General features: G+C 73.0%; 141 protein-coding genes, 3 pseudogenes and 1 riboswitch. Of the genes and pseudogenes, 57 read left to right on the top strand and 87 right to left on the bottom strand.

The genetic code is table 11. The features are described 5' to 3' along the window. Positions 1–210: 210 nt before the first annotated feature. On the bottom strand, positions 211–1,248 hold the full coding sequence (locus tag IG74_RS0108375; protein WP_030672108.1) for an alpha/beta hydrolase: 1,038 nt from the start codon (positions 1,246–1,248) through the stop codon (positions 211–213). 298 nt (positions 1,249–1,546) lie between these two features. Between IG74_RS0108375 and IG74_RS0108370 the strand changes: the two genes are divergently transcribed. The 3 genes from IG74_RS0108370 (at position 1,547) to IG74_RS0108360 (ending at position 3,554) form a co-directional block, all read left to right on the top strand. After that, positions 1,547–2,140 carry a hypothetical protein gene (locus IG74_RS0108370; RefSeq protein ID WP_030672106.1) on the top strand — a complete coding sequence of 198 codons (594 nt, stop codon included), beginning with the start codon at positions 1,547–1,549 and terminating at the stop codon, positions 2,138–2,140. A 29-nt stretch (positions 2,141–2,169) separates the two neighbouring features. Continuing rightward, positions 2,170–2,577, top strand: coding sequence for a hypothetical protein (locus tag IG74_RS0108365; protein WP_030672105.1), 408 nt, complete (start codon positions 2,170–2,172; stop codon positions 2,575–2,577). A gap of 437 nt (positions 2,578–3,014) precedes the next feature. Continuing rightward, positions 3,015–3,554: a hypothetical protein gene (locus IG74_RS0108360; protein ID WP_030672104.1), complete on the top strand. Its 540-nt coding sequence runs from the start codon at positions 3,015–3,017 to the stop codon at positions 3,552–3,554. A 2-nt stretch (positions 3,555–3,556) separates the two neighbouring features. Here the strand turns inward: IG74_RS0108360 and IG74_RS0108355 are convergent, their stop codons facing one another. Next, a complete protein-coding gene (locus tag IG74_RS0108355) occupies positions 3,557–3,958 on the bottom strand; it encodes a RidA family protein (RefSeq protein WP_030672103.1) in 402 nt (133 codons plus the stop codon). A gap of 104 nt (positions 3,959–4,062) precedes the next feature. Here IG74_RS0108355 and IG74_RS0108350 point away from each other — a divergent pair, with 104 nt between their 5' ends. Both IG74_RS0108350 and IG74_RS0108345 read left to right on the top strand, forming a co-directional pair. Then, positions 4,063–4,446: a winged helix-turn-helix transcriptional regulator gene (locus IG74_RS0108350; protein ID WP_030672102.1), complete on the top strand. Its 384-nt coding sequence runs from the start codon at positions 4,063–4,065 to the stop codon at positions 4,444–4,446. A 137-nt stretch (positions 4,447–4,583) separates the two neighbouring features. Continuing rightward, complete coding sequence (locus tag IG74_RS0108345; RefSeq protein ID WP_030672101.1) at positions 4,584–5,036, top strand: hypothetical protein; 453 nt, start codon at positions 4,584–4,586, stop codon at positions 5,034–5,036. Between the two features lie 4 nt (positions 5,037–5,040). On the opposite strand, the gene IG74_RS0108340 is transcribed toward IG74_RS0108345, so the two are convergent. The 7 genes from IG74_RS0108340 to IG74_RS0108310 form a co-directional block, all read right to left on the bottom strand. After that, complete coding sequence (locus IG74_RS0108340) at positions 5,041–7,914, bottom strand: type 2 lanthipeptide synthetase LanM family protein (RefSeq protein ID WP_078868662.1); 2,874 nt, start codon at positions 7,912–7,914, stop codon at positions 5,041–5,043. A 123-nt stretch (positions 7,915–8,037) separates the two neighbouring features. Continuing rightward, positions 8,038–8,235, bottom strand: coding sequence for a DUF6229 family protein (locus IG74_RS0108335; RefSeq protein ID WP_030672097.1), 198 nt, complete (start codon positions 8,233–8,235; stop codon positions 8,038–8,040). A gap of 174 nt (positions 8,236–8,409) precedes the next feature. Further along, positions 8,410–11,217: an AfsR/SARP family transcriptional regulator gene (locus IG74_RS0108330; RefSeq protein WP_030672095.1), complete on the bottom strand. Its 2,808-nt coding sequence runs from the start codon at positions 11,215–11,217 to the stop codon at positions 8,410–8,412. Between the two features lie 262 nt (positions 11,218–11,479). Then, a complete protein-coding gene (locus IG74_RS0108325) occupies positions 11,480–12,544 on the bottom strand; it encodes a methyltransferase (protein WP_030672093.1) in 1,065 nt (354 codons plus the stop codon). Between the two features lie 120 nt (positions 12,545–12,664). Continuing rightward, positions 12,665–13,486, bottom strand: coding sequence for a helix-turn-helix transcriptional regulator (locus IG74_RS0108320; RefSeq protein ID WP_030672090.1), 822 nt, complete (start codon positions 13,484–13,486; stop codon positions 12,665–12,667). A gap of 105 nt (positions 13,487–13,591) precedes the next feature. Next, positions 13,592–15,217, bottom strand: a complete 1,626-nt coding sequence (locus IG74_RS0108315) for an amidohydrolase (protein ID WP_030672087.1) — start codon at positions 15,215–15,217, stop codon at positions 13,592–13,594. A gap of 107 nt (positions 15,218–15,324) precedes the next feature. Next, complete coding sequence (locus IG74_RS0108310) at positions 15,325–15,975, bottom strand: TetR/AcrR family transcriptional regulator (protein WP_420709869.1); 651 nt, start codon at positions 15,973–15,975, stop codon at positions 15,325–15,327. A 59-nt stretch (positions 15,976–16,034) separates the two neighbouring features. Between IG74_RS0108310 and IG74_RS0108305 the strand changes: the two genes are divergently transcribed. Further along, the gene (locus tag IG74_RS0108305) at positions 16,035–17,492 is read left to right on the top strand and encodes a purine-cytosine permease family protein (protein WP_030672081.1); all 1,458 of its coding nucleotides are present in this window, start codon (positions 16,035–16,037) and stop codon (positions 17,490–17,492) included. Positions 17,493–17,548: 56 nt separating this feature from the next. Further along, on the top strand, positions 17,549–18,763 hold the full coding sequence (locus tag IG74_RS0108300; RefSeq protein ID WP_030672078.1) for an erythromycin esterase family protein: 1,215 nt from the start codon (positions 17,549–17,551) through the stop codon (positions 18,761–18,763). Between the two features lie 3 nt (positions 18,764–18,766). On the opposite strand, the gene IG74_RS0108295 is transcribed toward IG74_RS0108300, so the two are convergent. After that, entirely contained in the window at positions 18,767–19,468 is a 702-nt protein-coding gene (locus tag IG74_RS0108295) for a response regulator (RefSeq protein ID WP_030672075.1), read from the bottom strand. 5 nt (positions 19,469–19,473) lie between these two features. Then, positions 19,474–20,604 (bottom strand): sensor histidine kinase, encoded by a 1,131-nt coding sequence (locus IG74_RS0108290; protein WP_234334271.1) that lies wholly within the window; start codon positions 20,602–20,604, stop codon positions 19,474–19,476. Between the two features lie 153 nt (positions 20,605–20,757). Between IG74_RS0108290 and IG74_RS0108285 the strand changes: the two genes are divergently transcribed. Further along, positions 20,758–22,590 (top strand): alpha/beta fold hydrolase, encoded by a 1,833-nt coding sequence (locus IG74_RS0108285; protein ID WP_078868661.1) that lies wholly within the window; start codon positions 20,758–20,760, stop codon positions 22,588–22,590. A gap of 71 nt (positions 22,591–22,661) precedes the next feature. Here the strand turns inward: IG74_RS0108285 and IG74_RS0108280 are convergent, their stop codons facing one another. Together IG74_RS0108280 and IG74_RS0108275 are read right to left on the bottom strand one after the other, a co-directional pair. Continuing rightward, positions 22,662–23,000: a hypothetical protein gene (locus IG74_RS0108280; RefSeq protein WP_030672067.1), complete on the bottom strand. Its 339-nt coding sequence runs from the start codon at positions 22,998–23,000 to the stop codon at positions 22,662–22,664. A 153-nt stretch (positions 23,001–23,153) separates the two neighbouring features. Beyond that, positions 23,154–24,119, bottom strand: coding sequence for a helix-turn-helix domain-containing protein (locus tag IG74_RS0108275; RefSeq protein WP_037824784.1), 966 nt, complete (start codon positions 24,117–24,119; stop codon positions 23,154–23,156). 155 nt (positions 24,120–24,274) lie between these two features. Here IG74_RS0108275 and IG74_RS0108270 point away from each other — a divergent pair, with 155 nt between their 5' ends. Continuing rightward, positions 24,275–25,306: a saccharopine dehydrogenase family protein gene (locus IG74_RS0108270; RefSeq protein WP_030672061.1), complete on the top strand. Its 1,032-nt coding sequence runs from the start codon at positions 24,275–24,277 to the stop codon at positions 25,304–25,306. Positions 25,307–25,384: 78 nt separating this feature from the next. Here IG74_RS0108270 and IG74_RS0108265 read toward each other — a convergent pair whose 3' ends face one another. Then, positions 25,385–26,293 (bottom strand): calcium-binding protein, encoded by a 909-nt coding sequence (locus IG74_RS0108265; RefSeq protein ID WP_030672058.1) that lies wholly within the window; start codon positions 26,291–26,293, stop codon positions 25,385–25,387. 446 nt (positions 26,294–26,739) lie between these two features. Here IG74_RS0108265 and IG74_RS0108260 point away from each other — a divergent pair, with 446 nt between their 5' ends. Together IG74_RS0108260 and IG74_RS0108255 are read left to right on the top strand one after the other, a co-directional pair. Beyond that, the gene (locus tag IG74_RS0108260) at positions 26,740–27,729 is read left to right on the top strand and encodes a hypothetical protein (protein WP_030672055.1); all 990 of its coding nucleotides are present in this window, start codon (positions 26,740–26,742) and stop codon (positions 27,727–27,729) included. Positions 27,730–27,974: 245 nt separating this feature from the next. Beyond that, entirely contained in the window at positions 27,975–28,547 is a 573-nt protein-coding gene (locus IG74_RS0108255; RefSeq protein ID WP_030672051.1) for a dihydrofolate reductase family protein, read from the top strand. Positions 28,548–28,585: 38 nt separating this feature from the next. On the opposite strand, the gene IG74_RS0108250 is transcribed toward IG74_RS0108255, so the two are convergent. Next, complete coding sequence (locus IG74_RS0108250) at positions 28,586–29,461, bottom strand: dienelactone hydrolase family protein (protein WP_078868666.1); 876 nt, start codon at positions 29,459–29,461, stop codon at positions 28,586–28,588. A 97-nt stretch (positions 29,462–29,558) separates the two neighbouring features. Between IG74_RS0108250 and IG74_RS0108245 the strand changes: the two genes are divergently transcribed. Together IG74_RS0108245 and IG74_RS0108240 are read left to right on the top strand one after the other, a co-directional pair. Continuing rightward, positions 29,559–30,563, top strand: coding sequence for a GlxA family transcriptional regulator (locus tag IG74_RS0108245; protein ID WP_037824781.1), 1,005 nt, complete (start codon positions 29,559–29,561; stop codon positions 30,561–30,563). A 132-nt stretch (positions 30,564–30,695) separates the two neighbouring features. Then, positions 30,696–31,895 carry an alginate lyase family protein gene (locus IG74_RS0108240; protein WP_030672040.1) on the top strand — a complete coding sequence of 400 codons (1,200 nt, stop codon included), beginning with the start codon at positions 30,696–30,698 and terminating at the stop codon, positions 31,893–31,895. A gap of 65 nt (positions 31,896–31,960) precedes the next feature. Here IG74_RS0108240 and IG74_RS0108235 read toward each other — a convergent pair whose 3' ends face one another. The 5 genes and pseudogenes from IG74_RS0108235 to IG74_RS0108215 all read right to left on the bottom strand — a co-directional run bounded on the left by IG74_RS0108235 (position 31,961) and on the right by IG74_RS0108215 (position 37,522). After that, entirely contained in the window at positions 31,961–32,950 is a 990-nt protein-coding gene (locus IG74_RS0108235; protein ID WP_030672037.1) for a BtrH N-terminal domain-containing protein, read from the bottom strand. Beyond that, positions 32,947–33,750: a MerR family transcriptional regulator gene (locus tag IG74_RS0108230; protein WP_030672034.1), complete on the bottom strand. Its 804-nt coding sequence runs from the start codon at positions 33,748–33,750 to the stop codon at positions 32,947–32,949. Before IG74_RS0108230 ends, IG74_RS0108235 begins: the two co-directional genes overlap by 4 nt. Before the next feature lie 137 nt (positions 33,751–33,887). Next, positions 33,888–34,793: a geranyl diphosphate 2-C-methyltransferase gene (locus IG74_RS0108225; protein WP_030672031.1), complete on the bottom strand. Its 906-nt coding sequence runs from the start codon at positions 34,791–34,793 to the stop codon at positions 33,888–33,890. 14 nt (positions 34,794–34,807) lie between these two features. Beyond that, positions 34,808–36,099: pseudogene (locus tag IG74_RS0108220) on the bottom strand (family 2 encapsulin nanocompartment cargo protein terpene cyclase). A 10-nt stretch (positions 36,100–36,109) separates the two neighbouring features. After that, entirely contained in the window at positions 36,110–37,522 is a 1,413-nt protein-coding gene (locus tag IG74_RS0108215; protein ID WP_030672024.1) for a family 2B encapsulin nanocompartment shell protein, read from the bottom strand. A gap of 638 nt (positions 37,523–38,160) precedes the next feature. Here IG74_RS0108215 and IG74_RS0108210 point away from each other — a divergent pair. Beyond that, complete coding sequence (locus IG74_RS0108210; RefSeq protein ID WP_078868660.1) at positions 38,161–38,763, top strand: sigma-70 family RNA polymerase sigma factor; 603 nt, start codon at positions 38,161–38,163, stop codon at positions 38,761–38,763. Beyond that, positions 38,760–39,893, top strand: a complete 1,134-nt coding sequence (locus tag IG74_RS0108205; protein ID WP_030672019.1) for a maleylpyruvate isomerase family mycothiol-dependent enzyme — start codon at positions 38,760–38,762, stop codon at positions 39,891–39,893. The genes IG74_RS0108210 and IG74_RS0108205 overlap by 4 nt, the downstream gene beginning before the upstream one ends. Before the next feature lie 33 nt (positions 39,894–39,926). Here IG74_RS0108205 and IG74_RS0108200 read toward each other — a convergent pair whose 3' ends face one another. The 7 genes from IG74_RS0108200 to IG74_RS0108170 all read right to left on the bottom strand — a co-directional run bounded on the left by IG74_RS0108200 (position 39,927) and on the right by IG74_RS0108170 (position 54,687). Beyond that, a complete protein-coding gene (locus IG74_RS0108200) occupies positions 39,927–40,811 on the bottom strand; it encodes an SDR family oxidoreductase (RefSeq protein ID WP_030672017.1) in 885 nt (294 codons plus the stop codon). A gap of 109 nt (positions 40,812–40,920) precedes the next feature. Next, positions 40,921–43,479: an FAD-dependent monooxygenase gene (locus tag IG74_RS45675; protein WP_051854694.1), complete on the bottom strand. Its 2,559-nt coding sequence runs from the start codon at positions 43,477–43,479 to the stop codon at positions 40,921–40,923. Continuing rightward, on the bottom strand, positions 43,476–50,783 hold the full coding sequence (locus IG74_RS0108190; RefSeq protein WP_051854693.1) for a non-ribosomal peptide synthetase: 7,308 nt from the start codon (positions 50,781–50,783) through the stop codon (positions 43,476–43,478). Before IG74_RS0108190 ends, IG74_RS45675 begins: the two co-directional genes overlap by 4 nt. A gap of 460 nt (positions 50,784–51,243) precedes the next feature. After that, positions 51,244–51,864, bottom strand: a complete 621-nt coding sequence (locus tag IG74_RS0108185) for an AAA family ATPase (protein WP_030672011.1) — start codon at positions 51,862–51,864, stop codon at positions 51,244–51,246. Further along, the gene (locus tag IG74_RS0108180; RefSeq protein WP_051854692.1) at positions 51,848–53,233 is read right to left on the bottom strand and encodes a HAMP domain-containing sensor histidine kinase; all 1,386 of its coding nucleotides are present in this window, start codon (positions 53,231–53,233) and stop codon (positions 51,848–51,850) included. Before IG74_RS0108180 ends, IG74_RS0108185 begins: the two co-directional genes overlap by 17 nt. Next, positions 53,233–53,934, bottom strand: coding sequence for a response regulator transcription factor (locus IG74_RS0108175; protein ID WP_030672006.1), 702 nt, complete (start codon positions 53,932–53,934; stop codon positions 53,233–53,235). The genes IG74_RS0108180 and IG74_RS0108175 overlap by 1 nt, the downstream gene beginning before the upstream one ends. 63 nt (positions 53,935–53,997) lie before the next feature. Continuing rightward, the gene (locus IG74_RS0108170) at positions 53,998–54,687 is read right to left on the bottom strand and encodes a M15 family metallopeptidase (protein WP_030672005.1); all 690 of its coding nucleotides are present in this window, start codon (positions 54,685–54,687) and stop codon (positions 53,998–54,000) included. A gap of 378 nt (positions 54,688–55,065) precedes the next feature. On the opposite strand from IG74_RS0108170, the gene IG74_RS0108165 reads away from it, so the two are divergent. Together IG74_RS0108165 and IG74_RS0108160 are read left to right on the top strand one after the other, a co-directional pair. Continuing rightward, the gene (locus IG74_RS0108165; protein ID WP_030672004.1) at positions 55,066–55,683 is read left to right on the top strand and encodes a hypothetical protein; all 618 of its coding nucleotides are present in this window, start codon (positions 55,066–55,068) and stop codon (positions 55,681–55,683) included. Between the two features lie 154 nt (positions 55,684–55,837). Beyond that, complete coding sequence (locus tag IG74_RS0108160; protein WP_030672003.1) at positions 55,838–56,248, top strand: RidA family protein; 411 nt, start codon at positions 55,838–55,840, stop codon at positions 56,246–56,248. Positions 56,249–56,330: 82 nt separating this feature from the next. Here the strand turns inward: IG74_RS0108160 and IG74_RS0108155 are convergent, their stop codons facing one another. After that, on the bottom strand, positions 56,331–57,026 hold the full coding sequence (locus IG74_RS0108155) for a class I SAM-dependent methyltransferase (RefSeq protein ID WP_030672002.1): 696 nt from the start codon (positions 57,024–57,026) through the stop codon (positions 56,331–56,333). Between the two features lie 118 nt (positions 57,027–57,144). Between IG74_RS0108155 and IG74_RS0108145 the strand changes: the two genes are divergently transcribed. Next, on the top strand, positions 57,145–57,846 hold the full coding sequence (locus IG74_RS0108145; protein ID WP_158857523.1) for a hypothetical protein: 702 nt from the start codon (positions 57,145–57,147) through the stop codon (positions 57,844–57,846). Positions 57,847–57,877: 31 nt separating this feature from the next. Here the strand turns inward: IG74_RS0108145 and IG74_RS0108140 are convergent, their stop codons facing one another. Further along, complete coding sequence (locus IG74_RS0108140; RefSeq protein WP_030671998.1) at positions 57,878–58,984, bottom strand: EstA family serine hydrolase; 1,107 nt, start codon at positions 58,982–58,984, stop codon at positions 57,878–57,880. A gap of 247 nt (positions 58,985–59,231) precedes the next feature. Here IG74_RS0108140 and IG74_RS0108135 point away from each other — a divergent pair, with 247 nt between their 5' ends. Next, a complete protein-coding gene (locus IG74_RS0108135; RefSeq protein ID WP_234334270.1) occupies positions 59,232–60,218 on the top strand; it encodes a RimK family alpha-L-glutamate ligase in 987 nt (328 codons plus the stop codon). A gap of 7 nt (positions 60,219–60,225) precedes the next feature. Continuing rightward, on the top strand, positions 60,226–61,461 hold the full coding sequence (locus tag IG74_RS0108130; protein ID WP_199818799.1) for a GNAT family N-acetyltransferase: 1,236 nt from the start codon (positions 60,226–60,228) through the stop codon (positions 61,459–61,461). Between the two features lie 10 nt (positions 61,462–61,471). Here the strand turns inward: IG74_RS0108130 and IG74_RS0108125 are convergent, their stop codons facing one another. Continuing rightward, positions 61,472–62,560: a hypothetical protein gene (locus IG74_RS0108125; protein ID WP_051854690.1), complete on the bottom strand. Its 1,089-nt coding sequence runs from the start codon at positions 62,558–62,560 to the stop codon at positions 61,472–61,474. 136 nt (positions 62,561–62,696) lie between these two features. Further along, positions 62,697–63,455, bottom strand: coding sequence for a helix-turn-helix domain-containing protein (locus IG74_RS0108120; protein ID WP_030671988.1), 759 nt, complete (start codon positions 63,453–63,455; stop codon positions 62,697–62,699). Positions 63,456–63,678: 223 nt separating this feature from the next. On the opposite strand from IG74_RS0108120, the gene IG74_RS0108115 reads away from it, so the two are divergent. Next, positions 63,679–64,158, top strand: a complete 480-nt coding sequence (locus tag IG74_RS0108115) for a MarR family winged helix-turn-helix transcriptional regulator (RefSeq protein ID WP_234334269.1) — start codon at positions 63,679–63,681, stop codon at positions 64,156–64,158. A gap of 39 nt (positions 64,159–64,197) precedes the next feature. Here IG74_RS0108115 and IG74_RS45670 read toward each other — a convergent pair whose 3' ends face one another. The 5 genes and pseudogenes from IG74_RS45670 to IG74_RS49240 all read right to left on the bottom strand — a co-directional run. Beyond that, positions 64,198–65,109 (bottom strand): tellurite resistance/C4-dicarboxylate transporter family protein, encoded by a 912-nt coding sequence (locus IG74_RS45670; RefSeq protein ID WP_051854689.1) that lies wholly within the window; start codon positions 65,107–65,109, stop codon positions 64,198–64,200. 30 nt (positions 65,110–65,139) lie between these two features. Continuing rightward, on the bottom strand, positions 65,140–65,889 hold the full coding sequence (gene narI / locus IG74_RS0108105; protein WP_078868664.1) for a respiratory nitrate reductase subunit gamma: 750 nt from the start codon (positions 65,887–65,889) through the stop codon (positions 65,140–65,142). Continuing rightward, positions 65,886–66,515, bottom strand: coding sequence for a nitrate reductase molybdenum cofactor assembly chaperone (narJ, locus tag IG74_RS0108100; protein ID WP_037824777.1), 630 nt, complete (start codon positions 66,513–66,515; stop codon positions 65,886–65,888). The genes narI and narJ overlap by 4 nt, the downstream gene beginning before the upstream one ends. Then, positions 66,512–66,850 (bottom strand): hypothetical protein, encoded by a 339-nt coding sequence (locus IG74_RS0108095; RefSeq protein ID WP_030671972.1) that lies wholly within the window; start codon positions 66,848–66,850, stop codon positions 66,512–66,514. Before IG74_RS0108095 ends, narJ begins: the two co-directional genes overlap by 4 nt. Further along, positions 66,832–68,829 (bottom strand): annotated as a pseudogene (locus IG74_RS49240) (molybdopterin-dependent oxidoreductase); the annotation flags it as partial. The gene IG74_RS0108095 and the pseudogene IG74_RS49240, both read right to left, overlap by 19 nt. Before the next feature lie 329 nt (positions 68,830–69,158). Here IG74_RS49240 and IG74_RS0108070 point away from each other — a divergent pair. Beyond that, positions 69,159–70,076, top strand: coding sequence for a glutaminase (locus IG74_RS0108070; protein WP_030671963.1), 918 nt, complete (start codon positions 69,159–69,161; stop codon positions 70,074–70,076). Between the two features lie 38 nt (positions 70,077–70,114). Here the strand turns inward: IG74_RS0108070 and IG74_RS0108065 are convergent, their stop codons facing one another. Together IG74_RS0108065 and IG74_RS0108060 are read right to left on the bottom strand one after the other, a co-directional pair. Further along, entirely contained in the window at positions 70,115–70,525 is a 411-nt protein-coding gene (locus IG74_RS0108065) for a hypothetical protein (protein ID WP_030671961.1), read from the bottom strand. A gap of 38 nt (positions 70,526–70,563) precedes the next feature. After that, positions 70,564–71,529, bottom strand: a complete 966-nt coding sequence (locus IG74_RS0108060; protein ID WP_030671958.1) for an LLM class F420-dependent oxidoreductase — start codon at positions 71,527–71,529, stop codon at positions 70,564–70,566. A 144-nt stretch (positions 71,530–71,673) separates the two neighbouring features. Here IG74_RS0108060 and IG74_RS0108055 point away from each other — a divergent pair, with 144 nt between their 5' ends. The 4 genes and pseudogenes from IG74_RS0108055 (at position 71,674) to IG74_RS0108040 (ending at position 75,024) form a co-directional block, all read left to right on the top strand. Continuing rightward, positions 71,674–72,813, top strand: a complete 1,140-nt coding sequence (locus IG74_RS0108055; protein ID WP_030671955.1) for a glutamate--cysteine ligase — start codon at positions 71,674–71,676, stop codon at positions 72,811–72,813. Positions 72,814–72,995: 182 nt separating this feature from the next. After that, the gene (gene sph, locus IG74_RS0108050; RefSeq protein WP_030671952.1) at positions 72,996–73,973 is read left to right on the top strand and encodes a sphingomyelin phosphodiesterase; all 978 of its coding nucleotides are present in this window, start codon (positions 72,996–72,998) and stop codon (positions 73,971–73,973) included. 268 nt (positions 73,974–74,241) lie between these two features. Next, a pseudogene (locus IG74_RS50895) lies at positions 74,242–74,520 on the top strand (LysR family transcriptional regulator substrate-binding protein); the annotation flags it as partial. A gap of 66 nt (positions 74,521–74,586) precedes the next feature. Further along, a complete protein-coding gene (locus tag IG74_RS0108040; RefSeq protein WP_030671932.1) occupies positions 74,587–75,024 on the top strand; it encodes an SRPBCC family protein in 438 nt (145 codons plus the stop codon). A 50-nt stretch (positions 75,025–75,074) separates the two neighbouring features. On the opposite strand, the gene IG74_RS0108035 is transcribed toward IG74_RS0108040, so the two are convergent. After that, positions 75,075–75,821 carry a class I SAM-dependent DNA methyltransferase gene (locus IG74_RS0108035; protein WP_030671929.1) on the bottom strand — a complete coding sequence of 249 codons (747 nt, stop codon included), beginning with the start codon at positions 75,819–75,821 and terminating at the stop codon, positions 75,075–75,077. 118 nt (positions 75,822–75,939) lie between these two features. Here IG74_RS0108035 and IG74_RS0108030 point away from each other — a divergent pair, with 118 nt between their 5' ends. Then, the gene (locus IG74_RS0108030) at positions 75,940–76,146 is read left to right on the top strand and encodes an antitoxin (RefSeq protein ID WP_030671927.1); all 207 of its coding nucleotides are present in this window, start codon (positions 75,940–75,942) and stop codon (positions 76,144–76,146) included. 78 nt (positions 76,147–76,224) lie between these two features. On the opposite strand, the gene IG74_RS0108025 is transcribed toward IG74_RS0108030, so the two are convergent. The 3 genes from IG74_RS0108025 to IG74_RS0108015 form a co-directional block, all read right to left on the bottom strand. After that, positions 76,225–77,433, bottom strand: a complete 1,209-nt coding sequence (locus IG74_RS0108025) for an FAD-dependent monooxygenase (RefSeq protein ID WP_030671925.1) — start codon at positions 77,431–77,433, stop codon at positions 76,225–76,227. A 145-nt stretch (positions 77,434–77,578) separates the two neighbouring features. Next, complete coding sequence (locus IG74_RS0108020; RefSeq protein WP_030671922.1) at positions 77,579–81,718, bottom strand: hypothetical protein; 4,140 nt, start codon at positions 81,716–81,718, stop codon at positions 77,579–77,581. A gap of 2 nt (positions 81,719–81,720) precedes the next feature. Next, positions 81,721–85,422, bottom strand: a complete 3,702-nt coding sequence (locus IG74_RS0108015) for a hypothetical protein (RefSeq protein ID WP_030671919.1) — start codon at positions 85,420–85,422, stop codon at positions 81,721–81,723. 462 nt (positions 85,423–85,884) lie between these two features. Between IG74_RS0108015 and IG74_RS0108010 the strand changes: the two genes are divergently transcribed. Further along, on the top strand, positions 85,885–86,610 hold the full coding sequence (locus tag IG74_RS0108010) for an SIR2 family NAD-dependent protein deacylase (protein ID WP_030671916.1): 726 nt from the start codon (positions 85,885–85,887) through the stop codon (positions 86,608–86,610). A gap of 75 nt (positions 86,611–86,685) precedes the next feature. Here the strand turns inward: IG74_RS0108010 and IG74_RS0108005 are convergent, their stop codons facing one another. Continuing rightward, complete coding sequence (locus IG74_RS0108005; protein WP_030671912.1) at positions 86,686–87,024, bottom strand: hypothetical protein; 339 nt, start codon at positions 87,022–87,024, stop codon at positions 86,686–86,688. 247 nt (positions 87,025–87,271) lie between these two features. Here IG74_RS0108005 and IG74_RS0108000 point away from each other — a divergent pair, with 247 nt between their 5' ends. Beyond that, the gene (locus IG74_RS0108000) at positions 87,272–87,619 is read left to right on the top strand and encodes a hypothetical protein (protein WP_030671909.1); all 348 of its coding nucleotides are present in this window, start codon (positions 87,272–87,274) and stop codon (positions 87,617–87,619) included. A 7-nt stretch (positions 87,620–87,626) separates the two neighbouring features. Here IG74_RS0108000 and IG74_RS0107995 read toward each other — a convergent pair whose 3' ends face one another. Both IG74_RS0107995 and IG74_RS0107990 read right to left on the bottom strand, forming a co-directional pair. Next, positions 87,627–89,117 (bottom strand): cellulase family glycosylhydrolase, encoded by a 1,491-nt coding sequence (locus IG74_RS0107995; protein ID WP_030671906.1) that lies wholly within the window; start codon positions 89,115–89,117, stop codon positions 87,627–87,629. Positions 89,118–89,236: 119 nt separating this feature from the next. Then, complete coding sequence (locus IG74_RS0107990) at positions 89,237–90,622, bottom strand: S41 family peptidase (protein WP_030671903.1); 1,386 nt, start codon at positions 90,620–90,622, stop codon at positions 89,237–89,239. Between the two features lie 320 nt (positions 90,623–90,942). Here IG74_RS0107990 and IG74_RS0107985 point away from each other — a divergent pair, with 320 nt between their 5' ends. Together IG74_RS0107985 and IG74_RS0107980 are read left to right on the top strand one after the other, a co-directional pair. Then, on the top strand, positions 90,943–92,667 hold the full coding sequence (locus IG74_RS0107985; protein WP_051854688.1) for a sigma-70 family RNA polymerase sigma factor: 1,725 nt from the start codon (positions 90,943–90,945) through the stop codon (positions 92,665–92,667). Between the two features lie 237 nt (positions 92,668–92,904). Next, positions 92,905–94,983: a M6 family metalloprotease domain-containing protein gene (locus tag IG74_RS0107980; protein WP_030671897.1), complete on the top strand. Its 2,079-nt coding sequence runs from the start codon at positions 92,905–92,907 to the stop codon at positions 94,981–94,983. A 100-nt stretch (positions 94,984–95,083) separates the two neighbouring features. Here the strand turns inward: IG74_RS0107980 and IG74_RS0107975 are convergent, their stop codons facing one another. After that, positions 95,084–95,458: a hypothetical protein gene (locus IG74_RS0107975; protein WP_030671894.1), complete on the bottom strand. Its 375-nt coding sequence runs from the start codon at positions 95,456–95,458 to the stop codon at positions 95,084–95,086. A 298-nt stretch (positions 95,459–95,756) separates the two neighbouring features. On the opposite strand from IG74_RS0107975, the gene IG74_RS0107970 reads away from it, so the two are divergent. Continuing rightward, complete coding sequence (locus tag IG74_RS0107970) at positions 95,757–96,869, top strand: PQQ-dependent sugar dehydrogenase (RefSeq protein ID WP_234334268.1); 1,113 nt, start codon at positions 95,757–95,759, stop codon at positions 96,867–96,869. A 95-nt stretch (positions 96,870–96,964) separates the two neighbouring features. Here the strand turns inward: IG74_RS0107970 and IG74_RS0107965 are convergent, their stop codons facing one another. The 3 genes from IG74_RS0107965 to IG74_RS0107955 all read right to left on the bottom strand — a co-directional run bounded on the left by IG74_RS0107965 (position 96,965) and on the right by IG74_RS0107955 (position 99,754). Beyond that, the gene (locus IG74_RS0107965) at positions 96,965–97,381 is read right to left on the bottom strand and encodes an MmpS family transport accessory protein (RefSeq protein ID WP_030671889.1); all 417 of its coding nucleotides are present in this window, start codon (positions 97,379–97,381) and stop codon (positions 96,965–96,967) included. 96 nt (positions 97,382–97,477) lie between these two features. Beyond that, on the bottom strand, positions 97,478–98,878 hold the full coding sequence (locus tag IG74_RS0107960) for a M28 family metallopeptidase (RefSeq protein ID WP_030671887.1): 1,401 nt from the start codon (positions 98,876–98,878) through the stop codon (positions 97,478–97,480). A gap of 81 nt (positions 98,879–98,959) precedes the next feature. Next, positions 98,960–99,754, bottom strand: coding sequence for an SAM-dependent methyltransferase (locus IG74_RS0107955; RefSeq protein ID WP_030671885.1), 795 nt, complete (start codon positions 99,752–99,754; stop codon positions 98,960–98,962). A gap of 290 nt (positions 99,755–100,044) precedes the next feature. On the opposite strand from IG74_RS0107955, the gene IG74_RS0107950 reads away from it, so the two are divergent. The 4 genes from IG74_RS0107950 (at position 100,045) to IG74_RS0107935 (ending at position 104,860) form a co-directional block, all read left to right on the top strand. Beyond that, the gene (locus IG74_RS0107950; protein WP_030671883.1) at positions 100,045–100,581 is read left to right on the top strand and encodes a (2Fe-2S)-binding protein; all 537 of its coding nucleotides are present in this window, start codon (positions 100,045–100,047) and stop codon (positions 100,579–100,581) included. Between the two features lie 28 nt (positions 100,582–100,609). Next, positions 100,610–101,617 carry an FAD binding domain-containing protein gene (locus IG74_RS0107945; RefSeq protein WP_030671881.1) on the top strand — a complete coding sequence of 336 codons (1,008 nt, stop codon included), beginning with the start codon at positions 100,610–100,612 and terminating at the stop codon, positions 101,615–101,617. Further along, a complete protein-coding gene (locus IG74_RS0107940) occupies positions 101,614–103,875 on the top strand; it encodes a xanthine dehydrogenase family protein molybdopterin-binding subunit (protein ID WP_030671879.1) in 2,262 nt (753 codons plus the stop codon). The genes IG74_RS0107945 and IG74_RS0107940 overlap by 4 nt, the downstream gene beginning before the upstream one ends. Before the next feature lie 118 nt (positions 103,876–103,993). Next, a complete protein-coding gene (locus tag IG74_RS0107935; RefSeq protein WP_030671876.1) occupies positions 103,994–104,860 on the top strand; it encodes an SAM-dependent methyltransferase in 867 nt (288 codons plus the stop codon). Positions 104,861–104,873: 13 nt separating this feature from the next. Here IG74_RS0107935 and IG74_RS0107930 read toward each other — a convergent pair whose 3' ends face one another. From IG74_RS0107930 to IG74_RS0107910, 5 genes are all read right to left on the bottom strand, one after another. Next, complete coding sequence (locus IG74_RS0107930) at positions 104,874–105,563, bottom strand: alpha/beta hydrolase (protein ID WP_030671873.1); 690 nt, start codon at positions 105,561–105,563, stop codon at positions 104,874–104,876. 102 nt (positions 105,564–105,665) lie between these two features. Further along, positions 105,666–106,193 carry a hypothetical protein gene (locus IG74_RS0107925; protein ID WP_030671870.1) on the bottom strand — a complete coding sequence of 176 codons (528 nt, stop codon included), beginning with the start codon at positions 106,191–106,193 and terminating at the stop codon, positions 105,666–105,668. A 91-nt stretch (positions 106,194–106,284) separates the two neighbouring features. Further along, positions 106,285–109,002, bottom strand: coding sequence for an AAA family ATPase (locus IG74_RS0107920; protein WP_030671867.1), 2,718 nt, complete (start codon positions 109,000–109,002; stop codon positions 106,285–106,287). Between the two features lie 179 nt (positions 109,003–109,181). Further along, a complete protein-coding gene (locus tag IG74_RS0107915; RefSeq protein ID WP_030671864.1) occupies positions 109,182–110,630 on the bottom strand; it encodes an MFS transporter in 1,449 nt (482 codons plus the stop codon). Then, complete coding sequence (locus tag IG74_RS0107910) at positions 110,627–111,574, bottom strand: nucleoside hydrolase (RefSeq protein ID WP_030671861.1); 948 nt, start codon at positions 111,572–111,574, stop codon at positions 110,627–110,629. The genes IG74_RS0107915 and IG74_RS0107910 overlap by 4 nt, the downstream gene beginning before the upstream one ends. Positions 111,575–111,833: 259 nt before the next feature. On the opposite strand from IG74_RS0107910, the gene IG74_RS0107905 reads away from it, so the two are divergent. The 3 genes from IG74_RS0107905 (at position 111,834) to IG74_RS0107895 (ending at position 115,672) form a co-directional block, all read left to right on the top strand. After that, complete coding sequence (locus tag IG74_RS0107905; RefSeq protein ID WP_030671858.1) at positions 111,834–112,856, top strand: LacI family DNA-binding transcriptional regulator; 1,023 nt, start codon at positions 111,834–111,836, stop codon at positions 112,854–112,856. Between the two features lie 162 nt (positions 112,857–113,018). Then, positions 113,019–114,683, top strand: a complete 1,665-nt coding sequence (locus IG74_RS0107900; RefSeq protein WP_051854687.1) for an FAD-dependent monooxygenase — start codon at positions 113,019–113,021, stop codon at positions 114,681–114,683. Positions 114,684–114,862: 179 nt separating this feature from the next. After that, on the top strand, positions 114,863–115,672 hold the full coding sequence (locus IG74_RS0107895; RefSeq protein WP_030671854.1) for an ATP nucleotide 3'-pyrophosphokinase: 810 nt from the start codon (positions 114,863–114,865) through the stop codon (positions 115,670–115,672). 43 nt (positions 115,673–115,715) lie between these two features. On the opposite strand, the gene IG74_RS0107890 is transcribed toward IG74_RS0107895, so the two are convergent. The 6 genes from IG74_RS0107890 to IG74_RS0107865 all read right to left on the bottom strand — a co-directional run bounded on the left by IG74_RS0107890 (position 115,716) and on the right by IG74_RS0107865 (position 119,737). Continuing rightward, positions 115,716–116,339 carry a GrpB family protein gene (locus IG74_RS0107890; protein WP_030671852.1) on the bottom strand — a complete coding sequence of 208 codons (624 nt, stop codon included), beginning with the start codon at positions 116,337–116,339 and terminating at the stop codon, positions 115,716–115,718. Positions 116,340–116,440: 101 nt separating this feature from the next. Then, positions 116,441–117,028 carry a DoxX family protein gene (locus tag IG74_RS0107885; protein ID WP_030671848.1) on the bottom strand — a complete coding sequence of 196 codons (588 nt, stop codon included), beginning with the start codon at positions 117,026–117,028 and terminating at the stop codon, positions 116,441–116,443. Between the two features lie 156 nt (positions 117,029–117,184). Continuing rightward, on the bottom strand, positions 117,185–117,580 hold the full coding sequence (locus tag IG74_RS0107880; RefSeq protein ID WP_030671845.1) for a hypothetical protein: 396 nt from the start codon (positions 117,578–117,580) through the stop codon (positions 117,185–117,187). A 127-nt stretch (positions 117,581–117,707) separates the two neighbouring features. After that, positions 117,708–118,214 carry a GNAT family N-acetyltransferase gene (locus tag IG74_RS0107875; protein WP_030671843.1) on the bottom strand — a complete coding sequence of 169 codons (507 nt, stop codon included), beginning with the start codon at positions 118,212–118,214 and terminating at the stop codon, positions 117,708–117,710. A gap of 102 nt (positions 118,215–118,316) precedes the next feature. Further along, positions 118,317–118,511 (bottom strand): ferredoxin, encoded by a 195-nt coding sequence (locus tag IG74_RS0107870; protein ID WP_030671840.1) that lies wholly within the window; start codon positions 118,509–118,511, stop codon positions 118,317–118,319. After that, positions 118,511–119,737, bottom strand: coding sequence for a cytochrome P450 (locus tag IG74_RS0107865; protein ID WP_030671837.1), 1,227 nt, complete (start codon positions 119,735–119,737; stop codon positions 118,511–118,513). Before IG74_RS0107865 ends, IG74_RS0107870 begins: the two co-directional genes overlap by 1 nt. Before the next feature lie 345 nt (positions 119,738–120,082). On the opposite strand from IG74_RS0107865, the gene IG74_RS0107860 reads away from it, so the two are divergent. Further along, positions 120,083–120,322, top strand: coding sequence for a chaplin (locus IG74_RS0107860; RefSeq protein WP_030671834.1), 240 nt, complete (start codon positions 120,083–120,085; stop codon positions 120,320–120,322). A gap of 3 nt (positions 120,323–120,325) precedes the next feature. Here IG74_RS0107860 and IG74_RS0107855 read toward each other — a convergent pair whose 3' ends face one another. After that, the gene (locus IG74_RS0107855) at positions 120,326–120,859 is read right to left on the bottom strand and encodes a GNAT family N-acetyltransferase (protein WP_030671831.1); all 534 of its coding nucleotides are present in this window, start codon (positions 120,857–120,859) and stop codon (positions 120,326–120,328) included. A gap of 91 nt (positions 120,860–120,950) precedes the next feature. Next, positions 120,951–123,215, bottom strand: a complete 2,265-nt coding sequence (locus IG74_RS0107850) for an ATP-binding cassette domain-containing protein (RefSeq protein WP_030671828.1) — start codon at positions 123,213–123,215, stop codon at positions 120,951–120,953. A 257-nt stretch (positions 123,216–123,472) separates the two neighbouring features. On the opposite strand from IG74_RS0107850, the gene IG74_RS0107845 reads away from it, so the two are divergent. Together IG74_RS0107845 and IG74_RS0107840 are read left to right on the top strand one after the other, a co-directional pair. Beyond that, positions 123,473–123,847, top strand: coding sequence for a hypothetical protein (locus IG74_RS0107845; RefSeq protein ID WP_030671825.1), 375 nt, complete (start codon positions 123,473–123,475; stop codon positions 123,845–123,847). A 113-nt stretch (positions 123,848–123,960) separates the two neighbouring features. After that, positions 123,961–124,374: a peptidase inhibitor family I36 protein gene (locus tag IG74_RS0107840; protein WP_051854686.1), complete on the top strand. Its 414-nt coding sequence runs from the start codon at positions 123,961–123,963 to the stop codon at positions 124,372–124,374. A 60-nt stretch (positions 124,375–124,434) separates the two neighbouring features. Here the strand turns inward: IG74_RS0107840 and IG74_RS0107835 are convergent, their stop codons facing one another. Together IG74_RS0107835 and IG74_RS0107830 are read right to left on the bottom strand one after the other, a co-directional pair. Beyond that, positions 124,435–125,691, bottom strand: coding sequence for an MFS transporter (locus IG74_RS0107835; RefSeq protein WP_051854685.1), 1,257 nt, complete (start codon positions 125,689–125,691; stop codon positions 124,435–124,437). Between the two features lie 72 nt (positions 125,692–125,763). Further along, positions 125,764–125,973 carry a DUF2180 family protein gene (locus IG74_RS0107830; protein WP_030671817.1) on the bottom strand — a complete coding sequence of 70 codons (210 nt, stop codon included), beginning with the start codon at positions 125,971–125,973 and terminating at the stop codon, positions 125,764–125,766. A 266-nt stretch (positions 125,974–126,239) separates the two neighbouring features. On the opposite strand from IG74_RS0107830, the gene IG74_RS0107825 reads away from it, so the two are divergent. From IG74_RS0107825 to IG74_RS0107810, 4 genes are all read left to right on the top strand, one after another. Next, positions 126,240–126,680 carry a Fur family transcriptional regulator gene (locus IG74_RS0107825; protein ID WP_030671815.1) on the top strand — a complete coding sequence of 147 codons (441 nt, stop codon included), beginning with the start codon at positions 126,240–126,242 and terminating at the stop codon, positions 126,678–126,680. Positions 126,681–126,831: 151 nt separating this feature from the next. Continuing rightward, positions 126,832–127,164, top strand: a complete 333-nt coding sequence (locus IG74_RS0107820) for a hypothetical protein (RefSeq protein ID WP_030671812.1) — start codon at positions 126,832–126,834, stop codon at positions 127,162–127,164. A 312-nt stretch (positions 127,165–127,476) separates the two neighbouring features. Next, positions 127,477–127,860 (top strand): RNHCP domain-containing protein, encoded by a 384-nt coding sequence (locus IG74_RS0107815; RefSeq protein ID WP_030671809.1) that lies wholly within the window; start codon positions 127,477–127,479, stop codon positions 127,858–127,860. A 26-nt stretch (positions 127,861–127,886) separates the two neighbouring features. Then, on the top strand, positions 127,887–128,315 hold the full coding sequence (locus tag IG74_RS0107810) for an RNHCP domain-containing protein (RefSeq protein ID WP_030671807.1): 429 nt from the start codon (positions 127,887–127,889) through the stop codon (positions 128,313–128,315). A gap of 54 nt (positions 128,316–128,369) precedes the next feature. On the opposite strand, the gene IG74_RS0107805 is transcribed toward IG74_RS0107810, so the two are convergent. The 3 genes from IG74_RS0107805 to IG74_RS0107795 form a co-directional block, all read right to left on the bottom strand. Then, positions 128,370–130,094 (bottom strand): acyl-CoA dehydrogenase family protein, encoded by a 1,725-nt coding sequence (locus tag IG74_RS0107805; protein ID WP_030671804.1) that lies wholly within the window; start codon positions 130,092–130,094, stop codon positions 128,370–128,372. A 73-nt stretch (positions 130,095–130,167) separates the two neighbouring features. Beyond that, positions 130,168–130,725 (bottom strand): PadR family transcriptional regulator, encoded by a 558-nt coding sequence (locus IG74_RS0107800; protein ID WP_030671801.1) that lies wholly within the window; start codon positions 130,723–130,725, stop codon positions 130,168–130,170. Between the two features lie 114 nt (positions 130,726–130,839). Beyond that, positions 130,840–131,802, bottom strand: a complete 963-nt coding sequence (locus IG74_RS0107795) for an SMP-30/gluconolactonase/LRE family protein (RefSeq protein ID WP_051854684.1) — start codon at positions 131,800–131,802, stop codon at positions 130,840–130,842. Between the two features lie 125 nt (positions 131,803–131,927). Between IG74_RS0107795 and IG74_RS0107790 the strand changes: the two genes are divergently transcribed. Continuing rightward, positions 131,928–132,866 carry a cobalamin-binding protein gene (locus IG74_RS0107790; RefSeq protein ID WP_030671798.1) on the top strand — a complete coding sequence of 313 codons (939 nt, stop codon included), beginning with the start codon at positions 131,928–131,930 and terminating at the stop codon, positions 132,864–132,866. On the opposite strand, the gene IG74_RS0107785 is transcribed toward IG74_RS0107790, so the two are convergent. Further along, on the bottom strand, positions 132,835–133,242 hold the full coding sequence (locus IG74_RS0107785) for a (2Fe-2S) ferredoxin domain-containing protein (RefSeq protein WP_234334267.1): 408 nt from the start codon (positions 133,240–133,242) through the stop codon (positions 132,835–132,837). The two genes, IG74_RS0107790 and IG74_RS0107785, sit on opposite strands and share 32 nt — an antisense overlap. A 62-nt stretch (positions 133,243–133,304) precedes the next feature. Beyond that, positions 133,305–133,428, bottom strand: a riboswitch (cobalamin riboswitch). 79 nt (positions 133,429–133,507) lie between these two features. Then, entirely contained in the window at positions 133,508–134,728 is a 1,221-nt protein-coding gene (locus IG74_RS0107780) for a cytochrome P450 family protein (protein ID WP_030671792.1), read from the bottom strand. 210 nt (positions 134,729–134,938) lie between these two features. On the opposite strand from IG74_RS0107780, the gene IG74_RS0107775 reads away from it, so the two are divergent. Further along, positions 134,939–135,562: a TetR/AcrR family transcriptional regulator gene (locus IG74_RS0107775; protein ID WP_030671790.1), complete on the top strand. Its 624-nt coding sequence runs from the start codon at positions 134,939–134,941 to the stop codon at positions 135,560–135,562. Positions 135,563–135,652: 90 nt separating this feature from the next. Here IG74_RS0107775 and IG74_RS0107770 read toward each other — a convergent pair whose 3' ends face one another. Beyond that, on the bottom strand, positions 135,653–136,897 hold the full coding sequence (locus IG74_RS0107770) for an MFS transporter (RefSeq protein ID WP_078868656.1): 1,245 nt from the start codon (positions 136,895–136,897) through the stop codon (positions 135,653–135,655). A gap of 217 nt (positions 136,898–137,114) precedes the next feature. Then, positions 137,115–140,345 (bottom strand): bifunctional cytochrome P450/NADPH--P450 reductase, encoded by a 3,231-nt coding sequence (locus tag IG74_RS0107765; protein WP_030671784.1) that lies wholly within the window; start codon positions 140,343–140,345, stop codon positions 137,115–137,117. A 336-nt stretch (positions 140,346–140,681) separates the two neighbouring features. On the opposite strand from IG74_RS0107765, the gene IG74_RS50890 reads away from it, so the two are divergent. Continuing rightward, positions 140,682–140,933, top strand: a complete 252-nt coding sequence (locus IG74_RS50890) for a hypothetical protein (protein ID WP_030671780.1) — start codon at positions 140,682–140,684, stop codon at positions 140,931–140,933. Beyond that, a complete protein-coding gene (locus IG74_RS0107755) occupies positions 140,930–141,673 on the top strand; it encodes a hypothetical protein (protein WP_158857521.1) in 744 nt (247 codons plus the stop codon). Before IG74_RS50890 ends, IG74_RS0107755 begins: the two co-directional genes overlap by 4 nt. Here the strand turns inward: IG74_RS0107755 and IG74_RS45660 are convergent. Next, positions 141,670–143,154: a hypothetical protein gene (locus IG74_RS45660; protein WP_037824771.1), complete on the bottom strand. Its 1,485-nt coding sequence runs from the start codon at positions 143,152–143,154 to the stop codon at positions 141,670–141,672. The two genes, IG74_RS0107755 and IG74_RS45660, sit on opposite strands and share 4 nt — an antisense overlap. Positions 143,155–143,273: 119 nt before the next feature. Continuing rightward, complete coding sequence (locus IG74_RS0107745; RefSeq protein WP_030671769.1) at positions 143,274–143,963, bottom strand: GNAT family N-acetyltransferase; 690 nt, start codon at positions 143,961–143,963, stop codon at positions 143,274–143,276. A 176-nt stretch (positions 143,964–144,139) separates the two neighbouring features. Here IG74_RS0107745 and IG74_RS0107740 point away from each other — a divergent pair, with 176 nt between their 5' ends. Next, positions 144,140–144,826, top strand: a complete 687-nt coding sequence (locus IG74_RS0107740) for a hypothetical protein (protein WP_030671766.1) — start codon at positions 144,140–144,142, stop codon at positions 144,824–144,826. Positions 144,827–145,137: 311 nt separating this feature from the next. On the opposite strand, the gene IG74_RS0107735 is transcribed toward IG74_RS0107740, so the two are convergent. Continuing rightward, on the bottom strand, positions 145,138–145,803 hold the full coding sequence (locus IG74_RS0107735) for a TetR/AcrR family transcriptional regulator (protein ID WP_030671762.1): 666 nt from the start codon (positions 145,801–145,803) through the stop codon (positions 145,138–145,140). Between the two features lie 319 nt (positions 145,804–146,122). Here IG74_RS0107735 and IG74_RS0107725 point away from each other — a divergent pair, with 319 nt between their 5' ends. The 4 genes from IG74_RS0107725 to IG74_RS0107710 all read left to right on the top strand — a co-directional run bounded on the left by IG74_RS0107725 (position 146,123) and on the right by IG74_RS0107710 (position 149,079). Continuing rightward, positions 146,123–146,962: an SDR family oxidoreductase gene (locus IG74_RS0107725; RefSeq protein WP_030671759.1), complete on the top strand. Its 840-nt coding sequence runs from the start codon at positions 146,123–146,125 to the stop codon at positions 146,960–146,962. 269 nt (positions 146,963–147,231) lie between these two features. Continuing rightward, positions 147,232–148,002: a class I SAM-dependent methyltransferase gene (locus tag IG74_RS54175; RefSeq protein ID WP_267885549.1), complete on the top strand. Its 771-nt coding sequence runs from the start codon at positions 147,232–147,234 to the stop codon at positions 148,000–148,002. A 264-nt stretch (positions 148,003–148,266) separates the two neighbouring features. Then, on the top strand, positions 148,267–148,428 hold the full coding sequence (locus tag IG74_RS47780; protein WP_234334266.1) for a hypothetical protein: 162 nt from the start codon (positions 148,267–148,269) through the stop codon (positions 148,426–148,428). A 237-nt stretch (positions 148,429–148,665) separates the two neighbouring features. Further along, positions 148,666–149,079 (top strand): hypothetical protein, encoded by a 414-nt coding sequence (locus IG74_RS0107710; RefSeq protein WP_030671752.1) that lies wholly within the window; start codon positions 148,666–148,668, stop codon positions 149,077–149,079. A 64-nt stretch (positions 149,080–149,143) separates the two neighbouring features. Here IG74_RS0107710 and IG74_RS0107705 read toward each other — a convergent pair whose 3' ends face one another. From IG74_RS0107705 to IG74_RS0107660, 10 genes are all read right to left on the bottom strand, one after another. Continuing rightward, entirely contained in the window at positions 149,144–149,728 is a 585-nt protein-coding gene (locus IG74_RS0107705) for a GNAT family N-acetyltransferase (RefSeq protein ID WP_420709867.1), read from the bottom strand. Between the two features lie 210 nt (positions 149,729–149,938). Continuing rightward, positions 149,939–151,909 carry an elongation factor G gene (locus IG74_RS0107700; protein ID WP_030671742.1) on the bottom strand — a complete coding sequence of 657 codons (1,971 nt, stop codon included), beginning with the start codon at positions 151,907–151,909 and terminating at the stop codon, positions 149,939–149,941. A 165-nt stretch (positions 151,910–152,074) separates the two neighbouring features. Beyond that, the gene (locus tag IG74_RS0107695) at positions 152,075–152,728 is read right to left on the bottom strand and encodes a DUF5825 family protein (RefSeq protein ID WP_030671737.1); all 654 of its coding nucleotides are present in this window, start codon (positions 152,726–152,728) and stop codon (positions 152,075–152,077) included. Positions 152,729–152,810: 82 nt separating this feature from the next. Then, positions 152,811–154,733 (bottom strand): RiPP maturation radical SAM C-methyltransferase, encoded by a 1,923-nt coding sequence (locus tag IG74_RS0107690; RefSeq protein ID WP_030671734.1) that lies wholly within the window; start codon positions 154,731–154,733, stop codon positions 152,811–152,813. 68 nt (positions 154,734–154,801) lie between these two features. Next, positions 154,802–154,930 carry a hypothetical protein gene (locus IG74_RS54170; RefSeq protein ID WP_264081221.1) on the bottom strand — a complete coding sequence of 43 codons (129 nt, stop codon included), beginning with the start codon at positions 154,928–154,930 and terminating at the stop codon, positions 154,802–154,804. A gap of 13 nt (positions 154,931–154,943) precedes the next feature. Beyond that, entirely contained in the window at positions 154,944–156,674 is a 1,731-nt protein-coding gene (locus IG74_RS0107680) for an alpha/beta fold hydrolase (RefSeq protein WP_051854699.1), read from the bottom strand. A gap of 59 nt (positions 156,675–156,733) precedes the next feature. Next, complete coding sequence (locus IG74_RS0107675; protein WP_051854683.1) at positions 156,734–157,984, bottom strand: MFS transporter; 1,251 nt, start codon at positions 157,982–157,984, stop codon at positions 156,734–156,736. Positions 157,985–158,458: 474 nt separating this feature from the next. Next, positions 158,459–158,962: a hypothetical protein gene (locus tag IG74_RS0107670; protein ID WP_051854698.1), complete on the bottom strand. Its 504-nt coding sequence runs from the start codon at positions 158,960–158,962 to the stop codon at positions 158,459–158,461. A gap of 71 nt (positions 158,963–159,033) precedes the next feature. Beyond that, positions 159,034–160,542 (bottom strand): aspartate ammonia-lyase, encoded by a 1,509-nt coding sequence (aspA, locus tag IG74_RS0107665; RefSeq protein ID WP_078868663.1) that lies wholly within the window; start codon positions 160,540–160,542, stop codon positions 159,034–159,036. A 77-nt stretch (positions 160,543–160,619) separates the two neighbouring features. After that, a complete protein-coding gene (locus tag IG74_RS0107660) occupies positions 160,620–161,663 on the bottom strand; it encodes an asparaginase (RefSeq protein ID WP_030671718.1) in 1,044 nt (347 codons plus the stop codon). A 187-nt stretch (positions 161,664–161,850) separates the two neighbouring features. On the opposite strand from IG74_RS0107660, the gene IG74_RS0107655 reads away from it, so the two are divergent. After that, a complete protein-coding gene (locus IG74_RS0107655) occupies positions 161,851–162,321 on the top strand; it encodes an Lrp/AsnC family transcriptional regulator (protein WP_030671715.1) in 471 nt (156 codons plus the stop codon). 178 nt (positions 162,322–162,499) lie between these two features. Beyond that, positions 162,500–163,018 (top strand): RICIN domain-containing protein, encoded by a 519-nt coding sequence (locus IG74_RS0107650; RefSeq protein ID WP_030671712.1) that lies wholly within the window; start codon positions 162,500–162,502, stop codon positions 163,016–163,018. A 200-nt stretch (positions 163,019–163,218) separates the two neighbouring features. Here IG74_RS0107650 and IG74_RS0107645 read toward each other — a convergent pair whose 3' ends face one another. The 3 genes from IG74_RS0107645 to murJ form a co-directional block, all read right to left on the bottom strand. Then, positions 163,219–164,019: a maleylpyruvate isomerase family mycothiol-dependent enzyme gene (locus IG74_RS0107645; protein ID WP_030671711.1), complete on the bottom strand. Its 801-nt coding sequence runs from the start codon at positions 164,017–164,019 to the stop codon at positions 163,219–163,221. A gap of 77 nt (positions 164,020–164,096) precedes the next feature. Continuing rightward, entirely contained in the window at positions 164,097–165,836 is a 1,740-nt protein-coding gene (locus IG74_RS0107640; RefSeq protein ID WP_037824823.1) for an ABC transporter ATP-binding protein, read from the bottom strand. A 226-nt stretch (positions 165,837–166,062) separates the two neighbouring features. Next, positions 166,063–167,625 carry a murein biosynthesis integral membrane protein MurJ gene (gene murJ, locus IG74_RS0107635; protein ID WP_037824770.1) on the bottom strand — a complete coding sequence of 521 codons (1,563 nt, stop codon included), beginning with the start codon at positions 167,623–167,625 and terminating at the stop codon, positions 166,063–166,065. Positions 167,626–167,744 lie beyond the last annotated feature (119 nt).

Genomic DNA, 167,744 nt, shown 5'->3' with positions numbered 1-167,744 from the left:
CTGTACTTCGGCGGCGCCGTCATCACCGTCCTGCGAGCCCGCTCCTACAAGACCGTCGCCTTCCCCGTCCTCTACCTGGCACCGGTCGTCGCCACCCTCGCCCTCGGCTACGCCGCCTGACTCCCCCTCCCCCGCGACACCCCGGCCCGCGATCGGCCTGCCCCGCCGATCGCGGGCTTTCGCGTGGTCGGAGCCCGGATCAGGCGCCGTTCACTGGTCCTTCGGGCCCGCCTGCGCGAGGAGGCGCCGCAGCCAGCGGGTGCGGGCGTCGCGGGCGTCCAGGCTGACGGCCGCCTTCGGGGCGATGCCGTCGAAGCCGTGGTAGGCGCCGGACCACACGTGCAGTTCGGCCTGGCCTCCGGCCCGCCAGATCGCGTTGGCGTACGCGATGTCCTCGTCCCGGAACATCTCGGCCGAGCCGACCTCGATGTAGGCGGGCGGAAGGCCGGAGAGGTCCGTGGCGCGGGCGGGGGCCGCGAGGGGCGGCAGGTCCGCGGCGCCATAGCGGTCGCCGAGCACCGCCTTCCACACGGTCGTGTGCGAGGTGAGGTCCCACAGGCCGCGGCCCGACATCTGATGGCTGGAGTACGTGCTGTTGCGGTCGTCGAGCATCGGGCACAGCAGCAGTTGCCCCAGCGCCTCGGGACCCCCGCGGTCCCGGGCCAGCAGGGCGAGGGCCGCGGCGAGCCCGCCGCCCGCGCTCTTGCCGCCGATGACGACGCGGTCCGCGTCGATGTCCAGTTCGGCCGCGTGCTCGACCGCCCAGACGAGTCCGGCGTAGCAGTCCTCCAGCGGTCCCGGGTACTGCGTCTCCGGCGCGAGCCGGTACTCGGCCGAGATCACGGCGAGGCCCAGCGGCAGCGCCCATTCGCGGAGGATGCGCGGCAGCACGGACCAGGCGTTGCCCATGACCATGGCGCCGCCGTGCAGGTAGTACAGCAGGGGCAGCGGGCCCGTGAGCCCCGCGGGCCGCACGCTCACGAGCGTGACGTCGGGCGCGCCCGGCGGCCCCGGCACGCGCAGCTCCGTCACCTCGAAGAGGCCGCCGGCACGCAGGTCCTCGGCTGTCGGCCGGGGGCGTGACGCCGCGTCCCGGGCGCGCCGCTCCTGGAGGTTGTCCGGGGTGACCGGCTCCCTCGGCGCCGTGCCCAAGGCCGCGAGGGCGACGCTCAGTTCGGGGTCGAAGGGGGGCGCCGCGCCCGGCTCGGGGACGCCGCCGGACCGCGCCGAAGCGGAGCTGACACTCATGATCCGCCCTCCGGTCGGACGGCGGTACCCCGGGCTGCCGCTGTGCCGCGGCAACCCACCCCCGCGCACGCGCGCCCCGGGAACATTCGTCTGAGACCCATACGGCGTACCCAATCACACCCCCGCGCACGCGCCCCGGCGGCGCGGGCCCGCCAGCTTCCCGAACGCCCGCAAGGACAGGGATGTTCGCGCAGCTCAGGCGGGCTGTCGCCGGGCTCTAAACCCGTCGGGGGCGCCGCTGAGTACGTTCGGCGTCAGTCCGAAATTCATCTCGCTCGGGACGTCACGGGAGGCCCCAGTGACCTTCACCATCCACCGACAACTGCCGGACGAACGAGCCGTGTTCACGCTCTTCCGGGACGTCTACCTCGGTGGGGCACCCGTGTGGGCCGTCCAGGAGTGGGTGCGGAAGGAGGCGGCCGCGTACTACGCCTCCGAGGTCCGCCGGTTCAGGTCGAACTGGGTCGAGTTCCGCGGCAGGACCATCGCCAAGGCGCGCAAGCACCGGAGCGCGATCCTGTCCGACCGCCCGGGACCCGCCACCTTCTATCTGGAGGACCTGCCTCCGCTGCTGTCGAGACAGCTCGACGAGCACCTGAACGACGCCGATCTGCCGCCGGGATGGGATCCGGCCGAGAAGAAGCGGACGATCCTCGGCGGCCTGCACTACGTGAGCGACGGAAATCTCACGGATCGCCAGAAGGCGGTCTTCCACATGGCCGGAGTCATGCGGATGCCGAGGCCCGAGATCGCGGACGCCATGGGGATCACGACCGGCTGCGTCAAGGCCCACTTCAGCAACGCCTGGAAGGCCATGAGCGAGGACCACGTCGACGTCGACGGCCTCGAATGGCTCCTGTCCGGGCAGCGACGCGAGCCCGTGCATACGTGAAGCGGCACGTGAGTGACGAGAGGGAATCGATGACCAGGCCCTGCACCACCAGCACCGCCAAGGAGGAGGCTCCGATGGGTGAGTTCCGTACGTATTCGTTCGACCCGGAGAAGCATGTCCGGGCCTACGCCGACACCGTCCACAAGGCCTGCCGGGACGAACGCCGGTCCACCCGGGCGCGGACGCACAGCACGATCGCCAAGGTGCCGAACGCGGCGATGCCGCTCGGCGCCGCCATGGTCAGCATCTGCATGACGGTCACGATGCTGCTGTTCTGGGGGATCTCCACGGCGGTGGCCCTGCAGCTGGGGGCCGGGATGGCGACGCTGTACACCGCGACGAACGACGTGCGGATCTCGGTGGTCCGCAACAACCCCGGCTGGCGGCAGCGGCACCGCATCCTCGCGCGCCTGATCCCCCAACATCCCGTGGACTAGCGGGGGTTCCGCCCAGCGCCGCCAGGATTCCGAGCCCGTGGCGGACGCTGAGCGGCTACGGCCCGTCCACGACCCCGCGCCAACTCCACGACCTCATCACGGAAGAGCCGATGCCCTCATTTTCATCGTGGCCCCCCGCGCAGAGAACGAATGACCGGGAAACACCGGAGTTCGCACGTTTCCACGTGTCCGCAAGGCCGGAACGGTCCGCGTCGTGCCCAACCCCGTCCGGGCCGCGGCGGCCTTCCGCGATAGCGCCGTCCGACGGGGCGCGAAAGCCCTGAACGACCGCGGCCCCAGGCTTGGTGGGGCCCGAGGCCGCAGCTGTGACGTGCGCCGTGTCACCGGTGCACGGAGAACCTTCAGACGCTCGCCGGTTCGCTCTGTGCAGGACCTGGCCGGCGGGCCTCCTCCTAGTTCCCGGTTAGGACGACCTCATGGTGCCCCCTTGCTCTTCCCCTCCGTGGCAAAACACCGACGACACGTGCGAGAGCGGTCTGTTTCAGGCCAGCACGGCGGCCTCGGAGGGCTTCAACGACACGTTCACGTGGGTCGCCCTCCTCACCGCGATCGGCATCGTCGTCGCCGCCGTCCACCGCTGGCGCGACAAGAGGGCCAAGCTCCTGGAGAAGGACTACGTGGTCCTCGACAAGGTTGTCGTCGAGCTCGATACCCTCCAGTCCATGACCGCGACCCATGCCGACCTGGACGGTCTGAGGAGGGAACTCAGCCTCGTCAAGCAGGCGGCGAAGCGCTTTCCCAAGATCCCGTTCGGTACCGTCGTCGCCACGGTCGAGGCGTATCAGACGACCGTGCTGAGCACCGAGTGCGCCAAGCGGCTCACCAAGCGGATCTCCGACAAGAAGTCGGTGACCGAGGCGCTGGACCTCTCGCGCCAGCAGGGCGCGAAGATCGCGGACATCCGCGCCGCGGTCAACACCGCGCAGCGCATCATCGACCGCCGCCTCAGGCGATGACCTCAGTCGGCCAGGCGTACGTCGGCGACGAAGGCGATCTCCACGACCTGCCCGGGGAAGGTCAGTTCGGTGACGCCCACCGCGGTGCTGGCCGGGCGGTGGTCGACGAAGTAGGCGAGGTTGCCCGCCGCCATCGCCGCGGCGTTCTGCCGCAGGTCCACCACGTACAGGGTCTGCGAGACGATATGGGCGCGGGTGAGGCCGTAGTGGTCGAGGATCCTGTCGAAGTTGGCGTACGTCTGCTTCAGCTGGGCATCGAAGTCGTCGGCGTGGCGGAACGCGCCCGTCCCGTCGAGCGAGAGCTGTCCGGAGACGTGGACCAGGTCGCCGGACCTGATCGCCTGGGCGTAACCGAAGTCGCTCTCGGCGGACACGTCGTAGCGGAAGACGTCATGGGTGGTCATGGCACTCGTCCTTCTGTTCAGAGACTTTCTTGTGGTTACTCGGGAACCGTAGGAGAGTGAGCGTCGACCTGGAAGAACGCACTTTTCCGTAACGGGGGAACCCGATGGTGACCAAGCAGCTGCTCAAGGGCCTGCCCGAAGACGCCGACCTGAGGCGGGCGGACTCCCTCGCGCGCGAGATCTTCTCCGACATCGCCAACAAGTGGGCGCTCCTGATCATCGAGGCGCTCGGCGAACGCACCCTGCGCTTCAGCGAGTTGCGCAACGAGGTCGAGGGCGTCAGCCACAAGATGCTCACCCAGAACCTGCGCATGCTGGAGCGCAACGGCCTGGTCGAGCGGACCGTGTACCCCACGGTGCCGCCGCGGGTCGAGTACACCCTCACCCGGCCCGGCCGGGCCCTGCGCGGGGTGGTCGACGGCATCTGCGACTGGACGCACGCGCACCTCGGCGACATCGAGGCCTCCCGCAGCCGCTTCGACGGCTGACAGCGGACGGCTGGCGGCGTGGGGCCGCGCAGGGGCGACCGCCGTACAACCCTCGATCCCTGGGATGTGTCTTCCCCAGTGAGCGGAGCCCTCCGGCGTTCCGCTCACCCTTCCCACTCGTTCCAACGGGGGAACACATGAGCTTGGTCCGTACGCGTACCCGCCGCGGTGTGACCGCGGCCCTCGCCGTCCTCATGACGGCCGGTCTCGGCGCCGCCGGCGCCGGATCGTCGAACGCCAAGACCGCCGCCGCGCCGCAGACGCGGCAGATCGCGTCGTCCGTCCTCGGCTCCGACTACAAGATCACGCTGACCGCGCTGCGTTCGACGGAGGACCAGTACGCGGCCTCCGTACGCCTCCAGGTCTTCCAGCGGGCCGACGGCGCCTGGAAGGAGTCGGACCGCGTCACCGTGGGCGACGTGGACGGCTGGTTCTGGTACCCCCTCACGGGCAGGGGCGCCGTCTGCGCGTTCTCCACCGCGAGCACCGAGCCCGCGCCGCTGACGGTGAGCCTGCTCGTCACGCCGTCCATCGGCTGCTCCGACGCGGCGCACTACGTCGTGAAGGACGGCCGGGTGTACGCGGGCTGAGCCGTCAGTCGAGCAGCAGCGGGTCGGGCAGGTCGGGCGCGGGGTGCATCCGCAGGAGGGTGTGGAGCACTCCCGCGAGGCCGGACATGAGGCTCGGCGAGAACGCCTCGCGGGCCAGGCCGCCGACCGGACCGCGTTGTTCGAGGCCGGTCAGGATCTCGCCGTCCAGGTCCTGCGGGTCCCCGACGCCCAGGGACGTCAGGAACTCCCAGAGGCCGAGGTCGCCGTGGCACAGGGTGTGGCTCCAGCCGAAGCCCTCGGCGGTGCAGGCGCGTGCGGCGCGCCGGGCCATGTCCAGATGGGCCGGGTCGCCCGCGCGCCGGTACAGGTCCAGCATGCCGACGCCGACGCCCGTGCTGCCGTGGCACCAGCTGGTGAAGAAGTCCTCCTCGGCGCCGATGCGCACGTCGAGCCAGTTGCCGTGCTCGGGCCGGTAGAGGGACTCCTGGTAGGCGAAGGCCCGCTCGGCGAGGCGGGCCCAGGCGCGTCGTTCGCCGGGCGATCCCGCGTCGGTGAGGGCGAGCCGCAGCAGGGCCCAGCCGATGCCGGTGGCGCCGTGGGCGAAGCCGCCGATGCCCTCGGGGTTGAGCCGGGTCGGCCAGCGGGCACCGCTCTCGTCGACGACGGCAAGGCCCGACAGCCTGCGGCCGATGCGCGCGGCCGCGGCCAGCCAGCGGTCCTGCCCCGTGGCCTCGGCAAGGCCGAGCAGCGGGACGACCCCGCCCGCCGCCCCGTTGAGGAGGTCCACCTCGACGTCGTCGTCGACCAGCGGGCCCGCCTCGAGGAGCACGGCCCGTCCGGTAGCCCGCTCCAGGAACCGGTCCTCAGCGAGCACCCGGTGCAGCGCGAGCCACGTCCACACCTGGGACGCGGCGCCGCTGAACGCGCCCGCCGAGGGCGTCGGCGTCCGGTCCTCGGTGCTCACCAGGACCCGCAGGGCCCCCGCGCACGCCTCGGCGACGCCCGGCACCTCGTCCGCCCGCCCGGCCCGCACCTCCCGGTCGTACTCCGCGAGCGTCAGCGCCACGCCGCCCTGCCCTGTGTAGAGGTCGGCGGGCAGCACCCTGATGGACCATCCGGCGGGGGTGAACACCGGGCTGATCCAGGTGACCGTGCCGTCCTCGCCGCGCACCGCGCCGTCGCACAGCCGCCGCACCATCCGCGCCGCGAGGTCCCGGCGGCGGCGCTCCCGGTCGCGGGCGTGCGGATCGCGGGCGGCGGCCTGCACGCGCGCGGGCAGTGACCGCTCGTTGAGGTACGCGCCCACCAGCGCGTCCTGGATCACCGACTCCTCCAGGGCCAGGTCGGCGGTGTGCCAGTCCTCGACCGTGGTGCGTACGGCGGCAGCGTCCACGGGGAAGGTGACCATCGGCACGTCACCGACCAGGAGTTCCACGATCTCGCCGTCGATGGCCGCGCGGTCCTTCGGTGCGCCCGGCAGTACCTCGGCGTTGCGCCGCAGGATGTCGCGGGCCCGCTCGACCGCGCCCTGCTCGTCGTGCAGCGACGCCGGGTGCCACAGCATCCGGCCGATGTCGACGTACGCCTGCGTCGGACGCAGGATGCGCCGCGCCGTGGCGCCCTCGAAACGGCGCAGAAGTGCGTACGGGTCGGTGCCGGGCCGCCGCAGGTGCGCGGTCATCTCGCGGAACCCCGCCAGGATCCGGTCCCAGTACGCGCTCAGGACCGGGGTGGGGCTGGGGTGGTTGCCCGCCGTGGGCACGGCCACCAGGTCCACCTGGAAGCGGGCCGCCGCGGTGCCGCCGTCCGCGATCACGGGGTGCGGGATCAGCGGCTGCTGGCCCGGCAGCGCCCCGACCCCGGAGATGTCCACGCCGCCGAGCGCGAAGCCCGTGCCGCGCACGGGCAGCAGCCCGGTGCGCAGTACCGTGCGGCGGATGGCGGCCGCCGCCACGTCGACGGCGTCGCCGCGGCCGCTGGGCGGGAAGGGCGCGGGGGCGTCGAAGAGGGTCTCCGCGTCCACGATCACCGGCACAGGGCCTGCGGCGATCATGTTCTCGGCGTGCATGTCGGTGCCGCCGGTGCAGCGCAGCACGGCGAGCCAGTGGCCGACGCCCCGGTAGAACGCGGCGAGTTCGGTGTCGTCGGCGCAGTAGCGGTGGGGGACGAACTCGGCCCAGCCGTAGCCGTCCCGGGCCAGGGTCCGCGGCACGCGGATGCGTTCGTCCGGCGGCGGGGCGCCGGGGAGGTCTGCGAACAGCTCGTCGAGGAGCGCGCCGAGGGCGACGTCGGCGCCGGAGGGCCGGGGCTTGTACATGACGCTTCCGGCGGCGAAGTCCACCCGGCTGACCGTGAGGCCGCCCCGGTGGCTGTCGCCCGCCCCGAACGCGACGGCGCGCACCTCCCCCGTCTCCCCTCCGAGCAGGGGTGTCAGCAGATCGCGGTCCGTGGCGAGCCGCTCCGCGAAGCGGGCCGCGGCCGCAACCGAGAGCCGCGCCACCGACGCGACCCGCGCGCCGAGGGTCGGGTACCGGTGGGCGAGCCCGTCGAGGTAGCCGTCCGCACCGGCTTGCTCGATGAACGCGGTCCAGGTCGGGTCGTCGGATCCGGCCGCCGCGCCCGCGTCGGCCCGCCCGCCGTCCGCCGTCAGGCGCAGCGCGTGCAGTTCGATCAGGAAGAGGCGGGAGAGCTTCGCGTGCAGGGAGTCGAGCAGGGCGGTGTGTCCGGCCTCCAGGATCACGTCCCGTTCGCGCCCGCCGAGGGCGGCCACGGCGGCGAGGCGCCGGGCCAGCTCCGCCCGCCAGGGGCGGGCGACGTTCCGTACGGGCCGGGCGAACCACTGGGCCTCGTCGCGGGCTTGTCCGGGCCCGTCAGGACCAGGCCGCTGTGCGGTCTTCTCCGGTGCCGATCCGCTCACGGGCCACCGCCTCCGTCCCGCGCCGCGCGGCGGCGCCTGTCGAGCCGCTCGGAAGGGGTGCGGGGAGCCGCGGGACGACCCGGCGCGTTCCCGGTGCCGGGGCTCGCGGCTCCCCGCGAGGGGTCAGCAGCACCAGCTGCCGTGCGACCCGCTCGGGCTGGAACAGAAGCCGTACAGGGCGTCACTCGGGTCGGTCAGCGCGGCCTCGGCCGCACTACCACCGACGTAGAGCGGCCCCGCGGGGTTGGCCTGGCCGTACGCGCTCTCGGCGCCCGACAGCCACGCTTCGAGAACGGCGGACTGCGCACTGGTCTTGGGCATGAGCGGCCTCCGGAAAGTAGGAGTCGGGGACGGGTAAGAGTCGGGGACGGGTAGGAGTCGGGGACGGGTAGGAGTAGGAGGAGCTGGGGACGGATTGCCGAGACCTGAGTATCACCGGATTCAACGACTCCTCAGCCACCCGATCCGGCCACAGTCATACGGGGTTTCTGGGGCTCAGGAAGGCCTCTGGGACAGGAGTGAGCGCATCCGCTCGGCCTGACTGCCCCGGCTCTGGGCCTCGTACAGGGCCAGGGCCTGCTGCCATGCCGCCCGGGCCGGGGCCTCGTTGCCCAGGGTGTGGTGGGTCTCGGCCAGGTTGGCGAGGGTGTCGGCCTCGTTCGACGCGTCCGCGTGGACGCGGAAGAGGGCCAGGGCCTGCTCGTAGTACTCCACGGCCTGGTGGTGCCGGCCCGTGTGGTGGGCGATGTAGCCGAGGCTGTCGAGGGTGGAGGCGGCGTCGACGGGGCGGCCGTGCTCGCGGTAGAGGCGCAGGGCGTGCTCGCAGTGGGTCTGCGCCTCGGCGTAGCGGCCCAGCTGGGCGTGCATCCAGCCGACGGCGTTGAGCTGGTTGGCCTGCCAGATGGGGTTGTCCAGTCGCTGGTACAGGGCGAGGGCGCGCAGGGCGTGTTCGAGGGCGCGCTCGTCGTCGCCGCGCTGCTCCCAGACGCGGCCGAGGGTGCGGCAGATGTGGGCCTGCCCCGCGATGTCGTCGGTGCGCTCGGCCACGGTGAGGGCCAGGCCGATGTGGTCGAGGGCCTCGCCGTGGTCGCCGGTCAGGGCGCGGGCGTGCCCGTAGCGCCAGTGGGCGAGGGCCCTGGGCACGGGGGCGTCGCCGTGCCGTTCGGCCGCCGTGAGGGCGGCCTGCCAGACGGCGAGGCATTCGGCCAGGTGGTAGCCGCCCTGGTGGTACGAGATGAGCGTCCAGGCCAGCTGCCAGACGTGAGGGAGGCGGCCGGTGTCCAGGGCGAGGGACTGCACGGCGAGCAGGCAGGCGTGTTCGACGTCGAACCACCGCAGCGCGGCGGTGGTGTCGGCCGGGTGCAGCGGGCCGCAGCCGGGGGCCGGTGGCTCCGGCTGGACCATGAACGGCGTGTTCGGCCCGTCGAGGAGCCGGTTGGCGGCGAACGCGGTGTGCAGATGGAAGTCGACGAGCCGGTCGAGGGCGTCCTCGACGTCCTGGCCGGACTGCCGACGGGCGGCCTCGGCGGCGTACAGGCGGATCAGGTCGTGCGTCCGGTAGCGGCCGGGGAGGTCTTGGCGGACCAGGTGTGCGGCTTCCAGCTCGGCGAGGAGCAGGCGCGTGCGCGCTTCCGGGAGTGCCGCGAGGCTCGCCGCGGCGGCAAGGCTGATGTCCGGGCCCGGGGCGAGGCCGAGGAGTGCGAACAGGGTCGCGGCCGCCGGGGCGAGCGCCTGGTACGAGGCCTCGCAGGCGGCGCGCAGGCTGGCGGTGAGGTCACCGGCGTCCAGGGCGTCGAGGCGGTCGGCGGCCCGGCTCAGTTCCGCGGCCAGGTCGGCGAGCGGGACGTCCGGGTGGGTAGCGGCGCGGGCGGCCACGATTCCCAGGGCGAGCGGCAGGCCCGCGCAGTGGTCGAGGAGCGCGTCCACGGCGTCGGGTTCGCCCGCGACCCGGGGCACGCCGAGATGGCTGACCAGGAGCCGGTGTGCCGCGTCGCGGCCGAGGACGTCGAGCAGCAGCGGCTCGGCCCCGTGTGTGGCCACGAGGGCGGTCAGGCGGCTGCGGCTGGTGACCAGGACCGTGCAGGAGGGGCTGCCGGGCAGCAGCGGCCGGATCTGGTCGGCGTCGCGGGCGTTGTCGAGGACGACCAGCAGGCGCCGTTCGGCGACGAGGCTTCGGTAGAGCGCGGCCCGCGCGTCCGGGTCCGGCGGGATGCTGTCCGGGTCGGCGCCGAGGGTGTCGAGGAATCCGCGGATCGCGGTGGGCGGGGGCATCGGCGGCGCTGTCGGGTCGAAGCCGCGCAGGTTCACGTAGAGCTGGCCGTCCGGGAAGCGGTGGGCGTTCTCGTGGGCCCAGCGCACGGCGAGCCAGGTCTTGCCGATGCCGCCGATGCCTCCGATCGCCGAGATGACCACGGTCCCGCCGTGCCCGCCCGCCGCCGTGGCGCCCAGGGCCTTGGTGAGGCGGTCGAGTTCCTCGTCGCGGCCCGTGAACACCCCTGGTGACGCGGGCAGTTGGCGGGGCACGGGCGGCGCCGCGGCGGGCGGGGTGCGCGGCGGGGCGAGGGGGAGGTCGCCGGTGAGGATCTGCTGGTGCAGCTCCTGCAAGGTGCTTCCCGGGTCCACGCCGAGCTCGTCGGCGAGGCGTTCCCTGAGGTGGCGGTAGTGGGCGAGGGCGTCGGCCGTCCTGCCCGCCCCGTGCAGGGCGCGCATGAGCTGGCCCGCGAGGCGCTCGTCCAGCGGGTGGGCGTCGGCTCTGGTGGTGAGCGCGGCCAGGAGTTCGCCGTGGCGCCCTTGCCGCAGGGCGATCTCGTCGCGGTCCAGTTCGATCGCGTGCCGTTCGCGGGCGAGGGCTTCGCGCAGCGCGTTGAACCAGGGCGTGTCCAGACCGGCGAACGCCTCCGCCTGCCACTGGGCGAGGGCCTGGTCGTACAGGACCGCGGCGGGTCCGCCGTCCTGCGCGGCCCGGGCCTGGGCCACCAGGTCGCGGAAGCGGTGCAGGTCCACCACCGAGGCGTCGACGGCGAGCAGGTATCCGCCGGGCCGCCTGTCGATGTGCGCCCCGGTCGTCCCTGCCTGGTTCAGGGCCTGCCGCAGCCGGGACAGATAGCTGTAGAGGGAGGAGCGGAACCGCTGCGGAGGGCGGTCCGCCCAGACGCGGTCGGCGAGTTGGTCCACCGACACGGTGCGGTTGGCGTCCACCAGGAGCGCCGCGAGCACGCCGCGCTGTCGCAGGTGCCCGATGGCGAGCGGTCGGCCCTTCAGCAGGACTTCGACGTTCCCGAGCACCGTGAACCGCGCCGTCACCGCACCGGCCCTCCCGCCCCCGTCGCCCGCGCGCGGCCGCTCCGCCATCGGTACTCGGCCGTTCCCGGCACGTCTCCATGCGCGCCGCACGGCGTCCCGCAGGCCCTGCCCCACCACCCTCACCGGGACGTTCAAGGTTTGTCCAAGGCTTGCCCAACCTTGACTGAAACAGGTGGGACCGAATCAACCGGAACGGGCTGGCTCGTGCCCGTTTGCGAGTGCCTCGTCCGCTCCGCCGCGCGCGCCTGGCGACCGTACGCGATCAGTCGGCGGAGGCCTCGATGAGGGAGAAGGGCGCGGCCCCTGCCAGCGGGGTGATCGAGATCGGGGTCAGGCCCGCGCGGCGGCACAGGTCCTCGAAGTCCTTGCGGGTGCGTTCCCTGCCGCCCACGTTCACCATCATGTTGAGGTCCGTCAGATAGGTGGTTCCGCCGTCGGTGACGTCGGCTTCGGCATGGATGTCGACGACTTCCGGCAGTACGGGCTCCACGATCAGGACGCGTCCGCCGGGCGGGAGGACCGCGCGGCAGTGGCCGAGGATCGTGACCGCCTGGTCGTCCGTCCAGTCGTGCAGGACACTCTTGATCAGGTAGAGGTCGGAGCCCTTGGGGACCGCGTGGAAGAAGTCCCCCGCGGCCGTGGAGCAGCGCTCCGTCAGGCCGTGCCGCTCCAGCGTCCGCGGCGTGTCTGCCAGGCCGTCCGTCGTGTCGAACACCACGCCGGTGAGGGCCGGGTGCGCGTCGAGGACACCGGCCAGAAGGGTGCCGTCGCCGCCACCGACGTCCGTGACCGAGGTGAACCGGCCGAAGTCGAAGGCGTGCGGCAGCGCGGCGGCGGTCGCCCCGGTGGCCTGGCTCATCGCCGCGTTGAACTGTGCCGACAGTTCGGGGTGTTGGCCGAGGTGACGGAAGAAATCGGTGCCGAAGACGGCGTCGAAGGCGATCTCGCCGGTGCGGACGCTGGTGTCCAGGTGCTCCCAGGCGCGCAGCAGGGTGGGGTCGGTGAACATCCCCGCGAAGGACGTGAGCGACGCGGGGTGGCCGGGGTCGAGGAGTGCGCCCGCCGGGGTCAACGAGAAGGTGTCGGGGGCGTGTTCCGCCAGCAGCCCGAGCCCGGCCAGGGCGCGCAGCAGCCGGGTCATGGGCTGGTGCGCGGTTCCGGCGTCGGCGGCCACGTCGGCGGCCCGGCGCTGTGCGTCGCCGACGAGCTCCACCACCTTCAACCGGACTGCCGCGCGCAGGGTTTGCGCGGCCATGCTGCCGAACGCGAGCCGCACGACGAGCTCGGCGTCGGCTGCTTCCGGCGCGCGGACATCGGTTTTCGACATGGGTTTCTCCCCGTTCGTGAGATGCAGGTGCGTGGGATGCAGGTGCCTGGGATGTACGTGCTTTTGCGTGGGGTGTACGTGTTCTCGCGTGGGGTGTACGTGTTCTTGCGGCGCGCCCGGTCAGCCGGCCGACGTGGTCGTGCCGGCCAGCGCGCCCGGTGTGCACCCGGCGAGGGCCTGTACGTCGCGATGGAGATGGGGCTGGTCGACGTAGCCGCAGGCCAGGGCGACGTCGATGGCGTTCTCACCGGCGCTCAGGGCGCGGGCGGCGCGGTCGAAGCGGACCAGCATGGCGGCGCGCTTGGGGGTGAGGCCGATCTGGTCGCCGAACCGGGACCACAGCCTCTTGCGGCTCCAGCCGCAGGCGGCGGCGAGGTCGGCGACGCGTACGCGGCCGCCGCTGCCCACGATGGTCTCCCAGGCGGCGGCGACCTCGGGTGCCATGGCGGGCGCTCGGGCCGCGCGCCGGGCGAGGAACGCCTCGGTCAGCGTGAGCCGTTCCCGCCAGGTCGTGGCGTCGGCCAGCCGCTCGCGGAGGTGTCGCTCGTGCCGCCCCCACAGGCTTTCCAGGCTGGTGATGGACCCTTCCAGCTCGCGCGGGGAGACGCCGAGCACCGCGTAGGCGGCCCGGGGTGACAGGCTCACTTCGACGCACTCGACCCGCTCGCCACGGATGCGGGCCGGACCGGGTGTCAGCGCGGCGACAAAGCTCCGCAGGGGCCGGTGTCCCGTGCCGCTTTCCACCGTGACCGGCTCGTCCCCGAGCCCGATGACGACGATCACGGAGGGCTGCGGGAGCACGCGCATGTCGAGACCGGCGGCGGCACGGTCACGGAATCCCGCCATCCGGACGCCGTCGAGGGACGCCCCGCCGAGGGCGACCTCCCAGCCGCCCTCGACATCGCGTTCCAAGGGGACGGGCCCCGCTTCGTTGCTGTGCATGCCCCTACAGTCGCCGACTTCGACGGCCCTGTCTTGGACGAAAGTTCCCACGGGCCCCCGGGACCTCGGAGCCCGCCCAGGAATCCGAGCCGTCGCGCCCGCCGGTCACAACCGGGGGTCGCGGTGGGTCGGTTCGCCGTCGACGGCCGTGAGCAGGACCGGCAGGTCCGGCAGTTCGGTGGCGGCGGTGGTGAGCGGATCGGCGGCGAGGACGGTCAGGTCGGCGCGGTGGCCGATCGCGATGCGGCCCGCATCGTGCTCCTCACCGGCCGCGTAGGCGGCGTTGACGGTCATGCCCTGGAGCGCCTCAAGGGCCGTGAGGGCCTGCTCCGGGCCGTGCGGGGCCTGGGTGAGGTCGCGGCTCGGGCGGCGGTGGCGGGCCCCGGCCATGACGCCGAGCGGCGGGGCAGGCGCGATGGGCCAGTCGGAGCCGAGGACGACAACGGCCCCGGAGTCGTACAGGTCGCGGCAGCGCCAGGCACGCCCGGCGCGCTCCTCGCCGAGCCGGAGCGACCAGTTGTCGGTGTGGTCGGCCCGGGTGAAGTCGCAGCAGTGGGTCGGCTGCATGGAGGCGACCACGCCGAGGTCCGCGAACCGGCGCAGGGTGTCGTCGGGGACGGTCTCGATGTGCTCGACCCGGTGGCGTACTGCTCGCCAGTCGTCGGCCTGGGCCTTCTCGACGGCGTCGAGGACGTGGCGTACGGCCGCGTCGCCGATGGCGTGGGTGGCGGTGGGCACTCCGGCGCGGTGGAGCGTGCCGATGACGCGGGTGTACTCCTCGGGGTCCGGCCAGAAGGCGTGCCGGGACTCGCCGTGGCAGTCGGGCTGTTCCAGCCACGCGGTGCCGTTGTCAATGGTGCCGTCCATGAAGATCTTCACGCCGTCGGTGCGCCACCGGCGGCCGCCCGCGCCCTGCTGGTCGATGAGCGCGCGCAGGCCGTCGGCGTCGGTGCCGGGCTGGCACCACGGGGCGACCCGCAGCCGCAGCGGCAGCTGCCCGGCCGCGTCGAGCTCGGCGTAGAAGGCGAGGCTGTCGCCGTTGGCGTCCATGGCGTGGCCGCCAGTGAGGCCCGCGGCGGCCATGGTCTGCAGCGCGGCGGCGAGCCGGGCGCGGCGCTCCTCGTAGGTGAGCTGCGGGGCGAGCCGCTCCACGAGTTCGCAGGCGGCCTCCTCAAGGAGCAGCCCGGTGGGCCGCCCCTCGGCGTCGCACACCACCTCGGCGGTCGCCTGGTCGAAGGTCCGCGGTCCGTCGACGCCCGCGAGTTCGAGGGCGCGGCGGCTGGCCAGCGCGGAGTGGGCGTCGAAGAGCAGCAGTCGGGCGGGCACGCCGTCGAGCACGGCGTCGAAGGGGGCGGTCGTGACGGGGCCGCCCGCGAACACGTTGGGGTCGAGGCCCCAGCCGCGCAGCCACGCGCCGGGGGCGAGGTCGCGTACCTCGCGGGCGAGCGCTTCGCGTACCTGTGCCACGTCGGTACAGGCCGACAGGTCGAGGCCCTCGGTGAGTTCGGCGCCGGAGACGGGGTGGATGTGGCCGTCGACCAGGCCCGGTGTCACCACCGCGCCCTTGAGGTCGATCACCTCGGTGGCGGGGTCCGCGAGCGCGCGGACCTCGCGGGCGTCGCCGAGGGCGGTGATGCGTCCGCCCGCCGCGGCGAGCGCGGTCTGCGGCAGGAACTCGCCGGACACCGGGTCGAGCAGACGGGCCGAGAGCAGGATCAGGGAAGTGCGCACGGGGGTCTCCTTGCGGGGTCGTCGGTGGGAGCGGCGACGCTCAGCGTGCTGCGAGGGGAATCGGTCGGGATCGGCGGCACGTCACGGGAAGGCGTGCCGCGGGCGGGTCAGTCGGACGTCGGGGGGCTCAGGGAGCCCGGTTCGAGGCCGAGTTCACGCTCGGCCGTGGTGGCGGGCATGCGCAGCACCTCGGGCGGGCTGTCGGCGGTGTCACCGCTGTTGACGAGCACGCCGAGGCCGTCGAGGACGACCAGGATCTGCATGGCCGTCACCATCGGGTCATCGGTGCGGAACTCCCCCCGTGCGACGCCGTCGCGGATGTGCCCTTCGAACCGGTCGCGCCAGGCGGCCTCCTGCGTGGTGACGCGGGCACACAGCGCGGGTCGGTAGCGGCTGAGGTGCCGGGCGTTGAGCCAGAGACGACTGATGTCGTCGTATGTCTCCCCTGCGGCCAGGGCGAAGAACCGCGCCAGGTGCTGGGTGCAGGTGGCGTCGGCCCGGTCGGCCGGGAGGAGTTCGTCGAGTTCGGAGCCGGCGGCGGTGCCGTAGGCCTCGGCCACCAGGTCGTCCACGGCCGGGAAGTAGTGGCTGATGAGCCCCGGCCTGACGTCGAGTTCCCCGGCGATGCGCCGGAGCGTGATGCACTCCAAGCCCTCGGTCAGTGCCACCTGAGCCGCTGCCGCAACGATTTCCGCACGTCTTGCCGCTGGGGATTTACGAATTCGCTTGTTCTGGAGCCTTGACGTCACGGAATCCATGCTATTGAGTGTGCGACCAATAAACAAGCAGGTGGGTATCCAGCATCCGGAGGGGCCGCATGGCGTCCACGCTTCCCGACCCGCACGAAGTCCCCCTCAGCCCCCGGACGGCGCACCAGGAGGCGCCGCCCCCGACGGGCGGGGCAGGCCGCATCGAGGCCCACGGCATCGACCACATCCCCGAGCGGGAGCGCCACGGCCACCCCCGGCGGCTGTTCTCCGTCTGGGCCGCGGCGAACGTCAACTACCTGAGCCTCATCGTCGGCGGCACCCTGATCCTGATGGGCCTGACGCTGTGGCAGGCCCTCGCGGTGATCGTGACGGGCAATCTGTTCTGGTCCCTCACCGGGCTGCTCGCGATATCCGGCCCGGCCGCGGGCGCCCCGAGCGAAGTGATCACGCGGGCGATGTTCGGAATCCGCGGCAACCGGGTCAACAACGCGGTCGTCGGCTGGATGATCTCCGTCTCGTACTTCGCCCTGAACCTCGCCGCCGCCGCGACCGCCGCGTTCTCGCTCGTCGAGAAGACCGGTGTCACCGCGGGCACCGGCGTGAAGGTCGCCGTGGTTCTCGCCATCGCCGCGCTCACCCTGACCATCGGCGTGTACGGCCACGCCACCATCATGAAGCTGTACCTGCCGATCACCCTGACGCTCACCGCCGTCTTCGCCGTCGTCGCGGTCTGCGTGTTCCAGCACGCCGACTACGCCTACGCGCCCGCCGAACCGCTGACCGGTGCCGAGTTGTGGGCGGTCCTCTTCTCCGGCGTCACCCTGATCGGCGCCGCCCCGCTGTCGTACACCACGAGCGCCGACTTCTCCCGCTATCTGCCGAGGACGACGTCCGCGAAGGCCGTCCTCGGCTGGACCGCGCTCGGCGGCTTCCTGCCCGGCGTCGCCGTGTGCTCCCTCGGGGCGCTCGCCGCGACGGCGGTCGACATGACGGACCCGCAGGCCGGGCTGCAGCGGATCCTGCCGGGCTGGTTCGACCCGGTCTTCCTGCTCGCCCTCGTCCTCGGCACGATCGCCCTCAACGCCCTGACCTCCTACAGCGCCGGGCTCGCCCTCCAGGCCGTCGGCATCCGCATCCGCCGCTCCCTCAGCGTGCTCGCCGACGGCGCCGCCGCGGTCTCCCTCACCCTGTACGCGCTCCTCGTCTCCGACTTCCTCGACACCGTCAGCAACGTCCTCCAGCTCACCGTCGTCCTGCTCGGCCCGGCGACCGCCGTCTACGCCACGGACATCCTGCTGCGCCACAACCGCTACGACGGTCCGGCCCTGATGGACGAGACCCCCGGCAGCCCCTTCTGGTACACCGCAGGGGTCAACCCGGCCGGAGCCCTGGCCCTGGCGGGCGGCGTCACCGCGGCGGCCCTGTGCGTCGACACCCTGTACACCGGGCCGATCGCCGGGGCCCTGGGCGACATGGACCTCTCGCTGCCCGTCGGCATCGTCGTCGCCTCGTCCCTCTACGCGCTCCTCACCCGGGCCAGGGGCGGAGCGCGCGTCCGCCGATGAGGAGCAGTGAGCCGCTCCTTGACCTCAACCAAACTTCACCTATGAGCATGTGGGGCATGACGAACGACACCACCGCTCTGCAGGCCTCCCTCCCCTCGCTCGTGGACGCCCCCGGTCGGCAGCCCACCGACTCCGGCCCGCTGTCCGGTGCCGCCCTCGACGCCCTGGCCGAGGCCCTCGCCGCCGAGGCCGCCATCGTCGGCATCGGCGAGTCCACGCGGTTCTCCCGGGAGACCTTCGGCATCCGTGACCAGCTCTTCCGCCGGCTCGTCCGGCAGCACGGGTTCCGGGCGCTCGCCGTGCAGGACAGCGCCGACGTCGCCGCCGACCTCGACCGGTACGTGCGCCTCGGCGAGGGCTCGGCCGAGGCCGCGCTCGCCGGTGCCTGGCGCCCGTGGCGCACCGCCGAGATGGCCGAAGCCCTGGACTGGATGAGGGAGTTCAACCGGGACCGCCCGGACGACCCCGTACGGATCTTCAGCGTGAAGCCCGCGCAGGCGCGGTCCGAGGACTACGACGCGGTCCTGGACCACGTGCGCGCGACCGCGCCGGACCGGCTCGCGCGAGTGGCGTCCCACCTCGCCCCGATCCGGACCGCGCACGACACCGACGAGCACGTGCAGCGTGCCCGGGGCACCCATCCCGGGCGGCCGTTCGTGGAGCACGCCCGCGACGCGCTCGCGCTGGTCCTGGCGCTGCCCGGCATCGGCGATGACGACGACGCCGTGACCCGGATGCGGCTGATCGAGAGGTTCCACGCGGGCAGCGTCGCCGGGCGCGGCAGCTTCACGAACGACACCGCGACGGAGGCGGACGCCCTCGATGACGCCCACCGCGGGACCGGCCTGCGCATGGTCTATTGGGACGGGATCGCGCACACGGCGGCGGCCGGGACGACCATGGGCATGGCTCCCGAGTCCGGTCCGCAGCCCACCGCGGGCGCGCTCCTGCGGGAGCGCTACGGCGCGCGGTACGTCTCCGTGGCGATCGGCTTCCACCACGGGGACCTCGGAGTCGTCGCCGTCCCCGAGCCGGGCGCGGAGCTCGTCGACGCGCGGCTCGGGGAGCCGGACGTGCCCGCCCGCTGGCTGGACCTGCGCCACGCCGACGTACGCCGCCAGTGGGACGGCCCCGCGAGGCTCCGCGTGATCAGCGGCGTCTACGACCCGGCCCAGGACGCGTCCCAGTACGTCGCGGTCGCGTCGCTCGCCGACGCATTCGACGTCCTCGTCCACGTGCGCCGGGCGACGCCGGTGCGGTGGCTGGCCTGACCGTCAGGCGCGGCCCATCTGCCCCGACTCCCAGGCCCAGGCCGCGATCTCGACGCGGTTGCGGACGGCGAGCTTGGCCTGGATGTTGACCAGATGGCTCTTCACGGTGGCGACGGAGATGAACAGCTCGGCGGCGATCTCCTGGTTGGTGCGGCCGCGCGCCACGAGCCGGGCGACGTCCAGCTCCCGTTCGGACAGCTCGTGCGGCGAGGCCCCTTCGGCCGCCGCGCCGCACTGCGGGCCGTGCCGGTCCGCCATGCGCGACAGCAGCCGCAGCGTGACGGCGGGCGAGACCAGGGCGTCGCCGCGTGCGGCCGCGCGCACCGCCTCCACCAGGAGGCCGGGCCCCGCGTCCTTGAGCAGGAAGCCGACGGCGCCGGAGCGCAGGGCCTCGTCCAGGTAGTCGTCCTGGTCGAAGGTGGTCACCACGACGACGTGCAGGGGGTCGACCGCGTCCGGCCCCGCGAGGAGCCGGGTCACCTCCAGGCCGTTGAGCTTCGGCATGCGGACGTCGACCAGGCACACGTCGGGGCGAAGGCGCCGGGCGAGCTCCACGCACGCGGCGCCGTCCGCGGCCTCGCCGACCACCTCGATGCCGGGCTGCGCGGCGAGGATGAGGCGGAAGCCGGTGCGCACCATCTCCTGGTCGTCGGCGATCAGGACGCGCAGGGGCGCGGTGCCGGTCTCGGGGGTCGTAGCGCTCATCGTGGTCAGTGTGGCAGGTGTGCCGGGGGAAACTCGGCGCGGACCCGCCAGCCGCCGTCCGGGGCGGGCCCCGCGTCGAACCTGCCGCCGACCGCCTCCACCCGCTCGCGCAGGCCGACCAGGCCGAGCCCGCCGCTCCCGCCCGGCGGCGGCCGGTCACCGGCGGGCGCGGGCCCGTTGCCGACCTCGACGCGCAGCCGGCCGCCGTGCGCGGTCAGCCGCACGCGGACCCCGTCGGCCTCCGGCGCGTGGCGGCGCACGTTGGTGAGGGACTCCTGCACCACGCGGTGCGCGGACGTCTCGACCTCCGGCGCGAGGGCGAGGGCCCGGGCGTCGGCGGAGACGTCCAGGGTGGCGGCCGCTCCCCCGCTGTCGCCGTGCGCGGCCACCAGCGCCGCGAGCTCGGTGAGCAGGTCCGCGGGCCGGGTCGGGGCGTCGGGCGCGGCCCGCAGCACGTGCACGAGGCGGCGCATGGAGGCCAGCGTCTCCGTGCCCGCCCGCTCGATGCCCGCGAGGAGCGGGTCGAGCTGCTCGGGCGCGGTCTCCCGGATGGTGCGGGCCGCCTGGGCCTGGACGACGATGCCGGTGACGTGGTGGGCGACGAAGTCGTGCAGGTCGCGGGCGAGGGCGAGGCGCTCCGCCTCCTGCACGGCGGTCACGGCGTCGGCCCGGCGCCGGTCGAGGGAGCGCAGGTAGCAGCCGAGCGCGAGCGCGCCGCCCGCCGCGACCGTCAGCAGGAAGGCGTAGGTCTCGGCGTCCGAGGGGAAGCCCATGCGCACCGGCGCGGTGACGATCGCCACGGCGAGGAGCGGGCAGAGGACGTACGCCGCGGGGACCCGGGCCGTCCGGGCCGCCACCGCGAGCAGCGCGAGCAGGGCCGCCGATTCGAGCACGCCCCAGCTGCCGCCCGCGGTGGCGAACCCGAGCATCCCGAGCGTCAGCGCCCCGGAGGCGAGGGCCGCCCCGGCCGTCAGCGTCTCGACGGCGACGCGGCGGCACGCGAACAGCGCCGCCAGCGCCAGGGGGCCTGACACCAGCGGGAGCCAGGACCCGTCCGGTTCGTTCGACACGAGGTCGCCGAGCCAGAGCAGCAGGGCGGGCGGCAGGGCGAGGAGCAGCATGCGGCGGCGGTTCACACAGCGAATGTACGGACCAGGTCGTACGCGAGGGCTCAACCGAAAGCCGGACCGGCGCGGGTCCGATCCGTCGAATGGCTGAGGCGGCACCCGGCGCCGCCCGGCGACCGTGGAGCAACGCAGCATTCCCGGACTCTGAAGAGAGCGACGCCCATGCCCCGCATTCCCCGCACACCGGCCTGTGCCCTCGGCGTGGCCGCGCTCGCCGTCTCCCTGACGGCGTGCGGCGGCTCGTACAACCCCTTCGACGACCATCAGGAGAAGGCGACGTACAAGACCGGGGCGGAGGCGAAGAAGGACCGGAAGTCCGTGCCGCGGTGGCTGCCGGACGATGCCACGGACATCTCGTACGTGATGTCGACGACGGGCGAGGACCGCATCCTGCGGTTCACGGCGAAGGACGGCGCGTTCCCCGCCTCGTGCGTGCGGGGGAAGCCGCAGGGGAAGCCGCGTCTGAAGGCCGACTGGTTCCCGTCCGACGTGGCCGCGAAGGCCGACACGAACTGCGGCACCTGGTCGGGGGCGCGCGTCGGCGGCGCCCTGTACGCGTGGCAGGACCGGGACGCCGTGTCCGGGGCGCGGGGCGCGTCGGCCGCGCGGATCCCGGCGCAGCGCGTCGCCTGGAAGGCCTGCCCCGCCGAGGAGGGCGTGCCGAAGGGCGCCGACTGCGGCACCGTCCGGGTGCCCGTCGACTGGAAGAAGCCCGACGGCAAGAAGATCGACATCGCGGTCGCCCGGCGCACGGCCACGGACCCGGACCGGCGTGTCGGGACCCTCGTCTTCCTGCCCGGCGGCCCCGGGAACTCCGGCGTCGACACGGTCCGGGCCACCGACGCGTGGGGCGGCCTCGAGCGGCGCTTCGACATCGTCAGTCTCGATCCGCGCGGCGTCGGCGCGAGCAGCCCGGTGCGCTGTCCGGCCGGGCCGTACGTGGCCATGGCGCAGGACAAGAAGCCCGCCGCCTCCGCCGCGGAGTTCGCCCGCGAGCGGAAGCGGGCGAGCGCCTTCGCCGATGACTGTGCCCGCGCGTCCGGGCCCGTGGCCGCGCACACCGACGCGACCAGCGTCAGCCACGACGTCGAGACCGTCCGCGCCGCGCTCGGCGAGGACCGCGTCTCCCTGTACGGGCACTCGTACGGCACCGTCTACGGCCAGCGGTACGCGCAGCTGTACGGCGAGCGGGTGCGGGCCGCTGTGCTCGACGGCGTGATGGACACGGCGGTGAGCCGTCGCGACTTCAACGCCACGAGCGCCCGGGCCCTGGAGCGGGCCTATGGAGAGTTCGCCCGGTGGTGCGGCAAGGACGACGAGTGCGCGCTCGGCGACAAGGACCCGCGCGCGGTCTACCAGCGCGTGGCCGCGAAGGCCGCCGACGGCTCCTTGCGCAACGACGGCAAGAAGGTGACGCTCGCCGCCCTGAACGGCACGCTCGACCAGATGCTCCTGACCCCGTCCTGGCCGGTGATCGGCGAGTACCTCCAGGCCCTGGACAGCGGGAAGCCCTGGCAGGAGGACGCCGAGGAGCAGCCCGCCGAGAAGCTGCTGCCCGTCGCCGACCAGGCGGTGTGCGTCGATCTGAACCTGCGCGCCCCGGACGCGGCGGCCTACCTCGCCGACCAGCGGGCGGCCCGCGAGGCCGCGCCCGCCTTCGGCTTCTCGCCGAACGCGGTCGGGTACGCCAACCTCTGCCTGGGCCTGCCGGAGCGTCCCACGCCCCGGCCCGCGCAGCCGGAGGAGTTCCGCACCGAGCACCCGATGCTGCTGATCAACGCCCGGCACGACAACGCCACGCCCGTCGACTGGGCCCGCTCGGTCGCGCGGCACCTCGGCGACAAGGCGGCGCTCGTGGAGGTCGACGGCTGGGGGCACGGCGCGAAGGTCTTCAACGGCGGCGCCGAGCGGAAGGCCATCACCGACTACCTCACGCGTCTCGCCGTGCCCGCGCCCGGCACCGTGGTCAAGGGCAGCGTGCCGCCCGGCGTCTGACCGGATGCGCCGATCCGGCCGCCGACGGGCGGCCGGATCGGTCCGTCACGCGTGGCCGAAGGCCTCCCGGATCACTCGCGCACGGTGACGGTCAGCCGCTGCGAGGCCTCCCAGTCACCGGCGGGGTGGCCCACGAGATAGCTCACCCGCGCCGTGCCCGGGGAGGGCCGTACGACGGTGAAGACCTTGGGCTCGCCGACCTCACCGGCGTCGATGACCTGTGTGTCTATCCGGGACGTGCGCAACACCCCGGTGTCCCACCGCAGTTGGACCCGGTCTCCCGCGGCCATCCCCGCGTACGGCTCGATCCGCACCCTCAGCTCGGATGCGTGACCGTCGAGGGTGACGACGCCGTCGGCGGCTTCGTGGATCCTCGGCGCGGCCAGCGGATGTCCCGATGCGTCCTTCATCTCCCGGCCCCCTGCTGCTTGATCTCCTACCAGGGAACAGCGGCGTCCCGACCCCCCGGCCTCCCTCTTCGTCACTGTCCATTCTTGACGAACTCCCTTACACGTAACATCAGCTCGCCTGACGTTTGCCCATCGTTTGCCGAAGCGGCGTTTTCACGCCGTGTGCACGTCGCTTGACCGACCGCGTGACCGGAAAGTGCGGCGGTAGGTGTCCGGCGGCACGCCGACGGTGCGGTTGAAGTGGCGGCGCAGCGTCGTGGCGGTGCCCATGCCGGTGGCCGCGGCGATGGCGTCGATGCCGTCGTCGGTCTTCTCCAGCAACTCCTGGGCGCGGCGGATGCGTTGGGTGAGCAGCCATTGCAGCGGAGTGGTGCCGGTCGCGGCCTTGAAGTGCCGGCCCAGGTGGCGCGAGCTCATCCGCGCGCGGCGGGCCAGGTCCTCCACGGTCAGCGGCTCGTCGAGGCGCTCGATCACCCAGGGGAGCAGACCGGCGAGCGGATGGTCGTCCCGCGCGGGCACCGGGGCGGTGACGAACTGGGCCTGACCGCCGCCCCGGTGCGGCGGCACGACGAGGCGACGGGCGACCGCGTTGGCGACCGACGAGCCGCGGTCGAGGCGGACGAGGTGCAGACAGAGGTCCATCGCGGCGGCCTTGCCCGCGGAGGTGAGCACGCTGCCGTTGTCCACGTAGAGCACGTCCGGGTCGACCTCCACCCGCGGGTGACGTGCGGCCAGTTCCGCGGTGTGCGCCCAGTGCGTGGTCGCGCGCTTGCCGTCCAGCAGGCCCGCGGCGGCCAGGACGAACGCGCCCGTGCACAGGGAGGCCACGCGCGCCCCCGCCTCATGGGCCGCGCGCACCGCGTCGACGAGTTCGGCGGGCGGTTCCACGTCGACGTCGGCCCAGCCGGGGACGATCACCGTGCCGGCGTGGCGGAGCCGGTCGAAGCCGTGGTCGGGTTCGAGCCGGAACCGGCCGAACCGCACGGCGTCCGAGCCGCACACACTCAGGTCGTACCAGGGACCGGGGACGGCGTCCGGGGCGGAACCGAAGACCTCGTAGGCCACGGACAGTTCGAAGTGCAGCATCCCGTCGGTGACGGCCAGGGCGACAGAACTCATGTCCGGAATTGTACGCGGCATGTCGTTCCAGACACTCACGCACGACGCTCACGCAGGCCAAGATGGTCCTAGTTGATCGTTCAAACACACCTCAAAGACAGCTATCGCGCGGTTCGAGCGCGGTCGAGCATGGTTCGAGCACAGGGAGAGAAGTCATGGCAGCGGGGCAGACGGTGGCGGTGTACGGCGCGTACGGACACACGGGTCGGTTCGTGGTGGCGCACCTGCGGGAGCGCGGGTTCGTCCCGGTCCTCTCCGGCCGGGACGCCGACAAGCTGCGGGAGCTGACCGAGTCCCACCCCGGCCTTGAGGTCCGGCCCGCGTCGGTCGACGATCCGGCCTCGCTCGATCGCGCGCTGGCCGGTGCGGCGGCCGTGGTCAACGCCGCCGGGCCCTTCGCCACGACCGCCGCTCCCGTGATCGAGGCGGCGCTGCGCGCCGGGATCCCGTACCTGGACGTGGCGGCCGAGATCGAGGCCAACGCCGACACGTTCGCGCACTTCGCGGACCGCGCCCGGGCCGCGGGAGCGGTGATCGTGCCCGCGATGGCCTTCTACGGCGGCCTGGGCGACCTGGTGGCCACGGCCGCGATGGGCGACTGGACGGAGGCCGACGAGGTGCACATCGCCTACGGCCTGAACGGCTGGCACCCCACGCCGGGGACGCGGGCCGCGGGCGCGGTCTCCCGGGAGCGGCGCGGCGGCCGGCGCGTCCGCTTCGCGAACGGGCGGTTGGAGTACCGCGACGACGCCCCGCCCACCCTGAAGTGGACCTTCCCGGAGCCGGTGGGCGTCCGGTCGGTCATCGGGGAGTTCTCGATGGCCGACGTCGTCACGGTCCCCAGCCACCTGGCCGTTCCCGAGGTGCGCACCTACATGACCGTCGAGGCGGCCGGGGACGTCACGGCCCCGGACACACCGACCCCGGCCGCCGTCGACGACCGGGGCAGGTCGGCGCAGACCTTCCTCGTCGACGTCGTCGTGCGCTCCGGGGACAGCGAGCGGCGTGCCGTGGTCAGCGGCCAGGACATCTACGCGGTCACCGCGCCGCTCGTGGTGGAGGCGGTGCACCGCGTCCTGACCGGGCAGGTGCGGACGATGGGCGTCGCCTCCGCGGGCCAGATCTTCGACGCGCCGGACTTCCTGCGCTCCCTGGCACCGCACATCACTTTCACCCCGCACGCGTAGCCCGGGGCGGGCGGGCCATGGGCACCAACAGCCGTTCGTCCTAAAGCCGTTGGCACCCACAGCCGTCGGCGTGCGGCGTCAGTCCTGGTGGACTTCGTTCCTGCCGGGGCCGCCGGACAGGGTGTCCCTGCCGGGGCCTCCGAACAGCTTGTCGTCGCCGCTGTTGCCGTAGATCGTGTCGTCGCCGCCCTCGCCGTACAGGACGTCGTTGCCCTTGCCGCCGTAGAGGAAGTCGCTCCCGGCGCCCGCGCGGATCGTGTCGTCGCCGTCGCCGCCGGAGAGGTTCTGCCGGTTCGCGCCGCCGCGGATCACGTCGTTGCCCGCTTCGCCGTCGGCGTCACTGCCCTCGCCGCTGGCGTAGATGGTGTCGTTGCCGTTGCCGCCCTTCGAGATGGCGCCCTTGGCGGCCCGGATCGTGTCCTTGCCGTCGCCGCCGAGCGCGACGCTGACCTCGCCGATGGTGAGGGTGTCGTCGCCCGCGCCGCCCGCGATGCCGTTGCCCTGGACACCGGCGGCCTCGGTCAGGGTGTCGTTGCCCTTGCCGAGGTCGATGGAGGCGAAGTAGTAGGCGTTGTCGGTCTTGTTGGTGTACTTGACCGTGTCGTCGCGGTCACCGGCGAGCAGTTCGAAGGTGGGGTACGGGTCCTGGGACTCCAAGGTGTCGACCTTGCAGGACACCTTGGTGCGGTCGGAGCTGCTGGGGTAGGTGCAGCCGCTGCCCGCCTTGATGGTGACGACGTCGTCGATGACGTACGTGAGGTTGTCGATGCTCGAACCGGTCCTCGACGCGGTGACGTCCACCTTGTTCTTCTGTCCTGCGGCGGCCGTGTAGACGACCGACTTCCCGCCAACGGTGGCGGTGGCCGACGGCGCGGCGGCAGTGGCGGTGCCGGACAGCAGCACCGGCGCGGCGAGCCCCGCGCCGAGAGCCAGCGCCAGCGCGGACGCGGCGCTTAACGTGCGGGTTCCGATGAGCCGAGAGCGCATTTCCTAACCTCCATGAGGAGTAAGTGGTTTCAACAACAACGTGGGACTCGTGGGGTGGGCACTTGGTTGCGCTCCCACTGTCCGCGAAATAGACCAACAGCCCCTGCCGAACTCGACCAAGTCAGCTCTGACCTGCGGCTTTCATGCCAGTGCGGCGGAATTGACAGCACACCGAAAGAGCAGGTTCACCCTAAATTCACCCACACTTCCGAGGAATCAGACCTGAACTCCGGGCGCCGAAAAGGAATTTCACACAGTGGCCACGGAGGTCGGTGCGGGCTCCACCGCAGAGCCGCTCGCCCACGAGGCGTCGGGGCGCTCCGCGCGACGCGGCCCCCGCCCCCTGGCGTCACCACTCGGAGCCGCCGGACGGTCGCGCGTGCACTCTGGCGGGAAATCGACCCTCGAAATGATCATGAATGGGTCACCGCATGTATACCTTTGCCGTGACTTTCCGCTCTTTCCTCACCCGTTCCTGCGCCGTGGCCGTCCTCGCCACGGCCGCCGTCGCCGCCCCTGCCGCCGCGGCGGAGCCGTCGGCGCCGGCTCCCCGGGCCGCCGTCCCGGCCGACAACACGTTGTGCGTCTACAGCACCGAGATCACCGAAAGGACCACCGGCGGCTACGTCTGGGACGTGGGAACCCGCGCCTACACACTCTGGAAGTCCGAGGACTTCCAGAACAAGTACGGACAGCTCTCCTACGGCGAGCAGACGAACAAGCTCCTGTACGAACTCAACGTCAGCCAGCACGTCTTCGGCCACAGCTGGCTGGTGCACTTCAACTCGCACGGCGCCTTCGAGCGCAAGCTCGCCGGTGGCGGCACCGCGCGCTACGACACGTACTCGTTCCAGCCGCAGGACCCCGACGGCCGCAACGGCGACGGCAGCGCCGTGGACGGCATGTCCGTCAACTACACCGGCTACGACGTCAACACGCCCGGCAAGCCGCTGATCGAGTGGGACCGGCCGAGCCGCAAGCAGGACCGCAACGGCGCGTACGCGCCCCGCGCGGCCCGCTGCAAGGCGCTCAACACCACCCAGCAGGCCGCCTTCGAGAAGGAGATCGAGCGGCGCAAGCAGGTCGACGAGAAGTACACCCTGCTGCCCACCTGGAAGTACCTCCTGACCGGCGGCTGGGCCGGAACGCCCGCCCGCAACTGCACGACGTTCGCCCTCCAGGTGTGGGACGCCGCGATGGTGAACGCCCCCGGCGAGCGCATCGACCCGACGCTGCGACTGCCCGCCGCCGAACTCAACCGGCTCGGCGCCAAGGTGCCGGCCGACCTCACCCAGAGCGAGTTCTCCGCCTGGATACCGGCCCTCGCGGGCAAGTGGATCCACGAGAAGAACGGCAACCGGGACGAGAACGACGAGGTGCCGCGCTTCGCGGCCGACGACCCCACGCCCGCACCCGTGGCCGCGGCCGCCAAGTAGACCGCGCCTCAGCTCGCCGGCGCTCGCCGGGCACACCGCCCGGCGAGCGCCTTCGTGTGTTCTGACGAGGCGGCCGGAGAAGGCTGGACGGCGGCCGATGAGTTTCTCCATGATCCGAGGTCATAGATCATGGTTGGTGCGACCGACACCGCGCGTACGGTCGAAGCGCGCACCGACCGGACCTGCTGAGCACCGGGCACACGAGCCGGACACGAGAGCCGGACACGAGAGACCGAGGAACCCAGATGCGTACTTTGATCAGCACCGCCTTCATCTCGCTCGACGGCGTCGTGGAAGCCCCCGGCGGCGAGCCCGGTTACCGCAACTCGGGGTGGACCTTCAAGGACATCGAGTTCCTCCCCGAGGCGTTCGAGATCAAGGGCCGGGAGCAGCAGGAAGCCGCCGCGATCCTGCTGGGCCGGGTCAGCTACGAGGCGTTCAGCCCGGTGTGGCCCGACATGGAGGAGTTCGCGGACTACAAGACGATGCCGAAGTACGTCGTCTCCACCAGCCTCGCGAAGGACGACCTGGTGACGAACTGGGGCGAGACCACGATCCTGCGCTCGCTCGACGACGTCGCCGCGCTCAAGGAGACCGACGGCGGCCCGATCATCGTCCACGGCAGCGCCACCCTGAACCGGAGCCTTTCGGACGCCGGTCTGATCGACCGCTACCACCTGCTCGTCTTCCCGCTCCTGCTGGGCGCGGGCAAGCGGCTGTTCAGCGACACGGACAAGGACACCCAGAAGCTGAAGCTGGTCGAGCACGAGGCGTACGCCAACGGCCTGCAGAAGAACGTCTTCGACGTCGTCCGCTGACCTGACGGCGGCTCGGGCCGCGGCCGCGCACCGGGGCGTCACGCGCTCCCGGTGGACGACAGCCCGAGCCGCTCGGCCAGGAAGGCGATGATCTCGTCGCGGGCCCGCACGGTCGGGTGGCCCTCCTGGTCGACGAGGTGGGCCGTGACGACGCTGTGGGCGCAGCCGACGACGTCGCGGAAGAAGGGCGGCGGGTCCGTGTGCGCCGCCCCGCCGGGCAGGACGCGGCCGTCGAAGGCGTCGCCGAGCAGCGCGCGGTAGGCCGCGAACCGCCGGCCGGTGCACCACGTGTCGTTGTCGAAGCGGTAGCCGAGCACCCGCAGTCCGTCCCGCTCGACGCGCTCGGCCACGGCGGCGGCGTCCTCGGCGCTCATCTCCAGGCCGCCGGGGTCGTCGAGCGGCAGCGACGGATGGTTGACCACGGGGGCGATGACCGCGGGTTCGAGCGTCATGGTCAGGGCGAAGTTGCCGGTGAAGCAGAGCCCGACCGCGCCGACGCCGGGTCCCCCGCACTCGGCGTGCGCCACGCGGGCGAGGCCCCGCAGCCAGTTCACGACAGGGCTGGTGCCGCCCCCTGCGAACGCCCGGAACTCGGCGCTGACGCAGGCGGGCCGCACGATCCGCTCGACCGCGTCGGCGCGCGGATAGGCGCCGTCGACGCCGAAGAGCGAGGGCAGGTACACGGAGAACCCGGCGTCACGAATCCACCGTGCGAACCGCGCGACGTCGGGGCTGATGCCCGGCATCTCGGGCATCAGGACGACCGCGGGTCCCGACCCGGCGACGTACACGGTCTTGGCGGTGCCCTCGACATGGACGGTCCTCCGGGACAGGTCGTCCAGCGGATCGCTCCGGGTCCGCGACGGACGGCTCCCGGTGCGCGACCGGTTCCTCTGGGCTCGCTCGGTTGTCATGAGCGGAAGCATGGCGAGAGGCTGCCTTCCCAGAGAAGCGGCGGTATCGCCATGTCATGCGGCGATCTCGCCACCCGTCGGGTGCCGGAGGTGCCGTATGAGTCCGCTGCGCGTGAGCGTCCTTGCCTACCCGGGCTGTTTCGCGTCGGAGGTGTTCGGCGTCCTCGACCTCCTGACGATGGCCACGCACGTCGCTACGGCACACGGGGCGGCCGAGCCGTCGTACGAGGCGTCGGTCGTCTCGCCGCGCCGCCGCGTGACCGCGTCCGGCGGCTCGCGCCTCGACGTCTCGGCGGTGCGCCCCGCGGACGTCGTCGTCGTGCCGGGCTTCGAGCTCTCCCCCGCGCTCGACCTCGATGCGGCGCTCGCGAACCTGGGGCCGGAGACGGCCTCGGTCCGGGCGCAGGCCGCCGCGGGGGCCGCGGTCGTCTCGATCTGCGTCGGCGCCTTCCTGATCGCCGAGGCCGGCCTGCTGCGCGGACGCGAGGCGACGACGTCCTGGCTGTTCGCGGACCGCTTCGCGCGCCGGTACGCCGATGTGCGGGTCCGCGCGGACCAGTTGGTCGTCACCGACCGCGGCGTGACGACCACCGCCGCCTTCAGCGCCATGTACGACTTCGCGCTGCGGCTCGTCCGCGAGCACGACGGCCCGCGCGTCGCCCGCGGCACGGCGCGCGTCGCGCTCCTCGACGACGCACGCTCCACCCAGGCCGCCTACGTCGACCCGGAGCTGCTGCCCACCGCGGGCACGGGCTTCTCGCACCGGGTGAAGCGGTGGCTCGACCAACGCCTCACCGCCCGCTACGACCTGACCGCCCTCGCCCGCGCCTTCGGCGTGAGCACCAGGACGATGCTCCGGCGCTTTCGCGAGGAGGCCGGCGAGACGCCGCTCGCCTATCTGCAGAGCGCCCGGGTCCGCCGCGCCAGACAGCTGCTGGAGACGACCGACAGGACCGTCGCGAGCATCGCGGCCGACGTCGGGTACCGCGACGCCGGGACGTTCAGCGGCGTCTTCGCCCGGCACACCGGCCGACAGCCGAGTGCGTACCGCTCGGCGTTCCGACGGCACGAACCCCCGAAGAGCCTCTTGACGCGCACATGACCCACGGATAGCTTCCGGTCCGATCGCCGGTCAGATGGCAGCCCAAGGTCTATGTATGTGAACCGAACGCATGCGTGAACCATGGTGAACCGTCCTCTCGCGGCCCGCCCTCTCCCGAAAGGCGCTCGCTCCATGCGTACCGGAAGACTCATCGCGGCCTGTCTCCTCGTGACCGTCGTGGCCACGACCGCACCCGCCGCGGCCGGGGACGCGCACCGGCGCCAACCGGCCGCCGCCCCGGCCCGGTTCACCCACCCCGGCGTTCTCGTCGGCGCGGCGCAGCTCGCGTTCGTCCGTACGAAGGTGCAGGCCGGGGCCCAGCCCTGGAAGGCCGCGTACGAGCAGATGCTGGGCAGCGCGTACGGCTCCCTCTCGCGCACGCCCAAGCCACGCGCGGTCGTCGAGTGCGGCTCGGGCTCCCAGCCGAACCACGGCTGCACGGACGAGCGCGAGGACGCCATCGCCGCGTACACGCACGCCCTGGCCTGGTACGTCAGCCGGGACGCGCGGCACGCCGAGAAGGCCATCGAGCTGATGGACGCCTGGTCGGCCACGATCAAGGACCACACGAACAGCAACGCCCCGCTGCAGAGCGGCTGGGCCGGTTCGGTGTGGCCACGCGCCGCCGAGATCGTCAAGTACACCTACGACGGCGGCTGGCCCCGCTCCGGCCGGTTCGCGACGATGCTGCGCACCGTCTATCTGCCCGAGGTGATCAACGGGGCGCCCAGCAAGAACGGCAACTGGGAACTCATCATGGCGGAGGCGGCCCAGGCCATCGCCGTCCACGTGGAGGACAGGGCCGGTTACGACAAGGCCGTGGGCATCTTCGAGGACCGCGTGCCCGCGTACTTCTACCTCAGGAGCGACGGCCCCCAGCCCGCGTACCCGCCGCGCACTTCCATCGACACCCGCGGCGAACTCGTCGCGTACTGGCACGGCCAGTCCGCGTTCTCCTGGGACGGGCTCGCCCAGGAGACGTGCCGCGACTTCGGCCACACCGGCTACGGCGTGGCCTCCGTCGCGCACGTCGCGGAGACCAGCCGCCTCCAGGGGGCCGACCTCTACCCATGGCTCAAGGACCGGCTGCGGCACGCGCTCGGCTTCCACACGCGGTACGAGAACGGCGCCGCCGTGCCGTCCTCCCTGTGTGGCGGCACGGTGAAGAAGGGCCTCGGACCCGTGACGGAGGTCGGCTACAACGCGCTGCACACCCGCATGGGCCTCGACCTGCCCAGCACCCGGCAGTACACGGAGTCCCGGCGTCCGCAGGGCACGGAGCACCACTACGTGGCCTGGGAGACGCTGACGCACGCGGAGAACCCCAGCTGAGGGCGGACCGGCGCCCGGCCTTCTCACTGCCTCAGCCGCCTCGTCGCCCCGTCGCCTCAGTCGCCTCAGTCGCCCAGAAGGCTCAGTTCCCGCATGGCCTCGGTCTCGATGCGGGCCAGTTCGCCGAGGACCGTGCTCGCTTGCACGAGACACCGCTCGTCGCTCGACTCGCCCGCCTTCTCGATGAGCGCCGCCACCTCGGTCCACAGCGTCGCGGCCTCGGCGTACAGCGTCTGCCCGGTGCGCAGCCGGTCGCTGTCCACCAGCTCGGCGCACTCGGTGAGGAAGTCGCGGTAGAGGTTGCGGAACAAGGCGCCACCGGTGCCCCCGCGCTCCATCAGGAGGGCGGCGAGCGGTAGATCCCGCTGCGGGTCGTCGCTGCGCCGGAGCCAGGTGCGGACGAGCTTGCCCGCCTTCTCGATGCCGCGGTGCCCCAGGTTGGCGATGGGCGGGTTCAGGAAGGCGTCGGCGCAGGCCCTGATGGCGGGGACGACCTGGTCGCGCGGGCGCACGGCCTCGGCCGGAGCGGTGAGCGTGAAGGAGCGGTGCCGGGCGGACATCGGGCCGCGCGCGGCCCTGGCCGCCGCGAGGCCGGTCAGCGCTGTGGTGACCGCTCCCCCTTGCTGGGCGGTGTCCACCAGATAGGCGTCGTCCTCGTCGTAGCCGTACATCGCGACGACGTGACCGGCGAAGTGGACCTTCGAGGTGAAGTAGTCCAGGTAGTAGCTGTCGAGCTGGAGCCCGACGGGCCGGCCCGCGTCGAGCGGCGCCGCCACGTTCTCCCAGGCCTTGCGGGCGGACGTGGTCTCCCGGACCTGGAGGTCGAGGCCGAGCCGCGCGGCCACGTTCCTCGTCAGCTCGAAGGGCTTGACGCGCCCTCCGAGGAACGGGAAGTCCTGCTTCTTGCTGTCCCAGTAGATGAACGTCAGACCGGATCCGAGGCCGAACAGCATCGGCTCGGACAGGTCGATTCCTTCGTGCTTCAGCAGTACGTCGAGCGCTGTGGTCTCGCAGTGCCGCATACCGCGGGCATCGACGTCTTTCACTCGCGTCATGCGTGCTCCTCGACAGGGATGACCAGTCTGGTCATCAGTTCCTCTTGTGGTGCTTCCGCGGGGCCGACCAGATATGCCTCCCGTACGGGACCGTGCGGGCGCAGCCCGCGCTCGTGGATGGCGGCGAAGAGGGCGTTGTAGGCCAGGGGCAGCTGGGCGTAGGGCCCGATGTGCACGGTCTGGGCCGCGGGCCCCGCGGGCAGCACCTCACGCGTCAGGCCGGGCACGCGCGTGCCCTGCGGCGTCTGCGCCCCGACGGCGATCCGCGTCCGTTCTTCCAGGTCCAAGGGGTAGAGGCCCCACAGCGGCGGTTCCCATCCGACGGAGGCCCCGCCCAGCAGGGGCAGCAGTCGGCCCACGCACTCGCCGACCTTGTCGCCGATCTCCGTGGCGGCGCAGGTCGCCCGCGTCACCGTCAGGTGCCGTGCGGGTTCCGCGGCGACCGTCACCTCGTAGCCGGGCAGGCCGCCTTCCTCCAGCCGCTCCAGCATCCCGAGGCGCGCCCGGTCCCGGCTGATCCGCTCGGCGAGGCGGTCCCGCTCCGCGCGCAGGAGCTCCGCCCTGCGTCCGGGCTCGGCGGCCAGGGCCTCGGCGATGACGGCCAGGGGCAGGTCCATCTCGCGCAGCAGGGCGATGGTCAGGGCGTCGCGCGCCTGTCCGGGCGCGTAGTAGCGGTAGCCGGAGCTGGCGTCGACGCGTATCGGCGCGAGCAGCCCCGTCTCGTCGTAGTGCCGCAGCTGTTTCACGCTGAGCCGGCACAGCCGGGCGAAGCGCCCGATGGTCAGAAGTTCGTCTCGCACGTCACCATCGTGGACTCTCCCCCCGTGGGAGAGTCCACCTGAGCCAGCCTGAGCCGACCGCGCGTGCCGGTGGCGGGCGCGCGGCGGAGGCCGGACCTGTCGGACGACAGGCCCGGCCCCCGTGGTCGGGCGACGGCTCAGACGCGGTCGGCGGCGATCAGGACGTACTGGAACGAGCCGTCCCTGTACGAGTTGATGAAGGCCTCCTCGATGCCCGTGACCAGGGAGGACGTGGCCCGCAGCTCCCAGTACGGCAGGGTTTCCGGGGTCAGGTCGACGACGGCCTGCGGCACCAGGCGGTTGTCCGCCATGGCGCGCAGGTACTCCCGGCGCGAGTGGATGTTGCACTCGAAGTGGGCGTTGATCTGCGAGACCCACTTCGACGGCTGCCCGTACCGGGGGTTCCAGCAGCCGGTGATCGTCACATAACGGCCGCCCACGGCGAGGACCCGGGAGTGCTCGGCCATGAGGTCCTGGAGGTCGACGTACATGCTCGACTCGTTGTTCCACGAGCCCGCGGCCTGCCCGGTCTCGAAGGGCATGGCGAGCATGTTGCAGACGCGGGAGCGGACGGAGTCCTCGATGCCCAGCTCCAGGGCGCGCTGGTTGCCGAACTCGGCCTGCTTGGCCGACAGGGTCACCCCCTCGACCTTGCAGCCGAACCGCTGGTGGGCCATGACCATGGAGCCGCCGCGGCCGCAGCCCGCGTCGACGAGCGTGTCGTCGCGGGCGATGGCGCCGAGGTGGTCCAGGAGCATCTCGGACTGCGCCGACTCAAGCCGGTGCAGTTCGGCGATCAGCCTCTTCTCGTACTCCGCGTCCCCGGTGTCCCCGAGCGCGGAACGGTCGACGTCACCGATGCCGTAGTGGTGGTGGTAGAGGCCGTCGACGTCACCGAGGCGCAGGTTGACGGGGCGGGCCTCGTGGTCCCAGTAGCGCGCGATGTCGCCCTGGTAGGGCGTCGCCGGGGCGGGGATGAAGACGGACTGTTCGTCAGAGCCGTTCACAGAGGTGACATCGGTGGTGAAATCGGTGCTGGACATGGATAGGTCCCCCTTTACCAGAAATCGGGAAGGCTGTAGCGGTAGGTGTTGGTCATGTGCCAGTAGTGGTTGCCGTCGAGCCAGACGGCCACGCCCTTGAGGAAGCGCAGCACGCGCGGGTCGGGGAAGGCGGCGGCCAACTCGGCGGCCGTGGCCTCGAACTCGTGCATGAGTTCGTTGTGGACCTCGACCGCCTTGAGGTAGGCCTCCTTCTCGGAGAGGCCCTCCCGCTCGGCGATCACCACGGGCAGGTTGAGGTGCTTGCCGGGGCTGGCCAGCTCCTTGGTGTACGAGTACAGGTCGTTGACGATGGTGGTGGCGTTGCCTGCCAGGGCGATGACCCGCTGCATGGCGGGCTGTGCGTGCAGGTCCGCCGGGAGTTCGTAGCCACCGACGGTGTCGGTGATGGTGGGGCAGGGACGGAAGTTGTTGAACTGGCGCATCGCCAGGTACTCCCACACCTGCGGCACGTAACCCGTCTCGGCCCAGGCAGCCTCCGCGAGGTACCCCAGGTGCAGCCGGGCCATGTCGTGCCGGAACCGGTCGGCCTGGGAGGGGGTGGCCAGCTGGACGAAGTACTCCATGGCGGAGCGGTACGCGCGCCGCGGGGCGTCCGACTGAAGGGATTCCAGCCAGTCGGGCGCGTACTCCTTCGTCGTATGGAGCGGGTCGAGCGCGGTGTGCGCGAGCAGCAGCCTGCCGCCGAGGCCCACCGGGGAGCCGCCGTGGTCCTCGCAGTAGCAGTCGTCGACCGCGTTCTCGGCGACCATGAGCCGGGCGGCGGCCATCACGTGCTCGACGGTGGGCGCGTCCGGGTGGCAGGCGACCATGTACCGGCCGGTGGAGAAGCCGTCGAACTGGTCCTCCCACTCCGGGGGGTACGCCTCGACCTCGTCCACGGCCCAGCGCTTGATCCGGTGGCTGACCTCCTCCACCCGTACGGGATCGGGCTCGGGTACCGGGTGGTGGTAGAGGCCGGGGATCGGCCTGCCCGCCGCCGGAGGCGGCTGCTCCGGCGGCTCGGGCTGCAGCGGCTCCGGATCCGGCGGGACCGACGGGACCGGCAGCGCGTCGCGCCGGACCAGGCTCAGGCTCGTCGTCCCCAGGCCGCTGGGGCCGCTCAGGACCCGGGCGAGCGCGGGGTTCGGTTCGATCGCGCCCGGTGGCAGGGGTGAAGGCCCGGAATCGGGCATCCGTGTCTCCTAGATGACGTGGGTGGGCTGTCCCGGGCCCTGCTCTCCCGGCGCGCTCGGCCGGTCCGGAGGGGCCCCGGCCCGGCGTGGCCTCGGGGAGGGCGGGCCTCGATGACGAGGGGCCTAGGCGGGCCTGCGGCCGATCTGGACGTTCTCCAGCACCCCCAGCGCGTCGGGCACCAGGATGGCGGCGGAGTAGTACGTCGTGACGAGGTAGGACAGGACCGCCTGGTCGTTGATCCCCATGAAGCGCACCGAGAGGCCCGGTTCGTACTCCTCCGGCAGACCGGTCTGGCGCAGGCCGACGACGCCCTGGTTGTCCTCGCCGATGCGCATGGCGAGGATGGAGCTGGTGTTCTCCTTGGTGATCGGGATCTTGTTGCAGGGCAGGATCGGCACGCCGCGCCAGGCCGGGACCTGCTGCCCGCCCAGGTCGACGTTGTCCGGGTAGAGCCCGTGGGCGCTGAACTCGCGCCCGATTGCCGCGATCGTCCTGGGGTGGGCGAGGAAGAACTTGGTGCCGCGGCGCCGGCAGAGCAGCGCGTCCATGTCGTCGGGGCTCGGCGGTCCCGCGTGGGGCTGGATCCGCTGCTTGAGGTCGGCGTTGTGCAGCAGGCCGAACTCGCGGTTGTTGACCAGCTCGTGCTCCTGGCGCTCGCGCAGCGCCTCGACGGTGAGCCTGAGCTGTTCCTCGGTCTGGTTCATCGGGCCGTTGTAGAGGTCGGAGACCCTGGTGTGGACCCGCAGGACGGCCTGGGCGACGGACAGTTCGTACTCGCGCGGGTGGAGTTCGTAGTCCACGAACGTGCCGGGGAGCACCGGCTCGCCCGTGTGTCCGGCCGAGAGCGCGATCTCCGCCTCGCCGTGCCGGTTCTGCCGCTGCTGGGGCAGCGCGCTCCACTGCTCGATGTGCGCCCGCAGGCTCGGCGCCGTGTCGAGCAGGGCGGCGAAGTCGCCGCGGGAGAGCGTGACGAGGGTGCCGTCGGTCTCGGCGGTGGCCGTGTAGTCCCAGGTGGCGTCGGCGTCCAGCAGGGCGTCGTCGCCGAACCGGTCGCCGTCGCCGAGCACCGCGATGGCGACCTCCTCGCCGTACTTGCCCACGGAGGTCTGGTTGATGCGGCCGTGGGCGATCAGGTGGAGCTGCTCGGCGGGCGCGCCGCGCTCCACGAGGACCTCACCGGAGCGGAAGTCGCGCTGCACGCACCGGTCGGCGATCGCGGTCAGCACGTCGTCCTCGTCGAAGCCCCGCAGCAGGGCCAGTTCGCCGAGCTCCCTGGGGATGACCCGGACGTCCGCGCCGTCCTGGATGAAATCGATGCGCCCGTCGCCGACGGTGTACGTCAGTCGGCGGTTCACCCGGTACGTGCCGCCCTTGGTCTCCACCCAGGGCAGCATCCGCAGCAGCCAGCGGGAGGTGATCTCCTGCATCTGCGGGGCGGACTTGGTCGTGGTGGCGAGGTTGCGGGCACCTGCCGTGCCCAGGCTGGTCCGCGGCTGCGGCTCCAGCTGTGCCTCCCGGCTGGCGTCAACGGTCATCGGGCAAGCACTCCTTCAGAAGGAACTCAAAGGCAGTCATCGTCAAACCTGTGCGTAACTGTTGAAAGTTGATAATTCAGGCCCAATATCGGTGAATCCGTCCAGAACTCAGGGAACAGTAACGGCGGGTGCGCCCCGTCCACCCACGAAATGCATGGGCATTACTTCGATGCAGTGACCTTGCCCGTCAGGGTGTTTGCGGCGGCCACCAGTGGTTTTCAGACAGCAGTCAATCCGGCCCAAGGGCCTGGCACGGTCACTCGCCCCTCTTCCCGCCCAGGAGTCGGCGCGGCCGCGTCCCTTTCCTTTTCGTAGAAGCAATCCGTGCGCCCGGCTCAAACGAATCCCCCGCACAGCCATGCGGCGCCCCGCCCATGCGCGAGGCCACGAGGAACCAGGGAAGGGCCCATGACCACACGCGAGAAGCGCGGGTGAGCACTCACGAGTGCGGAGGGTGTGGGGAGTGCTCGTCCACTCCTCCCTACGCTTGCGCGTCCAGCTCCCCTCCCCCCTCCGCGGCACGGCGTCCGCCCGGCCCGTCACGGGGGTACGGGCCGCGGCGGGCGCCGGCGCCGCCCCGGCGGCACCGATTCGCGACAGGGGGTCCCGGAACACCGCCTTCGCGGGACACTTCGGCCATGGCCTCCTCCCATCAGGCGCAGCCGCGCGGCGGGCTCGACGAGGCGACCGGGGCTGTGCCGGAGGACCGTTTGGAGGTCCAGGCACTGCTGCTCGCCGCCGACGAAGACGCCTTCCGCGAGATCTACGAGCGGTACTCCCCGCTCGTGCGGGGCCTCGCGGCGCGCATCACCCGCGACCACAGCGCCGCCGACGACGTCGTCCAGGAAGTGTTCGTACGGCTGTGGGAGAGCCCGCTGTCCTACGACCCGGCCCGCGGGCCGCTGCGCGCGTGGCTGGGAGTCGTCGCCCATCGGCGTGCCGTCGACTGGGTCCGCCGCGAGGAGCGGCACCGCAGGACCGCCGAGCCACCGGCGCCATCCGGCCACGACGAGACCGCCGACGCGGTGACCGCCCGTCTTGAGGCGCTCGGTGTACGCTCCGCCGCGGCGCGGCTTCCGGACACCTTGCGCACTCCGCTGCTCCTCGCCTACTACGGAAGCCGTACCTATCGTCAGGTGGCCGGTGACCTCGGCATCCCCGAAGGGACCGCCAAGACTCGGCTGCGGGCCGCCCTGCGCGCACTGGCCGCGGCACTCGCGGAGGAAGGGATCACACCATGAGCGGTGCCCCCCGCCCCGCGCCCCACGAACACGCCGTGCTGCGCTCCCTGTTGGGGGCGTGGCTCCTCGACGCCTGCTCGGACCAGGAGGGCGCCGCCGTCGCGGCGCACCTGGAGCGCTGCGCCGCGTGCGCGGCCGAGGTGCGGCGCCTGTACCCGGCCGCCGCCTCGCTGGCGGACACGGTGCCGTACGGGGATGCGGCACCGTACGAGGAGGCCACCGCACCGCCCCCGTACGACGGCGCCGCCCCGCCCGGAACCGCCGGGAACCCGTCCCGCTCCCCGTACGACCGCGTCACGGCCCTCGCCTTCGCCCGACGGCCGCCCGCGCCCCGCTCCGTCCCGCCCCACATCCGCCCGTACACGGACCAGGTCGCCACGCTGGACGCCGTCCTGCGCGATCTGACCACCGTGGAATGGGACACCCCCACCGTGGAGGGCTGGACGATGGCGCAGCTGGTCGCCCACCTCGCCGCGACCGACAGCCTCCTGACCGAGACGCTCGACGCCGGGGCCCGCGGCCCGCTGGGTCTGCCGGGCGACACCGTCCCCGCCCGCACCGAGGCCTACACGGCCTGGGCGGTCGGCCGGTCCCCCCGGTCGATCCACACGACGTGGCGCGCGCAGGCCGACGTGCTGCGCGACGTCCTGCTCGGCGAGGCGACCCTCCCGGGCGAGGCCGAGCGCCGTCTGTCCCTGGCCGGTGCCCCGCCGCTCACCGTGGCCGACCACACCGCGGCCCGTGCCTTCGAGACCTGGATCCACACCCGGGACATCGCCCAGCGCACCGGCCGTCGGCTGCCGCCGCCCACCGCGCGCTCCCTGTCGCGCATGACGGGCCTCGGCGTCCGGCTGCTCCCGCTCGCCATGCGGTTCCTGGGCACACCTCTGGGACGCCGCGTCCTGCGCCTCGAACTCACCGGCCACGGCGGTGACACGTGGCTCCTCACCGACCAGGGCCAGACCCCGCCGCCGGGCCCGCCCGACGCCCATCTCGTCCTCGACGCCATGGAGTTCTGCCTCCTCACCGGGGACCGCCTCGCCCTCGCCGAAGCAGCCTTCCGTGTCAGCGGGGACACCGCGCTGGCCGAGGAGGCCCTTGCCGCCGCACCCGCCTTCGCCGGTCCCTGAGCGGGGTTACGGCGGGTCCGCCGCGAGAGTGCCTCAGCGCTTGGTGACGGCGCCGAGGCACCGGTCGACGGCCGCGTCGGGCAGGAGCCGGGACAGGATCGCCGCGGCCTGCGCGTCGGCGCCGATGCGGTAGCGGGTCCTGGGCCGCGGGGCGCTCAACGCGTGACAGACACCGCGGGCGAAGTCCTCGGGCCGGGTGCGACTCGCCTGGGCCCGCTGTTCGTTCAGCCGCAGGAACCGTTCGAAGGTGGGGCCGTAGAGCTCCCTGATGCCCTCGGGTGTCCGGTCGAGGAGTTCGTGGCCGGTCTCCCGCACCTTGCCCCAGATGGGCGTGTTGACCGCGCCCGGCTGGACCACGCAGACCGTGACGCCCTGGGGCCGCAGTTCCCTGCGGAGCGCGTCGCTCATGCCTTCCTTCGCGAACTGGCCCGTGGCGTACGCGCCGAGATACGGAGCGGCGATGCTGCCCAGGCCCGAGGTGACGTTGACGATCCGGCCGCGCGTGCGGCGCAGGTGCGGCAGGAGGGCCTGGGTGACCGCGAGGGGACCGACGACGTTGGTGGCGAGCTGGTCGCCCAGCTCGCCCGGCGGCACGCATTCCAGGGGTGCCGACACGCACGTCCCTGCGTTGTTCACCAGCGCCCAGATGCCGTGCCCGCCCGACGCCTCGGCGACGGTGTCCGCCGCGGTGCGGATCGAGCTCTCGTCGGTGACGTCCAGGATGACGGGCAGGAGCGGCGCGGAGGCCGCTTCGGCGCGCAGCAGCTCGCCGTCGGCCTCCTTGCGCACTCCGGCGAAGACTCGGAAGCCGTGCCGTGCCAGATGCAGCGCGCAGTGCTTGCCGAGCCCGGAGGAGGCGCCGGTGATGACGACGGTCCGGCCCGCCCCGGTGCGGGCCTTCTTCTGACAGTGAATCAATTCATGCTCCTAGGCTGGCCGCTGGGGCGTGCGATGCGTGGGGGGTCTGTCCGCGGGCGGACCGGGGCGGCGTGGGCCGCCTCGGCGCCGGCTTCGTCCGCACCGCCGTCTACGGCGCGGTGCTGGCTGCCAGTACCGCGCGCACGGAGGCGTCGGCGACGGTCCGCGCGCGTGCGGGTGTGACGACGCCGTCGATGTGACTGAAGTTCCAGGCGAGTTGGCCGTGGCTGGTGTTCGCGGTCGCGATGAGCGCTCCGGTCACGGAGATCCCGGCCACGAGTTGGGCGTCGCTGATCCGCCAGGGGCCCACGCGCTCGGGGAAGTCGTAGCGCCCGAGGTTGGACAGGCACAGGTTGAGCGGGCCCTTGGTGTCCATGAACTCCATGAACCCCTCGGCCCGGGCGGGCGACTTCGGTCCCGCCCAGCGCAGCAGGTTGACCATCGACAGGTGTTCCTCGCGCCGGGTGCGGCGCGCCAGGTCCTCGCTGATGAACCGGGCCATGGGCCACAGCGCGGTGCCGGGCTGGTAGGGAACGTACGAGGGCAGGGTCGCCGCGTAGCTGCCCGCGTCGTCATAGGAGGGGGCGGGGTGCAGCCGGTCGCGGAAGTCGACGGGCGAACCGATCGCGAAGTGCGCGGGCGCCGTGATGCCCGCGTCCTGGGCGACGGCGGTGACCATGGCCGCCGCGAGGGCGCCGTGGACGGTCGCGCCGTGGCGTTTGCAGGCGGCCAGCAGGCCGTCCACCTGCTCGGCGGTCAGCGTGCGGTGCACCATGCGGGTCCGGCGCCGCTCGAAGGGAACGTTCCGCTGGGGTGTCACGCGCTGCGGGCTCAGGCGGCGTGCCGTCTGCTGGTCGCGCAGCATCAGGGCGCCGAGACCCGCCGCTCCCCGTCCACCGCGGTGTCGGCGCGGCAGCAGGTCCTCGGCGGCGGGCAGGGCCGGGTAGGAGGTGGCGGGCGGCTCCGCACCGGTGCTCAGGTGCCCGGCGAGTTCGATCCACTGGCGCAGCAGGGACAGGCCTGTCATCCCGTCGGCGATGCAGTGCGAAGCGGTGAGCAGCAGATCGTGGGTGTCCTTGCGCGGCTCGCCGCCCGGGCGGCTGATCACGGTGGCGCGCAGCAACGGGCCCTCGCGCCAGTCGATCCCGTGCTCGAACTCGTACTCGTTGACCTCGTGTTCCCAGTGGTCGTCGGAGTCCTGAGGGGACAGGGTGACGTGCCGCAGCGGGATGGGCCGGTCGTCCACGGGGCGGAAGGCCCCTGTGCCGCCGTCGCTGCTGATCGCGGCCCGCAGCAGGGGATGTCTGGCTTGGAGGGCGTCCAGAGCCCGGCGCAGGAGTGCGACGGGGAGCGTGCCGTGCACACGGGCGCGGACGACTCCGCTGAGGGGTGAGGCCTGGTCCGCGATCCAGTACCAGCGCTCCAGCGGGCTGAGTTCCCGCCGCACCTGCGGGGTGGTGGCGGGCAGGGCGGGAAACGTCAGCGCCTGGGCGGAGCGGCGGGCGAGGGTGGCGCGCGGGGTGAACCGGAAGTAGCTGTCGCGGGCCAGCCTGCGGGGAGGGGACGCGGCTTGTTCGAGGTCGCTCATCTCACGGGAAGCCGCCACCATCGCGCGGGTGCGCTCGCGGCGGCGGCCTTCGTACGTGCGCAGCGCGCGGGTTATGTCGTCGTCCGCACCGGGTTCGGCCAGGGTGTGGGCCAGGACGACGGCGTCCTCGATCGCCATCGCCGCTCCCTGTCCGAGCGTGGTGAGCATGGGGTGGGCCGCGTCGCCGAGCAGGGTGACGGGCCCGTCTCCCCAGCGGTCGCGGAAGGGGCGGTCGAAGGAGGGGACGGTGAGGATGTCGTCCTGCGACGTGGCGTGGACGACCTCGCGGATCTCCGGGGCCCAGCCGGTGAACGCGCGCTCGACGACGTCCTTGGCGCCGTACCGGTCGAGCGCGTGTGTGGCGGGGACGTTCTTGGTGCCCCACCAGTAGGCGCGACCGTCACCGATGTCGATCAGGCCGAAGCGCTGTCCGCTGCCCCAGTAGTGGCGCACGCTGCCGGGGGTGAACACCGGATGCTGGAAGGGGACGATGCCGAGCCAGCAGAGGTAGCCGCTGTTCCGCCCCTCTTCAGGGCCGTTGAGGTGGCGGCGTATCGCCGAGTGGAAGCCGTCGGCGCCGATGAGGAAGTCGCCGTGGGCGGTGCGGCCGTCGGTGAACTCGACGGTGACGCCCGTGCTTTCGGTACGCAGGCCCGCGGCGGTGGCCCCGAGGTGCAGGGGGCAGTCGCCGACCTCCGCGAGCAGGGCTTCTTGCAGCGCCGAGCGGCTCAGGCCCACGCTGGGGGCGCCCGCCTCGGCACATGCCTCGCGGAACGGCAGGTCGCGGATCAGGCGGCCGCGGTGGTCGAGGACGGTGAACGACTCGACGGTCCGGCCGCGCTTCTCCAGACCGAGGTCGATGTCGAGCGTGGCGAGTGCGCTGATCGCGTTGCTCATCACCGACAGGCCGGATCCGGCGGCACGCAGCTCTCCGGCGCGCTCGTAGAGCTCGACGTGGATGCCGACGCGGCGCAGCGCGACGGCGGCGGTCAGGCCGCCGATGCCCGCGCCGATGATCAGGGCGGTGCGGGGCTTGCCGCCGCCCTGGGCCTTCTCCTCGCCGAGCGTCACGCCGGTCATCGCTCCCCCGCCCGCGTCGCGTCGGCTGACCGGCTCGTCAGCAGGTCGGTGACGGTCTTCGCCGTGTGGTGCACGTTCGGTTCCTCCATGAGGGTCAGATGGTCGCCGGGCACGTCGATGACGCGGAGCAGGCCGCTGGTGATGTCGCTCCAGCCGTTGGTCCGGTCCTGGTGGCGGCTGCGGGCGGTGCGGTGCATCGCAGCGAGGACGGGCGGCAGCGGCTGGGAGGCACGGATCAGGGTGAGGTCCTGTCGCGTGTCCTCGGGCCGGTAGTCGAGCGCGGCGCGCCAGTTGGCGCGGTAGAGGTCGAAGAGGCGGTGGACGGCAGCGGTGGAGCTGCCCGCCGGCAGGACTCCGGCGTCGCTCGCGGCGCGGGCGACGAAGGCGAGCTTGTCGGTGAGCGAGGTGAGCGTGCCGGGGAACGACGGCATCGGCGAGTCGCCGCCGCGGTCGAGCCAGAGCAGCTCCCAGAAGAACCAGTGCAGGAGCGCCTCGTCGTCGTGCCGGGGGCGCGGGCCGGGCCTGAGGGCGGTGGTGTCGAGGAGGACGAGATGGCTGACCTCCTCCCCCGCGGCCCGTAGCTGACGGGCCGTCTCGTACGCCACGAAGCCGCCGAAGGACCAGCCGCCGAGCTGGTAGGGGCCCTGCGGCTGCACGGTGCGCAGCGCGGCGAGGTAGCTGCGGGCCATCTCCTCGACGCTGTCGAGCGGTGCGGTGCCCTGGTGCGTCCCGGCCGCCTGGAGCGCGTACAGCGGCTGGTCGTCGGGCAGGTGCCGGGCGAACGGCAGGTAGCAGAGCACGTTTCCGCCCATGGGGTGCACGAGGAACAGCGGCGGACGGGAGCCTCCCGTACGGATCGGTACGAGCGGGTCGAACGCGGTGGCCTTGCGGCCGGACCGCAGGCGTGTCGCGAGCGCGGCCGCGGTGGGTTCCGCGACGAGCGCGGCCAGGGGGATGACCAGCTGGTAGCGCTGCTCGATCCGCACAGCGAGGCGCATCGCGGTCAGGGAGGTACCGCCGAGCTCGAAGAGGCTGTCGTACGGCGCGACGTCGGGCAGCCCCAGCAGGTCGGCGAGCAGACGCGTCAGCTCCTCTTCGAGGGCGTCGGGTGCGTGGGCCCGCGTCACCGCGCGCCGGGCGAGGGGCATCGCGCGGAGCGCGGCGTCGTCCCGCTTACCGCTGGGGGTGAGCGGCAGCCGGGGGATCCACTCCAGGTGTGCGGGAACCATGAAGTCCGGCAGGACGCCCCGCAGTTCGCCGCGCAGCGCGTCCAGGTCGACGCGGTCGGCGTCACCGGTCAGGAACGCGGCGAGGAAGCAGTCGCCGCCCTCGCGCTGCCTGGCGACGACCGCGGCCTCCCGCAGGTGGCCGCGGTACGCGGTGAGCTCGTGCAGGGCGAGTTCCACCTCGGCGGGCTCGACGCGGAAGCCGCGCACCTTGACCTGGCTGTCCGCGCGGCCCACGCAGACGATGCCGCCGTCGGGCAGCACCAGGCCGAGGTCGCCGGTGCGGTACAGGCGGCCCGACGGGGTGAACGGGCTGGGGACGAAGCGCTCGTCGGTCAGCTCGGGCTGCCCTTCGTAGCCGTCCGCGAGGCAGGCGCCGCCCAAGTGGATCTCGCCCCGCGCCCCTGCGGGCAGCGGGCGCAGCTCCTCGTCCAGGACGTGCGCCTCCGCCCCCTCGACGGGGACGCCGATCGGCGGCAGCGCGGGGAAGGCCGCCGGGTCCCCGGCCATGGTGTGGGCGGTGGCGACATGGGTCTCGGTCGGCCCGTACTGGTTCTCCAGGATGACGCCCGGCAGCGCGGCGCACAGGCGGCGTATCTCGGGGGTGACGCGCAGTTGCTCGCCGGAGGAGATCAGGACCCGCAGCCCGCGCGGTACGAGGCCGAGGGCGTCGGAGGTCTCCGCCATGTGCTGGAGCGCCACGTAGGGCAGGAAGACGCGCTGGATGCCTTCTTGGTCGATGAGGCGCAGCAGCGCGGGCATGTCGTGCCGTTCGGCCTCGCCGACCAGATGCAGGGTGCCGCCGCCGCAGAGCGTGGAGAAGATCTCCTGGAAGGAGACGTCGAAGCTCAGCGGCGCGTACTGCAGCGTCGAGCCGCCCGTCGCGCCGCTGGACGCCGCGAGCTGCCAGGCCACGAGGTGGGCCAGGGAGCGGTGCGGCATCGCGACGCCCTTGGGGCGGCCGGTGGAGCCGGAGGTGAACAGGACATACGCGGTGTGACCGGGGTCGATCCGGCCGCGTGCGGCACCGGCGCCGACCGAGTCCGGTGCGGTGCCCTCGGGTTGTGAACGCGCCCCGGGTCCTTCGTCCTGCTGCCGTCCGGCGGTGTCCGGCCGCGGCCGGATGAGGTCCTCGGCGGGCAGCAGCGGCACGTCACCGGCGAGATGTGCGTGCCGGGCGGTGGCGATGACGCGGAAGGGCCGGGCCTCCGCGAGCATCGCCGCGAGGCGCGGGGCGGGGTAGTTGGTGTCCAGCGGCACCACCGCGGCACCGGCCTTCAGCACTCCCAGGAGTACGGCGACGGTGTGCGGCGAGCGGTCCATGGCGATGGCGACGCGCGCTCCCGCCGGGGTGCCTGCCGTCCGCAGTTGTCGTGCCACGTGGTCGGCGGCGGTGTTCAGGTCGGTGTAGCTCCAGCGGTCCTGTCCCCTCACCAGCGCGGTGGCCTGCGGCGTGCGCGTCACCTGCTCGGCGAAGCGTTCCACCACGCTGGGGTGTGCCTTGGGCGCGGTGGACGGGACCGGAGCGGCGAGGAAGGTGAAGTCCGGTCTCGCGTGCGGCTCTTCCGCCAGGCGCGTCAGGATCTCCAGGTAGTGCCGCGCGTAGAGCGCGGCCTGCGCCGCGCAGAAGGTGCTGCCGTCGGCGTCGACGCGCAGCCAGGTGTGGTTCCCGTCGGGTTCGGTGACCGCGTTCACCAGGAGCCGGAAGTTCGACTCCTCCCAGGTGCGCAGTGACCGCAGCTCGATGCCGGGCAGCTCGGCGAGACCGGCGAGCTGGTGGAAGTGCACGTAGTTGAAGGCGCTGTCCACGACCGGGCCGCCGTGGTGTTCCTCGACGGCGCTCAGCGGGTAGCGGCGGTGGGGGTGGCTGTCACGCTCCTGCCGCAGGGCTTCGCGGGCCACGTCGAGCCAGCTGTCGCGGGCGGTGTCCACGCGCAGGGGGACGGTGTTCAGGAAGAGGCCGACGGCGCGCTCGGCGTGGGCGCGTTCGACACGGCCGTGGGTGATCAGGCCGGTGGTGATGTCCCGGCTGCTCGCCAGCGCGCTGAGGGTGAGGCAGTGCGTGGCGAAGAGCAGGGACTTCACGGGCAGGGTGTGCTCGGCGGCGACGGCCCGCAGTCGGCGGACCAGGGCCCGGGGCAGGTCGGCGCGGTGCGCGACCGCGCTGTGCTCCCCGTGCGGCAGGTGCGGTCCGAGGCCGTCGATCCGCGGCGGTCCGGCGTGCGCGAGCGTGTCCCGGAAGTGGCGGCGGGCCGCGTCGTCGGCGAGGGCGCGCCGCTCCGCGTACGCGTAGGCGGCCGGCGAGGGCGGGGGCGACGCCGGGACCGGTGCGGTACCGGTGCCCAGCTCGTGCGCGTAGTCCTGAAGGAGTTCCCGCAGCAGGTTGGCCACGCTGGCGCCGTCGAGGAGCGCGTGGTGGAAGCTCAGCACCAGTTCCACGCCGGTGCCGCGCAGATGGGCCCGCAGCAGGTACAAGGGTGTCCCGTCGAGCGGGTAGGGGTGGTGGCGGCGCTCCTCGACGTGCCGCCGCACCTCGGCGTCGGCTTCGCTGCGGGAGAGGGCGCGCAGGTCGGCGACGTCCAGGGCGCCGGGCAGCCGGTGGTGGACGATCTGGAGCGGTTCGGTGAATCCGGCAAGGTCCATGGAGGAGCGCAGGACCGGGTGGCGCGCCGTCAGCCGGTCGAACGACCGGTGGAAGGCGTCGTGGTGCCAGGGCATGTCCAGGGTGTACTGGAACACGTCCTTGTAGCGGGCCGAGCCCTCGTGTTCACGGCTGTGGTAGAGCAGGCCGAGCTGGAGCCGGGTGAGGGGGAAGGCGTCGGCCTCGTCCGCGAGTCGCGCGCGGTCCGCCTCCGGCAGGAGCGCGAACGGCTCCGGCTCGGGATCGGTCTCTTCGGCGTCACCGTGGTGCGCGGTGGTGCGTGCTGCGAGCTGGGCCACCGTCGGGTGCTGGAACAGCTCGCTGAGGGTGAAGCGCAGGCCTCGCTTCTCCGCTTCGGCGCGGACCTTGAGCATCAGGATGGAGTCGCCGCCGAGCGCGAAGTAGTCGTCGTGGATGCCGACGCGCTCGACGTCGAGGACCCGCGCCCAGATCTCCGCGAGAGCCGCCTGCGTGGCGTCGAGCGGCTGTGCACCGGCCGCCTGGTCCGCCTCTGCCTCAGGGAGCGGCAGGGCGCGGCGGTCGGCCTTGCCGTTGGGGGTCAGGGGGATGCCGTCGATGCGCAGGAACCGGGCCGGGATCATGAAGGCGGGGAGCGTTTGTGCCAGGTGGTCCCGCAGCCGCTGTGCGGGGATGGCGGTCTCGGCGACGTAGTAGCCGATCAGGTGAGTGCCGCGGCGGGGTGTGGTGTGGTCGACGACCACCGCGTCACGGACGCCGGGGACGTCGGCGAGGGCCCGCGCGGCCTCGCCCGGCTCCACGCGGTTGCCGCGGATCTTCACCTGGGCGTCGATGCGTCCCAGGTAGGCGACGCTGCCGTCGGCGAGCCAGCGCGTGAGGTCGCCGGTGCGGTAGAGGCGACCGCCCGGGGTGAAGGGGTCGTCGATGAACTTCTCGGCGGTGAGGTCGGCGCGGCCCAGATAGCCGCGCGCGACGCCGACACCCCCGATACACAGCTCCCCCGGCACGCCGACGGGCTGGGGCAGGCCCGCGGGGTCCAGGACGTACAGCTGGATGTTGTCGATCGGACGGCCGATGGGGACCCGGGTCACGGGGCGGGCGGGATCGGACGGGCAGTCGTGGTACGTGACGTCGATCGTGGCCTCGGTGGGGCCGTACAGGTTCACCAGGCGCACCGCCGGGTCGGGCCCGAAGAGCCGGTTGAACTGGTCCACGCGCGCCGCGGGCAGTGCCTCGCCGCTGCAGAAGACGTGTCGCAGCGACGCGACGTCCGCCCGCGACTTCGGCTCCTCCTCCAGGAGGTCGAGGAAGGGGCCGAGCATGGACGGCACGAAGTGCACCTTGCTGATCCCCCGACGGCCGATCGTCCGGAGGATCTCGCGCGGATCCTGTTCCCCGCCGGGCGGCAGCAGGGCCACCGACGCGCCTTCGATCGCCCACCAGAACAGCTCCCAGACCGATACGTCGAAGGAGATGGGGGTCTTCTGCAGCAGGACGTCGCCTTCGCCGAGGGGGTAGGTCCGCTGCATCCATGCCAGGCGGTTCACGACGCTGCGGTGTTCGACCAGCACGCCCTTGGGCCGGCCGGTCGAGCCGGAGGTGTAGATGACGTACGCGAGGTCGTCAGCCGTGGCCGTCGGTGAAGGTATGCCGGCGCGCTCCACCAGCGGGCCGCTGTCCTTCAGCAGATCGCCGCGGTGCAGCAGATCGCCGACGCTGCGTACGGGCAGTTCGTCGGGGACGCCGGTCAGCGGTGCCTCGTCCTCGACGACGACCACCTTGGCGCTGCTGTCGGCGAGGAGGAAGCGCACGCGATCGGCGGGGTGGCGGGGGTCCACCGGAACGTACGCGCCGCCCGCCTTCAAGATGCCGAGCAGCGCCACGAACAGCTGCGGGCAGCGCGGCATCACCACGGCGACCCGGTCGTCACGGCCCACGCCGTCGGCGCGCAGGGCGCGCGCGACCCGGTCGGCCCGCGCGTCGAGCTCGGCGTAGGTGAGCGTCTCCCCCGCATGACCGGTCACGGCGACCTGGTCGGGGCGGCGGGCGGCCTGCTCCTCGAAGAGGCCGTGCAGCGTGGCCCGGTCGGCGAAGGGCACCTTCGGCCCGTGGCCGCGCACCGCGGTCAGGTCCGCGCGGTCCGCCGGGGTGAGCATCTCCACCGTCGATGCGGGCCGGTCCAGTGCGTCCAGGCCGTTCTCCATCAGTGTCTTCAGCTGCCGGGCGGCCGCCGCCAGCGGGAAGTCCGCGTCGAACACGTCACCCGCGCCGTCCAGCTCCACGCGCATGTCGGCCACGCCGTCGAAGGCCTGCACGGTCACGGCCAGGGCGTCCGTGTCGTGCCCCACGGCCAGCATGCTGGTGCGCCAGGCGAGGTCCGGGAGGCCCTCCGAACGGTCGTAGCGCAGATACGAGAGCGTCACGTCGAACAGCTGCCGAGGCCCCGCGGCCGACGGCAGCGCGCGCAGGACGTCACCGAGGGCGAGCCTCTGGTGGGGGCGCAGCGTGTCCACCGTCTCCCGCACGGCGGCCGCCAGCTCCCTGACGGTGCGCGTGCCGCCGACGGCGATCCGCAGCGGCAGGGTGTTGGCGAACTGACCGACGATGCCGTGCTGCCCGGCGTCGGGCCGGTTGTGGAAAGGGATCCCCAGAATCGTTTCCTCACTGCGGTGGACGCGGGCGAGATAGCTGCCGAGCACCGCGGCGACGTACGCGAACGGGGACAGGCCCGCGCTCTTCACCCGCTCCACCAGTGCACCTTCCACCACGAACGCGTGGCGCACCCGGTGCCCGCCGGCGGCCGGGGTGCGGGTGAACAGCGCGGGGGTCGCGCCGTCGAGTGCCCGCCGGTGGAAGGCTTCGTCCCGCGCGTGCTCCGCGCCGTTCCGGTAGCGCGCCTCCTCGTCGGCCCAGGCGAGGTAGGACGACGTCCCGGCCGGGGCGGGCCGTCCGTCGCCGTGCGCCCGCCGCCGGTAGTCCTGGAGGATCTGCCGACTCAGCAGGTCGAACGCCCAGCCGTCGGCGACGAGATGGTGTGCCTTGACGTGCAGGTGCACCACCTCGGGGCCCTCCACCAGCACCGTCGCCTCCACCAGCGGCCCACCGGTCAGCGGCAGGGCGCGCGCCAGCGAACGCTCCCGCCACGCGGCGCACCTCTCGGTGGCGTCCGGGCCGTCGGAGAAGTCCCGCACCCGGACCCGGAGCGGCTCCGGGTCCACCCACTGCCGGGGCGCCCCCTCGTGCTCGTCGAAGCGCAGCCGAAGCGCCTCGTGCCCGCGCAGTGCGCGCTCCGCGCAGGCCAGCAGGGCACCGAGGTCGACACGGCCCTCGATGCGGTCCCACAGCACGCAGTTGAACTGCGGCGACTCCGGCGCGCGTCGGGCGCCGACCCAGATGTCCCGCTGATACGCCGTCAGCGAGGTCCCTGCAACATCGTTCACCGCGTGCGCACCTTCCATGCTCCGGCCAGGGCGTCGTAACCGCCCGCCATGATCAACTACCGGAGAGTAAGCACACTGGGAACGGCGTCGGTTCCGGTTGGACCACAACGCGCCAATCGCCGCGGAGCCCCCACGGCACGCGGGGAGGGCCGCAGCGGAGAATCAACTACCGCTTGCCGTACGGGAGATGGCGTGCGCCCCGCCCGACAGGGCAGCCGCCTCCCGGACCGGCCGGCCGCACCACAGCGCGTGAGCGGTACATCGAAAAGTTGGCGCATTGAGGTCGTCATGCGCGGCAACAACGTCATGACGGGCCGTTTCGAGGACGCGGAGGCCACCGCCGAGGCGTTCCGCGGCGGCCGGTTCCACTCCGGTGACCTCGGGGTGCGGCATCCGGACGGCTACGTGGAGCTGCGCGACCGGGCCCGGTCGTGGGCGTGCCCGACGAGCTGTGGGGCGAGCGCCCGAAGGCCGAGATTCAGAAGTACGTGCTGCGGGAGCGCGCGGGGCAGGCCTGAGCGCCGGCCCGGTGGGTCAGGTCGTGCCACGGGCGTGAGGTGACGACCGGCACGCCCGAGGCCCGCGCCCGGTCGGCCAGCCATCTGCCGTACAGCACGCTGACGTCGGCCCGGTGGTGCTGGGGTCCGGCGTCCGGCTCGCGTGCGAGGTAGTTGGCCACCACCTGTGCCGGGTCGTCCTCGTGGACGAAGACGGCCCGGACGGGTCCGCCCGCCACCGCCAGGTCGGGGAGGAGGTAGTCGCCTTCGACGATGACGGGCGTATCGGTGTCCACGTGGTTGGCCACCACGGCCTCGACGGCCGGGAGCAGCGCCCGGGCGATCGCGATCTGCCGCTCCACCACCGACTCGGGTGCCTCGTACGCCGCTTCGGGGTGGGTGCGCCAGACGTGCAGCTCGGGCAGGTGCTCGGGCCGGGTCACCGCGAGGAGCGCCTCCACGATGTCGTCGACCTCCACGACGGGGACGTCGAACTGTCGCGCCAGGGCGCGGCTGACGGTCGTCTTGCCCGTCCCCGAGGCACCTCCGACGAGGAGGACGCGCCAGTCGGGCTGCCGCGGCGGCTCACTGGTGGTGTTCACGCGGGAACTGTAGCGACCGCCTGTCGGGCTTCTCCGGATGGGGCGGGAGCCGGAAGCCGACCTCCGCGCCGCCGTCCGTCGCACCGGTGGCGAAGACGGTGCCCTCGTCGGCCGTGATGATGTCGTGGACGATGGCCAGGCCGAGCCCCGACCCGGGGATGGACTGGGTGCGGGGGCCGCGGAAAAAGCGGTCGAAGACGGCGTGCCGGTCGTCCGGCGCGATGCCGGGGCCGTGGTCGCGTACCGTCAGGCGGCTGCCGTCGATGTGGATGGCGATGGGCGCGGGTGCGTCGCTGAACTTGACCGCGTTGCTGAGGAGGTTGTCGACGCAGCGTTGCAGCGCACGGGGCCTGGCCCGTACCGGGACGGGCCCTTCGACCGTGACGGAGATGTCGCGGCCGGTGCGCTGGCGGTAGCGCCGCGCGCTGTCCTCCGCCACGGAGGGCAGGTCGACGCTCGTCGGGTCCTCCCCGGTGTACCGGTCGGTGGCCAGCTCGACCAGTTCGCGGACGAGTTCGTCGAGCGCCGTGGTCTCCGTGACCAGGGTGGTGAGGATCTGCTCCTCGTCCTTCGGGTCGAGCCGGCCGCGGGCCCGCTGGAGCAGTTCGGCGCTGCCGCGCACCGAGGTGAGCGGGGTGCGCAGTTCGTGGCTCGCGTCCTGCACCAGTTGCTGCTGCTGGGCGCGGGAGCGGCGCAGCGCGCCCAGCATGGTGTCGAAGCTGCGGGTGAGCTGGCCGATCTCGTCCGCGCCCGCGGGCGGCAGGGGGGTCGACAGGTCCTGGGTGGTGGTGATGCGCCCGGTGGCGCGGGCCAGGCGGCGCACCGGGCGCAGGATGCGGCCCAGGACGATCCAGCTCAGCACCGCCGAGAGGCCGGTCGCGGCCACGGTGGTCCACGGGACGCGCCACAGGAAGGCGTTCTCGACGCGGACCAGGCCTTGGTAGTGCTGTCCGACCATCACCGCTCCCCCGTCGGGCAGCGGCTTGGTGAGCACCCCGTACTCGCGGCCCTTGACGAACACGTCCTGGCGGCTGGAGCCGGTGCCCGTGCGGGCCACTCTGCGGTCCGCGTCCGACACCGGCAGCCGGTCGCGGCCGGGGTTCAGGGGGCGTACCGTGCCGTCGGAGAGCAGCAGTTGCTCGGTGATGTCGGGGCGCACCGGTGGTTTGCGGGCGGCGCCGAGCAGCGTGGTGACCGTGTCGGCCCGGTCTTCGAGGCCGCGCTCCAGCTCGTTGGCGACCAGGTCGCTGATGCTGCGGTACGACGCGACGACGGTGATGCCGATGGCGAGCACGGCCGCCGCGACGACCACCATGGTGACTTTGGTGCGCAGCGTCAGGCGGGCCAGTCGTGTCAGGGGGCGCGCCATCAGGCCGACCTGACGGTGTAGCCGACGTTGCGGACGGTGTGGATGACCCGTGGGGCGCCGTCGTGCTCGGTCTTGCGGCGCAGGTAGCCGATGTACACGTCGAGGGAGCGTGAGGTGGTGTCGAAGTCGTAGCCCCAGATGCGCTCGTAGATCTGGGTGCGGGTGAGGACGACGCCCGGGTTGTCCAGGAGCAGTTCGAGGACGTCGAACTCGGTCTTGGTCAGGTCGAGCGGGTGGGGTCCCCGGTGGGCCTGGCGGGTCGCGGGGTCCAGGGTGAGGTCGCCGACGGCCAGGAGTTCCGCGGCGGCTTCGGGGGGATCGGTGCGGCGCAGCAACGCGCGGATGCGCGCCAGGAGTTCCTCGGTGGCGAACGGCTTCGCCAGGTAGTCGTCGGCCCCGGCGTCGAGCCCGGCGACGCGGTCACCGATCTGGTCCCGGGCGGTGAGCACGAGCACGGGGAGGCGGTCGCCGCGCCGGCGCAGCATCCGGCAGAGCGCCAGGCCGTCCAGGCCGGGCATGACCACGTCCACCACCGCCAGGTCCGGGCCCTCCTCCTCGATCAGGGCGAGCCCGCGCAGTCCGTCGGGGGCCAGCAGGACGCGGTAGCCCTCGAAGCGCAGCAGTTGGTCCAGGGTGCTGCGCACGCCCGGGTCGTCCTCGACGACCAGGACCGTGCGGCGGTGCTCAGGTGACTCAGTCATGAGCACATCTTCGCTGGTGGGGGCCGCGGTCGTGCGGGGCGGCCCCGTACCGAGGCGGGAGGTTCAGGCCGAGGAGGTGTGGTGCGTCGGACCGTAGAGGGCCGCGTCCGCGCCGGTGAGCAGGGCCCAGTAGCGGTCGCCGTAGGACCAGTGCCACCACTCGGTGGGGTAGTTCACCAGGCCCGCGGCGGTGAGCACCGAGCCGAGCAGCTCCCGGTGGGCGCGGGCCCGGGCGCTGATGCCGGGGGCGTCGGTGTAGCAGGCGCCCGCGCTCTCCTCGGGGTCCGCGTTCATGCGGGTGCCCAGGTCCAGCTCGCGGCCGTCGGCGTCGGCCAGGGTGAGGTCGACGGCCGCGCCCGCGCTGTGCGGGGCGATCTCGGGCGGTGACACGTACCGGCTCGCGGCCGCGTGGATCCGCTCGGCGGGCCAGTCGGGGTGCAGCGCCCGCAGTTCGCCGGCGTACTCCTCGAAGTACGCGCGCTGCAGCGCGAGCGGCCGGTACCCCTCGACGAACAGCAGCCGCACCTCCGGCGGGAGCAGCGACTGGGCCTTCAGCAGGCGCTCCAGGACGCCCGCGCGCAGGTGGGCGTAGGCGTCCGCCGACCGCAGGTGGGCGAAGCCGTCCTGCGGGTCCTGCTCGCGGTCGTCGACGCGCAGGCCGCCGTCGAGCCGTACGTCCACGAGCCGGTCGCCGCACTCGGCGACGGGTATCGCGGCGACTCTCGGATCCGACATCAGAATGATCTCGCTCATCGCGCGATCATCTCTCAGGAGGGCCGGGCCCGGAAGGGACCTCGGTCCTGTCCTCGCCTCGCCCCGCCCTGTCCTCGTCCTGTCCTGTCCGTACGAAGTCAACCGCGGAGGCGTTCCCCCATCCTCGCGAGTACGAAGACCCAACGCGGACTACGGCGGCGCGACTTGGGTACCCAGGCAGCCCCTGGGTAGAGAAGCAGCCATGTCCTGCCTGCCGCAGCTGGTGACCGGTGTCGTGGTGACCCATGAGGTGTCACGCTCATGAGCCCCGCGCAAGCTGTTGCCAGAGCACGTCTCGCCGACTAAGCAGGATCATGGCGAGAAACATGCGGGTAGGATCCGCCGACACCCCGTTCGCACTCAGGAGAGGTGGACGTCATGTCTGATGCCCTCACCACACCGACCGGTCTCGAGAGTCAGTACGCCACGCAGCTGGCGGCGGACCTCGAGCGCAATGCCACCGAGCAGGAACGTATCGGTACCGAAGTGCAGTCCTTGCAGGAGCAGTTGCGTGCCCTGCAGCACGACCGGGAGTTGCTGCTGAAGATGCAGCAACTGCTGGACAACGGGGCCGTCGGCTCCGTCCGGAAGGCCGAAGCGGCCCGCGCGCGGGTCCCCGCACCCCGTGAGCCCGCGCCCCGCACCAAGCGCACCGTGCGCAAGAAGGCCGCGGCCGCCGTCAAGGCCAAGCCGCAGCCCAAGCCCAAGCCCTCCGAAGGCCCCACTCTCATCGAGCTGGTGCGGACCCACCTGGGTCAGCAGAGCGAACCGCGCTCGGCGGCCGAGGTGACGACCGCGCTCACCCAGGGCCACCCGGAGCGCACCATCAAGACGACGGTGGTGCGCACCACGTTGGAGAAGCTGGTCGCCAAGGGCCAGGCCCAGCGCACCCGGCAGAAGAACTCCGTCTTCTACAGCACGCCCGACACCACGGAGCAGGCGGAGAAGTCCGACGACGGTGCGGCAGCCGCCGAGAAGCCGGAGTCGAAGGACTGAAGTCCGGTCCACAAATGTTCTGTCCAGCGGAATGCGAGGAACGGCACGGGACGTTCTCATAGAACGTTCAAGTAGTTGGGGAGCCGGACCGGCTCCCCACCCGTGCCGCCCTCGCACCGCATGGCGGCCGCACATCGCAGAGGATCGCCAGGACATGACGAACGACGCCCGCACCATCACCAACCCCGCCACGCTCCACGACCCGACCCCCTTCGGATACAGCCACGCCGCGTCGGCGCCCGGCGAACTCGTCTTCATCGGCGGCCAGTACGCCTCCGACGCCACCGGCGCGCCGGTGCCCGGTGACTTCGCCGCCCAGGTCGAACTCGCCTTCGAGCGGCTGCGGTCGGCCCTGGAAGGGGTGGGTCTCGGCTTCGAGCACGTCGTACGGCTCGGCACGTACATCGTCGACCACGACGTCGACAAGCTCGGTGACCTCGGCAAGACGCTCCACGCCCACTTCGGGGAGCGCCTGCCCGCGCAGACGCTCAGCGGCGTCGCCTCGCTCGCGCTGCCGGGCATGCTCTTCGAAGTCGACGCGGTCGCCGTCCGTCCCACCGCATAACCGTCGCGCCGCGGCCGTCACGGACACCTGTCACAGTCACCCGTCACAGGCACCTGTCACGGCCGCTCGGCACGGTCACACCTCACGGACGACGCAGCCTCACGGCCAGGAACAGCGGCTGGTGGTGGGTCTTGTCGTACCGGCGCGGATCGACCCTCCGGGCCTCCTCCGTGGCTCTGGGCTCGACGAGCTTCTCCATCACGAAGCCCGCGCCGAGCAGTTCACCGAGGAAGACCTCGAGGGTCATCCGCCGGTACGTGAGGGTGAACCCGGCGCCGAACGGCAGCTCCACCCGGTCGTCGGTGAAGTAGGACCCGCCGAAGTACGTCCAGTCGCTGGTGGGGTGGGTCGTGGAGACCAGCAGGGTGCCACCCGGCCGCAGCACGCGCCGGATCTCCGCGAGCAGTTGCTCGCGCGCCTCGACGTGGTGGTAGACGAGCGCCATCACGGCCACGTCGAACGTCTCGTCCCGCAGGAAGGCCAGCGGCTCCTCCAGGTCGTGGTGGTGCAGCACGGCACGTTCACCGACCCGCTCCCGCGCGGCCGCAAGGAGGGTCTCGCTCCCCTCGACACCGGTGACGTGCGCGGCTCCTCTCTCCAGGAGCTCCGCGGCGTAGTGCCCGCCCCCGCATCCGAGGTCGAGGACGCGCAGTCCCCGCACGTCACCGGCCAGTTCCAGCATCGCGGGGCGATCGGTGTACGCGTTGTACGCACTGTCCGTGGCTTGCGCGGCGAACTGCTCGCCCATCTCACCGTGGTACGCGGTTTCGGCTGTCATCCCGTGATCCTCGCAGGAACGGCCGCTCACCGCCCGGCAGGGTCGGGGTGGCTCCACCACGCCATCGGGCCGTAGTGTCTGCCCGGCTCTATCGGAGGCGGTCAAGGGGGCAGTGGTGGTGCGTTGGGCACGCCTGGCAGTGGCGGGTGTGACGGTGGTCGTCGTCGCCGGGTGTGCGGCGCGGGACGCGGGTGACACCTGGCGGACGAAGGAGACGGCATCGGCGTCCGCCACGCCGTCGGCAGCCGGGGCCCGGCCGCTCTCGGCGGGGAAGCTGAGGTCCCTCCTGCTGCGGGACGCGGACGTGCCGCAGGCCGAGAGCACCACGGAGCAAGGGCCCGTGCCCCGCTACGACCCGCCGGTGAGGGTGCCGGGTCCCGGTTGCCAGGACGTGTTCGACACGCTCGTCGCGCACCACGCGTCCGCGTCCGTGATCCAGGACTTCTGGTGGCGCGGCAAGCGCTGGGGCGGCCGCACCTGGCTGGCCTCGTACGCGGACACCGGAGCCGCCGAGCGCTTCCGGAAGCTGACGCGGGGGCTCAAGGTCTGCGAGACGCTGGTGGGGCAGACCCCGGAAGGCAAGCTCAACTCCCGGATCTCCCTGGTGAAGGGCGCGGCGTTCGGCGACGAAGCGGTCACCTTCGACCTGAGCTCGACAGGACCGGACGGCACCGCGCTGGTCAACCACCACACCTTGGTGCGCGTGGGCACCCTCATCGTGGACATGAGTGACCGCGGCGCCGAGCGCCCGCCCCGCTTCCCCGCCGACGTGGTGATCCGCGAACAGCTCGACCGGCTCACGCGGGCACCGCGTTCGTGACGCGCGCCCACCACCGCACTCCCCCGCACGGTCAGGCGCGCAGGCCCATGAGCCCGTCGTAGGCGGCCATCACGACTTCCAGGCCCCGGTTGTCGTCCTCGGGCCCGCGCATCTGGTTCGTCACGTACGCCACCGCCATGCGGGCGTCGGGCTCGACCATGACCAGGGAACCGCCCCAGCCGCCCCAGCCGTAGGTGGTGCCGAACAGGCCGTAGCCCATGCCGTACCGCACCGTCGTGCCCAGGACGCGGTCCTCGCCGTGGAACTGCTCCTCCCACGCCCGGTCGCAGCCCGCCTCCGACAGCAGCCGCACGCCGCCCACCGCTCCCCCGCACGCGAGGACCGACTGCACGCGCGCGACCGAGCGGGCGTTGCCGAATCCGCTCGCGGCGGGAATCTCCGCGCGGCGCCAGGCGACGCTGTTGCCGTCGCGGACCCGGATCGCGGTCGCGGCGGAGGGGGCGGCGCCGGTGCCCGGCGCGCTCGCGGCGTAGTCCTCGTCCAGGGACGGCGGCGGCACGGTGAGGGCGACCCGGCCGTCGTGCTCGGCGGCGAGACCCAGGTGGAAGTCCGCGCCCAGCGGCCCGGCCACCTCCTCGGCGAAGAACCGTCCTGGGCCGCGGCCGGTGATCCTGCGAATGACCTCCCCGACCAGGAACCCCTGGGTGAGCGAGTGGTATCCGGCGGCGGTGCCCGGCTGCCAGCGCGGCGCCTGCGCGGCGAGACGCGCCGTGGCGGCCGACCAGTCGTAGAGCTCCTCGACCGGTCCTTCCCAGTCGGGCAGGCCCGCGGTGTGCGCGAGCAGGTGCCGGACGAGGACGGCCTCCTTGCCCGCCGCCGCGAACTCCGGCCAGTACCGGGCGACCGGCGCCCGCGGATCGAGTACGCCGCGGTCGGCCAGGATCAGGGCGCACAGCGCCGTCATCGTCTTGGTGACGGACCAGGAGTTGACGAGGGTGTCCCGCTGCCAGGGGGTCGTACGGGCCGCGTCGGTGAAGCCGCCCCAGACGTCGACGACCGGCTCGCCGTCCACGAAGACGGCTGCCGAGGCCCCCGTGTCCCCCGAGTCGAGGAGCGCCGCGAGCGCTTCGGGAACGGCGGTGAACAGATCATCATATGTGCCCTGAACTTTGGCCATGCGCGGAATCTAGCCCGCGCCACCGCACGCCGGTCAATCGGTTTTCCGGCAGTCGGTCTTCCGGCAGTCGGTCTTCCGGCGGCGCGTCCCCTCCACCGCACCTGAGCGGTCCAGTCCGGTGCCTCGCCGGTCGGGGCCACGACCCGGCCATGCCGCAGGCGCGCGCCCGCCGATCGCCGGTCCTTCTGTGAGACTGGCCCCTTCCGTTCCGCCCCTCACCAGGGCGGCGTCGAGACGAGGAGCCAGTGTGGAGCCACAGGACCGTACCCGCCCGGTGATCGCGGCGCCCGCGCACGTATGGATGCTGGTGCGGCAGCAGCCCACCGCGCTGCGCAGGTCCACGCGTGAGCTCGCCGACGCCCTCACGGAGGCCCACGGCGACCGTTTCGCGGTCTGGCACACCGACGAGCTGCTCTTCGGCGTCCAGGGCGGCCGCCTGGTGCTGCGCACCCTCGGCGGCGCGGAGCTGCCCGCTCCCGAGGTGGTGTGCGTACGCCAGGTGGCCGGTCCCATGCGCGACGACCGCGAGGTGACCCTGCTGCGGCACCTGGAGCGCATGGGCAGCACCCTGGTCAACGGCGTCGACGCCCACCTCAACAGCCGCAACAAGATCTGGCAGCTGCAGGAACTCGCCCTGGCGGGCCTTCCGGTGCCCGACACCCTCTCCTACGCCACCGCGCCGCTGGAAGGCGTCGTCCGCAGCCCCTCCGTGGAGGCGCCGTGCGTGGTGAAGTCCGTCAGCGGCTGCAAGGGCACGCAGGTGTTCCTCGCTCCCGACGGCCGGATGCTGCGTGCGGTGGCGGGCAGCCTCCAGCAGGACGTCCCGTTCCTGTTCCAGGAGCACGTGGCGCACTCCCACGGCCGTACCCTGCGCGTCATCGTGGTCGACGGCGAGCCGGTGGACGCCGTGCTGCACACCTCCGACAACGGCGGACTCACCGCCAACATCGCCAAGGGCGGCTCCGCCGCGCTGTGCCGGGGCCGCTACCCGCGCGCGGAGGAGCTCGCGGTGGCCGCGGCCCGCGCCCTGGGCCTGGACATCGCCGGGGTGGACCTGCTGTTCGCCTCCGCCGACACCTACACCATCTGCGAGGTCAACGCCGTTCCGGGCTGGCGCCCCGCGATGAAGGCCGTCGTCCCCGCCGTCACCGCCTGCGTCAACCGCCGTCTGGCAGACCGGCGAGGGGGCTCCGGGGGAAATTCGATGGACGGTCCGGTCCGGGCGCTGCGATAGTCCGGTCGTGAAGACGATCTTGCCCGCTCCCGCTCCCGTTCCGCTGCCCGACGGGCTCGTCCTGCGACAGGCACGCCCCGCGGACCTCGACCAGATCGGCGCGCTCCTGACCGGGCGGGGCGAACCGGCCGACGCCCTCGACCACCGCCTCGTGGCCGAGGACCCGGACGCCGGCTGGTCCGCCTGCGCCGTGGTCGTCGACGGCGACCGGGTCGTCTCCACCGCCACGCTCCTCGACGAGCACATCCGCGTCGGCGGCGTGCGGTTGCCCGCGGGCCAGGTCGAACTGGTCGCCACCGACAAGCAGTACGAAGGGCGCGGGCTCGTGCGGGCGCTCATGGGCTGGGCCCACGACCGCTCCGCCGCGCGGGGCCACGTCGTCCAGGCGATGATCGGGATCCCGTACTTCTACCGGCTGTTCGGCTACGAGTACGCCATCGACATCCCGCGGGCCCTGGCCGTGCGCACGCCCCCGCCCGGTGAAGGGGCGCCCGCGCTGCGCGCCGCGGGGCCCGGCGACATTCCCGCCATGGCGGCCCTCCAGGACGCGGCCCAGGAGCGGTTCGACGTGGCGATGCCCCACTCGGCCGCCTGCTGGCGGTGGCTCCTCGACCACGAGGCGAGCAACTTGTGGGTCGTCGAGCGGGACGGTGCCGTCGTCGCGGGCGGCCGCACCACGCCCCCGGACGGCGGGGTGCTCCTCGCCGAGGCCGCCGCCCGCGACGAGGCGGCGGCGCGGGAGCTGCTGCGCGGCGTCGCCGCCCTGGCCCCCGACGGTCAGGTGCGCGTCGTCGACCGGGCGGGCACGGTGACCGCCGCCGCCTGGCAGGAGTTCCTTGCGCACGAGCCGCGCGAGCAGGCCGAGCAGTACTACGTGCGCATCCCGGATGTCGCGGCGCTCCTGGACCGGCTGCGGCCGCTGCTCTGGCAGCGGCTCACCGCCGCCGGTGCGGACCCCGAAGGCCGCGACATCGTCGTGTCGACCTTCGGCGCCCACTACCGGATCCCGGTCCTGGCCGAGGGCCTGGGTGACGTCGTCACCGGCGGACCGATGCAGGGCCCCAGGGCCGTGGGCGGTGCCGGAGTGGCGCCCGACCAGCTGCCCGCCCTGCTGTTCGGCCCGCACGGGCTGAAGGGGCTGGCCCGGCTGCGGCCCGACGTGTACGCCGCGCGGGAGGAGCTGTTCCACGCGCTCTTCCCGCCGCTGACCGCGGACGTGCTCAGCTACTACCTGCCGTACTGAGGGCGATGCGTCAGCGGGCCGCCCGCCACAGGAAGATGTCGGCCTTGCCGTTCGTGTCGCCCGGGACGACGTCCGCGTCGGGGCTGTCGAAGACGAGCCGGTGCTGCCCCGCGAGAGCGCCGGGAACGGCCCTGGCGTTGTCGTGGACGACGGTCTCGTGGCCGCTCGGGACGTGGCGCAGACGGAGTTCGGAGTACGCCACGGGGTCATTGCTCTGATAGAGCACCTGGTGGCCGTTGTGGCTGAGGGCGTCGATCCTCTTGCCGGGCAGTCGTGTGGTCGTGCCCGTGGGTACGTCGCGGACGTAGGCGCCGTCCGCCGTGTTGATGGCGACGGTGCGGCCGTTGCCGCTGAGCTGGACGAGTTCGCTCGACCCGCTGTCGTCGACGCGGACCCGGGTGTGCTGGTCGCGGTCGTGGCGCCAGACCTCGCCGGTGCCCGCGTCGCGGTAGGCGACGTAGCGGCCGTCGGCGCTGATGGACGGGTCCCGCATGTCGCGGGTGGAGACCGGCGGGCCCTCGCTCACGGTCTCGTAGGTGCCGCTGACGCGGTCGTAGACGTCGACGCGGGACGGGATCGAGGGGTGGTCGGGCTGCTGGGTGAAGGCGATGTAGCGGCCGTCGGCGCTCATGGTGGCGCTGTCGGACCCGGCCTTGGACGGGCCGCTGCTGACGATCTCCGTCTGCCCGGTCTCCAGGTCGACGAGCTTGACCTTGACGGTGTGGCTGCCCCAGCCGAGGTAGGTGACGTACCGCCCGTCGTCGCTGACGGCGGGGTCCTGCAGGGATTCCCGGATCCGCTTGATCTCGCCGGTCGTGTTGTCACGCAGGTGCACGGCGCCGGGCGGGCGGGGCGCGGGTTCCTGGGTGAGGTTGGTGGCGGCGCTGTGGAAGAGGGTGAAGGCGCCGTTGCGCGACAGGGTGGCGTGGGTCGAGCCGTTGTCGGCCTCGGCGCCGTCGGCGGCGACGGACACGCGCGTCACGCCCGGCGCGGCCGCCTGGGCGGTCGCGGGCAGGGCGGTGAAGGTGACGGTGCCGATCGCGGTGACCGCGACGGCTGCCGTACGGATGCGTAACGCGCGGACGGCGGACGAGTGCACGCTTCCAGCCAAGGACATGTTCCCCCCAGAGCGTGTTCCCCCCGGCCCGGTGCCGAGGGCCTTCGGGGATCCAAGCGCACCCCCCGTCAGGGGTCAATCGGAAGGGAAGGCAGAAGGGAAGGCGGCTGACGCGGCCTCAGTTTCTGCGGGACGGGGTGATGGCCTGGCCCAGGCTCGTGGACAGCATGCGGGCGGCGCGCTGGGCGGCTTCGATGGTGGTGCCCAGGCGGCGGGTGTCCACCACGGCCACCCCGACGGCGGCGACGACCTCGCCCGAGGGGGCGTGCACCGGCACCGCCAGACAGGAGCGCTCGCCCTCCCACTCGTACTGGTGGACGTCCGCGCCCCGGTCGCGCGCCCTGCGCAGCCGACGGGACCACTGGGCCGTGGAGTGACCGTGGGGCGGCGCGGCCGGGGGCTCCGTCGCGGCGAAGACCACGTCGGCCGCGCTGTCGGGCGGCAGGGTCTGACCCGACAGATGGGGGAAGAACTCCCGGGCGGCCGCGGGTATCCCGGTCACCACCGTCATCTGTCCGGCGTGCGGGACGGTCACGCAGACCGTCGCCCGGGTCGCCGAGGCCAGCTGCCGCAGCGGCAGCACCGCGCTCCTCTCCAGGGCGCGGTGGGTGTTCCAGGACCGCCCCAGGCGGGCGACCGTCGCGCCGATGCGGTAGCGGCTGCCGTGCCGCTCCACCGCGCCCAGGGCGGTGAGCTGGTCGAGCAGCCGGTGCACGGTGGTCTTGGGCAGCCCGGTGGCATGGGCGAGGCCGGTCAGTCCGGCCTCGCCCGCCCGGGCGAGCTCCTCCAGGAGCAAGAACGCGCCCTCCAGCACCCCGCGCCCGGACGGCGGCTCGGCGTGGCCGCCGTCCCGGGGCGGTGTCGGCCCCTGATCCATGGTTCCCCCTCGTGGCCGCCGAGGCGTTCAGCGGCCTGTCGTCCGCTCCGCCGACACCCTAGGCGCGCTCACGGCGGCGCCGGAGGAGCCGACGGGCCTGCTTCATCCCGATCCGGCCACGGGGCGTATGCCCTACGGTCTTGCCATGGTGCCGAGCGAGGGGCCCGCTGCCGACCGCCGTTCCCGGAGCGGCGGTGGCGGGGCCGGGGGTGGAGGCGGAGCGGTGGTCGAGGAAGAAGACGTGGTCGCTGTGGTGATGGCGGCCGCGCGCCTGGTGATGGGCATGTCGGCGCGGGCGCTGGCCGAGGTGGACGAGTCGCTGTCCCTTGCGCAGCTGCGGACGATGGTCGCCCTGGAGGGGTGCGGCCCGGTCAAACTGGCCGAACTGGCCGAGGTGCTGGGGGTGAACGCGTCGACGGCGCTGCGTGCGGTGGTACGGCTCGAAGCGGTCGGTCTCGTGGACCGCCGGGCCAACCCCGACAGCCGACGCGAGGTGATCCTCACGCTGACCCCGTCGGGCGCGACCCTGGTGACGCGCGTGCTGCGGCACCGGCGCGGGGAAGTGGCCAGACTCGTCGAGGCGGTGCCCGCCGAGGCGCGGTCCGGCCTGGTGACGGGGTTGCGGGCCCTGCTGGAGGTGGCGGGCGACCGCTCCATCCATGTGCCCGAGGCCGCCGAGGAGTTCCGGCGAGTGGCTCCCTGACGTACCCGCGCACCGGCGCGCGGGCGGGCCGCCGCAGGTTCACGGGCGGACGGGACGGCGCGCCGCCACGGCGTGCCCCTGGACCGTCAGCCACACCGCCGCCGCGACCCACGCCAGGAGGTGCACGGCGACGCTCGGCGCGTGGGGCGTCAGCGTGGTGGTGACGCGCGCCGTCGCGGTGGCGTACATGCCGACGGGGAAGACGACGCACCACAGGGCGGGCTCGTACGTCAGCGGGACGCGGTGGCGCAGATGCCGCCAGCAGCCGACGGCGAGCAGGGGCGGTATCAACGCGGTCGCCCAGCTCCAGAGGACGATCACGGCGAGGCCGAGCGGGCCGCGCAGCGCGTGCGGCAGGAGGCCTGCGTGGTCGTGGAGTTGGGTGCCCGCGAGCGTGCTGATGGCCACGGCCCCCATCGCGATCCAGTACGCGGGAGTGCAGCGCGCCGGTCGCGGCGGCCGCCGCAGCAGTCTGCGGCCGAGCACGGCGGCGGTGATCACGTACAGCAGGACCCCGCCCCACCACAGGCCGAGCGCGAGGAGCAGGAGCGGGCGGCGCGGCGGCAGGCTGGTCAGGCAGAGGGCCAGCGACTGGAGGCCGACGGTGGCCAGGAACCAGGTGCCGTCGGCCTCCCGCGCGGCCGCCCGCGGCAGGCGGGTGAGACAGCGGGCGAGCACCGCCCATGCCACGCCCGCCAGGGTGAGCAGGACGTACGCGACGCCGCGTGCGGGTCCGTGGCTGAGGCGGGTGGCGAGGACGCCGGAGGCCGCGACGAAGGTGAAGTGCCCGAACACGCGGGCGGGGTCGGCGAGTTCGGCCCCGAGGGCGGCCGGGTGGCCCACGGCCTTCACCCCGACGGCCGTCAGGAGGCACGCGTAGAGCGCGCAGGCGAGGGCGAAGAGCAGCGTGAAGGCCGTGCGGACACCGGCTTCGTCCAGGGCCCGGGACACGATGCCGGTCGCGGAGCCGGAGCCGGTGTCTCACCGGCGGGCGGCGGCGTCCCGTACCGGCGGCGGGACCACCGGGGCGGAGCGGTTCACCGGGACGTGCCGGGCGCCCCGGGAGCGGTAGACGATGTACGGGCGGGCCAGATAGCCGATCGGTGCGGTGAAGGCGTGGACGAGGCGGCTGAACGGCCACAGGGCGAACAGCGCCATGCCGAGCAGCGTGTGCGTCTGGTAGACGAGCGGGGCGTGGGACATGGCCGGCACGTCGGGGTCCAGGGCGAACAGGGAGCGGAACCACAGGGAGACGCCGAGCCGGTAGTCGTAGTGGTGGTGCGGGGTGGTGCTCGCGGTCGCGGCGAGCCCGGCCAGGATCACCGCGGCGAGGAGCGGGTAGACGGCGTGGTCGCTGCGGCTTGTGGCGCCGCGGACGGCGGGCACGCGCAGGCGGCGGTGGAGCAGGATCGCGAGCCCGGCGAGGGTGGCGAGGCCCGCGACGCCGCCGACGAGCAGGGCGTTGGCGTGGTAGAGCCACTCGTGCACGTGGACGCGTTCGGTGAAGGCCTCGGGGATCAGGAGCCCGATGAGGTGTCCGGCGACGACGAAGAGCAGGCCGTAGTGGAACAGCGGGCCGCCGATGCTCAGCAGCCGGTTCTCGTGCAGTTGGCTGGAGCGGGTGGTGAAGCCGAACCGGTCGTAGCGGTAGCGCCACGCGGTGCCGGTCACCATGAAGGCCAGGACGAGGTAGGGCAGCACGCCCCACAAGGCGGTGTGCAGGTGGTTCACGGGACGGGCTCCTCCTCGTGCGGGTGCGGAACGGCTCGTTGCGGAAACGGCAGGAGTCCGACTGTCTCGGTGGGCGGGCCGGTGCGGGCCAGGCGCAGGGCGGCTGCGCGGTCGGTGGGCGAGGCGCCGGGCAGGGTGCGGCAGATGGCTTCCAGGACGTCGGTGTACAGGCTGCGGTGGTCCCGGAGCGCGAGCCGCAGGAGTTCGACGGCGGCGCGGTGCTCCACCAGGGCGGCGCGGCCGGGTTCGGGGCGGCGGGCGGCGAACTCCAGGGCCAGGGGCAGGAAGTCGGGCAGTTCGTCGGCGGGCGGCCGCAGGCCGTGCGCGCGGTACAGCTCCTGCCAGCGCAGCAGGGACTGCCCGCGGCGGCGCGTGTCGCCGTCGGTGTAGTACGTCAGGTGCAGGGTGCGCCGGCGGCTGCGGTCGAAGGTGGCGACGTAGCGCGCGGACAGGTCGAGCACGGGGGTCTCGGCGACGGCCGCGCAGAACCGCAGCAGCGGCTCCGCGCGGGTGCCGGGGGCGGCGGCGAGGGCGTCGGTGACCGTGCGGAGCCGCTGCGGCCAGTCCGCGTCCGGGTGCAGCAGGAGCAGGGACGCCGCCTGGTGGACGAGGGGGATGTCGCTCATGCCTGGTGTCCGTCGCTCTCCGGGAAGAGGCCCGCGGGCCGTCCCCGCCCGTCCCAGTCGAGGAGGTTGACGCGGCCGCGCAGCGAGGTCCCGGCGTGTTCGGGCTCGGGCCGCGCGGTGCCGGGCAACGGGGTGTGGAAGGCGTCGGCGTCGTACATGCCGGGTCCGTGGTCGTGGTCGAGGCTGCAGCCGTCGGGCTCGTCGCCGGTGGCGGTGGTGTGGTAGCCGGTGGGGATGACGTAGCGCTCGTCGTACTTGGCGAGGGCGAGGAGGCGGTACATGGCCTCGATCTCCCCGGTGTCCATGCCGACGGCGCGGGAGATGCGGGCATCCAACCCTGCCGGGTCGAGCGGGCGATGAGGTCCGCGGTGTGCAGTCCGCTCAGCGTGCCCGCGCCGGTCGGCGACGCGAGGGTGTCCGCGGTGGTCCTGTCGTAGCGCCACTGGTCGGTGTGCAGGTACCAGTACGGCGTCCCGGCCATCTGCCGCGAGGGGCGGACCCAGTCGGAGCCGGTCGCCAGCTGCTGCCAGCCGGCGTAGGGGCGGACCTTCTCCTGCCCCACGTAGTGCGCCCAGCCGCCGCCGTTGACGCCCTGGCAGCCGGTGAGCAGCAGCAGCGTGAGGAAGGAGCGGTAGATGGTGTCGGAGTGGAACCAGTGGTTGGTCCCGGCCCCCATCACGATCATGCAGCGGCCCCGGGTCTGCTCCGCGGTGCGGGCGAACTCCCGGGCGGCGCGCACCACCGCGCCCGCGGACACCGAGGTGATGGCTTCCTGCCAGGCGGGGGTGCAGGGCGCCGAAGCGTCCTCGTACGGGACGGGCCGCTGTCCGTCGAGCGCCTCGCGCGCCACGCCGTACTGGGCGAGGAGCAGGTCGAACACCGTGGTCACCAGGCGGCCGCCGACGCGGGTCGTCGGCACCGTACGGCTCACGGTCCCGCCCTCTCCTCCCGCTCCGCCCGCTCCGTCGAAGCGGGGCAGGGCCACCGTCGCGGTCCCGGCGTCCGTGTGCCCCAGCAGGCTCAGGAGGGGGTCGAGGTCACCGAGGTCGAGGTTCCAGCGGCCCGCGCCGCCCTTGTCCCAGCGGTCGCCGAGGGTGCCGTTGGGCACCACGGTCGCGCCCGACGCCGCGTCGACGAACACCGGCATCCAGCACCGCGCGTCCGCCTGTGCCTCCCGCGCCAGGTCCGCGTCGACGGCGGTGACGAAGGGGCCCGGAGCGTACGTTCCCCCCTCCCGCTCGTCGAGGGCGACGAGGAACGGCAGGTCGGTGAAGCGTTTGACGTAGTCGGTGAAGTACGGGACCCGCCGGTCGACGAAGCACTCGCGCAGGATCACGTGGCCCATCGCCATGGCGAGCGCGCCGTCGGTCCCGGGGTGCGGGTGCAGCCACTCGTCGGCGAACTTCGTCGCGTCGGCGTAGTCCGGCGACACGACGACGACCTTCTGGCCGCGGTAGCGGGCCTCGGCCATCCAGTGGGCGTCCGGGGTGCGGGTCACCGGCACGTTGGAACCCCACAGCATCAGGTACGCGGCGTCCCACCAGTCCCCTGACTCGGGCACGTCCGTCTGGTCGCCGAAGACCTGGGGCGAGGCGACGGGCAGGTCCGCGTACCAGTCGTAGAAGGACAGCATGGGCGCGCCGATCAGCGCGTGGAAGCGGGCGCCGACGGCGTGCGATGCCATCGACATCGCCGGGATCGGCGAGAACCCGGCGATCCGGTCGGGGCCGTACTCGCCGAGGGTGTGCACGTACGCGGCCGCCGCGATCTCCAGGGCCTCCTGCCAGCTGACGCGCACCAGGCCGCCGTGGCCGCGCGCCGTCTGGTAGCGGCGCCGCCGCTCCGGGTCGCCGGTGATCTCCGCCCAGGCCGCGACGGGGTCGCCGAGCCTCCGCTTGGCGGACCGGAACATCTCCACGAGGACGCCGCGGGCCAGCGGGTACCGCACGCGCGTGGGCGAGTAGGTGTACCAGGAGAAGGAGGCCCCGCGCGGGCAGCCCCGCGGTTCGTAGTCCGGCCGGTCGGGTCCCGTGGAGGGGTAGTCCGTGGCCTGGGTCTCCCAGGTGATCAGGCCGTCCTTGACGTACACCTGCCACGAACACGAGCCCGTGCAGTTCACCCCGTGGGTGGAGCGCACCACCTTGTCGTGCGCCCAACGCTCCCGGTAAGGCTGGTCGTTGACCGTCTGGCCGGACCGGAAGACCGCCCGGCCCTCTGGTGTCGTGGGCGCGTTCTGAAGTAATCGGCCGATCTCGAGCAGCCGCTCGGCGGCGTCCGCCGCGGCGCGCCGCGCCTTCGCCCTGCCTCGTCCCATGCCCATGTCGCGGGCTCCCCTCGGGCATCGCGGTGCCGACGCGCGGTGGTGGTCACGTCGGCACACGCCTCATCGATCGAGGGTCAGCGTGCTCCTGCCCGGGCTGTGGTGTGGACCATTTTTCGGCCAGTTGGTTGTACTTAGAACTTATTTTTCTTGCTCTTTGCAATGGTCCATCGCACGGCCGCTCGCCCGTCCCCCGTACGTCCGGACGGGCCAGGTGGCGGCGGCCTCCGGGCTCCGGCCACGGCCCTGATCGTTTCCGCCCGTGACCTGCCGTAAGGTACTGACGCCCCACCGCAAGACGCACGAACACGGAGCAAGTACGCGTGTCACCCTCCCTCCAGCCGGTCCTGGACCGCATCGCCGACGAGATCAAGGGCCTGCCGGGCCGCGGCCGCCCGGCCGACTACATCCCGGCCCTCGCCTCGGCCGACCCCCGGCGCTTCGGGATGGCGGTCGCCGAGCTCGACGGCACGGTGTACGGCGTCGGGGACTGGCAGGAGCCCTTCTCCACCCAGTCCATCACCAAGGTCTTCACGCTCGCCCTCGATCTGAGCCTGGAGGGCGAGCTGCTGTGGGAGCACGTGGGCCGGGAGCCATCGGGCAATCCGTTCAACTCGCTGGTGCAGCTGGAGTACGAGCACGGCATCCCGCGCAACCCCTTCATCAACGCGGGCGCCCTCGTCGTCACCGACCGGCTGCAGAGCCTGACCGGTGACGCGGCCGGGGTGCTCCTCGACTTCCTGCGCGCCGAGTCCGGGAACGACCGCCTCACCTTCGACGAGCACGTCGCCGACAGCGAGACCGAGCACGGCGACCGCAACGCCGCCCTGGCCCACTTCATGGCGTCGTACGGCAACATCGCCAACGCCGTCCCCGAGCTCCTCGCCCAGTACTTCCGCCAGTGCTCCGTCGAGGCGTCCTGCGCCGACCTCGCCCTGGCCGCCGGATTCCTCGCCCGGCACGGCATACGGGCGGACGGCTCCACGCTGCTCACCCGCAGCCAGGCCAAGCAGGTCAACGCGGTCATGCTGACCTGCGGCACGTACGACGCCGCGGGCGACTTCGCCCACCGCGTGGGCCTGCCCGGCAAGAGCGGCGTGGGCGGCGGCATCATCGCCGTCGTGCCCGGCCGCTGCACCCTGTGCGTGTGGAGCCCCGGCCTCGACCAGCGCGGCAACTCGGTGGCGGGCGTCGCCGCGCTCGACCGCTTCACCACGCTCACCGGGCTGTCCGTCTTCTGAGGCTCAGCGGGCGCCGGGGCTTCGGCGGCTGCCGGGGCTCACCGCCCGCCGGGCGGCGCCCCGCGGTCGGCGCCCGTCAGGCGCAGCTGGACCTGCACCTCCTGGTCGCCCGACGCGGTGCCCTCCGCCGCGGCACTGAAGGCGCCCTCCAGCACCGTGCGCAGGCGGCCGACCGCCGCCGGGCCGCCCTGCAGATCGGCGGTCACGGCGCCCGAGAGGAGCACTCCCGGCACCGGGCCCGGGGCCCGCGACGCCAGGAAGGAGCCCGTCCACACGGCGGGCCGGGTCGCCTCGGTCTGCCGTGGCGCGTCGCCCTCGCGGTCGCCACGGAAGTGTGTGCACAGGGCGCCGAAGACCGCGTCCGCGTCGGCGGCCGAGCAGTCGCTGAGCACCACCTGCACCAGGTCGGGGGACGAGTCCTGCTCCTGCGGGCCCGGGGTGTCGTTCATGCTGTTCTCCAGTGGGGTCGCGGATGGCTGATGCGGCGTCACAGGTCGCGCAGTACGGGCAGCAGCTCCTTCTCCGCCCAGTCGATGAACGGCAGCTGGTGGTCGCCGCCCACCTGGACGAGAGCGATCTCGGTGAAGCCCGCATCGGCGTAGGGGCGTACGGCGTCGACGAACGTGTCGACGTCGGAGCCGCACGGGATCTGTCGCGCGACGTCCTGCGGGGTGACGTACTGGGTGGCTCCGGCGAAGCCGGACGGACCGGGCAGTTCGGAGTTGACCGGCCAGCCGCCCACGCTCCAGCGGAACTGCTCGTGGGCGCGGGCGACGGCCGCGTCCTCGTCGGTGTCGAAGCAGACGGGCAGCTGGCCGACGCGGGGCTTGCCGCGGCCGCCGTGCCGGTCGAAGGCTTCGAGCAGCCCGGACTTCGCCTCGGTGGCGATGACCAGGTCGGCGTGGCGGCCGGCCAGGGCGCACGAGCTCTCGCCGGAGACGGCCACGCCGATGGGCGGCAGCTCGTCCGGCACGTCCCACAGCCGGGCGTTCGCCACGTCGAAGTGGGTGCCCTGGTGGTTCACGTTGTCCCCCGTGAAGAGCGCCCTGATGATCCCGACGGCCTCTTCGAGCATCTCCAGACGGACCTCGGGGGCGGGCCAGCCGCCGCCGACCACGTGCTCGTTGAGGTTCTCCCCGCTGCCGAGGCCGAGCCGGAAGCGCCCCTCGGAGAGCAGCTGCATCGTGGCGGCCTTCTGTGCCACCACGGCGGGGTGGTAGCGGAACGTCGGACAGGTCACGTACGTCATGAGCGGGATCCGCGAGGTCGCCTGTGCGGCGGCGCCGAGCACGCTCCACGCGTACGGCGCGTGTCCCTGCTCCGCCAGCCACGGGAAGGAGTGGTCGGAGGTCACCGAGAAGTCGAACCCCGCGCCCTCCGCGGCGACCAGATGCTCGACGAGGGAGCGCGGTCCCGCTTGTTCGGTCATCATCGTGTAGCCGATTCGTACCATAATCTACGCTTTCGCCTTACTGGCCCGGCTGAAACCTGTGGGCACGGACGGCAGCCGGTGCACGGCTGCACCCCGGGAGTCGGGGTACTGGGTACCGAGTGGCCCCCACAGTCCGAAGTAGGCGGGCCGGAGAGGCGGCGTCCGTTGCGTACCGTGGGTGTGGAGGAAGAGCTGCTGCTGTTCGACCGTGCGAGTGGGGAGCCGCGGGCGCTGTCCGCGGCCGTCCTGGCCCGCGCCGCCCGCGACACCGCCGACAGACCCGGCCCCGCCGAGGACGGCGACGGCGCGTACACCGAGGACGACGCCTTCGAGAAGGAGCTGCACGGCCACCAGATCGAATTCGCCACGCGGCCGCAGTCGGACATGGACAGCCTCTCCGCCGAGATCGTCCGGTGGCGCGCGGAGGCGACCCGGCACGCCGGGGACGTCGGCGCCTCGGTGGCCGCGCTCGCCACCTCTCCCCTGCCCGCGAGCCCCTCCGTCAACGTGGGCGGCCGCTTCCAGTGGATGGAGGAGCAGTTCGGCCTCACCACCCAGGAGCAGCTCACCTGCGGCTGCCACGTCCACGTCTCGGTGGAGTCGGACGAGGAGGGCGTGGCCGTCGTGGACAGGATCCGGCCGTGGCTCGCGGTCCTCGTCGCGCTCAGCTCCAACTCGCCGTTCTGGCAGGGCAAGGACAGTCGCTACGCCAGCTACCGCAGCCGGGTGTGGGGACGCTGGCCGATGGCGGGCCCCACGGAGCTCTTCGGATCGGCCGAGCGGTACCGACAGCAGGTCAGCGACATGGTGACCAGCGGGGTGCTGCGCGACCGGGGCATGGTCTACTTCGACGCCCGGCTCTCCCACCGCTACCCCACCGTCGAGATCCGGGTGGCGGACGTCTGCCTCGACGCGGGCACCACCGTCCTGGTCGCCGCGCTCGCCCGGGCCCTCGTCGAGACGGCCGCGCGCGAGTGGCGCGCGGGCACGCCGCCGCTGGGACACGGCGTCAGCCTGCTGCGGCTCGCCGCGTGGCGGGCCGCGCGCTCCGGCCTTGACGACGCGCTCCTGCATCCGCTGTCGATGCGGCCGGTCCCCGCCGCCGAGGTGGTGCGCGCCCTGCTCGACCACGTGAGCGACGCCCTCGCCGACAGCGGTGACCTCGCCCTGGCCCGCGAGCGCACGAAACGGCTCCTCGACCACGGCACCGGGGCCCGCGTCCAGCGGGACCTCTTCGAGCGGACGGGCAGCCTGAGCTCCGTGATCACCGAGTGCGTACGCCGCACCCAGGCAGCACCCGCCTGAACCGCCTGAACCCGCCTGACCTGGTGCTCCCCCGCCCGGCGACGCCGATCCGTCGCTCGCGCGCGCCCCATGATCCGCTCCACGCTCACCCGCACGTCAATCCGCCGTAACCCGCACCGCTTTGGATGACCGCGCCGGTGCATCCAGCCGGTACCGTCCCCACCCCCACAGGGAGAACCTCCGTGCCCCACTCCACCCCGCGTACCTGCCTGGGCGGCGCCATCGCCGTGGCGCTCGCCGCGACGGCGACACTGGCCGCGACGGCCCCGAGCGCATCGGCCGCCGAGACGCCCCGCCTGAAGGTGCTCACGTACAACGCCTTCCTCTTCAGCAAGACGCTGTACCCGAACTGGGGGCAGGACCACCGCGCCAAGGAGATACCGGCCGCCGGCTTCTTCCGGGGCAACGACGTCGTCGTGCTTCAGGAGGCCTTCGACAACTCCGCGTCCGACGCCCTCCAGAAGAACGCCTCGGCCCTCTACCCGCACCAGACGCCGGTGATGGGCCGGAGCAAGTCCGGGTGGGACGCCACCGGTGGCGCGTACTCCGCGCTGACCCCGGAGGACGGCGGCGTGACGGTCCTGAGCAAGTGGCCGATCGTGCGCAAGGAGCAGTACGTCTACAAGGACGCCTGCGGCGCGGACTACCACTCCAACAAGGGCTTCGTCTACGCCGTCCTGGACGTGAACGGCACGAAGACGCACGTCGTGGGCACCCACGCCCAGTCCACGGACCCCGGCTGCGGGGCAGGTGAGGCGGCCGCGACGCGCGCCAAGCAGTTCAAGGAGCTGGACGCGTTCCTGGACGCCAAGCGCATCCCGGCGAACGAGCAGGTCCTGGTCGCGGGCGACTTCAACGTGGACTCGCACAGCCCGGAGTACGCCTCGATGCTGGCCGACGCGGGGCTCGCGCCCGCGGACGAGCGGACCGGGCACCCGTACTCCTTCGACACGCGGGACAATTCGATCTCCTCGGAGCGCTACCCGAACGACCCCCGCGAGGACCTCGACTACGTCCTGCACCGCCAGGGTCACGCGCGTCCTTCGGGGTGGAAGAACGACGTGGTCAAGGAGCAGAGCGCGCCCTGGACCGTGTCGAGCTGGGGCAAGCAGTACACGTACACCAACCTCTCCGACCACTATCCGGTGGTGGGCAGCTAGCGGATACGCCCCTCGGGGTCACCCGGTGCCCGCCCACGCGTCGGGCCCGGTGCCCTTGGCGTCGGAGGCGAGGGTGGCGGCGTTCAGCGCCGAACATGTGGGCGCCGTCCAGCATCGAGTACTCGGTGTGGTTGTGCAGATGGACGAAGGAGCCGGGCACGGGTGCGTCACCTCCGGGGTGAGGGGCGGGGCGCGGTCGGCCCGGCGCGTGCGTGGAGCGCTGCCGACCGGCCGGTCCGGGCAACCATTCGTTGACCGGCGCCATCAAAGAGAGCGGCGGCGCGCCCTGCGCGTGGACGTGGTCGGCCGCCGCGTCGCCACCGCGGGCCTGGTGCGCGACTTCCACCGCGCGCACCCGGACGTGGAGCTCGACGTCGTCACGCTCTACGGCGCCGACGCGGCCGTGGAGGCCCTCGCGTCCGGCACCATCGACGCGACGTTCCGGGCCGTGACCATGCCGGGCCGCCGGCTGCCGGACGGCATCAGCGCCGTGCCCGTCCTCGACGAGCCGCTGCGCCTGTTCACCGGGCCCGCCCACCCGTTCGCGTGCGTCTGGAAGCCGGCGTGGGCCCGCTGAGGCGCCGGGCTGCGCGGCGCTGCCTACGATCGGCGCATGGCCCTGTTCCACATCGTGCGCACCACCCCGCTGAGCCCGGACGAGGCGTGGCGGCGCCTGACGGACTGGGAGCGGCACGGGCAGGTGATGCCCCTGACCAGGGTCACGGTCTCCGGGGCGGCAGGCGGCGCGGGTGCCCTGCTGACGGCGCGGTCCGGCGTGGGGCCGCTGGCGTTCGACGACCTGATGGAGGTCGTGGTCTGGCAGCCGCCGCAGGGGCGGCGCGGGGCCTGCCGCCTGGTCAAGCGCGGCTCGTTCGTCACCGGGTGGGCCGAGATAGAGGTGGGCCCCGACGGGGTCGGCGGGGGTTCGCGGGTGGTCTGGCGCGAGGAGCTGCGGGTGCGGTGGCTACCGAAGGTACTGGATCCCGTGGTGGCGCGGTCGGCGTCGTGGCTGTTCGGGCGGGCGGTCGACGCGCTCCTCGCCGGGCGTTGACCGGGGGCCGGGGTCGGGGAAGGGGCCGGGGGTCGGGGTCGGGGGCCGGGTCAGTCGGCGGGCTTCTCCCACACTGAGACGTGCCGGGTGCTCTCGCTGGTGAAGGGCTTGCGGTGCCAGTCCTCCCAGCGGTCGCGCAGCCGCAGCCCGGCGAGCCGCGCCATCAGGTCGAGCTCGGCGGGCCACACGTACCGGAACGGGATGGCGCGGTGCTCGGCGCGGCCGTCGACGACCGTGACGTAGTGCGAGCTCATCGCCTGCGTGGCGACGTCGTAGGTGTCGAACGCCCACTGGGTGGAGCTGATGTGGAACGGTACGGCGGTCTGGCCGGGCGGCAGGAGGCGCAGGTCGGGCACTCCGACCTCGATGACGAAGCGGCCGCCGGGGCGCAGATGGGCCGCGGCGTTGTGGAAGCAGGCCACCTGGGCGTCCTGCGTGGTGAGGTTGTTGATCGTGTTGAAGACGAGGTAGACCACGGAGGCCGGGCGCGCGTCCGGCGCGGGGGTCGTGGCGAAGTCGCCGATGGTCACGCCGACGGCGTCGCCGCCCGGCTTGTCCCGCAGCCGGGACGCCATGGCCCGGGAGAGCTCGATGCCGTGCACCGGGACGCCGCGCCGCGACAGCGGCAGGGCGATGCGGCCCGTGCCGATGCCGAACTCCAGTGCCCGCCCGTCGCCCGCCAGGTCGGCGAGGACGTCGACGACCGGATCGACCGCCTCGGGGCGGAACATATCCGCCGACGACTCGTCGTAGGTGGCGGCGACGTCTTCCGCGAAGTGTCCGTCCTCATGAGGCATGCCGGGACGGTAGCGCCCGGGGCTCCGGTGACGCACGGGGTTTTCCGCCGCACGGGATGCGGATCGGTCGGTGCGCGGTGAACCTGGAGACAGGGGCGACAGCGCAAGGAGACATCCCATGTCTGTGATGGACAAGCTCAAGCAGATGCTGAAGGGCCACGAGGACAAGGCGGGCCAGGGCATCGACAAGGCCGGAGACTTCGTCGACGAGAAGACGCAGGGCAAGTACAGCAGCCAGGTCGACACCGCCCAGGACAAGCTGAAGCAGCAGCTGGGCGCGGACCGGGAGCAGGGCGGCGACGAGGGCGGCCTGCCCAAGGCCTGAGCGGGTCCCCCGTGGTCCGGGCCGTGGCCCGGCCCGGACCACGGGTCGGTGGGTGCGGCGCCCCGCACGGGCGCCGCGTCAGTCGCGGCGCGTGGGCGCGGTCCTGGCGAGCCTGGGGCCCAGCCAGCGCTTGAACCGGCGCAGCGCCTCGACCTGCCCGACGGCCTTGTCGAGGCCGTAGTAGAGCTGCGGCGGAACGTACGGCAGCAGCGGTGAGTGGCGCTGGCCGAGCAGGGCGAACATGCGGTGCGGCGGCAGGTTGATGTACCGCGGCAGGTTCTCGTACCACTGGGCGCTGTGGCGGGCCGCGCTCTGGACGGGCAGGAGCGCGGCCGCGCGCTCCCGTTGGTAGGCGGCGAGCGCCTCCGGGAGCGCGGGGTGGCCGCGCAGGGCCGCGGCGAGCGCGATGGCGTCCTCCAGGGCGAGGGTGGTGCCCGCGCCGATGGAGTAGTGCGTGGTGTGGGCGGCGTCGCCGAGGAGGACGACGTTGTCGCGGTACCAGCGCTGGTTGGTGAGGGTCTGGAAGGTGAGCCACTGGGCCCGGCCGTCGCTGGAGTGGCGGCCGATCAGCGGGTGCCCGTCCAGGAGGTGTGCGAAGAGTTTGCCGAGGAGGGTCAGGCCTTCGGCCTCGTCGGCGCGGTCCAGGCCGAGCCCGGCCCAGGTCTCCGGGGCGCACTCGACGACGCAGGTGCTGCCCTGCGGGCCGTAGCCGTAGGCGTAGCACCAGATCCAGCCGTGGTCGCTCTCCACGAAGGCGAAGGTGAAGGCGTCGAAGACCTTGGTGGTGCCGAGCCAGATGTAGCGGTTGCGCCCGGCGGTGACGTGCGCGCCGTGGTGCTCCGCGTTCCGGCCGCGCAGCGCGCTGTGGAGGCCGTCGGCGGCGACGACCAGGTCGGCGTCGCCCGGCAGTTCAGCGCCCGTCATCTCGTGGCCGAAGTCGAGGCGTACGCCGAGGGACCGGGCCCGTGCGGCGAGGAGTTCCAGGAGCCGGTGGCGGCCGATGCCGAAGCCCTCGTCGCCGCGGTGGCGCGTGCTGCGGTCCCCCACGTGCGCGACGCCGTCGCGCCAGCGGACGGAGGCCTCCTCGACGGCGCGCGCGGACTCGGGGTCGTGCTCGTGGAGTTTGTCGAGGAGCCCGCGCCAGTACGTGACGCCCCAGCCGTAGGTGGAGCCCTCCGCGTTGCGCTCGTGGACGGTGATCTCGGCGGACGGGTCCTGCCGTTTCAGCAGGATGGAGAGATAGAGACCGGCGGGCCCGCCTCCGACGCAGGTGACCTTCACGCACACCTCTGCAAGTTGCTCACGATGACCATGCGACGACAGAGAGTAGCAGCAGGGGTGGCGGATTCCCGACGCGCTGCGACAGGGCCCCGGCCGCACCGCACGGCTGGGGCCCCTCGCGACGACCGGCCTCCGCCAGCTGGAGGCCGATCTACAGCTTGAAGTCGATCCGGCCCAGGAGACCGACGGTCAGGTCGAAGTAGTCGGCGTGCACCAGGCGCCGGGCTGCCGGTACCGGGGTGCCGTTGACGGTGACGGTGTCGGTCGCCGTGTCCTTGTCGGTGCGGTAGAGCTCGTGCTCCTGGACGAGCAGCCGGTACAGGGTGAGGGCTTGGCCGGTGGGGGCCGCGATGCCGCCGGACCAGGCGAAGCCCGTGCCGTCGGCACGACAGGTCAGGTCCACGGGGGTGCCCAGGTCCTTCCAGTCCATGTCGTCCTCCCCCAGGCTCGCCCGGGTCTGGAGGGTGAGGGTGACCCGGCGGCAGGCGGCCGCGGCGGTGGTGCCCGTGCCGCTGATCTCACCGAGTTCGTTGTACGTGGCCGGGCCGGTGAGGGCGGCCGTGAGCTGGTTGCCCTCGCGCCGCCCGGTGAGCGTGCGCGGCGGCAGGAGCTGCGTGAACTCCGCCCGCTCCACCTTCGACAGGTGCAGCGGGTCGACCGCGTACGGCTGGTAGCGGGCGAGGGCGAGGCGCAGGTAGGGGAAGTAGGCGGTGGCCCCGCCGCTGCCGAAGTCCACGTCGATGTCGACGTACCAGAGCTTGCGCCCCTTGTCGTACGACGGGGTGAAGGCCGCCGCGTCGACCAGCACGGGTGCCGTGTCGGGTGAGCCGGGCAGGCGCAGACCGGTCGGGCGCTGCTCCGCGTTCGGGAAGTGCGTGGCCTGCGGGCGCGGCAGGACCGTGGTGTCGGACCAGACCGGGTCGACGCCCCAGCGGGTGGCGAGGGTGTCGGGCAGGTCGGTGCCGGTGTCGAGCACCACGGCGAGCATCTCGTCGTCGCCCGAGGAGTACCACGGGCGGTTCAGATAGACGCGCAGGCCCGCGGGGCGGCGGCGCTGGGTGACGGCGGCCCGCTGCTGGTCGACGCTGCGGTCGTGGCGCAGGGTCGGCACGGCGTAGGCGACGGCGGGCGGTTCGGGCCTGCGGGAGCTGGGCACCGGCAGGGGGGCCGCGGTCGGGCCGAGGCGGGTGACGTTGGCGCGGTCGTCGGTGATGGTGGGGTGGAAGTACTCGCGGAAGCGGGTGACGGCGGTCGGCGTGTACAGCACGTTGCGGTGCCGGGTGTCGCCGAACTCGTGGGTGCGGGTGACCCGTTCCTCGTCGTCGGTGTAGCGGAGGGTGATGTCCTCCAGCTGTTTGTGCCCGGCGATGCGGGTGGGCTCGTCCTGGGTGACGTCGTCGAGCCACTCGCTCCAGCGGGCGTCCACCTCGACGTGGCCGGTGCTCTCGGCGTGGCTGGTGACCTGGAGGGAGATGGCGGCGGCGGTCTGCTCGGCCGTGCGGGACGCGGCGAGTTCGGCGAGGCTCGGCGGCTCGACGGGCTTCTCCACCGCGTGCACCAGCGTGACCTCGGTCCACGGCGTGAGCATCCAGTTCTCGCCGTCGGCGGTGGCCCGGGTGAGGAACGCCCGGTCCTGGTCGCGCAGGTCCTGCCAGAAGGCGGACTCGGTGAGCAGCCCCCACTGGCGCAGCAGGGGAAGCTTCCGCGGGTCCAGATAGCAGCTCAGGCGGACCGTGGCGATCTCGCCCTTGGGCAGGAACACCTCCAGGACGCGCTCGGTGAGGCCGCTCCAGTGGGGTTCGCCGCTGCCTTCCTTGATCCGGATCCTGAAGGGTTCGGCCTGCGGCCAGGGGCCGGGGAAGGGGATCTTGCGGTTCTCCAGGTCGCCGGGCAGCCCGCGCAGCATCACGCCCTCGGCCAGGACGTCCGGGAGGTACGGCAGGAGCAGCTGGTGGGTGTTGTGCACGATGAACTCGCCCCGCTTGAGACCGGCGCCGCGGCGTGCCAGCGGCAGCGGGGTGACCGGCAGCGGGTCGTGCACGTCGTGCTTGGCGACGTGGATGGAGCCTTCGAGCAGCAGGTTGCGCGGGAGGTGCGGCCAGTGCGGGCCGCGTACGACGGTGTCCAGGAAGGAGCCCGACTCGCGGGAGGCGGCGGCGAAGTACTCCTCGCGCACCCGGTCGGGCTTGCCCGCGCCGAAGGCGGCGTCGAACACGCCGTGTTCCTCGGCCATTTGCAGGGCCGTCTTCGGCGGTGCCACGTGCCGTTCCGCGGTCGGCTTGTACTGGCGGTCGAGGCCGTCGACGTCGGAGCGCGCCTTGTGGTCGGGGACGTCGGAGCGCCACAGGACGTACTCGTCGGGCGAGATGTGGCGGCCGTCGTCGGTGACGGTGCTGCGGATGACCAGGCGCTCGGTGGACTCGCCTTCGTTGAACGGCAGCAGAGGCACCACCACGGGCTGCGGGACGGGCTCCCAGCGGCCGTAGGTGATCGCCTCGGACTGGACGGCGGCGGGGGTGCTCGCGGTGTGCTCCAGGCCGTTCCCCGCGAGGTCGGCGACGCGGGCGCGCATGCGGTACGTGCGGCCGAAGCGCAGCGCGGGCAGCGAGCCGGGCTCCGCCGTGAACCGTGTCTCCAGGGGCACGTCCGGCGACACGGGCGGGGCGGGTGCCTCCGGCTCCTCGTTGAGGCCGATGGTGCGGCCGGGGCGGGGCGCGGCCAGGCTCCAGCCGTGCCAGCCGAGGACGGCCTGGTGGCCGTAGAGCACCTTGGAGGTGGCGGAGGTGGCCGTCACGGCGCTGGCGCGCACCAGGCCCTCGTCCGGGCGGACCTGGAGGGTGACGGGCTGCTGGCCGGGCCAGCGGATCGTGTAGCGGCCGCGACGGCGCAGCAGCGACTGCCACTGGCGGACGGCGCCGGTGGCGGGGTCGACGGTGCCGATGTCCACGCGGTAGCCGCGGACCAGGTTCTCCGCGGTCAGTTCGGCCACTTCGCCGTTGGTGCGGCGGTTGAGGTCGGAGCCGATCTGCCCGGCGAGGTAGTGGTCGCGGACGGTGTGCATCAGGGTGATGCCGCCGCCGCGGGCGGCCGGGGTGGCGGTGCCCGCGACCTGGTGGGCGACGGAGCCGGGGCTCGACGGCACGTCACGGTCGTACAGGACCGCGATGGTGCGGGCGTAGTCGAGGTGTTTGAGCGCCGCCCCGTCCACGTCCAGTTCGGTGAGGTGCCAGGTGTCGGGGACGCCGAGGTTCAGCATCCCGCCGGTGATCAGGCCGTCGGTGGCGGCGGCCGCCTCGAAGACGCTGCCCCGGACGAGCCGGAGGGCCGTCCAGGGGCGGAGCGGCCCGGCGTTGAGGTCGTCGGCGTGGGGCACGTCGCCCGCGAAGCGCACCCGGACGCGGGCTCCGTCGGGGATGCTCGCGGGCAGCGTGAACCGGCGGTCGACGACGAGGCCGAACCTGCGCTGGAGCTCCGGATAGTCGCCGAGCAGACCGCACGCCTCGTGGAAGTCGACGCGGTGCTCTTCCTCCTCCTCGGCGGCCAGGGCCTCGGCGGACGGCCTGGGCCGGTCGTAGAACAGGGCGGTCTCGGCCAGGGGCAGCACGTGCTTGTTCACCGCCCTGGTGTAGAACTCGGTCGTACGGTCCATGACCCGCGGGGTGAGGTCGTCCGCGGCGGCGCGCGGGACGTCGCTGTGCTGGTTGAACGCCCGCTTCACCACCTCGTAGCCCTCGGCCAGGTTCCGGCCCATGTCCAGGACCTCGCGGGTGATGATGTCGGGCATCAGGTACAGGGCGGGCACCTCCCAGCCGCGGTGGTCCGTCGGCGGCTCCTCGCACAGGAGGCTCTCCTGGCGGGCCCATTCGCCGCCGAGGCGGCTGCGCGTCGTGGTCACGGCGACGGCCTGGTACACGTCGGTGATCTCGTCGTGCACCATCTTGCCGGGGAAGGAGCGCAGCGTGTCCGCCGCCTCGGCGGCCAGCGCGGCCGCCCGCTCCGGTGGGGACACCAGGGTGGTGTCCTTGAACAGGGCCTTCCACGTGTCGAGGTCGGCCGGGGGGTGGTGGCCCGTCGGCTCGTGCTGCGTGACGTAGGTGTGTTCGGGGGTGTCGAACTCGAACCACAGCCCGGCCAGCAGGGTGGTGAGCCGCTCCGGCCAGCGGATGAACGCCTCGGACTGGCCGAGGCGGGTGATGCCGGTCAGGTTCGGGGTGACGAGGACGGACACGCGTACGGTGTCACCCTCGATGACGCCGTCGGGGAGGACGGTCCATCGGATGCTGTCCACCATGGTCAGTTCACCTCCGCGAAGGCCGTGCAGTAGTCGAGGACGGGGTCGACGCGGGCACCGGTGACCGGGTCGGTGTACGGCGCCATGAGGTCGGCGAACGAGGGCGGCGTGAGCTCCGGTGCGGGGGCGGCGCCCGCGAGGTCGGCGCGGCGGCCGCTGCCGGCGAACTTCTTCTCGCAGCGGATCGTCACGGACTTCTCGAAGAAGCCGATCTCGATGCTGATGGTGAGGCGGGCGCGGCCGACGGCGTAGCCGTCCTCGTAGCCGAGTTCCAGGTAGAGCTCGATGGAGGCGGAGACGATGCCGAGGACGTCGACCTCGCCGCGGGCGCGGAGGTAGCCGACGAGTTTGACGCTCGGGCGGCTCACCTTGTGGTCCGGCCTGCTCGGGTCGGGCGTGATGTGGCGCACCTCGAGCCGGAAGTAGACGCCCGCCATGACGGAGAGGCTGCCGCTGGCCACGCCGAAGTTCATGGACACCGCGGCGCCGAATTCCAGGGCGGCGTCCAGGACGGCGATTTCCTTGGGGTTCAGGACGATGCCGAGGTAGCCGCCACCGCCGAGCATCGACACGGTGAGGCGGAACGGCGCCTCGCGGCGGCAGAAGGAGAAGCCCGCCTGGAGCGGGGTGTTGCCGATGAACGGCACGGAGAGCATGGCGTTCAGGGAGAGGTTCTCCAGGCTGAACACGCCCACGGCCGCGTTGGGCAGCTGCATCGAGTAGTTGGCGTGGATGCCGGAGCTGTCGACGGTGAGGGCGGGCGGGTCGCTGAAGCCGTCGAGCGGGATGAGGTTGCGCAGGGTCTGGATGAACTCCAGGTGCCCGATGAACTCGAGGTCGCGGAACTTCACCTCGACGTCCGGCTTCTCGCCCGCGCGCATGGAGAAGCGGATCCGCTCGAAGTCCAGGGCGATCGCTTCGAAGCCGGGCACCATGCGCAGCTTGAAGTTGTCGAGCGTGCAGGTGACGTCGGCGGCCTGGGGCACGTCGGGGCGCAGTGAGCCGCGCAGGTCCGCGACGAGGGTCAGCTTGCCGGTGGGCCAGAAGACGGCGTCCTTCTCCTGCGTCGGGGGGTCCTCCTTGTCCGGTGCCCACGCCTTGATGTCCGGCTGCCACTGGAGGCGGGAGTTGACGACGTCCGGCAGTCTTGCGCCGAGCGCGGCCGTCATGATGGCGTCGCGCAGCGCGAGGACCTCGCCCGCTCCGTTCTCGTACGTGGCGGTCGCCTCGGCGATGCGGGTGAGCAGCTGCCGCACTCCGGTCTCGACCCCGGCGGGCAGGTTGACGCGCAGGTCCCGCAGGGCGTCTGCGAAGGCGCGGAAGGCGTTGTCGACGTCCTCGATGCGCGTGGGGTTGGGGAGGTGCTGGAGATTGCTGGAGATGTAGGCGAGGAGCACGTCGACGAAGCGTGTCGCGGTGTCGACGACACGGACGACGCGGTCGGCGGTCTCCGGGAACTGCTCCTGGACGCTTGCCAGGGTGTCGCGCAGACCGCGCAGGTCACTGAGGAATCCGGTGACGGCGTTGACGGTCGCCGTGAGGAAGTTCGGCGCCTTGAGCTTGTCGAGGCCGACCTCCTTGAGGATCTCCCACAGCGGGAACATCCCGAACAGCTTGGCGTCGGCGATCTGCTTGAAGTAGTCGAGCGGGTTGAAGCGGCCCTGGAGGAGGTTGACCCACTTGTCGGCCGGGTCGGCGTCGGGCCCGAGGGAGGTGGCGGGGGCGGCGGCGACCGGGCCGGTGAGCCGGGACAGACCCGCCACGGAGAAGTTCGGCTGGGCGAGCGCCCCGGCGCTCTGCCCGCCCCCGCTGAAGGTGAGGTCGAACGGCTCGACGAGTTCGATGAACAGCTGGCCCTTGTTGGCGTCGGTGAAGGCGTCGCGCACGTACGGCTCGGGGTGGAACACCGACTTCGGCTGATCGCCCCCGGAGCCGGTGCCGAAGCGGCTGAGGGCGGGCACGACGGCCCTCGCCCAGCGCACGGTGGGCAGGAACAGGGGCTCACCGGCGGGGGTCGGCTCCGGGGCGTTCGCGACGCCCCAGACCAGCTGGCCGGTGGAGAGCGTCGTGTCGTCGGGCTTGTGGCTCGGCGCGTAGGCGATCGCCTGGCCGCGTACGTCGGCGACGACGCGCTTGAGCTCGTCGCGGCCCAGGTCGGGCGGCGCGGGGCTCGGCGCGGTCAGGGGCGGTGTGTAGAAGGTGACGAGCGTCTGCACGTCGGCCCGGCTCTCGTACAGGTTCTTGCCGACGAAGGCCATGGGCGTGCGGAACTCGACGAGGCGGCCGTCCAGGTCGGTCATGCTCACCTGGAACTGGAAGGGCGCCTCCTCGTCGGTCTCCGGGAAGAAGGCGAGCTTCCTGTTGGGTTCCCGGGGGTCGGTGGTCAACTCCGGGATCGGCCGGGGCGCGTGCAGGTCGGGGGTGACGAGGGTGAGCAGGCGGACGCTGGTGAACGGGAAGAGGCGGCGCAGCCGCTTCAGTTCCTCGGTGTCCTCCGGTGCGCCGTAGCGGCGGACGGGCTCGCGCACCATGATGAAGAACCGCTGGTTGAGGTAGGCCGCGCGGTCGGGCCGCGCGTGGTCGAACTTGCGCTCGGTGACCTTGACGAGGTCCGCCAGGTGGCCGAAGGGGAAGAGCCGCCCCCGGTACATGACGCGTACGTAGTGGTCGCGGCCGAGCGATGCGCGGTGGCGCCACTGGGTGACCTCGAAGCCGTCGGGCGGCTGGTCCCAGCGCCCCAGCGAGTCGAGCCAGCCTCCCATGCTGGACAGCATGAGGTTGTCGCCGGTCAGTGGCGTCGGCCGGAAGCCGCCCGGCAGCTGGGTGTTGGAGCTCAGGTGCACCACGGATGACCGGTCCTCGGGGGTCATGGCCATGATGAAGTCGTTGCCGACGGGGTCAAGGGGGCGGGGGACGGCCGGGTCGAAGCCCGGGTCCCGGGTCCAGACGGCGCGGGCACCGGTGGCGGGCAGCCGGGTGTGCCACAGCTCGACGCGGCCCGCTGGGTCGGCGAGTTCGGTGCGGTGCGACCAGGTGGCGCCCTGCGGCGGCGACAGCAGGAGCCGATAGGGCAGTTCGATGCCGGTCTTCGGGTCGTCCGGGTTCGCGAGCGGGTTCTCCGGCCGGGCACCGGCGGCGAGGTCTGCGGCCGGTGCGGCGAGCAGCCCCGCGTCGACGGGTGCGTCGGCGCCGTGCCGCGCCGCGAGCTCCGCCACCGTGCGGGCCAGGCGCAGGGCGTGGAAGACGTTGTCGGGCGTGCCGGTCACGGCGTGCCGCAGCCCGGCCGCGGCGGCCGGTTCGCGGGCGGCGTCCACGACGCGCAGGGGAAGCTCCCGCATCGCGGTGAGCAGGCCGGTGTCGGTGTAGGTGACGGCCGCCTGGGCGCCCACGCCGAACACCAGGACGCTGCGGCCGCCGATGCGGGAGGCCACGGGCGGCGGCTTGTGCGGCTCGCTCCCCGCGAGGGCGGTGTCCTGGGCGCCTTCGGGGATGCCGGGGGTGATCTCGAAGAACGCCCGTTCGACGACGGCCTGGGGGCCGAACGTGACGACGAGGTAGCCGGGCTTGTCCGGCTCCTTGCGGACCAGTCGGCGGGGGCCGAGGACGGGCTTCTCCAGGCGCAGGCCCAGGAAGCGGAAGTGCAGGTCGAGGAGGTCGGTGGCGCGCAGCAGGCGGTAGGGCTGTGGAGGCGGTGGCACGGACATGGGTTCCCCCGTTGCCGGGTCCGAGGACCCCGTAGGGCGGCATGGTGTGTCGCGGGAGTGGTGGAGGGAGGTGCGTCAGGACGTCGGCGTCGCGGCCGTGCGGCCTGGCGTGTGGTGGGAGGGGGCGGTGTGGCCACGCCGTCGGTGGGGTGAGGCGTGGCAGAGCCGCCGCGGAAGCGAAGTGAGATGCGCCCTGGGATGTGTGGTCCACGGTTCTATCGCACGCCGGACGCTGTCGTCGCTGTCAGTTTCGGCCTTCATGCCAGCTCCTGCCCGCACGCCGCTTCCGTCTCAGGATCCCCGCGGGGCGGGAGCGTGCGGGGAGCGATACGCGCAGCTCACCCCATTGGATGAGCCGGAGGCGGCAGGCGGCGCGGCGCCGGGTCCGCGCGCGGGCGCGACGCGGTGCGCCCGGCGAAATCCGTTCGCCGCGGCGCGCACGCGCGCCCTAGGCTCGGCGGCATGAGCAAGCCTCTCGTGGCCCTTCTCAGCGGGGCCGGCATCTCCACGGACTCCGGGATCCCGGACTACCGCGGGCCGAACGGCCTGTGGCGGCGCGACCCCGAGGCCGAGAAGCTCGTGACGTACGAGTACTACATGGGTGATCCGGAGATCCGGCGCAGGTCGTGGCAGCTGCGGCGGGAGAACCGCACGCTGGGGGCCCGTCCGAACGCGGCGCACCACGCGGTGGTGGACCTGGAGCGCTCCGGCGTCCCGGTGCGGGTGATCACGCAGAACGTGGACGGGCTGCACCAGCTGGCCGGGATGCCGGACCGCAAGGTGCTCGAACTGCACGGCTCGGCGCGCTCGGTGGTGTGTACCGGGTGCGGTGCGCGCGGGCCGATGGAGGAGGCGCTCGCCCGGGTCGAGGCGGGCGAGCCGGATCCGGCGTGCACAGCATGCGGGGGCGTCCTCAAGTCGGCGACGGTGATGTTCGGCGAGCGGCTCGATCCGGCGGTGCTCGGTGACGCCGTGGCGATCACCAAGGCCTGTGAGGTGTTCATCGCGGTGGGCACGAGCCTTCAGGTGCAGCCCGCGGCGGGGCTCGCGGGTCTCGCCGCCGACTTCGGGGCGCGTCTGGTCATCGTGAACGCCGAGCCGACTCCGTACGACGACCGGGCCGCGGAGGTGGTGCGCGAGCCGATCGGCACCGCGCTGCCGGAGCTGCTGCGGGAGCTTGCCGCCTAGACCGCTCCCGCCGCACGGGGAGGGCGGACGGCGGGGCCAAGGAGGGGCGGCCCCGCCGCCCTGGGGGGGTGGCTCTCAGCCGAACATCACGCTGCGCGCGAGGGGTTCGGTGAAGGTGCGGCCGTCCCCGGGAACCACGGTGTCCGCGAGTTCCTCGCAGCCCTGGTCGTAGTACACCCTGGCGACGGTGTCCGTGCGGTTCCGCACGCTGGTCGCGCCTTGGAGCAGGAGGTAGCACTCGCCGTTGTCCGGGTCGTTGATCTCCAGGTCGCCGGACTGGGACGAGTGGTAGAAGAAGGTCCCGGTGGCCGCGTGGGCGCTGCTGGTGGGCAGGGCGGTGAAGACGGCGAGGGCGGCTGCGGCGGCCAGGGCCGCGCGGCCGACGCGCGCCGACGTCATGCGTGTGGTGGTCATGGGTGCCACGGTTCCGCACGGGGGTGGAGTCACCCAGGGGACACGCTCCCAGAGAGCCGGGAAGTCGGAGCGGGCAGCTGGGTCCCACGCCCCCCGCGTGCGCTCCGGGCGCCTCTCGTCCGCAGCTTGCGGACCGCGCGCCGAACGGCTCCCTCGTCCGGGTGAGTGCCGACAGGACCGGCATATGTGGACATGCACATGGGAAGCGAAGGTCCGTTGTGCTCACCACTGTGAAAGGACCGCGCGCATGCGCTTCCGCACCGCCCTGGCCGCCGCCGCGGGCGCTCTCGCCCTGATCGTCACCCTGCCCGCTTCGGCCACCGCGGCCGACGGCCAGTTCCAGTACACCTACAGCGGGCTCGACGGCAGGCCGCAGGTCACCGTCATCCAGGACCCGCAGAGCTGGGAGTGCGTCGCGCTGCCGGAGGTGTTGGACCCGGATTCCAGCTCCCCGGCCCACTCGCCGCGCAACCGGACCGACGCGTACGCCGAGGTCTTCACGGAGCCGGACTGCACGGGTGACTCGTTCACCTTGCGCCCGCGCACCGGATACGGCTCCGAGCGCCTCAAGCTCCGTTCCGTGATGTTCTTCTGACGGCTATTCAGTGACGTGTGCCGCCCGAACCCGGTGTGACCCGCACCTCCACCGCCGCGTCGCGGGCGGCCCGCACCTTCACGTGGCCCACCCGTCCCGCGGCCACGCCGTCGGCGCTGGCATGCGCCCCGCGCCCCGTGACCTCGACGCGCCACCCGGTGGGGCTCGGCGGCAGCGAGAGCTCGGTGGTGCCGGGGCGGCGCGTGGCCCGGTAGGCGAGGCGGTAGGTGCCGGTGCCCGGGTCGTGGACGTCCTCGCGCACGGTTCCGGCGACCGCGGGGGCGTAGGGCGTCGCGGTGCGTTCCTTGTTCGTGCGGAAGCGACCGTCGGGGTCGAGCGCGCAGTAGCCGCCGCCGTAGCACCACACGTAGCCCGCCCAGCCGGAGGAGTAGCGGTTCAGCGAGGCGAGGGCGTCGTCGTAGAAGCGGCGCATGTTCGGCAGGGCGTTGTTCAGCGGGCCCCACTCCCCCACGACGACCGGCAGGCCGTGCTCGCGGGGGTAGGCGGTGACGGCCCGTTCGTACGCCTCGATCCAGCCTGCCGAGGGGTCGTAGTCGGCGCCCGCCTCCATCGCGGTGTTGTAGAAGTGCGGCGCGTACACGACCCGCTCGTCGTCGATGCGGCCGAGACCCGTGGGGACGCCTTCACCGACGATCGGGGTCGGCTCGACGAACAGCCAGGTGGAGCGGTCCCTGGTGCGGATCGCGTCCGCGAGCCGGTTGTACAGGGGGGTGAGCTGGGTCGCCTCGATGCGGCGGGCCGCGGTCGCCAGGTCCTCGCCGGGGCGCGGTTCCCCCATCGGCTCGTTGATGAGGTCGTAGCCGAGCAGCGCCGGGTGGTCGCCGAAGTGGTCGGCGAGCAGGCGCCACATGCGGGCCTGGGCGGTGCGCAGGTCCGCGTCCTCGTAGAGGTGCGTGAAGGCGCGCTGGACGGCGGGCTCGAAGTACTCGGCGAACCAGTCGTCGGGGTGCGGGGTGAACGGAAGGCCGTCGGTCCGCGTCGCCCAGCGGGGGATCCCGCGGTGGCCGAAGGCGGGCCCGAACACGTCCTGGTGGGCGTCGAGCACGACGTGGACGCGGTGCTGGTGCGCCCAGCCGAGGATCCGCTGGATCTTGCGCAGATAGCCGTGGCTGTAGTGGCCGCGGCGCGGCTCCAGGTCGTCCCAGAGGACGAGGAGGCGGGCGACGTTGAAGCCGCGGGCGCGCAGGTCCCTGAAGTGGCGTTCCGTGATCGCGCTGAGCGCCTCGGCGCCGTGGTGGGTCTTGTCCTCGACGTTCCAGCCGCGCAGCGTGAGGGTGCGGCCCGCGCGGTCGGTGAGGCGGGGGATGCCGGTGGCGTTCGCCGGTGGCGGGGCGCCGGGAGCTGCCGCGCCGCGCGGGCCGTCGTCGGCCCGCGCGGCCGCGGGACGGGCCTGGACGGCGGGGGTCAGCACCCCGCCCAGGAGGGCGACGGCGAGGAGCGCGGCCAGGACGGGGCGGCGCGCGCGGCGCGGGGTCATGGCGGACCTCCGGTGGTTGACGGGAACACCCTCGGTGTCGAAGTGTCCGCGCCATCCAACCCGCTGACTGACGGTCCATCAAGACATCTGCGTGAGGCTCTGGTTGGCGCTCCCTCCGGTCAGCGCGCGGCCAGGACGCGCACGGCCCGGTCGAAGGCCGAGTCGCGGTTCTTGGCGAACTCCTCCTCGGTGAAGACGGGTTCGCGCAGGTGCGGCGGGATGCCGGTGCCGTCGAAGGTGCGGCCCGTGCGGGTGAGGAACTCCTCGTTGGGCAGCCAGACGGCCATGCCGCCGGGGAGGTTGCGCGCCAGGACGTCGGAGAAGACGCCCTGGGTGGCCTGGCCGACGCGCACGGTCCTGCCGGGCCGGTCCATCAGGGCCTGGGTGAAGGTCTCCCCCGCGCTCACGGTCGAGCCGCCGGTCAGCACGGCGATGGGGCCTGTGTAGCGGGGGGCGTCGGCCGGGCGGACGCGGATGGGCTCGGGCCGGGTGTGCTTGCCGGGGTCGGCGGGGTCGTTGCGGGCCCGCTTGGCGTACGCGACGTAGGGCGTGTCGGTGAGGCGCTCGGCGATGCGGATGCCGAGGACGTCGGAGCCGCCGCCGTTGACGCGCAGGTCGATCAGCAGGCCCTTGAGGCGCCGGGTGCGCTCCTTGGTGAGGACGGTGTCGAGCGCCCGGTCGAGCTCGGCCAGGTGGGCGGCGAACGGAGCACCCTGGGGCGCGTACCCGGCGAAGCCGGAGATCCGCAGATAGCCCTGGCCGCCGGGCAGGTCGGCGTAGGTGATCCGGCCGCCTGCGAAGTCCTCGCGGTACGTGGCGTGCTTGAGGTCGCGCCGCTCGATGAACTTCTTGACCTTGGCGTCCAGTTCCTTCGAGGGCCGGACGGTGCCGGGGCGGACCTCGGCGTAGACGCGGTCGCCGTCCATGACCGCGACATGGGCGTCGTGGAGCGGTTTCACCATCTTGCTGAAGATCGAGAACAGTTCCTTCCTCGTGGTGTCCGCGTGCACCTGGGGGCGGTACGTGTCGCGCACGGCGTCCCAGTCGATGCCCTTGGCCGCGAAGAACGGGTAGTTCTCCGCGAACGACTGCCAGAACACGTCGAAGGCGGCCCGGGGGCCCTTCGGGGCCGGGCGCGTGCAGTCGTCCGGCAGCGCCTGGACGCGCCGCAGGGCGCGGTGGCCCACGGAGCTGTCGAAGCTCAGGGACGCGCGGTCCCCGCCGGGCGCGGCGCGGACGGTGATGACGTCGCCGTCCTCCGTCCGGTAGCGCCCGGCGCCCATGCCCCGGGCGGCATCGCCCTTGAGGCAGCTGACGGACGTCGTCTGGTACTCCTGGAGGTTTCCGTTCCGTAGCGCGACGACGGTGCCGTAGCCGTCCATGCGCCAGTAGCCGTCGAGGGTCGGCCGCTCCTTGTCGGTGGCCGGGTGCTCCTTCGCGACGGCACCCGGCGCGGCTCCCGCGGCGAGGGCCAGGACGACGGCGGTGGCGGTGGCGATGCGCAAGATGGGGCCTTCCCGTGAGTATGGGGTCCGGCGACGGGATCCGCGTCGCCCTCACGGTTCCGTACGCGCCGCGGCACGGCCATCCGGCTGCCCGGTGGAGCGGGGGTGGGGACAACCCCCGCGGCTCGGGCCCCGTGCGTCACCCGCCTCGCCCCAGGCCGCACAGGCGCCACCCGATACGACGCGAACCTCACACCGCGCGACGTGACTCAGGTCTCAAAGTGATCTGCGCGGTTTCTGTTATCCCCCCGCGCCCCGCAGGATCTCCGATGCAGTGGGCGTACTCAGCACCACAGGGCGATCGGGACAGGAGATGTGTCGTGCAGCACGATCAGTGGGAGCCGCAGCAGAGGGACGGCGCCGGGCTTGCCGCTCTCGTCGTCGCGGGACGGGCCGGGGACGCGCGCGCCCAGGACGAGCTGGTCGCCGCCTTCCTGCCGCTCGTCTACAACATCGTCGGCCGCGCCCTCAGCGGGCACGCCGACGTCGACGACCTGGTGCAGGACGTCATGGTGCGGATGCTCAGAGGGCTCCCCGGCCTGCGCGACCCGGCCTCGTTCCGGTCCTGGCTCGTCGCCATCGCCATGAACGAGACCCGCCGCCACCAGCGGCCCGCGCCCGTCGACAGCGGTCTCCAGGACGCGTACGACGTCCCGGACCCGGGCGGGGACTTCACGGACGTGACGATCCTCAGGCTCGGCCTGTCCGGGGAGCGCAAGGAGGTCGCGCGGGCCACGCGCTGGATGGACGACGACTACCGGGAGCTGCTTGCCCTGTGGTGGCTGGAAGCCGCCGGTGAGCTGTCCCGGAGCGAGGTCGCCGCGGCCCTGGAGCTCACGCCGGAGCACACTGCCGTGCGGGTCCAGCGCATGAAGGCCCAACTGGAGACGGCACGCGTGGTCGTGCGCGCCTTGGCCGCCGAGCCGCGCTGCCCCGTGCTCGCCCAGGTGGCGGCGGCCTGGGACGGCAGGCCGTCCGCCCTGTGGCGCAAGCGCCTGGTGCGGCACACCCGCGACTGCGCGGCCTGCGGTGGCCTCGGCGCCCGGCTCACGCCCGCGGAGGGGCTGCTCGCCGGGCTCGCCCTCGTGCCGCCGCTGCTGGTCATGGGGGCCGGGCGCTTCACCGGGGCGGGCGCCGGTGCCGACGCCATGGCGTCGGCCGCGTACGCCGGACACGGCGATACCGGAACACAAGCGATGCACCCGTACGAACCGGCATCTTCTGGAACTGGCGGCGGCGTCGACGTGACGCCCCTCTCCTCGACGGGCGCCCCGGGCTCCCGCGCGAGCATGCGGCAGGGGCGGCGCAGTGTGCGCCGGCGTCGGCAGGCGGTCGGCGCGGGCGCCGGCGTCGCCGCTATCGCCGCCCTCGCCGGTGTCATGCAGCTCGCCGACGGCTCTTCCGGGGAGCCGGGCAAGGGCTCCGCGGTGGCCCTGGAGTCGAACGAGTCCACCGGGGCGCCGTCGGCCACGGTCGAGCCGAGCCGGTCGCCTTCGCCCTCCGCGTCGCCGTCGAAGGCCAAGAAGACCAAGAAGCCCTCGCCGTCGGCGAGTCCCTCGCGCGCCAGCAGGAAGAAGACGACGAAGCCGCCACGGCCCACTCCCTCCAGGACGGCCGCGCCCCGCCCCACGACCGCGAAGCCCACGCCGCCCGCGCCCTCCGGGTCGCAGGCCCAGCAGGTCCTCACCCTGGTCAACACCGAGCGCGCCAAGGCCGGGTGCGGTCCCCTCACCCAGAACAGCAAGCTGGCCGCCGCCGCGCAGCGCCACTCCGCCGACATGCGGACGCGCAACTACTTCGACCACACGTCGCCGGACGGCACCGACCCGGGGCAGCGCATCACGGCCGCGGGCTACAAGTGGAGCACGTACGGCGAGAACATCGCGCGGGGCCAGCGGACCGCCGCCTCGGTGATGGACTCCTGGATGAACAGCGAGGGCCACCGCGCCAACATCCTCAACTGCTCCTTCAAGGAGCTGGGCGTGGGGATCGAGCAGGGCGACGGCGGACCGTGGTGGACGCAGAACTTCGGGGCGCGGGGCTGACCGGCGCGCCCTCCGCCGGACTCTCCGACCGGCGGGCCTGACGGGCGGCGGGCCCGGCGGGCGGTGGGCCCGGCGGGCCAGGGGCCTCGGCGGACGGTGGGCACCTCGGTGGTGCCCATCGTCCCACCAGGCAAATCCGTCCCAAAAGACTGTTGACACCACAAAGGCGCCCGGCGGAGGGTACCGCTGCACGGCTTGTCATGTTCTTGTCCACACCCTTCAGGCAAGAGGTGAGCCTTGTTCCTCCGTCGTACACGTCGTAGAAGTACGCGCGGCGCCAGAGCGCGCCGTCTCCCGGCCCGCCGCCTCGGTCTCCTCGCGGCGCTCCTGGGACTCACCGCCTCCGCCCTCGCCGTCGGCCCCGCCCGGGCGACCCCCGAGCCCACAGGCCGCCCTCCCCTCGTCCAGCCCATCGACCCGCAGCGCTGGCAGAACCCCGACGACATGACGTGGGCCGACCACCGGTCCGTGCCCGGCACCGACTGGGCCAACCCGGATCTCAAGCCCACCAAGCGCACCTTCAAGGGCGCCCTGGTGCTCCTGGACTACCCCGACGAGGAGTTCACGGTCAGCAAACCGGCGGGATCCAGCCTCTTCGGCAACCCGCAGCCGAGCGCCGCCAACGTTCCGCGCGCCCAACTGCCCGCGTTCTACCGCGACTTCCTCAACAAGCCCGGCGCACTCAACCGCGGCCACACCATCAACGAGTACTGGATGGAGGACTCCGGCGGCCGCATCGGCGTCGACCTGACGTCCTTCGGCGTCTACCGCATGCCGTACAAGTCCTTCCAGTACGGCATCGAGCCGCAGATGAACCCGGGCGCGTGCCCGCGCGGCAGCAGCTGCGGCAAGGACATCCGCGCCGACGGCAAGGCCGCCTGGACCGCCGACGTGGGCGGCGGCGAGACCGCCAAGTACGACTTCGTCTTCTTCCTCACCGCCGGGCAGGACGAGTCGTCCGTGTGGCAGGAGTTCGGGCAGATGAAGTTCGCCTCGCCGCAGAGCGTGCCGTCGGCGTGGGGCCCGCCCGCGCCCATCGCCACCGGCGACAACTCCGCGAGCACCCGCTACGTGCCGTGGACGTCCTGGGCGGCCGCGGCCCGCATCTGGCCGAACGCGACGGCCGGTTCGTCCACACAGGCCGAGAGCTCCGGGATGGGCGTGTACGCGCACGAGCTCAGCCACATCCTGGGGATCGGCGACAACTACAACAACCCGTACGGCAAGCCGCTGCGCCGCGCCTACACCGGCATCTGGAGCATGCTCTCGCGCGGCTCCTTCAACGGCCCCGGAGGCCCGCACACCCGCTGGCAGATACCGTCCACCCAGGGCGGCTCGATGGGCTCCCAGCACATCCTGCGCGACAAGCTCAAGCTCGGCATCGTCGACGAGAAGAACGTGCTGCGCCTGGACCGCGACGCGCTCAAGGGCTCCGGCACCGTCGTGGCCCGCGTGACCGCCCGCTCCGCCCCGCCCGGCGCGAAGGGGCTCAGCGGCGTCAACATCACCATGAACCGCGACCTGTCGCCCGCCTGCGACACCGCCACCGATCCCCTGTGCGACGGCGGCGGCTACCAGAACTACACCGTCGAGGTCGTCGACCGCATGGGCATGGACTCCTTCACGCCGGACAACGGCGTGCTCCTGTCCAAGACGAAGAACGAGGACCGGGCCCCGTTCGCCTGGGTGGTCGACGCGCACCCCGAGGACATCGACATGGTGGACTTCAAGCGCCCCGACGGCACCCTGCAGAAGATCACCATGGGCGACTACCGGCAGCTCAGCGACGCCCTGCTGCACGCCGGTGCCGACTCGGGCAGCGAGTACGAGTACGTCGACCGGGCCAACCGGCTGCACTTCTACGTCCTCGACCTGGAGCGCACCCCGAGCGGCGTCCTCTCGTACACGATCGCCGTCAAGTCCCTCGACGGCGCGGGCCCGCAGCGCCGGGGCGTGGCGCTCGACCGGGGGTACGCCAAGGGCAGTGCCGAGCGCCGGGCCGTGTGCTCCTTCGACCTGGCCAACACCGGGCGCGGAGCGCCGTCGGATCCGGGGCACCCCGAGGACGTGGACCGCTATCTGCGCTCCGACGTCTACCGCCTGTCCGCCGAGGCGTCCGGCCGCGGCTGGTCCGCCTGGCTGCCCAACCGCCTGGCCACCGCGAGGTCGGGCCAGTCCGTCGAGGTCGACGTCGCCGTGAGCGCGCGGCGCGACGCCGACCGGCACGGCCGGGTGGTGCTCACCGCCCGCTCGGAGAGCGATCCGGGCAAGTCCGCACGGGCCGTCTGCAAGGTGCGCAAGGGCGGTCACCACTAGGGACACCGCCCTGGGCGCCGCCGTGGAGGCGGGCCCTGTGCCGCGACACGGCGGCCCCCGCACCGGATCGGCGTCCGGCGCGGGGGCCGCTCGCGCGACGTCAGTTCAGCGGGGCCTTCGGAGGCGTGCCGTAGAAGGTGATGCGGGGCCAGCCGCGCTTCGCCGCGACCTCGTTGAGGGCTTCCGCGATCTCCGCGGGCGAGATGTCGTACTGGGCGGGCGACTCCTCGGTCTTCACCTTGAAGGTCATGGTCAGCTCGGCGTAGCCCGTGGCGTGCTGGACGCGGCCGCTGAACTCCGTGCCGGGCGTGAACTCGACCGCCGCCGCCTGCGCCTTCTCGGCGGTCTCAGCGGTCTCTGCGGTCTTCGCCGCCTTGCCGTCCTGCGCCTGCGCCGTACCGGCCGAGGCGAGCACCGCGCCCGCCGCGGCCGAACCCGAGTAGCCAAGGACCGACCGTCTGGAGACTCCGGACATGTTTCCCCTCCTGGTTGTTGCGGCCTCTCCCCTGGAGGCCCGCGGTGATCATAAGGAACGCGGCGGGCCCGTGGGGCGGAACAAGATCGTCCATATGAACGCGGTCCCGCGCCCGGCCCACCACGGCCCGAAAGCCCGCTCCCACCGCGGCCCCGCACCCGCCCCACCGAACCGTCGGAGAACGGCCGATCCCCCGCGTTGACAGGTACACCACACACCCCTACGGTGCCCCCACCCAACAGGAAAGCTTCCTGCCTGCCAGGGCCATCAGCTCCCCCCACTCCCCCTGGAGGACACCGTGTCACCCACCCGACGCCACCCGTCCCGGACCCTGGGCGCCCTGGTGGCCGCGGCCACCGCCGCGACGCTCTGCGCCGGCCTGACCACGGCCGACGCCGCCACCGATGCCGAGCCGGGCACCCCCGACCCCGGCACCGTGACGACCCTCGCCAGCGGCCTGGACGTGCCGTGGGGCCTGACGTTCCTGCCGGACGGCGCCGCGCTCGTCACCGAGCGCAACACCTTCAACGTCTACCGCCTGACGAAGACGGGCCAGAAGACGCTCCTCGGCAAGGTGCCCTACTCCCAGACCACCGGCCTCGAAGGCGGCCTGATGGGCCTGGAGATCTCGCCGACCTTCGCCACCGACCACTACCTGTACTTCCTGCACACCTCGACCGACGGCAACCGCATCGCCCGGATGACGCTGGAGAACAACACCCTCACCGGCTACACGGTGCTCCTCGGCGGCATGACCAAGAACCGCGCCCACAACGGCGGACGGCTGCGCTTCGGCCCCGACGGCAAGCTGTACGCGGGCATGGGCGACGCGCAGAACGGCGCGCTCGCGCAGAACAGGAACTCCCTCAACGGCAAGATCCTGCGCATCAACCCCGACGGCACGATCCCCGCCGACAACCCCTTCGGCAACGCCGTCTGGTCGCTGGGCCACCGCAACCCGCAGGGCCTCGACTTCGACTCCCAGGGCCGCCTGTGGCAGGCCGAGTTCGGCAACAACGTCATGGACGAGGTCAACCTGGTCCAGAAGGGCGGCAACTACGGCTGGCCCAACTGCGAGGGCACCAGCGGCAGCTGCGCGGGATCGATCCCGCCGAAGAAGACCTGGCCGGTGGCCTCCGGCTCGCCCAGCGGCCTGACCATCATCAACGACCACGTCTTCGTCGCCACCACCCGGGGCCAGCGGATGTACCGGATGCGCATCGACGCGAGCTCCGGCCTGGCCGACCAGCGGACGTACTTCCAGGGCACGTACAACCGGCTGCGCACCGTCGAGGTCGACCCCCAGGGCGACATCTGGCTGACCACGTCCATCGACCGGGACGGCGCACCGGGCAACGACCGGATCCTGCTGATCGACGTCGTGTACTCGGGCGGCTCCGCGCGCCGGTGAGGCACCGGCCCCGCCGCGCCCCATGAAGCGCAGAAGGGGCGCATCCCGGAACCGAAACCGGGATACGCCCCTTCGTGGGGTGCTCCGCGCGGGCGCTACTTGCCCATCGGCGACACGGCGATGCAGCCCGCCACGACGTTCTCGCCGGAGGCCTCCTTGATGACCTTGCCCTTGTAGATCACCTTGCAGGTCAGGTCGGATCCGGTCGGGTCCGTGGAGATCGGCACGACGGTGGGCGGCATGATCCCGCGCAGCGTCACCGTCTTCTTCCACGGCAGCTCCGGCTTGGCGGCCTTCTCCAGCTTGGGGTTGGCGGCGGAACCCGCACCGGCGGCGAACTCGATCTCGTCGACGCTCTTGCCGGAGACCTCGTAGGTCACCTCGTACTTCTCGTTGACGGCCTTGTCGACGGCGTCGACGGCCTTCTTCTCGGCCTCGGAGCAGGCTCCCAGGGTCAGCGCGAGACCGGCGGCGGCGAGCGCGCACACGGCGGTGCGGATGCTTCTCTTCATGTGCGCAGACAACAGTAAAGAGCACGCAAAGTCAATCTGTGACCGTACGGTTTCCCCAGCTCAGAGCGGGGCCGGAGCACGGCGGGCGGGGCGCCTCTAGCGCTGCGGCGCCGGGAACGCCACCGGGCTGCGCAGCCCGGCCCTGTTCACCGCGCGCACGCCGAAGAACACGTTGTCCTTGGACAGGTCGACGGTGTGGCGGGTGGCGTCGCCCACGCGGACCGCGTGCGTCCACTCCGGCGCGGTCGTCTCGCGCCACACGACCTCGTAGCCGGCCAGGTCCGGCTCGCCGCCCCGCTCCCAGACCAGCTCCGTCGCGTTGGTCAGGGCCGTGGTCACGATCTTCGCGCCGCGCGGTGTGCCCGGGGCCTGGGCCAGGCTCCACAGGGCGGCGGCGTTGACGCGGGCGACCCGCCCGACGAACGGGAAGTCGCAGAACTCGGGCAGGTCCCCGTACTGCTTGCCGTCGACGACCCGCACGTCCTGGTGCTGGTGGGCGTAGTCCTCCGCGGGCTCGGTGAACCGGGCCGCCGGGTAGGCGCGTTCGAGGAACGGGATGTGGTCGCCGCCGCGCAGATAGCGGTCGCGGCGGTAGATCACGCGGACCTTCATGCCGGTGACCTCGGGATCGGCGACCTCGCGGACGAAGCGGGCGAGCTGGCGCGAGGGAGAGTCGTTCTCGCCGCCGACGGAGCGCCGGACGTCGGCCTCCTGCGGCGTCTCGGAGGTGGGGACGCCCTCGGCGAAGAGCCGGATGGTGTGCGGGTCGCGGCTGCCGTCGTCGGCGGTGGAGCTGCCCACGATGTCGTTGGTGAACATCCCTTGTACGTCGGCCCGTTGGTCCTTGTAGCTCTGGGCGAGGTGGGCGGCGCCGTAGAGGCCCTGCTCCTCTCCCGCCACGGCGGCGAACACCAGGGTCGCCCCCGTGCGCCGGGTCGCGAGGACGCGGGCCAGCTCCATGACCACGGCGACCCCGGAGGCGTCGTCGTCGGCGCCCGGGGCGTCGCTGGTGTGGTCCATGGGGTCGCTGACGCGGGAGTCGTAGTGCCCGGAGACGACGTAGAGGCGGTCGGGGGACGTCGTGCCCCGCAGGGTGGCGACGACGTTGGAGATCCGGGTCGGGGTCGGGATGCGCGGGCCGGGCTGCTGCACGTACGACTGGAGGTCGACGGTCATGCGGCCGCCGGACGCACGGGCGTACTCCCGCATGCGGGCGAGGATCCAGTCGCGTGCGGCGCCGATGCCGCGTTCCGGGTCGTCCTGGGCGGAGAGGGTGTGCCGGGTGCCGAAGGCGACCAGGCGGCGTACGGTCGCTTCGACGCGGCGGTGGTCGATCTCCCGCAGCAGGGCGCGCAGTTCGCGCGAGGGGGGTCGCGGGGCGAGCCGGGTGCGCTCGTTCGCGGCGGCCGGGCCCGCGACCTGGACGGTGGCGGCGGCCGCGGTGGCGGCGGCGCCGGTGAGGAGGGTGCGCCGAGGGGTGCCCTTCGGATTCGCCATGAGCCCATGGTCATGCACGCATCAACCAGCCCGCAAGACGCGCACCGCCCCGGAGTCGGCCCCTCGGCCCGGCCGCGAGTGTCAGCGCTTGCGCGCCACGCCCCCGAAGTCGTCGACCTCCGCGGGCAGTCGGTCCCCGCTCGGCTCGGGGCGCCAGCGCGAGACGGACACCAGGCCCGGCTCCAGGAGTTCCAGGCCGTCGAAGAAGCGGGCGAGCTCCTCGGGGCTGCGGTTGACGCGCGGGTTGTCGCTCGCCTCGTTCCACTGCTCGATCATCTCGCGCATGCGCCGGGGGTCGAGCACCTCGGTGTCGTCGCACAGGACCAGGTAGCTGCCGGAGGGCAGGGCGTCGACCAGGCGGCCCACGATGGCGTAGACGGAGTCGTCGGTGATGTGCGCGGTGATCCCGAGCAGCATCAGGGCGACGGGCCGCGTGAGGTCCAGGGTCTTGGCGGCCTGCTCCAGGATCGCGTCCGGGTCGCGCAGGTCGGCGTCGATGTAGCCCGTGGCGCCCTCCGGGGTGCTGGTGAGCAGCGCCTCGGCGTGGGTGAGCACGATCGGGTCGTGGTCGACGTAGACGATCCGCGCGTCGGGGGCGAGGCGCTGGGCGACCTCGTGGGTGTTGTCGGCGGTGGGCAGGCCCGTGCCGACGTCGAGGAACTGGCGGATGCCCGCCTCGTCGACGAGGTGGCTCACGGCGCGCACGAGGAAGTGCCGCTGGGCGCGCGCGATCTCGATGATCCCCGGGTTGGCCGCCCGGATCTGGTCACCCACCTGCCGGTCGACCTCGTAGCAGTCCTTGCCGCCCAGCCAGTAGTTCCAGATGCGGGCGGAGTGCGGCACATTGCTGTTGATCAGCGTGGGGTCGTACGACATGAGGGCCCTCCCGGGGTCGACCGCTGCGGAGCTTAACGCAGCTCTCGGCGGCGGTCGGCGCCGGATACGGCCACCGCGGCGGCGGACCGGCCGGGCACCCGAGCGGGGGCACCGGCCTCCCTCACCCGCTGGGCACGGCCCCCTGGCGCTCCGTGCCGCCGGGGTGCCGACGACTCATCGGGGAGCGCTAGCCGTTCCGCACCAGTTACTCACTGATTGCCCCGTTCCGCGCCTTGTGTGAGGCTCGCTCTTGGCACGACGCGTCCCGCAGGGCCTGAGGAGGCACCGCCATGACAGTGCGCACACCGGAGACCAGCACGGCACCGGACACGGGCGAGCGCGGTCCAGGGCCGGTGCGGGTGCGGCTCACCGTCAACGGCGTCGGGCGGACCGTCGAGATCGAGCCGCGGGTGAGCCTGCTGGGCGCGCTGCGCGACGGCCTCCGGCTGACCGGCGCCAAGCGCGGCTGCGACCAGGGCACCTGCGGCGCCTGCACCGTCCAGGTGGACGGACGCCGCGTGCTCGCCTGCCTGACCCTCGCGATCACCTGCGAGGACGCCGAGGTCACCACCGTCGAGGGCCTGGCCACGCCCAACGGCACCGGGGACGGCCGACTCCACCCGATGCAGGAGGAGTTCATCCGGCACGACGCCTTCCAGTGCGGCTACTGCACGCCCGGCCAGATCATGTCGGCCATCGGCTGCGTCCAGGAGGGACACGCCACGGACGACGCCGACATCAAGGAGTGGATGAGCGGCAACATCTGCCGCTGCGCCGCCTACCCGAACATCCGGGCGGCCGTCCGCGCGGCCCGGACGCGGACCTGAGACCGAGAGCCCGAGGAGTCGAGCGGCCATGCGCCCCATCAGCTATCTGCGCCCCGAAGGCACCCGGGACGGCATCGAGAGCGCTCTGCGCGCCGTCACCACCGACCCCGGCAGCCACTTCCTCGCGGGCGGCACCACCGAGGTCGACCTGCTGCGCCAGCACGTCCTGTCCCCGCACCGGCTCGTCGACATCAACCGGCTGCCGCTGGCCGGGATCGAGGAGCTGCCCGACGGCGGGCTCAGGATCGGCGCGCTCACCCGCATGAGCGAGGTCGCCGCGGCACCCGCCGTGCGCCGCCGCTTCCCGTTCGTCGCGCGGGCGCTCGAACTCGGCGCCTCCGCGCAGCTGCGCCACATGGCGTCCATGGGCGGCAACATGATGCAGAAGGTCCGCTGCGGCTACTACCGGGACGCCGAGTCCCCCTGCAACAAGCGCCTGCCGGGCAGCGGCTGCCCCGCCATCGGCGGCATCAGCCGCACCCACGCGGTCCTCGGCACCAGCGAGCACTGCATCGCCACCCACCCCTCCGACGTGGCGGTGCCCCTCGCGGCGCTGGACGCCCGCGTCCACACCCGCACCCTGGACGGCGGGCACACGTACGACACCGACGCGTTCTTCCTGGAGCCGGGCGACACCCCCGATCGCGAACACCCGCTCGCGCACGGCGAGTTGATCACGGCGATCGAGGTGCCCGCGCTGCCGATGGCCGAGCGTTCGCTGTACCTCAAGGTCCGCGACCGGGAGTCGTACGAGTTCGCGCTGGTGTCGGTCGCCGCCGCGATCGACGTCGACGACGAGGTGGTCAAGGGCGTGCGGATCGCGCTCGGCGGCGTCGGCACCCGGCCCTGGCGGGCCCGGCGCGCGGAGGACGCGCTGACCGGCGCCCCCGCCACGACGCAGAGCTTCGACCTCGCGGCGCGGGCCGAGCTCGGCGCCGCCCGCACCACCCCGATGAACGCCTTCAAGCCCGAGCTCGCCCGCCGCACCCTGGTCCGGGCGCTGGAGACGCTCACCCGTGACGGGAGCAAGCGATGACCACGACCGCACCGCGGCCGACCGCGCACGACGGCCCGGTCGGCCGCCCCCTGGACCGCGTCGACGGCCACGCCAAGGTGACCGGCGCCGCCCGCTACGCCGCCGAGGTCCCGCTGCCCGGCCTCACGCACGCCGTGCTCGTCGGCGCACGGGTCGCCCACGGCCGCATCACCTCCCTCGACACCACGGAGGCGGAGCGGGCCACCGGCGTCCTCGCCGTCCTGACCCACCAGAACCTCGGGAAGATCGCCACCCAGCCCCCGCTGCTCCCGTCGCTCGCCGGGTCCGTGGCCCCCGGCGAGACCTTCTTCCCGATGCAGAGCGACGAGATCCACTACGCGGGCCAGCACGTCGCGCTGGTCGTCGCCGACACCTACGAACGCGCGCTGCACGCCTCCCGCCTGGTGGGGGTCACCTACGCCGACGAGCCGTCCGTCACCGTCATCGACCAGGGCCGCGACCAGGCGTACGAACCGGACGCCGTCTTCGCGGGGTTCGTGCCGGGCCGTTCGGAGCGCGGCGACGTGGCCGCCGCCCTCGACGCGGCCGCCGTCACGGTGGACCGCACGTACGCCTTCGCGGCCAACCACCACAACCCCATCGAGACCTCGGCCACCACCGCGTACTGGGAGGGCGACCGGCTCACGCTGCACGACGCCACGCAGGGCGTCACCGCCACCCAGCACACCGTGGCCGCGCTCCTCGGCATCCCGCACACCCGCATCCGCGTCGTCGGCCACTACACGGGCGGCAGCTTCGGCGCCAAGGCCTTGGTCTGGCACCATCCGGCCCTCGCGGCGCTCGCCGCCCGCGCGGTGGGCCGCCCGGTGCGGCTCGCCCTCACCCGCGAGCAGATGTTCTTCGGCTGCGGGCACCGCGAGGAGCAGGAGCAGCGGCTCACACTCGGCGCCGACGCCGAGGGCCGCCTGGTGGCGCTCCGGCACCACAAGCTGTCGCCGACCTCGCCCTTCGACCACTGGGCCGAGCCGTCGCTCGGCGTCGCCGGGCAGATGTACGCGTGCCCGAACTACGAGGGCGTCTACCGGCTGATCCGCGCCAACACGATGACACCGACGTTCATGCGCTGCCCCGGCGAGGCGACCGGCCTGTTCGCCCTGGAGGCCGCCATGGACGAGCTCGCCGAGCGGCTCGGCCTCGACCCGCTGGAGCTGCGCCTGCGCAACTGCTCCGACTCCGACCCGGCGTCCGGCCGCCCCTGGAGCAGCAGCGGCCTGCGCGAGTGCCTGCGGCGGGGCGCCGACCGCATCGGCTGGGAGCGCAGGTCCGCTCCCCCGGCCCGGGACGGCCACTGGCTGATCGGCCTCGGCATGGCCGCGAGCGCGTATCCGGTGTACGGGCCGTACAACCCGCAGCGCGCCCGGGCCCGCGTGTACGCCGACGGCACCGCCGTCGTCCAGGCGGCCGTCACCGACATCGGCACCGGCGTCCTCACCGCGATGACGCAGGTCGCCGCGGAGGCGCTGGGCCTGCCGGTGGAGCGGTGCCGCTTCGAGGGCGGGGACACCGACCTCCCCAACGTCGCCGCCGCCGTGGGCTCCTCGGGCGCGGGCATGGTCAGCGCCGCCGTGCACACCGCCGCGAGCGCGCTGCGCGACCAGCTCGTCGCCCGCGCGGTCGCCGACGAGGGCTCCCCGCTGCACGGCGCGGACCCCGCCGACATCGTGGTCCGCGACGGCCGGATGGTCCTGCGCTCCTCGACCGGGACCGGCGAGGACTACGCCGAGCTGCTCCAGCGCCAGTTCCTGCCCGACCTGGAGGCGACCGGGTCGTGGGGGCCGCCGCCGCCCGACGCGCCGTTCGCCTCGATGACGTTCGGCGCGCAGTTCGCCGAGGTCGCCGTCGACCCCGTGCTCGGTCTGATCCGCGTGCGCCGCCTCGCCGGTGCCTTCGCGCCGGGCCGCGTGCTCAACGCCAAGACCGCCCGCAGCCAGCTGATGGGCGGCATGATCTGGGGGCTGAGCCAGGCCCTCCTGGAGGCCACGCACATGGAGCCCGGCACCGGCCGCTGGGCGAACGCGAGCCTCGGCGAGTACCTGGTGCCGGTGAACGCCGACGCGCCCGACGTGGACGTCGACTTCGTCGAGGTGGAGGACGCCGTCGTCAACCCGCTCGGCGTCAAGGGAGTCGGCGAGGTCGGCCAGGCGGGCGTGGCCCCGGCCATCGCCAACGCCGTCCACCACGCCACGGGACGACGGATGCGCAAGCTGCCCATCACGATCGAGGACGTCATCTCCTAGCCGGGGCGGCGGCACATTCCTGGCTCAACTACGTCCTCACGAAACGCATGAGTGACAGGTGCAATGTCCTTGTACGTGCGGAGCGTTGGAATCCGCACCCACGAGGAGGAGACGCACCATGGCAGCGGAGGCACACGGCACGGCTCCCACCCCCGACGAGGTCGGGGCGATGTACGACCAGTACGGCGACCTGCTGGCGCACCTGCTCGGTTCGAGCGCCGTGCACATCGGCATGTACGTGCCGCACGGCACGCGCACCCCCGTGACCACCCTGGTCGACATGGCCGACGTCGCGCAGGACCGGCAGACCGAATACCTCATCGACACCTTCGACCCGGTGCCGGGCACCCGCGTGCTCGACATCGGCTGCGGCACCGGCGCGCCCGCGCTGCGCCTGGCGGAGCGCACCGGCTGCCACGTCAAGGGCATCACGGTGAGCCGGACCCAGCTGGCCCGGTGCCAGGAGCGGCGCGCGGACCATCCGGCCGCGGACCGCGTGCAGTTCGCCTACGGCAACGCCATGGCCCTGGAACACACCGACGCGTCGTTCGACGCCGTCTGGTCGATCGACTGCGTGCCGCACCTGTCCGACCGCGCCCTCGGGCTGCGGGAGGCCGCGCGCGTGCTGAAGCCCGGCGGCCGCTTCCTGCTGACCGAGTTCACGGTGCGCGGCACGCCCACCGAGGCGGAGATGTCCGCGTACACCACGCTGTGGGCGTGTCCGCCGCTGCGGCCCTTCGCCGCGCTGATCGACGAGATCGACGCGGCCGGGTTCCAGGTGGAGCGGGTGCAGGACATGACCACCAACGCCGTGCTGTGCGGCGAGCTGATGGGCGCGCTGTACCAGGACAGGCGCGAGGAGATCGAGCAGCGGTTCGGCAAGGAGGCGCTCACCCACACCGACCCGCTGATCGGCCCGTTCCGCTCCTTCACCCGCCGGCACACGGGCTACCACGTGCTGGTGCTCCGCAAGCCGGCGGGCTGAGGCCACCGACGGATCAGGCCGCGTCGGCCGCCGCCTCGATGAGGTCGGTGACCGGGACCGGCTGGGAGGCGAGCGACGCGTGGCTGGCGTCGAGTTCGATGGTCTTGCGCGGGTTCATGCGCTGGGCCATGCGGCGCTCGTTGTCCGGGTGGATCATGCGGTCGGCGGTGGAGACCTGGTACCAGCTCGGCTTGGCCCGCCAGGCCGGGGCGGTGATCGTGTCGCCGAACGTCGAGCCGAGCGGCGCCTTCTGCGTGACGGCCATGACGAACGCCTCGTCGGGCGTGAGGTCCTGGGCGAAGCTCTCGTGGAAGGCGTCCTGTTTGATCCACAGGTAGCCGTCGGAGTCCGGGGCGATGTTGTCGAAGGCGGCCGGGGGCTTCTCCTGGCTGATCTGTCCCGGGCTCTCCCCGGCGTCCGGGGCGAACGCCGCGATGTAGACGAGCGCGGCGACGTTCGGCAGGTCGCCCGCCTCCGTGATGACCGCGCCGCCGTAGGAGTGGCCCACGAGGACCACCGGTCGTTCGATCTGCTGGAGCATCTTGCGGGTGCGCTCGGCGTCGTCGGCGAGGGAGGTCAGCGGGTTCTCCACCGCGTGCAGGTCGTCGAAGCCGCGCTTCTTCAGTTCCACGATGACGTTCGTCCAGTGGGCGGCGCCGCCCCAGAATCCGTGCACCAGAACAACGGCCGGTTTGCCTGCCATGGCGATTCCACCTGTTCGTTCCACGACCCCCCGGTGAGTGATGTGCGCTCTCACGCTATGCAGGCCGGGTGCGGACCGCGACCGGAGACGCGGCGCACGGTTTCAGCCGCGGGCGGCGGTCAGCTCGTCGAAGGCCGCGAGCAGGTGCAGGAAGGGCGCCTCGCCCCACGCGGCCACCGCGAGGGCCGCCGCGAGCACCGCCGTGCCGTGCGCGCCTGCGGTCCCGTCCTGCCAGGAGGTACGCAGCTCCGCGTCGTCCCGGCTCGCCCAGGCCCGGACCGCCCGGGTGGCGGCCGGCACCTGGTGGGGCGGGCCCGCGGCGGCGATCCGGTCGGCGGTGCGGACCACGTCGGCCGGGGTCAGGGTGTGCGGCCCCGCCAGGAGGGCGCCGACGACGAGGCGCAGGACGTCACCGGTGACGGACGGCAGCTGGGCCCGCACGGCCGGGTCCGTGGTGGCGAGGGCGGCGGCGACCGTCGCGGAATCACCGCGGGCGTAGGCGCGGACCAGTGCGATGCCTCTGCGCGTCGCTTCCCGGCCCGCCGGTTCGGCGGGTTCGGTGTGCGGCCGGGTCCGGTCGGCCGCCATGAGTGCCCCGTGGGGACCGTGCGGTGCGGGGTACGCGGTCATGCCCCGGCTCCTTTCGCGAGACGTGACCCGATCCTCCGACCTCAAGTGCGGTTGAAGTCAAGCCCGGTGGACGGGGGCCGCGTCGGACGGGTCACGGGGGCTTGAGGCCGAGGCCGTCGTCGACGCCCACGCGCCCGAGCTCGGCGCGGGCCGCCATGCCGAACTTCCGGAGTACGTCGGCCACGTGGCGATGGACTGTACGAGGGCTGAGCAGGAGGTGGGCCGCGATCTCGCGGTCGGTGAGGCCTTCGGCGGCCAGGCGGGCCACGTACCGCTCGCGCGGCGTGAGCACCGGTTCGCCGCCCGGTGCCGGATCCGGCCGTGCGATCCGCTCTCCGGCCTGCTCCTGTTCGGCCCGAACGCGTTCGAGCAGGGGCGTGGCACCGAGGCGGCGGCAGATGTCGGCCGCGGCGGCGAGCTGCGCGCGGGCGTCCGTACGCCGCCGGTTCCGGCGCAGCCACGCGCCGTACAGCAGGCGCGTACGGGCGTGGTCGTACGGGCGCCCGGCCGTGTCGGAGGCGTCGAGGGCCCGGCGGAAGAGCACGCCGGCCTCGGCGCGGTCGGCGGTGAGGAGCGCGGCGGTGCGGTCGGCGGCGGCCCGTGCGCAGGCGGCGCCGGTGCGGTCGGCCCAGGCCCGCAGGGTCCGCAGGGCGGCTCGCGCGTCGGCCCGCGCACCGGTGCGGAGCGCCGCCTCCGCGGTGTCGGGGGCGGCGAGCAGCGCGACGGTGGGGTGCGCGGCGGCGTGGCCGGGCTCGGTGAGGCGGTGCAGCCACTCCAGGGCCTCGGCGTCCCGGCCCGCGCACAGGGCGGTCTGGCCGCGGATCCAGTACGCGGCGGCGGTCAGGTCGCGCATGCCGCGGGGCACCGCGTGCTCCAGGACGCGGTCGGTGAGCGCGGTGACGGATGGCTCGTGGCCGCGCAGCGCGGCCAGCCAGGCGAGCGGGACGCGGCACTGGGCCGCGGCGTGGTCGGCGCCGGTCTCCTCGGCGACGCGCAGGGCCTCGGTGGCGTCGGCGGTCGCCTCGGCCCAGTGGCCGCGTACGAGGTGGAGGGTCGCGGTCTGCGGGGCGGTGCGCACCAGCGCGCCGGTGGTGTCGGTCGCGCGCAGTTCGGTGCGCCTGGTGCGGAGGGCGTCGGCGAGGGCGGACTCCGCGCCCCGCGCCACGGCGAGCGGGGCGGGCGGGAGCAGCTGCCAGTCGCCGGCGTCGAGCCGGGCGACGGCTTCGCCGGTGAGCGGCACGGCGGCGGACGTCTCGCGCTCGGTGTCCCACCACTGTTCCACCGCGGGCAGCAGCGCGGCCTCGGGCAGGTCGCCGTCGGTGGCGAGGCCCTCCAGGACGCGCAGCGCCTCGGCCTGCCGGTCGCCCGACCCCCCGGACCAGGCCGCCCGTACGGCCACGCAGGCCAGTTCGACGGCGCGGCCCCGGTCGGCGACGGCGCGCAGGTCCCTCAGGAGCAGCCGGTGCGCGCTCTCCTGGTCGCCGTGGGCGTGGGTGATGAGGCCGCGCAGGCCGCCGCTGATCCCGGCCACGACCTCCTCGGACGCGCACCGCTCGGCCTGGTCGAGCAGGTCGCGGGCGGCGGGGACCTGTCCGGCGTCCCAGGCGGACCGGGCGGCGAGGGCGAGGCGTCGGCCCTTGGCGTGCGGGGCGGCGGACAGCTCGGCGGCCCGGCGCAGGGCGCGGACGGCCGAGGCGTGGCCGCCGCGCCGCCTGGCCTGCCGGGCGCAGTCCTCCAGCTGGGCCGCGACCGTGTCGTCGGGGCCTTCGGCGGCGGCCGCGCGGTGCCAGGCGCGCGGTTCGGCGCGGCCCTCGCCGGTCGGGACGTCCGCGAGGGCGCGGTGGGCCCGGCGGCGCTCCGCGGGCGGGGCGTGGTCGTAGACGACGGTGCGGACCAGGGGCACGCGGAAGCGGACGTGGTCGCCTTCGGCGTGCAGCAGTCCGGAGCGCAGGGCCTCCTGCCAGTCAGGTTCGCTGACGCCGAGCGCGGCGGCGGCGTCGCGGACGGCACGGCGGTCCCCGCGGTCCTCGGCGGCGGCGACCAGGAGCAGCGTGCGGGTGGGTGCGGCGAGCCGTGCGACACGCGCGGCGACGGCCTGGCGCAGCCGCGGCCCGACACCCGGTGGCGTCGTGTCGGAGTCGGGCGGCTCGCGCAGGGCGAGGGGGTTGCCGTCCGCGGCGCGCAGGGTGCGGCGGACGGTCTCGTCGTCGGCGTCCGGGGCGGCGTCGCGCACGACGGCTTCGGCCGCGGTGTCGTCGAGTCCGCCGATCTCCAGGACGGTGCCGCCGTCCCAGGGGCCGCCCGGCGCGGGCGCCGCATGGCCGACGGCCAGGAACAGGGCGACCGGTTCGTCGTACAGGCGGCGGGCGACGAAGGCGAGGCACGCGGCGGTCGGCTCGTCGAGCCACTGGGCGTCGTCGACGGCGATCAGGAGGGGCTGGTCCGTGGCGAGTTCGGACAGCAGCGTGAGGGTGGCGACGCCGATGAGGAAGCGGTCGGGACGCGCACCGCCACCGCCGAGCGCCGCGCGCAGGGCCGCCGCCTGCGGTGCGGGCAACGCGTGGATCCGGTCGGCCACCGGCCGCAGCAGCGCGTGCAGCGCGGCGAAGGCCAGCGGGGCCTCCGCGCGCCGGCCCCGACAGGCCAGTGCGGTGAATCCGGTGGCCGTGGCGGCGGCGTGCTCAAGGAGGGCTGTCTTTCCGATGCCGGGGTCCCCCCACAGCACGAGTGTCGCGCCGGTGCCTTCGCGCGCCTCTCGCAGGACACGGGCGAACGCGGCCTTCTCGTAGTGCCGTCCGTGCACGTTCATGTGGTCGAGATCCTAGGGCAGACGAGGTCCGTCCTGACAAAGAGTCTTGCTCTTGCCCTTCTACGGATTGTGTTCGACCGGTTCCTTTCCGTCGACGCGTCGCGCCCCGTACGCCGACGCGCCCCGGAACCGTTCGGGACGGTTCCGGAGCGCGGGACGGGAGCGGTAGGGGCGCGGGGCTAGGCCTGCGTCTCCTCCGCCGCCACCGGCTTCGGGATCAGGAAGGAGGTCACGAAGGCCGCCGCGATGAGGACGACTCCGGCGATCATGCCGGCCGAGTAGCCCGCGACCGAGGTCTTGTCCGCCGGTGCGGCCGCGGTCTGCACGGCGAACAGGACGGCGAAGCTCAGGCCCGCGCCCAGGTTGAACGCGCCCGCGTTCAGGCCGGGCAGGACGCCGGGGTTCTCCTTCGGGGAGAGGACGATGCCGAGGCCGTTGAGGACGATGTTGGCGACGCCCGCGTACGTGATGCCGATGAGGACCGACGAGACGAGCAGCAGCGGGCGCGAGTCGGCCTGGAGCGTGACGAGCATCAGGGCGACCGTCGCGGCCGAGCCGACGAGACCGAAGCGCAGCACCTTGCCGTAGCCGAGGGTGGCGGCGAGGCGGCCCGAGAGGGGGCCCATGGCCAGGCCCGCGAGGGCGTAGGGGGTCAGGGTCCACCAGGCGGACTGCTCGGCGGTCATGCCGAATCCGGCGTCCGCGTTCTGCGCGAAGGCGGGGATCATGCCGTTCATGACGGCGAAGACACCGGTCATGGTGAGCACGGTCGTCAGGAGCAGGGCCCAGGTGGAGCGCTGCCGCAGGTGCCGGGTCGCCACCAGCGGGTGGCTGCTGCGCTCCTCGGCGCGCCAGAACACGGCGAAGGCGGCCGCGGCGACGACGGCGAGGCCCGCCACGAGCGGCCAGTTGGCGTCGCCGAGCTTCCCCGCCTCGTTGAGGGCGATCAGGGCCGCGCCGACGGAGACGACCAGGATGGCCACGCCGGGCCAGTCCATGCGGGTCTCGGCGGCGTTGTCCGCGGTCGACTCGGGGGTGAGCACGGCGACCAGGACGGCGGCGAGCCCTGCGACGACGGCCATCACCCAGAACACCGACTGGAAGCCGTAGTGGTCGGCGAGCGAGCCGCCCGCGATGGAGTCGACGCCCGCGATGCCGCCGTTGACGGCGGTGATGACGCCGAGCAGGGTGCCGTACCGCTTGGGCTCGTGGACCTCGTTGCGCAGCATGATCAGGCAGAGCGGGACCGTCGGCCCCGACACGCCCTGGATGACGCGGCCCGCGAACAGCATCGGCACGCTCTGCGCGAGCGCGGCCACGACGCAGCCCACCGCCATCAGGACCATCATCGCGGCGAGCACCCTGCGGCGGCCGATGAGGTCGCCCAGGCGCGGCAGGAACAGCGAGAACAGCGCGGCGGAGGTGAAGAACGCCGTCTGCGTCAGGCCGACCTCGGCGGTGGTCGCGTCGAGGGAGTCCTCGACGTTCTGCAGCGCCGGGCTGAGCATGCTCGCGTTCAGCTGGAAGGCGAAGCACGCCACGAGGAGGGCGGTGACGAGGACCCAGATCCGGACCGGGCGGCGGCCCGGCGCCGTCGTCGGGGCGGGCTCGGTGGAGGAGGCGTTCACGCGGGCACCTCGCCGATGCGCTCCAGGGCGTCGACGACGAGGTCCCAGAACCGGCCGTGGTCCAGGTCGACGGCGACCTGGGTGCGGCAGTCGGCGGGGGCGGGCGCGCGGAAGTCGGCCACGGTCATGCCCAGGGTGAGGGTGCCGGTCAGCTCGATGTCCACGGGGGCCTTGCGCACCGTCATGACGCTGGGGTCGATGACGTACGCGACCGCGCACGGGTCGTGCACCGGCGGGTGCTCGAAGCCCTGCTCCCGCAGGTACATGGTGCCGAAGAAGTCCAGGAGTTCGCCCACGAACGCGGCGGGCTTCGTGCCCACGGCGGCGATGCGCGCGACGACGTCGGGGGTGGCGAGCGCCTGGTGCGTCAGATCGAGGCCGACCATGGTGACGGGCCAGCGCTCGTTGAAGACGATGTGCGCGGCCTCGGGGTCGATCTTGATGTTGAACTCGGCGACGGCGCTCCAGTTGCCGGTGTGGTAGCCGCCACCCATGAGGACGACCTCACGGACGCGCTCGGCGATGCGGGGCTCCTTGCGCACGGCCAGGGCGATGTTGGTCAGACCGGCCGTCGGGACGATCGTGATCTCGCCGGGCTCGTGGGACATCACCGTGTCGATGATGAGGTCGACGGCGTGGCGGCGGTCCAGCTCCAGGGTCGGCTCGGGCAGGACGGGGCCGTCCAGGCCGCTCTCGCCGTGGATCGACTCGGCGACCTCGACCTCGCGCACCAGGGGACGGGGGCAGCCCGCCGCGAAGGGCACGCCGGTGATGTCGGCGATGCGGGCCACCGACAGGGCGTTGCGGGTGACCTTCTCCAGGGTCTGGTTGCCGACGACGGTGGTGACCGCGACCAGTTCGACGTCCGGGTTGCCGTGGGCCAGCAGCATGGCGATCGCGTCGTCATGCCCTGGGTCACAGTCGAGGATGATCTTTCTGGCCATCGCGGAACCTCTTTGTTCGGCTGAGGTGACGCTGGCGGGCGTCACCTCGGGAAAACGTTCTCCGAAGACTTTGTGCACGGGTGCGCATTATGTCAACGATCCGGAGTACTCCGTTCATGCTCCCGTGCGCCGCCTCTGACCTGGTGATACGTCAGGCCTGTCCAGGACGGCCCACCGTCCCGCCGGGCTCTGGTGCCCCTGGGTGATTCCGGCGGCCGTTGATAACGTTCTCCGAAAGTGCCGAAAGGGGTGGGCGGGCGTGGCCGACGTGACGCTCCGGGACGTGGCACGGGCCTCCGGCTGCTCCGTCGCCACCGTCTCGCGGGTCCTGGCCGGGACCAGGCCCGTGGGCGCCGACACCGCCCGCCGCGTCCGGGCGGCCGCGGCGAGCCTCGACTACCGGCCCAACCACGCGGCCCGCGCCCTGCGCAGCCGCGCCACCGGCGCGGTCGGCCTCGTCCTGCCGCAGATCACCAACCCCTTCTACCCGGCCCTGGTCCGCGAACTCACCCACGCGCTGCACGCCGACGGCCGCGCCGTGCTCCTTGCCGACTGCGACGACGACCCCGTGGCGGAGGCGGAGCGCATCGACGACCTGCTCAGCCGCCGTGTCGACGCCCTCCTGGTGATCCCTGCCGACGAGCGGCGCAGCCGGGACGCGGTGGCCGCGGCGGCGGCCCGGGTGCCGCTGGTCCTCCTGGACCGCCGGTGCGGCCCCGGCGTCGCCGACTCCGTGGCCGTCGACAACGCCACCGGCATGGCGCTCGTCCTGGACCACCTCGCGGCCACCGGGCGCCGACGGCTCTGCTTCGTCGGCGCGCACGGCACGGCGTCGGCGGCCGCCGAGCGGCGCGCGGCCTACGCCGCCGGGTCCGGCGCGCTCGACCCCGGGGCGCCGGAGCGGGTGGCGCTCGGCGACTTCTCCGTGGCGTGGGGCCGGGCCGCCGTCGACGCGCTGGGCGAGACCCGCCCTGACGCCGTGGTCTGCGCGAACGACCTCATCGCGATCGGCGTGCTCCAGCGGTTGCAGGAGCTGGGCGCACACGTGCCCGGCGAGGTCGCCGTCACGGGTTTCGACGACATCCCGATGGCGGAGCTCGCGGCCCCCGGCATCACCACGGTCCGCCAGCCGGTCGCCGAACTGGCCGCCGAGGCGACGCGGTTGCTCGCCCACCGCCTCGGCGCCGAAGGCGCCGGACCGCAGCGGGCGATACGGCTTGCACCGGAGCTGGTGGTACGGGGCTCCAGCGGCGCGCCCCGGCAGGGCCGCGCGGGCAGCTGAGCCCGCACGCCCGTGCGCGTGCCCCGGGCCACGGCCGTGGCGCCGCACGTTCGGGCGTATGCGGGGTCACGGGCGTTGCGGCCCGCGGCGGGGTCCGGGAAATTGACCTCATGTCGGCCCGGCCGTCGCCGAGGCCGCCGCACCCGCCGCTGAGGAGCCGCCATGCCCGGAGCAGACGCCGTGCCCGGGGCAGACGTCGAGCCCGGAGCGGACGCCGAGCCGGAGGTGCTGATCGTCGGCGGCGGGCCCGTCGGGCTCACCGCCCGCGCACTGCTCGCGCGCTGGGGAGTGCGGACGGCCCTGGTCGAGAAGCGCACCGGCCTTTCGCCCTTCCCTCGGTCCCGGCTCGTGAACGTGCGCTCGATGGAGATCTACCGCCTGCTCGGTCTCGCCGCGTCCGTCACGGACCGGGCGTTCGCGCCCGAGTACGGTCGCATCCGCTTCCGCGACACCCTGTACGACCGCGACTTCGCCACGGCGGGAATGGTCGGGGTCAACGGCCCTGTGCCCGAGAGCCCCGTGACCGGCGTGCTCACCTCGCAGGACCGGCTGGAACCCGTCCTGCTGGCGGCGGCTGACGCGCCGGTGCGGTTCGGGGCCGAACTCGTCGACCTGGTGGAGGAGGCCGAGGGCGTCGTGGCCGAGCTCGCCGGCCGCGGCGGTGAGCGGACGCGGGTCCGCGCCCGGTACGTCCTCGCCGCCGACGGCGCGCACTCCACCCTGCGACCGCTCCTCGGCATCGGCACCACGGGGCCCGGAGCACTGGGGAGCTTCACCACCGTCGTGTTCGACGCCGACCTCAGCCGCTGGTGCGCCCGCCAGCCCGCCGGGGTGTACTTCACCGCGCACGGGTCCTTCGGCCCGGTCCACCCCGAGGGGGGCTGGCTGTGGTTCGGCCTCACACCGGACGACGCCGCGGACGCCGACTGGCCCGGCCTCGTCTCCCGTGCCCTCGGCCCGCAGGCCGAGGTGCGGCCCGAGGTGCTGCGGGTGCAGCACTGGGTGATGAACGCGTTCGTCGCCGAGCGCTTCCGGCACGGCCGGGTGCTGCTCGTCGGCGACGCCGCGCACGCGCTGCCCATCACCGGCGGCCTGGGCATGAACACCGGCGTCGCCGACGTGCACAACCTCTGCTGGAAGCTGGCGGGCGTCCTGCGCGGCTGGGCGGGACCGGGCCTGCTGGACACGTACGGGACGGAACGGCTGCCCGTCGCCCACCAGACCCTCGGCCAGGCGGTGGCCAACACCCAGCTGATGGTCCAGGTGCAGAGTCGGCGGCACGAGCAGCTCCGCTCCGGCGAAGCGACACCGGATCCGGTCGAACTCCCTTGGTCTGAGCGGTACTTCGCCCAGCTTGGCCTCGTGCTCGGGGCCGCCTACCGCTCCGCCGCCGTACTCACCGAGGCCCCCACCGCGCCCGAGCCGACCGGGCCTTCCGAGCCGCCGGTTCCACCGGATTCACCAGATTCACCGGACTCACCGGATTCACCGGAGGCGGGCACGGACTACGTCCCCACCCCGAAGCCGGGCCATCGCATGCCCCACCTCTGGCTCGCCCCGGACCGCTCCACGCTCGACGCCTTCGGCGAGTGGTTCACCTTGCTCACCCCGGACCCCGCCCGGTGGGAGCGCCTTCCCGCCGCGCCATGGCCGCTGCGCGTCGAGGCCCTCACTCCTGAGCAGGCCGATGTCTGTGAACTGGGCCCGCACGGAGCCCTGCTCGTCCGGCCCGACGGCCACATCGCCGCCCGCTGGCACGACGCCCCGCCGAGCGACGCCGCGCTGCGCCGCGCCCTCGCGGCGGTCACCGGCTCGGCGGCCGACTGACAGCCCCCGCTCCCCCACGCGATTCCGCCGCCGGACGGCGCCATCACGCCAATGTCCGCTGTCCGGGCGGCCGCACGGTACTTCCGCGTCGTTCGTCCGTTGTCCCCGGCGACGATCACCGCCCGCCCCGCTGTGCCTGGGCGGGCGGTGCCACGCGCGAGAAGGGACACCACCGCCGCATGACCACGCACCGCCTGGGCCGGACGGCCGCCGTACTGGCCGCCGCCGTCACCCTGTCCACGGCCACGACCGGGCTCACCGCGTACGCCGCCGACCACTCCGACAAGACGGGCAAGCACGCCACCGCCACCGCGCACGGCGGCGCGGCGCAGCGCGACGACGAGGACGGCTGGGAGCGCGACGGACTGCGCCTGGACGCCGCGGACAACCGGAAGGTCGACGCGTACGTCGCCCGCGCCCGCGCGGCGGAGCCGTCGATCAGCCGCGACGTCCGGACCGCCGCCGCCCTCAGCCGGGCCGAGCTCATCGGCTTCGACCACCGCCTCAAGTCGCCCGACTCCCTCAAGCGGAAGGTCGCCACGGACCTCAAGGAGCACCCGGAGCGGAACGTCGACGACGCCCTGGCGCGCCTGAGCGACGCGGTGCGCTACACCCTCCAGTGGCCCGACGGCGACTACGTCACCGGTGTCACCATCGCCTCGGAGGTGCTGTCCGCCTGGGGCAACGACAGCACGAAGTGGTCCAATACCTGGGGCCGCGCGAAGGGCTACAAGGGGCTCAACTCGGGCTGGCGCGCGCCCGGTTCACGGCAGCTGTTCGAGGTGCAGTTCCACACCCCGGCGAGCAAGTACGCCCAGGAGGAGACGCACAAGCTGTACGAGGAGCTGCGGCTTCCCTCCACCAGCCCCGAGCGCAAGAAGGAGCTCCAGGAACAGCAGGACGCGATCTTCGCCGCGGTGCCCGTCCCGGACGGCGCTCCCGCCCTCGCCGCGCCCGGCCTCCCGGCGGCTCTGGCACCGGCAGCCTGACAACCGGCTCGCAGCCCCGGCCGCCCGGCCGGGGCTGCCGCCCTCAGCTCCCCCGCGCCGCCCGCTCCAGGATCTCCGCGACCACGTCCGACTTGGCGTCGGCGTAGTTCTGCGTGTACGCCCAGGTGCGGGCGGCGAGTCGCTGTTTGGTGCGAGCGTACAGGTCCCGGTCGTCCGGATGCGCGCGCAGCCAGTCACGGAACAGCAGCATGCGCGTCACTTCCGGGCAGCCGCTCGGGAACACGTGCAGATTCGCCGATTCGGCGCCAGGTCCCAGGTCCTGTTTGCGCAGCACGCGGTGTTCGAACCACTCGGGTTCCCGGATGGCGAGCCGGAATCCGAGCCGCTCAAGGGCCGGTACGTACGCCGCCTCGTCGCCGGGCTCGGGCACGGTGAGCACCATGTCAACGACCGGCTTGGCGGTGAGCCCCGGCACCGAGGTGGACCCCGCGTGCTCGATTTCGTGCCGCACCCCGCCGAGCGCGTCCCGGATCCCCGCCGCCTCCCGGGCGAAGGCCTCGGCCCAGCGCGGGTCGTACGCCCTGAGCGTCACCTGCCCGTCGAGCCGCGGCGCCGCCCCGACCGCGGCCGCCTCGATCTCCTCGGCACTCATCGGCACGCGCGTCTGCTCGTCGTCCTGACGCTCGTGGCTCTCCTGGCCTGGCATGGGCGGCTCCCGGTCGGGGGGGGATGGACTCCCCCCACCCAAGGCGGAGACCGTTCCACCGTCAAGCACGTTTGCCTGTGCGGCACCGAGGGCGTGCGGGTTCAGTCCCGCAGGACGACCAGGACGAACGCGGCGGAGAGGGCGCCGAGGGCGACCGCCGCGACGCCTCGTGCGAAGCGGTGGTCGCGCAGCACGGGCAGGAGTGGGTCGGCGGCGACGCGGCCCGGTCCGGTGAGGGCCAGGGCCACGGCGGCGGTCAGCAGGACCAGGTCGTACTCGACGCCCTCGGGGGCGAAGAAGCCGCCGCCCCACTTGGTGGCGATGGCGTTGAGCATGATGCCGAGGATGCCCGCGCCCGCGAGCGGGGTGAGCAGGCCGATGGCGAGGCCCAGGCCGCAGCAGGTCTCGGTGAGGGCGGCGACCCAGGCCATCACCTTGGCGGCCTTGTAGCCGTCCGCGGCGAAGTGGTCGGCGGTGCCGTTCAGGCCACCGCCGTCGAACCAGCCGAACAGCTTCTGCGAGCCGTGCCCGGCCATGGTCAGCCCGACGGTGACGCGCAGGAGCAGAAGGCCGAGGTCGATGCCGGGCTGGAGGGCGGGAGCGCCGGAGTCGGCCCGGTGCGGGACGGCCGGGCCCGGGGCGGCCAGGCCTTCGGAGGGGGCGGGGGGACGGGAAGAGTACGAAGACATGCTGGATCTCTCCTTGGTGCGGAGCGAACGGGGGGCCGCGCGGCCGGAACCGCGCGGGCAGGAGGCGCCCGGAGGAGCGGTCTGGTGGAGCCGTCGTTCGGATGCCGGGGACGCCGGGACGGATGCGCGGGAAGCGTGGAGGGAGGAGAGGGCCCTCTACGTTCTGATGACGCAGGTTCTGTAGAGATCGACGGCGGTGGCGTCCGCGCGCAGCACCGGACGGGACGCGGCGGCAACGGGTACCGCGTCGCCGCTCGCCGGAGCCGGCCGGGGAGCGGACGCACAGGGCTGGTCGGAGCGGGTCAGCGCCGCGCCACCGGGCGCGTCCTGGCCGCCCCCGTCCTGACAGCCGCTGGTGTCGGGGCCCACCGACGCCTCGACGGCCGAGCCGTAGGGGGTCGTCACGCGCGTACGCTCGGCCTTCTCCGTGGCGGAGGAGGCCGACGCCGCACCTGACCCGAGCACGGTGAGCAGACAGACGAGGAGCGCGAGCGGGTACAGGGCGCCGGTGCGCCACGCACCACGCCGGTTCCCGAGCCCTCGCCCGCTCATGCCGCCAGCTCTCGCCCGCTCATGCCGCCCGATACTAGGTCCGTGCCACGGCGGTACTGAAGACTTCAATGAGCCTGATGTACCACTGCTTCACACGACGTCACACGGCGTCACACCGGACACGGCGTCACACCGGGCGCCGCATGCAGACCCTCGGCCACCGGTCCAGGCCGTGGGCGGCCTCCTTCCGCCGCACCTCCCGCAGCTCCGGGCCGATCGACGCCTCGTCGACGGTCTCGAAGCCGCAGCGCGCGTAGTACGGCGCGTTCCACGGCACCTCGGCGAAGGTGGTGAGGGTGAGCGCCGGGACCGCACCGGCCTCGGCGGTGTCGGCCAGGTGCTCGATGAGGGCGCGGCCGACGCCGCGCCGTGCGTGGTCGGGGTGCACGGACACCTGCTCGACGTGCAGGGCGCCGTCGACGTGGTCCGCGAGGAGGTACGCGACGGGCCGGTCGCCGTCGTCGACCGCGACCCAGGCGCGCCCCGCCCGCTGGTAGTGCGCGAGCTCCTCCACCGTCGGCGGCTCGTCATCGGCGATCTCCGGCATGCCGACGTCCCGGAAGCAGCGGCCCGCGGCCCTCTCGATGTCCTGGAGCAGGGGAAGTTCGCCGGGGTCGACCACTCGGATGCGCATGATCCAATTGTTCCCGACGGCTCCGCTCCGCGCTCCCCCTTTTCTTCCCGTTCCGGAGGCGCGGAGCGGGCGGGGGCCGCCACCGGCCCCCGCCCGCGCGCGTCACTCGCTCTCGACGGTGATGGCCTGCACCGGGCAGGCGCGTGCTGCCTCCTTCAGCATCGGGTCGCCCGCTCCGTCCGTGCGGCCGGGCAGCAGTTCGCTGAACCCGTCGTCGTCCTGGGTGAACACGCCGGGGGCGGTCAGGACGCACTGGCCCGCGCCGATGCAGCGGTCCGTGTCGATCGTGATGCGCATCAGCCGCGCCCCCAGCTGACGGGCAGCTCGATGAGTCCCTGGATCGTGTCGCCCGGCTTGATCGGAACCTCGTCCGGCGGCACGGCGAGCCGTAGGTCGGGGATCCGGGCGAGCAGCGATTCGAAGGCGATCTCCAGCTCCAGGCGGGCGAGGTTCTGCCCGAGGCACTGGTGGATGCCGAAGCCGAAGGCGAGGTGGTGGCGGGCGCTTCTGCGGACGTCGAGGTCGTCCGGCTCCGCGTAGACGGCGGAGTCGCGGTTGATGGCCGACGCGGCGAGGAACACGCCCTCGTGCGCGCGGATGGTCTGCCCCGCCACCTCGATGTCGGCGGTGGCGACCCGCTGGAGCCCGTCGGCGATCGACAGGAAGCGCAGCAGCTCCTCCACCGCGTCGCGGATCAGCGCCGGCTCCCCGCGCAGCGCCGCGAGCTGATCCGGGTGTTCGAGCAGGGTGAAGGTGCCGAGCGAGATCATGTTGGCGGTCGTCTCGTGCCCGGCGACCAGCAGGATCAGCGCCATCCGCGCCAGTTCGTCGCGGTCGAGTTCGCCGGTGTGCAGCCGCTCGCGGACGAGGTCGTCGAGCATGCCTTCGGCGAGGCCCTCCTCTGCCTCGGGGTGGCTCTCGGCGATCCGGCTCTTCCGGTCGACCAGGCCCTCCAGGTAGTCCATGAGTTCCCGGCGCGCCTCGTCGGACTCGTCGGCCGTCTTGCCGCGCAGCAGGCGGCGCGACGCCTCCTCGAAGAAGTCGTGGTCGGCGTACGGCACGCCGAGGAGTTCGCAGATCACCATGGACGGCACCGGAAGCGCGAACGCGGACACCAGGTCCACGGGCGGCCCCTGTTCGAGCACGGCGTCGAGGAGCTGGTCGACGATGTGCTGGATGCGGGGTCGCATCGCCGCCACCCGCTTCACGCCGAACGGCGGGATCAGCATGCGGCGCTGTCTGTTGTGCTCGGGGTCGTCCACGCCGAGGAGCGCGGTCCGCACGCGGCGCGAGAGCTCGAAGCGCGGGGCGATGGAGGGGAAGGCCGGATTCTGTCGGTTCGCGGAGAGCCGGGGGTCGGTGAGCAGCGCCTGGGCTTCGGCGTGCCCGGTGACGAGCCAGGCCTCGGTGTCGTCGTAGAGCGTGATGCGGCTGAGCGGGCCCTGTTCGCTCAGCGGGCGGTAGCCGGCGGGCGGGTGGTAGGGGCAGGTGCGGTCCTGAGGAAAGGGGGCTGCTTGCGTCATGCTGTCTCCGGTGTACGGACGGGCGTACGGATCTGCCGGTCCCCCGAGGCGTTCCGTCCCCTACTACATGCCCCTTGCAGCCATTTGGACTATGCGCGGTTCGGCCAAGTTCGTCGCGCATGTCCCCCACACGGATGATGAAGGCCGAAAACAGCGCCTCCGGACGCCGCACCGCGCCGCGTCCGCCTCAGCACTCTCGATCCTTTCCTCGCTCGGACGCCCCGCCGACCGAACCGAATTGGCTGGTTCCCTCCCTTCATTCCATCGGGCTACCAGGACTTTCTCCCGTACCGCCCTGCGGCGAGGCTCGGGAGGAACACTCCCTTCGCACCAGGAGGTACCCCCATGCGCGCTCGCGTGCTCCTCGCCTCGGCCGCTCTCGCCGTGACCACGCTGGTCGGCGGCGCCGCCTCGGCCGCGGCCGACGCCGACGCCAACGGCACGGCGGAGAACTCGCCCGGCGTCCTCAGCGGCAACCTCATCCAGGTGCCGGTCGACGTCCCCGTGAACCTCTGCGGCAACTCCGTGAACGTCGTGGGCGTGCTGAACCCCGCCACGGGCAACAGCTGCCCGGCCGGGCACTGACCCCTAGCGCGGCGCGGCGAGGCCCTTGAGGTCGCGGACGTACCAGTTGTGGCACGTCCCGTCCGCCTCGCGGACCTGCTTCATGTACGTGAAGCCCGCGCGCCGTGCCACCGCTTCCGACGCGGCGTTGGCGGGGTCCACCCGGATCACGCCGACGCGCGCGCCCTCCGTCGCCGTGTAGCGGCAGACCAGGTCGACCGCGCGGGTCGCGAGCCCCTGGCCCCGCCAGGCCGGGTAGAGCCCGTAGGCGATGTTGGCCGCGCCGGGGGCGAGGCCCGGCAGGGTGAGCCGTACGTCGATGGTGCCCGCGAGCGTCGGGCCCTCCCCCGCGCGCACGCCGAAGGCGCGCAGCGTTCCCTTGTCGGCCCACTGGTCCTGGCAGTGGCGCACGTACTCCTCCGTGCTCGCCCGGGTGCTGGGCTCGCCGTTGAGCCAGCGCACGAGGAGCTCGTCCTCGCCCGCCAGATGCGCGTCGACGTCCTCCAGGGTCAGGGGGGACAGGGTGACCACGCCGTCCGACAGCTCGATGTTCCGCACGGGGCGACTGTCGCCCCCTGTCGCCGCGAGGGCAAGCGAATATCGCGGGCGGTGCCGTGGGGCGCGAGGCCCGCACCCCACGGCACCGGGCTCAGGAGGCCACGTACTCCCGCAGATGACGGGCCGTCAAGGTGTCGGCGTCCGCGACCAGTTCGGCCGGTGTGCCGGTGAACACCACCTCGCCGCCGTCGTGTCCGCCGCCCGGGCCGAGGTCGATGATCCAGTCGGCGTGGGCCATGACGGCCTGGTGGTGTTCGATGACGACGACCGAATTGCCGTCGTCGACGAGCCGGTCGAGCAGGGCGAGCAGCTTGTCCACGTCGGCCAGGTGCAGTCCGGTCGTCGGCTCGTCCAGGACGTACGTGGACGACTTCTCGGCCATGTGGATGGCGAGCTTCAGGCGCTGCCGCTCGCCGCCGGACAGGGTGTTGAGCGGCTGCCCGAGGCGCAGATAGCCCAGCCCGACGTCGCTGAGGCGGCCCAGGATGGTGTGCGCCTTGCCGGACGGGAAGAAGTCGTACGCCTCGGCGACCGACATGCCGAGCACCTCGCTGATGTCCTTGCCGCGCAGCCGGTACGTCAGGACCTCGGGCGTGAACCGCTTGCCCGCGCACTCCTCGCACACCGACGCGACCTGCGCCATCATCGCGAGGTCGGTGTAGACGAGGCCGATGCCGTTGCACTTGGGGCAGGCGCCTTCGGAGTTGGCGCTGAACAGCGCCGCTTTGACGCCGTTGGCCTTGGCGAAGGCGGTGCGGATGGGGCCGAGGAGGTTGGTGTACGTCGCCGGGTTCGAGCGGCGCGAGCCGCGGATCGGCGACTGGTCGGCGACCACGACGCCGTCCTGCCCGGACAGATAGCCGTGGACGAGGGAGCTCTTGCCGGACCCGGCGACGCCGGTGACGACGGTGAGCACGCCGAGCGGCACGTCGACCGCCACGTCCTTCAGGTTGTGCCGGTCGGCGCCCTTGATGGACAGGTGCCCCTGGGGCGTACGGACGCTCGTGCGCAGCTTCGCCCGGTGGCCGAGGTGCCGTCCGGTGAGGGTGCCGGACGTGCGCAGGCCCGCGACGTCGCCGGTGTAGCAGATCCGGCCGCCCGCCTCCCCCGCGCCGGGGCCCAGGTCCACGACGTGGTCGGCGATCGCGACGACCTCCGGCTTGTGCTCGACCACGAGCACGGTGTTGCCCTTGTCGCGCAGCCGCAGCAGCAGGCCGTTCATGCGCTGGATGTCGTGCGGGTGCAGGCCGATGGTCGGCTCGTCGAACACGTACGTCACGTCGGTGATGCTGGAGCCGAGGTGGCGCACCATCTTCACGCGCTGCGCCTCGCCGCCCGACAGCGTGCCCGACGGCCGGTCCAGGCTGAGGTAGCCGAGGCCGATCTCCACGAGCGAGTCGAGGAGGTCCCGCAGACCGGCGAGCAGCGGCGCCACGCCCGGCGCGTCGAGGCCGCGGACGAACGCCGCCAGGTCGCTGATCTGCAGGGCCGAGCACTCGGCGATGTTCAGCCCGTTGACCTTCGAGGAGAGCGCGGCCCGGGTGAGGCGGGTGCCCTCGCACAGCGGGCACCGGGCGAAGACGACGGCGCGCTCGACGAAGGCCTTGATGTGCGGCTGGAGCGACTCACGGTCCTTCGCCAGCCAGCTGCGCTGCATCTTGGCGACGAGGCCTTCGTACGTGAAGCCGTTGGAACCCACCTTCACCTTGACGGGACCCTTGTGGAGCAGGTCCTCCCACTCCTGCGCGGTGAAGTCCCGCAGCTTCTTGTCGGGGTCGTAGAAGCCGGAGTTGGCCATGACCTGCCAGCTCCAGGAGTCCACCGCGTAGTAGGGGACGGTGATGGCGCCCTCGTTCAGGGAGAGGTCGCGGTCCACCAGCTGGTCGGTGTCGACGGTCGAGACCTCGCCGGTGCCCTCGCAGTCGGGGCACATGCCGTCGGGCACGTTGAAGCTGAAGGCTCCGGCGGTGCCGATGTGCGGCTCCCCCAGGCGGCTGAAGATGATGCGCAGCATCGTGTACGCGTCCGTGGCGGTGCCCACCGTGGAGCGCGAGTTGGCGCCCATCCGCTCCTGGTCGACGACGATCGCCGCGCTGAGGTTGCGCAGCTCGTCGACGTCGGGGCGGCCGACGCTCGGCATGAAGGACTGGATGAACGCGGCGTACGTCTCGTTGATGAGCCGCTGCGACTCGGCGGCGATGGTGCCGAAGACCAGGGAGGACTTGCCCGACCCCGAGACTCCCGTGAAGACGGTCAACCGCCGTTTCGGCAGGTCGAGCGATACGTCCTGCAAGTTGTTCTCCCGCGCACCGCGGACCTGGATCACGGAGTGGCTGTCGGCGGGGGTGACGTTCACGAGCGCTCCTCGCACTTAGGTTCGACCTGAGCGAACAGCGTACACTGTACTCAGTGAAGGCAGGGGGGATATTGCCACACCTTCCGACCAGGGGCGTTCACCAAGGCATTACGCCCTGAATGCGCAGAAAGGCTTCTTCTCCCGCATACCTCCGCCGTTCGGGTGAACGCCCGAATGCCGTGATCGCGCCGGGGGCAGTCTGGCCGTGCCCGCCCAGCAGCCTCGGACGGGTCTCTCCCAGCGATGCGAAGGTGCCCATGCTCCGCAAACTCGCCCTGTCCACCGCCGCCCTGGTCACCGCCCTGGTCCCCGCGCTCGCGACGGCTCCCGCGTCGGCGGCCGGGCCCGGCGTCGAGCGCGGCCCCGGCGAAGTGTGCTTCTGGACCCAGCCGGGCCAGCACGGCACGGGCTTCTGCTACAAGCCCCCGGGCTATCGGGACGTACCCGAGTCCCACCACGACAAGACGGCCTCGTTCCGCTCGGACGCCAACCAGAACCTGTACGCGATCGACTGGGGACGGCACGACTGCTTCTACCGGCTGATCCGGCCGTACGACTACAGCGACAACTGGTCCTGGGGATCGCGGATCGACGGCGTGTCCCACACGGACGAGGGCTGCCAGGCGGCCTGACCGGCCCGGCGGCCGCCACCGGCGCACCCGTCCCGCGCCCGGCAGCCCGAAGAGCGGCCACCCCGACCACCCGAGAAGTTCAAGCGAAGCGAACAGAAAGGCCCCTCACGCCCATGAGCACGAAGAACGTCTCCACCACCCCCAAGAACTCCGCACGGCGCGGTCTCCTCGCCGCCGTGGCGGCGGCTGCCCTCCTGATGACGGGCGGCTTGGTCGCGGCCGCGCCCGCCGGTGCCGCCGACTGTCCCAGCGGCCATTTCTGCGCCTGGGAACACGCCAACTACGACGGCCAGCGCGCCAACTGGTCCGGGGACGACGGCTGGTGGGAGAGCTACATCGCCGACGAGGACTCCTCCTGGGCCAACCACGGCATCTCCGGTCCCGGCATCAAGGACCACGTCAAGGTCTACTCATCGAGCGGCCAGGGCGGCCACATGACCATCTGCCTCACGCCGGGCCAGGAGGTCAACTACAACGGCGCGGCCAATGACAACGGCGACTCCCACACCTGGGCCATGAGCTGCTGAACCCGGCTCCCCGGCGCGGGCCCGCACCCCCTTGCCCGGGGTGCGGGCCCGTTCCCGTGCTCAGCGGGGCAGCACGTGCCCGCCGCGCCCGGCGAGCGCACCGGCGACGGCCATCGGCACGGCGATGACGACCAGGCCGACCAGGCCCGCGGTCCAGTGCCCGCTCAGGTCCCGTACGGCGCCGAAGAGCGCGGGCCCGACGGCGGCCACCAGATAGCCCACGCACTGCGACATCGCCGACAGGAGTCCGGCCTCCTCGGTGGTGCGGGCCCGCATCGACATGAAGGCGATGCCCAGGCTCAGCACGGCTCCCAGGCCGAGGCCGAGCAGCGCGGCCCACAGGGCGGCGGCGCCGGTCGGGGCGGCGGTGAGCCCGATCAGCGCCACGGCGCACAGCGCGCTGCCGAGCACGGCCAGATGACTCTGCCGCCGCGAGCGCTGCGCGAGCACGGGCACCAGCAGGGACGTGAGCATCGCGAAGCCCATGCAGACGGCGAGCAGCACGCCCGCCCGGCCCTCGGAGTACCCGTGGGAGATGTAGAAGGAGGGCAGCCAGGTGGTGGCCGTGTAGTAGATGAGGGACTGGAACGCGTAGAACAGGGCCACGGCCCAGGCGAGCCGGTCGCGCCACAGCGATCCGCCCGCGCCCGCGGCGGCGTCGCGGCGGGCGGGACCGCCGCGACGCAGGCGCGGCGCCCACACCAGCACCGCGACCAGCGCGAGCAGCCCCCACAGGGCGAGCCCACCGGACCAGTCGAGGCCGAGGCCGTCGCGCAGCGGTACGGTCGCGGCGGCCGCCACGGCGCCGCCGCCGACGAGCATCGTCGAGTGCAGGCCCGACATCAGACCGACGTGGCGGTGGAAGTCGCGTTTGATCAGTGCCGTCACGACGACGTTGGCCACGGCGACGGCCGCGCCGATCAGGAGGGTTCCGGCGAACAGCGGGGGCAGGGCGGGCACGAGGCGCACGGCCGCCCCGGCCAGGAGCACCACGAGCACGGCGACGAGGGTGCGCTCCATCCCGTGGCGCCGGGCCAGGCGGGGCGCGAGCGGGGCGAAGACGCCGAAGCAGATCAGCGGCAGCGTCGACAGGACGCCCGCGGCGCCGTTGGACAGGCCGGTGGCGTGCCGGATGTCGTCCAGGAGGGCCGAGACGGCCACGATGACGGGCCGCATGTTCAGGCCGATCAGGAGGACGGCCAGGGCGTACGGGAGCAGGCGGCGGGCGGGGCGGGCGGCAGTGGGTCCGGGGGCGGGCGCGGCTGCGGCTTCGGGGCCGGAGGACGTGGTGGCTCCGGGCTCGGCGGGAGGGTTCACGACGCACTTCCTCGGGGGTGACGGGGCCGAAGGGCCCGGCCGGTCAGGGAGGTGGCGGTGGATCGGCCCTGCTCAGGCGGAGCGCTCCGCCGCGTGGCACGTGTGGCAGACGACGCGGCGGCCCGGCCGGTCCCGCGTCGCCTTGCCCATGCCGCTGGGCTGATGGAGGACGGTCGGCGTGACGTGTCCGTGGTCGGCGCAGACGACCAGGTTGCAGCGGCTGCAGATGCCGATGCCGGCGGTGCCGCTCCTGCCGTCGAGGTCGCAGTCGTAGCACTTCATGGGGATCTCCGTCGGGGTCGCGCGCCGGTGGCCTCCCGGTTCGGGGCACGGGTGTCCCGGGAACCGGCGGGGCGGCGCGTCGGAAGAGGGGTGGGGTCGCGGGCGGCGGCTCTCGCTCGCCGATCGGCTCGGGCGGTCGGCGGTCCGTCGTCGTACGAGACAGTAGCCCGCTAGTTTGGACAGAGTCAATTCTAGGATCGGGTCGCGCTCAGGGTGCCGGACGTGATCCCGTTAGACTTCCGGGACGGAACTGGGGGTGCATCGTCATGGAGCAGCGAGCGGCCGATCTGCTCAGGGCCAAGGGGCTGCGCAGTACGGCACAGCGTCGCGCCGTGCTCACCGCCCTGCACGGCCATCCGCACTCCACGGCGGCCGAGTTGGAGAGTCGCATCGGCGTCGCCGCCGACGGCTCGCCCTCCTCCGGGAGCCTGTCCCGGCAGGGCCTGTACAACGTCCTCGACGACCTCGCGCGGGCGCGGCTGATCCGCTGCATCGAACCGGCGGGCTCCCCCACCCGCTACGAACTCCGCGTCGGCGACAACCACCACCATCTGGTCTGCCGGTCCTGCGGCCGCATCGAGGACGTCGACTGCACCGTCGGCCACGCCCCGTGCCTGACGCCCGGGGACGACCGCGGCTTCGCGGTCGACGAGGCGGAGATCATCTGGTGGGGCGTGTGCGCGGACTGCCGACCGGCACGCGGCTGACTCAGGGCCTCACGCCCAGCGACCGTCACTCCCCGCCACCCTTCCCGTCCGAACCGGGAACGTTTCCCGACCCACCCCGGCGCTGCCCCCTGGCCTCCGGGTGCCTCCCGGCAGCACGCTCTAGAAGCTGTCAGAACAGGGAGGAAACGGTATGAAACTCTCGATCCGCAGGCTCGCCACCGTCGGCACCGCGCTCGCCGCGACCGTGGTGCTCATGGCCCCCACCGCTTCGGCCGTCAAACCGGGCGAGACGTTCCGCTACGGCAGCCTGGACTGCACCGCCTCAGCGGACATGAACGGGAACGGGGCGCTGAAGTGCACCGGCACCATGGACGTCACCTGGCGGGCCAAGGTGAAGTGCAAGGCGGGCTTCACGTCCTACGGCTCGTGGCAGACCAACGCCCAAGGCGGCACCAAGGAGTCCAAGTCCGAGTCCAAGTGCGTGTTCGCCGTCGAAGACGTCACTATCGACCCCATCGTCTGATCCGCGCCCGCCTGACCCGCGCCCGTCCGCCCCTCGTCCGTCCGGCCCGAAATTCGTTGGCACGCGCCACGGCGGCGTGGCTAACCTGGCGTTCGCACTGTTGATCGCCGACCGGGCCGCGTGCCCCTGAAAGAGGTGTCTTGATGCCCCGGGTCGCGCCGAGCGCGCCTCGCCGCACCGTCTGACCGTCCGCTTCCTCTGCCGCCGCGCCCGTGCGGCGGCCGGACGCCGGATTCCGGTGCCTTCATTCCGCCGAAGCCGCTCGGCCTGCTCTTGCTGTCGTTTTCCATCCCTCAGCAAGGAGTATCCCGGGTGTCCCACCCCACCGGAGCTCGTCAGAGCGACGCCCACAACACCCTCAAGCTCGGCACCTTCGCCTGCGCCTGGTGCGGCCTCACCGTGCCCGCCACCAGCGCCGACGGCGTGCCGCGCGACCACTGCCCGTCGTGCCTGCACTCGCAGCACCTCACCGACCACGTCGAGGGCGGCACCAGCCGGTGCCGCGGGCGGATGTCCCCGATAGCCATCGCCGTCCTGCGGACCGGCGACTGGCGGGTCATCCACCGCTGCGTGCGCTGCGACGAGCTCACCTCGAGCCCCGTCCGCACGGACGACAACCAGCTCATCCTGATGCGCATGGCGGTCCGGCCGCTCGCCCAACCGCCCTTCCCGCTCGAAGCGTTCGGGACCCTGTGACCCGGACCGAGGGGAAGGAGACCGCCATGCCGCGTCGCAACAACACCCGTGAGCCGTCGTCGGCGCGCCGCCGCCCGCAGCGGCACAAGGACGTCCTGCACGGTCAGGGCGGCCACCGCGCGCACGACTTCCGGTGCGTCGGCTGCCGGCTCGACGTGTCCCTGGACGCGCCGGGCACCGGGCACCGCAATCACTGCCCGCACTGCCTGGCCAGCCTGCACGTCGACCACCGCGTCCCCGGCGACCGCGCCTCACCCTGCCGCGGCCGCATGGAGGCGCTGACCATGACCGCGCGCCCGGACGGCGAGTGGATGCTCATCCACGAGTGCCTGACGTGCGGCGAACTCAGCGCCAACCGCGTCGCGGGCGACGACAACGCGCTGGCCCTGGTGCGCCTGGCCCTCAAGCCGCTCCAGGACACCGGGGTGGCGAGCCGCACGCTCCTCACCCTGTGACGGCCGGGGCCGCCGTGTCCCCACGGCGGCCCCGTACCCGCACGGCTCCGGGAGCTACGGCGCCATCTCGTACGTACCGGACAGCGCCTCGACGCGCGCCCAGACGCGCGCCGAGCGGGCGTCGTCGACGACCGGGCGACGGACCGCGCCGAGGGCCCAGCTCTGCTGCTCGGCGGTGGCGGAGTCCTTGCCGTGCAGCTCGACGGCGTACCCGGAGAAGTCCCGTACGAGGACGGCGAAGAGCTCGTCGAGCACGTCCTGCTCCAGGCCGGTCAGGCGCGCCTGCTCCAGGATCAGCTGCCCGTGCACCACGAGCGCGAACAGCTGGCCGACGGCGAGGAGCAGATCGAGGTCGCGGCTCTGCTCCTCGTCCGGGGCGGCCGTGGTGACGAACGTGCAGAGGGCGTCGGCCTGTTCGCGGAATCGGGCGACGTTGGGCACGTCGGCGTACGCGTCGTAGGCGGCGCGCCAGTCGTGGAAGCGGATGGAGCCGAGGCCCCGGGCCGGGCCCTGCCGGAAGAGGAAGGCGTCGTCGGCCGCGTCCAGGCGGGTCGGCACGGGCGCGTAATCGGCCGGGTTCAGCAGGTGGTTGCCCATGAACTTCAGGATCAGCGCGAGGTTGACGTGGACCGTGCCCTCCAGCTTCGGCAGGCCCCGGATCTCGGTGGCGGCCTGGGCGAAGTAGGTGTCCTTCTCGAAGCCCTTGGCCGCGATGACGTCCCACATCAGGTCGATGACCTTCTCGCCCTCCGTGGTCACCTTCATCTTCGTCATCGGGTTGAAGAGGAGGTAGCGGCGGTCGTCGGGCCCGGCCGAGCGGAAGTAGTCCACGGCGCGGTCGCTGAACAGCTTCATCCCGACGAGGCGGACGTAGGCGTCGGTCAGCTCGCGGCGCACGTGCGGGAACGCGGTGACGGGGCGGCCGTAGAGGATGCGGTTCTGGGCGTGGGTGACGGCCTCGTACATCGCGTGCTCGCAGATGCCGATCGCGCCGGTGCAGAGGTTGAACTTGCCGACGTTGACGGTGTTGAGGGCGGCGTCGAAGGCGGCGCGGCCGGTGTGCAGGATGTCCTCGGCCCTGACCGGGTAGTCGTCGAGCCGGAACTCGCTGACGTACTTCGAGGAGTCCACGACGTTCTTCACCAGGTGGTACGCCTCGTGACGACTGTCGGCGGCGAAGAAGACGTAGCCGTCGGGGCCCTCCACGTCGGTGCGGCGGCCGAAGACGGAGACGAGGCCCGCGGCGTTGCCGTTGCCGATGTAGTACTTGGAGCCGCTGGCGCGGAAGCCGCCGTCGCCGTCCGGCTCCAGGAGCATGTCGGTGGAGTAGATGTCGGCGCCGTGCGACTTCTCGGACAGGCCGAAGGCGAACACCTCGCCCTGAGCGAGGAGTTCGGCGGCGCGGGCGCGGGCGGCGGCGTTGTCGCTCTGCCAGACCGGGCCGAGGCCGAGGATGGTGACCTGCCACGCGTACCAGTAGTCGAGGCCGTAGAAGCCGAAGATCTCGTTGAGGGCGGCGATCCGGGCGGTGTCCCAGCGCTTGTCGCCCTCGTCCTGCCCGGCGGCGGACGCGGGGGTGAGGAAGGTGGCGAACAGCCCTTCCTTGGCGGAGAACTCCAGGAAGTCCGCGAGCCAGGCGCGGGAGCGGTAGTCCTCGATCAGCCGGCGCTTGCCGCGCGCCTCGAACCAGTCGACGGTCGCCCGCAGCAGCCTGCGGGTCTCCGCGTCGAAGTGCTTCGGGTCGTACGTGTGAGGGTTGAACAGCAGCGGGTCGGCCATGGCCATTCGCCTTTCCGGCTCAGAGGTCGAGGAAGGTGGGGAAGGTGACGCAAGGGGGAGAGCGGTGGGTGCGTCAGCGCCGGGCGCCGAGCCGTTCGAGGGTGGCGATCACGTCGTCGAGCCAGGCGAGCGTCATCTGTTCGTACGCGATGCCGCCGCGCAGCACGACGTGCTGGAGCTCCTGCCGGTCGTCGAGCGCTTCGGGGGCCTCGGGTCCGGTGAAGTCGCGCCGCTCCCCCGCGAGGTAGTGCCCGAGCCGGTCGGCGTGCGCCTGCCGGTAGCGCCGCACCTCGCGGATCAGCGCTGCCGGGTCGTCGAAGGCCGCGCCACGGATCTTCACGGCCAGCTCGTGCCGGACGCTCTCGGGTTCGATCGGCTCGTGCAGCCACCCGGAGAGCGCGGCGCGGCCGAGGGCCGCGACGGAGTACTCCTTCTTGTCCGGCCGGTCCTGCTGCGCCACCTCGCGGGCCTCGATCCAGGCGTCGCTCTCCATGCGCTTGAGGACGCGGTAGATCTGCTGGTGCGTGGCGGTCCAGAAGTAGCCGATGGACCGGTCGAACCGCCGGGCCAGCTCGTAACCGGAGCCCGGCTGCTCAAGGAGGGAGACGAGGATCGCGTGCTCAAGCGCCATGCCCGAATCCTTCTATGCAACTCGTTGCATAGACAAGCGGCGCCGCCCAGGTGAGACACGGCTCACCCGGACGGGATGCCCCGCCCGCGGGCGAGGCATCCCGGATCCGACCGACTACGAGGGTTCGGCGCCCGCGGGCACTTCGTAGATCTTCCCGTCGACGCCCGCCCGGTAGAGCCTGCCCGCGGGGAAGCCGCGGTCGCCGTGGCCGTAGGTGACCTGGGTGGAGAGCGGAAGGCCCGATTCCACGGCGCACAGGCGCCCTTCCTCGACGCGCCAGATCTGCCCCGCCGCGTGCGTGCTGATCAGCGGCCGCCCCTTGCTGTCGAGGGTGAGTCCGTCGGGGAGCGCGAGGACGTCGGAGGGGGCCACCGAGACCCAGCGCCTGGGGTGTGCCGGGTCGTCGACCGGGATCCGGTAGAGGCCCGGGGCGACGGTGGTCTGGATGACGTAGACGTGATTCCCGTCCGGGGACACGGCGATCCCGTTGGACTGGGGCACCCGGGCCCAGGCGGGGTCGACCTCGCCGTCCGGCGTGACGCGGCCGATGTTCCGCCCGCCCAGGGTCGTGGTGTACACGGTGCCGTCGGCCGCGAGGGCGACGCCGTCGATGCCGCCGAGCCCGGTGGCGTACGTGCTGACGTCGCCGGTGTCCGGGTCCACGAGGAGGAGCTTCGACCTGGGCAGCACGTCGCCGGTGAGCGAGTGCAGGAGGTCGTTGCCGGTGCCGACCAGGAGGCGGCCGTCGTCCCGCACGACGATCCCGCCGTTGGCGCCCACGTCCCCGGTGAGGGGTACGGGAGTGCGGCCCGGCGCGTCGATCCGGTAGACGCGGCCGGTGAAGTACGCGGTGGCGAACATCCGCCCGCGCTTGTCGACGACGATCGACTCGACCCAGTCGGGGATGCGCGCCACCTGGACCGGCGCTCCCTGTCCCGTGGCGGCACAGGCCGGTGCCGCGGCCGCGTGGGCGGGTGCGAGCACGCCCGCTGCCGCGGCCAGCAGGGCCAGCGACACGATGCCGCGGCCCGGCCCGCGTAAGACTCCGCGCGGCTCCCTGCTCACCTTCAACGTCATCGGTTCCCCTCCGTCGTCGGGTCCAGCTGCCCGGCGAAGTATCGGGTCCGCGGGCTGCGAGCACCACAGCCGGGAGGCGTCGGGTCGGACACACCGGCCCGCCGGGCAGGCCCTAGGGTCGGTGCATGCGCATCGTGTCCCTGCTTCCCGCCGCCACCGACGTCGTCGCCGAACTCGGCCTGGTGGAGCGGCTCGTCGGGCGCACCCACGAGTGCGACTGGCCGCCGCGCGAGGTGGCGTCCGTGCCCGTGGTGACCGGTGCCGACCTGGATCAGACCGCCTTGAGCAGCCGTGAGATCTCCGACGCGGTGGGCGGCTCGGCGCACTCCGGGTCCTCGCTGTACACCCTCGACGCCGACGCGCTCGCGGCCCTGCGGCCCGACGTGGTCCTCACGCAGGACCTGTGCGACGTGTGCGCGGTGTCGTACGAGAGGGTCAGCCGCACCGTGCGGCTCCTGGACGCGGACACCCGCGTCCTGAGCCTGGAGCCGCGCACCCTCGACGACGTGCTGGACTGCCTGGTCACCGTCGGCTCCGTGCTCGGGGTGCGGGAGCGCGCCGAGCAGCGCCGGGCCGCACTGCGGGCCCGCCTGGAGCGGGTGCGCGAGCGGACCGCCGGACGCGAGCGGCCCCGGGTGGTCGCCGTCGAGTGGCTGGATCCGCTGTGGCCCGCCGGGCACTGGGTGCCCGAGCAGATCGCCGCCGCCGGGGGCGAACCGCTCCTCGCCGCGCCCGGCGAGCACACCGGGCCCATGGCGTGGGACGCGGTGCGCGCCGCCCGGCCCGAGGTGCTGCTCGTCCTGCCGTGCGGCTTTCCGCCCGAGCGGACGCTGCGCGAGTCGGACCTGCTCATCGGGCTGCCCGGCTGGTCCGAGCTGCCCGCCGTCCGGTCCGGGCGCGTCTGGGTCCTGGACGGGCCCGCGTACTTCAACCGCCCCGGCCCGCGCGTCGTGCGCGGGGCGGAGGTGCTGGCCCACGTCCTGCACGGGGTGCGGGCCGGGGCGGCGGTGTCCGCGGCCGAGGCGCGCCCGCTCAGGACACCGCGCGGCGGCGCGGCGGGGTGAAGGCGTACAGGTCGAGGATCTCCGGTCGCGGGGCGACGCCGGGGCCTCCGGCGCGGACCCAGGCGACGATGTCCTCGGTCGCGTCCGCGTCGTTGACCAGGCCGAGCCACACCGGCCGGGCGCCGGCCGCCCGGCCCGCGGCGGAGGGCTGGACCACGATGACGTTGGCCTGGTCGCACACGTCCAGGCAGGCGGAGACGCGCACGGGCGCCTCGGCCCGCAGGCGCGCGGTCTGCGCGGCGTGGTCGACGCCGGTCACCTTCGGGCTGCCGCAGCAGCAGTCCCTGCACACGACGACCCGGCAGGGTGCCGGGGCGGTGGCCGCCCGGGAACTCCCCGCGATACCTGCTGACTTACCGACCGGTCTTGCGGGCATGCCGCGTCCTGCCTCTCTCCGGGGAGATCCGCCCCGGTGTTCCGTGGAGGAGGCGACCGCGTGAGTCTCCTGGCTCTCGGGTCGATGCCCGTTCCGGCCTTCCCACCCCTCGCGGGGCAGTGGCAAGTCGGGACGTGCTCGCCGATCACAGTGGCGGGACCGCGCCGGATTCACACCGGCTTCCTCGGACCGCCGTCGCCTTGTCGCCGTCATCATTCCATCCGGCCGTACGGTGCCGCCCGGGGGTCTCGCTTCGGGGTCCGCGCTACCTGCCGTACAGGGTGACCGGCAGGGCCTGGACGCTGTTGCTGACGAAGGACGGCAGCGGCACCAACTCGGCGCGGGGGACGGCGAGGTCGAGGTGCGGGAACCGCTGGAACAGGGCCGGCAGGGCGATGCCCGCCTCCAGGCGCGCCAGGGCCGCGCCGAGGCAGTAGTGCGGGCCGTGCCCGAAGGACAGGTGTCTCGGCCGGGGGCGTGCGACGTCGAACTCGGCGGCGTCGGGGCCGAATCGGCCGGGGTCGCGGCCCGCGGCCGCGTACGAGGCGAGGATGGCTTCGCCGCGCGGGATCACGACGTTCCCGACGGCGATGTCGTCGAGGGCGTAGCGCAGCGGGAAGTGCGCGACGGGCGAGTCCCACCGCAGGGTCTCCTCCACCACGGCCTCCCACGGCCGTTGCCCGGTCGTGACGGCGGCGCGCTGCTCGGGGTGGGTGAGCAGGGCGGCGGTCGCGTTGGTGATCAGGTTGAGGGTGGTGCCGTGGCCCGCGACGAGGACCAGGACGAGGGTGCCGATCAGCTCCGGCTCCGAGAGGCGGTCGCCGTCGTCGCGCGCGGCGATCAGATGGCTGGTCAGGTCTTCCCGCGGCCGCTCCCGCCGTTCGGCGACGAGGTCGGTCAGGAGTGCGTGCAGGCGTCGCTGGGTGGCGACGGTCTCATCGGGCGTGGTGACGCTGCTGGTCAGGCTCGCGGAGAGGTTCCGGAACGCGTCGAAGCGCTCCTCGGGCACGCCGAGGAGGTCGCCGATGACCGCCATGGGCAGCGGATAGGCGAAGTGGCGGCGCAGGTCCACGGCGGCGTCGCCGTGCTCGGCGAGGGCGTCGAGGAGGCGCAGCGTGATCGCCTCGACGCGGGGCCGCATCGCGCTGACGCGCCGCGCGGTGAAGGCCTGTGCGACCAGCTCGCGCAGACGGCGGTGCTCCTCGCCGTCGGCGGTGGTCATGCCGCGGTTGGTGACCATGCTGATCAGCGGCCACCCCTCCGGCACTTCTCCCGCGCGCAACGCGGACCAGTGCGCCGGGTCCTTGGCCGTACGGGGGTCCGCGAGAAGCTCCTGGAGCAGGTCGTGGCGGGTGATGACCCAGGCGGGCACGCCGCCGGGAAGGCGCACCCGCACGGCGGGGCCGATCGCGCGGAGCCTGTCGTTCTCGCCGTGGATGTCACCGGCGCTCGCGTCGAGGCGGATGAGGGGGGTCTGGGTGTCCACGGGTCACCTCTGACAGGGGTCGACGACGGGGTCGATCGTGGAGCGCGTGCGCCTGGCCGTACGTGCCTGCACGGGGCGGCGACTGGATCGTACGGTCAGGCACGGGCCCGGAGAAGAGTGCGCGGGGCACCCGTCCGGTGGGCCGCAGGGGCCTTCCGGCGGAGTTGTTCACTCGACTTACTCGGTCGACTATGTCGCTACTATGTACGCATGGCTCATGTAACCGCGGCCGAGCGCCGCCCCCAGCTGATCAAAGCGGCCATCGCCCTCATGACCAGGGAGGGCGTCGCCGCAGGAAGCACCCGCGCCATCGCCGCCGAACTCGGTGTCGCGCAGGCGACGGTGCACTACACCTTCGGCACCAAGGAGGATCTGTACCGCGCCGTCATGCGGCAGCTCAGCCAGGACATGGTGGCGCAGGTCAGGGAGTCCTCGCCGACGGATGCCGGTTTCGAGGAGACGGTCGCCACCCTCGCCGGGGCGCTGTGGCGCACCGTGCGCGAGCAGCCCACCAGCCATCAGCTGCTCACCGAACTGACCATGTTCGCCCTGCGGACACCGGCGCTGCACGAGGCTCTGGAGAGCCATTTCCGCGAGGTGCACGACACGACGGCGCAGCTGGTGACCGAGGCGGCGGAGCGCACCGGCCAGCAGCTCTCCGTGCCCGCCGACACCATCGCGCGCTTCCTGCTCGCCGGTTTCGACGGGCTCATCCTGCAGCGCCTTGCCCTGCCCGACGAGGAGGCCGAACTGCACATCGTGCAGGCCCTGGCCGCCAGCGCCGCCGCTCTGGCGGGCGGCACGCTCGGCGCCGCGCGGGCCGCCGACGCCTGACAGCACGCGAAGCGGCCACCTCCCCCGATCGGAATCGGGGGAGGTGGCCGCTTCGCGTGTGGCCCGTAGGGCCTCGGGGGTGACAGGTGCTCAGCGGGCCTTGGCCGGCGGAGCGGGCTCGGGCTGCTGCCCGCGGTCGGCGGCCGCGCTGGCGACCGTCATCCTCAGCGGAGGCAGCGAGGCGACGAGGGTGCCGAGGGCCAGAAGCGCGCTGAGCACCCCGGCGCCCGCCGTGTCCAGGACGCCGCCGACGGCAAGCGGGCCGATGCCGGTGCCCAGCGCGCTCGCTCCGCTGAGGGAGGCCACCAGGCGGCCGCTCGGGTCGAGGAGCGCCGCGGCCGCGAGGGTCTGCACCAGGACGGCCAGCTGACAGGCCTGCCAGAGGACGGCCGCGACGACGAAGAGCACCGGGTCGTGCGTGAGCACCAGGACCGCCATCGACAGGGCCTGCGCCGTGATGAAGGCGGCCAGGGACCGCGTACGGCCGAAGCGGCGGGCGGCGGTCGGGCCGAGCACGGCACCGGCGAGGGCCACCACGCTGGACACGGCGAGGACCATCGACACGGCCGAGGTCGACATGCCCGTGTGCTCGCGGCCGAAGACCGAGGCGTACGCCCAGGCGCCCTGGGTGACGGCCCACAGCAGTGCGATCGCGCCCAGCAGGACCCACGAGGGGGTGGCGGCCCCGGTCCGCGTGGCGGCCGCGGCGGTCGTCGTGGCCGGTCCTTCGGCAGCGCCCGGCGCGGGCGCCGGCGTGGCCGGTCCTTCGGGGAGCCCGCGCACCAGGGGCCAGGCGAGCAGGCACCACAGCGCCATGACCAGGAAGCCGGTCCCCTCCCCCAGGCCGTGGTTGGCCCCGGGCACCGCCATGATCAGCAGGGCGGTCACGGCCACCGTGCCCACGATGGTGACCGCGGACGCCTTGTCGGCGTCGTCGGTGGCGGCGATCGCGGCCGTGGCCGCCGCGTAGACCGCGCCGAGCCCGCCGCCGATGACGAGGTTCGCCAGGATCAGGGTCGGCAGGTCGCTCGCCGCGGTCGCTCCGACGAAGCCCGCGCAGGCGATGGCGAGGCCGGTGCGGGCCATGCGGACGCGGCCGGGCCGCGCGGCCCGTGCGGCGAGGCGCAGGGTGACGACCGCGGTGGCCATGAGCTGGGTCGCGCCGACGAGTCCCGCACCGGAGTCCCCGAGCGCGAACCGCGAGGAGAAGTCGTCGACGAAGAGGGGCATCAGGTTCGCCCCGCCGTTGCCCAGGGTCGCACCGGCGATGAGCGCCACGGCGACGCCGAAGGTCAGGACGGCGGTCCTGCGCGTGGTCGGGTGTGCGACAGCCATCGGAGTCCTATCGGTAGGAGGTGCGGAAGGAGTGCTGCGGGGTGCTGCGGGCTCCGGTGGTCACGGGTGCGCCGGGCACTCGTGACCACCGGGTGGAGCGGGTACGGCAGTTGAGGCAGTGGCGGCCGTGTTCTTCAGCGGTCCGGACGCCCTGCTGCTCAGCTGGTCCTGCTGTTGAGCTGGCCCTGACGTACGGCCGGTCCTGACGTTCAGCCGTTCAGCCGGTCCAGACGTCCTCGACGTAGCGGCCGGACTCGATGAGAGCGGCCAGCCAGTCGGCGGCCTGCTCGTCGTCCGCGCCGGTGTGCTCGCGGTGGACGGCCATGAACGCCTCCCGCACCGCGGGGGCCATCCGGCGGCCGTCGCCGCAGACGTAGACCCGGCCGCCCGCCTCCAGGACGTCCCACACCTCGTCGCTCTCCCGGGCGATGCGGTCCTGGACGTAGCGGGCGCCGTTCTCGGGGGCCTGGGAGAAGACGGGCCGCATGCTCACGGCCCCGGCCGTCCCGGCCGTCTCGAACTCCTCGCGGTGCAGGTAGTCGACCTCCGGGTGGTCGCAGCCGAAGTAGCACAGCAGCGTGCCGGTGGACCCGGTGTGCAGCCGGTCGAGTACGGCTCCCCGGAACGGCGCGAGGCCGGTGCCCGCGCTGACGAGGATGACCGGAACCGTGTCGTCCGAGGGCAGCCGGAAGGACTCGCCGCACGGCAGCACCCTGGCCTGGAGGGTGTCCCCGGCCCGCACGTCCTGCACGTAGTGCGAGGCGATGCCCTGGAAGGTGCCCTCGCCCGCGCGGTGGGGCGCGGCGAGCAGCGACACCATCAGGTCGATCTCGCCGGGCGCGGCCTGCGCGGAGGACGAGATGGAGTAGTGCCGCGGGCGCAGCACCGGAAGCAGTTCCAGGAAGCGCGCGAACGGCAGCTCGCAGGCGCGGTAGCGCTCCAGCAGGTCGAGGACGCTGAGCCCGGGGGCGGTGACCTGCTCGCGGAAGGCGTCGGCGTCCGCCGCGGCGAGTTCGGCCAGGGGGCGGCGCTCGGGCGGGCAGGCGGTGTGCTCGGCGAGGACGGCGACCTGCTCGGGCGTGGCCGCGGTCTGGAGCTCCACGAAGTCGGTGAGCAGGCGGCGCAGGGTCAGCGGCCGGTCGACGGGCAGGGTGTTGCGGGCGCGGCGGCGGGCGCTCAGCCGCACGGTGCGCTCCGGGTCGAGGCCGAACCGGTCGGCGACCCGCCGAACGAGGGCCTCGGGGTTGCGCGGCAGGACGGCCAGGTGGTCGCCGGTGCGGTAGGTGACGCCCTCGGGCAGGCGCAGCTTCAGATAGCGCTTGGAGCGGCCCAGCTCGTGCTCCATGTCGACGAGTTCGTACGCGTCGAGCACCTCCATGGGCTGTACGCCGTGCCGGGCGGCGAGTTCCCCGGTGACGGACGCGGTGGCGTCCTCAAGGTCGTACAGGCCCTGCTGCTCGTCGGGGCCGGGCTCGGGGCGCGCCGCCTCGCCGTCGGCGGTGCCGTAGCGGTCGAGCAGCGCCGTCCACAGGTCGGCGGTCCAGCGGTCCACGGCCCCCGCGAAGTCCCCGGAGGCGTCCGCGGCGCCGCGCTCCAGGAGCGGGGTGGCACCGGCGGCGGTGAGCCACCGCTCGATGAGGGTCGGCACGTGCTGGTAGGTGGCCGCCCAATTGCGGTCGCCGACGCCGAGGACGGCGTACTGGAGTCCTTCGAGGGCGCCGGGCTCCAGGCCTTCCAGCCAGGTGACGAACTCGGCGGCGTCGTCGGTGGGCCGGCCGTTGTAGGAGGCGGCGACGATGACCACGGGGCCGTCGGCGGGGCTGAGTCCGCCCGCGCGGTCGTTGAGGGGGGCGACGGCGGTGGTGAACCCGTGGTCGTCGCCGTCGGCCGCCAGGTCGTGGGCGAGTCCCGCGCAGGTGCCCAGGTTGGAGCCGTGCAGCAGGGTGAGCGCGGTCGCGGCGGCTCGGCGGCCCGCGGGCCGGTCCTCGCCCGCGGGCGCGCCGCTCGGGGCGGCGGGCAGGCGTCGCTCAGCGCTCGTGCGCCGGGCGAGCTCCAGGGTGAACGCGTCGGGCTTGATGGTGAGCGACTGCTTGATCGTCAACTGGTAGTCGGTGTGGTCGAGCAGCCGGTAGCGGTGGACCAGCAGGCCGAGCAGCAGCGTGGCCTCGTGCAGCGCGAACTGCCTCCCGATGCAGGCGCGTTCGCCGCTGCCGAAGGGCTTGAAGAGGTGCACGGGGCGGGCCGACTCACGCTCGGGCGTGAACCGTTCGGGGTCGAACAGCTCGACGTTCTCGCCCCAGGCCGGGTCGCGGTGCAGGGCCGGGGTGAGCACCATCAGGGTCTCGCCCTCGCGCACGGGATAGACGCCGCCGATGACGGTGTCCTCGATCGGCTCCACGGCGAAGGCGGGCGCGGTCGGCCACAGCCGCAGGCTCTCGTTGAGCACCTGGCGGATGTACGTCAGCTTGCCGATGTCGCCGTAGTCGGGCGCGGGCGCGTCGATGTCGCCCCACAGCGCGTCCACCTCCGCCTGCGCGCGGGCCAGCACCTCGGGGTGCTTGGTCAGGTAGTACAGGGCGAACGACAGGGCCCCGCTGGTGGTCTCGTGCCCGGCGATGAGGAACGTGATCACCTGGTTGCGGATGTTCACGTCGTCCAAGGGCTCGCCGGTCCGCGCGTCGCGGGTGTGCAGCATCCGGCCCAGGAGGTCGTCGGTGCCGGTGTCGCCGGACGCCCTGCGCTGCCGGATCACCTCGTCGACGAGCTCCGTCATCAGCGCGGCGTCCTTGCGGAACTGCTCGGCCTGCTTCCAGCGGAACACCTCCGTGCCCGGGATCGACTCGCCCTTGGTCTGGGTGAAGGCGAGCGCCCTGCTCATCGCGTCGACGAATGGGTGCGCGGCGTCGCGCCGGAACGACTCGAAGTCGTAGCCGAACCCGCAGAGTCCGATCGTGTCGAAGGTCAGCCGGGTCATGTCCTCGGGCACGTCCACCGGGCCCGCACCGGCCGCGCGGTCCCACTTGGCGATCAGCGACCGGGCGACGTCGAGCATCGTCGCGTGGTAGCCGCGCATGGCTCCGAGCGAGAACGCGGGCATCAGGATGTCGTGTGCCTTCTGCCAGTTGGACTCGTGGTGGAAGGCGGTGAAGAGGCCGTCCCCCGCGATCTCCCTGATCTCGACGAGGTCCCCGTGCACGTTCTTGCGGAACCGGGTCTCGTCCGCCAGCTCGGCCACCAGGTCGAGGCCGCCGACCATCACGGTCTCGGAGCCGAAGGCGCGGATCCGGAACACCGGGCCCAACTCCTTGACCTCCTTCATCAGATGGACGAGGCCGTCGGCGCCGCTCGGGATGTCCAGCGCGTGACCGATCAGGGGGAGCGCCGGACGCTCCGGGATCGCCTGCGCCGTCGCCGTGGAGGTCGGCTTGATGGTGGACGCGTGAGTCATGGGAGGGCCTTTCGTTCCGCACCGGCAGGTCGCTTGATCCATAAGGTACAGGCGACTTTGTCACCTGACCATGTCGAGTGATTGTGTTGCTCGACACGGTCACTCGGCTGAACTCTTTGAGCGGCCGGCGCGTCGAGGGTCCACGCACCCGCCCCGGCGTGCGCGCCTCAGGCGGGGAAGGGGGCGCGTAGACCGGGCCCTTCGGGCGCAGGGGCGGTGCCCGGGTCGTCTGGCGTAGCCCGGTCGCCACTGCCTTCGCCGGGCGCGGGGACGCGCCTACGCTGGCCTCCCGGCGCACCGGCATTCGCGCGGTGCACGCCGGGCAAGGGGGGCGCGATGGGGGGCAGGGGCGCGGTGGGCGTGATCGCGGCGGTGATCGGCGCGGTCGGCGTGATCGTGGCGGCGTTCATCACGGTGTGGGGGCAGGACGACGGCAGCAACCAGCAGAAGCCGGGGACGATCGTCCAGACCAACGAGCAGGGCGACAACCTGGCGTGCATCGGCCAGCACGTCGCATGCGGCCCGGGAGCGGCGTCGAGCACCCCGGGCACGGACCGGCCCGCACCGCAAGGGAGCTCCGGCCGATGACGGGAGCGCTTCGCCGCGCCGTTCCTGCGGTGCTGCTGCTCTGTCTGCTGGCGCCCGTCAGCGGCTGCGGCGGCGACAAGGGGGCCTCACAGGGCCAGAGCAACAAGAACGGCGACAACCTCGCCTGCAACGGCCAGAACAACCAGTGCGTCAACGGCACCCTCATCGTGTCGCAGCCGCCCGCCTCGCCGTCGCCCTCGCCTTCGCCGTCACCGTCGGACAGCCCGTCACCGTCCGCGTTCCCCTCCCCCAGCCGTTCGCGTACGCCTTCGGCAACGCCCCCGGACGACGGCGGGGACACCGGCGACGACGGTTCCGACGCCACCGCCGCGCGCCTCGGCCGCGCGCCCCGGGCGGTGCTGCGGGGGCCCGGCCTCGGTTCCCTGCGCATCGCCCTGCTCGACGTGGACGCGCCGCAGCCGCGGTGGAGCACCCTCGGCATCGGCGCCCGGCAGCTGCGCGCCGCCGGGGTGGGCGGGGTGCTGTTCCGGCTGCCGTCACCGGTGTCGGCCTCGGTGAGCGTCGACACCGCGCGGGCCGCGGACGACGTGGAGTACGTCTTCTTCGACGGCAACGGCCTGCGCCTGGGCACGCAGACGGCCGCCGGTTGCGCGGCGCTGTGCCCGTCGCTGACGCAGAACCTCGTCACCGCCCCGCAGTACCAGCACCTGCTGGTGACGGATGCCGGGCGCAGCGCGGGCTGGCCGCTCGGGCAGCGCTACGTCTACACCAACGGCTAGGCGAGACCGCCCGCGACACGGACGAGGCGCACGAGGTCCTGGTGGAACACGTCGTAGTGCGCGCCCCGGGGCGGTCCGCCCGCGCGGATCCGCTCGGACGCGTCGACGCCGACGTACCCGGAGGACGGCAGGGCGCCGTCGGTGAGCGCGTCGGCCAGGGTGAGGGCGGGGCAGCCGTCGATGCCCTGGATCCCGTCGTAGCCGAGCGCGCCCCAGGTGCGGCCCGCGCCGGAGAGCAGGGCGCCGTCGCCGATCCTGCGGCACGCGAGCGGGAAGAACAGGCCGAGTTCCAGGTCGTGGTGCGAGTAGCAGCACACGACGGGCCCCGTCACCCGCCGGTGCAGGCCCGCGAGGGCTCCCCCGCCGCTCAGTTGGGGCAGGTGCTCGGCGAACGCGAAGTGTGAGATGGCCGCCTGGAAGAGGCACAGCGAGGCGACCCGCTCGTCCGGGCCGAGGCCCCGCACGGCGTAGGCCACCAGGCGCGCGCCCGCGCCGTGGCCCACGAGGTGGATCCGGGTGTCGGGCAGATCGTCGCCGAGGCCGCGCAGGAGCGGCGCGAGGCCGCGTTCACCGACGAGTGCGGCGTGCCTGCGCATCGCGTACGACGCGACCTGGCACAGCAGTTGGTGGGCGCCGCCCCACACCCGGTCGGGCGACTGCTCGGCGTGCGGGTCGCGCAGGGGGCGCTCGCTCGGCGCCAGCGACTCGGGCCGGGACAGGCGCTCGGTGGGGTCGTCGGCGGGGCGCGGCCCGGCCGGACCGGACTCCGTGAGCGTGCCGTGCTCGGACACCTCGGGCGCCCCGGAGCCCGAGTGCGCCTCCTCGAACCGCTCGGGGCTGCGCTCCTCGACCGGGTCGGTCTCCTGGCGCGCCGCGTCGAGGGCCTCGGCGAAGCCCTCGCACACCTGGGTGGGGCTGTCGATGAGCATGGCCGGGTCGGTCTGCGGCAGGACGCTCGCGCCGAGGTCGGTGCCGTAGGCGTGCAAGGGGGTGTCCAGAGGCTGTTCGACGAGGCGGCGCAGGGCGATGCCCACGTCGTCGAGGGCGCCGTTCCCCGGGGGCCGTTCGTCAAGGAGCCCGAGCAGCCTGGCGAGGGTGTCCTCCCCCTCGGGGAAGACGCGGCGCAGCCCGGCGACGTCCGCGCCGGTGAGTCCGGTGTCGCCGGTCCGCTCCTCGTGGCCGTCCTCCGGCCGCGCGAAGCACATGCTCGGCCAGCGCACTCCCACGAGCCCGACGCCGTCCGTGCCACCGGCCTCCGCGAACAGGGCGCGGCAGCGCGCGTCGACCCGCTCCGTCAGCTCGGGCTCGTGATGGGCGGTGTGGGCGAGCACGACCAGGTGGCGCACGCCTGCCTCGCGGGCCGCGCCCGCCACCCGGTCCCCCTGCCGCTCGTCCGCGGCGTCCCCGTGGGCGTCGAACCCGACGTCCCACCACAGGGGCTCGCCGCTGGCCCTGTCCCCTGTTTCCCGCGTGTTCCGCATGCGCCCCCCTGCCGTCTCGCGAGCACCGTGACCCGGTGTCACGTGCCCGGCGAGTGCCCACGCCGGGCCGGGCTACGCCCCGCGGTGCCGCGCTCGGCGGCCTGTGCGCCGACGCTCGGTCACGGGGTGCGGAAGCCCTGGAAGGTCACGGGCCTGCGGGTCTCGAAGCCGAGCCGCTCGTAGAGGCCGATGGCGGCGGTGTTCGCATCGGCCACGTGCAGGAACGGTTGCTCACCCCGGGCCAGGACGCGTGCGACCAGCGCGCGCACCAGGCGGGCGGCGTGGCCCTGGCCGCGTACCTCGGGGACCGTGCACACGGCGCTGATCTCGGTCCAGCCCGGGGGCCGCAGCCGCTCGCCCGCCATCGCCACCAGGGATCCGTGCGCGCGGACCCCGAGGTAGGTGCCGAGTTCGACGGTGCGGTTCCAGAACGGGCCCGGCTCGGTGCGCTTGACGAGGTCGAGCATCTCGGACACGTCGTCCGGCCCCAGCTCCACGACCGCGACGTCGTCCGCGGGCCGCGACTCGTCGGGCGTGCGCCGGTCGGGCCAGATCATCTGGCGGCCCTCCAGGACGAAGACCGGCTCCCAGTCAGACGGCGGGGGTGCCGCGTTGCTGAACATGTCGGCGAAGCCGTCGCGGCCGAGCAACCGCGCCAGATCGGCCCAGTCCGCCGGGTCGGGCTCCGTCGGCAGCGCGCAGAAGGTCGTGACGTCCGGCAGGTACGTGGCGGCACGGCCGACCCGTCGGGCCAGGTGCGCGTGCTGCCCGAGCAGCGACTCGGCTACGGGGTTGTCGAGCACGGTCATATCAGTGTTCACGCGCCTGATCTTTGCATCCCGGCGCTTGCCGGACGCATCGAGGTCACCGGCTCGCGGCGGCGAACTGTTCGCCGCGTACGGCACGTCGGCACGGTACGCGTACGCCGCATTCGCACGGTACAGGCCGCGGCCGCGGGGCCATGAGCACCGAGGATGATGGGTGCATGGCTGAAATGGGTGGGGACTTGGATCAGTTGGGCGGGGACGAGCGGTTGGCGCGGGAGTGGCTCGGCGGGCTGACGGTCCAGCCCGCGTTGCCCGCGTCGGTGCTGGCCCGTCTGCTCACCGTGGCGGAACTGCCCGCGCACACCCCCATCTGGCTCACGATGTGCTCCCTCGACCGGGAGAGCACGGCTGTGCTGGTGGCCGCCCCGCACGTCGACCACCGGATGCAGGCTGCCGAGAACCCGCACGCCGACGTCGACGTCCTGGCGCGGCTCGCCCGCAACCCCGAACCCCGGGTCCGGTCCGTCTACGCGGGGCTCGCGGAGGACTTCGGGCGGCGCGTACCGGACGGAGTGCCGGAGGTCCTGGCCCGCGACGGCGAGGCGAAGGTCCGGCGGGTGGTGGCCCGGTGGAACCTGCCGATGCCCTTGCGCCTCGAGCTGCGGCTCGCGGAGGACGAGGACGCATCGGTCCGGGCCTCGGCCCTCACCGCGGAGCTGTGGCCGCCGCCTCCGGCCACGTCCTGCTGCGGCGGAGCATCGCCCGGCAGCCGCACCTGCCCGCCGACGTGGTGGAGCGACTGGCCGCCGACGAGGACTTCTTCGTCAGGCTCACCCTGTGCCAGTCGTGCCAGGAAGCGCCGCACGCACTCGTCCTGGAGATGTGCACCTACTGGCACGGCCTGATGTGGCCCTTTCTGCTCTCCCACCCGAACTTCGCCCGCCCCGGCCTCGCCCGCTTCGCCGATCACCCCAATCCGCGGCTGCGCCACGCGGCCCTCACCGATCCTGAGGCGGGGCCCGAGCTCGTCCTGCGGCTGCTCGACGATCCGGACGTCGGCCATTTGGCCCGGCGTGATCCCCGGCTGCCCGGCCAGGAGCTGCACAGGCTCCTGAGCGTCCCCGGCTCCGCGCGGGACGCCGCGGCGAATCCGGCCCTGCCGCCCGCGACGATGCACCGGCTCCTCGATCTCGCCGGAGTGGCCGGGCCTCCAGGGTCAGCGGGTGGGGGTATGGAGGATGCCGTTGATCAGGACCTCCAGGGCCCAGGTGTCGCGGTCGCCCGGGGAGAACAGGGACTCCCGCAGTGAGGTGACCATCGGGTACCGGTCGGTGGGCAGGGCGGCGTAGCGGCGGTCCGCGGCGGCGATGGTGCTCCGCTCGTCGGAGCCCTTGGTGTTGTAGGCGCTCTGTTCGGTGGCGGCCGCCGCGGTGTGGAGCCAGAGGAGGTCGACGGCCCAGGCGGCGGCCTTGTCGTCGAGGCCGCCGCCCTTGAGCAGGGCGAGCATGCGGTCGAGGACGAGCAGGACGTTGTCGCCGGTCGGGATGGCGCCGAGGGCGACGGCGGCCAGGCCCTCGTGGCGGCTCATCGCGTCGACGGCCGCGGCGACCAGGGCCCGCAGCTGCTCCTGCCAGGTGCCCTCCCAGGTCCGGCGGACCTGTCCGAGGGCTTCGTCGAGCATGGCGGCCATGAGGTCGTCGCGGTTGGCGACGTAGACGTAGAGCGAGGCGGGGCCGGTGTCGAGTTCCTTGGCGACGCGGCGCATGGTCAGCGCCTCCAGGCCGTCACGGTCGAGGATCTTCAGACCGGTGCGCACGATGACGTCGCGGCTGAGGGGCGCCTTGGCGGGCCGCGCGCGGCGGCTGACGGGCTGCGGGCTCATGGGGAAACCCTAGCCCGAAACGAACATCGTTTGACACGAACGCCGTTCGTTATCTACCTTCGAACGAACGGCGTTCGCGACGAACTACGTTCGCCCCGCTATCGGAAGCCCCGGAGGCCGCCGGCCCTCCCTGCTCGTCGCGGCCCGTCTCGTCACCCCGCACCGGCCCGCGAGGCCATGACCGCCGGCCTCCTCGTCGTGGCCGCGATCACGCTCGCCTGCTGCGGCCCGGTGCGCCTGCTGCCCCGCAGCGCTCAGCACCAGCACCAGCACCAGCACCACTGACCCACACGTCCGACCAGCAGAGAGAACCAGAACCATGTACTTGATCACCGGTGGCCGCGGCGCGGTCGCCACGCATCTGACCACCCTGCTCCACCGCGACGGGCTGCCCGTCCGCGTCGGCTCGGCCCGCCCCGAGGACCTCACGCCGCCCGCCGGAGTCGGGACGGTCCGCCTCGACCTCACCGACCCCACCACCTTCCCCGGCGCCCTGGACGGGGTCACCACCGTCTTCCTCTACGCCGCCCCCGACCACGCCAGCGACTTCGCCGCCGAGGCCCACCGCGCCGGCGTCACCCACGTGGTGCTGCTGTCGTCCTCCAGCGTCCTCGGCCCCGACGCCGCCGACGACCCGCTCGCCAAGTCCCACCTCGACGTCGAACAGGCCCTGCTGGCCTCGCCGCTCGCCACCACGATCCTGCGGCCCGGCTCCTTCGCCTCCAACGCGGGCGCCTGGGCCTGGCCCGTCAAGGCCGGACAGCCCGTCAGCCTGCCCTATCCGCACGCCCACAACGACGCCATCCACGAGCGTGACGTCGCCGAGGCCGCGCACGCCGCCGCGACCGATCCCCGCCACCGCGGCGGCCGGTTCACCCTGACCGGCCCCGCGTCCGTCACCTTCGCCGAGCAGATCGAACAGCTCGCCGCCGTCATCGGCCGCCCGATCCCGGTCCGCCACGCCTCCCGCGAGGAGTGGAAGCAGGAGATGGCCGACCACATCCCCGCCGCCTACGCCGACACCCTGCTGGATTGGTGGGAATCCCACGACGGCAAGCCCGTACCCCTCACGACCGCGGTCGAGCACCTCACCGGCCACCCGGCCCGCCCGTTCACCACCTGGGCCACCGACCACGCCACCGAGTTCACCGCCTCCTGAACCTCCGTGCAGAGAGGGCCCCGTGCGGCCGCACGGCGAGCAGGCCTCGGTGACGACCCGTCATCGCGGCCTGCTCGCCGTCTCCAACGTGGCCACGCCGACGGAACCTCCAAGATCGATAACACAAATGCCGCATGGTTTGGCCGATCTGCCAAGCATTCACTAGTCATCTATGAGATGTGTGGTAGCAGATGCAAGATAGAGGGCATTGCTCGAGGCGCGGACACGACCGCCCCGGCCAGGCCCGAAAAGCGAGGTCACTCATGGTCATGCGCACCTACGACGGCAGCGTCGACGACATCGACCACGGCGCCCTCGGGCGCGGCCAGGCCTCCTACCGCCGCCCCGACGAGCGCATCGCCCGCGTCATCGCCCACGCCCTCGGCGACGCGCGCCACGTCCTCAACGTCGGCGCGGGCACCGGGTCGTACGAGGCCGCTGCGCACACGGTCACCGCCGTCGAGCCCTCCCTGGCCCAGCGCGCCCGGCGTCCCGCACGGCTCGCGACCGCCGTCGACGCCGTCGCCGAGGACCTCCCCTTCGCCGACGGGCAGTTCGACGCGGCGATGACCCTCTTCAGCGTCCACCAGTGGTCCGACGCCGAGGCCGGGCTGCGCGAGATGCGCCGCGTCACCCGCGGCCCCGTCGTCGTCCTCACCTGCGACCCCGCGCGCGTCCGCGACTTCTGGCTCTACGAGTACGCGCCCGACGTCCTGGAGACCGAAGCCCGCCGCTACCCCTCCTTGCACCGGCTCGCGGCCGCGCTCGGCGACACCACCAGCATCGAGGCCGTCCCCATCCCGCTGGACTGCACCGACGGCTTCAACGAGGCCTACTACGGGCGCCCCGAACTCCTCCTGGACCCCGCCGCCCGCCAGGCCTGCTCCGCCTGGAGCTTCGTCGACGACCGCGCCCGCCAGGACTTCGACATCTCCCTGCGCCGCGCCCTGGGCTCGGGCAGCTGGGACGAGGCCTTCGGCCACCTGCGCAGCAGGCCGGCGTACGAAGGATCGCTGGTGCTCCTGCGCGCCACCCCGTGACACCGGTCCGACGGAGAGAGGGACCCTGTCCGCGGCCAACGGGCGGCCACCGCCGTCAACGACCCCGCCCACCACACCGGCAGCACCCCGCGACAGATCGTCGCCCCGTACGAGACCGACATCGTCGACGATCGCGAAGACCTCACCTGACACCCCTCGCGAACGTCCCGGCCGCGCGCACCGGGTCACCCCCTCCACCTCCTCCCGCCGAGCGCGCCCAGTAGGGTGATGCCCGCGACGACCAGTAGAAACGGACCACAACGCGTGCATACTCCCGAGCCCACCGCACCCATCTACGACCTGCTGATAGCCGAACGGGGTGACGTGGTCGCCATCGCCGCCCGCACCGCGGAGGAGACCCGGCGCGAGGCCGACGTGATGCTGGACTTCGGCTCTCTGACCGGGCGCCGGGACCGCGAGGCGTAGGGCGATCCCCGCACCTGCCGCGGTTCGGGGTGGCCAGCGGCGAGCAGGAGCCCGCGCCCGCCCCGACGCCGCCGCGCCCCCTCGGCCGCACGGCGGCTGCCCCGTCCCGCCCGCCCCAACGCCTTTGTCCCGTAGGGCGTAAGGGGGCTGTCGGACAATTCCACGGGCGGTGGACTGCCCCACACGGCCCCACCGGGGGCTGTGCATGCCATATCGGCAGAACACCGAGGGGGCACCATGCGGACCAGGAAGCGCCTCGCACTCGTCACCAGCGCCGTCGCGCTGGGCGCGGGTCTCATCATCACCCCGGCGGCCGTCGCGACGCCGGAGGCCGAGTCACCCGCCGCCTCCTGTCTCGGCGGCGCGTGGAAGTACGACAAGGCGCCCGGGCAGAGCTTCGTCCCGCCCGGCTCGGCCTTCTACCGCACCACCAACCGGTGTGCGGACATCCAGGTCAAGGCGAGCAACAGCACGGTGATCCAGCTGTGCTACCTGAAGAACCACGACCTGGAGCAGAGGGTCTGCAAGGGCGAGGTCACCGCACCCGGCGGCAGCTGGAAGATCCTGGGGACCGACTTCAAGGACGGCGTCGAGTTCTGGCTCCGCTTCGGCAACGTCAGCGCCCGCAAGACCGGCCTGGTCGCCGCCTGACGGCTCCGGGCCCGTGCTGCCCCACCCTCCTGGCGGGTGGGGCAGTACGGCGTTGCGAGGAACGTCAGCCGCGCGCCGCGAGCCCGTCGGCCTGGTGACGGGCCGGCGGCTGGTCGCGCGTGCGCACGTGCAGGTGGCCGTCGAGAGGGAATGCGGGCGGTGCCGCGGGCAGGACGTCGACCAGCTCGTACCGGCACTTGCGCGCGACGCGGCACGACGCCTCGTTGTCCACCTGGTGCAGGAGTTCCAGGCGTGTCAGCCCTTCACCGGCGAAGGTGGTGAAGGCCCAGTCGGTCAGCGCCTCAAGGGCGCGAGGGGCCACTCCCCTGCCGCGCGCGTGCGCCGCGGACCAGTAGCCGACCTCGGCGGACGGAGTGTCGGGGCCCACGCCCTTGAGGACCACGTTCCCCAGCAACTGCCCGTCGCCCCCGTCGGTTCGGGGCTCCACGACGGCGAATCCGTAGCGGTCACCGGCTTCCCACCCCCGCTGCTCAGCCTCGACCCACCGCGCCGCGCCCGCCTCGTCGTCGATGGCGGAGAGCGTCCAACGACGCAGCGCTTCGTCCCGGTACAGCGCGACCAGACCGGCCGCGTCCGACATCCGCCACGGCCGCAGAAGCAGCGCGGGGTGCGACTCCGTGGCGTCCACCTCCAGCTCCGCACCCCGGGAGGGAGCTGTCGGCGGGGTATCGGTACGGGCTCCGCGCCCGTTCGGATGCTGCGTCATCGAACCGTCCGTGTCCTCAGGGCCTCGTGGACCAGCCGGTCCCGACCGGTCGTTGATCATGGTGTGTGGGTCAACGTACCGGCGACGGCGGGGGCGCGCCACGGAGTGGTGACCGCGCCCCCGCCCGTCCGCTCACATCCGCCGGTGGGCGTGCAGCAGGTACTCCTCCCGGTGCAGCGGATTGTGGTCCGTGCGGGCCCGGGTCGGCGGGGGCGTCGTCGCGCGGTAGTGGCCGAAGGACGTCTCCAGGACGCCCTCGCCGCCGGTGAGTTCGGGCAGCTCCCGCTCCAGGCCGTGCACGTGGTCCGCGGGCAGGTGGCCCTCGACGACGAACGCGTCACCGCGTGCCGCGGGTGTTCCCGGCACGGCCCGGTGGCGTGCCAGGGCGAGCGCCACCGACGCGTACGCCTCCTGCGGGACGTCGAGGACGAACCGGTGCATCGGCTCGTGCACGACCGTCCCGGCCCGGCGCAGCGCGGCCATCAGGACCAGCGGCGTAAGGGCGCGGAACTCGCCCGCCGTGCTCCTGATGCTGCAGAAGCCCGAGTGGGTCATCGTCACCACGCAGTCGGGGACCTGCCAGCCGTACATCCCCTGCTTCAGGGTGGTGCGGACCGTCTCCTCCACGGCTCGTACGTAGGCCAGGGGCAGCGAGCCGAGTTCGACGTCGAGCCGGAAGGTGACACCGCCGCCGACCGGGCCAGGCGCCACGCGCAGCCCCACCGTCGCCAGGAACGGATTGCCGTCCTCGTCGAGGATCTCGTGGGCCGCGCCGGTGCCGGTGACGCGCTCGACGCAGATCGGCGTCGTCTGCCGGAAGTCGACCGTCAGGCGCTGTTCGGCCAGGCTCGCCGCGAGGACCTCCTTCTGCACCTCCCCGTAGAGGGACACGGACAGCTCCCGGCCCTCCGGGTCCTGGCGCAGGCCGATCAGGGGGTCCTGTTCGGCGAGCCGGGTCAGGGCCAGGTGCAGCGCGCCCAGGTCGGCCGGGTCGGCGGGCACCACGACGGTTTCGAGGGAGGGAGGCGCGAACACCTGGTCGTAGGGGCGGCCGACCGGCGGGCTGCCGATCACGTCCCCGACGCGGACCGCCGCGAGGCCGCGCAGCGTGGCGATCTCCCCGGCGCGCGCCGCCGTCCGGCGCTCCAGCACGCCCCGGTCGAAGACGGCCACGTCCGTGACCTTGGCCCGGGTGTCGCCGACCGCGACGCGCTCGCGGACCGTGAGCGACCCGGAGAACAGCCGGGCGTACGCGATCTTCTCGCCGCCCTCGCCGCGCTCCACCTTGAACACCCGCCCCGACACGGCTCCCCCGGTGTCGTGGTGCTCGGCGGGCAGCAGTTCCTTGATGCCCTCGACGAGTTCCGCGATGCCCGCGCCGGTGATCGCGGAACCGACGTACACCGGGTGCACCCGGCCCTTGCGGGTCTGCGCCACGAGGGCGGCGTGCAGCCGCTCGTACGGAACGCGGGCCTCGTCCGCCACGTAGGCGGCGAGCAGGGCGTCGTCCTGTGCGGTCAGCACGTCGAGGAGCTCACGCGCGTAGGGCTCGTCGCCCTCGGTGTAGGCGGTGACGTGTGCCGTGCGCGTACCGAGGCCTTCGGTGACCCGTCCCGTCGCGACGGTGGGCACGCCGAGTCTGCGCCCGGCCTCGTGCAGGACGCGTGCGTCGTCGGCGCCGCGCCGGTCGACCTTGTTGATGAAGAGCAGAGTCGGGATGCCGAGCCGTTTCAGCGTCCGCATCAGGATGCGCGTCTGCGGCTGGACGCCTTCCACGGCCGAGACGACGAGCACGGCTCCGTCGAGCACGCCGAGGACCCGCTCCACCTCGGCGATGAAGTCGGGGTGGCCGGGCGTGTCGATCAGGTTCACCGAGACGGCCGACGTGCCGCTGCCGAGGCGGAAGTTCACGACCGCCGACTTGATGGTGATGCCGCGGCGGCGCTCCAGGTCGAGCGAGTCGGTGTGGGTGCTGCCCGCGTCGACGCTGCCGATGGCGTCGATGACCCCGGCCTCGTACAGGAGCCGCTCGGTCAGGCTCGTCTTGCCGGCGTCAACATGCGCCAGGATCCCCAGGTTCAGCGTGCGGTGCGTGGTGCGCACAGAGCGTCATGTCCTTCAGGTTGATGACTGTTCCTTTCGTCTGGGACATGGACGTTCCGCGCATGGTCTGCTCCTTGATCTCCTGGGCTGCTCCGGCGATGTTCGCACCACGGGCCCGGAGCCGTCGACCGAATATCGCGCTGTGCGCTTGCGGAGGCGGCCCCCTCAGATCGCGATCGACTGCTGGAGCCAGCGGCTGACGCGGTACGGGATCCACCAGGCGTACGAGCCGACGTCCAGGGCGAGTTGCTCGCCGCGGAAGTCTTCGAGGGCCGCCTGCGGGACGGTGTCGGCGGGGGCGCCGTAGTCCAGCAGGTCGATGGCCGTCTCGTACTCGGGTTCGTCGGCGGTGAAGCGGCGCAGCTCTCCCCAGCGGCGGTCCCGGATCTGGATGAAGCCAGGGCCCTTGCGCCACAGGCATTTGCACAGGTAGTGGCCGCGCCGCCAGGCGCGAAGGGAGTCATCGGCGTCGGCGGGGCCCCGCAGCGCCGCGGGCGGCTGGAGGTGGCTGAGCGCCCGCCAGCCGTCCCCCGCGTCCTCGTCGAGCAGCAGCTCCCACTCCACCATGACGGCGCGTGCGGTCAGGTCCCGGACGAGGCTGAGCCAGCGCAGGGCGGCGACCGGCTCGGTGGCGGCGGTCAGGTCGACGGGGGCGGGCAGGCGCACCCGGCGCGCGCCCAGCTCCCACAGGCGGGCCGCCTCGCCGCGGGCCGGGCCGGGCAGCGGCACCTCGCCCAGGAACATGCCGGGCAGCGCGCACGCGGCGGGGTCGTAGTCGCGCCAGGCCAGGAGCGTGGGCGAGGTGAGCGTTGCGGTCATCGGGCTCCTCGTCGGACGGTGGGGCGGCCGGACGGCCGGGTCGGGCCGGTTCGCCGGGCCGGTTCGTCAGGTCGGCGTCGGGTCAGGCCGGTTCGGGGACGGCTGCGGAGTCGGCCGCGCCGTCCTCCGCGTGGACGTGCCGCATGAAGTCGAGGCGCAGCAGGTCCTCGTTGACCGCGGCCGGGGCGATGTGGACGTACTGGCCCGCGTCCGCGAAGACGATGCCGAGGGCGAGCCAGGAGTCGAGGAGCCGCTGCACCCGGTCCTCGTCGACGGCGGCTCCCGCGACCCGCGCGGCGGCCTTGCGGGTGAGGGCCTGGAGGCCGTGCGGCTGGTCCAGGAGGCGGAAGACGGCCAGCTCCAAGGGGTCGCTCAGCTCCATGGCGCGCCAGGCGAAGGCGCGCCGCCTGCTGACCAGGACGATGCGGTCGCCGTGGTCGTCATGGGTGAGGCGGGCGTCCGTGTGGTGCTTCTTCCAGTCGCCGAGGGCCGCGTTGAGGGCGTTGACCGTCTGCTCGCCGACACCCCGGGCCGGGGCCTCGAAGACGTACGCCATGCCGTACAGCTCCTCCTCGGGCAGGTCGTAGGTGAAGCGGTAGTGCGCCTCGGGGCGCAGCCCGGTGAAGCCCAGTTCGGGCCGCTCGAAGTAGGGGCTGAAGCGTTCGATGGCGATGCGGGCGGAGAGGTCGACCGGCGGGTCGAGGTGCTCCAGGGCGGGGATCTGCGCGACGACCGGGTCGTAGTCCTCGGCGCTCTCGCCGGGGAAGCCGTGCAGGTAGTTCCAGGCGACGGAGAGGCCGGTCTCGGCGCCGTCGCGGAGCATCCGGACGTTCTGGCAGCCGCTGACGCCCTTGTCCATCAGGTCCAGGACGCGGCTGTTGAGGCTCTCGATGCCCGGCTGGACGTAGATGAGTCCGGCGTCGGCGAGGGTGCGCAGCTGGCTGCGCTTCATGTTGGCCTTGATCTCGATGTGCAGGCGCAGGTCGTAGCCGCTGTCGATAATGCGGGGCAGGACGGTCGTCAGGTAGCGCATGTCGAGGATGTTGTCGACGACGTACATGTCGAGCACCCGGTGGCGCCGGGCCAGGTCCATGATCTCTTCGTAGAAGGTGTCCGGGCTCTTGGAGCGGAACTCCATGAACGATCCGTTGAGCCCGCAGAAGGTGCAGTGGTGCTTCTCGCCCCACCAGCAGCCGCGGGCGCCCTCGACGACGAGCTTGGGCTCGACCCAGTTGCGGGCCACCGATGCGGCGAGGCGCTCGAAGTAGCCGCTGTAGTCGGGCGGCAGGATGGCCGCGGGCGGCAGCGGCCGGGTGGCCATCGGGTTGGCGACGCTCGCGCCCGTCGCGTCGCGGCGGCACAGGCCGGGGACGTCGTCGACCGCGGCCTTCTCCTTGAGCGCGGTGAGCAGCTGCGGGAAGGCGCCCTCGCCCTCGCCGCGGACGACGTAGTCGACGAAGGGGAAGTTGCGGTGCACGGCGGCGCCCTGCTCGCCGTCGCAGTTGGCGCCGCCCATGACGGTCACGACGTGCGGGGCGAGTTCCTTGACCCGGCGGGCGGCGGCCAGCGCGGCGGTGTTCTGCTGGAAGGTGGAGGTGAAGCCGACGACGTCGGGCTCCTTCGCCACGATCTGCCGGGCGATCATCTCGACGAACTCGGGGACGACGCGGTGCAGCGCGCGCGTCATCTTCATGCGCGCGGCCTTCAGCTTGCCGGTCATGGTGGCGGTGAACTCCGCGTCCCGCCACTCCGGGTCGTCGTACAGGGCGGAGGAGAAGACCCAGTCGCCGCAGCCCATGAAGTACGAGGAGAGCGCGTAGTACTCGTAGTCGTCACCGGTGAACTCGGTGCGCTCGGTGATCCAGTCCGTGAAGGCGAGGTTGGCGTGCAGCACCTCGGCGGTGGCGCCGGGGACGCGCTCGTCCACGCTCCGTTTGAGGATGCCCAGGGCGAGCGACGGAAGGTCGATGGGTGACCAGGGCATGTTGACCAGCAGTACGCGCACGGGCGTTCCTCCGATGGTGGGGCCGACCGGCCCCCGGGGGGTGCTCCCGGGGGCCGGCCGGTGCGGGATCAGTCCTCGACGCTCTCGTCGCCGTCCTCGGCGTTGCGGAACGGGACGGTGACCGTGATGCCGATGCTCGGCTTCCGGTTCGTCTCGTCCTCCGCGAGCGGGTCGTTGTGGATGACGTCCTTCTGCATGGGCTCTCTCCTCTCAGTGACGGGTGGTGCGGTGCGGTGACCCCCTTCCGGGCGGAGGGGGGCGTCTGGGTGGGGTGGTGCCGCGGAGCTCCCGGTCGAGGAAGAGCACCGCGCGGCGCAGCACGGCCACGTGGTCGCCGCCGTCGTAGCCGTCGTGTCCGGAGTCCAGCCACAGGGACTCGTGCCGGGCACCGATGGCGTGGAGGGCGCCGAGGTAGGAACGGACCTGTGCGGCGGGGCATTTGGTGTCGTGCGTGGCGGCGACGACCAGGAGCGGATCCCGTACGTGGACGGCGTACCGGATCGGGGAGCTGTGCGCGTAGCGCGCGGGCACCTGCTCGGGGGTGCCGCCGAACAGCCGCTCGTCGAGGGCGCGCAGCGCCGGGGTGGCCGAGGCGTGGGCGGCGGCGTAGTCGGCGACCGGCTTCACGGCGACGCCCGCCCGCCAGAGCCCCGGCCGGGTGCCGAGGGCGAGCAGGACGAGGTAGCCGCCCCAGGAGGTGCCCCACAGTCCGGTGGCCTCGGGGCGGATCAGGCCGCGCGCGGCGAGGTCGGCCCGTACGGCGGCGAGGTCCTCGACCTGGGTGTGGCCGACGCCGTCGCGGAAGGCGCGCTGCCAGCGGGGGCCGTAGCCGGTGGAGCCGCGGTAGTTGACGCGGGCCACGGCGAAGCCGGAGGCGACCAGGGAGTGCACGGTGCCGTCGTAGGCGTCCCGGTCGTGGTCGGCGGGGCCGCCGTGCACGAGGAAGACGGCGGGGTACGGGCCCGCGCCGTCCTCGGGGAGGCTGAGCAGGGTGTGCACCGGGCCGTCGGGGCCGGGCGTGCGGATGTCGCGCAGGGTACCGGGGACGCGGCCGTCGACGGTGCCGAGCGGCGGCAGCGGCGTACCGGCGGTGGAGGTCATCCGCGGCGGGTGCGTCGTGTCGGTCCAGAGGGTATGGAGGTCGCCGCCGGGGTGCGGGGCAGCGTCGAGGAGGGTGCCGGGCGGTGCGGGGACGGTGTCGAGGGTGCGCCGTTCGAGGTGGGCGCGGTGCAGCAGGGAGCGTCCGTGGCGGTCCTGGCGGATGAGGACACAGCGCCCTTCGGGGTACCAGCGGGCGGTGATCTGGGTGTCGAACGCGCACCAGTCGTGCGTCACGGTGCCGGTGGCGGGCGTCCAGGTCTCCAGCAGATAGCGGTCGTCGCGCTCGCGGACGAGGAGCAGGGTGGCGCCAGGACCCGTCGGCGCGAAGCCGAGGGCCCACAGCCTGCCGTGCGCGCCGTCCCCGGGCAGGACCGCGGCCTCGGCGCCTTCGGGGGTGAGGACCGTGACGGCGCGGGGCGATTCGGCGGCGCGGGTCAGGGCCAGCAGGTCGCCCGCCGGGGTCAGTCCGGCGAGCGCGGCGGGCCCCTCGACGCGCGTCACCTCACGGCCGGGGCCGCCCCGGGAGCCGATGTGGACGGCGGTGGCGTCGTCCAGGCCGATGCCGACGGCGGCGATCGCGCCGCCGGTCACGGCGAGGCCGCGGGCGGTGCCGTCCGGGACGCCCGCGAGTCCGGGCCTGTCGGGGCCGCCCGCGAAGGGCTGGAACCGCCAGTGGCCGACGCCCCGGGCGTCCTCGGCGAACCACCAGACCCGTGCGTCCCGGTCGATCGCGCCGTGCAGGGTGCCGCCCGGCCGGTCGGTGACCCGGCGGGCGCGGCGGGTGGCCGCGTCCCAGGTGAAGACCTCGCAGCGGCCGTCGGCGTCCGCGGTGAACACCATCCGGCGCGGATCGGCGGCGCACACCTCGGGCAGTGCGGCGCGGTAGACCTGGAAACGGCTCACGCGGCGGCCTCCGTGAGGGCGGCCCGCCGGGTGGTGTACACGGCGAGCAGGGTGATCAGGGCGGCACAGCCGAGGGCGGGCGCGGCGGTGTCCACCCGGTCCGCGAACAGCCCCGCGAGCACCGGGGCGAGGGCGGCGGCCCCGCCGGACGCGGTGCCGAGCACCGCGCCGACGCGTGCCTGCACCGCGGGCTCGGCCACGAGCAGCACCCGTGCCTGGAGGACCACGGCGGCCGGCGGGATGACCAGGCAGACCGCGCCGAGCAGCGCCCCGTACGACCAGGGGCCGGTGGCGGTGGCGAGTGCCGCGGTGAGCGGGACGAGCAGCCAGGTCACGGCGGTGACGAGCCGGGCGGCACCGAAGCGGACCGCGACCTTGGGAGCGGCGAGCGAACCGGCGAGCCCCGCGCCGCCGGAGACCGCGAGGACCACGCCGAGCGGCAGCGCGCCCGTGCCGGAGCGCTCCAGGGCGAAGACGGCGACGTAGTAGAGCACGACGGCGACGCCGTTGACGAGGGCGATCCAGACCAGGACGAGGCGGAGCAACGGCTGGCGCCGCACCAGCCGAAGGCCCGCCGCGGCCTCGCGGAGCAGGCCGTCCCCCGACGGCTCCGCCGGGGCCTTCAGGTCGGTGCGCATCCCGCGTACGCAGAGGGCGGCGACGGCGTAGGAGAGCGCGTCGGCCAGGAAGGGCAGGGCGCGCGAGAGCTGGTATGCGGCGCCGCCGAGCGCCGGGCCGAGTACGAGGGCGCCCTGGTCGGCGGCGGCGAGCCGGGCGACCGCGCGGGGCTGCTCGGCGGGCGGGCAGACCAGGGCGACGGTGCCGCGCGATGCCGCCTCATGGCAGGCGGTGGCGAACCGTTCGACCAGGACGGCGCCGAGGAGGTGCGCGAGTGTGAGGTGCCCGAGCGCGAGCGTCAGGGCGACGGAGCCCAGGGCGAGCGCGGAGACGGCGGCGGACCAGAACATGATCGTCTTGCGGGCGCCGCGATCGGCGGGGACCGCGGCGAGCGGGCCGAGCAGGATCCCGGCGGCCAGCGACACCCCGGCCACGAGCCCGGCCGTCTGCGCGGAGTGGCCGAGCGAGAGGAGCAGCAGCGGGAGGACGACGCCGGACGCCTGGGTGCCGAGCGCGTCGGCGGCGTTGGCCCACCAGAAGAGGCGGAAGTCGCGGGCGGAGGCGGGTCGCGCCGAGTCGCCCTGGCGGTCCGGTGCGTCCGGTGTGTCCGCCTCCGTCTGTGGCTCCACGCAACCCCCTCACAACTATGAAGTACCTGTGTAGAGATGTGCAGAAAGTGAAACGAGAGCGGGATCGTAGCCAGGCGCTCGAGCGGCCTACAAGATGTCGGAGCCGCTGACCGAAAAGCGCCGTGGAGGGGCGCGCGCGGCACACCCTGGAGGGCGGATCAAGGGGAGGCACGAGTTCCGCCAGACTGTGCGGGTCAGCTGATGCCTGTGTGACGTGTGTGGTGTGAGAGTCGCTGCGAGGGATGTCAACGCCTGGGGTTGAGGGGGTCCCTGTGGTGCTGGCGGACCGTCAACTCCACGTCTGGCCACGGTTGTTGGCGGTTCCGTAGGAGCGAGATGATGGCCGGTTCCCGACGTCGGGAACGGCAGGTACGGCGGGGGCGGCACCTCAAAAGCTTCACGGCGGGGTGCTCGCCGGCTCCGCCAGGGATGGGCATCGACGACGCAGCCGGCGAGGGTTCAGGAGAGGGACGGTCAGCCCTCGGGCGGCACGACCGGGGTCCGCGTGACCTCTTCGTAGGCCGTCAGGACGTCCAGGAAGGCCTCGCGGCCCCAGAGCGCCAGGCCGAGCAGGGCGGTGAGGACGGCGGTCACGTGGAGGCCGCCGAGCGGGTCGGCGGCGTTGGCACTGCGGAACCCTTCCTGGTCGCCGCGGGCCCAGGCGCGGACCGCCTCCGTCACGGTGAACTCGTAGTCGGCCGGGGCGACGGCGGCGACCTCGTCGGCGAGCCGCACCACTTCCCCGGTCCGCAGCTCCCGGCCCGTCAGCTGGACGAGGGCGAGCGTGGACCGCAGCAGCCCGCCGAGCACGGCGTACGTCTGCTGCTGTGCGGCCTCGTCGGCGCGGGCCAGGGCCTCGGTCACCGCACCGGCGTCGTGTGCCGCGTAGCCGCGGACCACGCCCAGGGCGCGATCCGCGGCCGTACCGGCCGGGTCGGCCGCTCCCGGCTCGACCGGTCCCCGCTGCGCGTCGCTCATGATCGCCACGCTAGTTCAGCGCGGTCGCGGCGGACTCCGTCTGTGGTTGCGGCCGGGCTCGGTCGATAGCACTAGGACCACTGGACGCGCTGGTCGGACGTGCCCGCCAGGCGCTCGGGGGTGAGCAGCTCGGCCAGCCGCTCGGCGGGCAGCAGCCCCTTCTCCAGGGTGAGTTCGGCGACGCCCCTGCCGGTCCGCAGGGCCTCCTGGGCGATGGCGGTGGCCGTGGTGTAGCCGATGTGCGGGTTGAGGGCAGTCACCAGGCCGATGGAGTTCTCCACGGAGGCGCGCAGCGCGTCGGTGTTGGCGGTGATGCCGCCGTCCGGCCCCGCGACGCAGCGTTCGGCGAGCGTCAGACAGGCCGCCCGCAGGGACGTGATGCTCTTGGCCAGGGCGTGCAGGATGACCGGCTCGAAGGCGTTGAGCTGGAGCTGCCCGGCCTCGGCGGCCATCGTGACGGTGAGGTCGTTGCCGATGACTTCGAAGGCGACCTGGTTGACGACCTCGGGGATCACCGGGTTCACCTTGCCCGGCATGATGCTCGAACCGGCCTGGACCGGGGGCAGGTTGATCTCGTTGAGCCCCGCGCGCGGCCCCGAGGAGAGCAGGCGCAGGTCGTTGCAGGTCTTGGAGAGCTTCACGGCGATCCGCTTGAGGACGCCGGAGAGCTGAACGAACGCGCCGCAGTCCTGGGTGGCCTCGACCAGGTTCGCGGAGGTCACCAGGGGCAGCCCGGTGATCTCGCACAGGTGGCGGCGGGCCGTCTCCGCGTAGCCGGGCGGGGTGTTGAGGCCGGTGCCGATGGCGGTGGCGCCGAGGTTGATCTCGTGCATCAGCTCGACGGCCTCGGACAGCCGGCCCCTGTCCTCCTCCAGCATGACCGCGTACGTGGAGAACTCCTGGCCGAGGGTCATGGGCACGGCGTCCTGGAGCTGGGTGCGCCCCATCTTCAGGACGTCGCGGAACTCCACGGCCTTGGCGGCGAACGCGTCCTGGAGCACCGCCATGGCCTGGAGCAGCCCGTGCACCGCCGTGATCGTCGCGATGCGCAGGGAGGTCGGGTAGGCGTCGTTGGTGGACTGGCTGAGGTTGACGTCCTCGTTGGGGTGCAGGTGCGCGTACTCCCCCTTGGCGTGGCCGAGGAGTTCGAGGGCGCGGTTGGCGACGACCTCGTTGACGTTCATGTTCGTGGAGGTCCCGGCGCCGCCCTGGATGACGTCCACCACGAACTGGTCGTGCAGGTGCCCCGCGCGGATCTCCTCGCAGGCGGCCACGATGGCGCGGGCCTTGTCGGCGGGCAGCAGGCCCAGTTCCTCGTTGGCCCGCGCCGCGGCCTGCTTGACGGCGGCCAGCGCGTCGACGAGCTGCGGGTACACGGAGATCGGGACGCCCGTGACGGGGAAGTTCTCCGTGGCGCGCAGCGAGTGGATGCCCCAGTACGCGTCGGCGGGTACGTCGCGGTCGCCGAGCAGGTCGTGCTCGCGGCGGGTGCGCGGGTGCCCGGCCGGGGTGTTCGGGGCGTCCGCGCCGAAGGGACGGTCGGATGCGGCTTCGGCGGTCGGCCGGGCGGGGGCGGTCATGGGGTGGTCCTTCGTGTGCGTGAGGTGGTGCGAGGGGCTGCGCGGGGCGCGGGGCCGCGCGAGGGCGGGCACGAGGGTCAGGCGGCCGAGGCCGACTCCTGGCTCTGTCCCAGGTCCGGGGCGCCCAGGAGCCGGCGAAGGAGCGCGCCCCGCCGCTGGGGCGCGGCGTCCGCGAGCAGCGCGGCGAGGACGGCGATGCGCGCCTGCCCGGCCCGCAGGGTGCCGGTGAGGACCGCGCCCGCGGCGACCAGGTCGACCGCGCCGCCGCCGGTGTAGATCTCGGCGACAGGGCCGGAGTGCACCCGGGTGGTGACGGCCACCAGGACGCCCCGGTCCACGGCCGCCGCGATGGCGTCGGCGAACCGCGGGGTCGCGTTGCCCGCGCCGGTGGCGACGAGCACGATGCCCCGGGCCCCGGCCGCGACCGCGGCGTCCAGGAGCAGCGGGTCGGCGTCGCAGTGGTGCATGACGATGTCGACGCGGGGCAGCGGCCCCGGCCCGGCGGGCGCGGGCAGCGGCTCGGGCCGCTCGGGGCGCCGGTCGATGTCCACGCGCCCGAAGCCGAGCCGCCCCACGAGCGGCCCGGACGGGTCGGCGAAGGGGTGCGGGTCCAGGGTGCGGGTCTTCACGGTGCCGCGCGCCGCGTGCACGGTGCCGTCGAAGACGACCAGGACACCCATGTCCCGTACGGTCGCGGCGACTTGCAGGGCGTCGTACACGTTGCCCGGGCCGTCGCCGTCGGCGGCGCCCAGCGGGCGCTGCGCGCCGGTGAACACCACCGGGCGCGGGTCGTCGTGGTGCAGGTCGACGAAGAAGGCCGACTCCTCCAGGGTGTCGGTGCCGTGCGTGACCACGACGCCGGCGACCCCGGGGTCGGCGAGCGCCTCGTGCACCGCGCGCAGCAGCGTGAGCTGCCGGGCGGAGGTCATGCTGGAGCTGTTCACGTTGAACAGGTCGACGACCTCGACCGTGACGCCGTCCGGCACGGCGGCCTGGGCCAGGACCTCGCCGCCGGAGGCGTCGGCGGCGTACCCGGTGCCCTGCCAGCGGCTGGCGATCGTGCCACCGGTGCTGATGACGACGACCCGTCGCGGGGCCGTCGGGGGTGCCAGGTGCGTCATCGGCGCGGGCCTGCCTCTCCATGAGTCGGGAGTGCGGCCGGGCGCCGCTCGTGGCACCGCGCGGCCGCATCGAAACCGACGGCCCGAGGTTCACGGACAGTCGCGTCGCAAGAATAGGTGAGTCTCTGCGCAATCGGATTGCGACATCAACCCTGAGATCCCGGATCAGGTAGTGCAGAATTGCGCCATGGACCGGATTGATCTCGATATCTTGCGTGAGCTTCAGAAGGATGGCCGTCTCAGCAACCAGGAGCTGGCGCAGCGGATCGGCCTCAGCGCCTCCCCCTGCATGCGGCGGGTGCGGCAGCTGGAGCAGGACGGGGTGATCCAGGGCTACCGCGCGGTCGTGGACCCGGAGGCGGTCGGCCGCGGCTTCGAGGTCCTGGTCTCCATCGAGGTCCGCCGGGACCGGGAGACGGTCGAGGCGTTCGAGGCGGCGCTCCAGGACATCCCCGACGTCATCGAGGCGTACCGCCTCTTCGGCAGCCCCGGCTGTCTGCTGCGCATCGCGGTCGCCGACCTGGCCGCCTACGAACGCCTGTGGATCGAGCGGCTCACGGCCCTGGACGGGGTCACCGAGGTCAACTCCCAGATCATCATGAAGCGCATCAAGGAGCCGCGCGGTCTGCCCGTGGACCGGGGGGCGCCGAAGTCCTGAACACTCGGCCTCGGAGCGGAAGGTGAAGAGACACCGAAGAAGGGCGGGCCTCCCGTCGCCCGCCGCCGCACGGGAAAGTGAATCTTCACCGGCGCTTCGCCGATCCCCACCCCTTTCCTCAGGTTCTCCTCCCATTCGCCCTCGATCGCCCGCCGAGCAGGCCCTTTAGGTTTTGCTCATGCACACCACACGGATGACGCATCGTCTGAGCACCGGAGTCGCGGCCTTCGCCCTCGCAGCGGGGATCTGCGTCCTGCAGCCCGCCTCCGCCCAGGCTGCTCCGGCCCCCGAGTACTGGACCTTCAGGAACATCTACCTGAGCGGCAACCAGTGCCTCACCGGCGGGAAGATCAACGGCGGCACGACGAGCGTCTTCATGTCCAAGTGCAACGGAAGCAATTTCCAGCAGTGGGACTGGCGTGGCGACGACTCGGGGCCGTTCCCGATGAAGCAGCTCCAGAACAAGGCGACCGGTCTCTGCCTGGCCACCGACAACAAGAGCTGGGAGAACAACGCCGTCTGGACGAGCCGGTGCGAGTGGCGGGACGGCATGCGCTTCCACTACAACGACGACCAGAAGTCCATCATGTCGGCGCTGACCAGCTACAACGTCTTCCTGACCGCTCGTGAGTCCGGGGCTGTCTACAGTGCCACCGAGGATGATCCCGCGCAGAACACGTGGTTCGGATCGCACTGAAGGCCGTCCGCGCCCCTGGTCTTTTCACGGGGCTCGCCGAAGACACGTTCACGGGGCTCACCCAAGACACGTTCACAGGGCTCGCCGAAGGCATGGGGCTCGCCCAAGAACAGCTCCGCCAGGGGCCCGGGGGGGGCGGGCGAAGCCCTCGCCGACCGTCGGCTCGCCCTTCCCCTCCCGGCCCAGGGACCCGCTCGACCTCACTTCCGCAGCCAGTGGCTCACCGTCTCGCGCCACTGCTCGAACAGGGCCCGGTCCCCGATGACCTCGGGGCCTTCGGTGAGGACCGACTCGCGCTGGTAGAGGGCCAGCAGCAGGGCGGCGGCCGGGCCGCGGACCGCGACCGCGGCCTTCTCGTGCGTACGCCGGGTCGTGATGGCGTCGCCGGTGAGGTCGACGAGCCACTCCCCCGCGCTCGCGGGCTCGGCGTCGGTGGCGTGGAAGTGGACCGTGCGGCCGGGGCCGAGCAGGGCGCGCAGGTGCTCATCGGACTCGTAGACCTGCGGCAGCACGGTGAACTCCATCCATTCACCCACGCCGATCAGCGCGACGTCCGCGGCCAGGGCGTACGGACCGCCGACGGCGACGGCCGCGTCCGCCCGGTGCAGCACCGTTTCGAACAGCATGCGGCGCGCCCAGAACTCCGAGGTGCCGCCGGGCGCGGGCGTCCACACCGGAGCGTCGGGGCCCGCCGCGCGCAAGGTGTCCGCGAGGAGCGCCGCGCCCTCGACCACCCAGTCCGCGAGCGCGGCGGCGTCGGCCGCGTCGTCCCCCGCGACGTCGTCGACCTGGTCGTGGGGCACGGGGCCGCCCGCCCGGGTGCGGACCACGGCCTCGGCCCAGCGGTGCGCGCCGCCCACGTGCCGCAGCAGGTTGCCGAGGCTCCAGCCGGGGCAGGTCCGCACCGGCACCGCGAGGTCGGCGTCCTTGACCTGGGTCCTCAACTGCTCTGCCTGCGTGATGATTTCGGATACGTGACGATCGAAGGTGACCTTGGTCATGCCTTCACGGTAGATCATGCCCTCGGGCCCCGGCGCGGGCTTTGTTCACGCCACCGCCCGGCGCCGCGGCCCGCGCGTCAGGACGCGGTCGCCAGGAACTGCGTCGCCGCCAGCTCCCCGTACAGCGGGTCCTCCGCCACGAGCTCGTCGTGGGTGCCCGTCGCGCGGACCCGGCCCGCGTCCATGACGACGATCTGGTCCGCGAGCGTCACCGTCGACAGGCGGTGCGCGACGACCAGGACCGTCACCTCGCGGGACACGTCGGCGACGACGTCGCGCAGCGCGAGTTCGTTGACCGCGTCGAGCTGCGAGGTGGCCTCGTCCAGGAGCAGCAGCCGGGGCTTGCGCAGCAGGGCGCGGGCGATGGCCACGCGCTGGCGCTCGCCGCCGGACAGCTTGGAGCCGCGGTGGCCGACGACCGTGTCGAGGCCGTCGGGCAGCCGCTCGACGAGGGCGTCGAGACGGGACCGCACCAGGACGTCGTGGAGGTCGGCTTCGGTGGCGTCCGGGGCGGCGAACACGAGGTTCTCGCGCAGGGTGCCCGCGAGGACGGGCGCGTCCTGCTCGACGTAGCCGATGGTGGCGCGCAGGTCGGCGAGCGGCCAGTCCCGCACGTCCTTGCCGTCGACGAGGACGCGGCCGCCGGTGGCCTCGTAGAACCGCTCGACCAGTCCGAACACGGTGGTCTTGCCCGCGCCGGACGGGCCGACGAACGCGGTCATGCCGGGGCTGGGGACGGTGAAGCTCACGCCGTGGTGGACCAGGGGCAGCTCGTCCTGATAGCGGAAGGTGACGTCGTCGAAGGCCACGGAGGCGGGGGTGTTCTCCGCCCCGGCCGCGCGCGGCGACGGCTCGTCGAGCTCCTCGGTCTCCATGCGCTCGGCCCGCACGATGCGGGCGACGGCGGCGGATCCCACCTGGTACTGGGTGACCGCGTCGACGAGCCTGCTCACCGGGTCGATCAGGTAGAAGAGCAGCATCAGGAACGCCACCAGGGTGGCCACGGAGATCGACTCGTTGGCGACGCGCGCGCCGCCGACGCCGAGCACCGCGAGGAACGACACCTGGATGGCGAAGCCCATGGAGCTCCACGCCACCGCCTGCCACTTCGCGGACTTCACGCCGTACCGCCACGCCTCGTGGGCGGCCTCCTCCACGGCGGCCGTCTCGCGCCGCTCGGCGCCGGAGGCCTTCATGGTGCGGAAGGCGCCGAAGGCGCGCTCCAGGGCGGTCGAGATCATGCCGACGGCTTCCTGGGAGCGCTCGGTCGCCTTGGAGATCTGCGGCATGACCAGGGCGGTGGCACCGCCGATGAGGACGATCACGCCGAGGGTGACGCCGAGCAGCACCGCGTCCATGAAGGCCATCATCACGATGGTCGCGATGACGGTGAGGGCGCCGGAGAACGCCGACACCACCGACTGCGTCGTGACGGCCTGCAGCAGCGTGGTGTCCGAGGTGACGCGGGACATCAGATCGCCGGGCTGTACGCGCTCGATCTCGCTGACCTTCAGCCGCAGCAGACGGCGTATCAGGGAGCGCCGGGAGTCCAGGACGACGGACTGGGCGGTGCGTTCGAGGACGTAGCTGCCGATGGACTCGACGGCGGTGCCGATGACGAGGAGCCCGGTCAGCAGGATCAGGATCGAGGAGATCGACTCGTCGTCGGACAGCCGGTTGACCAGTTCCTCGATGGCCACGGGCTGGGCGAGACCGGTGGCCGCGCCGATGAGCGTGAACAGCGCGCCGAGCGCCACCGCGCCGCGGTGCGGCCGGAAGTGCCGGTAGAGCACGCTCCAGGTCTCTTTGGCCGGCAGGCGCTCGGGCCTGCCCGCCTCGCTCTCGGCCTTCGTGGGCTCCTTACCGCTGTGTTCAGTCACGTTTTGCTCAGCCTTGGTCTGCTCGGTCGGGTCTCTCTCGGCATGGGCCGCTTCACGGAAGAAGGATCAGCACCAGTCACACCTGGCAGGACGCAGCGCGAGGGCACCTTGCCTGACACGGCCGCACAGATATTCGAGAATCGATTTCCAGCCAGTCAGCGCCTCAGCGCAGGCGCAGCCGCAGCTCACCGACCCGCAGCAGCCGGGCGAGCAGCAGATAGCCGAGGCCCATCGCGACCGCGCCGGTGGCGAGCGCGAGCGCGGTCCGCAGGGTGCCCGCGGCCGCCCCGGCCGCGAAGCCGTGCGCGACCGCCCAGGCCAGCGCCCCCGCGGGGGCGGCGGCCAGGCCGAGCTTGCCGTAGGTGCGGAGCAGGCGCTTGCCGTCCATGCGCCCGCCGAGGCGCCTGCGCAGCAGCCGTGCGGTGAGCAGCAGGCCCACGGCGTACGACAGCGTGTACGCGCCCGCCATGCCGACGACCGCCCAGCGCGCCGGGAGGAGGTGGTGGCAGGCGGCGGCCAGGGCGATGTTCACGGCGGCGATCCACACGGCCATCCAGAACGGCGTGCGCGTGTCCTCGAAGGCGTAGAAGCCGCGCAGCAGCAAGTACTGGGCGGAGAACGGGATCAGTCCGAGGCCGAAGGCCTGGAGCATCTGGCCGAGGGGCTGCACGGAGGCGGCGTCGGCCGTGCCGTGCCCGAACAGCAGGGCCGCGGTCTGCGGGCCGAGCGCGAGGAAGAAGAACCCGGCGGGCACGATGACGACCCCGGTCAGGCGCAGCGCGCGCGACAGCTCGCCGCGCAGGTCGTCGGTGCGCCCCTGCGCCGCCGCCGTGCTCAGCCGCGGGAGCAGCGCGGTGACCAGGGAGACGGTGACGATGGACTGCGGCAGGAGCCAGATGGTCTGCGCGTACGAGTACGCCGTGTATCCGGCGCCCGCGGTGGGCAGTTGCTGGTCGGCCGCGTTGGCGTAGTTCGTGACGACGGTGAGCGCGACCTGGTTGGCGAGGACGAACAGCAGGGTCCAGCGGGCCGCCCGCGCGCTCTTGCGCAGGCCCGCGCCGCGCCAGTCGAACCGCGGCCGGAAGCGGAAGCCCGCCGCGCGGACGTACGGGATGAGGGCGAGCGCCTGGAGGGCGATGCCGCAGGTCGTGCCGATCCCGAGGAGGCGGACCTGGCCGGCGGTGATGTCCCCGACGCGGTCCGGCGCCGTCATGAGGCTCAGATAGGCGCCGAACATGCCGATCAGGACGACGTTGTTGAGGACGGGCGTCCACATCATCGCGCCGAACTTCTCCCGGGCGTTGAGGACCTGCCCCAGCATGCCGAACATCCCGTAGAAGAAGATCTGCGGCAGCAGGAACCGCGCGAAGACGACGGTGAGTTCGAACGCCTCGTGGTGCTCCGGGGTGTCGCGCATGTACAGGCCGACGATCTGGGGAGCCGCCCAGACCGCGAGCGCCGTGCCCGCGGCGAGCACGCACAGCACGAGCGTGACCAGGCGCTGCTCGTAGGCCCGGCCGCCGTCGGGCTGCGTCGTCCGGGCGCGGACCAGCTGCGGTACGAGCACGGCGTTGAGGGCGCCGCCGATCAGCAGGGTGTACAGGCCCGTCGGGACGGTGTTCGCCGTGTTGTACGTGCTGGCCAGCAGGCCGGTGCCGAGTGCCGCCGCCTGGAGGACCTGGCGGATGAGGCCCGTCGCGCGGGACACGACGGTGCCAAGGGCCATCAGGAGCGAGGAGCGGGCGAGGCCGCCGCCCTTCCCCGGACCGCCGCCGCCCCTCCTCCTCGGCCCGCCGCCCTCCCCCGGCCCGGCAGTGACCTTCCTCGGTTTGGCGCCGCGCTTCG

This window comes from Streptomyces sp. NRRL B-1347 (assembly GCF_000720325.1).
Taxonomy (GTDB): domain Bacteria; phylum Actinomycetota; class Actinomycetes; order Streptomycetales; family Streptomycetaceae; genus Streptomyces.
The sequence above is the reverse complement of the archived record's forward strand: the minus strand, read 5'-3'. Positions and strand labels throughout refer to the sequence as shown.

Excerpts from the sequence above, each read along its gene's own strand:
- IG74_RS0108375 (WP_030672108.1), bottom strand. The coding sequence starts at position 1,248 with ATGAGTGTCAGCTCCGCTTCGGCGCGGTCCGGCGGCGTCCCCGAGCCG.
- IG74_RS0108365 (WP_030672105.1), top strand. The coding sequence starts at position 2,170 with ATGACCAGGCCCTGCACCACCAGCACCGCCAAGGAGGAGGCTCCGATG.
- IG74_RS0108360 (WP_030672104.1), top strand. The coding sequence starts at position 3,015 with ATGGTGCCCCCTTGCTCTTCCCCTCCGTGGCAAAACACCGACGACACG.
- IG74_RS0108355 (WP_030672103.1), bottom strand. The coding sequence starts at position 3,958 with ATGACCACCCATGACGTCTTCCGCTACGACGTGTCCGCCGAGAGCGAC.
- IG74_RS0108350 (WP_030672102.1), top strand. The coding sequence starts at position 4,063 with ATGGTGACCAAGCAGCTGCTCAAGGGCCTGCCCGAAGACGCCGACCTG.
- IG74_RS0108345 (WP_030672101.1), top strand. The coding sequence starts at position 4,584 with ATGAGCTTGGTCCGTACGCGTACCCGCCGCGGTGTGACCGCGGCCCTC.
- IG74_RS0108335 (WP_030672097.1), bottom strand. The coding sequence starts at position 8,235 with ATGCCCAAGACCAGTGCGCAGTCCGCCGTTCTCGAAGCGTGGCTGTCG.
- IG74_RS0108325 (WP_030672093.1), bottom strand. The coding sequence starts at position 12,544 with ATGTCGAAAACCGATGTCCGCGCGCCGGAAGCAGCCGACGCCGAGCTC.
- IG74_RS0108320 (WP_030672090.1), bottom strand. The coding sequence starts at position 13,486 with ATGCACAGCAACGAAGCGGGGCCCGTCCCCTTGGAACGCGATGTCGAG.
- IG74_RS0108310 (WP_420709869.1), bottom strand. The coding sequence starts at position 15,975 with ATGGATTCCGTGACGTCAAGGCTCCAGAACAAGCGAATTCGTAAATCC.
- IG74_RS0108305 (WP_030672081.1), top strand. The coding sequence starts at position 16,035 with ATGGCGTCCACGCTTCCCGACCCGCACGAAGTCCCCCTCAGCCCCCGG.
- IG74_RS0108300 (WP_030672078.1), top strand. The coding sequence starts at position 17,549 with ATGACGAACGACACCACCGCTCTGCAGGCCTCCCTCCCCTCGCTCGTG.
- IG74_RS0108295 (WP_030672075.1), bottom strand. The coding sequence starts at position 19,468 with ATGAGCGCTACGACCCCCGAGACCGGCACCGCGCCCCTGCGCGTCCTG.
- IG74_RS0108285 (WP_078868661.1), top strand. The coding sequence starts at position 20,758 with ATGCCCCGCATTCCCCGCACACCGGCCTGTGCCCTCGGCGTGGCCGCG.
- IG74_RS0108280 (WP_030672067.1), bottom strand. The coding sequence starts at position 23,000 with ATGAAGGACGCATCGGGACATCCGCTGGCCGCGCCGAGGATCCACGAA.
- IG74_RS0108275 (WP_037824784.1), bottom strand. The coding sequence starts at position 24,119 with ATGAGTTCTGTCGCCCTGGCCGTCACCGACGGGATGCTGCACTTCGAA.
- IG74_RS0108270 (WP_030672061.1), top strand. The coding sequence starts at position 24,275 with ATGGCAGCGGGGCAGACGGTGGCGGTGTACGGCGCGTACGGACACACG.
- IG74_RS0108265 (WP_030672058.1), bottom strand. The coding sequence starts at position 26,293 with ATGCGCTCTCGGCTCATCGGAACCCGCACGTTAAGCGCCGCGTCCGCG.
- IG74_RS0108255 (WP_030672051.1), top strand. The coding sequence starts at position 27,975 with ATGCGTACTTTGATCAGCACCGCCTTCATCTCGCTCGACGGCGTCGTG.
- IG74_RS0108250 (WP_078868666.1), bottom strand. The coding sequence starts at position 29,461 with ATGACAACCGAGCGAGCCCAGAGGAACCGGTCGCGCACCGGGAGCCGT.
- IG74_RS0108245 (WP_037824781.1), top strand. The coding sequence starts at position 29,559 with ATGAGTCCGCTGCGCGTGAGCGTCCTTGCCTACCCGGGCTGTTTCGCG.
- IG74_RS0108240 (WP_030672040.1), top strand. The coding sequence starts at position 30,696 with ATGCGTACCGGAAGACTCATCGCGGCCTGTCTCCTCGTGACCGTCGTG.
- IG74_RS0108235 (WP_030672037.1), bottom strand. The coding sequence starts at position 32,950 with ATGACGCGAGTGAAAGACGTCGATGCCCGCGGTATGCGGCACTGCGAG.
- IG74_RS0108225 (WP_030672031.1), bottom strand. The coding sequence starts at position 34,793 with ATGTCCAGCACCGATTTCACCACCGATGTCACCTCTGTGAACGGCTCT.
- IG74_RS0108215 (WP_030672024.1), bottom strand. The coding sequence starts at position 37,522 with ATGACCGTTGACGCCAGCCGGGAGGCACAGCTGGAGCCGCAGCCGCGG.
- IG74_RS0108210 (WP_078868660.1), top strand. The coding sequence starts at position 38,161 with ATGGCCTCCTCCCATCAGGCGCAGCCGCGCGGCGGGCTCGACGAGGCG.
- IG74_RS0108205 (WP_030672019.1), top strand. The coding sequence starts at position 38,760 with ATGAGCGGTGCCCCCCGCCCCGCGCCCCACGAACACGCCGTGCTGCGC.
- IG74_RS45675 (WP_051854694.1), bottom strand. The coding sequence starts at position 43,479 with ATGACCGGCGTGACGCTCGGCGAGGAGAAGGCCCAGGGCGGCGGCAAG.
- IG74_RS0108190 (WP_051854693.1), bottom strand. The coding sequence starts at position 50,783 with ATGGAAGGTGCGCACGCGGTGAACGATGTTGCAGGGACCTCGCTGACG.
- IG74_RS0108180 (WP_051854692.1), bottom strand. The coding sequence starts at position 53,233 with ATGGCGCGCCCCCTGACACGACTGGCCCGCCTGACGCTGCGCACCAAA.
- IG74_RS0108175 (WP_030672006.1), bottom strand. The coding sequence starts at position 53,934 with ATGACTGAGTCACCTGAGCACCGCCGCACGGTCCTGGTCGTCGAGGAC.
- IG74_RS0108170 (WP_030672005.1), bottom strand. The coding sequence starts at position 54,687 with ATGAGCGAGATCATTCTGATGTCGGATCCGAGAGTCGCCGCGATACCC.
- IG74_RS0108165 (WP_030672004.1), top strand. The coding sequence starts at position 55,066 with ATGTCTGATGCCCTCACCACACCGACCGGTCTCGAGAGTCAGTACGCC.
- IG74_RS0108160 (WP_030672003.1), top strand. The coding sequence starts at position 55,838 with ATGACGAACGACGCCCGCACCATCACCAACCCCGCCACGCTCCACGAC.
- IG74_RS0108155 (WP_030672002.1), bottom strand. The coding sequence starts at position 57,026 with ATGACAGCCGAAACCGCGTACCACGGTGAGATGGGCGAGCAGTTCGCC.
- IG74_RS0108140 (WP_030671998.1), bottom strand. The coding sequence starts at position 58,984 with ATGGCCAAAGTTCAGGGCACATATGATGATCTGTTCACCGCCGTTCCC.
- IG74_RS0108120 (WP_030671988.1), bottom strand. The coding sequence starts at position 63,455 with ATGGATCAGGGGCCGACACCGCCCCGGGACGGCGGCCACGCCGAGCCG.
- narJ (WP_037824777.1), bottom strand. The coding sequence starts at position 66,515 with ATGAGCGACATCCCCCTCGTCCACCAGGCGGCGTCCCTGCTCCTGCTG.
- IG74_RS0108065 (WP_030671961.1), bottom strand. The coding sequence starts at position 70,525 with ATGAACGACACCCCGGGCCCGCAGGAGCAGGACTCGTCCCCCGACCTG.
- IG74_RS0108060 (WP_030671958.1), bottom strand. The coding sequence starts at position 71,529 with ATGGTACGAATCGGCTACACGATGATGACCGAACAAGCGGGACCGCGC.
- IG74_RS0108040 (WP_030671932.1), top strand. The coding sequence starts at position 74,587 with ATGGCCCTGTTCCACATCGTGCGCACCACCCCGCTGAGCCCGGACGAG.
- IG74_RS0108035 (WP_030671929.1), bottom strand. The coding sequence starts at position 75,821 with ATGCCTCATGAGGACGGACACTTCGCGGAAGACGTCGCCGCCACCTAC.
- IG74_RS0108030 (WP_030671927.1), top strand. The coding sequence starts at position 75,940 with ATGTCTGTGATGGACAAGCTCAAGCAGATGCTGAAGGGCCACGAGGAC.
- IG74_RS0108020 (WP_030671922.1), bottom strand. The coding sequence starts at position 81,718 with ATGGTGGACAGCATCCGATGGACCGTCCTCCCCGACGGCGTCATCGAG.
- IG74_RS0108015 (WP_030671919.1), bottom strand. The coding sequence starts at position 85,422 with ATGTCCGTGCCACCGCCTCCACAGCCCTACCGCCTGCTGCGCGCCACC.
- IG74_RS0108010 (WP_030671916.1), top strand. The coding sequence starts at position 85,885 with ATGAGCAAGCCTCTCGTGGCCCTTCTCAGCGGGGCCGGCATCTCCACG.
- IG74_RS0108005 (WP_030671912.1), bottom strand. The coding sequence starts at position 87,024 with ATGACCACCACACGCATGACGTCGGCGCGCGTCGGCCGCGCGGCCCTG.
- IG74_RS0108000 (WP_030671909.1), top strand. The coding sequence starts at position 87,272 with ATGCGCTTCCGCACCGCCCTGGCCGCCGCCGCGGGCGCTCTCGCCCTG.
- IG74_RS0107995 (WP_030671906.1), bottom strand. The coding sequence starts at position 89,117 with ATGACCCCGCGCCGCGCGCGCCGCCCCGTCCTGGCCGCGCTCCTCGCC.
- IG74_RS0107975 (WP_030671894.1), bottom strand. The coding sequence starts at position 95,458 with ATGTCCGGAGTCTCCAGACGGTCGGTCCTTGGCTACTCGGGTTCGGCC.
- IG74_RS0107965 (WP_030671889.1), bottom strand. The coding sequence starts at position 97,381 with ATGAAGAGAAGCATCCGCACCGCCGTGTGCGCGCTCGCCGCCGCCGGT.
- IG74_RS0107960 (WP_030671887.1), bottom strand. The coding sequence starts at position 98,878 with ATGGCGAATCCGAAGGGCACCCCTCGGCGCACCCTCCTCACCGGCGCC.
- IG74_RS0107955 (WP_030671885.1), bottom strand. The coding sequence starts at position 99,754 with ATGTCGTACGACCCCACGCTGATCAACAGCAATGTGCCGCACTCCGCC.
- IG74_RS0107950 (WP_030671883.1), top strand. The coding sequence starts at position 100,045 with ATGACAGTGCGCACACCGGAGACCAGCACGGCACCGGACACGGGCGAG.
- IG74_RS0107945 (WP_030671881.1), top strand. The coding sequence starts at position 100,610 with ATGCGCCCCATCAGCTATCTGCGCCCCGAAGGCACCCGGGACGGCATC.
- IG74_RS0107940 (WP_030671879.1), top strand. The coding sequence starts at position 101,614 with ATGACCACGACCGCACCGCGGCCGACCGCGCACGACGGCCCGGTCGGC.
- IG74_RS0107935 (WP_030671876.1), top strand. The coding sequence starts at position 103,994 with ATGGCAGCGGAGGCACACGGCACGGCTCCCACCCCCGACGAGGTCGGG.
- IG74_RS0107930 (WP_030671873.1), bottom strand. The coding sequence starts at position 105,563 with ATGGCAGGCAAACCGGCCGTTGTTCTGGTGCACGGATTCTGGGGCGGC.
- IG74_RS0107925 (WP_030671870.1), bottom strand. The coding sequence starts at position 106,193 with ATGACCGCGTACCCCGCACCGCACGGTCCCCACGGGGCACTCATGGCG.
- IG74_RS0107920 (WP_030671867.1), bottom strand. The coding sequence starts at position 109,002 with ATGAACGTGCACGGACGGCACTACGAGAAGGCCGCGTTCGCCCGTGTC.
- IG74_RS0107910 (WP_030671861.1), bottom strand. The coding sequence starts at position 111,574 with ATGGCCAGAAAGATCATCCTCGACTGTGACCCAGGGCATGACGACGCG.
- IG74_RS0107900 (WP_051854687.1), top strand. The coding sequence starts at position 113,019 with ATGCCCGGAGCAGACGCCGTGCCCGGGGCAGACGTCGAGCCCGGAGCG.
- IG74_RS0107895 (WP_030671854.1), top strand. The coding sequence starts at position 114,863 with ATGACCACGCACCGCCTGGGCCGGACGGCCGCCGTACTGGCCGCCGCC.
- IG74_RS0107890 (WP_030671852.1), bottom strand. The coding sequence starts at position 116,339 with ATGCCAGGCCAGGAGAGCCACGAGCGTCAGGACGACGAGCAGACGCGC.
- IG74_RS0107885 (WP_030671848.1), bottom strand. The coding sequence starts at position 117,028 with ATGTCTTCGTACTCTTCCCGTCCCCCCGCCCCCTCCGAAGGCCTGGCC.
- IG74_RS0107880 (WP_030671845.1), bottom strand. The coding sequence starts at position 117,580 with ATGAGCGGGCGAGGGCTCGGGAACCGGCGTGGTGCGTGGCGCACCGGC.
- IG74_RS0107875 (WP_030671843.1), bottom strand. The coding sequence starts at position 118,214 with ATGCGCATCCGAGTGGTCGACCCCGGCGAACTTCCCCTGCTCCAGGAC.
- IG74_RS0107870 (WP_030671840.1), bottom strand. The coding sequence starts at position 118,511 with ATGCGCATCACGATCGACACGGACCGCTGCATCGGCGCGGGCCAGTGC.
- IG74_RS0107865 (WP_030671837.1), bottom strand. The coding sequence starts at position 119,737 with ATGACGCAAGCAGCCCCCTTTCCTCAGGACCGCACCTGCCCCTACCAC.
- IG74_RS0107860 (WP_030671834.1), top strand. The coding sequence starts at position 120,083 with ATGCGCGCTCGCGTGCTCCTCGCCTCGGCCGCTCTCGCCGTGACCACG.
- IG74_RS0107845 (WP_030671825.1), top strand. The coding sequence starts at position 123,473 with ATGCTCCGCAAACTCGCCCTGTCCACCGCCGCCCTGGTCACCGCCCTG.
- IG74_RS0107840 (WP_051854686.1), top strand. The coding sequence starts at position 123,961 with ATGAGCACGAAGAACGTCTCCACCACCCCCAAGAACTCCGCACGGCGC.
- IG74_RS0107830 (WP_030671817.1), bottom strand. The coding sequence starts at position 125,973 with ATGAAGTGCTACGACTGCGACCTCGACGGCAGGAGCGGCACCGCCGGC.
- IG74_RS0107825 (WP_030671815.1), top strand. The coding sequence starts at position 126,240 with ATGGAGCAGCGAGCGGCCGATCTGCTCAGGGCCAAGGGGCTGCGCAGT.
- IG74_RS0107820 (WP_030671812.1), top strand. The coding sequence starts at position 126,832 with ATGAAACTCTCGATCCGCAGGCTCGCCACCGTCGGCACCGCGCTCGCC.
- IG74_RS0107810 (WP_030671807.1), top strand. The coding sequence starts at position 127,887 with ATGCCGCGTCGCAACAACACCCGTGAGCCGTCGTCGGCGCGCCGCCGC.
- IG74_RS0107805 (WP_030671804.1), bottom strand. The coding sequence starts at position 130,094 with ATGGCCGACCCGCTGCTGTTCAACCCTCACACGTACGACCCGAAGCAC.
- IG74_RS0107800 (WP_030671801.1), bottom strand. The coding sequence starts at position 130,725 with ATGGCGCTTGAGCACGCGATCCTCGTCTCCCTCCTTGAGCAGCCGGGC.
- IG74_RS0107795 (WP_051854684.1), bottom strand. The coding sequence starts at position 131,802 with ATGACGTTGAAGGTGAGCAGGGAGCCGCGCGGAGTCTTACGCGGGCCG.
- IG74_RS0107790 (WP_030671798.1), top strand. The coding sequence starts at position 131,928 with ATGCGCATCGTGTCCCTGCTTCCCGCCGCCACCGACGTCGTCGCCGAA.
- IG74_RS0107785 (WP_234334267.1), bottom strand. The coding sequence starts at position 133,242 with ATGCCCGCAAGACCGGTCGGTAAGTCAGCAGGTATCGCGGGGAGTTCC.
- IG74_RS0107775 (WP_030671790.1), top strand. The coding sequence starts at position 134,939 with ATGGCTCATGTAACCGCGGCCGAGCGCCGCCCCCAGCTGATCAAAGCG.
- IG74_RS0107770 (WP_078868656.1), bottom strand. The coding sequence starts at position 136,897 with ATGGCTGTCGCACACCCGACCACGCGCAGGACCGCCGTCCTGACCTTC.
- IG74_RS0107765 (WP_030671784.1), bottom strand. The coding sequence starts at position 140,345 with ATGACTCACGCGTCCACCATCAAGCCGACCTCCACGGCGACGGCGCAG.
- IG74_RS50890 (WP_030671780.1), top strand. The coding sequence starts at position 140,682 with ATGGGGGGCAGGGGCGCGGTGGGCGTGATCGCGGCGGTGATCGGCGCG.
- IG74_RS0107755 (WP_158857521.1), top strand. The coding sequence starts at position 140,930 with ATGACGGGAGCGCTTCGCCGCGCCGTTCCTGCGGTGCTGCTGCTCTGT.
- IG74_RS45660 (WP_037824771.1), bottom strand. The coding sequence starts at position 143,154 with ATGCGGAACACGCGGGAAACAGGGGACAGGGCCAGCGGCGAGCCCCTG.
- IG74_RS0107745 (WP_030671769.1), bottom strand. The coding sequence starts at position 143,963 with ATGACCGTGCTCGACAACCCCGTAGCCGAGTCGCTGCTCGGGCAGCAC.
- IG74_RS0107740 (WP_030671766.1), top strand. The coding sequence starts at position 144,140 with ATGGCTGAAATGGGTGGGGACTTGGATCAGTTGGGCGGGGACGAGCGG.
- IG74_RS0107735 (WP_030671762.1), bottom strand. The coding sequence starts at position 145,803 with ATGAGCCCGCAGCCCGTCAGCCGCCGCGCGCGGCCCGCCAAGGCGCCC.
- IG74_RS0107725 (WP_030671759.1), top strand. The coding sequence starts at position 146,123 with ATGTACTTGATCACCGGTGGCCGCGGCGCGGTCGCCACGCATCTGACC.
- IG74_RS54175 (WP_267885549.1), top strand. The coding sequence starts at position 147,232 with ATGCGCACCTACGACGGCAGCGTCGACGACATCGACCACGGCGCCCTC.
- IG74_RS0107710 (WP_030671752.1), top strand. The coding sequence starts at position 148,666 with ATGCGGACCAGGAAGCGCCTCGCACTCGTCACCAGCGCCGTCGCGCTG.
- IG74_RS0107695 (WP_030671737.1), bottom strand. The coding sequence starts at position 152,728 with ATGACCGCAACGCTCACCTCGCCCACGCTCCTGGCCTGGCGCGACTAC.
- IG74_RS54170 (WP_264081221.1), bottom strand. The coding sequence starts at position 154,930 with ATGCAGAAGGACGTCATCCACAACGACCCGCTCGCGGAGGACGAGACG.
- IG74_RS0107680 (WP_051854699.1), bottom strand. The coding sequence starts at position 156,674 with ATGGTGTTCACCGCGGACGCCGACGGCCGCTGCGAGGTCTTCACCTGG.
- IG74_RS0107670 (WP_051854698.1), bottom strand. The coding sequence starts at position 158,962 with ATGAGCGACGCGCAGCGGGGACCGGTCGAGCCGGGAGCGGCCGACCCG.
- aspA (WP_078868663.1), bottom strand. The coding sequence starts at position 160,542 with ATGACCGCCCCCGCCCGGCCGACCGCCGAAGCCGCATCCGACCGTCCC.
- IG74_RS0107660 (WP_030671718.1), bottom strand. The coding sequence starts at position 161,663 with ATGACGCACCTGGCACCCCCGACGGCCCCGCGACGGGTCGTCGTCATC.
- IG74_RS0107655 (WP_030671715.1), top strand. The coding sequence starts at position 161,851 with ATGGACCGGATTGATCTCGATATCTTGCGTGAGCTTCAGAAGGATGGC.
- IG74_RS0107650 (WP_030671712.1), top strand. The coding sequence starts at position 162,500 with ATGCACACCACACGGATGACGCATCGTCTGAGCACCGGAGTCGCGGCC.
- IG74_RS0107645 (WP_030671711.1), bottom strand. The coding sequence starts at position 164,019 with ATGACCAAGGTCACCTTCGATCGTCACGTATCCGAAATCATCACGCAG.
- murJ (WP_037824770.1), bottom strand. The coding sequence starts at position 167,625 with ATGGCCCTTGGCACCGTCGTGTCCCGCGCGACGGGCCTCATCCGCCAG.